The sequence below is a fragment of the Chryseobacterium sp. CH25 genome, from assembly GCF_004119455.1.
Classification (GTDB): Bacteria; Bacteroidota; Bacteroidia; order Flavobacteriales; family Weeksellaceae; genus Chryseobacterium.
In genome coordinates, this window is sequence record NZ_NRQT01000004.1 from 288,358 (window position 1) to 482,148 (window position 193,791).

General features: G+C 36.0%; 168 protein-coding genes and 3 pseudogenes (1 of these 171 only partly in view). 94 read left to right on the forward strand and 77 right to left on the reverse strand.

Annotated elements, in window-relative coordinates; translation table 11 throughout:
- Both BOQ64_RS12115 and BOQ64_RS12120 read left to right on the forward strand, forming a co-directional pair.
- Positions 1 to 66 carry the 3' end of a helix-turn-helix domain-containing protein gene (locus BOQ64_RS12115; RefSeq protein ID WP_129055580.1) on the forward strand. 519 nt of this gene lie to the left of the window's left edge, so the window shows 66 of its 585 coding nt (coding positions 520-585); its start codon lies off the left edge, out of view; it ends in the stop codon at positions 64 to 66.
- 87 nt (positions 67 to 153) lie between these two features.
- A complete protein-coding gene (locus BOQ64_RS12120; RefSeq protein WP_129055582.1) occupies positions 154 to 1,641 on the forward strand; it encodes a serine hydrolase in 1,488 nt (495 codons plus the stop codon).
- Between the two features lie 615 nt (positions 1,642 to 2,256).
- Here BOQ64_RS12120 and BOQ64_RS12125 read toward each other — a convergent pair.
- From BOQ64_RS12125 to BOQ64_RS12140, 4 genes are all read right to left on the reverse strand, one after another.
- Complete coding sequence (locus BOQ64_RS12125; protein ID WP_129055583.1) at positions 2,257 to 2,802, reverse strand: hypothetical protein; 546 nt, start codon at positions 2,800 to 2,802, stop codon at positions 2,257 to 2,259.
- 231 nt (positions 2,803 to 3,033) lie between these two features.
- Positions 3,034 to 3,774, reverse strand: coding sequence for a hypothetical protein (locus BOQ64_RS12130; protein WP_129055585.1), 741 nt, complete (start codon positions 3,772 to 3,774; stop codon positions 3,034 to 3,036).
- Positions 3,775 to 3,796: 22 nt separating this feature from the next.
- Positions 3,797 to 4,228: a hypothetical protein gene (locus BOQ64_RS12135; RefSeq protein ID WP_129055587.1), complete on the reverse strand. Its 432-nt coding sequence runs from the start codon at positions 4,226 to 4,228 to the stop codon at positions 3,797 to 3,799.
- Between the two features lie 23 nt (positions 4,229 to 4,251).
- Positions 4,252 to 5,100: a WG repeat-containing protein gene (locus BOQ64_RS12140; RefSeq protein WP_129055589.1), complete on the reverse strand. Its 849-nt coding sequence runs from the start codon at positions 5,098 to 5,100 to the stop codon at positions 4,252 to 4,254.
- A gap of 81 nt (positions 5,101 to 5,181) precedes the next feature.
- Here BOQ64_RS12140 and BOQ64_RS12145 point away from each other — a divergent pair, with 81 nt between their 5' ends.
- Together BOQ64_RS12145 and BOQ64_RS12150 are read left to right on the forward strand one after the other, a co-directional pair.
- A complete protein-coding gene (locus BOQ64_RS12145; protein WP_129055591.1) occupies positions 5,182 to 6,072 on the forward strand; it encodes a hypothetical protein in 891 nt (296 codons plus the stop codon).
- A 2-nt stretch (positions 6,073 to 6,074) separates the two neighbouring features.
- Positions 6,075 to 6,440 (forward strand): hypothetical protein, encoded by a 366-nt coding sequence (locus BOQ64_RS12150; protein ID WP_129055593.1) that lies wholly within the window; start codon positions 6,075 to 6,077, stop codon positions 6,438 to 6,440.
- Between the two features lie 1,099 nt (positions 6,441 to 7,539).
- Here BOQ64_RS12150 and BOQ64_RS12155 read toward each other — a convergent pair.
- From BOQ64_RS12155 to BOQ64_RS12170, 4 genes are all read right to left on the reverse strand, one after another.
- Positions 7,540 to 8,673, reverse strand: a complete 1,134-nt coding sequence (locus BOQ64_RS12155; protein ID WP_129055595.1) for a 1-acyl-sn-glycerol-3-phosphate acyltransferase — start codon at positions 8,671 to 8,673, stop codon at positions 7,540 to 7,542.
- Positions 8,674 to 9,034: 361 nt separating this feature from the next.
- The gene (locus BOQ64_RS12160) at positions 9,035 to 10,504 is read right to left on the reverse strand and encodes a 5-methylcytosine restriction system specificity protein McrC (RefSeq protein ID WP_129055597.1); all 1,470 of its coding nucleotides are present in this window, start codon (positions 10,502 to 10,504) and stop codon (positions 9,035 to 9,037) included.
- Positions 10,504 to 12,363 (reverse strand): McrB family protein, encoded by a 1,860-nt coding sequence (locus BOQ64_RS23915; RefSeq protein ID WP_228448342.1) that lies wholly within the window; start codon positions 12,361 to 12,363, stop codon positions 10,504 to 10,506. The genes BOQ64_RS12160 and BOQ64_RS23915 overlap by 1 nt, the downstream gene beginning before the upstream one ends.
- A gap of 522 nt (positions 12,364 to 12,885) precedes the next feature.
- Positions 12,886 to 13,392 carry a hypothetical protein gene (locus BOQ64_RS12170; protein WP_228448343.1) on the reverse strand — a complete coding sequence of 169 codons (507 nt, stop codon included), beginning with the start codon at positions 13,390 to 13,392 and terminating at the stop codon, positions 12,886 to 12,888.
- Between the two features lie 288 nt (positions 13,393 to 13,680).
- Here BOQ64_RS12170 and BOQ64_RS12175 point away from each other — a divergent pair, with 288 nt between their 5' ends.
- Positions 13,681 to 14,091 carry a helix-turn-helix domain-containing protein gene (locus tag BOQ64_RS12175; RefSeq protein WP_129055599.1) on the forward strand — a complete coding sequence of 137 codons (411 nt, stop codon included), beginning with the start codon at positions 13,681 to 13,683 and terminating at the stop codon, positions 14,089 to 14,091.
- Between the two features lie 44 nt (positions 14,092 to 14,135).
- Here the strand turns inward: BOQ64_RS12175 and BOQ64_RS12180 are convergent, their stop codons facing one another.
- From BOQ64_RS12180 to BOQ64_RS12250, 17 genes are all read right to left on the reverse strand, one after another.
- The gene (locus BOQ64_RS12180) at positions 14,136 to 15,458 is read right to left on the reverse strand and encodes a restriction endonuclease subunit S (protein ID WP_129055601.1); all 1,323 of its coding nucleotides are present in this window, start codon (positions 15,456 to 15,458) and stop codon (positions 14,136 to 14,138) included.
- Complete coding sequence (locus tag BOQ64_RS12185) at positions 15,448 to 16,917, reverse strand: N-6 DNA methylase (RefSeq protein ID WP_129055603.1); 1,470 nt, start codon at positions 16,915 to 16,917, stop codon at positions 15,448 to 15,450. The genes BOQ64_RS12180 and BOQ64_RS12185 overlap by 11 nt, the downstream gene beginning before the upstream one ends.
- Positions 16,918 to 16,926: 9 nt before the next feature.
- Positions 16,927 to 19,833: a type I restriction-modification system endonuclease gene (gene hsdR / locus BOQ64_RS12190; protein ID WP_317127664.1), complete on the reverse strand. Its 2,907-nt coding sequence runs from the start codon at positions 19,831 to 19,833 to the stop codon at positions 16,927 to 16,929.
- A complete protein-coding gene (locus BOQ64_RS23920; protein ID WP_228448344.1) occupies positions 19,719 to 20,144 on the reverse strand; it encodes a DUF4145 domain-containing protein in 426 nt (141 codons plus the stop codon). The genes hsdR and BOQ64_RS23920 overlap by 115 nt, the downstream gene beginning before the upstream one ends.
- Before the next feature lie 184 nt (positions 20,145 to 20,328).
- Entirely contained in the window at positions 20,329 to 20,664 is a 336-nt protein-coding gene (locus BOQ64_RS23925) for a hypothetical protein (RefSeq protein ID WP_228448345.1), read from the reverse strand.
- Between the two features lie 193 nt (positions 20,665 to 20,857).
- Positions 20,858 to 22,108 carry a condensation domain-containing protein gene (locus BOQ64_RS12200; protein WP_129055607.1) on the reverse strand — a complete coding sequence of 417 codons (1,251 nt, stop codon included), beginning with the start codon at positions 22,106 to 22,108 and terminating at the stop codon, positions 20,858 to 20,860.
- Entirely contained in the window at positions 22,105 to 23,376 is a 1,272-nt protein-coding gene (locus BOQ64_RS12205; RefSeq protein ID WP_129055609.1) for a condensation domain-containing protein, read from the reverse strand. The genes BOQ64_RS12200 and BOQ64_RS12205 overlap by 4 nt, the downstream gene beginning before the upstream one ends.
- Before the next feature lie 3 nt (positions 23,377 to 23,379).
- A complete protein-coding gene (locus BOQ64_RS12210) occupies positions 23,380 to 25,782 on the reverse strand; it encodes a glycosyltransferase (RefSeq protein WP_129055611.1) in 2,403 nt (800 codons plus the stop codon).
- On the reverse strand, positions 25,775 to 26,557 hold the full coding sequence (locus tag BOQ64_RS12215; RefSeq protein ID WP_129055612.1) for an alpha/beta fold hydrolase: 783 nt from the start codon (positions 26,555 to 26,557) through the stop codon (positions 25,775 to 25,777). Before BOQ64_RS12215 ends, BOQ64_RS12210 begins: the two co-directional genes overlap by 8 nt.
- Complete coding sequence (locus BOQ64_RS12220; protein WP_002977699.1) at positions 26,548 to 26,847, reverse strand: acyl carrier protein; 300 nt, start codon at positions 26,845 to 26,847, stop codon at positions 26,548 to 26,550. Before BOQ64_RS12220 ends, BOQ64_RS12215 begins: the two co-directional genes overlap by 10 nt.
- On the reverse strand, positions 26,835 to 31,100 hold the full coding sequence (locus BOQ64_RS12225) for a type I polyketide synthase (protein WP_129055614.1): 4,266 nt from the start codon (positions 31,098 to 31,100) through the stop codon (positions 26,835 to 26,837). Before BOQ64_RS12225 ends, BOQ64_RS12220 begins: the two co-directional genes overlap by 13 nt.
- Before the next feature lie 19 nt (positions 31,101 to 31,119).
- Entirely contained in the window at positions 31,120 to 32,796 is a 1,677-nt protein-coding gene (locus BOQ64_RS23930; RefSeq protein WP_262708754.1) for an SDR family NAD(P)-dependent oxidoreductase, read from the reverse strand.
- Between the two features lie 59 nt (positions 32,797 to 32,855).
- Positions 32,856 to 38,159 carry a type I polyketide synthase gene (locus BOQ64_RS12230; protein WP_228448346.1) on the reverse strand — a complete coding sequence of 1,768 codons (5,304 nt, stop codon included), beginning with the start codon at positions 38,157 to 38,159 and terminating at the stop codon, positions 32,856 to 32,858.
- Between the two features lie 839 nt (positions 38,160 to 38,998).
- Positions 38,999 to 39,454 (reverse strand): DoxX family protein, encoded by a 456-nt coding sequence (locus BOQ64_RS12235; RefSeq protein ID WP_129055616.1) that lies wholly within the window; start codon positions 39,452 to 39,454, stop codon positions 38,999 to 39,001.
- Positions 39,455 to 39,548: 94 nt separating this feature from the next.
- Entirely contained in the window at positions 39,549 to 40,136 is a 588-nt protein-coding gene (locus BOQ64_RS12240; protein WP_129055904.1) for a Crp/Fnr family transcriptional regulator, read from the reverse strand.
- 84 nt (positions 40,137 to 40,220) lie between these two features.
- Positions 40,221 to 41,234 (reverse strand): glutaminase A, encoded by a 1,014-nt coding sequence (glsA, locus tag BOQ64_RS12245; RefSeq protein WP_129055618.1) that lies wholly within the window; start codon positions 41,232 to 41,234, stop codon positions 40,221 to 40,223.
- Positions 41,235 to 41,353: 119 nt separating this feature from the next.
- Positions 41,354 to 42,658 carry an ArnT family glycosyltransferase gene (locus tag BOQ64_RS12250; RefSeq protein WP_129055620.1) on the reverse strand — a complete coding sequence of 435 codons (1,305 nt, stop codon included), beginning with the start codon at positions 42,656 to 42,658 and terminating at the stop codon, positions 41,354 to 41,356.
- A 486-nt stretch (positions 42,659 to 43,144) separates the two neighbouring features.
- On the opposite strand from BOQ64_RS12250, the gene BOQ64_RS12255 reads away from it, so the two are divergent.
- Positions 43,145 to 44,437: a PKD domain-containing protein gene (locus BOQ64_RS12255; RefSeq protein ID WP_129055622.1), complete on the forward strand. Its 1,293-nt coding sequence runs from the start codon at positions 43,145 to 43,147 to the stop codon at positions 44,435 to 44,437.
- The gene (locus tag BOQ64_RS12260) at positions 44,437 to 48,057 is read left to right on the forward strand and encodes a T9SS type A sorting domain-containing protein (protein WP_129055624.1); all 3,621 of its coding nucleotides are present in this window, start codon (positions 44,437 to 44,439) and stop codon (positions 48,055 to 48,057) included. The genes BOQ64_RS12255 and BOQ64_RS12260 overlap by 1 nt, the downstream gene beginning before the upstream one ends.
- Before the next feature lie 114 nt (positions 48,058 to 48,171).
- Here the strand turns inward: BOQ64_RS12260 and BOQ64_RS12265 are convergent, their stop codons facing one another.
- On the reverse strand, positions 48,172 to 49,095 hold the full coding sequence (locus BOQ64_RS12265; protein ID WP_164975797.1) for a phospholipase D-like domain-containing protein: 924 nt from the start codon (positions 49,093 to 49,095) through the stop codon (positions 48,172 to 48,174).
- A gap of 226 nt (positions 49,096 to 49,321) precedes the next feature.
- Here BOQ64_RS12265 and BOQ64_RS12270 point away from each other — a divergent pair, with 226 nt between their 5' ends.
- The 13 genes and pseudogenes from BOQ64_RS12270 to BOQ64_RS12330 all read left to right on the forward strand — a co-directional run bounded on the left by BOQ64_RS12270 (position 49,322) and on the right by BOQ64_RS12330 (position 62,930).
- Positions 49,322 to 50,020, forward strand: coding sequence for a DUF1826 domain-containing protein (locus BOQ64_RS12270; protein WP_129055628.1), 699 nt, complete (start codon positions 49,322 to 49,324; stop codon positions 50,018 to 50,020).
- Between the two features lie 139 nt (positions 50,021 to 50,159).
- Positions 50,160 to 51,959, forward strand: coding sequence for a hypothetical protein (locus tag BOQ64_RS12275; protein ID WP_129055630.1), 1,800 nt, complete (start codon positions 50,160 to 50,162; stop codon positions 51,957 to 51,959).
- 163 nt (positions 51,960 to 52,122) lie between these two features.
- Positions 52,123 to 53,277, forward strand: coding sequence for a helix-turn-helix domain-containing protein (locus BOQ64_RS12280; protein ID WP_129055632.1), 1,155 nt, complete (start codon positions 52,123 to 52,125; stop codon positions 53,275 to 53,277).
- A 140-nt stretch (positions 53,278 to 53,417) separates the two neighbouring features.
- Complete coding sequence (locus tag BOQ64_RS12285) at positions 53,418 to 54,476, forward strand: serine hydrolase domain-containing protein (protein ID WP_129055634.1); 1,059 nt, start codon at positions 53,418 to 53,420, stop codon at positions 54,474 to 54,476.
- Between the two features lie 53 nt (positions 54,477 to 54,529).
- On the forward strand, positions 54,530 to 55,993 hold the full coding sequence (locus tag BOQ64_RS12290; RefSeq protein WP_129055636.1) for a serine hydrolase domain-containing protein: 1,464 nt from the start codon (positions 54,530 to 54,532) through the stop codon (positions 55,991 to 55,993).
- Between the two features lie 51 nt (positions 55,994 to 56,044).
- Complete coding sequence (locus BOQ64_RS12295) at positions 56,045 to 56,503, forward strand: hypothetical protein (protein ID WP_129055638.1); 459 nt, start codon at positions 56,045 to 56,047, stop codon at positions 56,501 to 56,503.
- 28 nt (positions 56,504 to 56,531) lie between these two features.
- The gene (locus BOQ64_RS12300; RefSeq protein ID WP_129059724.1) at positions 56,532 to 57,230 is read left to right on the forward strand and encodes a hypothetical protein; all 699 of its coding nucleotides are present in this window, start codon (positions 56,532 to 56,534) and stop codon (positions 57,228 to 57,230) included.
- Positions 57,231 to 57,311: 81 nt separating this feature from the next.
- Positions 57,312 to 57,950 carry a DUF1266 domain-containing protein gene (locus BOQ64_RS12305; RefSeq protein WP_228448347.1) on the forward strand — a complete coding sequence of 213 codons (639 nt, stop codon included), beginning with the start codon at positions 57,312 to 57,314 and terminating at the stop codon, positions 57,948 to 57,950.
- 239 nt (positions 57,951 to 58,189) lie between these two features.
- Positions 58,190 to 59,349, forward strand: a pseudogene (locus BOQ64_RS12310) (serine hydrolase domain-containing protein).
- Between the two features lie 299 nt (positions 59,350 to 59,648).
- A complete protein-coding gene (locus BOQ64_RS12315) occupies positions 59,649 to 60,593 on the forward strand; it encodes a pentapeptide repeat-containing protein (protein WP_129055642.1) in 945 nt (314 codons plus the stop codon).
- A gap of 85 nt (positions 60,594 to 60,678) precedes the next feature.
- Positions 60,679 to 60,897, forward strand: coding sequence for a DUF4287 domain-containing protein (locus BOQ64_RS12320; protein ID WP_129055644.1), 219 nt, complete (start codon positions 60,679 to 60,681; stop codon positions 60,895 to 60,897).
- Between the two features lie 450 nt (positions 60,898 to 61,347).
- Positions 61,348 to 62,355 carry an OmpA family protein gene (locus BOQ64_RS12325; protein ID WP_129055646.1) on the forward strand — a complete coding sequence of 336 codons (1,008 nt, stop codon included), beginning with the start codon at positions 61,348 to 61,350 and terminating at the stop codon, positions 62,353 to 62,355.
- Positions 62,356 to 62,579: 224 nt separating this feature from the next.
- On the forward strand, positions 62,580 to 62,930 hold the full coding sequence (locus BOQ64_RS12330) for a hypothetical protein (protein WP_129055647.1): 351 nt from the start codon (positions 62,580 to 62,582) through the stop codon (positions 62,928 to 62,930).
- 213 nt (positions 62,931 to 63,143) lie between these two features.
- Here BOQ64_RS12330 and BOQ64_RS12335 read toward each other — a convergent pair whose 3' ends face one another.
- The 4 genes from BOQ64_RS12335 to BOQ64_RS23100 all read right to left on the reverse strand — a co-directional run bounded on the left by BOQ64_RS12335 (position 63,144) and on the right by BOQ64_RS23100 (position 67,083).
- Positions 63,144 to 64,361, reverse strand: a complete 1,218-nt coding sequence (locus BOQ64_RS12335) for a hypothetical protein (protein ID WP_129055649.1) — start codon at positions 64,359 to 64,361, stop codon at positions 63,144 to 63,146.
- 441 nt (positions 64,362 to 64,802) lie between these two features.
- Positions 64,803 to 65,549 (reverse strand): DUF2182 domain-containing protein, encoded by a 747-nt coding sequence (locus BOQ64_RS12340; protein WP_129055651.1) that lies wholly within the window; start codon positions 65,547 to 65,549, stop codon positions 64,803 to 64,805.
- 2 nt (positions 65,550 to 65,551) lie between these two features.
- Positions 65,552 to 66,958, reverse strand: coding sequence for a tyrosinase family protein (locus BOQ64_RS12345; protein ID WP_164975798.1), 1,407 nt, complete (start codon positions 66,956 to 66,958; stop codon positions 65,552 to 65,554).
- Positions 66,841 to 67,083: a hypothetical protein gene (locus BOQ64_RS23100; RefSeq protein ID WP_164975789.1), complete on the reverse strand. Its 243-nt coding sequence runs from the start codon at positions 67,081 to 67,083 to the stop codon at positions 66,841 to 66,843. The genes BOQ64_RS12345 and BOQ64_RS23100 overlap by 118 nt, the downstream gene beginning before the upstream one ends.
- Positions 67,084 to 67,653: 570 nt before the next feature.
- On the opposite strand from BOQ64_RS23100, the gene BOQ64_RS12350 reads away from it, so the two are divergent.
- The 6 genes from BOQ64_RS12350 to BOQ64_RS12365 all read left to right on the forward strand — a co-directional run bounded on the left by BOQ64_RS12350 (position 67,654) and on the right by BOQ64_RS12365 (position 73,651).
- Complete coding sequence (locus BOQ64_RS12350) at positions 67,654 to 68,325, forward strand: hypothetical protein (RefSeq protein ID WP_129055655.1); 672 nt, start codon at positions 67,654 to 67,656, stop codon at positions 68,323 to 68,325.
- A gap of 477 nt (positions 68,326 to 68,802) precedes the next feature.
- On the forward strand, positions 68,803 to 69,813 hold the full coding sequence (locus BOQ64_RS23935) for a PIG-L family deacetylase (protein WP_228448348.1): 1,011 nt from the start codon (positions 68,803 to 68,805) through the stop codon (positions 69,811 to 69,813).
- On the forward strand, positions 69,810 to 70,907 hold the full coding sequence (locus BOQ64_RS23940; RefSeq protein WP_228448349.1) for a hypothetical protein: 1,098 nt from the start codon (positions 69,810 to 69,812) through the stop codon (positions 70,905 to 70,907). The genes BOQ64_RS23935 and BOQ64_RS23940 overlap by 4 nt, the downstream gene beginning before the upstream one ends.
- On the forward strand, positions 70,862 to 71,305 hold the full coding sequence (locus BOQ64_RS23945; RefSeq protein ID WP_228448350.1) for a hypothetical protein: 444 nt from the start codon (positions 70,862 to 70,864) through the stop codon (positions 71,303 to 71,305). The genes BOQ64_RS23940 and BOQ64_RS23945 overlap by 46 nt, the downstream gene beginning before the upstream one ends.
- A 100-nt stretch (positions 71,306 to 71,405) precedes the next feature.
- Positions 71,406 to 73,097 carry a sodium:solute symporter gene (locus BOQ64_RS12360; protein ID WP_129055659.1) on the forward strand — a complete coding sequence of 564 codons (1,692 nt, stop codon included), beginning with the start codon at positions 71,406 to 71,408 and terminating at the stop codon, positions 73,095 to 73,097.
- Positions 73,098 to 73,132: 35 nt separating this feature from the next.
- Positions 73,133 to 73,651, forward strand: a complete 519-nt coding sequence (locus BOQ64_RS12365) for a DUF2911 domain-containing protein (protein WP_129055661.1) — start codon at positions 73,133 to 73,135, stop codon at positions 73,649 to 73,651.
- A 114-nt stretch (positions 73,652 to 73,765) separates the two neighbouring features.
- Here the strand turns inward: BOQ64_RS12365 and BOQ64_RS12370 are convergent, their stop codons facing one another.
- The 4 genes from BOQ64_RS12370 to BOQ64_RS12385 all read right to left on the reverse strand — a co-directional run bounded on the left by BOQ64_RS12370 (position 73,766) and on the right by BOQ64_RS12385 (position 76,870).
- A complete protein-coding gene (locus tag BOQ64_RS12370) occupies positions 73,766 to 74,344 on the reverse strand; it encodes an NAD(P)H-dependent oxidoreductase (RefSeq protein WP_129055663.1) in 579 nt (192 codons plus the stop codon).
- Positions 74,345 to 74,421: 77 nt separating this feature from the next.
- Positions 74,422 to 75,246 carry a helix-turn-helix domain-containing protein gene (locus tag BOQ64_RS12375; RefSeq protein WP_129055665.1) on the reverse strand — a complete coding sequence of 275 codons (825 nt, stop codon included), beginning with the start codon at positions 75,244 to 75,246 and terminating at the stop codon, positions 74,422 to 74,424.
- A gap of 96 nt (positions 75,247 to 75,342) precedes the next feature.
- On the reverse strand, positions 75,343 to 75,924 hold the full coding sequence (locus BOQ64_RS12380) for a YdeI/OmpD-associated family protein (protein WP_129055667.1): 582 nt from the start codon (positions 75,922 to 75,924) through the stop codon (positions 75,343 to 75,345).
- On the reverse strand, positions 75,917 to 76,870 hold the full coding sequence (locus BOQ64_RS12385; RefSeq protein WP_228448351.1) for an alpha/beta fold hydrolase: 954 nt from the start codon (positions 76,868 to 76,870) through the stop codon (positions 75,917 to 75,919). Before BOQ64_RS12385 ends, BOQ64_RS12380 begins: the two co-directional genes overlap by 8 nt.
- A gap of 661 nt (positions 76,871 to 77,531) precedes the next feature.
- Here BOQ64_RS12385 and rsgA point away from each other — a divergent pair.
- Positions 77,532 to 78,587, forward strand: a complete 1,056-nt coding sequence (rsgA, locus tag BOQ64_RS12390; RefSeq protein ID WP_129055669.1) for a ribosome small subunit-dependent GTPase A — start codon at positions 77,532 to 77,534, stop codon at positions 78,585 to 78,587.
- A gap of 23 nt (positions 78,588 to 78,610) precedes the next feature.
- Complete coding sequence (locus BOQ64_RS12395) at positions 78,611 to 79,147, forward strand: GNAT family N-acetyltransferase (RefSeq protein ID WP_185147076.1); 537 nt, start codon at positions 78,611 to 78,613, stop codon at positions 79,145 to 79,147.
- Between the two features lie 257 nt (positions 79,148 to 79,404).
- On the opposite strand, the gene BOQ64_RS12400 is transcribed toward BOQ64_RS12395, so the two are convergent.
- From BOQ64_RS12400 to BOQ64_RS12410, 3 genes are all read right to left on the reverse strand, one after another.
- A complete protein-coding gene (locus tag BOQ64_RS12400) occupies positions 79,405 to 80,598 on the reverse strand; it encodes a TCR/Tet family MFS transporter (protein ID WP_129055671.1) in 1,194 nt (397 codons plus the stop codon).
- Positions 80,599 to 80,718: 120 nt separating this feature from the next.
- Positions 80,719 to 81,612 (reverse strand): helix-turn-helix domain-containing protein, encoded by an 894-nt coding sequence (locus BOQ64_RS12405; RefSeq protein ID WP_129055673.1) that lies wholly within the window; start codon positions 81,610 to 81,612, stop codon positions 80,719 to 80,721.
- 509 nt (positions 81,613 to 82,121) lie between these two features.
- Positions 82,122 to 82,982 carry a beta-1,6-N-acetylglucosaminyltransferase gene (locus BOQ64_RS12410; RefSeq protein WP_410494846.1) on the reverse strand — a complete coding sequence of 287 codons (861 nt, stop codon included), beginning with the start codon at positions 82,980 to 82,982 and terminating at the stop codon, positions 82,122 to 82,124.
- Between the two features lie 425 nt (positions 82,983 to 83,407).
- Here BOQ64_RS12410 and BOQ64_RS12415 point away from each other — a divergent pair, with 425 nt between their 5' ends.
- The 3 genes from BOQ64_RS12415 to BOQ64_RS12425 all read left to right on the forward strand — a co-directional run bounded on the left by BOQ64_RS12415 (position 83,408) and on the right by BOQ64_RS12425 (position 85,507).
- A complete protein-coding gene (locus BOQ64_RS12415; protein ID WP_228448352.1) occupies positions 83,408 to 84,292 on the forward strand; it encodes a DEAD/DEAH box helicase in 885 nt (294 codons plus the stop codon).
- A gap of 262 nt (positions 84,293 to 84,554) precedes the next feature.
- Positions 84,555 to 84,749: a cold-shock protein gene (locus BOQ64_RS12420; protein WP_065394328.1), complete on the forward strand. Its 195-nt coding sequence runs from the start codon at positions 84,555 to 84,557 to the stop codon at positions 84,747 to 84,749.
- A 227-nt stretch (positions 84,750 to 84,976) separates the two neighbouring features.
- Positions 84,977 to 85,507: a MaoC family dehydratase gene (locus tag BOQ64_RS12425; protein WP_129055677.1), complete on the forward strand. Its 531-nt coding sequence runs from the start codon at positions 84,977 to 84,979 to the stop codon at positions 85,505 to 85,507.
- A 3-nt stretch (positions 85,508 to 85,510) separates the two neighbouring features.
- On the opposite strand, the gene BOQ64_RS12430 is transcribed toward BOQ64_RS12425, so the two are convergent.
- From BOQ64_RS12430 to BOQ64_RS24540, 6 genes are all read right to left on the reverse strand, one after another.
- The gene (locus BOQ64_RS12430; protein WP_129055679.1) at positions 85,511 to 85,774 is read right to left on the reverse strand and encodes a heme oxygenase; all 264 of its coding nucleotides are present in this window, start codon (positions 85,772 to 85,774) and stop codon (positions 85,511 to 85,513) included.
- A 48-nt stretch (positions 85,775 to 85,822) separates the two neighbouring features.
- A complete protein-coding gene (locus BOQ64_RS12435) occupies positions 85,823 to 86,611 on the reverse strand; it encodes a hypothetical protein (protein WP_129055681.1) in 789 nt (262 codons plus the stop codon).
- Positions 86,612 to 87,057: 446 nt separating this feature from the next.
- On the reverse strand, positions 87,058 to 87,276 hold the full coding sequence (locus BOQ64_RS12440) for a hypothetical protein (RefSeq protein WP_047430084.1): 219 nt from the start codon (positions 87,274 to 87,276) through the stop codon (positions 87,058 to 87,060).
- A gap of 175 nt (positions 87,277 to 87,451) precedes the next feature.
- The gene (locus tag BOQ64_RS12445; protein ID WP_129055683.1) at positions 87,452 to 89,728 is read right to left on the reverse strand and encodes a glycosyltransferase; all 2,277 of its coding nucleotides are present in this window, start codon (positions 89,726 to 89,728) and stop codon (positions 87,452 to 87,454) included.
- A 45-nt stretch (positions 89,729 to 89,773) separates the two neighbouring features.
- Complete coding sequence (locus BOQ64_RS12450) at positions 89,774 to 90,802, reverse strand: pesticidal protein Cry7Aa (RefSeq protein ID WP_129055685.1); 1,029 nt, start codon at positions 90,800 to 90,802, stop codon at positions 89,774 to 89,776.
- Positions 90,803 to 90,934, reverse strand: coding sequence for a hypothetical protein (locus tag BOQ64_RS24540; protein WP_262708755.1), 132 nt, complete (start codon positions 90,932 to 90,934; stop codon positions 90,803 to 90,805).
- 165 nt (positions 90,935 to 91,099) lie between these two features.
- Here BOQ64_RS24540 and BOQ64_RS12455 point away from each other — a divergent pair, with 165 nt between their 5' ends.
- From BOQ64_RS12455 to BOQ64_RS12475, 6 genes are all read left to right on the forward strand, one after another.
- Complete coding sequence (locus tag BOQ64_RS12455; RefSeq protein ID WP_228448353.1) at positions 91,100 to 91,660, forward strand: helix-turn-helix domain-containing protein; 561 nt, start codon at positions 91,100 to 91,102, stop codon at positions 91,658 to 91,660.
- Between the two features lie 511 nt (positions 91,661 to 92,171).
- A complete protein-coding gene (locus BOQ64_RS12460) occupies positions 92,172 to 92,441 on the forward strand; it encodes a heme oxygenase (protein ID WP_129055687.1) in 270 nt (89 codons plus the stop codon).
- A gap of 56 nt (positions 92,442 to 92,497) precedes the next feature.
- Positions 92,498 to 92,992 (forward strand): CinA family protein, encoded by a 495-nt coding sequence (locus tag BOQ64_RS12465; protein WP_129055689.1) that lies wholly within the window; start codon positions 92,498 to 92,500, stop codon positions 92,990 to 92,992.
- Between the two features lie 105 nt (positions 92,993 to 93,097).
- Entirely contained in the window at positions 93,098 to 93,226 is a 129-nt protein-coding gene (locus BOQ64_RS24545) for a hypothetical protein (RefSeq protein WP_262708756.1), read from the forward strand.
- A gap of 66 nt (positions 93,227 to 93,292) precedes the next feature.
- Positions 93,293 to 93,493 carry a hypothetical protein gene (locus BOQ64_RS12470; RefSeq protein ID WP_129059725.1) on the forward strand — a complete coding sequence of 67 codons (201 nt, stop codon included), beginning with the start codon at positions 93,293 to 93,295 and terminating at the stop codon, positions 93,491 to 93,493.
- Positions 93,494 to 93,560: 67 nt separating this feature from the next.
- Positions 93,561 to 93,758: a hypothetical protein gene (locus BOQ64_RS12475; protein WP_129055691.1), complete on the forward strand. Its 198-nt coding sequence runs from the start codon at positions 93,561 to 93,563 to the stop codon at positions 93,756 to 93,758.
- Positions 93,759 to 94,224: 466 nt separating this feature from the next.
- On the opposite strand, the gene mnmE is transcribed toward BOQ64_RS12475, so the two are convergent.
- Positions 94,225 to 95,610, reverse strand: coding sequence for a tRNA uridine-5-carboxymethylaminomethyl(34) synthesis GTPase MnmE (gene mnmE / locus BOQ64_RS12480; RefSeq protein ID WP_129055693.1), 1,386 nt, complete (start codon positions 95,608 to 95,610; stop codon positions 94,225 to 94,227).
- 715 nt (positions 95,611 to 96,325) lie between these two features.
- On the opposite strand from mnmE, the gene BOQ64_RS12485 reads away from it, so the two are divergent.
- Together BOQ64_RS12485 and BOQ64_RS12490 are read left to right on the forward strand one after the other, a co-directional pair.
- Positions 96,326 to 97,330: a hypothetical protein gene (locus BOQ64_RS12485; RefSeq protein ID WP_129055695.1), complete on the forward strand. Its 1,005-nt coding sequence runs from the start codon at positions 96,326 to 96,328 to the stop codon at positions 97,328 to 97,330.
- A 19-nt stretch (positions 97,331 to 97,349) separates the two neighbouring features.
- On the forward strand, positions 97,350 to 97,865 hold the full coding sequence (locus BOQ64_RS12490; RefSeq protein WP_228448354.1) for a hypothetical protein: 516 nt from the start codon (positions 97,350 to 97,352) through the stop codon (positions 97,863 to 97,865).
- 665 nt (positions 97,866 to 98,530) lie between these two features.
- On the opposite strand, the gene BOQ64_RS12495 is transcribed toward BOQ64_RS12490, so the two are convergent.
- Together BOQ64_RS12495 and BOQ64_RS12500 are read right to left on the reverse strand one after the other, a co-directional pair.
- Positions 98,531 to 99,958 carry a LuxR C-terminal-related transcriptional regulator gene (locus BOQ64_RS12495; protein WP_164975799.1) on the reverse strand — a complete coding sequence of 476 codons (1,428 nt, stop codon included), beginning with the start codon at positions 99,956 to 99,958 and terminating at the stop codon, positions 98,531 to 98,533.
- A gap of 379 nt (positions 99,959 to 100,337) precedes the next feature.
- The gene (locus BOQ64_RS12500) at positions 100,338 to 100,808 is read right to left on the reverse strand and encodes an Lrp/AsnC family transcriptional regulator (RefSeq protein ID WP_129055700.1); all 471 of its coding nucleotides are present in this window, start codon (positions 100,806 to 100,808) and stop codon (positions 100,338 to 100,340) included.
- A 143-nt stretch (positions 100,809 to 100,951) separates the two neighbouring features.
- Between BOQ64_RS12500 and BOQ64_RS12505 the strand changes: the two genes are divergently transcribed.
- The 8 genes from BOQ64_RS12505 (at position 100,952) to BOQ64_RS12540 (ending at position 113,263) form a co-directional block, all read left to right on the forward strand.
- Positions 100,952 to 102,343: an MFS transporter gene (locus BOQ64_RS12505; protein WP_129055702.1), complete on the forward strand. Its 1,392-nt coding sequence runs from the start codon at positions 100,952 to 100,954 to the stop codon at positions 102,341 to 102,343.
- A gap of 105 nt (positions 102,344 to 102,448) precedes the next feature.
- Positions 102,449 to 103,195 carry a metallophosphoesterase gene (locus tag BOQ64_RS12510; RefSeq protein ID WP_129055704.1) on the forward strand — a complete coding sequence of 249 codons (747 nt, stop codon included), beginning with the start codon at positions 102,449 to 102,451 and terminating at the stop codon, positions 103,193 to 103,195.
- Between the two features lie 85 nt (positions 103,196 to 103,280).
- Positions 103,281 to 104,207 carry a helix-turn-helix domain-containing protein gene (locus BOQ64_RS12515; protein ID WP_129059726.1) on the forward strand — a complete coding sequence of 309 codons (927 nt, stop codon included), beginning with the start codon at positions 103,281 to 103,283 and terminating at the stop codon, positions 104,205 to 104,207.
- Positions 104,208 to 104,423: 216 nt separating this feature from the next.
- Positions 104,424 to 105,569 (forward strand): efflux RND transporter periplasmic adaptor subunit, encoded by a 1,146-nt coding sequence (locus BOQ64_RS12520; protein ID WP_129055708.1) that lies wholly within the window; start codon positions 104,424 to 104,426, stop codon positions 105,567 to 105,569.
- 9 nt (positions 105,570 to 105,578) lie between these two features.
- Positions 105,579 to 108,719, forward strand: coding sequence for an efflux RND transporter permease subunit (locus BOQ64_RS12525; RefSeq protein WP_129055710.1), 3,141 nt, complete (start codon positions 105,579 to 105,581; stop codon positions 108,717 to 108,719).
- Between the two features lie 17 nt (positions 108,720 to 108,736).
- Entirely contained in the window at positions 108,737 to 110,149 is a 1,413-nt protein-coding gene (locus tag BOQ64_RS12530) for an efflux transporter outer membrane subunit (protein ID WP_228448355.1), read from the forward strand.
- A 57-nt stretch (positions 110,150 to 110,206) separates the two neighbouring features.
- A complete protein-coding gene (locus BOQ64_RS12535; RefSeq protein ID WP_129055714.1) occupies positions 110,207 to 110,761 on the forward strand; it encodes a DUF2652 domain-containing protein in 555 nt (184 codons plus the stop codon).
- A gap of 324 nt (positions 110,762 to 111,085) precedes the next feature.
- Positions 111,086 to 113,263 carry an outer membrane beta-barrel protein gene (locus BOQ64_RS12540; protein WP_129055716.1) on the forward strand — a complete coding sequence of 726 codons (2,178 nt, stop codon included), beginning with the start codon at positions 111,086 to 111,088 and terminating at the stop codon, positions 113,261 to 113,263.
- Between the two features lie 496 nt (positions 113,264 to 113,759).
- Here BOQ64_RS12540 and BOQ64_RS12545 read toward each other — a convergent pair whose 3' ends face one another.
- From BOQ64_RS12545 to BOQ64_RS12565, 5 genes are all read right to left on the reverse strand, one after another.
- Complete coding sequence (locus BOQ64_RS12545; RefSeq protein WP_129055718.1) at positions 113,760 to 116,018, reverse strand: glycoside hydrolase family 3 C-terminal domain-containing protein; 2,259 nt, start codon at positions 116,016 to 116,018, stop codon at positions 113,760 to 113,762.
- A 271-nt stretch (positions 116,019 to 116,289) separates the two neighbouring features.
- A complete protein-coding gene (metQ, locus tag BOQ64_RS12550) occupies positions 116,290 to 117,096 on the reverse strand; it encodes a methionine ABC transporter substrate-binding lipoprotein MetQ (protein WP_129055719.1) in 807 nt (268 codons plus the stop codon).
- Between the two features lie 74 nt (positions 117,097 to 117,170).
- On the reverse strand, positions 117,171 to 117,827 hold the full coding sequence (gene metI, locus BOQ64_RS12555) for a methionine ABC transporter permease MetI (RefSeq protein ID WP_129055721.1): 657 nt from the start codon (positions 117,825 to 117,827) through the stop codon (positions 117,171 to 117,173).
- Positions 117,820 to 118,848, reverse strand: a complete 1,029-nt coding sequence (locus tag BOQ64_RS12560) for a methionine ABC transporter ATP-binding protein (protein WP_129055723.1) — start codon at positions 118,846 to 118,848, stop codon at positions 117,820 to 117,822. Before BOQ64_RS12560 ends, metI begins: the two co-directional genes overlap by 8 nt.
- Positions 118,849 to 118,866: 18 nt before the next feature.
- Positions 118,867 to 119,865: an EamA family transporter gene (locus tag BOQ64_RS12565; RefSeq protein ID WP_164975800.1), complete on the reverse strand. Its 999-nt coding sequence runs from the start codon at positions 119,863 to 119,865 to the stop codon at positions 118,867 to 118,869.
- 630 nt (positions 119,866 to 120,495) lie between these two features.
- Here BOQ64_RS12565 and BOQ64_RS12570 point away from each other — a divergent pair.
- From BOQ64_RS12570 to BOQ64_RS12620, 12 genes and pseudogenes are all read left to right on the forward strand, one after another.
- Positions 120,496 to 121,248, forward strand: coding sequence for an SDR family NAD(P)-dependent oxidoreductase (locus tag BOQ64_RS12570; RefSeq protein WP_129055727.1), 753 nt, complete (start codon positions 120,496 to 120,498; stop codon positions 121,246 to 121,248).
- A 14-nt stretch (positions 121,249 to 121,262) separates the two neighbouring features.
- Positions 121,263 to 121,493 (forward strand): hypothetical protein, encoded by a 231-nt coding sequence (locus BOQ64_RS12575; protein ID WP_129055729.1) that lies wholly within the window; start codon positions 121,263 to 121,265, stop codon positions 121,491 to 121,493.
- A gap of 35 nt (positions 121,494 to 121,528) precedes the next feature.
- Complete coding sequence (locus BOQ64_RS23105) at positions 121,529 to 121,699, forward strand: hypothetical protein (RefSeq protein ID WP_164975801.1); 171 nt, start codon at positions 121,529 to 121,531, stop codon at positions 121,697 to 121,699.
- 126 nt (positions 121,700 to 121,825) lie between these two features.
- Positions 121,826 to 122,758 carry a ring-cleaving dioxygenase gene (locus BOQ64_RS12580; RefSeq protein WP_129055731.1) on the forward strand — a complete coding sequence of 311 codons (933 nt, stop codon included), beginning with the start codon at positions 121,826 to 121,828 and terminating at the stop codon, positions 122,756 to 122,758.
- A 50-nt stretch (positions 122,759 to 122,808) separates the two neighbouring features.
- A complete protein-coding gene (locus BOQ64_RS12585) occupies positions 122,809 to 123,105 on the forward strand; it encodes a GNAT family N-acetyltransferase (RefSeq protein WP_129055733.1) in 297 nt (98 codons plus the stop codon).
- Positions 123,106 to 123,205: 100 nt separating this feature from the next.
- Positions 123,206 to 124,159 (forward strand): ring-cleaving dioxygenase, encoded by a 954-nt coding sequence (locus BOQ64_RS12590; RefSeq protein WP_129055735.1) that lies wholly within the window; start codon positions 123,206 to 123,208, stop codon positions 124,157 to 124,159.
- 7 nt (positions 124,160 to 124,166) lie between these two features.
- Entirely contained in the window at positions 124,167 to 124,787 is a 621-nt protein-coding gene (locus BOQ64_RS12595; RefSeq protein WP_129055737.1) for an alpha/beta hydrolase, read from the forward strand.
- A gap of 265 nt (positions 124,788 to 125,052) precedes the next feature.
- Entirely contained in the window at positions 125,053 to 125,400 is a 348-nt protein-coding gene (locus tag BOQ64_RS12600) for a hypothetical protein (protein WP_129055739.1), read from the forward strand.
- A gap of 69 nt (positions 125,401 to 125,469) precedes the next feature.
- Positions 125,470 to 125,781 (forward strand): hypothetical protein, encoded by a 312-nt coding sequence (locus BOQ64_RS12605; RefSeq protein WP_129055741.1) that lies wholly within the window; start codon positions 125,470 to 125,472, stop codon positions 125,779 to 125,781.
- Between the two features lie 10 nt (positions 125,782 to 125,791).
- Positions 125,792 to 126,376 (forward strand): Crp/Fnr family transcriptional regulator, encoded by a 585-nt coding sequence (locus BOQ64_RS12610; protein WP_129055743.1) that lies wholly within the window; start codon positions 125,792 to 125,794, stop codon positions 126,374 to 126,376.
- A gap of 449 nt (positions 126,377 to 126,825) precedes the next feature.
- Positions 126,826 to 127,700: pseudogene (locus tag BOQ64_RS12615) on the forward strand (pirin family protein).
- A 224-nt stretch (positions 127,701 to 127,924) separates the two neighbouring features.
- Positions 127,925 to 130,051: a type IA DNA topoisomerase gene (locus BOQ64_RS12620; RefSeq protein WP_129055745.1), complete on the forward strand. Its 2,127-nt coding sequence runs from the start codon at positions 127,925 to 127,927 to the stop codon at positions 130,049 to 130,051.
- A 188-nt stretch (positions 130,052 to 130,239) separates the two neighbouring features.
- Here the strand turns inward: BOQ64_RS12620 and BOQ64_RS12625 are convergent, their stop codons facing one another.
- On the reverse strand, positions 130,240 to 131,109 hold the full coding sequence (locus tag BOQ64_RS12625; protein ID WP_129055746.1) for a helix-turn-helix domain-containing protein: 870 nt from the start codon (positions 131,107 to 131,109) through the stop codon (positions 130,240 to 130,242).
- A gap of 99 nt (positions 131,110 to 131,208) precedes the next feature.
- Here BOQ64_RS12625 and BOQ64_RS12630 point away from each other — a divergent pair, with 99 nt between their 5' ends.
- From BOQ64_RS12630 to BOQ64_RS12655, 6 genes are all read left to right on the forward strand, one after another.
- Entirely contained in the window at positions 131,209 to 132,615 is a 1,407-nt protein-coding gene (locus BOQ64_RS12630) for an aldehyde dehydrogenase family protein (protein ID WP_129055748.1), read from the forward strand.
- Between the two features lie 18 nt (positions 132,616 to 132,633).
- A complete protein-coding gene (locus BOQ64_RS12635) occupies positions 132,634 to 134,184 on the forward strand; it encodes a GMC family oxidoreductase (protein WP_129055750.1) in 1,551 nt (516 codons plus the stop codon).
- Positions 134,185 to 134,335: 151 nt separating this feature from the next.
- A complete protein-coding gene (locus tag BOQ64_RS12640) occupies positions 134,336 to 134,758 on the forward strand; it encodes a PaaI family thioesterase (protein WP_129055752.1) in 423 nt (140 codons plus the stop codon).
- 119 nt (positions 134,759 to 134,877) lie between these two features.
- The gene (locus BOQ64_RS12645) at positions 134,878 to 135,222 is read left to right on the forward strand and encodes a phage holin family protein (RefSeq protein WP_129055754.1); all 345 of its coding nucleotides are present in this window, start codon (positions 134,878 to 134,880) and stop codon (positions 135,220 to 135,222) included.
- Positions 135,223 to 135,501: 279 nt separating this feature from the next.
- Positions 135,502 to 137,496, forward strand: a complete 1,995-nt coding sequence (locus BOQ64_RS12650; RefSeq protein ID WP_129055756.1) for a S9 family peptidase — start codon at positions 135,502 to 135,504, stop codon at positions 137,494 to 137,496.
- Positions 137,497 to 137,644: 148 nt separating this feature from the next.
- Positions 137,645 to 138,136, forward strand: a complete 492-nt coding sequence (locus tag BOQ64_RS12655) for a DNA-deoxyinosine glycosylase (protein WP_129055758.1) — start codon at positions 137,645 to 137,647, stop codon at positions 138,134 to 138,136.
- Between the two features lie 159 nt (positions 138,137 to 138,295).
- Here BOQ64_RS12655 and BOQ64_RS12660 read toward each other — a convergent pair whose 3' ends face one another.
- The 6 genes and pseudogenes from BOQ64_RS12660 to BOQ64_RS12685 all read right to left on the reverse strand — a co-directional run bounded on the left by BOQ64_RS12660 (position 138,296) and on the right by BOQ64_RS12685 (position 144,445).
- Positions 138,296 to 139,327, reverse strand: coding sequence for a phosphotransferase enzyme family protein (locus tag BOQ64_RS12660; RefSeq protein ID WP_129055760.1), 1,032 nt, complete (start codon positions 139,325 to 139,327; stop codon positions 138,296 to 138,298).
- Positions 139,318 to 140,226, reverse strand: a complete 909-nt coding sequence (locus BOQ64_RS12665) for a sugar phosphate nucleotidyltransferase (protein WP_129055762.1) — start codon at positions 140,224 to 140,226, stop codon at positions 139,318 to 139,320. Before BOQ64_RS12665 ends, BOQ64_RS12660 begins: the two co-directional genes overlap by 10 nt.
- Positions 140,216 to 141,613 carry a Gfo/Idh/MocA family protein gene (locus BOQ64_RS12670; RefSeq protein ID WP_129055763.1) on the reverse strand — a complete coding sequence of 466 codons (1,398 nt, stop codon included), beginning with the start codon at positions 141,611 to 141,613 and terminating at the stop codon, positions 140,216 to 140,218. The genes BOQ64_RS12665 and BOQ64_RS12670 overlap by 11 nt, the downstream gene beginning before the upstream one ends.
- A 248-nt stretch (positions 141,614 to 141,861) precedes the next feature.
- Positions 141,862 to 142,934 (reverse strand): annotated as a pseudogene (locus BOQ64_RS12675) (serine hydrolase domain-containing protein).
- 60 nt (positions 142,935 to 142,994) lie between these two features.
- Positions 142,995 to 143,687 (reverse strand): AIM24 family protein, encoded by a 693-nt coding sequence (locus BOQ64_RS12680; protein WP_129055765.1) that lies wholly within the window; start codon positions 143,685 to 143,687, stop codon positions 142,995 to 142,997.
- Between the two features lie 251 nt (positions 143,688 to 143,938).
- Positions 143,939 to 144,445, reverse strand: a complete 507-nt coding sequence (locus BOQ64_RS12685) for a hypothetical protein (RefSeq protein WP_129055767.1) — start codon at positions 144,443 to 144,445, stop codon at positions 143,939 to 143,941.
- Positions 144,446 to 144,599: 154 nt separating this feature from the next.
- Here BOQ64_RS12685 and queA point away from each other — a divergent pair, with 154 nt between their 5' ends.
- The 5 genes from queA (at position 144,600) to BOQ64_RS12710 (ending at position 149,887) form a co-directional block, all read left to right on the forward strand.
- A complete protein-coding gene (queA, locus tag BOQ64_RS12690; protein WP_129055769.1) occupies positions 144,600 to 145,649 on the forward strand; it encodes a tRNA preQ1(34) S-adenosylmethionine ribosyltransferase-isomerase QueA in 1,050 nt (349 codons plus the stop codon).
- Positions 145,650 to 145,720: 71 nt separating this feature from the next.
- Positions 145,721 to 146,755, forward strand: a complete 1,035-nt coding sequence (rlmN, locus tag BOQ64_RS12695) for a 23S rRNA (adenine(2503)-C(2))-methyltransferase RlmN (RefSeq protein ID WP_129055771.1) — start codon at positions 145,721 to 145,723, stop codon at positions 146,753 to 146,755.
- 78 nt (positions 146,756 to 146,833) lie between these two features.
- Complete coding sequence (locus tag BOQ64_RS12700) at positions 146,834 to 147,778, forward strand: sterol desaturase family protein (RefSeq protein ID WP_410494448.1); 945 nt, start codon at positions 146,834 to 146,836, stop codon at positions 147,776 to 147,778.
- A gap of 177 nt (positions 147,779 to 147,955) precedes the next feature.
- Positions 147,956 to 148,834 carry a hypothetical protein gene (locus BOQ64_RS12705; protein WP_129055775.1) on the forward strand — a complete coding sequence of 293 codons (879 nt, stop codon included), beginning with the start codon at positions 147,956 to 147,958 and terminating at the stop codon, positions 148,832 to 148,834.
- A gap of 75 nt (positions 148,835 to 148,909) precedes the next feature.
- The gene (locus tag BOQ64_RS12710) at positions 148,910 to 149,887 is read left to right on the forward strand and encodes a polyprenyl synthetase family protein (protein WP_129055777.1); all 978 of its coding nucleotides are present in this window, start codon (positions 148,910 to 148,912) and stop codon (positions 149,885 to 149,887) included.
- Between the two features lie 73 nt (positions 149,888 to 149,960).
- Here the strand turns inward: BOQ64_RS12710 and BOQ64_RS12715 are convergent, their stop codons facing one another.
- Positions 149,961 to 150,770: a hypothetical protein gene (locus BOQ64_RS12715; protein ID WP_129055779.1), complete on the reverse strand. Its 810-nt coding sequence runs from the start codon at positions 150,768 to 150,770 to the stop codon at positions 149,961 to 149,963.
- A gap of 131 nt (positions 150,771 to 150,901) precedes the next feature.
- Positions 150,902 to 151,195: a hypothetical protein gene (locus BOQ64_RS12720; RefSeq protein ID WP_129055781.1), complete on the reverse strand. Its 294-nt coding sequence runs from the start codon at positions 151,193 to 151,195 to the stop codon at positions 150,902 to 150,904.
- Positions 151,196 to 151,331: 136 nt separating this feature from the next.
- Here BOQ64_RS12720 and BOQ64_RS12725 point away from each other — a divergent pair, with 136 nt between their 5' ends.
- Positions 151,332 to 153,764 carry a transketolase C-terminal domain-containing protein gene (locus tag BOQ64_RS12725; RefSeq protein ID WP_129055783.1) on the forward strand — a complete coding sequence of 811 codons (2,433 nt, stop codon included), beginning with the start codon at positions 151,332 to 151,334 and terminating at the stop codon, positions 153,762 to 153,764.
- Positions 153,765 to 153,849: 85 nt separating this feature from the next.
- Here the strand turns inward: BOQ64_RS12725 and BOQ64_RS12730 are convergent, their stop codons facing one another.
- Positions 153,850 to 154,266, reverse strand: a complete 417-nt coding sequence (locus BOQ64_RS12730) for a carboxymuconolactone decarboxylase family protein (protein ID WP_129055785.1) — start codon at positions 154,264 to 154,266, stop codon at positions 153,850 to 153,852.
- 103 nt (positions 154,267 to 154,369) lie between these two features.
- On the opposite strand from BOQ64_RS12730, the gene BOQ64_RS12735 reads away from it, so the two are divergent.
- Entirely contained in the window at positions 154,370 to 154,657 is a 288-nt protein-coding gene (locus BOQ64_RS12735) for a hypothetical protein (protein ID WP_129055787.1), read from the forward strand.
- A gap of 26 nt (positions 154,658 to 154,683) precedes the next feature.
- Here the strand turns inward: BOQ64_RS12735 and BOQ64_RS12740 are convergent, their stop codons facing one another.
- Positions 154,684 to 155,049, reverse strand: a complete 366-nt coding sequence (locus BOQ64_RS12740) for a winged helix-turn-helix transcriptional regulator (protein ID WP_129055789.1) — start codon at positions 155,047 to 155,049, stop codon at positions 154,684 to 154,686.
- Between the two features lie 139 nt (positions 155,050 to 155,188).
- Here BOQ64_RS12740 and BOQ64_RS12745 point away from each other — a divergent pair, with 139 nt between their 5' ends.
- Positions 155,189 to 156,250: an NADH:flavin oxidoreductase gene (locus BOQ64_RS12745; protein WP_129055791.1), complete on the forward strand. Its 1,062-nt coding sequence runs from the start codon at positions 155,189 to 155,191 to the stop codon at positions 156,248 to 156,250.
- 199 nt (positions 156,251 to 156,449) lie between these two features.
- On the opposite strand, the gene BOQ64_RS23110 is transcribed toward BOQ64_RS12745, so the two are convergent.
- Together BOQ64_RS23110 and BOQ64_RS23115 are read right to left on the reverse strand one after the other, a co-directional pair.
- Positions 156,450 to 156,605, reverse strand: coding sequence for a bacteriocin-like protein (locus tag BOQ64_RS23110; protein WP_164975802.1), 156 nt, complete (start codon positions 156,603 to 156,605; stop codon positions 156,450 to 156,452).
- A gap of 70 nt (positions 156,606 to 156,675) precedes the next feature.
- Positions 156,676 to 156,828 carry a bacteriocin-like protein gene (locus tag BOQ64_RS23115; protein ID WP_164975803.1) on the reverse strand — a complete coding sequence of 51 codons (153 nt, stop codon included), beginning with the start codon at positions 156,826 to 156,828 and terminating at the stop codon, positions 156,676 to 156,678.
- A gap of 268 nt (positions 156,829 to 157,096) precedes the next feature.
- Here BOQ64_RS23115 and BOQ64_RS12750 point away from each other — a divergent pair, with 268 nt between their 5' ends.
- Positions 157,097 to 157,432 carry a hypothetical protein gene (locus BOQ64_RS12750; protein WP_129055793.1) on the forward strand — a complete coding sequence of 112 codons (336 nt, stop codon included), beginning with the start codon at positions 157,097 to 157,099 and terminating at the stop codon, positions 157,430 to 157,432.
- Between the two features lie 106 nt (positions 157,433 to 157,538).
- On the opposite strand, the gene BOQ64_RS12755 is transcribed toward BOQ64_RS12750, so the two are convergent.
- Positions 157,539 to 158,741, reverse strand: a complete 1,203-nt coding sequence (locus BOQ64_RS12755; protein WP_129055794.1) for an aminopeptidase C — start codon at positions 158,739 to 158,741, stop codon at positions 157,539 to 157,541.
- A gap of 200 nt (positions 158,742 to 158,941) precedes the next feature.
- On the opposite strand from BOQ64_RS12755, the gene BOQ64_RS12760 reads away from it, so the two are divergent.
- The 10 genes from BOQ64_RS12760 (at position 158,942) to BOQ64_RS12805 (ending at position 166,961) form a co-directional block, all read left to right on the forward strand.
- Positions 158,942 to 159,460: an RNA polymerase sigma factor gene (locus BOQ64_RS12760; RefSeq protein WP_129055796.1), complete on the forward strand. Its 519-nt coding sequence runs from the start codon at positions 158,942 to 158,944 to the stop codon at positions 159,458 to 159,460.
- Between the two features lie 12 nt (positions 159,461 to 159,472).
- Entirely contained in the window at positions 159,473 to 161,878 is a 2,406-nt protein-coding gene (locus tag BOQ64_RS12765) for a vWA domain-containing protein (RefSeq protein ID WP_129055798.1), read from the forward strand.
- Between the two features lie 249 nt (positions 161,879 to 162,127).
- A complete protein-coding gene (locus tag BOQ64_RS12770; protein WP_129055799.1) occupies positions 162,128 to 162,631 on the forward strand; it encodes a GbsR/MarR family transcriptional regulator in 504 nt (167 codons plus the stop codon).
- A gap of 74 nt (positions 162,632 to 162,705) precedes the next feature.
- Complete coding sequence (locus BOQ64_RS12775) at positions 162,706 to 163,050, forward strand: hypothetical protein (RefSeq protein WP_129055801.1); 345 nt, start codon at positions 162,706 to 162,708, stop codon at positions 163,048 to 163,050.
- 7 nt (positions 163,051 to 163,057) lie between these two features.
- Positions 163,058 to 163,459: a hypothetical protein gene (locus BOQ64_RS12780; protein ID WP_129055802.1), complete on the forward strand. Its 402-nt coding sequence runs from the start codon at positions 163,058 to 163,060 to the stop codon at positions 163,457 to 163,459.
- Positions 163,460 to 163,537: 78 nt separating this feature from the next.
- Complete coding sequence (locus BOQ64_RS12785; protein WP_129055804.1) at positions 163,538 to 163,900, forward strand: hypothetical protein; 363 nt, start codon at positions 163,538 to 163,540, stop codon at positions 163,898 to 163,900.
- Between the two features lie 5 nt (positions 163,901 to 163,905).
- Positions 163,906 to 164,718: a DCC1-like thiol-disulfide oxidoreductase family protein gene (locus tag BOQ64_RS12790; protein ID WP_129055805.1), complete on the forward strand. Its 813-nt coding sequence runs from the start codon at positions 163,906 to 163,908 to the stop codon at positions 164,716 to 164,718.
- Between the two features lie 12 nt (positions 164,719 to 164,730).
- A complete protein-coding gene (locus BOQ64_RS12795) occupies positions 164,731 to 165,204 on the forward strand; it encodes an SRPBCC family protein (protein ID WP_129055807.1) in 474 nt (157 codons plus the stop codon).
- Positions 165,205 to 165,272: 68 nt separating this feature from the next.
- On the forward strand, positions 165,273 to 165,995 hold the full coding sequence (locus BOQ64_RS12800) for a YqjF family protein (RefSeq protein ID WP_129055809.1): 723 nt from the start codon (positions 165,273 to 165,275) through the stop codon (positions 165,993 to 165,995).
- A gap of 66 nt (positions 165,996 to 166,061) precedes the next feature.
- Positions 166,062 to 166,961 (forward strand): TIGR01777 family oxidoreductase, encoded by a 900-nt coding sequence (locus tag BOQ64_RS12805; RefSeq protein WP_129055811.1) that lies wholly within the window; start codon positions 166,062 to 166,064, stop codon positions 166,959 to 166,961.
- A gap of 79 nt (positions 166,962 to 167,040) precedes the next feature.
- Here BOQ64_RS12805 and BOQ64_RS12810 read toward each other — a convergent pair whose 3' ends face one another.
- A complete protein-coding gene (locus BOQ64_RS12810) occupies positions 167,041 to 167,922 on the reverse strand; it encodes a hypothetical protein (protein WP_129055813.1) in 882 nt (293 codons plus the stop codon).
- A gap of 401 nt (positions 167,923 to 168,323) precedes the next feature.
- On the opposite strand from BOQ64_RS12810, the gene BOQ64_RS12815 reads away from it, so the two are divergent.
- From BOQ64_RS12815 to BOQ64_RS12825, 3 genes are all read left to right on the forward strand, one after another.
- Positions 168,324 to 168,587: a hypothetical protein gene (locus tag BOQ64_RS12815; protein ID WP_228448356.1), complete on the forward strand. Its 264-nt coding sequence runs from the start codon at positions 168,324 to 168,326 to the stop codon at positions 168,585 to 168,587.
- 227 nt (positions 168,588 to 168,814) lie between these two features.
- Positions 168,815 to 170,203: a dihydrolipoyl dehydrogenase gene (gene lpdA, locus BOQ64_RS12820; RefSeq protein WP_047097043.1), complete on the forward strand. Its 1,389-nt coding sequence runs from the start codon at positions 168,815 to 168,817 to the stop codon at positions 170,201 to 170,203.
- 58 nt (positions 170,204 to 170,261) lie between these two features.
- The gene (locus BOQ64_RS12825) at positions 170,262 to 170,858 is read left to right on the forward strand and encodes a hypothetical protein (RefSeq protein ID WP_129055815.1); all 597 of its coding nucleotides are present in this window, start codon (positions 170,262 to 170,264) and stop codon (positions 170,856 to 170,858) included.
- Between the two features lie 118 nt (positions 170,859 to 170,976).
- Here BOQ64_RS12825 and BOQ64_RS12830 read toward each other — a convergent pair whose 3' ends face one another.
- Together BOQ64_RS12830 and BOQ64_RS12835 are read right to left on the reverse strand one after the other, a co-directional pair.
- Positions 170,977 to 171,789, reverse strand: a complete 813-nt coding sequence (locus BOQ64_RS12830; RefSeq protein WP_129059728.1) for a hypothetical protein — start codon at positions 171,787 to 171,789, stop codon at positions 170,977 to 170,979.
- Positions 171,790 to 172,043: 254 nt separating this feature from the next.
- Positions 172,044 to 172,448 carry a Crp/Fnr family transcriptional regulator gene (locus tag BOQ64_RS12835; RefSeq protein WP_228448357.1) on the reverse strand — a complete coding sequence of 135 codons (405 nt, stop codon included), beginning with the start codon at positions 172,446 to 172,448 and terminating at the stop codon, positions 172,044 to 172,046.
- Positions 172,449 to 172,624: 176 nt separating this feature from the next.
- Between BOQ64_RS12835 and BOQ64_RS12840 the strand changes: the two genes are divergently transcribed.
- Positions 172,625 to 173,425, forward strand: coding sequence for a patatin-like phospholipase family protein (locus BOQ64_RS12840; protein ID WP_129055819.1), 801 nt, complete (start codon positions 172,625 to 172,627; stop codon positions 173,423 to 173,425).
- A gap of 150 nt (positions 173,426 to 173,575) precedes the next feature.
- On the opposite strand, the gene BOQ64_RS12845 is transcribed toward BOQ64_RS12840, so the two are convergent.
- The 5 genes from BOQ64_RS12845 to BOQ64_RS12865 all read right to left on the reverse strand — a co-directional run bounded on the left by BOQ64_RS12845 (position 173,576) and on the right by BOQ64_RS12865 (position 177,692).
- Positions 173,576 to 174,061, reverse strand: coding sequence for a hypothetical protein (locus BOQ64_RS12845; RefSeq protein ID WP_129055820.1), 486 nt, complete (start codon positions 174,059 to 174,061; stop codon positions 173,576 to 173,578).
- 156 nt (positions 174,062 to 174,217) lie between these two features.
- Entirely contained in the window at positions 174,218 to 174,922 is a 705-nt protein-coding gene (locus BOQ64_RS12850; protein ID WP_129055822.1) for an ABC transporter ATP-binding protein, read from the reverse strand.
- Between the two features lie 79 nt (positions 174,923 to 175,001).
- Entirely contained in the window at positions 175,002 to 175,562 is a 561-nt protein-coding gene (locus tag BOQ64_RS12855; RefSeq protein WP_129055824.1) for a hypothetical protein, read from the reverse strand.
- 380 nt (positions 175,563 to 175,942) lie between these two features.
- Positions 175,943 to 176,638 (reverse strand): LytR/AlgR family response regulator transcription factor, encoded by a 696-nt coding sequence (locus BOQ64_RS12860; protein WP_129055826.1) that lies wholly within the window; start codon positions 176,636 to 176,638, stop codon positions 175,943 to 175,945.
- Entirely contained in the window at positions 176,631 to 177,692 is a 1,062-nt protein-coding gene (locus tag BOQ64_RS12865; RefSeq protein ID WP_228448358.1) for a sensor histidine kinase, read from the reverse strand. Before BOQ64_RS12865 ends, BOQ64_RS12860 begins: the two co-directional genes overlap by 8 nt.
- 184 nt (positions 177,693 to 177,876) lie before the next feature.
- On the opposite strand from BOQ64_RS12865, the gene BOQ64_RS12870 reads away from it, so the two are divergent.
- The gene (locus tag BOQ64_RS12870) at positions 177,877 to 178,998 is read left to right on the forward strand and encodes an acyltransferase family protein (RefSeq protein ID WP_129055828.1); all 1,122 of its coding nucleotides are present in this window, start codon (positions 177,877 to 177,879) and stop codon (positions 178,996 to 178,998) included.
- 303 nt (positions 178,999 to 179,301) lie between these two features.
- Here BOQ64_RS12870 and BOQ64_RS12875 read toward each other — a convergent pair whose 3' ends face one another.
- Together BOQ64_RS12875 and bla are read right to left on the reverse strand one after the other, a co-directional pair.
- Positions 179,302 to 180,339, reverse strand: coding sequence for a serine hydrolase domain-containing protein (locus tag BOQ64_RS12875; protein WP_129055830.1), 1,038 nt, complete (start codon positions 180,337 to 180,339; stop codon positions 179,302 to 179,304).
- Between the two features lie 4 nt (positions 180,340 to 180,343).
- A complete protein-coding gene (gene bla, locus BOQ64_RS12880) occupies positions 180,344 to 181,243 on the reverse strand; it encodes a class A beta-lactamase (protein ID WP_129055832.1) in 900 nt (299 codons plus the stop codon).
- 164 nt (positions 181,244 to 181,407) lie between these two features.
- On the opposite strand from bla, the gene BOQ64_RS12885 reads away from it, so the two are divergent.
- Entirely contained in the window at positions 181,408 to 182,373 is a 966-nt protein-coding gene (locus tag BOQ64_RS12885) for an alpha/beta fold hydrolase (RefSeq protein ID WP_129055835.1), read from the forward strand.
- 297 nt (positions 182,374 to 182,670) lie between these two features.
- Here the strand turns inward: BOQ64_RS12885 and BOQ64_RS12890 are convergent, their stop codons facing one another.
- Together BOQ64_RS12890 and BOQ64_RS12895 are read right to left on the reverse strand one after the other, a co-directional pair.
- On the reverse strand, positions 182,671 to 184,137 hold the full coding sequence (locus BOQ64_RS12890; protein WP_129055837.1) for a RagB/SusD family nutrient uptake outer membrane protein: 1,467 nt from the start codon (positions 184,135 to 184,137) through the stop codon (positions 182,671 to 182,673).
- A gap of 8 nt (positions 184,138 to 184,145) precedes the next feature.
- The gene (locus tag BOQ64_RS12895) at positions 184,146 to 187,100 is read right to left on the reverse strand and encodes a SusC/RagA family TonB-linked outer membrane protein (protein WP_129055839.1); all 2,955 of its coding nucleotides are present in this window, start codon (positions 187,098 to 187,100) and stop codon (positions 184,146 to 184,148) included.
- An 849-nt stretch (positions 187,101 to 187,949) separates the two neighbouring features.
- Here BOQ64_RS12895 and BOQ64_RS12900 point away from each other — a divergent pair.
- The 4 genes from BOQ64_RS12900 to BOQ64_RS12915 all read left to right on the forward strand — a co-directional run bounded on the left by BOQ64_RS12900 (position 187,950) and on the right by BOQ64_RS12915 (position 193,688).
- Entirely contained in the window at positions 187,950 to 189,494 is a 1,545-nt protein-coding gene (locus tag BOQ64_RS12900; RefSeq protein ID WP_228448359.1) for an adenosine kinase, read from the forward strand.
- A gap of 287 nt (positions 189,495 to 189,781) precedes the next feature.
- Complete coding sequence (locus BOQ64_RS12905) at positions 189,782 to 190,432, forward strand: T9SS type A sorting domain-containing protein (protein ID WP_129055841.1); 651 nt, start codon at positions 189,782 to 189,784, stop codon at positions 190,430 to 190,432.
- 14 nt (positions 190,433 to 190,446) lie between these two features.
- Entirely contained in the window at positions 190,447 to 192,369 is a 1,923-nt protein-coding gene (locus BOQ64_RS12910; protein ID WP_129055843.1) for a hypothetical protein, read from the forward strand.
- Between the two features lie 20 nt (positions 192,370 to 192,389).
- Complete coding sequence (locus tag BOQ64_RS12915; protein WP_129055845.1) at positions 192,390 to 193,688, forward strand: hypothetical protein; 1,299 nt, start codon at positions 192,390 to 192,392, stop codon at positions 193,686 to 193,688.
- The last annotated feature ends 103 nt before the right edge of the window (positions 193,689 to 193,791 follow it).

The following is a 193,791-nucleotide window of genomic DNA, read 5'->3' on the forward strand; positions in this document are numbered from 1 at the left end:
CGCAATGCTGCAGAGATTGATAAGAATAAGAAATTGTATTTTAAGCTGAATTTCAATATGATATAAACCCTATCAGAACTTTGTCGGGTTTTTGTCGGGTTCATTTTTAGGAATAAAACAGATGAAAATCTAATCTTTGTCAAAAATTTAATCATGACAAAGACCGCTTCATTTGCACTTCTTTTTTTCTTTCTGTTTTTTAATACTATTCAGGCTCAACTGTCCAAAACAGATTCTCTTTACAGGGCAATTATGTCAAAAGACAGCCTTCTTTTTTCAGTAGGGTTTAATACTTGTAACAGTCAGCAGACAGAAGCTGTATTGAGTGATCATCTTGAATTTTATCATGACAAAGGTGGTTTTTCAGATAAAAAGAAATTCATGACTGATTTTAAAAACGGTCTGTGTAAAGCTCCTGATGTTTATCGTTCCAAAAGAGTTTTGGTAGATAAAAGCACTCAGATTTACCCGATGTTTAAAGATGGAAAAGTGTATGCTGCTGTTCAGAATGGGGAACATCTGTTTTATGAAAAAGAAGGCAGCCGGGAAGAAAAATTAGTCGGTGAAGCTAAGTTTACGAATTTTTGGCTATTGGAAAATGGAGACTGGAAATTAGCAAGGTCGCTGAGTTTTGATCATCATGCCAAAGAAACAATCAATCAGGAAACTGTTTTTAATAACGATCAGGAAATAGAGAATTGGCTGAAGGAAAATAAAATTCCAACTCTCGGACTGGGAATTATTGAAGATGGAGTGTTAAAACAAGTCAAAGTCTTTGGTGATATTAAAAAAGGAAGTCCAGCACCGTATAATACCTATTTTAATGTAGCTTCTCTTACCAAACCGGTTACAGCAATGGTGGCATTACGTCTGATAAGCCTTGGAAAATGGAAACTGGATGAATCTCAGGATGCTTATTGGACAGATCCTGATATTGCCAATGATCCAAGACATAAGAAACTTACAACCAGACTTATTCTTTCCCATCAAACAGGATTGCCTAACTGGAGATGGATGAATGCCGATAAAAAACTCAATTTTCAGTTTGACCCGGGAACTCAATATCAATATTCAGGAGAAGGATTTGAATACCTGCGAAAAGCTTTGGAAAAGAAATTCAAAAAAACACTGGATCAACTTGCCCAGGAACTGATTTTTCAACCGCTTCAAATGAAAGATAGCAACTATATCTGGGATCAGAATATTGATGAATCCAGATTTGCAATAGGATATAATGAAGAAGGAAAACCCTATCCAATAGAAAAAAATACTACTGCCAATGCCGCTGATGATCTGCATACAACGATAGAAGATTACGGGAAGTTCATGGTTAGTTTGATGACCGGGAAGAATCTAAAGCCGGAAGTTTTCCAGGAAATGATAAAAAAGCAGGTGAAAACTAAAGAAAATAAATATTTCGGATTAGGTTTAGAAATCTATGATCTGGGTGAGGGTGAATATGCATTATCGCATGGTGGAGCAGATCAGGGCACAAGGTGTATTGCTTTTGTGCTGCCAAAATCAGGAAAAGGGCTTCTGATCTTTACCAATGCAGATAATGGCTATAAGGTCTATGAAAAGCTGGTTCTTCATTATCTGGGTGAAGAAGGAAGGAGAATTGTTGATATAGAAAATAGATAAGCTTTCTCGCAGATCACACAGATTACGCAGATTTTTTAGATTTGCCTGATTCGCGAAATCTGCGGGAGATAAATTTAAAACGCAAAGTTTTATTTTCTAAATGTTGAATTTCAAGGAAGCAAAGTAAGCAACAAGTTGCTTTATGAAGCTGTCTGGCTATGCATCTGCTTCATCAGAATCGATTTTTAATCGATTATCTCTTAGCTTCCTTTCAACTATAAAGTATTGAATTTAATCCTTTGCGTTTTAAAAGCATTATCATGTTTTCAATCCTCTGTGTAATTCGTGAAATCTGCGGGAGATAAATTTAAAACGCAAAGTTTTTATTTTTTTGAATGTTGAATTTTAAGAAAGTAAAGTGAGCAACAAGTTGCTTTATGAAGCTGCCTGGTTATGTATCTGCTTCATCAGGATTGATTTTTAATCGATTATCTCTTAGCTTTCTTACAACGATAAAGTATTGAATTTAATCCTTTGCGTTTTAAAAGGATTATCATGTTTTCAATCCTCTGTGTAATTTGTGAAATCCGTGGGAAATAAAATGATAATAAGTAACTAATATCCTTACCATAAATAAGAAGCCTGTCTTCAAAATGAGAGACAGGCTTTATCATTTTATTTTACTTTTTCCAAAAGATATAATTTGGCACCGGAGAACGCCAGCTTAGGCATCAGGTTACCTTCCAGGACCATTGTTTTACTGTTCACATCAATCACCGAAATATAATTATTGGAATTGTATTCAATATAGTTTTCCTTTTCCTTGGTGATAGGATTTTTCCCAAACTCCAACGAGTATTTTACCCAATCTTCTTTATCAGAACTGCAATGTACCGGTTTGAATTTTGATTTATTAGCTTTAAAAATCATTTGATCAAAACCTTCTGTACAATCTGAAGAAAATGTACTTTCAGGATTCTGATCTTTGGTGAAATCTTCGAAAGAACCTTTATAAACACCTACTACTTTCCAGGTTCCGTCTAAACGGTCTTCATCTATTTTCCCTTTTGCTTTGCTTACCGCCCAGCTAATCCCATTAACAGTTCCTTTTACTGCTTTATAGCCTATATTTACAGCTCCGGACACCACTTTGGTTGCCGTTCTTACTACACATGAATTCAATACAAGAACAGCCGAAGCCAGAAATATCATTTTTTTCATATTGTCAAATTTTTTACGAAGATAATATTTTAACTTTTAATGAAGATAAAGGTTGGAAGCGGGGAGAGGGAAGCTGGAAGTTGCTGAAGTCCAATAAGCCACCGAAATTCTATTTTTAGAATATTGATTGTTAAATGATATTGTAAAATAAAGCCTAATAGGAAGTTGCAAATTCTATCATGAAGGTGTGAAGGATGGAATATTTAGTCCATCAGATTGACAGTTTTACTTTTATTGTACCCAGTTTCTTACTGTTTCAAAGAAAAAATCATATAATTTTTTATCCATATTATTCTGGTCGTGAATCACCATATTATTATCTTTTTTAAAGACTAAAGAAAAGGTAATACTGTATTTTTCAGAGGTAGTTGATGCCTGAAATAATCTGTTCTGTGACAGGGTTTCAATATATTGCTGGAATTGGTCCTGAGTGAGTTTCTTATGTTTTGAAATATCAACAGGACTCCCGTTTTTATCCTGTGAATGTCTGACGTAGTGAACCACGCCGTCCTTTTTTACAGTAATGCTTTCCTGATCCCAGTCGGTATGGCTATAGCGTTGAATATATAGGGAATCTGCTTTTTTAAAATCAATTTTATAGAACTTTTGGGGTTCTTGATCTTGTTTAATCAGAAGATTTACCTGGTCATCAGTAGGTGGTACTTTATATTTTACCTTTGAATAATCATAATGCTGGTTCAAAGAGTCGGGCTTAAAAGAGATCATATTCTGTTTCAGATCATAACTTCCCGATGTAAAATCCTTAGTAAGATAATCGCCCTGGTCATCCTGATGATAAGCCGTAAACGTATGATCATTATTAAGCTGCAGCACTTCAGTAGCTGTACAACAACCATTATACATTGGAAGCATAACAGACTGGGCAACATAAGTTCCGGAAACTTGATTGCTTTTCTTACAGCTGTTTAAAACAATTGTGGAGAGGAGAATAATGATTGCTGTTAATTTCATCTGCGTGATATTCAGTTTGTATTTATTCCGTTACAGGCGGAACTTTATATTTTTCAAAAGTATAAATAAGATGATAATAAACTTTGTTTTCCTGATAGGTTTTTCCCATTGGAGTAACCTCTTCACCTTGTAACGATAACTTCTTTTCACTCTGATTGTTCTTATATTTCTTTAAAGTAGGCAGAAAATAGGAAACATGGGTGGTTTGCCATTGTTCATTATCATGAATGAATAGCCATTCATCAGATTTTTTATTAAAATAACAGGCGAGGTTGCCACCCAGCTTTTTAGGGCCAGAATACTTCATTTTAAATCCTTTCTTTGTTAAAAGGCTGTCTGTATTAATTTTGTTAGGCATGAGAGTATACCAGATCTCGGAGGATGTTAAAGTCTGTGCTGATGACAGGAATATTCCTGAAATTAAGACCATAAAGAATAAAATAAAGCGTTTCATTGACTTAAATTTAAATCATTTTTTTAATCCGTTTCTGCCTTTTCCTTTCTCAACAGCTTTCCTGCCGGGTCGAAGTAATAATTAACATGATCTTTCTGAAAAAACAGCTCCTGACCATAAAGATAAGCGTCATTATATTCTAAGGGGATAATGGTTTTCATCTGAAAATCTGATAACCCAAATAAACCATTTTTCCGGATAATAATGGTAGTATCCGTGATTGATATCAGCTCAATATCAATTAGTTCAATGATATATTTCCCACTTTTATCAACTACTCCATACTGATCTCCGATTCTGACAATAGAATAAAACTGGTTTTTATCATTCATAAAATGGAACCCATGAATTTCATCATATAGAAACGGGACAAGTATCTTATTCTGAATATCTATAATTCCTTTTTTACCATTCTTTTTCGCAGAAATAAGTGTGCTGTACATCGGATCCAGCTCTTCATATTCTATGGGAATCAATAGTTCATTGTTGTCATTCACAATCCCGTTGAGGTCATTTTTCGTAACCTTTATAAAGCCACCGGATATGCCTATTGAGCTGTAAGTATTATCCAAGCCTATAATCCATTCGCCTTTGCTGTTCAGGATGCCATACTTTTCCGTATCTGGAATATGTTCTTCCTTTCTTCTTCCGGTCTCATCATATTCATGATCAGCTTTTGAAACCAGGTAATAGCCATCTGTATTGTATGTGGCTGAGCAAAACTGAGGCGGAATAACATTGGTTCCATCCGAAAGATAATAGCCGATATATCCATTGGCATTTTTCAGGGGATACAGTTCATTGTATTTTTGAGCATCGAACAAAAGATAGGGAACCGATACAAGTATAGAAACTATTATTTTTTTCATCATGGTTTTACTGCTTCTTAAAAGTACATATTATTGGGAGATTCTATTCATCCTATTTTTTGTATTTTTAAAATAAGATTAATAATGATGAAAATATTCCCTTTGATAATGCTGTTTCTGCTGGTCTGCTCGTGTTCCCCAAGAATGGTCCGGTTGGCCACTCCGGAAGATAAAGCCGATTTTGGAATTTCAAATCCATCCAAAGCACTGTTTTTTGTAGAAAATGAAAAAGTTACGGCTCCAGAAAATCGTATCAGTAATCATAAAGAAGTGGCAGATGGTCTCTACAGACAGTTTGGGGGAGCTACAGAAAGTGTAATGGTAGCCAGAACCAATGCTCAGACTTTTAAGTTTTCTAATGGAAGAACAACATGGTTTGTCAATGTTCAGAACTTCCCGAAACGTACAGCCATGATTTTGTTTGATGGTGAAAATGAACCCATCATTAAATACAACACCAAAAATTACGAACGGCTGGTAAAAAAATACCTATCCGAAGACCTGGAAAAAAGACAGCAGGCAGGAAAAGAAAATAAGGCTGTAGAAAAAGAAGCCACAAAGGTCTGGAATTCCATAGACGCTGTTTCTTTTACCCCGGATCAGAAATATGCGGATCGGATTATTTATCACAGCAATACAACCTACTATCCGCTAATCTCTTTTGAAGATGGAGGGAATTGTAACGGACGCTTCCAGAACATCATTTATTTGGATGCAAAGCAGAAAAATATAAGTTATACTTTCAATGTTACCTATATCAATGGAAGGATGTTGGAATATGCTTATTCGCGTGAGGGACTGGAAAGCGTACAGAAGTACTATCTCAATACATTAGGATTACTGGATTCTATTGTGAACTCTCAGAATGGTAAAAGAGAAATGAAGCTTAATTTTAAATACCTGCCGGATCAGTTTATTATCCATTCCAGTTTGGGTTTCAGAGAAGAATTTCATTTAATGATAAGGGACAGGTAGAAATGAAATACGATTTCAATAAAAAGGATAAGCTTACAAAAGAAACCTATTACAAGTATGATAAGTTCGGAAGGGTAGTGGAGGAAGAATGTATTTATGATGGAGAAAATCCGGTCAGCAATACCTATGAATATGATTCTGATACAAGAAAAATGTACTCAAAGATGACTGTAAAAGGAAAGGCAGGAAAAATATTGTCAGAAAACAGGACTCAAATCATTAATGGGAAGCAGGTCTTTACTGTTATGACGGATGGAAAGCTACAAAACAGGTCCGTTTCAACTTTAAACAGTAGCTGTGAAGGAGATGTTGTTACATATGATGGCAGTGGAAAAGTTGTGTCTGTAAGTGTTCAGAAAAGACAATAATAGAAGAGTCTTAATTTCATTTAATCCTTCGTTTTTCTTAATGGTCTATTTTCTTGACACAAAGAACTAATGATTCTAATGTTTTATTTTAGGAGGCTAAGAATGGCGACGTTGTCGTTGAAGAAGCGTTATGATAGGTGTATGCTTAATAAGAATCAATGAAATTGATTCCACTCTTTGCTTCCTTGGAATATTATGGAATGAAGATAAAATCTTTGCGTTTATACAACCTCTAAATTTTTAGCCACGAATTCACGAATTTGTTTGAGCTTAATTTTCTTTAAACGTTTTACTGTTATTAATGGTTTAATTTTTTGACGCAAAGAATTAATGATTCTAATGTTTTATTTTAGGAGGCTAAGGATGGCGACTTTGTCGCTGAAGAAGCTTTATGGCTACACGTACGCTTAGTAAGAATCAATGAAATTGATTCCATTCTTTGCTTCCTTGGAATCTTACGGAATGAAGATAAAATCTTTGCGTTTATAAAATCTCGTAATTTTTTAGCCACGAATTCACGAATTTGTTTGAACTTAATTTTCCTTAAACGTTTTACTGTTATTAATGGTTTAATTTTTTGACGCAAAGAATTAATGATTCAAATGTTTTATTTTAGGAGGCTAAGAATGGCGATGTTATCGCTGAAGAAGCTTTATGGCTACACGTACGCTTAGTAAGAATCAATGAAATTGATTCCACTCTTTGCTCCCTTTAAATCTTACGGAATGAAGATAAAACCTTTGTGTTTATAAAATCTCGTAATTTTTTAGTCACTAATGCACGAATTTGTTTGACCTTAATTTTCCTTAAACGTTTTACTGTTATTAATGGTTTAATTTTTTGACGCAAAGAATTAATGATTCAAATGTTTTATTTTAGGAGGCTAAGAATGGCGAATTTGTCGCTGAAGAAGCGTTATGGTATGTGTATGCTTAATAAGAATCAATGAAATTGATTCCACTCTTTGCTCCCTTGAAATCTTACGGAATGAAGATAAAATCTTTGCGTTTATAAAATCTCGTAATTTTTTAGCCACGAATTCACGAATTTTTTATTCATTCGTGCATTCGTGGCCAAAAAATATCTGTGGGTAAAGAAACTACTTTTCTTCCGCTTTTAATTTATTCACCAAAGGATTAGCATACATCGCCATGAAATATTCTTTGGAAACAGGATCAGTAGGATCAATACGCATTTCTAGTCTTCGGATAAACAGCTGTTTTTCCTGTTCTGTGTATTGAGAAGCATAGGTGTCTGTATTGTTGATCAGATCATACGCTATATATTTTGTAGGCCAAAGCTTGTAATTTTTAATGATAGAATCATCAATCAACTGTACAATAGCCTGTAGCTGCTTGTTTTTATTCTCAATGGTAGCGGCAATATGATCCAATTCTGTATCAATAACATCACCGGCATGGATATGAATTCTTTTCTTTTGCCCTATAATTCCACTCAGTATCGTGGTAAAATCTTCATTTTTCCCTTTAATGTATTCCTCTTCCCTATGTTGTGCCAGCAGTTGAGGCATTTTTAAAGAATCTGTAGGATCATATTCATAGGAAATGGAAATAGGAACAATCTTTAATGTTTTAAAATACTCTATTAATGATTGATCTCCGGCTGCCATAGCCAACATTTTTAAAACGCCTTGCTGAGTGGCATCATTCCCGTCTTTAGCACGGCCTTCACGCTGGGCAATCCATACAGAGCGATTTTCTTCGTGTAAGAGCATATCAATATACTCAGACATGGTCTGCGAACTTTTAAGCTGATCACGAATTGACAATCCTCTCTGAACTAAAAAGTTTCGGTTCAGTTTGGCCAGTACATTCAAAAAGTTTCTTTTCACAAGATTGTCACCAATAGCTGAAGCGGTCATAATGTGGCCACTTTCCAGAAGAACAAGGTTAAGAAGGGAAGTATCCAGTACAATATCTCTGTGATTCGAAATATAAAGGTAAGACGTATTTTTATCAAGCTTATCGAAACCTGAAGTCGTTAATCCTTCAGAACTCTTGGCAAGAATCTGGCGAACGGCATAGGCTACAAACTGGTGCTGAAAATCGCTGATGGAATGAATGTTTTTAAACTGCTCCAGCCAAACCTGCTCATCCACACCGGGAAAAGTAAAGGTCATCAGTGCTTTCATCATCGGATCACGGGCTACACTCTGCAATTTTTCATTCACTTCATGATCATGAAAATACCGGATTTCATCAAACTTCGACATGTTATGGTAAAAATTAAAACTTTTTGCAAAAGAACGAAAATTTATCTGGGGATGGAGTATAAAGGTTGTTAAAGTATTATGAAGGGCGTAGAACTTAGAGAAATCATCTGGTGAACTTGGGTAAATTTTTTAAACCATTAAGGATTATGAAGGGTTTAAGGGAAGTTAAGATGGAAATCAAAGATTTTCTTTAAGTCGAAGCTATTCTTAACATTCTTATCCTCTTAATGATTCAAAAACATCCCAATATGTGAGTTTGGATTCCTACGGAATGACAAATAGAGCGCTTTATCTATCCGTACACTTTGTCATTCCGTAGGAATCTCAATATATTATATTCACATTATTTTAAACCTTGATTTTATGAGCTTACAGGTAAATTTATTCCCAGTTTAAAAATTTTATGATATGCAGTAATCTGATTTTCTTTATTATCAAATTGCTTTTTTATATTCTCTATTTTGAAGCTATTGAGTAATGATTGTGGTATATTGGAATTGTTTTCATTCGGTTGATAGAGGTGTGGGTAAATAATCAGACAATCCAATATTTTATTTTCGTCCCAACTTTCATTTTTACTCTTTACTTCGTGTATTACTTTCTTTAATCTGGAATACCCTGAAACCTGACGAATATCTTTATGAATATGACTTTTGGTGTATTTCAATTTATACTTAGTATCAATTACCATTTCATAACCAGGTTTACTAATCAAGAAATCAAGATGATTTCCGTAGGTGCTAAACTGATAATGAATGTGCTTTTCATCTTCAGGGTTAGCCTTCACTAATTGACAATAAAAATAAAGTTCAAATAATCTAGGCATATCAATCCAGAAAGGTGGAGTTTCTACTTTTTCCTGATTTGTTTTGGTGATATTATTAGAGAAACGCTTCAGTATAAGCTGACCAATCCTGATTGCTTCTCCGTATTCATTGAAAAAGGGATTTTTCTTTATGTTTTTTAATTGATGTTCATTAATCCCAGTACCAATATGTTCAAAAGCTGGCCTGCAATAATTGAATATATTTTTAACAGATGTCAGATTTGAAGAAAATAATAATGGATTATTTCCAATATAACTGATGACAAATTCCAGTACTTTCTTTAAAAAACGGTTTTCAAGGTGGTCTTCTCCAAACATCTGAAACTCACAAAAAGTAGATATTAATCTGTTTTTAAAAACATTTTTTTTGATATGTTGTTCAATTAGTACTTTACCTTTTACTTTACTATTCAGGTTTTCCTGAGTTTTGTAGTATGATTTCTTTAGTCCTTTTCTTACAATTGTTTTTAAATGCTGTAAAAACTGTATGATAAGAAATGGAGTTAGGCGGTCATTCTTCTGATCAATGGAAATAGGTTTAGCCTTCCAGTCGATCTGGATCATATCTTTTGAATATCGGGCTGTTTGTGGTAAAGCCATAATATCCAGAAGGATTTTAAGATAATTGATCTCTTTGGTTTCTACCTTTTCCTTACTCCCAAATGTTTCTGGAACTTTAGTGATGTTTTCATCCTCATTAAGACAGTTTTGGAAATACTGAGACAACCCTGCGTTAAGCTTAGGCTCTACATAGATAGTTCTGCCGGTGTTACCTAGCCAGTCTAGGCCTACAAAGTAATCTGCCTTAATTTCACAATGATTTTCTTCTTTTACTACTGAAAAAGAAAAAGACTGATGGTTGAATTTTTTGCTCTCCAACGTGTTAAATAAGGCAAAAGAGTCATCATCAAGGTGCAGCAGTTCATTTTGTACATTGGTAAAAGATTCTCCTGCTGCTACCCGTTTGATCAGAAAGCTTTTATGCTCTGAAAGTAAAATTCCCATTAATTATTCATTTTCAGGGTATTGATATATTCTTTAATATCTTTACCGTCATAATTTCCAATAAGAACTCCGTCCTTCACATATTCCAGAAGAATAGGGACTACCTCATAATTCATTTTCATTCTGAAGATTTCATCCCGGTTCTGGTGATTAACAGGATCTTGTTTTGGTGCAATGAAATAGCTATGTCCTAACTGAACATCTTTTGCTTCAAATTCACCACTTATATTTCCATTTTTAAATAACTGAGAGACTTTTTCAAAGCCTTCGGAATTAAAATGAATATTACTATCATGCTCCAGAGATTCAGGCAGTACATCTATAAAAGCAAAACGTCTTCGTATTGCATAATCAATATGGCCTACACTACGGTCTGCTGTATTCATGGTGCCAATGATGTAAAGGTTGGGAGGGAGGATGAGATCTCTGTTACCTTCTACTTCATACACGCTTTCCACAGCTTTTCCTCTGTATTCAAGGGCATAAATTAATTCTCCCAGTACAGATGACAGATTAGCACGGTTAATTTCATCAATAACCAACACGTAATTCTCCGGTTGAGATAATGTCTGATTAGGAGTATGAGCAGGTTTATCCTGTAAAAAGCTTTTGAATTTTTCAACTAACGGGAAATAATAGGCAGTTCTGTGATAAACAGTTTTTGCCAGATCATCATATTTTTTTGTTTCTTCTTTTTTGGTGATGTTATACTTGTATAGTTTTTTTATTTCACTGAACTTTAAACGGTCTCCTGTCCATCCTTCACTGGAAATATGAAAAGAATTCTCCCCAATATGGGTCAGAAACAGCTTATTGGTAAGTCTTATTTTATGATCGTTAGCTATTAGCTCTTCTTCTATGGAAGTTTTGAAATCTTCAAATACTTCATCAAGCCATGCTGCATGTGAAGAACCATTGCTATGTTGAGTGTATTCACCTGCTTTTTTTATAAAATTACCCAGCACTTTATTTTCAGCTTCGTAGATGATTCCGTTTCCTTCTTCATCCGGCTTGGCTACTATTCCTCTTACAAAATCTTCATAAGTATAACTAGGGTGGAACTGAATCAGTTTAAACTGTGGGTGATTTTTTAGTTCCTGGGTGGTACGTAATCCCAATAACTGAACAGCCAGTTCTTTTGCCTGTCTTGTTTTACCTGTTCCCGGAGGCCCTTGCAGGATAATTTGCTTTTTGTATTCTAAAATCTGAATTTGATGATCCAGTTTATTTTCACTCATATCATTTTGTTCTGTAGAAGATGAAGTATTTTGTTCCTGAAAATAATCGTAAACCTGCCATGGTAGGGTTACAATTTCATAAGCATCCTGATTAAGCTTTTCTTTAAAGATCCGAAGAATATTGTAGCTGTCGTGAAACCAGTCATAGGTAAGTTCCAATTCGAAATCTTCAACATGAGTATTCAGCAGATAAACTAATTGGCCTAATTTATCCTGATTTACAACGGTACATAGCAGATGAGGTTGTAAACTTGCGATAAGCCTGTTGGTAGCGGCTTTTTTATTATTGTCTGTACATTTTCGGAGTAATTCTTTAATTTGATGGTACGTATCAAATAAAGGTTGTTCCTGGTTTAAAGCAATTTTCTGTAAGAGTACAGAAAGTTCCGGCCAGTTTTGCTTAATGAGGTCTCTTTCTGTATTGGTAAAATATCCTTGTTTCAGAGAAGAAACACATTGATCTGCAGAACGCATAAAAAACTCATAAAAGAGTTCTTTATCCCAATCTTCCCAATTTTTTCCTGTACTAGCTTCTTGAATAAACTGTGGTACGTAGTGGATGTAATTCTTTTGCCATTCATCCCAAATTTCTAGCTTGTCAATTAATTCTGTAAACGTCATATTGGTTTTTAGTTTTCTTACAGCCATATTAGAAATGACCTGTTAGCAGGTAGCAGAGTATTTATTGGCCGTAATTTATTTTTAGTAAATGCTGATTATATTTTATACCATCATATAAAGAGATGAAGTGGTATTTGTTTTCATGGATTAGTTATTTTTAAAGTACAATAATAAGAAAAATCTTTAATTCATTATTACGGGAAAACGTAAAATATGATGAAAAACAGCCATTAAAAGAGGCGTAGCCACTTCCAAAGTATCTCCAGGTATTTCAATATCCATCTATAGGCACTTTGGAAGAGCCTTTAGCCCCTTGATGAAGTGCCGATACCCCCTTACCCAAGGGGGTATCGCGGGTTGCATAACTGGCTATCGGGACTTGTTAAAGGGCTGTAGACCGTTGTTTAACTGGCTATAGGCCCTTGTACAAATACTTAGAGGGACTTATGGATAGGCTAAAGGGGGAATTTCATGAAAAAAGCACGCGAAAACGTGCTTTGTAATATAAATGTTATTTCAGTATTATGCTTGATGATTATCATTATTAGAGGCTGGTGGAGGAGGGGATTGAGGTTGTTGCGGAATTATAAAAAACTGTTTCATATCCTCATAAACAACATTGGTACCCGGAACATTCTCTTCAGACAGGAATCTGATATTTCTGTAAAAACTGATCGCATTGTGGTAGTTGTCATGATCTAATAATACTTTGGTATCAGACAGTTGCTCTGTGATGGAATCTAATAGTTGTAACCGTTGTTCTACCTGCTCTCTGGCGATATAATCCCTGTCGAATTCTGCTTTGTCCAGAAAGCCCGGAACATGCTGTGCGTATTGTTCCATATAGCTTTTGGCTTTATTTACAAAAAGCTTGTTCTGCTCTGCAATTCTCCCGTACTGTTGTCTCTGGTCCGGAGTAAGGTTAATGGTTTTTCCTACAAGGACAGTCTGGATGTCCTGAATAGCTTTGTCAATAGTTTCTAAATCACTTTTAGAGAAACTTAAACTGATTAAATTGTCTAGTGCCATAAAATGTGTTTTTTTTTTGGTTGATATTTCCAAATATAATGAGTATTAGATTTGAAAAATGAGAACATTATCACTTTTTTAGGGAGCATTAAGCAGATTGTGAAAATTGGATGATGGGGTTTTTATTTTCTGTATTTCCAGTGAAAAAAAGATTACATAAAAAGGAAAATGAAGAAGATAGCGCTAAGACAGGCAGCAAAAGGAATATAAATCTTAATTATGCTGCTTTTTAGAGATCACTTTTATAAATATTTTTCTATATTTAAACCTCATAAATGTTGATTTATCATGGAACATAAAATACATCAGGGACGGAATGTAAAACGATTCAGGGAAATGCTGGGTATCAAGCAGGAAGCATTGGCTCTTGACCTTGGGGACGATTGGAACCAGAAGAAAGTTTCTCTGCTGGAACAGAAAGAAATTATTGAAGACCCTTTACTGAAAAGAATTTCTGAAGTATTGAAAATTCCGGTGGAAGCGTTTCAGAATTTTGATGAGGAGCAGGCGGTGAATATTATTTCTAATACGTTTGATAACGGATCCTTCTTAAATACAGGTCATACTCCTACTTTTAACGTAAATACTATTGAAGAAATAAAGAAATTACATGAAGAAAAAATGGAACTTTACGAAAGGATGCTGAAGGAGAAGGATGAGATGATGGTGAGGCTAGAGAAACTAATTGAAAAAAACTAATGTTTTTAAAATATAACAAAGGTTCAGCATACGCTGAACCTTTGTTATTTCTTCTTTACTTCTTTCTTCAGTTTTAGAATTTCTTCTAAAAGGTCTTTTGCGTCCCCATCTGCTGGAAACTGGGGGACTAATTCTCCTTTGAAAGCTTTGTGTAAAATGGATTGTGGGAGGCTGTCAATTTTTTGTTTTAAAGTTTTATAGCGTTTTTCTATGATATCTACTTTAGCAAAAAGATCATCGATTTTCGTAACAATTTCTTGTTGTTTATTTATAGAAATAACAGGTACTTTTGTTGATTTAATCTTTTTTAGAACAATTCTCTTAATAGCTGTTCCTGTCATTTCACCAATAAGTTCACTATTCCCCTTTTGTGTCTGGAAATAATACATCAAAAATTTAGAATCTAATTTTTGTTTATTAGTCTTTATTAAACAAACACTAGATAATAAACTAAATGGTTCATCCAAAGTATTAATTGTTACGTTTCCTGTATTTGCTCCATCTTTAGTTAATAAGACATCACCTATTTCTGGACTACATCTTTTATAAATTTCATTGTGAAAACTAGAATCAACATAGACAATATTATCTAGTTTCATATATCCATTTCTAATATTTTTTGATGTAATATATGGATAAGTATTTTCTTGTTTAAAGGTGGAAACATTTTTAGGAGAATGGTGTGCTCCATCTTGAATCTTTAAAGTTAATTGATTAAGTTCTTCAAAATAATGTAATTTTTTGTATGAACTATCTAAAACTTTTTGTCGAAAATCTTTAAGCAATTGAGGAATAAGCTCTGAAGTCTTTTTTATCGCTTCATGCTGGGCAAATAAATTATCTAACTTTTCTACAATACGTTCTTGTTCTGGTAATGGAGGAAGTGGGATAAGAAACTGTTTTAGATGAATAATATTAAAGCCTGGTTGCGCTGTTCTACTACTTTTACTCCACATTAATTTATAAAAATCAGGTGATAAAAAATAATATAAGATCCACTTATTAGAAACTAATTTGCTATTTATAGAAACTTTACCAACTGAAGAAGTGGTATTAGCTTTTGAAATGTAATCTGGAACTATACAACATTTACCTATAGTTGCTCCTGTTTTTGCAATTAATATATCACCTGGTAATAATTCACTTTTTAAATTCTTATTGTGTATTTCCTCAGAAATGTATACTAATTTATCTGGTTTAAAGTTACCCCATCCTATATCACTTACTCGTATATATGGAATTCCATTTTCTTTATAGTGTAAAGGTTTTATTTGACCATGATCACCATCCCCAATCGCGTAATATTTATTCTCGCCGAGTTTTTCTAGTTCAACTAGCACCCAATTTTTGGGTATTTTATTTTCCATCAACTAATTCATTAATCAATTTTTGCAATTCTGTCTGTATAAATAAAAGTTCTTTAAAAGCATTATTAGCAATATCTAATGGTTCACCTATATCAGATGATTTAATAAAACTTTCATCAGCAATCAATCCTAAGTCTAAAGAATCATTTTTCTTTGCAATTTCTTCACGAGAAATACATTGCCAGCGTTCATCTTTTATCTGCTTTCTTTTTTCTTCATCTATTGCTCCTTCATACTCTTTTACAACGTTTTCAGCTGTTAATCCTCCGGTATAAGCTGTGATAAAATCTTCAAATGCTTTTTCTGTAAAAGGTGTTCTTTTTCCAAAGTTTGGCATATTGGTTCTCATATCATAGTACCATACATTTTTGGTATTTCCTTCTTCTTTTTTTCCTCTTGTAAAGAAAAGAACATTGGTTTTTACACCTGCAGCATAGAAAATACCTGTTGGTAAACGCAAAATAGTATGCAGATTGCATTTTTCCATCAAATCTTTTCGGATGCGTTGTCCATCACCATCTTCAAACAGAACGTTATCTGGTAATACTACAGCAGCACGACCAGTTCCATCTGTAATAAGACTTCTGTAAATATGCTGTAAAAAATTAAGCTGTTTGTTACTGGATATATATTTTAAATCTGTTCTGGTAGGTTTTTCTCCTCCTTTCTTTGTGCCAAACGGAGGGTTTGCTAATACACCATTAAAACCTTTTAGAGTTTCACCTAAGCTGGTTAAGGTATCTCCTAAAAGAATATTGCTTTCCATTTGGTGTAATCTGGCGTTCATTAGAGCCAAACGATGGGCATCAGCAACAAGTTCTACTCCTGAAAAGGCTTCTTCTTCCTGAAATTTTATCTTCTCAGAAGACAGAACGTAACGGTAATCGTATTTTTCTTTCAAATAATGGTCAGCAGAAATCATAAATCCAAATGTTCCGCAGGCAGGATCATTCCATCTTTCTCCTAACTTAGGAGCCATTAGTTTTACCATTACATTAATTAATGGACGTGGGGTAAAATATTGTCCCGCGCCACTTTTCTTTTCACCTGCATTTTTTTCCAATAAACTTTCGTAGATATCTCCCATTACATCACGGTCAGATTCTTCATACCAATCAAGCTTATCGATAGCCTGAACGAGAGTATTAAAGTTTACAGGTTTAGTAAGCGTAGTAGAAGCATTAGTATAGATATCTTTGATAGATGGACTGTCTGTTTTGCTACTTACATTAGCTAAAAAATCACGGTATAATCTAAAAGCTTCTACATTATCTGTTTCCTCTACAAATTTACTCCATCTGTACTCTTCAGGGATTTGATCTGAAAATCCTTTTACCTCAGATAATTTAAGGAAAAGGATAAAAGTAAGTTCATTAAGATACTGGTGGTAGGTTACGCCGTCATCGCGCAACACATTACATAAGTTCCAAAGTTTATTGGCTATTTCTTGTGCGCTCATTTTACATCTCTATGCTGAATACAATTCGTTATTCAGCTCTGTTATCAATTCTTCTAATTCGTTATTAAATATCTTATTTAGCCTTGTAAAACCTCCTTCATCTACAAAAGGTCTTAAGTCCAAGTCCTGTTTTGTAAGAATGGTTTCTGCTATCAACTGCTTTTCAAAACGGTCTATCCATCTTAATTGTACAGCAGTCCACTGATGTTTTGATTTTAACTTGCTAATGGCTCTCTGAACACGTTCCTGAGGGGTAATTAGGTCAACTCCCATAGAAAGTGTTCTGATATAAGCTATAATATCGGCTGCAATATCCACATTTTTTGTGGATTTCCAAGCGGTATTTAGAGAAGTTTCATTAAAACCTTTTTCATCTAAAAGTAACTTTAATTCTTTTAATGACTTACGGTCTAGCTCCTGAGGTTTGTTGCAAATTATATTGATTGCTGTAATCGTATTGCTGTTTTCCTGAAGGAATTTTTTGAATCCTTCTATATAATCTTCAGGTCTATCAGCATTTCCATATCCACGAGTAACTTCCATTACAGAATCTTCGTGTGTAGAAACAAATTGAGAATATTTCTTGTATACCTTTGTATCAAGATAATTCCAAAGCGAGCTTAATTGCTCTACTGTATTTTTTATTTCTGAGCTGGTTGTATTTTTCAAAGATTGTATCAATCCTTCAATAGTATTTCCATCTGTATGATAAGAAATATGTTCTTTTTGTTCAGCCGTTAGGTTTCTGGACTTTCGTTGCAATTTTGCAATGATTTGTTCAACCTGTTTATATAAACGCTGCTCATCAGAAATTCTCTCAGTTTCTTCTACCAGTTGTTGGAAGGTATAAGAAGGATTTCCTACGGTCTGTATCTGAGTATAATCTTTAAGTGCTTCGTATAATCGAACTGCGTCAAATATTTTAAAAGATTCTTTTCCTATTTCACGGCAAAGACGTGTTGCTCTTCCCAGCATTTGCTCATACAATATACGGGAACGTACACGACGCATAAATACGACATTACATATAGAAGGAACATCAATTCCGGTAGTTAATAAATCTACCGTAACAACAATATTAGGATACCTTTCATTCTTAAAATCTCTGGTTAATTGCGCATTATCATAAACACTACCCGTAATTTTCTGAATAGCTTTTTCATGAACATCAACGCCAATTTTTTCAAACTCTTCACCCAGCATATTGATTATGGTATCTGCATGACTATCTCTTGCTGCGAAGATGATTGTTTTCTCATTACCTTCAGGATCTAAATGTTTAACAAGTTCCTGAACTACCGCTCTGTTGAAATTATCATTAAGAACCTGTTTATTAAAATGTTCTACATCAAACTTCAATTCATCTTCCAGTTCATCCAAATCTGTTATTTCTCCGGTTTCACCATCATATACCTGAGGCTTTTCTCCTTTTTCCCATGTAATTCCTTCGGTATTAAGATAAGTTTTAATATTAAATGGAGGTTCATGATCTACCAGATTGCCGTCTATTACAGCTCTTCGATAAGAGTAATTATAAACAGATTCTCCAAAAATTTCTGTTGTATGAAGAGCTGGCGTAGCAGTCATTCCTATTTTAAAAGCATCAAAATAATCGAGGACTTTACGATATTGTGCCACATAATCATCTTCATTTCGGATACCAAAATCATCTTCATTCATTTCTTTATCCAACTGGTAACCACGGTGTGCCTCATCCACAATGATACAATCGTAAGTGTCCACAGTTAATGGTTCTCCTTCATTATAGAAGAGCCTTTTTACCATACTCTGAACGGTGGCAAAATGGAGGCGGGATCCCGAGTCCGGAATGGTTGTCCCAAGATCATCGAATGGATAAATTCCTCCAAAAGATTGTTGATCTTCAACTTTATTTTCTTTAATGCTATCACGTGCCTGAGTTGCCAGAAGCTTTCTATCTGTTAAAAATAGAATTCTTTTAAATCTGTTGGCTTTTATTAGTCTATATATTAAACCATTAATAGTTCTGGTTTTTCCTGTTCCTGTAGCCATGACAAGCAAGGCTCTTTTATCAAAAGGAGATTCAATTATTTTATTCTCCACTGATTGTATGGCTTCTATCTGATAATCACGAAGACTTAATCCGCTTGGAGAAGCCAAATAGTCATAATCACTTTCTAAAAGTTTTTCGTTTGCTTCTTCAGAATCTCTAGTATATAGTTTTTTTAGACCTTCCGGTGAGTACCATCCTTTTAAAGCATATGGACGATTGGTAGATTTTCTTATATCCTGAAACCAAATTCCACTTTTGGTCTTCAGTTGTTCCAGATATTTTTTTCCGTTTGTAGAATACAGAAATGGAACTTTATAAGTATCCCACTGCCCCAATAAAGTAATTTCAGCTTGCGGATGGATATTTTCTGAGTATACTTTAGACTGCCGAAGGTTGGTAGAAATATCAGTATTATATTTCTTAGCCTCAACTAAACCGTAGAGTTCAGTACCAATAAATAAAGCATAATCTGCATACTTTCCTCCGCATGGCCATTCTGCAATTGCTTTATTTTTTCCTTTTTCGGGTAATGTTTTTTTATTCTTGTAATTAATATTTTCTGTATCACATTCCCATCCGGCAGCTCTCAACTGAACGTCTATCAGTTGGATTCTTGTATCAAGCTCGCTTAGATTAATCTTATCAGCATAAAATTGAGCTTTCTCTCTTCTCTTTTTTATACCACTTTCTGAAACATTCAGTGATTGAATTTTTAATTCATAGTTTTTTAATTGAATGGTTAATTCATCAACTTTATCTGTTAAGGAGGCTATTTCCTCATCAGATTTATTGGGCGGTAATTCATAGACAAGGTTTTCAATGGTATCTTCTTCGTAAGTTTCAAAAAACCACTTAGCCAGACTAAATATTTTTTTAAAATAAATAAAGCTTCATCAGATTTATTATAACCATTATGAGAGGCTCTGTTACCTGACTTTCTAACTACATGGAAAATATCAGTTATTGTATCAGGTAAGATCTCATGATTATTCAGATACTGTATAGCATCGTGTTGATTTAAATGAGAAATATCTTCTGATTCAAAACCAGCGATTAAACCAACCAGTTTTTCGCAAAATAATCTTGATTTTGATATTGATGAGCTGGCATCTATATAATACAAAGTTTCTGCTAATCTTGCACAATTAAAAAGCTCAGGATAAAGATTCTTTAGAAATAAAAATTTTGATGGCATTAGGTGTTTTTAATAGTATAGGTTATCGTCTTTTAAAAAATCACTAGTAAAAGACAAACTTACTAAAAACATACTATAAATAAAACTGTTTCAGGTTGAAAACACAACTAGGAAGTTGTTTTTCAAAGTTTATTAAAAATTTTAGAACCAAGATTATATAATGATAGATTTTCTATAACGTATTTCATATAGCTATAGTCCTCCTACACATCCACCTCCTCAACCTCCACACCGGCAAATACACAAACACCACAGACAAAATCCCAGCCAGAGTTCCCACAACAACAGCCATTGCGGTAGCATCCAGCTTATAATCCTTAGAAAAATTATATTGCCCTAAGAAAAGCATAGCTAATACCAGAGAACAGGTAATCACGCCATGCAGAATACTCAGCTTGGTCATTAATTTTTTAATATTTAACTGTTCATCTACGGTAAACTCAATGGCGCCTTGTCCTGCAGCATCAGTTACTCTTTTGATGATATCAATGGTGAGGACAACGGGAAGAAATAGGGCCATGGGTAGGGTAAGGCGGGCCAGATTCTGCTCGCCGGAGAAAAATGGGTGTAGCCTAATTCTTTGAAGCTGGCATAGGCGATGATGAAATTGAAAAATACATTCGGAAGGACATAGTAGATTGTACGCTTGATGAGAAAGCGTTTAAGGGTAGTTTTTTTGAGCTTTTTGGGCGGCTTCGGCTTAAATTTCAATTTCATGAGGTGGTCATTAGCGCTATGGCTTTCTCTTTTATTTTGGCGGCTTCCGCTTTGGGAAGGAAGTCTTCGTTGGACAAAAATATAAAATCCATCTGATGGTTGTACGTACTCGTCACCAAAGTATTTGAGTTCAGCCATGGGAATGCCACTGTAGGGCTGAAAATAGTATCGATGCTGAAGTTTTTGTACTCGTTCGGGATGTTGATCCTGCCCATATTGGATAAGGTTACATCATGGCCGCCATTGCTTGATTTAAGCATGGAGATCATACGGTCAACAATCGGGTGCATCTGTTCACCCATCCACAGCAGTTCGCGGGCTTCCATTTTTCCTATTTTCTGAACTAGGTCTTCTTTAATTTGCTTGGCATTGTTCAACAGATCGGAACTTCCTTTTTTAATCGCAAGGTCAACGGTTGGAGCAAAAGCAAATAAATGATCTTCTTTGATCTCCGGAATAAAATGACGCACGTCTACCGGGCTGATGACTTTCCCTTTGGCTTCTTTTCCTTTTACTTCCTGGAAAGCCTGCATAAACGCAGAACATAATAAAGCATGTACGGAGATTCCATTGGCTTTACATCTTTCAGTGATCTGAGAAGTGGTTGCCGGATCCAGTTTTTGGTGGAGAACATAGTCTTTTCCAAGGTTTCTCTTTTTGCTTTTCTGCTGTAGCATAAAGAAGAAACGGGCAAAGGTCAGATAAAGTCTGGCTTTGAATTTCTTACTTTTTACATTAAAGTTGGAAGGGAGAAATTCATCTACTGAAGTGAAAGCCTCATAAGGTTCTAATTCCAAAGCTGGGTTATCTAAAAGCTGAAGAAGTTCCTTCATTAAGGTCACTCCGGTTGTCCCGTCTGAAATGCAATGAGGGATGGCCCAAAAGACTTCAGAAAAATCCTGTCCTCTTACCCAGACTACACGGGCTAGTGGTGTTTTCTCTTCCTCAAATAAGATTTTCCACTCTTTTTGAGATTCTGTCAGCCAGTCCTGGTCTGTTTTTCTTTCTACGATGCGGAGTGGGATAGGAGCAATCTCTTTTTCTTCTATAAAAAAGGGGTATTTCTCACTTGTAGAGTCTATCACTACTCTTAGCAACGCATGTTTCTGCTGGATTTTTTCCAGAGCAGTTTTAAAATTCTGCTCCGGAATTTCTCCTTTTATTTTGGCTGCAAATACACAGTTTACGGGCGTTTCGGGATCTACATACATGATCCTTTCCACCATCATTAGTTTTCTTTTGATCATGATACAGCGATATATTCCAGTTGGGTTTTAATGATCTTCATGATTTCATCACGGATGGCAAGGGCATCGGTATACGGTAAATATCCTTCACTTCCTACAAATGAAAAATCCATTTTTCCACGGTAAGTAGAAACTATCAGTGTGGTGGTATTACCCAGCGGACCAATTACGGACGGACTGAAAATAGTATCTACACTAAATTCTTTATACTCATGAGGAATCTGAATGCGTCCCAGATTGGAAAACATGCAGTCATTAGACGATTTTCCATTCTTCAAAAGCTTGGTGAAATTATTCAGTGCATCGTGTCCGGATTCCATCACCATCATGGTAATATAAGGGTCCAGCTTAGAGGTTTTACGCTCTACAGAAGCCTGCATCGTATGTAAATTCTCTATAAAGCTCAGCTTTTCATTGGCAGAAACCACAATCATCAGTCCAAAAGCAAAAATATGATCGTTCTTCACCTGGGTAGCAAAACGTCTGATATCTACAGGGCAAGACACCTTATTGAAAGCTCCGGTTCCTTTTATTTTCTTGAAAGCCTGAAGCAATGCGGCACTTAAGAACGTGTTCACGGTAGCGCCATTGGATTTGCAATAGGAAATCAGTTGTTGGCTTACGGTTTCATCTACTTTCCAACTGATTAAATAATCATTTTGACGGTCAATAGATTTTTTACCGGTAGGAATAACCTTAATGGCTGTAGCTGCTAACCTTCCGATGAATTTGGCTTTTAATTTTTGCTTCCGGCTGTTTAAAATATTCGCCGGAACTACATCCTGAATGCCTAAAATAGGGTTTTCTATCCCAATATCGGCTTTTGGATTATCCAATACTTTTAAAAACTCATAAAGGAAGGCCATTGCAGAACCACCATCACATAAACAATGGTGGAACGCAAATAGCATGTCAGAAACGTCTTCCCCCTTGATCCAGACAAACCGGATAAGAGGCAATTTTTTAGGATCGAATAAAGTAGTCCATTCCCTTTTGGATTCTTCCTGCCACTGATCTTCTCCTTTTCTGGCAATAATTCGTACCGGAATGGAGATCGGGTTTTCAGGAACATCAAACCAGGGGATATTTTTATCATCGTGAGCAATAAGCGCTCTTAACCACGGATGTTTTTGCTGGATCTGAGCCAAAGCCTGCTGGATATCCTTTAATGTAAAGGTTCCTCTGAGCCTGAAAGGGATCACCGCATTGAACGGTTCTGTTCCGTCTCCCAGTAACATTCGTTCGCCAAATAACAATCTTCTTTTCATAGGCTATACAGACGCTAATGTGGAATGTTCCTGCACAAAATTTTCTAACAATTCTACCGCTTTATCATTACCTCCGGCAAGATTGAATGTATTTTGAACCTCTTGAGCAGCAGCTCTGTATTTAGGATTTTCCAGTAATTCAAAAACGGTTTCACGAAGCGCTTCTACACGAAGTCTCTTGTATCGGATGCTGATTCCGCAACCTGCCTGCTCAATTAATTTCGCAATATGGAAATGATCATAAGCGATAGGCGTTATCAACATTGGTAATCCGTTACGGAAAGTGTCATTTACTGTATTGAAACCTCCGTGGCAAATGACCATATCCATTCTCTGCATCACTGCAGATTGAGGTACGAAGCTGTTTACAATAAAGTTCTCCGGCCATTCTTCAAAAATTTCCGGTGGAGTAGCGGCAATCACGGTTACCGGCTGATCTTTAAATGCAGCAATAATCTTTTCAAAGAAAGCTTTTCTGATGTCTACCAATAAAGTTCCCAGCGATACGAAGATCTTTGGAGTAGTAGAAGCATTTAATTTATCCCAGTCAAAAGGAGCATCATTTGGACGGCCTTTTACAGGACCTACAAATTTCATATGCGATGGTACAGTATCAAAACCGGCAAAGGCTTGTGATGTAAATACCATATTCAGTTTATGAGAATGGATGTAAATACCTTCCTCATGAATACCTACTTCTTTTTGCAGGTCTTTGATGAGATTTTGCTGCCATTCCCAGATTTTAGGGGCACTTTTTTCAGTGTCTCCCATCACGTCCGGTGGAACAGGTGTGGTCGTTACGCAAGGAATATTATGTTTGTGGGCGAAAAGCGCACCTCCGAAAGTGATACAGTCGTTCACAATCACATCAGGCATCCAGCTTTCTGTTAATCGGGTTAATCCCGGCATCATCATTTTGGCGAAAGGAACATATGTTTCTTCCAGTGCTAATTTCATTACTTCAGGTCCTGAACATGCAGGTCCATCATCCTGTCTTTTTAAAATACGGGCAATTTCTTCCTGATAGGGAATAAGATCTTCTTCAGGATAGAAGTAAGAACCTCCTTCCGGAATATGTTTGCTGTCTAAAGGCGTAATGCCGAACCATTTTACTTCATGGCCACGGGCAATCAGACTGGCTCCCACACTTAATGTAGGGCTCACGTGTCCGAAAAACGGCGGCACAACGAATAAAAATTTAGATGGTTTTTCTGGTTTTGAAGCCTTTGTGATGGCTTCTTCCAATAAATTAGCGGCTGTAGCTGCTCCTCCTGCTTCCATAAAAGATTGTCCTACTTTTTGAGCTGCCTCACGATAGCTCGGGTTATTTAATATTTGTTGTACTGCCTCTCTCAGATGATTGGCTTTAAATCTGTTGAAATTAAGTCTCTCACCTGCTTCCGTACGCACTACACGTCCTGCAACGTGCGACTGGTCATACGCAATAGGAATGACTACCAAAGGAATTCCGTTGGATAAAGTTTCAGAAACGGTATTGTGACCGCCATGGCACACCACCCCGTCAAGATGAGGTAACAGATCCAATTGAGGAACCTGCTGATAGACCATAAAGTTATCCGGCCATTGCTCGAAAAGCTGTGGATCAGAAACTACAACAACGGTTAAATCTTCCTCTCTAAAAGCATCCACAACCTTTTGGAAGAATGCTTTTTTATGATCGTGATCGAAAGTGGTTCCGATGCTTACTAAAATCTTTTTGTTGGTAGCACTTTTTAGTCTGTCCCAATCGAATTCACAAGAGATACGACGCTCGGTAAGAACCGGTCCCGTGAATTTGTATTGAGGTTCCAGATCTTCCATTTCCCCAAAGAAATAATTAGAGGTTAAAACAAGGGTTAAAAGATCTGAAGTGGCCAGAGAACGCTCTTCATGAAAGCCAAGTTCTTTCTGTAGATCGATGATCTGATTCACTTCCCATTCGTGAACTTTAGGCAGTTCATTCATGATTTTAATGGCAGCCGGAGCGGTAACGGAAGTTGCACAAGGAATTCCTAATGCTTTGGCAGCTACCGGAGCTGCAAATAACTGGTGGTCACCAATGATTAGATCGGGTTGATAGGTCTTTAATAAAGCAACAATTCCGTTATAGCAATGTCTGTTTAGTGGAATAAGAACTTCTTCGTAAAGGAACTTCACGCTGTCGATTCCGTAGACTACCTTTTTGGAAATAATATCGAGATACTGTTCGCTTTCTTTCTTTTCTGCGTCGGTCTGATCGTACTGGATCAGTAATAATTTTCCGCCCTCCGGAAGTTTAGCCTCTAACATAGGGTCAAGGCTGATCCATGCTACTTCGTGCCCTCTTTCCAACAGAGTAGCACCGATGCTTAGGGTAGGGTTGACATGTCCTGTCAAGGGTGGAACTATAAATGCAAATTTAGCCATGGTTCTTCGTTAAAATATTAGATAAAAACTGAGCGATCGTCTCTGCGATAAGCTGAGGTTCCTGAATCGGAATATTGTGATCGCCGGAGATTAATTCAAGTTCGGATGAACCGATTTGAGACTGCAGCCATTCTCCTGTAGGTCTGCAATTGGAATCAGCACCGTAAAGCAATAAAGTGGAAGCTGTCAATCCATTGAAATTGGCTTCACCAAGGAAATGTTTTTCCTTAATCATATCTGCTTTGATGCTGGTTTGATTAAACAGAAACTCATACATACGATGGTTCTTTTCCATTTGTCTTTTGCCCATCTGCACTTTGGTAGTATCTGTAAAATTGGCTACATAATGCTCAAGGAATTCCTTGCTGTACTCATCAATGATGTTACGGGCTTTTTCGTCCTGAGGATCCGGAGCTTCCATCACCACCAGTTGATTAACACGTTCGGGGTATTTTAAAGCTGTTTTTAAAGCAATAAGACCGCCGAAGCTATAGCCTACAAGATGTACTTTTTCCAGTTGAAGGTGATCTATTAAATCAATCAGATCGGATGACATGTTTTTAAGGTCGTACCCATCCAAAAAGCGTTCACTCATACCGTGACTTTTCAGATCGTACATCACCACATGGAAATGTTTTGCCAGAATAGGGGCAATATTAAAATAATAAATGGACAGGTTACTGAACATACCGTGGATTAAGACCACGGTTTGTTCGGCTCCTTTATTGAGTTCCTGTATATGAACTTGTCTGTTATTGACAGTGATTATTGGCATTCGTAGATATAATTGATGATCATACTAAGGTCAAGATTAATAAGCTGGTCTAGATCCATAGAAGATAACCAACCTGTAAAGTCGATCTGATCGCCAAAATGCGCCTTGATCTTTTCAGAGAAAGAGACAATCTCGATGCTGTCCATTTCAAGATCTTTGGTGAATGAACTTTCCGGAGTAATGTCCATCTCCTCTACAAATTCAGCACCTATCACTTCAGTAATAAAACCTTTTAATAAAGTAAAAAGTTCTTCGTGGTTCATTTTTAATGTTGCGTTTACAGTGTCCATCCGATAATATAATTTTTATGTTTAATAGTTTTGATTTCAATATTGTTGATCCACAAGTGATCATCTTTTATTTGTTCTACTTCGAAGGCTTTTGGATTTCCTTTCAATCCGGTTCCTAAGAATTTTCCGTAGGCTTCTTTGGCTACCCAGAAACGGGTCGTCCATTCTGCCTGATCTTTTCCTTTTAATAAGGCTAATTCATTGTCTGTAAATACCAGATCATAGAATCCTTCGCTGCGTTCTTCCATGAGTTCCATATCAATTCCTACAGATTTGCCATATCTCGCAATCCCCACAGCTTCTTTTCCTTTGTGAGCGAGTGAAATATGAATGTCTTCTGTAAAATCACTGATGAGGTAAGGTTTCCCCACTTCATCGGAACGGATCTCAAAGGTGATCGGGAAGCAAGCGTGATTTTTTTCCTGACGGAGAAGGTTTCTCACGGCATCTTTCACCGCAACACGGCTTACCATCCAGTTTTTCTTTTTGTTCGGTAATAATTGCTGGTGATGCTGTTTTTCCGTTTGGTTGAAATATCTTTTCAGGATAAAATCCCATGAAGCGACTCTGGTATAGGCCTGGTGGAAGAAAAATACTTCAGGAGCAATCTCTTCAGAAAGACGGTTATGCAATGGCGACATGGAAACATTCCATAACGCGGCATCAATTTCCAATCTTCTGTTCTGCCAGCCTGTGATGGCACACCATACTTTTCCGTCTCTTTTAAGAACGATATTAGCAATGGCAAACTCATCATTAAGCTCAGTCTGCATACAGGTGCATTCAAAAATACCTTCCTGATCATGCATGTCTCCGAAGAATTCAATATCTCTGATCTTCACCGGGAAGGCGATACGGTCTTTCACTAACGTAAGCTGTAGCCAAAGCCCGAATAATTGTCCGGCATTGTCCAATAGAGATCCTTTTCCGCCATTTCCTTTGATCTTTCCTATGATTCCTTTAGTTCCAACCGCTGAAACTTCAATAATTCCCTGGTATTGATCGCCATGGAACATGTGTGCATCATAGATCTCTTCAGGAGTTCTTTCAATCGGTAGAAGATCACCAATGGAAAGATTGAAGGTTGGAGTAGGAACAGGGCCGGATTTTAAGGTTACTTCTGCATTAGCGAAGTTCTCAATATCCAGATACGCATGGTTTTCTCCACGCCATTGTCCTTTCACAGTTTTCTCAAAAGGCTGTGCTACGTTCATCCACTGGAATACACTTACGTTCATAATTTTATGAACCAATGTTCCTGGGATTTCTGCTTCTGCAATTTCTGCTAACTGTTCAAAGATCATGGTCATCGGGATTACCGGTTCCATATCGGCTACATGAGCCCATCCTTTAGGCTGTCTCAATAAGCTGTGATCGATCAGGTACGGATGACTTTCCAATGTTACGTACAGATCTTTTGTGAAGGTTGTACTTCTCGGTGCTTGTGGAGCAGCATATTGTGCTACAGGAGCAACCTGAGCAGGACGTGGAATCGTAATTTCCGGACGATTTTGGAATAAAGTCAATACTTCTTCCTGCATACGGATCATATCATTAACATTGTCCTGGAATGCCTGTACCAGCGGATGACCACTTTTGGCAGTCATGGCTGAAGCTGAGGCAGTGTATTGTTTGGGTGTTTCAAAGGCTTGAGCTAAGGCTTTTACTTCTTTAAAGTTTCGGATAATAGGGGAGCCTAATTCCAGTTTAATGCCTTTTCCTGATGATCTTTTTGATTGTTGCTGAAGCTCTAAAAAGTCAAGAGCAATGGTTTTCCCTTCTACAAATAACGAAGCAACAACACGTTGTAGCTGTGCCAATGCAGAACGGGCAGGAACGCTGGAAGGAATGGTGCTGAATGCTTTTCCTTTCAATGTATCATCAATAAATCCAATCAGACCACCGGTACCCACCTGAATGAATACTCTGGCTCCTTCCTCGTATAATTTATCTGTCAGTTCACGGAAACGAACAGGTTCTACCAAATGCTCGGCACTCAGTTTTCTGATCGCTGCCTGATCCGCTGGATAAGGTTCTAAAGTCGTTGCAGACCATAACGGAATCTTCGTTTTCTGGAACTGTGCTTTTTCCATTCCCGCTAAAATAACATCCAGTTTATCAGCGATAAATGGAGAGTGGAACCCGGATTGGAACGGCAGTACCTGATGGAAGATCTGTTTTGATTTTAATTGCGGAACCAATTCATCCAATGCAGCATTGCTGCCACAAAGAATCACCTGATTAGGGCAGTTGTCGTTAGAAATATACAGGTCTGAAATTTCAGAAATAAATGGCTGTACAACGTCAATTCCTGCTCCGATGGCAATGAATTTAGAATCTTTTAATTCAAAAGTTTCAGGATTCAGAACATCGATTAAGGCTTTTACAGAATTGACTTCTGCTAACTCTGATGAATATCCTCCCAGCCATTCTCCTAAACTGTGTCCTGCATTCATATCTGGGATGATCCCCAGTTTTTTTAATGAATTATCAAGGATGCTACAGTTGTTGAAGATGTTTAAAGCATCGGTTAAAAGACCTTCGCCTTCAGTTTCTATAGGCGCTGTTAATCCGAAATAACGGCTAACACTGTCTACTTCACCTTTTGCCAGACCATCTAAACCAGGGAATACAAAGGCTACTTTACCGCCATCTTTTAATAATGGGGTAGAAGTGTACCAAATGTCCTGTTTGTTTTTCCAGATCAGGTTTTTAGAAACAATTTTAAGGGCTTTTTCTACTCTTGCAGGGGTTGGATCAAATATGGCTACTCTGAAATCTCCTTCTCCTAAAGTGGTATCATTATTTTGTAATGCAGAAACCAATTCTGCATGCGTAGGTCTTGCCAATAGCAATACTTTGTCTTTTTTAGGCATATCATAGCCTTCAAGAACAACGTGAGCATTGATTCCACCAAATCCGAAAGCGTTTACTGCTGCTACTTTGGGTAGTCCTGTTTTTGACCAGGTTTTAGCTTCCTGTACGGGTTCAAATCTTGTGTTCTGCATGTCAGCAGTAGGATTCTCACAGTACAATGTTGGCGGTAATGTGTCATGATGTAATGCCAGACAGGTTTTAATTAATCCTGCGATTCCGGCAGCCGGCATGGCATGTCCGATATTGGATTTTACAGAACCGATTCCTGCCACTGGAGCAGCTTCTTCTTTCCCAAAGAACTGTGCTAAGGTCTGAAGTTCTGTTTTATCTCCAAGCGGAGTTCCGGTACCATGGGCTTCAAGGTAACCTACTTTATTTTTATCCAGATCAGCATTGATCCAGGCTTGTTCTAAAGCTTTCAGCTGGCCTTTTACGGATGGGCTCATCACGCTGGTTCCGTTACCGTCACTGCTTACACCTACTCCTTTAATCACGGCATAGATTTTATCCTGATCGCGAACGGCGTCTTCCAATCGTTTTAACACAACGAAACCACAGCCTTCTCCAATCAGTAATCCATCAGCATCCATACTGAACGGCTTAATCTGTTCCTGGCGGGACATGGCTCCTAATTGAGCAAAAATACTCCAGAAAGTAGCATTTTGTCCGGTGTGAACTCCTCCGGCGATCATCATATCAGAACGTCCTCTCTGAAGTTCCTGTACAGCATGATCTACGGCAATTAAAGCACTGGCACAAGCGGCATCCACTGTGAAAGCAACCCCTCCAAGATCAAAACGGTTGGCTACCAATGAGGCTACCAGATTGGGAATTAATCCCATGGCAGTATCAGCAGCAAAACGTCCTTTACGTTCCTGGAAAGCGTGTTTTACTTTTTCAATATCAGCGGAAGATACCTGAGGCAGAAGTTCCTGTAATAAAGAGGAAATCTGTTCTCCGGTTCTTACAATTTCAATGGCACGGGTTGCTCCCGGCCCGGTATAATTTCCTTTCCCGATGACAATTCCGGTCTTTTCAAGGGAAGTATTCTTTTGAAATACTCCGGCATCCTCTAAAGCTTTCTGAACTAAATCAAGGGTCAGTAAATGATCGGGTTCTGTTCCTTCCACGGCAAGGGGTAAAATCCCAAAAGTGGTAGGATTAAACTCATAATCAGGAATAAACCCGCCTCGTTTGCAATAGAAACGATCGACAGGGTTGGTGGCATCGCTAAAATGCACCGGATCTATCCTATCTGCCGGAGCAGATTGGGTAGAGTCTACTTTATTGACAATATTCTGCCAAAAAGTTTGGGCATCCTGCGCCCCGGGAAAGACGCAGGATAGTCCAACTACAGCAACATCTGTTTTTTTCATGCTTAGTGTATACAGAGGGTTACCAATTATTTCCTGACATGATAAGCACCTGGCTTTCAGTTCCGTATTTTATTTCGTTAAGGAAGATTTCTTTTCCTTCATCCAATGGGATCATGGAAATTCCTCTACGTTCGTATTCCGATTCAAGGGTGGAAGAAACCATTCCTGCTCCTTTCCAAGGTCCCCAGTTGATGGAGATTACTTTTCCCTGTAGTCTTTTATTCAGAGCGTTAGCGTAATCATCCAGTACACTGTTAGCCGCAGCATAATCTGTCTGACCTTTATTACCGTATACCGATGCGATACTTGAGAATAAAACAACGAACTGGCAGTCTGTACGAAGTTGTTCAGCCAATACACGAAGTGGTTTTACCTTGGTATCGAATACACGTCCAAAAGAAGAGGTTGTCTTTTGTTTGAATAATTTATCTTCTAAAAGACCTGCTCCGTGGATCACTCCATCTAAACGGCTGTATTTTTCATAAATACTGCTGATTAAATTGCTTAATCCCTCTTCGTCACAAAGATCTAAAGATTGATAGATAATAGTATTTCCAAGCGCTTCCATATCACGGATTGTGCGTAGGATCTGGTTGTTTTTATAAACCTTTGTAGTTTCTTTTTCAATCTCAGCAGGAGAAGTGAATTTTCCGGACTTAATCAAATAAGCTCTGATTTCTTCCTTAGTCTTCATTCCTTCGAATTCTTTTGCAGACGTTTCATTTCTTGGGTCTGCTGATCTTCCTACCAAAATATAAGTACACGGATAAGCCTGAGACATGTGTTTCACCAACTCTGCAGTGATTCCCTGTGCACCTCCAAGTACCAATACCACTGATTTTTGATCTAGCTGAATGTGAGCTTCATTTAAACTTGTTGACAATGGAGAAGGGATAATGTCTACCTTATGTCTTTGCTCGTTTTTATAGATCACTTCAGCAGGTTTATCATTCGTTAAGATTTCCTTTAAAGTAATATCAGCAATCTGATCTACTTCCTGAGGAGTGCTTAAACTGATGAATCTACAAGTCGTGTGATCAAATTCTCTAGCTAAACTTTTGAAAAGTCCAGGATAACCCTGATGATGACGTAAAACACTTACATCAGTTACTTCCTGAATATGAGCAGCAATATCAGAGATTAAATACACCCATTTCGCTTTATCAAAATCAAGTTTTTTAATCAGATCAACATGATCGATGATGCTTGGTTTATCTGTTGCTGAGAACAGGTCTAGCATGATTAATCCGTCAACATGTGAAAGATCTTTATCTGCGTCTACCAATTCTACGATAGCTCCATGTTTTTCCAACTCAGTTTTAATAGCTGAGGTTTGTTGGGTGTCATCCTGAGTGATGGCGAAACGTTTCCCTTGAAGAACTTCCGTATTTTGTACTGAAGAAGCATCTGTAGGGGTGATGTCAAAACGAAGACGTGATAATACATTATTCGTAACTTCAGGAGTGTTAACTTCCTTTACTTCGTTTTTTGTTTCAGTAGTGTCACCGCTCATTTCACTGATCCAGCTTGCCAATCCACGAAGGGTTTTAATAGCTGCCAGTTTTTCCATTACATCATCAGCCTGCTCAAGATTTTCTCCGAAACCGATCTTGTTTTTAAGATCTGCAATGATCTCCATACGTTTAATAGAGTCGATGCTAAGGTCTGCTTCTAAATCTAAGTCTAATCCTAGCATTTCTTTCGGATACCCTGTTTTCTCACTTACAATATTTAAAATACCGTTTTGAAGGTCTTCTAATGATAATGTAGATTTAGCCTGTGGCGTTGAAACTGCTTCAGCAGCTGTTCCATTTTTTCAGGAGCGGTTGTAGCTTCAGCTCCAGAGAATTCAGTAAGCCATGAAACTAATCCGCTTAAAGTTTTGATAGCTGCCAATTGTTCCATCACCATGTCTTCATTGGTATTACCATTGGCTAATGTTCCTAATTCGCTGCGAAGTGTTCCGATGATTTCCACTCTTTTGATAGAGTCGATACTCAAGTCAGCTTCAAGGTCCATTTCCATACCCAGCATTTCCTGCGGATATCCTGTTTTATCACTTACAACCTGTAGTAATAAAGCTTTGATATCTCTTGTAGGAGTCGCTTTTACAGCAACGGCAGTAGCAGCTACCGCCACAGTTCTTTCCTGCTGAACTGCTTGTACCGGAATGGTACGTTCAGGTGTTGGAGCTGGCATTGGAGTATTGTAAACAGGCATCGGGTTCACCTGAGGATTCTGTCCCATAAAGGAAAGCATCACATCACGTTGTGCCTGTATCATTAATTTCATACTGTTTAAATATTCCTGCAGCATACGTTCTGCCGTAGATAGGCCTTCCGGTGCAGGAGCTTGCGTATTATGATTGGTAAAATTGTTCATAGGAATAGGATTTATGATAGGGGGTGCACCATTAGCAGGTAATGAACCTGTTGTCGGATGTGCAGCTTGTCCGTTAACACGCCAGATGGCAGGGCTTTTCTTGTATAATTCAGGTTGATTAATGTCAACAAGCTGAACGAAACGGCCATCAAAAAGTTTCTCAATATTGAAGCTGCGTCCTGTTCCTAAATACTGTGCCAACATGCACAATAAATGAGTGAACTTATTACGGCTGCTATCTTCAACATATAAAGTCAACTGGTCTTTCTCAAGACATGATTTTGCCAATCCTGTAAGGACTTTTCCTGGTCCTACCTCGATGAAGATTCTTGCTCCATCGTTATACATCGCTTGCATCTGCTCTACGAATCTTACAGGCTGAACTAAGTGGTCAGTCAATCTTTCTTTGATATCTGAAGGACTTGTAGGATATACATCAGCTGTGGTATTAGACCATACTGGGATCTGCATTTCCTGGAAAGGAACGTCTTTTAATACATCAGCATATAAACCTTTAGATTTTGCCAATAATGGGCTGTGGAATGCACATGCCACTTCTAATTTTTTAGCAGAAATACCTTCCTGTTTAAGAACTTCCAGCAGTTTATTGATAGCTTCTGTACTTCCAGCGATAACACATTGAGTAGGCGCGTTGAAGTTAACTGGATAGCATCCTTCCACCTTAGCGATAATCGGTTGTAAACGTTCGTGAGTAGCACTTGCAGCTAACATAGAACCTGGATCACCTCCTTCTACTGAATCTAAAATAGATTGAGCTCTACGGATACTTAAATCAACTAATTGATCTTCTGCAAATACGCCTGAGAAACATAAAGCCGGTAATTCACCATAGCTGTGACCTGCCAACATATCAGGAATAATTCCTAACGATTCTAAGAATTTAGCTAATGCAAGATCAACAATTCCTAAAAGAGGTTGTGCTAAACGGGTATCTTTAATGGTTTCTTTCTGTTGCTTTAAATCCGCTTCATTGAATGTTTTAGAAGGGAAAACCACCTTTTCAAGCTCAGGATAATTGTCAATAATCTGACGCATAGCCGGGAAGACTACGAATAGATCACGGGCCATGTTAATTCTCTGGCTTCCTTGTCCAGGGAATGTAAAGGCTACCTTACCTTCTTTTTTACTGACAGTGAAAGTATCTTTAGTTTCTATTCCTAATAGTACTAATTCAATCTTCATCATCAGATCTACAGCAGTATCAGCTACAATACTGAACTGAATTGGTTTTTCTGAACTGATGCTTAAACTGTAAGCAATATCTTTTAATGGAATCTCATCATTGATTTCCAATAATGTTTTGATCTGGCTTGATTGTCCTTTAGCTTCTTCATAAGTATCCCCACGGAATACAAATAATTCTGAAGGCCAAGACTGCATCGCAATTGAGTCATCTTTTTTCGGATGGTTCGCAATTACAGTATGGAAATTGGTTCCTCCGAATCCAAAAGCACTGATTCCCGCATATCTGTTTTTCTCAGTCCATAAACCTGTTTCAGCATGGAAAGAGAATGGGCTGGTTTGTGCGTTATAATAAGCATTTGGATTCTTAAGGTGAAGGGTAGGAGGTTTCACACCGTGATAAACAGCAAGAGAAGCTTTGATTAAACCTGCTAATCCTGCAGCACACTTGGTATGTCCGATCTGAGTTTTCACAGAACCTAAATGAGTCTGTCCTGGTAGTGCACCTGAACGACTGAATAAGTTAGTCAAGGCACTTAATTCTGTCTTGTCTCCAACAACAGTTCCTGTACCGTGAGCTTCTACCAATCCTACAGCTGCAGCACTGATTCCAGCTTGAGTATAAGCACGTTCTAAGGCTCTTACCTGACCTACTTTTCTAGGAGCCGTTAATCCAAGAGCTTTTCCGTCGCTGGATCCGCCAACTCCTTTAATTACAGAGTAAATACGGTCACCATCGTTGATCGCGTCTTCATATCTTTTCAGAACAAGGATTGCGATTCCTTCTCCAAGGGCAATTCCATCTGCTTCACTGTCAAATGTGGCACATCTTCCTTTTCTGGAAAGGGCATGCGTACTGGAGAACATCAGATAATCATTGATTCCGTTATGTAAATCTGCACCTCCGGCAAGAACCATATCAGATTTTCCTAATACAAGTTCCTGACAAGCTAAATCCAGGGCTGCTAAAGATGATGCACATGCTGCATCTACAGTAAAGTTTCTTCCCCCTAAATCCAGACGGTTCGTAATCCTACCTGCGATCACATTGGCCAAAATACCCGGGAATGAATCCTCTGTTGTATGTGGGAAAGCTTCTTTTACTTCTTCGTGAAGTTCTCCGAAGACTTGTTTATAATATCCTCTGAAACTATAGCTGTTGGCAAGATCGTTACCACCTTCAGCTCCGATAATGACAGAGATGTTTTCTCTATTGATATGTTTTTCACCATATCCAGCATCTTCCATTGCACGTTTTGCTACCAATAGTGTAAGCAATTGTGTAGGTTCAATAGCGGCTAATGATTGTGGTGGAATACCAAATGCTAATGGATCAAAATCAATTTTTGGAATGAAACCACCCCATTTTGAATGAGATACATCAGCTTCGTCTGAATCTGGTTTATAATAAAGCTCTTTATTCCATCTTTCGTCCGGAACTTCAGTAACACTGTCTTTTCCGAGGATGATATTTCTCCAGAATTCATCCAGGTTTTTAGCCCCTGGGAAAATACATTCCATTCCTACGATAGCGATGTCTAATGGCTTTTCGCTGGATGTTGGAAGTTCTGACAATTCAGCATTTTGGATGTATTCGTAATTGTTGATACTTACATTTTGGTGAAGTTCCTCAAGCGTAAGAACCTTGTTGTGCATTGTTGCAATCTGCCCGATCATGTACATTCCAAGATCTAGCTGATCGTCTTTAGGGATGTTTACTAATTGATCTCCTTGACGTTCAATTCCTTTAGCAGCAATTCTTAAACGGCCTACGTTTAATTTTTCCAATTGCTCCCACACTACTTTTTTGTCAGTTCCGGCTGCTAAAAGTTTAGCTTTCTCGGTATTGAAATGGTTGGCAAATGAAGTATTTAAACAACGGGTTTCGTGGCCTGGAGCTGTTTCTAATAAAACAGTGTCTTTAGCCTGCATCGCCTGTAGCTGGAATTCTTCCTGAATAGCTCCGGTTTGTACAGCTTCCTGAGTATACAGATAAGCAGTTCCCATCAAAACACCCACTTTTACCCCTCTGGCAGCCAATGGAGCAGCCATGATAGAAACGAATGCCGTTGAGAAGTCGTTATGGATTCCCCCTGCGAAGAATACACTGATATTTTCCGGATGGTCTTCTTTTAATATTCTTTCAATTTGTTTTTCCCAAAGAACCATGCTGGATAATGGACCTACGTGTCCACCGCATTCACGGCCTTCAAAAATAAAGCTCTTAGCTCCTTCTTTAAGGAAAATATCCAATAGGGCAGGAGACGGAACATGTAAAAATGTCTTTATTCCTGCTTTTTCAAATACTTTAGCCTGTGCGGGTCTTCCTCCTGCGATTAAAACGACAGGTGGTTGGGCTTCAAGAATATAAGAGGTCTGTTCATCTCTTAATTCCTGAGGAGCAAATCCTAAAATTCCTACCCCCCATGTTTTGCTGCCTGCCAGTTCTTTGGTTTCCATTACCAGAGACTTTGCTGAGTTTCCTTTCAGTAATGATAAGGCAACAAAAGGTAAAGCTCCTGCTTCTGCTACTGCATTGGCAAACCCGGGAACATCACTTACACGGGTCATTGGTCCCTGTGCAATTGGATATTTTAATCCAAGTTCCTGGGCTAATGGATTATTCTGATCGATAACCTGAAGGGCTTTTGCCTGTTTCAGGTGACCGTGCATGGCTTCTTTCAGTCCGAAAGCCAGCTTTTTCAGTGTTCTGAATTCTTCATACAGATCGGTTGCCAGTGAAATATCCTGGCCCATTGGGATATAGCTTTTGCTGATGTCAAGATCTGTAAAATACTGTTTAAGATTTTCAGCAGTAATATCATCCGGTAATGAAGGTGAATTAGGTCTTACCAACACTCTGTGATTGGCAATGATCTTAGTTTCAGTTCCGTTAAGTTTTGAACATACATCTTTAATGTCCTTCGGAACGGAACTTTCAGGGAATAAGGCTAGTTGACTGTCCAGTACAATACCAGCAGCTCCCAAAGCTTTCACGGCAGCGGCAGTATGGAGTCCTATTCCCCCCTGTACCCAAACCGGAATGCTTTTAATTTCATTGATAATTCGTTGGAACAATACAAAAGTTGATTCATAGCCGATGTGACCTCCTGCTTCATTTCCTTTGATAATGATTCCTAGGGCTCCTGAATTTTCAGCCTGTTTTGCTTCCTCTAAACTGGTTACCTGGTAAATGATATCCAGATTTGAGTTTTGAGGAACAGTCATTCCGAATGGTAAGATCGCAAATCGTACATTTTCCGGAAGTTGAAGTGCTGAAAGTTTTTCATTAGAAACATAAATACCGTAAGAAGGTAGGTCTGTTTCTTCCAGTTGACTAAGGGCTGCCTGCGCGGTCGTTAACTCTTGGCCTAAGCTGAGGACAGGGAATACACCAGCCTGACGCAATTTAGGCATAAGGTTGACATCCGGCTTTTCAAAAGGCGTTAGTCCAATAATGGTTAAGTTTTTCATGGCGTGATATGTTAGTAAATATTTTGTGAAAAATGCATAAGTCTTTGAAACAAAGAAAAATGCTTAATTACAAAATCATAAAATTGGTTTTTATTATATTTTTAATGGTAAAGCTCATTTGTTGAGAATTAATCAACAACGTATGACTGGCCCTAAGGTAATTAGAGTAAAAGTATGTGTCCGGCTTTTCAAAAGGCATTAGCCTGATAATGGTCAAGTTTTTCATTGCATTTAGTATTAAAATAATAATATGCGATTTCGCATTAAAACATCAATCTAATGGGGATAAGGATTGATTGTTTGTGATGCGTGAATAAAAATAATAAATTTATGATATATATTCAATCATAAATGAAATTCGATAATAATTTTTTAACAAACATTTGTTAATTATTCAAATGTTATTAAAGTATTCGGTTTATTTTCTTATTCGTTATAAACAAGCCGGCACAATCTGTGTAACCATAAATATAAATAATTATAGTTAAAGAAATGTTAAGCAAAGATAGCAATAAAAAATAAAATATTTCAAAAAGAAGAGATTTGTTTTTGTTATATTACAAAAAGATAATACAAATAATTACCGCATGAAATCAGCCAATTCAGCAGTTTTTTTTAGTCGTAAAATTTGAATTGATTTTGTATGAAATTGATTTATATTATATTATTGGCGTAATGAAGAATTGCTTTTTGTGATTTATTTAAGATTTTGAAAAGAAGTATAACGATACATAATAGAGTAAAAATATTACGGTAATATGAAATATAAATGAAGAAAAGCAGCGGAAAGCTGCTTGAGATTATTAAAAAAAGATTAAAAGTAGAGGTTTAATGTATCTCTATGTCGTTTTTTTCTCTGTTGAATATTTTCCACCACCTTGTATTATCAGAGTAAGACAGATGCCCAATACCAACAGATGGTATTCAAATCCTTCTGCTCCGGCAGGCATTTTTCCGAACCAATTCATAAAAAAACCATGAGAGGCATGGTCTACTACGATCATTCCTGTAAATAAGAAGAAAACAGCAATAGAAGTGATTTTTGTCCAAATTCCAAACAGTATAAAAAAGGTTCCCAGACATTCTACAGCTATTGCAGTTGCAGCAATCAATACAGGCAATCCGACCTGTGTCGTCATGTATTGCATTTCTCCCTGTAATCCTGGGCCATCGAACCAACCAAATAATTTTTGAGCAGCATGTGGGAACAGAACGACTCCTAAAGTGAGGCGTAAGGTTAGTGATCCCCAGCCACCATCAGTAGATTTTATCCATTGTTTAAGCGTATTGTCCATTTTGTTTGATTTTGATGAACAAAGTTAATGAGACGGTAGGGTTGTACTGTGTGATGTTTGATACAGAAAACCTGTGATAAATAGCACTGGTTTTTTAATTTTCTTTATGTTGCTGACCTTTGAGTCGGTTTAAAGTTTCCCGGGTAATTCCTAAAAAAGAAGCAATATGCTGTTGGGAAAGACGCTGTTCAAACCAGCCATAACTCTTTGTAAATTCTAAATATCTTTCCTCGGCTGTTTTCTGCTGGAATAATATTCTTTTTTGAAGGGAAATGAAAGCATTCAGGAATATTTTACGGAAATAACTTTCCAGTTTTGGTATTTCTGTGTAGAGTTTTTCCAGTTCATTCTTTTCAATCATAAAAACTTCTGAACTTTCCATTGCTTCAATATTGTATACGGAAGGCTGGGAATGAAGCATGCTGTTCCAATCTGATATCCACCAGTTTTCAAACGCAAATTGCACTGTATTTTCCTTACCGTTTAGGCTTACTTCATATTGCCGTAAGCAGCCGCTGATTACAAAATAATCATGAGTACATATGTTTCCGTCCTGCAAGAGATATTGCTTACGTCGAAATTTCTTGTAAATCAGTGCTGCACAGAGTGTTTTCTTCTCTTGGTCTGATAACGTAACGTGTTGGTCAATATGTTTTAATATGCTGTCATAATGAACTGACATGATTATGGGTATGTAGGGTTACCCAAATATAATTAAACTTCTGATATCAAAATGATTTACCTTAAATATAAAAGATTGTTGTATTTAAAAGATACTTAAGTTGTACTGTTTCGCGAGATCTAAAATAATATGATAACCTGCTAAAGAATTCCCATGCTGATCCAATGCGGGGCTGAATACGCCGATCCCCATTTTTCCCGGAACGCTTACTGTAATTCCACCACCCACTCCGGATTTGCTTGGCAATCCTACGGTTCTGGAATATTCTCCACTGAATTCGTACATTCCGGCAGTCAGCATCTGAGATTCTATCAGTTTGGCAATATCTGCATTTTTGTATTGAGAATCTCCATCAAAACGTACACACTGATTAGCGAAAAAGTATCCGATTTTCGCCAGATCTTCAGCGGTAAGTTCAATAGAGCACTGTTTGAAATAGTTATCCAGCTGATCTTCATTGCCGGAAATCAGTCCGCTGTTTTTCATGATGTAAAACATTCCGCGGTTACGGTGTCCAGTGGATTTCTCAGATTCATATACGGACTTGCTGTAATCAATGGTAGGGTTCTTGGTGATATAACGAACCATATCCAATACTTTGAGGAATGGTTTTTCACCTTCACCTGAAATTAAAGATGTAGTAAGGATTGCTCCTGCATTCATCATTGGATTAAGTGGTTTTCCTGTTGTTTCAAGGTTGGAAAAATGGTTGAAAGGTCTGTCTGACCCGAAATAGCCCATTTTATCAAAAATATTGGCTTCGCCTTTATCATTTACAGCTACCATTAAAGCAATGATCTTTGAAATACTCTGCATGGTAAATTTCTTCTGAACATCTCCGGTGCTGAATATCTTACCGTTTTTATCCACTACAGAAAAGGCAATAGCTTTAGCGTCCATTTTACCCAGCTCAGGAATATAATCAGCTACTTTACCTTGTGTGTAGTAATTTCTGTTCTTTTCCAGAATGCTGCTTAAGGTTTTCTCTGAAATAGTTGAAAGATCTGTAGTTTTCTGAGCATACATTACTGTGTTTAAGGACAAAAATCCTGCAATAAGAATTCCTTTGGCGGAAAATAAAAAGCTATTTTTTTTCATGTAGAATATTTTCGAATAAAAAATTTATAATGAACCTCGAAAAAACAAAGATAAGGTATTTCATTTTTTGTGCAAGACTTAAGGGAAATCTGATAAGACGGTATGCTTTGTCTGTCGGATTATCTTTTTAGTTCAAAGTCTTTATAAAGGAGTATTCCGTATTGGTCCAGCATGTGAGTTTTGTTGTTTTCTGTTTTTCCGTTTTCAGTATTGGAATAATAGAGCAGGTATTTTTTATTAATGACATCCTTTTGGTCCTGAGGACTGAGATACTTAACAATCTTGAAATTGCTGTTTTTATCAAAGTTTCCCATAAGTGAAACCTGTTCAGAGTAATTGCCCACATGGAAAATTGCAGGCTGGCTTCCTGTATGGGTTTTGATTTCCTTAATGAGACCTTTGCAGTAATTCAATTGCTGATTCTCATAATCTTCATTGGTGAATATTACTCCTGTAAACCGGATTTTCTCTGCAGTGACATGAATCAGAAAAGGAGAGAGGAGTAATGTGAACAATATGGGTTTCATTAGTTTTTCATTCAAAACATATTGTAGCAGAATAAGAATAAATGGTACTGACGGAATTAAGTAACCTGGTTCCAGTGGATATCTGATAAAGAATACCAGATTGGAAATGATGATCAGAAAACTGAAAAGGACAATATGATTTTTTGATAATTGTTTTACTTTCCCGTAACCACCACTAAACAGCTGAAGGATTAAGGCTGAAATAATAGCAAGTATTCCCAAAGGTCCGTATATGTATAATGTGGCCAAGCTTACTATGCTGCCGATGCTCACTTCTGAATCTCCGTAGCTCTGTAGAAAATTTGTGCCGTATTTTAAAATAACAGGTGAGAAAAAAACACATGTGGAGAGAAAGGTTAAGACCGAAAATTGTAGAAGCTTTTTTATATCTTTTTGAGAATAAGTATACAGAAAGAAAACAAAGGCCGGAAGAAAAATAATATTGTTGAATCTTGTGCTTACCATGAGTCCAAGCAGTAATGCTGAAAGCCAAATGTTTTTATTGAGAAGATAATAAAAGCTTCCCAGTAAAAAGAATAAAGACCAGTTGTATTCCATGGCGGTTGTACTGTTGAGATAGATGATCGGTACAAATGAGAATACAATAGAAATAAGGAAAGAAAGCTTTATACTGAGAAAATTCAAGATTCTGAAAAGATACAGACAACAGCCAACTGTAAATAAAACAGACAGTAAATTGATTACCCAATAAGGATAATGATACACTAATGAATATAAAAATTCCGGAAGTGGGTAGCCGGGGAAGCGGGAAACGTTATAAATATGGTCTTCGTATAATATTTTTCCTGTATATACTTCTCTCCATGCATCCAAATCGGTGCCCAGACTGTTAAAAATAAAAGGTAATCGTGATAATAGTACAATGATTACTATCATAATTTCCCTGAAGTATTTTTTCATTTTATCTATTAATTATTTTCAGTTGCAAAATAAGTTCTTTTTGCTTAATAAATAGAAGATCTTAAGCTTTTCTGGAAGATAAGGTAGAGTGTATAATGTCTTTGTTGCTCTTAAAATAATAAGTCTTAAAGAATGTTTTTTTTTGGACTTATTGTTGTTATGTTTTTGTAATTAATTTTTGGTTATTTATTATTAAAATTCTTTTATTGTTGAATTTTGGTTGATTTTATTCTAAGTGATACTACTTAAATAAAAGGGAAATGACTTGTTTTTGCTTTAATATGAAAAGAAATTTATTTTTTTATTAATAATTACAATGGTTGTGAATTAAGGTATAATCAGTAATTGAGGTATATTATTGATGTTTATGTTAATAAAAAGTAATATTTTTCACTAATAAATGATTTTAATGTTAAAATTTTCATTAATTTCCAAGCGAAAATTAATACATTTTTATTAACCATGAAAAACACTACTTACTTTAGTAGGCAGCACATCTTCAGATGGCTCCTGCTATGTTGGCTCCTTGTACCTTGGGGGCTGCAAGCACAATCAACCCATATTACCTGGGATTCTCAGGTCGGATGTCAGATCTTCCGTGGAGAAAAAGGCGCAGGAGAGAATTCTGTTGCTGCTTCGGATATTGATTCCGGTGCCTGTATCCGCGTCTGCGAAGGCAGTACCGTGAAGTATACTGCCCACGGCTCGAATATTAGTTTTGTAGCATGGATCCCTACGGGGGGAGTGCTGCAGAGTACTTCAGGCGGGGCAAATACTACTGCAGAAATTGCATGGGGAAGTGCTGGAGCAGGTTCTTTGCAGGCGACAGTTACATTTGCTGACGGAACTATTGAAATCCAGGACATCTGCATCGAGAAAATAAATAAACCTTCTGCAAATTTTAATCTTGTTAATCTGAAAGACATCGTATGTAAAAATACCGAGGTTCATTTTGACAATTTATCTCATGCAAATGGAGGTACAGATATTGTTAATTATTTCTGGGATTTTGGTGACGGAACCACATCCACGGCTTTTGAACCGTCCCATACCTTTACTCAGGCTGGCGGCGTTACGGTTACATTAACGGTAACCAATAAATGTGGCTGCTCAGAAACAACTTATCAAAAAATAGAAATCACAGAAGCTCCACCTGTACAGATTAGCTGTGCTTCAGTTGTATGTGAAGGAAGTGCCGAAAGGTACAGTGTGAAAAATGGCTGCAAAGGAGAATGGAAAGTGATTGGAGGGGCGTGGCAAAATATTTCTGAAAACGAAATTGAAGTAAAATGGGATAATGTAGATCCTGAAGACGGTTTTGGCTATGTAATGTATAAATCTGAATGTGGCTGCCCGGTTTGGACAACAGTTAAAATTCCTGTGATTTTAAAAACAGCAAAAATTAAAGGAGAATCTGTTGTGTGTTTAGGTAAACAATATACCTATTCACTTCCACAGTGGCCAACTACACAGGTTGATTGGGATGTTACAGGACCTGCTCAGGGACAGTTGACATATAACCAACAAAGAAATGAAATTCTTTTCACTGGGCATGTACCAGGTACTTATACCCTTACCGCTTCATATAAAAATACATTATTACAATGCGGGGGTACTGCACAAAAAACGATTGTTGTAGAAGCTCCTGTAACAATATCAGGTGGAAAAGAGGAAATCTGTGTGGGAACACCACAGACATTTACGGCTTCTCCTAATGTTCCTGTTATCTGGAATGTTACTTTAATGGTGGGGTAGTGCATACATCGCCACAGCCAACTACGGCTCCTCTTGATTATCCTTTCCTGACACCAGGAAATTATGTGATTACGGCAATGAGAGGAGGATGCGAAAGTAATCCGATATTGATTAAGGTGGTGAGTATTCCAAGACCGCCAAGAGGATTTATCATGGGAGATGTTGTAATATGTCCGGGTAGACCTTACAGCTATTCACTTGTAGCACCACAGCCAGCTGGAGTAATCCCTGTATGGAGTGTTACAAATGGTACTATCCAGGGAAGTAATGCAGGTAATGGTGTTACTGTTATCTTCAATCCGGGCGCCTCTTTTTACTCGGTATCTGTTGCTTACAGAACAAATAGCCCTGCGGCTTGCCAGTCTAAACCAATTTCATTGGATATAAAACCAATGGATATTAATAAGATCTTTATTTATCAGAATTCAGGACCATTCTGCCCAAGCAGTACTCAGACTTTTGAGGCTAATTTAGGGGATATTGTTCCGGATTCTATGGAATGGAGCTTTGATAATCCTAACTTCGGAAGTTTTGTATCCGGGCAGGGTACCCCTTTTGTAACAGTAAACATCAATGAGGTTACTAATAGCATATATACAACTAACTTAAAACTTGAAGTTGTTGTATGCGGGCAAAAGAAGATAATTACAATGCCTGTTAGTAAGCTGGCTCTTCCGGTGGTTAACTTTACGAACGTTGGAAAGATATGTTTAGGTTCAGATCTTCACTTTACTGTTGATCAGGGAGGAATTACTTCTGCAACAGGGGTGACATTTACGTTTGCAAACGGAAATACTCATCCGGCAACATTCAATCAGTCCGGAGTATATGATTTCCCAAATAACGGGTATATTCAGAATAATTCAGGTGGAAACGTTAATCAGATCGTCACTGTAACTTACACAGGAACTAATGGATGTGCATATCAGCCAACAGCAAGTGCAAGCTTCATTATTCTTCCTGAAACAATTATTACGGTTTCACCAGTGTACAACCTTATGGTTTGTGATGATTATCCTTTACAACCTTATACACTTACAGCTAACAGTTCTACTGGGCTTACAAATATTGTAGAGTGGCAATGGTTTAAGAATGGAGGGGCATTACTAGGATTTAATACTAATTCATATACCTTATCAGGAACTGGTCTTGCGGGAACTTATAAGGTGAGAGCTAAGGATATTAATGGTTGCTATGTGTATTCACAGGAGATTAAAGTAATCAACTCCTGCCCAACAACAAGCAGTTGTACGGCACCGCCTACGGTTACCTTTACTCCGAAATGGACTGGTTGTAATACTATTACAGTAAATAATTTAAATGTAAGTATTCCACCAGATGAAATCCAGTGGGTATCTAATAGTGTACTTACTTTAGTAAGCCCTCAAGGGCAGCCTACAGCTACATTCCAAACTGATCTTGCCGGAGCACATATTGTGAGTGTACGTTTAAGATATGGGGCATGTTGGTATTCAACAAGTTTTGAAGTTAGAAAACTGTATGAACCTAAGTTTAATGTAGGACAGGTTTGTAATGGTAACGGTTACAATGTTACTTTATATAATTCATCTACCATATTTGAGGTTAATCCTGCTTCTATAGAATACAGATTCAGTATGGCAGGACAGCCGGATCAGGTTGGGCAGACGGCTACTTATAATAATCTGGCTCCAGGTACTTATACCTTTACCATGAAGGTGTCTGTACCATCACAGCCATCATTGCCGGCATGTATCATTACGAAAACTGTTACATTGGCCCCTGTTCCGAACACGAACTTTACACTTCCTGTTAAAGCATGTAAAGGAGAGGTAATTACTCTTTCACCTGGTTCGTATACTCCTGGAAATATCTATACATGGTATTTTGACGGAACATCTTATGTAACTTCACAACAGAATTTAAATGTTACATTCAATACTGCTGGGCCGAAAACGGTAAGTTTAATGGTTAGAACTCCTCAGGGATGCGTATACAATTCTACTATTCCACAAAATATTACTGTTTATGCAGCCAACCTGGACGGAAACCTCAGTCCACTAAGTGCAGTTGCATGTGTGGGATCTTCACCACTGATTTCATTTACACCTCTAGGTACAGCACCTACAGGTTATATTTGGATGAATGGACCTAACCCGGTACCGGGAGCACCTAACTCAATGAATTTTGTACCAACGGAATCAGGGAATTACTGGCCGGTATTGGTTTCAGCACAAGGGTGTAAAACCAATATAATGAGTGTTAAAGCGGTAGGTGTTGCATTTAAGAGACCTCCGTATGTAAATATTTCAGGGCAGGCAAACATTTGTTCTAATACCCAAACAGTACTTAAAGGTATTTTAACAGACAATACGCTGGAGTACAGATGGAAGAAAAACGGAGTTCCGTTGTCAACATTATGGCTTACTTCTCAACCGGTGGCTTATACTGTAAGCGGATTATCTGCAGGTACTTATACCTATACTCTGGAAGCACGTGTGCCGGGAACAACAGATTGTTCAGGATCTAAAGATTTTGTTATTACTGTGAGCAATCCACCTACAGCACCTACAGTAACATATACTCAGATAGGATGTCAGCCTTATAAAATTAAACTTACGGCATCCGGACCAGCCAATGGAGAGTATAACTGGAGTAACGGAATGAGTGGACAAACCATTACAGTGGATGAAGGCGGTAAATATAAAGTAATCTATACTGCTCCAAGTGGATGTAAGGTATTTGGTATGGTAGATGTACCATTGAGTATCGAAAGTCTGATGTGGGTATTCCCTACAGGATGCTACAGTTATTGTAGAGGTAAAGACCGTTACATTCTGGGGCCAAAAGGAACCTTTGATTACCACCAATGGGAGAGATTCGGGGTGAATTTGCAAAGTGGAACTAATACTTTCATTGACTCATTCTATTTTATTGACTCACCGGGAACTTATAAGCTAAGAATTGATCAGAATGCAGGTGGAATGCATTGTGAATATTATTCAGGAGCAATGAATTATTATCCTGGGAAAGATTGCGGTATAGAAACACAATGTAGCTTTGATGTTAATATTACTGCATTCAAATGGGATGGAGATCATTATAACGTTCATGGAACAATCTATAATGCAGGAAGCCTACCGGTAATGCTTAATATCTCAAGTGCTAACGGATATGGAACTTATTTCCCATCCATGATTACCATTCCGGCAGGAGGAACATATGATATGAATGTCAATCCATTGACTTTCTATCCAAATGCCAGCTTCCCTGGAGGTAATGATGCGATCTTATTCTTTGGACAGGATGATTGTAAGTTCGTTGGTGAGCCACAAATTATAGGCAAATCTGTTTTTGCAGACAGAGGAACAACACCAAGTCTTACTACGGCTTCTACTCTGAAATTGATGCCAAATCCTGCGAAGGATGTAGTAAAGGTCTCGTATAATACAGGTAATGAAAAATTACTGGCAACACAGATCAAAGTTTTTGATACCATGGGTAATGTCAAATTCCAAAAAGAACTGAAGTCATCTTCAGGAGATGTGAGTGTAGATATTTCCAACTGGTTGCAAAGTACTTATATTGTTATTGTACAGGCAGGAGAGAAATCTCTGCAAGGCAAACTGATTAAAAATTAATCCATACTTCATTTTAATAAGCAGTGTTCTCTTTGGAGAACACTGTTTTTTTATATAACTAGGATAGCTTAATAGACAATGCAGGCAGTTTTTAATATTTACAGCCAGAATACATTAATACATTTCTTCACTGTAGACCTGTCTTCCAAGATAGAACAGTTCGTGCTTCTTTAAATTCACATTATCTTCAAAAATATCATGAACAAAATGTACCAGTTCATTTACTTTTTCCTTTTGGGTAATTCTGATGCGGGACTCAAAATTAGAAGTAAACCCACTCTTGGTGTAATTTAATGATCCGAGATAAGCTACCTGTCTATCGATGATATAAATTTTGGAATGCAGAAACTTGCTATCGTATCGATTATTCCGGATGAATTTGAAATTTAAATTTTCAGAATACTGATACGTGTAGATCTCCATCTTTTCAACTTCCGTTTTCTTTTCCCAGCATCTGAAGAATCCATACAGAGAGACAACAGCCACTAAAAGAGCAACCAGATTATTTGAATTGGTAAGATCATCCACAAGATGGATTCCAAAATAAATAAGAGCGAAGATTCCCAGGCAGAACAGTGCAATAGAAGATAAAAAGAACAAGCTTTTCAGGCTTTCTCTCTTTTCTTTTTTCTTTATATCGGTGACTCTATTCTGGTGGATCAATTTTCGTAATATGCTTCCATATTGTTCCGGTCGGAGATCGCTGAAAGCTAATCTTACCCTGATATTTCTGTTTTTCAGCATAAGAAGATCATCCAGTTTTACTTCATCAATATAAGGGGAGATGATGAGAACTTCTGCCTTTGCATTCAGGATATCATTATTCAGTTGATTGCCTGCGTTTTGTCCTACAAATACTTCAACTCCTTCACTGTTTTCAGTATTAATTTTAAAATAATATTTTTTTCTTTCCTTATAATACACGTTTGATGTTCTTAAATGGTATTGAAATGATAGGTTTCCAGGTATATCCGTTTCTTTAAAAATAAGATATGGTCTAAAACCGGGATCATCCTGAGGTTGTAATTTAGGTGCCAAATTTACGTTTCTTTTTATTGTCTGCTTTATGGGAAGGCATAAAAAATTATATATAAGGTTTGGAATAAAGAATCATGTACAGATCATCTGCAGGAAGGGTTATTAAAAGCTGTGCATGGAAAGAAACCTAAGCATTGTTTGTAATCTGTTTTTGATTGATGAAAGTTAATAAAAGCTATTTCTTATTTTTGCAGAGAATAAATGACCAAGCTGTTTATTCCAAAACATGAACAATACATTTTCCGATAATCCTCAAGTGGGAGCCGTTTCTACATTTTCTGAACTCATAGATACCCATTTTCACGGAGATATCAATGCGATGTGCTGGCACAGGAGTTTGGAAGGAGACTTTAAAGAAATTGTTGCTAAGCTCCAGTTAAAAGATAATATTACTGAAATTTCAGCTGAAGATCTTTTGGCATTGCAGCTATCGGAAGAAGGAAATATCGCCAGAGAAATAATTCTGAAAGATTTACAGTTATTAACGGATTTCGGAGCATTACCCTCTCTCAATCTGCTTAAAAATTATGATAGGGATGAAGAGTTCGATTTCATTTCAACTGATGTCTATTCGTATCATGTAGACCGTTCACCCATTGGTACAGATACTTTTTTATGTACTTATTACGGTGCAGCAAGTGATATTTTGCCTAATGATCAGTCTATACAGAAGATTTTGGTTCCTGAAATCAGAGAGAAACTCAAAGAATTACATGACGGACCTGAAGAGGAGTTTGAAGACTTTTTGAAAGACTGTTTCTTTGATCTGCATTATCAGGCTAAACCCAATGCAGAGCCCACTAATCTTGGATTAGGACATCTTTGGCGCTTGGCAGTAGATCATCCGACTCAAAAAGTTTTACCCTGTGTACATAGAGCTCCGGTTGAAAATGAAGGTGAATATCGCCTGCTTTTGATCTGTTAAGCTGCTTTAAGAATACAATTCATGTGTACTGCAGTTGGGGTTTTCACTCAAAAGTAGTACCTTTAAAGTATATTATCCCTATTTTACGGTCTGTTGACCAGTAACTGAGGCTACAAACTGTATTGAATTTTGATGACTAATGACTAGATCAATTGTAATTTTAATTTTCTTTTTAAGTGGTTTTTTCTTTTTAAATGCACAGGAGAAGAAAGATTCCCTTTATTATAAAATAGAAGAATTTTCAGATAAAAGAAAAGTCACCAGATTCCTTCACCGTTTTATATTCCGTAGAGAAGCAGACTCAACGTCCGTTAAGTCCAGAACCGAAAAAATACCACAGGAAGCATATAATAAGCGGTACATCCGAAATGTAAGGATTGAAGCCATTGACCCTTTTGGGTATGATTCCAAAGAACAGAAAGAAAAATTAAAATGGTATGACTGGTTTGCAGACCATCTTCATTCCACCACAAGAATTTCTACTGTTAATAATTACTTACTTTTTAAAGAAGGAGAAGAATATAATGCCCAGAAACTCTATGAATCTGAACGTTTGCTGAGAACAATGCCTTTTATAAACAGGGTAAATATCAGCGTTTCCGATGATACTTCCAGCAAAGATTCTATTGATGTTGTGGTGAAAGTTCTTGATTCCTGGAGTTTAAAACCCAGAGTGAGTTACTCAGGAAGTAAAATTGGCCTCGGAGTAACAGAAGAAAACGTACTGGGCTTGGGGCATACCTTAGATTTCCTTTACAGAAATGACTCTAAAGAAAAGCAGGATTATGTTTTAGGAAGCTACACTACCTATAATCTTTTTGGTTCTTATGTCAGTGCTCAAATTCTGGGAGAAAGGGATTTTTCGAGAAATGAAAGAATTAATTTCAATGTCAGAAGAGATTTCTTTTCCCCTTTAACCAAATGGGCAGGTGGTTTCACTTTTGAATATTTTATGCGGAATGTTTTGCTTCCAACAGGAACAGATACGGCATATCCTCAGGTTCAGATCAAAGTATACAGTCAGGATTTATGGGGTGGTTATCAGATTCCGGTTTCATCAGATCCCAGTGAAAAAGTTTCCAGTAATATTGCGATCATAGGAAGATTTCAGAACTATCAGTATAAAGACAGTCCGGGAATTGATCAGTATAAGTATTTCAGCTCTTACAATAGTCTCCTGATGTCTGTAGGGCTTATCAACAGGCGGTTTTCTGTTCAGAAGAATATTTTTCAATACGATTTGCCGGAAGATATTGCGTACGGAAACTCTGTAAATCTTATTGCAGGTGGTTTATCAAGAAATGATGAAGTGAATCCTTATGTAGGAATTTCTGCATCTTACGGGAGTTTTACAAAGCTGGGATACTTCACTCTGAAAGCACAGTTCGGAAGATTTTTTAATGAAGATGATCAGAATCGGGAGTCTTTCCGTATCGATGGAACGTATTTTACCAATCTTATGGATTGGAAATTTGCTAAAGTAAGACATTTCTTTTCTCCTACTTTAGCTCTGGGAAATCCACAGCATAATTATTCTTATAAAGACCGAATTAACCTCTCTTCAGCGGATGAGTTCCCTGTTTATAACGCGGATTATATTGGAACTAAAAAAATGGTGTTGAGGTATCAGCTCCAGATGTTCGTTAATAAAACCTGGAAGAATTTCCACTTCAGTCCTTATTTAACGATGGCTGTAGGCTGGCTGGGAATGCCGAATGACAAGCTGCTGAATACCCGTGCAAATACTAAAATAGGAATAGGAGTGTTGATTAACAATCCGTTCCTGGTGTTCAACAGGATTCAGGTTTCCTTTACCTATTATCCGCGTGTTCCATTTGATTATAACTCTGTTTTTGACTTTAACAGTAACAGGAATAATCTTCTGCCAATGAATAGTTTTGCTACAGAGGTTCCTCATTTTGTGAACTTTGGGAATTGATAATCAGGCTTCTTTGCTTTAATTACTTATCAGAATATAAAAAAACGGATAATGTCACTGTAATTTCTATATTTGCAGGAATTGAAATTTAGAATCTAAAACAATATTTTAATTTCAATAAAAAGCTTGAAATAAAATAACCATAAACAAAGAAGAGTAAAGAATGGATAAAATTAATGTCTTGATTATTGTAAATATAATCTCTTTATTCATCTCACTGTTTCTGGCATTTTTCCTGATTACCCTCAAAACAAGGTACAAAATAAGCAATGCTCTGTTTGCTGTTTTTCTGGTGTTAAATGCAATAGATATCAGTGAACCTTTGTTTAACATGATGGTTGATGGCCCATCTAACTTTGGAATGTTTAGAACCACTTTCGCTTTTCTGCAGATTCCGGTTTTTTATCTTTATATCATATCAGTCTGTTACTCTGACTTTAAATTAAAACCGAAATATTTACTGCATCTGCTCCCGTTTTTAGTGGTTAATCTGGTTTTACTGCCCCGTTTTTATGCCGTAGATGCTGCATCAAAAATAAGTTTTATTCAGAATCGTCAGAATATGATTGAGTTCCAGTTCATTCATATTTTAATACATCTTCAGATGGTAATATACTTTATTGCTGTTTTCAGAGTATTGAGAAAATCGAAGAAATTATATCTTGAAAACTATGCAGGGAAAAGCATAAATTCCTATAATTGGCTGTTCCAGTTTACGGTTGTACTCACCATTTTATATGCGGTAGCTCTTTTAAAAAACATTTTTAAATTTTCAGACTATCCACATATTTCAGAAGGGCTGAAGATTAGCCTTTGGGTTTCTTCTCTTTTTATTTTTTGCTGGTATTTATTCAAAGCATTAAACAATCCGGATCTGTTCAGAAATGTTGATTCAAAATTAAAACTCGTTTCTGAGATTGTTGCAGAAGAAAAGATCAGTGAGCAGCCCATAGTGAATGAAAAAGAGTATAATGAAGAACTTCTGAAACTGAAAGATTATATGGTTGATAAAAAGCCCTTTCTTAACCCTTCACTCACTATTCAGGATATCTCCAGAGAGATTGGTATTCCTACCCGGGAATTATCTGTTTTAATCAATCATCAGTTAGGACAGCATTTTTATGATTTCGTAAATACATACCGAATAGAAAATGCTATGGATATTTTAAAAGATACTACAAAAAGTAAAGTAACAATCCTTGAAATTCTCTATGAAGTTGGTTTTAATTCAAAATCTTCCTTCAATACTGCTTTTAAAAAACATACAGGGAATACACCAACTGAGTATCGTAAAAATATACAAATCAGTAGTTTGTAATTATTCGTACTCTTTTTTGTAAAGATTCACACCTATTTTTTTGAACAAATGGGACCGAATACCTTTATTCGGTCGCCTGTTTCTGTTTTCTCCCACATCTTTGTATCGAAATAATTTTTAAACATAAAAAAAACGATACAATGAAAACTTCATCAAAATTCTTAGCAATAGCATTATTTGTAAGCAGCTTCTCTTTTGGGCAAAATGTTTCCCAAAAAATTGATTCTATCATCAGCGATAATTATAAAAAAAATCCTGAAGTAGGAATCAGCGTTGGCTTTATCAATAACAATGAAGAATATTATACAGCTTATGGCAAGCTGAATGCAGAAAGTCAAACAAAAATTGATAAAAATTCTCTATTCGAAATTGCATCCATCACTAAAATTCTTACATCCAATTTAATTGCTCAGGCAGTGTTGGATCATAAACTGAAATTAGATGATTATATAGACGGATTCCTTCCTAAAGAATATGTACTACAGCCGAATCTCAGAAACAAAATTAAAATTTCAGATCTGGCATCCCATCAGTCTGGCTTACCTGATTTAGATTTTCCAAAATTGATGGAACTGAATCCGCAACAGCCTGTAAGCAGTGTGACTAAGGAAACATTAACAGGAATAATCAATAACTGCAGCGAACTGAAAGATTATGGTAAATACCGCTATTCTACCATTGGATATACTTTACTTGGACAAATTTTAGAAAAAGTGTATGGTAAAAGCTATGATGAAATTATCAGAGCTAAAATAATAAAGCCATTACATATGAATAGTACATTAACGAAAGACTTTAATGTGCAAAACATAACAACGGCTCACAACCCAAACGGAGGAATCCAGGAGTTTTTCAAATGGAACATTACAGCATCTGCAGGATTGGTAAAATCTAATACTTCCGATATGGTTACCTATTTAAAAGCAGTTTTAAATGAGAAAACAACAGTAGGGAAAGCTGCCATCATCACAGAAAAAATCGTGTATAAAGATGAAAAAAGAGACATGGGATTAGGTCTTAATATGATGACGGATGATAAAAATACCATTTATTCGAAATCAGGAGATTCTATGGGACAGTCTTCCATCATCTGTTACAACAGAAATAAAAAATGGGGTATTATCATCCTTCTTGACTATAGAAACTCAAAAATGAGACAGGATCTGTTGAATAAAATTTATGATACAGTCCTGAAATAGATTAAAAACAGTTAGATAAATAATAAAACCACTTACCTTAAAAAAACAATACCATGAAAAATACTCTTTTTATATTAATTACTGCACTCATCGTGTTGAGCTGCCAAACAAGAAATAGTGCAGTAACCTCAAAAAGAGATTATAGCTTTATTACAGATAGTTTGCATATTGATAAACAGTTAGAAAAGTACAAGCTTCCGGGATTTAGTCTTGTTGTTTTTGAAAACTATAAAATTGTTTACTCAAATCAGACAGGAGTGAAGTCAACGAATTCTAAAGAAAAATTAGATGTAAACACTGCCTTTTCTACAGCATCAATCACAAAACCTATCACAGCACTTCTTTGCCATATCCTTGATGAAAAAGGACTCATTAACCTTGATGAGCCCATTGATAAATACTTAAAACGCTGGCATTTACCAAAAAGCAAGTTTACGGAAAATAATAGCCCAACCTGGAGACAGTTTTTTAACCATACTTCAGGTACAAACCAAGGCGGGTTTTCAGACTATTATGAAGGAGATGTCATTCCAACGATAAAACAAAGCCTTTTAGGGCAAATCCCAAGATATGATAAGGAAATTGAATTCCTGTTCACACCGGGAACAAGTTTTGAATATAGTGGTGGCGGATATGTAATTGTTCAGATGGCATTAGAAGATACATTGAATAAATCTATTGCAGAACTGGCACAGGAACATCTTTTTGGACCTCTTGGTTTAACGAATACAACTATGATACAGCCTAATGAAAAAGGATTCCCAGTGGATGTAGCTTCTGTTCATGATAAAGATGGAAAAGTTATAAAAACAGGCTTGCCCATTACACCACAGATTGGAGCATCAGGAGTATGGTCTACTCCTACAGACCTGGCTAAGCTTTCTATTGAGATACAAAACGCTTTACGCAATAAAAATAATAAAGTGATTTCTTATAATATAGCTCAAAAAGTAACGGGAGTAACAGCTTTGAAAGATGCCGTTGGAGGTTGGGGCTACGGATGGCAGAAGTCTGTTGCTTATAACAATTACGATTGGTTTATGTGTAATGGTTCCAATACTGGAGTTGGAGGAAGCATTTTAGCTACTATGGAAGATGGAAATGGTTTTGTAATGCTGGCGAATGGTGAAAAACCTAATCGTATTCCGGTGATAAACGATGCCTGTATAAAACTCCTGACAGTAATGAACTGGAATAAGAAAATAGCCAATGAAAACATTCAGGAAATCCCTTTGAGTTTAAAAAAACAACTTATCGGAACCTATAATGATTTTCTTTATGGGCAGGGAGCCGAAACGAAAATTGTAGAAAAGAATAACCGTCTTTATGTTGAATCTCAATTTTTAGGATTTTTTAAAGGAAAGAATGAGAATGAGTTACAGTATCTGAAAGATGGGACTTTTAAAATTGTAGATTATCCAAACGGATTAAAATTCGATATCAGTAATGAAAAGGTAAACTCTGTTGTTTTAACAAGAGGTTCTATGAAAACAGAAGTTCAGATTACAAAAAAATAAATACAGATTTCCCACGAAAGAATTAATGAGTTTAAAACCAAATATCAAAAAATGATCAAAAAAATTCTTCTATTAGCTTTTATATCAATATGTACAACAGGTTTCGTAGCAGCAAAGGCAAAAATTCCTTTTGGCAAAATAGACAAAATAGAGATTGTGGCAGATTTGCCTGATACTGAGAAATATGCCGTAAGTGAAGGCTCGAAAGAATACCTGGATTTAGCAAGAATGCATCAGGAATATAATATCGCCTGGGTAATTCCAGCCTGGATAACACAGGAGCCCAAATTGGTTTTAGCCCAAAAAGACAGCGATGAATATTTCGAATTAAACCAGGAACAGCTTGCCCAGATTGTGAGTGAAAATAAACTGAATCAGGAAAATCTTCTGCAGCTTGGACTGTACACAAAATACGGCGGAAAGCTTATCGTACTGTTGATTATTGGACTAATTCTTTATGGAATTTTTTCTAAAGACAAGCCTAAAAAAGTAAATCCAACAACTATTTAATTATTAAAAAACTTAAACCAAATAAAATATGAATCCATTATTTTTAATTCCAGTCGTAGTCATTATTGCAGGTATCGCTTTCATGATCATCATGAATAAAAAACATAAAGCTGCAAAATCAGAAATTAATTTAGATTCTGAAAGAACTAAATATAACCAATACAAGCAAGAGCTTTTAGCCCAGGATTTTTCAAAATTAGCACAATGGATGCAGGGTAAGCGAATTGACGCTTTTACTTCAGCATCTGTTCCCCAGTCAACAGCCAATAAGGTGCAGGAATTTGTAACTGATGGCATGAAAAATATAGCATTATCTGCCATGGGTCTAAAGCTTAAACGAATTGAAACAGAATGTTTTTGGGCTTTAAGCGGAAATGATTTACATTTTTTCAGCACTGATACCGTTGGGGAATTAGAAGAACATATTGTATTTGACAGTTTTAGGCTTGAAAAAGCAAATCTTCAATATGGTGGTATTCTGAAATCGCAATTAGGAGTCTATGCAAAATCATCAGAAGAATATTTACCCAAAATACATACAATTACTTTTGATATTGACGGAAGTTCTTTACCCCTTGAAATTCATGACAGACTTCATTATCCAGTTGATCCGGAAGATATGCTTAATCTCAAAAAACAACTGAAAACAAGAGCAAAAAATCAAGTAGTTGGCGAAAAACTTGTGGAAATTTTGCAGGACAGATTTCCTAATCTAAAAATGTCTTAATATAGCATGGGATTTTTTTCCAAGATTTTAAATTCATTTAAGAGTATACGATTAAATGATAAAAATAGAGTAAATGGCTATTTGTTAGATCATTTGCTTGTAGGTTCAATGTATGCCGAGCAGCAGTCGGCATACCTGAACTCTTATGAAACGGGATTAAACAAATCCGATATTACAAAGCTAGTGGTGACATATTGGGGAATAACAGATAAAAATCAAGCTGTAGAAACTCTCCAAAGCTTGCATACCAGAAATCAAGATAAAAACCTTGATGCTGTCTATAAAGCATTTGAAAATCCAGAAAACTATGTTGATCTTTTAAAATCAAATCTTCCGGATGAAAAAGACGATTTTGAATATTATCTGGATCTGTTCAGACAATTAAGAAATGTGGTTCCTCTATTGACCGAGCAGAAGATAATTACAGATTTTGCTCAATTAAAAAGAACAAAAGATAGTGGCTGGAATTATGGAAGAGGAGTGTTTTTAGCACGTTGCTGCCATGAGTTAGGTTATATTTCTGAAAAAGAACTTATAGAATATTTAGAAAAGTCCCACAGAGAATTGAAACAGTATTGCAGTACCTGGAAAGAATATACAGCGAGTTATATTGTTGGAAGAGCAATTTGGAGTGGCGACTATAATAATGGAATGATACAGATTGCAGATGATCTGCTGAATAACAGCAAAAGCCCACTCAAAAATAGAATGTATCTCTGATGATAAAAAAATATGTTCAAAAACCAGTAAACATGAAAAATTCAAAATTAATACTCCTTTTAGGAACTAGCTTACTCTCTGTAACAGGCTTTTCACAAACCCAAACAAGTAAGAGAGAGCTCACCGTAACGAAGAATCAGACCGATCTTTCCCATAAGCTGTCAAAATATATGAGTGCCCAGGCAGAGGTGAATGGATTTAGTGGTACCGTTCTGATTACCAGGAAAGGTACCGTGCTAATGCGGGAAGCCTATGGTTTGGCAGACCGTGAGTGGGATATTAAAAATACAACAGATACCAAATTTCAGTTAGCGTCAGTTACAAAGCAATTTACAGCAGCAGCTATTCTTCAGTTAGTAGAAAATGGAAAATTATCTCTTGATGATAAGTTAAGTAAATTTTTTCCAGATTATCCTAACGCAGAAAGTGTTACCATTCATATGCTGTTGTCCCATTCTTCAGGACTTCCTTTAGGGTTTAAAGATTTGGCTTTGACTACGATATCTGCTGATTCTGCCTATAATGAAATAAAGAAAATGCCCTATGAGTTTTCGCCAGGGACTAAAAGTGAATACAGTAATGTTGGGTATTATTTATTAGGGAAGATTATTGAAAAAGTATCAGGCGAAAAATATGCAGTTTTTCTGAAAAAAATATATTTGAAAAAGTAGGAATGAAGAACACAGGAATCAGTAATAATGATTCTATCATTCTTAAGAAAGCGAAAGTGTATTACCACACGGAAAATGGATTGGCTCATAATCCATATATCAATTGGGGATTTAATATGGGACATGATGGAGCTTATTCTACCGTTGAAGATCTGGCATTATGGGACAAAGCACTTTATGGGACAACCGTTTTATCAAAAGAAATGAAAACCCGGATGTTTACTTCCTATAACGAACAAAGTTTTGGATATGGCTATCTTGTCAACCCTTTCTACAATCAGGGACATCAGTTAATTGCACATGATGGTGGTTTCTTTGGAACAATGACTTCCTTCAACCGTTATACAGATGATGGTCTGTTTATCACTGTTCTTTCCAATAATCAGTCTCCTTCCTATATGCTTGCCTACGGATTGGCTGCCATATGTTTTGGAAAAGAGGTTGAGCTTCCTTACCATCATCAGAAGGTTAAAAACAATGTGTTACTGTATCCGCTCTTTACAGGGGATTATGAGGATATTAAAATCCTTGAGAAGGATGGGAAGCTCTATTACAATGACCTGGATATTGAGCTGTTTCCGGAATCTGATCATAAATTTTTCAGATCAGATGATGATAACAGAACTGTAGAGTTTATTAAAGATGCTGATGGGAAATACTCAATGGTTAAGCTAACAAAAGTCGGGGTTGCAGAGATCAGAAAGAGAGTGTCTTTAAATAAAAAATAGCAGGACATAGCCATTGAAGCTATAAGATATTCAGACTGTGAAGTCTTCAAATTTTGAATATCTTAGCTGTAAGTTTTTATTGATTTTAATGTGGGGCTTATATTGTTTTAAATACCGGGATTTACCTGTTTTTACTGTCTGTAGGTTGTATGAGTAGTGCTTAATAACCTGTATACCACTGTATGTTGTGAAATACAACTATAAGTAGTGTCATTACAACCAAGAGTAGCGGTAATCTTACTTGCTGAAGATGAATGGAGAAATACCTTTGTCCTGTCAGAAAAATAAAAAGACAAAATATGGATACAAAAATATTAGGCGATAAGATCGTCTATGCACGAAAAGAGAACAGGATGTCACAGGCACAGCTTGCGAATCTCCTGTTTATAAGTCCGCAGGCCGTTGGAAAATGGGAGCGTGGAGAATCAGTTCCTGATTTTATTACCATTCACCGGCTTGCAGAGATTTTTAATTTGGATCTTAACTATTTTTCAGAAAATTTACAAACGAAGACAGAAGAGGGAAGTAGCAAGGATCCTGTATCTGTTACCGGAGAAACTGAACAAAAAGAGGAGAAAAAGACAGAACCCTCAGTGTTAAAAAATGAACCACTGCTCACCAGCTTTAGCGGAAGTGCATTAGCAGAGACCGATTTTGCAGGAGTAAGTGCCCCCAAAAGAAAATTCTGGGGAAGTGACCTGAAGGGAACCGATTTTTCTGAAGCAGATTTATCAGGAAGCTCTTTTAAGAACAGTGATATAAGTGACAGCAATTTTGAGGGGGCAGATCTCACAGATTGCACTCTGTCTAATAATAACCTCTCCGGAACCAACTTTAAAAAGGCTATTCTGCTTGGGACTGAGTTTTCTTCATCAGATTTAACTCATGCAAGATTTACGGATATCAAACTAACCGATGTAAAGATGGTAGGCGGTGATCTTAGAAAAACAGTTTTTGAAAACTGTGAATTTGACGGTGTAGATTTCAGTTCTTCGGATATGAGTGGGCTTTGTCTGGATGGGCAGCTTTTCATTAATGTAAAATTTGATAATGCCGGATTAAAAGGTGTTTCTTTTAAGGGAGCTGCATTAAAAAATGTTTCTTTCCGGTCTACTTTTACACTCACCAACAGGTATTATAAAGCTCTTAAGAGTATTGATTTTGAAGGCGCAATGATGGATAAACTTACCTATGCAGCCCTCAAAGGAGCCGGAGTAGATTTACCGAATGTAACAAAAGTATAGGCTTCGTACGACATCGAAAATACCGGACCGCATCTTGAAAAAGAGTATATTTATAAATAAAGACTAACCATAAAAACAAAATAATATGTCATTTCAAACTTATATTAAAAATATTGAAGAAAAAACAGGAAAATCCCGTTCAGATTTTGAAGTTTTAGCTGCCGGAAAAGGCTTTACAGAAGAAGGCAAAATTAAAAAAGGAATAAAAGCAACAGAAATAATCAATTGGCTGAAAGAAGATTTTGAACTGGGGCATGGGCACGCCACCGCTATGTATGCCTATATTAACGGAAAACGTGAGTAAAAACAATACCAGATATATAGCCACTGATTGTATGTGGCTATATATTTAATACTTAAAGCATCCTTTTCCTCAATTTCAATACCAGGCTCTAGATAATACCATTTTATTGTATGTAACTAAGGGCTTCGACTTCGTCACTGATGAAGTGCTATGTTGATCCGTCTGCTTCGGCAAATCAACAAAGTTGATTCTAGTCTTTTGCTTCCTTAAAAATCAATAGTTTCAAAAAAAAATCTTTGCGTCAGAATAAAATGTCATCCACACATTATATTTTTAATCACTAAAATCCTTAAATCTAGGTACTTTTCCATTCGCATTTTATTTGTAAGTTAGTGTCGCCCAAAACAGTACAGTAAAATATCCTGAACAATATTGATGAAGAAGGATGTATACTGTTTCATCTCCTTATTTAGAAGGATTTTATACATCATAAACCTAAAATTTATTAATATGAAGAAGACACTGATTATTCTATCAATAGGCACTTTGCTTACTGCCTGTAATAAAAAGGCTGAGCAGAAAACAGATGCAGCAAAGGATACTGTCACAATAGGAAATACTGCAGCTACAGAAAAACCTTCGGATGGAGCAGGTAATTTTGATATCAACTCAATACCGGTTTCCAATGCTGAAGTGGGTGAATTGCCCTTTTTCAGTTTTCCCAAAGGGTTGGATTTCCAAAACAAACCGGTACAGAGAAGCTATGACATGCTGTTTTTTCCCCTTAAAGGCGTAATGACACCAATAGAAGGGAAAGTTTGGAAAACGTATGTCGTAAACGAGAAAAATAATAAAGAAGAGTGGTCATTACCGTATTTTTTGAAAAGCTATGATGATGCGATTACAAAAGTAGGCGGTGTAAAGATATTTGATGGTAAAGTTTCCCAGCAAGAGCTTGACAGAATAACACCGGAAGCCAAATATTTTGGTGAAGAAGGCTCCATAGATTATTGGAATGAACCTGTAAAAGTATATGTCATAAGAAGACCAAATGGAGATGATATTTATATTCAGCTTTACGGAAATACCGCGACCGGAGCCATACAGATTCTTCAGAAAGCTCCGTTTGAACAAACCATTTCAATATTAAAATCTGATGAAATAAAAAAAGCATTAGACGCTACAGGCAAGGCAGTATTACATATTAATTTTGATACAGACAAAGCAAGCTTAAAACCCGATGGCAAAACAGCCGTAGATGAAATCACAAAAGTCCTGAAAAATGACAGCAATCTAAAATTAGCCATTAACGGATATACAGATAACAGCGGAAATGATGCCCATAACATCCAACTCTCAAAAGACCGTGCTACAGCCGTATTGAATGCGATAACCACTTCAGGTATCGATAGAACAAGACTTTCAGCAGAAGGCTTCGGCAGCAAAAACCCGATTGCAGATAATAATTCTGAAGAAGGGAAGGCGCAAAACCGTAGAGTAGAGCTGGTGAAAAAATAATGTAAGATCTACAATGATAGAGAATTGTAGGTTATTTTATTTAAAAATCCCAACGAAAGCTGGGATTTTTTTGTTTTTGATGTATCAGTCTCCTGACTTTGAAATAGTAAATAAGGGTATTTCTTTTAAATTTGCTCTAAAGTCAGAGGCTTCGGATAGCTTGGTATTGCTAAAAATTAGACCAAGCTTTACTTGTAACAGAATAAGATCTAAAATGCATGTATATGAACAATAATTTTGAATTAGGTAATTCAAGCAAAAAAACTCTTTTTATTTTTGCATTACTATTGGGGCTTATCGTTTTTCTGAGTCTTTTTTATTTATCTAATAACAAAGAAGAGACAACAAAAAAGAATATATTAAATGAAGAAAGGCATTCTAGAATAATTAATATTTTTAGAGTAAAAGAAGAACATAATTATATTTATATCAAATTCTCTGGGGGTGAGGTGTCAAATTTCAAATATTCTTATAAAATAGGTGATTCTATTTCAAAAAATAAAGGTGATTCTATAGAGTATATTTTTAGAGGCGATAGTATCATAAGAAATAATTTATTTGAAGTAAACTGGTAAGAGGCAGGATATACTAGAAAATATATCGTTACCCCTGCTGCGCAAAGTCTCCTGACTTTGAGCTGGTAAATAATATCATTTCTTTGAAACTTACTGCAAGTTCACGAGACCCTGGAAAACAATTGATTCAAACATCGCTTATGATTTCAAATTCATAAATGTACCGTAAACTTTATAGATAAATAAAAAAGCCCCTTTTTTAGGGGCATTATATTATTGTGCTTTTACTTGCTCTATCTTGATGTATATTTTAGAAAGGTTGGGTTGGGCACTTCCTGAGGTAGGTGCTCCTGCCATAATGGTTGCGGTATAAGCGGTTTTTGAAGAAGGATTACTGTCTATCCAGGTATATCTTCTGTGCTCAGGTCCGCCACTGGCTCCATCTATAATTCCAACGTTACCCCAGTAAGCATTTCCTACTGCTCCGGTGCCTTGAGGGTACCATGTAGCTGATGCATCTCCCATACCACCCCATACTCCTGAAGTAATATTGTTGGTTGTTACAGCTGCACCAATATAACCACCATATTCGGTATTATAATTCCAATATAGATTTACGGTAGAACCTGTATTGTTATATAGCTGTACATTAGGAATAGCAGCGGTGGTACCACTTGTGGTATCAAATATTACTCTGATGGAATACTTCCCATCTGGAGTCGTAAGAGGAAAAGTATATGCCTGTTTCCCATTAGAATCTGTTGTTAGGGTAGGATATCCCATTGCAGCAACAGGTGAAATGTCTGCACGGCTGGTATTTCCTACTGTAGCGGTACAGTTTTGTCCTGCTGTTAAGAAAGGAACTGCAGTGCTGTTTAAAGGAAGGGGCATATCATTACCAGTAGTAGGAGTTCCGGTTACTGAGAATACCAATTCGCCATCACCAAACTCCAGAGTTCCGGGTCTTAGCTGGAAGGTTAACCCGTTTACTGTAAAAGGAGCTCCAGAATTATAAGAACCACCGTTTCCCTGGTTATAGGTAACTCTCAGGTTTCCGTTAAAAGGAGTACCGGGAGTATAAGTAGAAGGATTTAAGTATGCTGTAGTACATTGCAATGCAGAAATGGCCGGAGCAATGGCATTGGTTGCTTCTGTAAGTCTCTGCCATAATGATCCGTCAAAATAGTAATACCCCATAGCAGTAACAAGAATCCTTTGTCCTGTAGCGTCTCCGCCAGTAACATCCGTAATATAAATTAATGCTCCTCTCTGATCGCTGCCATAGGTAGCTGTATTGGCTGTAAGTTCAGCTCTTGTGAGTCTCGGAGCCTGTAATCCGAATGTTTGGGTGTTATCCGTAATCAACCCTGAAGTATCTCTTTTAGCAGATACATCCATTGTTGTTTTCGGTAAAGATGTGTTGAAGCCAACTTGGGCAAATGAGAATCCAGCAATGAGAATAGCACTGAATTGTGTAAATTTTGTTTTCATATTTATTAAGGTGTGATTTAGGTAAGTCAAATATAACTTTTTTTAAGAAGAAAATAGAAAAAACACATTTATAATTGGATAAAATTAATTAATTCGTAATGTATTATTAAAAATTATGAGTTTTAAATGGTCTTGTAATGCTTTTGATTTCAAGATTTTATGTTGGAATAAAATTATTTATATCTAATTTTTTTAATTCAATTTTTCTCTAAAATAAGATGCTTTTTGTTTAATATATATAGAGAGATTGTCCTCATTATTTTATTTTGAATCGAATCTAATATTTTAAAGACATAACCAGGTTTTAATGCTATGTAAAGTTAGGAGACTTCGGAGAACGGAAATTTCCCAATTGAAAATGATATGAATACAAAAAATAGCGCCCTTGTTGTAAAGTGGCACTATTTGTATATTGTTACCTGATCTTTTTTTAACAGCAGATCAACGTCTGACCAGGATTTGAGGGATTACTATTCTCAGCAATTTTAACCTTAAATCTATGCGCCAGCGTGGAATTTGCGGATGTTCCATATGCTCACTCAACATGATAAAAGTGACGATCAGCATTGCAAAATGATGTCCTTGTGGCAATAACATTGGAAGAAGCATTAAGGCCCAACCTGCACCCACACACCAGAAACCGTGAGTAAGGCCAAATGAAAAAGCGTCCTGATAAGCTCTTAAACCCCACGCCGCCAGAACAGGATGATAATGCCCTCTGTTAAGACACTTTTGCTTAGTTGGAGAAAACTGCCAGATTAATGTAATGATCCCAAAAACAATTGCCGGAATAAAAGATCCAGGCATCTGAATATTGATAAAAAAGATCAGAATGTTTAATAAAAATCCAGTTAAAGTCCAGATCAGAACATATCCCGTTATAAAAAGCAGGACCATTAAAAGCCTCATATTTTTAAAACTCTGACTGATGATGATCTGGATAGGAACCATCAACTTTGGAAGCATCATAGCTAATACCATCAATATCCATCCAATCATCATTTCAGAGAAAGGATTTATTTTAAGGAGCATTTTTAATGAAACCCTGCTTCCGTCACATAAATTCATCTGACAATGGGTTGCGGTAAGCAGATTACCGGGATTGAAAAGCAGGATAAACCAGCAGATAATGCTGAAACCCCATACACTGTAACTTATGAGGTTTCTATGAGCATTTGATGTTTTCATTGCTATTGTTTTTCTCTGTAAACACTTATCCTTCCTACTGTAATTTTCGTATCGGATAAGATTTCGTTATCAGGGGTAATGGCAACATCTAAAGATTTTAGATTTTCAAGATCATTTTCAAGATGAAGTTCATCAATGATATTGGTAATGTCCAGAGAAAAGCTAAGTCCGTTACCTCCTCCGTGAGAATCGTCCAGTGAAGCATTGCGAAGTCCAAAAAGTGAAATGAATCCTATATGCTGATTGTTGACAGAAACTTCAAGTGTATTGGCGTTGATATTTCCCTTCACATTCTCAAGAACTAAATAGATGCGGTCTGGGATTTCCTCTGCAGAAGCTTTTAAAAAGCTTGTAGACACTTTCTTTAATCCTTTATCGGAAAAATTAACTGTAGTTTTGGTAACTGCATTCTTAATTTCAAAAGAACCTTGGTTGGCAGCAACTAATTCTGTTGGTTTTTCATTATTATCCATAGTAGATTCAGTGAGTTTAGCATGATCCAAAATCGGAATTCCCAGTTTTTCCAATCGTTCAGAAGTAATATCGACAGCAACTTTTTCTGTTTTAAGATTATCATAGCTGTAATCTAAAGCATCAAGATTGGTTACATCATTGGGTGTATATGTCCATTCTTTTCCATCAGGTAAAGGCATTACAAACTCACGTTCACCAATTTCCTTTGGGCCTCCCAACCATTTTGTTTCTGATGGATTACTGTTTCCCTTTGCATTCCATGCTGCCCACATTCTGTCAATATTGCAGTGATGAAGATAGAAAATAGGATCCAATGCCGCAGCGTTGGGATCAGACATAAGACCTTCATTGCCTGTAACAACTCCTCCTACGTCATTATGAACAAAATTGTGCGGGTTCGTTTCTAAGCTTTCTTCAGGAAATATCTTGCCATAATGCGAAAATTCAGTTTCAGGTCCCCCGAAACAATTTTGATCGCCGGTATATACTGTTTTAAGTTCGCATTTTTGGGTAACCCTTGGTTTGCCGTCTTTAAATAACTTGATATAAATATTTCCGTCATTATCAGGGCCATGTCTTTCTGTAACAAAAAGAGGATTTGGAGTATCTTTTTCTAAAAACCGTTGCGTAAAAGCCGGAGGTATTTTATTTTCTTTTTCCCCACCAAAATAGTTCCAATAGGGTAAAGCCCAGTCATCCGGTCCATTAAGCTCTGTCACTATTGCTCTGATCTGCATTTCCAAAGCCATAAGATAGCCACGGTGCCACGGTGCAAAGTACCAGCTTTGGTGTTGACATTGATTCCAGTACTTATCTTTTATATCTGTAGGTGGAAGGGGGCTGGTGGGTACCTTTGGCGGAGTTTTAATGGTATTCCAATCAATACCATCAGGTCCCCGGCAAGATTTTCCCCGTGAATTGCGGCAAAAAACCACCAACTCGTTGGGTCATCCAATGTTCTGGTCTGCATTTCAGCAACTGCTTTTGCGTACCAGAATAAATCAGAATTTTCAAACGTTCCTTCTTGATTCCACGCATTTTTTCGTAAGAATTTTTTCATGTATTAATAGATTTATGATTAATAGTTATGAGATTGAAGCAAAATGTTTTCGCTTTCACTCACCCTGTAAAAGTATTATTTAAAAAAAACTTTTCTATCAGTAGTAATACGTAATCTTGTATGAAGGAAGGTATTGTGACAAGAAAGAATATCAGAATGTTTTTAAGTTAAACTGAAAAGAAATGGATAATGGTACCTCCTTCTGTAGTTAATATTTCTGATCGTTGTAAATTTAAAAAACCTGAATCCTGTGTTGTAACTGGGACGAATGCTTTTTCGAATTCATTTATAGATGATTAAGCTCGTTTGAGTCAGATTAAACAAGAATTATAGCCTTTTTTATCAGGTAATTTTCGGGTAGTTGTAGCTTGGTGTTATTTGATTGTAAGTGTTTGAATTACTTTAAGTTGTTGAATTTAGAGGTTAATTTACTTCGAATTAACAATTTTATAAAATAGGATATGGAAAATCCAGCCATATAATGCCATAATTTTTTCTATATTTAGAAAAAAATGGCTTGTGTCTGCAATTTGCGGTCTACAGCGTGTCTATAAAAAAATATAAAGGACAATGCCGATAAATCAGTTGCCTCTGGACGGAGGTTTGTTATATAAAGAAACAGATATGGCTCAGTTTTTTCCTGAGCCATTAAATGCAATAACAGCTATATTATTTTTAGCCATAGCCATTTTTTGGACCGTTAAAATGAAGGGTAGTTTTAAAGAATATCCTTTTTTAACATACTGCCTGGTTTTATTATATATTGGCGCCATAGGAGGAACTGTTTATCATGCATTCAGACAATGGCCGGTATTTATCATGATGGATTGGATGCCCATTATGTTGTTGTGTTTTTCTGCCGGATTTTATTTTTTAGCGCAGAGTATCAAATGGTACTATGCTGTTGTAATGGTTCTTATATATCTGGTACTTACATTGGGTTTGAGAAATTGGATTTTGGTAGATAACCCTTCTCTTTTTATCAATGTTAATTATGGAATCATGGCTTCATTTGTGCTTTTTTCAGTATTAAGTTATTTAATCTATACCAAATGGAAAGCCGGCAAATGGGTAGGCTTTGCTTTACTGTCGTTTGCTCTTGCTCTCACTTTCCGGATCATTGATAAATGGAACTGGTTCAGCTTCGGGACACACTTTTTATGGCATACCTTTGGAGCTGCCGCAACATTCTGTATGTTTAATTATATCTATCTTACGCGGAATACTGTTAGAAAAGTCTAACAGTCTGTTTAAATTTTATGGTTTTAAATTCAATTCTCGCAGATCTTGCAGATTGCGTAGATTTTTTACTCATGAAAATCTGTGCTTTTTTGGGAATTGTCAGATCGGGGCTTATAGTTTTTAATAGACATGAGTTTTGGTTTATCCATCCATAAAATCTGCGTTATCTGCAAAATTTGCGAGAGAAAAAATCATAAACATCTGTGAAATCCATACATTCTGTGGAAAACATTAAGCAATTCGTGCATTCGTGACAAAAATTTTTTAATCATAAAGGAGATTCAAAAGTTTGATAATCATATATACATTTTTCAAATAGAATGTAAGCAGGTTCTTAATCCTATTTGAACTTAGATGTGAAGAATTTTATGCTTTAATAGGAAATTTTAGGTATTTTTTTGTGAAATTCACAGTTTTATTCTTTTAAGGTTGAAAGAACGATGATTTACTTATATTTGCTCTGCAAAGTAAAATTAAATGTTTAAAAAAGTAAGCACTGTATTTATCCTTGGATTGTATACGGTTTTTTGTTCGGCCCAACAGGTCCGACCTTCCAAATCATCTGAAATTTATCGTGAACTCAAAACACTTAAACATCTCCCTAAAGTTTTATACCTTGCGGCTCATCCCGATGATGAAAATACAGGGTTACTGTCTTGGTTGATTAACGACCAAAATGTAGAAACAGGATATCTGTCTTTAACCAGAGGTGATGGTGGACAGAATTTATTAGGCACAGAGCAAGGTGCTGCGTTAGGTTTAATCAGAACTCATGAACTTTTAGAGGCAAGAAAGTTAGATGGTGCCCAGCAGTTTTTTACCCGTGCGATAGATTTTGGGTTCTCTAAAAATACTGCCGATACCTTTAAACAATGGGATGCCAACAGCATTACAGCTGATGTAGTCTGGGTAATCCGTAAATTCAGACCGGATGTTATCATTTGTCGTTTTCCACCTAATGCAGCAGCAGGTCACGGACAACACGCGGCTTCGGCGGTGGTTGCAGAAAAAGCTTTTAAATTGGCAGGCGATAAAACCGCTTTCCCGGACCAATTGAAACATGTCAATGTATGGCAGCCAAAACGCGTATTGTGGAATACATTCCGCTTTGGTGGGGTAAATACAACTGCTGAAAATCAACTGAAAGTTACCGTAGGACAATATGATGCACAATTGGGAATGGGCTACGGTGAATTGGCCGGATTAAGCAGGAGTTTACATAAAAGCCAGGGTGCAGGAACACAATCTGTAGCCGGCATCAGAACCGAATATTTTGCCCACGTTATTGGTGAACCTGCAAAAACAACACTTTTTGATGGAGTAACTAAAACTTGGACTTCAAAAGGAAACGCTGATATAGATCAATCATTAGATAAAATTATTTCCACCTTCAATTTCAATAATCCTGACCTCAGTTTACCAGCTTTGCTTGCTTTGCGAAAAAAAGTTGTAGCTCTTCAGGATGGAGACCTAAAAATGATAAAATGAAGTCGCTTGACAATATCATTTTAAGCTGTGCCGGATTTATGGGTGAGGTGGTTACCAATCAGGCTGAAGCGGTTGCCGGGGATCATTACAATTTCAGGTTGAATTTGGTTTCAAGAGCTGCAAATCCTGTTGTTTTAGAGGATGTGAAATGGTTAGGTCAATCAGAAAACTTCAATAGAAAATTATCAAAAGATTCTTTAATTACCATTCAGCATGATATTCAGATTCCTGCAGATGCAGCACTTACAGAACCTTACTGGTTAGCCAAACCTCCTGTAAACTCAGCCACTTTTTCTGTTCCGAATGATACTTTAGTCGGTTTACCTGAGACAGAATCACCATTAAATGTTTGGGTTGGTTTAAAAATCGGGGTAGAGAAGTTTCAGGTTAAACTTCCTTTATCTTTCAAGAAATTAGATCCGGTGCGTGGTGATGTAGTGGAAGCATTGCGCATTGTTCCTGCACTGGAACTGAAATTTACACAACCACTTTATGTAGCCAAAGAAAATGAAGACTTACATTTGAGTTTAAATGTTAAGGTCAATTCTAATAAACCGTACAGTAACGGTATTCTCAATCTGATGTATAACGGTGAGCGATTAGGCGGCACTGCTATAAGTTCGCTTAAAGGGAAAGACTTTACCGTTGATTATGTTGTTCCAAAAACTAAGCTTGCTGCAATTAATTCATCCCGTCTGCAATTGGATGCTGATTTTGTTGCTGATGGAGCCACTTATAATAAAAAACAGGTATTAATTCAGTATCCGCATTTACCTTCTTTACAATATTTTGCACCTGCCACTACCACTGTAATGAAAGGAGATATTCAGGCGAAGGTTAAAAAAGTTGGGTATGTAGAAGGTGCAGGTGATTTTATTCCTGATTTTCTACGTATTGCAGGTGTTCAGGTAGATGTCCTGAAAGACGAGGATTTTTATGGTAACCTGGATGAATCTGCCGGAATGGTAATCAAAACAAGTTATCACAATATGATGCCATCGTATTGGGGGTTCGTGCCAATAACACGGAGAAAAAGCTGGGTCGATGGATGCCTTTTTTATGGTCTTATGCAAAAGCAGGTGGGAATTTGGTAATGCAGTATAATACCAATCAGGATACAACTGTTGACCAGTTGGGAATGTATAACTTCAGTATTGCCAATAAGCGTGTAACTGAAGAAAATGCTGCGGTTACATTTTTAAATCCCAATCATAAATTACTAAACTTTCCGAATAAAATTACTTCGGATGATTTTAAAGGCTGGGTACAGGAACGTGGAGCCTATTTCCCTGCTCAATGGGATGCCGCCTATGAACCACTTTTTGAAATGCATGATACAGAGGAAGAACCACTGAAGGGATCCACTTTATATGCCAAATATGGGAAAGGTAATTTTATTTATACACCGTTGGCGTTTTTCAGACAGCTACCTGCTGGAAATGTAGGTGCAGCGCGTTTATTTTTTAACTTTTTATCTGCACAGAAAAACTGATGAACAAACAACTTAAAAATTGGAATATCTGGTACATACTATTAGCGGTAGTATTGGTATTGCAGATCGTATTTTATTATTGGTTTACTAAATTCTGGGCATGAGTACTATAGATTGGACAGTTCTTATTTTTACACTTGTTGCAGTGGTGGTTTACGGCGTATTCATCGGTCGTGGCCAAAAAAGCAACGAATCATACCTGAAAGCAGATAATAAAATGCCCTGGTACATTGTACTGATAGGGATTATGGCGACACAGGCAAGTGCTATTACATTTCTTTCAGCACCGGGTCAGGCTTATACAGACGGAATGCGTTTCGTTCAGTATTACTTTGGCCTGCCTTTGGCGATGATTGTGATCTGTATTACTTTCATCCCGATTTTTCAGCGATTAAATGTTTATACAGCCTATGAATATTTAGAAAACCGTTTTGATAAAAAAACAAGGGTACTCACTTCACTGCTTTTTCTTTTTTCCAGAGGCTTATCAACGGGAATCAGTATTTATGCTCCGAGTATCATCTTATCAAGCGTTTTAAACTGGAATATTTACTTAACGAATGTTTTAACAGGTGGTATTCTGTTGATTTACACCTATGTGGGCGGTGCAAAAGCAATCGCTCATACCCAAAAATTACAGTTTCTTATTATTCTGGGAACCATGGCTTTTGCAGGGTATTTACTTATTCAGAATATGCCGAATGGAATTGGTTTTAACGATGCTCTGTATCTGGCCGGTAAATCAGGAAAGCTGAATGTGATCACCACAGAATTTGACTGGAAAGATAAATATAATATCTGGAGCGGACTGATTGGTGGTTTCTTTCTTGCCCTTTCTTACTTCGGTACAGACCAGAGTCAGGTTGGGAGATATATTACGGCGAAGGACAATACCAATGCAAAAATGGGTCTGCTGCTGAATGGATTGGTTAAAATTCCGATGCAATTTGCAATTCTCCTGATTGGAGCTTTACTTTTCGCATTCTTTTCTCTAAAACCAGCTCCGATTTATTTTAATGAACGTTCTTATCAGTATTTAAAAGAAACAAAACCTGAACAGGCCGCAGTTTTTGAGAAAGAACATCAGGATTTGCAAATGAAATTTAATGCAGAATCGAAGGAAATTCTAAAGCTGAAAGAAAATAATTCTCCTCAACTTAAAGAAACAATTCAGGATTTTAAAAATACACAGGCCCAAGTGAAAGCGCTTCACGGCAGAGTAGAAGAAGCGATCAATAATTCAAACTATAATGCAGAGAAAACAGATACCAATTACATTTTCCTATATTTCGTAAAAAATACCCTGCCTGTAGGGATGATCGGTTTACTGTTTGCCGTTATTTTTCTGGCCAGCTGGGGCTCAATTTCGGCCGCCTTGAATTCTCTTGCCGCCTGCTCATTAAAAGATGTTCATTTGATATTTAAAAAAGATATTCCTGATGATGCAACCGAATTGAAGTACAGCCGTCTGCATACTTTAGCCTGGGGTATTTTCTCAATAGGTGTTGCTATGTTTGCTACTCAAATGGGTTCTCTTATTGAGGCAGTGAATGTATTGGGTTCTCTTTTCTACGGTCCGATATTGGGGATTTTTCTGGTTGCATTTTACTATAAAAAAATCAATGGTTCCAATGTATTTATGGCTGCCATATTATCTGAAATTGCGGTGATTGCCGTGTATCAGTTTGATATCGTTTCTTTCCTTTGGCTTAATGTAATCGGTGCTGCAGCGGTTATTATATTTTCTGCAATCGGTTTGCTGTTTTATAAGGAGAAAGCAGTAAATTCGTAAACAAATAATAACAAAAACGTACAAATAAAAATAATATGAAAACAATGATTAAATCTGCTACCGTACTTTTTGCTGCAACGGTACTTTCAGTGAATGCTTTTGCACAGGAAGCTAAAAAACCTGCCAGTCCACCAGCTACTGCTACAGGAAAAGTTAAAGACGCAAACATTACAATAGCTTATAGCAGTCCCTCTGTTAAGGGGCGTACCATCTGGGGTGGTTTAGAACCTTATGAAAAAGTTTGGCGTGCAGGTGCTAACGAAGCAACTACTTTTGAAACGGATAAAGACATTACCGTTCAGGGTAAAAAGCTGGCTAAAGGTAAATATAGCTTTTTCTTAATCCCTAAAGAAAGCGGAATCTGGACTGTGATTTTTAACAAAGAAGCAAAACAATGGGGAGCTTATAAATATGAGGAATCAAAAGATGCCTTACGTGTTGATGTAAAAACAAAAGCTTTACCAGCTACACAGGAAGCCTTAGCGTATAAAATAAACAGTAATGGGTTCACCATGGATTGGGATAAAATCTCAGTTCCTGTAGAGATAAAGTAGATTTGAACAGAAGAAATAAAAATCCCGTATTAACGGGATTTTTTGTTTATTGTATTTAAGTAAAGGTTTTCAAATCCTACTTCATAGCAGACTTCCAGAGACTTCTTTTTCTTATCAGTTTATTGTATAGAGATTACTGATTTTAGAAAGCCATACCGCTACAGCTTCAGGAGTGGCGCGGTCTGCCTTATCAAAAAAGAAATGCTCCTGGATCTGGAAGCCACAATAGGTATAGATCCCTTTATCAGAAGTCAGCGATAACGCTTTATCCATACCGATAGCAGAATATTCTTCATGAGATTTTCCATGGGTGTTAAGAATTATGGCCTGTTTCCCTGTTAATAATCCCTTTTGTATTCCCTGATCATACCGATAGGCAAAGCCATAGCTGAAAACTCTGTCTATATATCCTTTCATAATGGCTGGCATCCCCGTCCACCAGATAGGATAGATAAAAGTAACCACATCTGCCCATGAAATATATTCCTGTTCTTTTTCTATAAGCTTATCTACGGTACCATTTCGTTGTCCTGTCATATCTTCCAGAGATAATACCGGATCAAATTCAAGCTGATATAAATCTCTTACAACTACTTCATGTTTATGCTGTTTCAGAGTCTTTTCAATACATTGTTTTACCTGCCCGTTCAGACTTTCCTGATTTGGATGGGCATAAATAATAAGGTGTTTCATATTGTTACTTTTAATTGATTGAACAGTACAAAAGTAAAATAGGGGACACTGGAAAAATTGTAAGAAAACGAAATTGATTATTCGCTGTCAGCCTGGCAGATATCCTGCTGGAATTTTATATAGTTCTTAGGAGAAAGATTGATGAAATGCTTAAAATCATGAATAAGTTGGCTTTGATCATAATACCCACAATGATTGATAATGTCAAACCAGTTTATTTTTTCTTTAGTAAAATCTATCTGTTGAATCCATTCAATAGCTTTTAAAAAACGATGATATCTGCTGATTTCTTTTGCGCTGAAGCCAAAGTGTTTTTTATGGATCAGTTGAATGTTTCTTTCACTTTGTTTAACCTTTTCAGCAATAGATTTGATGGGATTCAAAGTGTCAGATTTGAAGCTCACCAAAAGGTTAGTAGTGGTATCTTGCTGGCTGAGGTAGGGTCTACAGAAATTGAGAATATGATTTACTTTTTCTTCTGCTGTATCAACATTATTGAGCTGCAGCCTCAACTGGGTAAAACAGTTTTCTTCCATAGCTTCATCAGGATGAACAGGAAAATGATCTGATAAACCTGCTTTACCAAAGAAACGGTAAAATGCATCGTTCCTGAAATTAGCAACCAATATGCTGGAATTTGGGGGAAGACAGTATTCAAATGAGGATTTAATAGGCCCCAGAACAATACATTTGTCCACTTTGATTTTCATTTTTTGTTTGGAAATCAAGAAAGCCTGCGCTCCGAAGTTAAAAACCATGATCGTTTGGAAAGAGGGAAGCAAGGTTTTGGTTATTGGTGTTTCAGAATTATTTTCAGCAAAATAGAAATGAGAGAACACGGCTTCAAACTCCTTGGGAACAGGAATTCTGTAGCTATCATATGTGAATTTGTTCGGTCTCATTTTATAGAGTACAATTTAGGAAAAAACAAATGGATTTTATTGTAAAGGTTTTGGGTATGTGAGTTTGAAATCACTAGTTATCCGTTTGGATCTTTTCTATCGTAAATGTTTTGGTTTAAGATTCAGTGCTGCACTTTCTACAACTTCCTCTATGCGCTTTTGCCTGGTTTCCTGTTTTCTGACGAGGATAATCCAGCTTAATATTATTTTTCTTGTTGATTTGCTCAAACTTAGAAAATAATCTTTCGAGCCATTATGCTTTTTGAATGCAATTTCTAAGTCGTCCGGAATTATGACTTCTTCTATTTCATCCAAGATGGTCCAATATCCGTTCTGTTTTGCAATCTCAATACTTTCGTAGCCCTGTTTTGTCATTCTTTTGCTGTCAATAAGCTGCTGTACTTTTTCTTTATTGATTTTTGACCAGTTACTTTTAGGTTTACGTTTGGTAAAAAACTGCATAAACGAGATGTCGTTAATCTTTTTCGTTGTACTATCAATCCAACCGAAGCAAAGCGCTTCGTCTACGGCTTCACTCCAGCTTAATGAAGGAATATTCGACTTTTTTGTATGATAGACAAGCCAAACAGATTGTCTGGACTGATGGTTTTTTTCCAACCATTGTCTCCAATCTGCTTGGCTTTGCGGGCAACATGTTTCAATTTCCTTATTATGCATTCTGTTGTGCTAACCAGTTTAAAATTGAAAGGTTTGTTTCTTCCGGTTTTTCCTGCTGAATCCAATGACCGCAATCTAAACTGACAATGTCCAGATTAGGAACGGTATTTTTAAGGTTTTCAGACTTTGGAATCGTATCCTGTTCTCCATAAATCATCAGAGTAGGTTGATGAATAATTGGTTTTATATCCGCCATCAGATGCCAGTTTCTATCAAGGTTTCTGTACCAGTTTATAGCTCCGGTAAACCCGGATAATTCAAAAGCAGAAACGAATACAGATAGTTCATTGTCTTCCATGAGAGGCTTCCCAAAAGGTTTTTCTGCTCTTGCAAGATTGATCATCAGCATTCCTGGAGCAGGTGGAGCGAGAGGTACATCTTTGCGAAATAGGTTACGTAGAAATTGAGGGGTGCTTTCATTCATGATAGCATCTGCAACTCCCGCTTTCTTGTTGAAATGAACAAAATAGAAGTCTTCTCCAAATAAGGTTTCCATAAATTCAAGCCATGGTTGTTCTCCACGCTCCTGATAGGGCAGAGCCAGGTTGATGATCTTATTGACCCGTTCAGGATATAATAGTGCCAGATTCCAGACAACATTTGCACCCCAGTCATGACCGACAAAAGTGGCATCCTTGTATCCGTAATAATTGAGTAGCGCAATAAGGTCACCAGTCAGGTGCTTTATATCGTAATCACTGACTTCGGTTGGGCAGGATGAGTTACCATAGCCGCGTTGATTGGGGACAATGACATGATAACCTGCTGCAACAAGAGCTGGTATCTGATAACGCCAGGAAAATGCATGTTCCGGAAATCCGTGACAGAGAACAATCGGGTTCCCTGAATTCTGTTTCCCTGCTTCAAATACTTCTAATACCACATTATTAACTGAAATCATGGTGGGCTTTGGAAAATCGATCTGATTAGATGCTGTAATGGACATATTTTTATTGTTTAATAAATAGTTATGAGGCAAATGTAAGCCTGGTTGATGACAGCATAGTGTCAGTAGTCAAAAGTACTTTAGTGATAATGATCAAAATATTTCTGTAAACTCATGTTGTGGCTAAAGTTTTAAGGATAGCAGGAAAATACTATGTGTGAGTGATGAGAGCGGAATCGTTTTGCTTAGTAAAAGATATAATGCATAGTACAACCCATTTGATAAGATATGGGTAAGTGGCAGTAGTTGAGGTGTATCTAAAATGTTAATTTTTTTCTTATAAAATTCACATTTGTACTCCGGTTATTGTACTCAAGATATCATTTCAATAATAATTCATACCTTTGCAGCACTAAACTAAAAGTTATTTTTATGTTTAAAGTTTCATTTAATAAGTGTCTGGTATTGTAAACAATCTGTTTCTGTACAGGTTGTTTAATCGTTTTTCTCTCGAATGACTTTCGGGAGTATTTCTCTATAAATATATTTAAGTTTAAAACTGCATGCGATAATATTAGGCATTGCTGTGCTTATTTCGTATGCGATATACCAGTAATCAAATGCATAAAAAACATAAAACAATACATTATTTTCATCCTCATGGAACCAGCAAATATTTTGGCACTGTCATAGAGTTTTCATTTTTAAAAAAGTCAACACTATGGTAGATCTGAATACGTATGGTTGGAATGATGAACTTCATCAGCTAAAACAAAATTCAATATATAAAGACCTGTCTCATGCACGAATAACTATTGTACATCGTACCTGTTATGAAGTAGTTTCCGAAGATGGAATTTTCCAATGTGAGCTTACAGGAAATCTGATGTTTGGTAAATCAGGATTTGATCTTCCATCCGTAGGAGACTGGGTGATTATTCAGTCATTGGATGATAACAGGGGAATTATCCTTGATTTGTTACCCCGTCAAAAGGTGCTTTATCGCAGGAAAAGTGGAACCGCTTCGGAGAAACAGGCTATCACTTCCCATGTAGACAAGGCCTTTATTGTACAAAGTATTGATGATCATTTCAATCTCTGCAGAATAGAACGCTTCATGGTTCAGATAGTACAGGAAGATATCAAACCTATTTTAATTCTCAATAAAGCAGATCTGAATAATGACAGACAGAAGATTGAAGAGGAAATCCGGGATAAAGTACATCAGATGCCGGTCTATTTTACAAGTATTCATCAGCCCGAAACAGTTTTAAAATTAAAGGAGGTAATCACAGAAGGAGAAACTGTTGTTTTCGTAGGCTCTTCAGGAGTAGGAAAGAGCTCTCTTGTGAATGTACTGATAGGGAAGGAAATATTGCTTACCGGGGAAATAAGTACATCTACAGGTAAAGGAAAACATACTTCAACCCGTCGCGAAATGATACAGATGGAGGGATCAGGGATTATTATAGATACCCCTGGAGTCCGGGAATTTGGTTTAGCCATTGATGATCCGGAGGCGCTTACTGAAATGCTGGATATTTCGCATTATGCCGGGCAGTGCCGTTTTACAGACTGCCATCATATCAATGAACCGGATTGTGCTGTTTTGGAGGCTGTGCGTAAAGGTTCACTAGCACAAACAGTTTATGATCATTATTTAAAACTTCAGAAAGAAGCATGGCATTTTTATACTTCAGACCATGAAAAACGAAAAAAAGGGAAGTCTTTTTCAAAAATTTTAGAAGAAGTAAAGAAACGCAAATCAAGTTTATAGTTAATTTTAATACATTTTACATTATGGAAATCAATATAAGAAAAGAAGTACAGGAAGACTTCAAAAAAGTATCAGAACTTATTCGCACAGCTTTTGAAAGCGAGGAACACAGCGATCATGAAGAACATTTTTTAGTAGAACGTTTGAGAAATTCTGATGCCTTCATTCCAGAATTGTCAATGGTTGCCGAGGCAGATCATCAGATTGTAGGTTATATATTGCTTACAAAGATCATTATTGAAGATGAGAATCAAAAGAATTATACCTCATTGGCATTAGCTCCGGTTGCAGTATCACCTGAATTTCAGGGCAAAGGTATTGGCGGGAAGCTTATAAAAGAAGCTCACCAGAAAGCAAAAGAATTAGGCTTCGGTTCTGTAGTATTGCTGGGACACGAAAACTATTATCCTAAATTTGGATATAAGTTAACCAAAGAATTTGGAATCAGATTACCTTTTGAGGTGCCTGAAGCCAATTGTATGGTCATAGAACTTACTGAAAATGCATTGCAAAACGTAAACGGAGTTGTTCGATACCCTAAAGAATTTGGAATTGAATAATATCTGACAAAGATTAAGTTCTTGTCAATAAACGGTTTATCTTGATGGTAAGCCGTTTGTTTTTCCAAATATGGCTTAAAAATTAAAGAACCTAAGTTTGAGGAAATATTGTTTGTCAATACATTGTTAATGTGTGATATATTAACGCAATGGCTCGCAAAGTTTTTTTCAAGTTTTAAAAATCTCTTGTGACCCTGGCGTTAAAAAAGATTATTCATCATAGGCTAGTATAAATTCGTGGCAAAAAATAAGTGTTTTTATATTGTATTTGAAGATTTGTTTTTTCTGCTTGTATAATATATGATAATAGCACTTATAATCATCAAAACCGAAGCCAGAAGAAACGGAGCCCCTGAAAACTGAAACGGAGCCTTATCATGCGTAAAATAGTAAAAAAGATGAGTCATAATAGGCGGTCCAATAATTGAAGTGGCACTTACCAGACTCGTTAATGCTCCCTGAAGCTCACCCTGTTGGTTGGAAGAAATATTTTTACTGATCATCGACTGAAGTGAGGGGCCACAGATGCCTCCCAATGAATAAGGGATAAGAAACATCAGCATCATCCAACCTTCGCTTGCAAAAGAAAATAGTAATAATCCTAGTGCGTAAAAAATTAAGCCGGTATAGATGCTTTTTTGCTCACCTAATTTAGGTGCTGTCCATCTTATTAAAACACCTTGAACCAAGCCAAGCAAAAGTCCTAGCACTCCTAACGACAAACCTACAGCTCTTTCTGACCAATTAAATTGATACATCGTAAAGAAATGCCAGTTACTTTGTACAGCCTGGAGGCCAATATATACTAAAATTAAAGCAATCACTAAATTTGAAATTTTCGGATGCTTTGCTAAAAACTTAAGAGATCCAATGGGATTTGCACGTCTCCATTCAAATGGCCGCCTTTTGTTTTTATCCAAGCTCTCAGGAAGAATGAAATAACCATAGAGAAAGTTCAGTAAACACAGAACCGATGCAACATAAAAAGGAATTCTGGCACCATAGTGCCCTAGCAGTCCTCCAAGTACTGGTCCTATGATGAATCCCAAACCAAATGCAGCACCAATTAATCCAAAATTCTTAGTTCTGGTTTCATCGGTAGACACATCGGCAATATAAGCACTTGCCGTTGAGATACTGGCTCCGGTGAGCCCCGCAATGATTCGTCCGGCAAATAACCACCCAATAGAAGGAGCTACTGCAAGTAAAAGGTAGTCTAATGCAAATCCCAGTAGAGAAATTAATAGGATAGGACGTCTTCCGTATTGGTCACTAAGATTACCGACTATTGGTGAAAATATGAACTGGGTGAAAGCATAAGCAAAACCCAACCAGCCACCATAGGTTGCCGCTTCAGTAATATCACTATGAATAAGCTCTCCAATAAGTTTAGGGACAACAGGAAGTATAATTCCCCAACCTGTAATATCAATAAGTAAAGTGATAAATATAAAACCAACTGCTGCTTTTTATCTGTTTTTTCATGGCATAAAAGTAGACAGAGCCAAAAAATCAGACATTGACGTGTTAATGGGTTTTACGTACAATTTGTAACGTGATTGGTGAATTACCTATGGAAGCCTGGTTATTGTGGTTTGATCCCTATATGATTTTGGAGATATCCCGGTTATTCTTTTAAAATATCTGCAGAAGACACTTGTCTCCCCAAAGTTTAATTCATTGCTGATTTCCTTGATGGACAAATTGGTTGATTTAAGAAGTGTCTTGGCTTCCAATATCAGAATATGATCAATCCATTGTGATACAGATCTACCCGTTTTTTCTTTCAGAAATGTGGAAAGATATTGAGGGGTTAAATGAAGTTTCTCTGCATAAAAATTAACACTTCTCTGTTCCTTGGTATATTTTAAAATCAATTGGTAAAAGTCATCTATAATTTCGTGTGTTCTACTTTTTGATGACCCCTTGGAATTGGGTATCTCAGTATATACTTCGGAAATCATATTGATGATTACCATGATAAGATGCCGAAGAATTTCAGCTTTATTGGGGCTTGGTTTTTTATGGTAAAAATTTTTTAACAGAGTGATTAATTCAGTTTTTAACCTTATTTCATCCTCTTGAAGCCTGATTACAGGTTGCCATCGGATCTGATTATTCATTACAAATTCACGTAGCATTGGAAATGCTGACATGAAATCTAAAGAGATTCCAATGGTTACTATTTCTGCGTCGTCACTCAGGTATTTTGTATCAATTAATAGCTGTGGTGGTAAAACCGCTATATCACCTGCATTTATTTCATAATCCAGGAAATGGATCTGCATTTTCATGGACCCTTTAATCATGAAGCCAAGTAATAATCCATCAAATAAACGGCTATGCTCAGTATACCCATTACTGAAGTTGGCTGATTGATGGAAGATAACGATTCCATCTGTCTTTTTGGAGGGATCAATATTATAGAGTTGATAAACATTATCCAGGGTTATAAATAAAGCCATGTACAAATATTGAAAAATATTTTCTGAAAAATAGGTTCTATCCTCTCATTTTGTATTTTATTTACAAGATGAAATTCATTTTCTATATTGAAGATGCAATTCTTGTAAAATCTGACCAAGTAATTTTTTTAAGCTTTTTATTTTTAGATGATAATAAGTCTGTTGGACGAACTATTAAATATAATCAAAAGTAAGAGGGGGCTCTCCTCTCCGCAAAGTCTCCTGACTTTGAGGTAGTAATAAAGCCCCAAAGTTCAGAAATTTCAAACAAGAGACTTCAATAAATAAAAAAAACAGCCTTAAAAAGGCTGTTTTATATTTTGAATTCAAAATTATTGAAAGATGATAAAAGAAATTGAAATTACTTTCCTATATTAAAGCTACCAATATTTGTAGAATTTATTGCAACACCTTACTATTAATGTTCTATTTTCTGAGCAGCAGCTATTATCCCCCTTACAGTGCTAGGTTTAGTTTCTTCCATGATGTTCTTTCTTTCACCCAGAAGTTTAATTATTTTGCTGGTCGTCTCTTTTTAATTCTCTTTCCACTTCATCAACCTCGGTTAAGGGAAGAAGAAAGGTGTTTTCAATATAGTTCCGGATATTTTCGTCCGTTTTATGATTTATTTTTCTGATAAAGAGCTGATTGGTAGATTTCAGAGACTCTATATACTTCAATATGTCCTGTTTATTATGAAAAATTGATTTTTCAAATATTGCTCTTTTATCATCATTCACAATAATGTCATTAAATGATGTGTTCATAAGAACAGTCTGAAAAAAAGATTCGGCGGGTAAAAAAGTGTGTAGGTAGTAATCTTCAAAGTCCATTACTTTTTTATTGCTTGTTAAGAAAGCACAGGTTTCCCTTGTAAACATAAACCATTTCCCACCAATATAGGGTGTTACTCCCTTCATAAATTCTCTTTTATAGATGAATGAGGAAATCATATAAGCTAATTCAGTGAAATGATTCTGTATTCTTTTCAGGGTATCTGGCCTGTAAAATTTCTGATCATAGTAGAATAGATAATTCCGGCCGTTATTTACGGTAAGAAAATTACGTATGATGGGTTGGGATTTCAGGGGATAATCTTCACCACTGAGATTGATGAAATAATCCCATTCCCGGCTTGCATTTAAGAGAAACTCCATTGCATTAAGCTCTGCCTGGATCATACTGAAGCCACCTGAAACAATATTCAGACTTTCTAGAATAAAAACATTAGGAAATTGTGTTATATAGAGCTGTATTTCTTCTGTAAAAGAGTCTTGGGCCTTTCTATCAATATGAATAAGATAGAACTGATCTTTTGTATAAATTTTCTGAAACATTGCCTTGAATACATGAGGCTTATGATGAATCATAATAAAATAGGCAATTTTTACATGCGATGTTGCATGTGATTTCAGGGTCTGGGTTTGAGGTTGGGTTTTGGGAAAAGCAGTTTGCATTTTGGGAAGCTTAAAATCATCCGCATCTGCAAACAATTCGATTAACGTGCGGAAGGTATAAATAAATTTTTGATAATCAGTTAATTAAATGTAGTTTTGTTTGTTTTTTTTATCGTAGGTTTGCAAAACATTTATAAAACAGGTTTCTGCCTTTGCTATTCTGTAATAGTTTAAACTCACAATTTTTTCTTTCAGTCTTTGCTTTTTCAGCCGCCCAATTATCGATCGGGTTTCTAATATGAAATGATATATGAATTTTTTCATATTAGAATGATACGTTATTGCTGGCTTATCAATAATAATTATTTGATTTAGATTAAGTTGAGCAAGTGAAAGTAATGAGGAAAGAAGTTATTTACTTATCCTACCATACACCAATTCAAATTCTGGAAAGTGAATTTGCCTACAAAATATCGGGAAATCCGAAAATTATGATGAGTTTTAAAAGTTTAAATTTAATTAATCCAATTATCCGTGCTGTTACAGAATTAGGCTATTCCAAACCAACTGAAATACAGTATTCGGCTATACCACATATTCTTGCCGGGAAAGATATTATAGGATGTGCTCAGACAGGGACTGGTAAAACGGCAGCTTTTGTAATGCCTATCCTGCAGCTGTTAAAAAAATATACTCCTGAACATAAAGAAATAAGAACATTGATACTTACCCCGACTCATGAGGGGGCGATGCAGATTGAAGAGAATTTTGATGTTTACAGCAAATATTTACCCTTATCACAGCTTTCTATTTATGGAGGAGTTTTAGCAGGTGGTCAGCTTGCCGCCCTTAGAAAAAGAGTAGATATTCTGGTGGCTACCCCTGACAGATTGCTGTATTTGGATAATAAAAGACATATTGATCTTTCTAAAATAGAAATACTTGTTTTGGATGAAACAGACAGAATATTGAATATGGGTTTTGTCAATGATGTCAAAAAAATTTTAAAACTGATTCCTCAGAAAAGACAGACATTGTTTTTTTCTACTACATTGCCTAAAAGTGTGAAGAAATTTGCAGAATCAATTCTGAATAACCCTATAGAGATTACTATCACTTCTTTATCTTCAACGTTACAAACTATGAAAGAACCCGTTTATTTTGCGGAAAATAGAGATGAGACAGGTTTACTAATTGATTTATTACAAAATGAAAATATAAGGCGTTCACTAATTTTTAGCCGTACTAAACATGCTGCCAATAAGTTTGTACAGGAATTGTAAGGGGTAGGAATTTTTATAATAGCAATTGATGGATACAAATCTTACATGGCAAGACAGGATGAACTTCATGATCTTCCTCATGCAGTAAACTAAGAGTTTCCTAATATTCCGGAAATTTTTATGTCCACCGGATCGGAAGGGCAGCAATGAAAGGTATTGCTATTGCATTTTGTGATGCAGATGAAAGGTCAGATCATTTTATAAATAAAATCTGTATCGTTTACAGAAAAATAATAAATAATTTTTTTTAATAATAATTACAATGCAACAAGGCACAGTAAAATTTTTCAATGAAGCGAAAGGCTTCGGATTTATTTCTCCTATAGATGGGAGTAAGGATATATTTGTACATTCATCAGGATTAAGCACAAGCGCAATTCGTGAAAATGATAAAGTCGTTTTTGATGTACAAAAGAGTGATAAAGGGTTAAATGCGGTGAATGTAAAATTGGCGTAATTAATCTCTAATCATCTGTTTGAAATAGATATTATTTTCAATTTCAGTATTATATTTTTTTACAATTCAAAGTCCAGTAACCTTTGGAGTTTGAGTATATTGTTTGAAAGAACATTAGTGTAAGTTTAATTACTTTTTATTTTCATAATGTTCATTTGCCTCTCACAGTACGTGAGAGGTTTTTCAAGAAATAATTCTCATCAGCTTACATACTAAGACATTCAATCATGATTATTATTAACAATTTTATTGAATATAAAGCTTTGGAAGGGCAAATGGTTGGTTTTTCTGACTGGTACACAATAGACCAGCAGCAAATTAATAGGTTTGCAGAAGCGACTTTAGATGATCAGTGGATCCATATTAATGAGGAAAGGGCAAAAAATGAAGGTCCTTTTAAATCCACTATTGCTCATGGCTATTTGCTATTAGCGCTAATCCCTTATCTATGGAAGCAAATTGCTGAGGTAAGAAATGTTAAAATGGAAATCAATTATGGGATTGAGAATTTGAAATTTGGTCAAGCTGTATTGGTAGGTAGTGATGTAAGGCTCCAGGCAACTGTTAAATCAGTTACCGATCTGAGAGGGACTATAAAAGTAGCGGTAGAAGCAAAACTTCTAATAAGAAATCAAATTAAGCCTGCTTACACGGGAAACGTTATCTTTCTCTATCATTTTTTTGAAAAAATAATAGGAATGATGATACATTGGATTAATTCCATTTATTTCCTTATCTGCATGAGGTTTGATTACTAAATGTCAAATAACATCATAACCGTTCACTCCCAAAACAAAGTAATGTTCAATTGTTTTTTGAGCTTTCTTGCACATTGATAAAAGATCATTTACTGATGTGTTGTCGAAAATAAAGTCATCATGGGTTTTTACAATATATTCAGTTACTATTTCAATATTCATTAAATCAATTTCTGTTACATCGGTTTTAAGCCTGTGTTCTTCTGTGAAGAAAGGAATTTTACGGAATATAGAATTGTTAAACTGGAAGAGATGTATTGTTTTCATTGTAAGAATATTTATTTAATAGGATGAAAAATTTATGTTGGGGTTTTATTAAGAAAACTTATCTTTTATTTTTCTGTTGATCCTTTTTTTAGATAATTTACGCTCTGATGGTAATGAGTACATACCACCGGAAAGGATATATAATAAACTGTTCCAGAAATTATTTTTTCTGCAGAATTCATGACTGTGGTTTGTTAATACTTTTAAGTACTCATGTTCGTATTCCTTTGCTTCCTGTAAGGTGTAGTTTTTCGGAATATCATCCATTGCAGATTGGCTAAAGATTTTTGGTGAGTGTTTTGCTATAAAGTCCAATTCTAACCTGCACATGCCGATAAGTGGGATCAGTAAAGAAAAAATTTCTTCATAAAAATTGTAAATGTTGGTCTTCCATGATGATCTTTCTTTTTCCGGTAAAATCTGAGTAGTCAATAGAATGAGTTTTTTATGGGTTACTTCCATTTCATCTGTGTAGAGTTTGTTTTGCTGCCAGAATATGAGTGAATTGATTTTATTTTTTTTAATAATATTTCCTAGTATATATTCAAACTGGATTCTAATATTCTTTATGTTCTCGCTCAGGTCTTCTAAAACAGACTGCCACAAATTATGCTGACTTAAGCTACAGTACGTACTGAATACCAGCCTTGATCTGTTAATAAGTTGCTGTAATTCTTTTAACATTCTAAGAATTTCTTTAGCGTCTCTTTCTAAGGTGATATTGGCATTCCTGATATAGAATAGAGCAAAAAGCTGTGAGTAAGAGGCTCTTACTGTAATATTTTTTTTATTTCGGAATCCTAATCTCTTCTTGGGATGTTTGGTTAGTTTTTTCATGATAGTTCTATTGTAAATCTTTTTTCATGATAATCCCTTTTTCAAAGGACTTTTGCTGTATGATAAGGGTAATAAGATACTGTCTTAAATCTTTAATTGTGATATTTTTCTCTTTTGCAGAAAAAAATACAGGTGTTTCGTCTAGAAGTTCATACAGTTCAGGAAATTCTTTTTGAATTTCAACTGTTTTTTAAATATCTTTTTTGTTAAAATAGATATAGTGGTTAGATTATTCATAGCCGCTTTTTATTATTGTTAACTTTTTCAAAAGCATAAAAGGGAGATTATTTCGGGAATTCTTCTTGCTCATCCGTTGGTTTAATCAAAAAAAGAGCAGAAGGCATTGTAAATAAAAGGGACAGAACTGTCTAATATTCCATCCCTTTTCCAGTTAAGTCTTTGATAAATATATTTTTATCATCAGTTTAGCTGTCGTTGAAAACAATTTATGAAAGGTTAATTTCTTTGATAATATTGAGAACTTCTTCACGGTTTTTTCTTAATCTGTTTCCGATTCTTTCCAGCATTTCCTTTTCTTTACCTTCTTCAAGCTTCAGGTCGTGGTCCGTTAATGTTGAAAATTTTTCTTTCAATTGTTTTGATTGTACATCCCAGTCTCCTGGAATTTTGAAAGATTGATTGCCTTTGTTGTGGTTTGTGTCCATAAGGGAGATTTTAGTGTAACTTCATTGCTACAATACAAAGTTGGGCGTTTATTAATCTATTGTATTACAGATTGTTTTATTTATGTTGTACATATCACACTTTTACAAATATCAGATCAGGTCTATCTTTTTTTCATCAATTAGTACATTGTAAATTCAATAAGATTGCCGTTACTTAAGGGATGCTATTTTGGAAACAGAGCCTTGCCATGAGATAACTTACTGTGGATTCTGCACCCTGATTGAGATTAACATTTTTCTCTTCAAGACCATCATAACATCCACCTGTTGCAGGGTTATAAATAATCTGATGTAAATGATTTTTTCCTAAAAACCAGCTAAAAGCATTCCTCATCATCTGTAAATATTTTTCGTCCTTAAAAGCCTTGTAGAATGTAGATAAGGTCAGTATGGTGTAAGCAACATCAATAGGCTGTTCTCCACCAATTGATTCAGATTTTTTAGCCGTTTCTTTGTGCAGCCACCCTTTATTGGATATTACTTTAATGCCGCCCTTAATAAATATTTGAGAAAGCAGAAACTTAAATGATTCTTCGGCAATCTGTTTGTACATATCGTCGTGTGTCGTAATCCATGCACATAATAAAGCTTCAGGGAGTACGCTGTTGCCATAGGTCAGGTAGCTTTCAAACCAATGCCAGTCTCTATGTTTTTCATGCTGATACATTTTTACCAGTCGATTGGCCAGCTTTTTCAATAATGGAATATTGTTTTCAGCATTTTGATAATGCAATCCCTTGATGATAAAAGCCATTGCCCGGGTAGAGTGGATCTTCTCAATAGATGAAATACTTTTTTCAATAATTAATTCCGCTTCATCAGAAAACTGCTGCGGTAAAATAGCTTTTATAGAAAGAAGATAGCCCAGTGCCCAGATAGCCCTTCCATTAGAATCTTCAAGATTGGTCTCATAATTCTGCTGCGCAAATTCCCTGTCTTGATTGATATAATTGAGGAAACTCCCATCAGGCTGCTGGCAGAATTTAATAACTTTCAGATAAGTTGATATTAGATCAAGATCAGATTCATCCTTGCTTATTTCATAATGTCTACAGGCTACAATCATAGCACGGGCGTTATCATCCAAAGTATACCCGGAATTGATATCAGGTTTGTTGATTTTAGAAAACTGGATCATCCCAAAATCCGTTGTCATATTTTTGATATGGCTGAGATTAATGTTGGGGAATGTATAATGTAATGTCATTTTGTCTTTGCTGTATTGTTGAAATAATAGGGCGTGCGAAATAGAAGAATTTTCCCAGGCTGTGGGAGCCATTTTTTCCAGACTATTTGATCGTAATTTTTCCTGTGCAGTTTCATTTTTCAGTAATGTATTCACGGCAGCAGCAAGTTGTTTTGGAGCTTCAAAATCAATAATAATTCCCAGGTCTTCATTTAATACCTCCAGAGCATGGGGAATAGGCGTGGAAACAATAGGACAACCACCGCTGATAGCATAGGAAAAGGTTCCACTCACTGCCTGATTTCTGTCTTTTGAAGTGAAAAGATAGATATTGGTAAGCTGAAGATAATCCAACAGCTCATCCAAAGGAAGATATTGATTGATAAAGCAAGTATGTTTTTCCAGATGGAGTCTCGTAACAGTATCGTGCAGAAAATCACGATACTTCTCACCTTCATATTTAATGATGCTGGGATGTGTTTTGCCAATAATAAGAAACATCACATCTAGGTTTTGGGAAATGATTTCAGGCAGAGCTTCTAAAGTGGTTTCAATATTTTTCCCCGAACCCAGTAACCCAAATGTCGAAAGAACTTTTTTATCTTTAAATCCGTATTTCGCTTTCAGTGAAATCTTATCGATAAATGGCAGTAAATGAGTTCCATGGGGAATTACTTTAATTTTTTCAGATGGAATATCATAATCATACGAAAGGATATCCGCAGAAATACTGGTCATTACAATAATAGATTTTACGAAACTGCTGATTTCTTTTACCTTTTCTTTTAATTCCCAATCCGGTTTGGGCAGAACGGTGTGAAAAGTAATGATGATATCTTTCTCTACATTTTGAAGAAAAAGCAGCAATCCATTTTTAGCTTCAGTGAAAAATCCAAACTCATGCTGAAGCATAACCAATTGAATATTATCATTCTTGTTGATTTTATCAGCCAGTTCCAAATAAGAAATAGCATCATATGTGTTGAGTTTATATTGAGGATTTTCTTCGTAGCAATAGCTTTCATCTTCAGTTTCCATTGGACAGATGATAGTGCTAAATGATTCTTTGAACTTTAGCTGAAGGGATTTTATCAAATCCTGACAATACGTTGCAATACCGCACACCTTAGGAGGAAAACTACTTATAAAGATAATTTCAGGCTTATAGTTAATTGTGTTTTTTCTATTTTGACCAGATCGTGTTTTTGTGTTTCCTTCCACGTCTGAGTTTATATTTTTATTCATGATGATATCTGTTTTAAAGGCTTACATTCTGTAGTGAATAGTCAGTTATGCTGTGTACTGTAGTAATTCCTTCAGTAATTCAGGGATGCTTAAAGAAGCAACGGCTATTCTCTTATCTGCCGCTCCGTAATAAATATGGAGTGTGTCCCCTTCTACGATGGCTCCGGTAGGGAAGCAGACATTGTTCACTTCTCCCTTCTGTTCCCATTCTTCATCAGGCTTGAAAAGAGGATAAGGAAGCCTTGAAATTTCTTTTTCAGGAGTATCAAGATCCAATAAAGCAGCACATGCGCTGTAAACATATCCTTCAATGGTATCATGCACACCATGATAGATTAAAAGCCATCCATGTTCGGTTTCTATAGGGGGACACCCGCCACCAATATAGCTTACTTCATGCTCATATTTGGGTGATAATACAATATGTTCTTTAAAGTGAAGGAAATAATCTTTCCAGAAATCAGGATTAAGATCTTCAATCTTTTCTATTCCTACAATTTGGATATCTGGTCTTATGCGATGAAGAAGATAAAGCTTACCGTTAATTCTTCTTGGGAAAAATATTACATTCTTATCCCATAGGAAAATCTGTTTATCCTTTTTATGAGCAGCAGGGAGTTTGTTGAAGCGTCTGTACTTTTCTCCTATTTGACCTTGAGATTCTGATAAAATTCTAAATTTTTTGTATGGAATTTTTGGAACAATAATCCCCAGCTTTTGCCATGATGTAAGATCCTCAGATACGGCAAGGGTTCCCAATGCATTAATCCCATCATAACTCGTATAAGTAAGGTAAAATAAGTGATCGATTTTTACGATTCTTGGATCTTCAACACCGTGTTTTTCGTATTCAAACTCGGGGATAATAACCGGATTGCTCAAGCGGGTTTCTATCGTTTTATAATCTGATAGTGTACAGTATCCGATACTGGAAAAATTATTCTTGGCAACAGCTCTGTATAATAAATGTATTTTTCCGTTATTCTGAATGACTGCAGGATTTAAAACACCCTCACTCTCAAAGTCTAATGTTGTTTTTCTGAGTATAATTCCGTTTTTTTTCAGAGATACCATTTAGTTGCCGGTATTTCGGGATTCGTTTTCCCTGTCTCTTCGTTTATTCATCTTATCTTCCCGTTTCTCTTTTGCGGATTTTGCGGGTGGAGTTTTATCTGTCTTCTTTTTTCCGTCTTTTTCTTTTGACATTATGAAATATTTTTTGTGAACTGTAAATATCAATCATTAAAAAAGGAAAGCTTTGCAATTGTCTTTTAATTTGTTGTATAAATCATAGATATTTCCAATTTAATAGACTAACTTTGGATAAATGGCTGTTAATGAAATAATTGACAGATGTAAACGGTAAGGGAGATGAAGTTGTATATAAAATATATGGTAAGCTTACGCTGCAAAATGGTTGTCCATCAGGAACTGGACAGATTGGGCATTAAAAATGCTGTCGTTGATTTAGGGACAGTGGAATTATTGGAGGATATCAGCTCAGAACAAAGACAACTCCTTAAAGAAAATTTACTTACAACAGGACTTGAAGTATTGGATGATAAAAAGAGTATCCTGATAGAGAAAATAAAGAATGTAGTGATAGAAATGATTCATTATTCAGATGAACTTCCAAAAGAAAACTTCTCAGATTATGTAAGTGAAAAATTAGGATATGATTATACTTATCTGGCAAATACCTTTTCTGAGGTGAAAGGAATGACACTTCAGCATTTCATTATTATTAATAAAGTAGAAAAGGTAAAAGAACTGCTGTTGTATGATGAACTCAATCTTACAGAAATCTCTTATAAACTCAATTACAGCAGTGTGGCCCATCTCTCTAATCAGTTTAAAAAAATCACGGGACTTTCCCCCTCATTTTATAAGCAGTTGAAACAAAGACGTCTTGGAAATCTGGAAGACTTATAAAAATGTGTGATATATGTAAGTTTATTCCGGATATATATAGCTTAGTACAGAATGAAACGGCCATCTTTGTATTAGTAATCAGGAATTCATCAAACCCATAAAGCTTATATGACTATAGATAGTACAATTTTACATAGGAAGATATAGTGAACAGTTGAAAATTTTTATCATTCGACATGCTGTTCTCCGGTATTTGAAAACATCATCGCAGTAAAAAGACTGGAAAAAGCCAATAGACACCATGATAAAATTAATAGGCTTAGGGATTCTCAATTTTAACAATGAGCATATTAAAACCCCAATAAAATAGTAGATCTGTTTTCAGAAGGTTTTAATTAATTAAGGATAGGAACCTATGGTTTCTGTCCTTTTTATACATGTTGATAGGATGATATATAATGAATTTCATCAACTGTGTCTTCAAAAAGGAGTCTGTCCGGATATAAAAGTGTAAGCCATTTTTTTACCTGCAAAACAGACTGTTTTTATTATTAATTCAACACCGGAAGTCATGAAAACAATACATCTTTTTAAGTTTAAGCATTCCATTTCCTGGAAGCCTCCTTTTTTTAAGGAAGAATGTAGATTAGATAATTTAAACGATTTAATGGCCTATGACCTGATGAACACCAAAAAAGTGACCGAGTTCATTATTGATATTCACGATGATTTTATTTTTGAGGATATGACCAGGGAAGATCTTTTGTCAATGTGCAGCAATGCCAAGGAAATGATTGAGCATTATTTTGTAACAACCATGAATGATTATGACGTTATCTGAACATTGATTTCAGCAGCGTAAAAAGTTTTTTAGATCAATATTAAATAGCAGAAGCAATGAAATTTCAACAAAGTTTACTTGATTATATCAGTACTTCACTCATTACAATGAATGAAACAGTTTCTATAGCAGAGAGTGTAACCTCGGGATTAATACAGCTGGCTTTTTCACAGATGCCTAATGCAAAACTGTTTTATAAAGGAGGAATAACAACGTTTACATTACCTGAAAAAGTTGGCTTTTTAGATATCAATAGAATTCAAGCTCAGGAAAATGGTTTTGAAACCCAAAAAATGGCTGATACAATGGCTGTAAAGGTTGCTGAATCATTTGGAACAGATTGGGGAATTGCTTCCACGGGATATGCAGCATCTGTAAGAAATTCAGGATTTAAAGTGTATTCATTCTGTTCATTTAGCTACAAAGGAGAGATCGTGCTTTCCAAACGGATAGAACTTCATGATAAGACTCAGGCATTAGACGCACAGTTGTATTATACCGAATTTATTTTAGGATGTTATAAAAGTGTTCTTAATCAGATATTGATTTAAGAGATACCACTATTCATACCCTGCAAAATATCTTTCAGATCCATCTACAAAATCGCTCTTACAATTTAGCAGGTATATCTAATTATATCGTTAACTTTAAATCAAATGAAATTATATCGAATCTGGGCTGCAACAAGACAACAAAATGCCCCTGCTATTAGACTTCTCGACCGGCTTAATTTTGTAAAAGTAAAAGAGACGGATGATGACGAAATTGAATATGGACTAAGGTAGTTTTATTACAAACTATTTTGGTTTGTAGTTTATAGTAGACGTTTGAAGAAAACAAATATTTGCAGTATGGGAGAACTAATCACAGAAGAAGTGTTTGCAGCACCACAATGGCAGAAAATAACCTATCGGATAGTAAGCCTTTTAGTATTTGCATTAGGAATTAACGTTCTCATAATAAAAAATGGGGGATGGCTGCCTTTTTTAGCCCCTCTGATTTTCTTTATATCTGTTTCTATACACCCGTCAAAAACTTACTGTTTCGAATAGTGGAATCCATTTTGTAGGTGGTTTTAAAAGTTATTTTATTTCCTGGACTGATATCACAAAGATTGATATGGTAAGACTTGGGAAATATAAAACACCAACAGTTACCATTTATTATTCCGGTGGAAAGCTGAATTTGAACAAAAGTTACTATCTCGAACCTCAATTCACAAGAATGTTATCCCTAATGGAAACCAGAATGAATCCGGAATTATATACAAAAAGATACTGGGAAGTTCGTAACCTGATCATCCAGAATTTAGCGTGAAAATATAGCAGAAATTTATTTTACATCATTACTGTTTGTGGTCTTTTGAAGCTGCAGGCATTACAAATACATAAAAAATGATCAAAAATGGTATATAATGGTTCATTTTTTTTCATTTACCACACTTTTTTTTCCTGTTCAGTCACAAAACAGGTGATTATACCGGTACTAGAAAGGCCATGGAGTTTATTAAAAACAATAATTTCTCCAAAAGAAGGGTATATAGAATCCGATAGTTGTCTTTAAGAATTACTTAATACCATTTGGTGTAAGTTAGACAATGAAATTCTATCACAATTCTATTTTTCCTATGCTCAAATTTTGTGATTTTATGCTAAAGGGGCAATAAAAGGGGCAAAAATTTGAGCGTTAGAAATTGCAAAATTACATAAGTTGCATTAAATCAGTATATTACAGAATTGGTACTAAGTTATATAATTAACTGATAATCAGTTGTTTGAAAATTCTATTTCCCGATACAAAACTTAGAAAAAATATTCCCCAATACTTCATCATTAGTAACCTCCCCAGAAATCTCACCAAGATGTTCCAGAGCATTTCTCAGCTCATAAGCCAGAAGTTCTGTAGAAATTTGGAAAGATATAGCTTCTTTTACCTTGTTTACGGCATCCAAAGATTTTTGTAAAGCTTCAAAGTGACGTTGATTGGTAATCACCACATTGTTTTCTTCAGATTTTAATTGTTCAACGTAAGAAGATAACTCATTTTTAAGATCCTGCATGTTTTGATTTTCAACTGCAGAGATTTTGATGAAGTCAAATTCATGCGAAATGGCATTTCTGAAAATATCTTCTACTGTTTCATATTTTGCAGGGCTAACCTCGTCTATTTTTGTAGCACAGATAATTAATTTCAGATCTTCTCTTAATAAAGACTTGATCATTTCAATATCTTCTGAAAAATCTTCAGTAGCAGCATCAGCCAGATAGACTAAAATATTAGCATTTTCTACCTTTTCCTTAGCCTTTTTTACCCCAATCGCTTCAATTTCGTCTACTGTTTCACGCAAACCGGCAGTATCAATCAAACGGAAAGCATGACCTTTAATATGAAGAACCTCTTCAATAGTATCTCTTGTGGTTCCGGCAATATTACTTACAATAGCTCTTTCCTCTTTCAGTAAAGCATTAAGTAGAGTAGATTTACCCGCATTAGGTTTCCCGATGATGGCAACAGCAGTACCGTTTTTAATAGCATTACCATATTGGAAACTTTCAATAAGGGACACTAATTTCACATCAATCTTATCCAACAATCCATTTAAAGCGGTTCTGTCTGCAAACTCTACATCTTCTTCTGCGAAATCCAGCTCTAGCTCTATAAGGGAGACAAAATTCAGAAGATCAGTTCTTAATAACGATATTTCATTGGTAATTCCACCTTTCAACTGGTTAATGGCAACTTTTCTTGAAGCTTCATTTTCAGAGGCAATCACATCTGCAATAGCTTCTGCTTGTGAAAGATCAATTCTTCCATTAATAAAAGCACGAAGGGTAAATTCTCCCGCTTTAGCCATTCTTGCCCCATTTTTAATAAGGGTTTCAAGAATACGTTTTCCGATATGAGGTGAGCCGTGAAAAGCGATTTCTACAGAATTCTCCGTAGTGAAACTTTTCGGTGCCAGGAAAATGGAAAGCATAATTTCGTCAATAGCTTCCTCTCCATCCATAAAATAACCATAATGGATGGTGTGAGATTTCTGTTTCTCCAGTTTTTTTGCCGGGAAACTTTTCTGAACTATGGGTAAAACATCATTTCCGGAAACTCTGATAATGCCTAAAGCACCTATTCCATTGGCAGTAGCCAGTGCACAAATAGTATCGTTATTCATGGTGCAAATTTACGTTTTTTAATGCAAATTTTGAAGAAGAGGCTATATGTATTGTCTATACTTCTTATCAGAGGAAATTCTTTAGATTCTCTTTTTCTTTTATATAAATAAGAACTTAAGTTTTGTCAATATCTTTTGGGTTATTGTATGGAAAAAACAGCTTATTCCTTTGATATGGGCATTTTTGATAGATAAATTTTATTATATCGGTTTTCTGTGACTTATTTCCAAAAAAAACATAAATTATACGTAAAATAGGGAGTTTTATCACGATTCGATGATCTGACCTAAAAAAGTAATTTTAGAAGTATGAGATTGATATTTATTGATTTATGTTTTTTGGAGAGGTATATTTCTGGGACATAGAACCTATACATAATGTATAATAAAATTGAATTTTTAAATAACATAAAATGATTTCTTAAATATATGTAGTTTTGATTTATTTAAAATATTGCCTATCAATAAGTTGTTTTTGTTGCAAAATTAAACACTGTAAAAAAATATTTTTGATAAAAAATGAATTTCGGCATGGTATTGTATTGTTAGTTAAAATAATAATGAAGTTTGGTATATTAATTGTTGAGTAGGGATTCAATGATGTCAAAAAAACACGTTTTTGTTATTAAAATGTGAATAATCCGTTAATTTAGCATAAAGATATATGAATAACTTAAATTTTTTCGATTTTAATAAAAAATTGATTTTTTTATTAATGATAGCCTTTTATGGGGTTGCAAATGCACAGACCTGTACACCCTACACAGGGCAGCCTATGGTAAGCGGAACTACTTATTGTATAGATGGTAACTATACCACAGTGAGCGGTATTACGATTCCGAACGGAGCAACACTTATTGTAAAATCTGGACAGTTCCAGGTTTCTGGAATTCAGGTAATGGGAGATCTTGAAATTGGAGATGGGGCAAGTGTTAAGTCTAATGGTTCTATTCAGATTGGAACGTATGGTTCTCAGCAAAATTCAAAAATTAAATTAGGGACGAAGTCCTTCCTATCCCTTACAGGATCTGTTACTCAGGGAGATCCATCTTTTGGAGGATTTTATCCTGGAACAACTTCTATGATAGAAATGGGAACGAGTAGTGTGGTGGAAATATGCGGAACATTTACCCAACAGTCAAAAACTTATCCATCTGTTAAATATATTGGAGTTCCTACTGGAAAAGCTTATTGTATTGCAAAAGCACAGGCAAATGGTGTTGGTGATGGTGCAGTTATCAGTAATGATAGCCAGATTGTAGCTATTGCTATGGGATCTGTTACGGATCTTGGTGCTGGCGGAGCCAGTTTTTGTGGCCCAAATGCAACATCTGCTACATGTCCATCCCTTTGGCCAAATGGATTATCCAACGATCCAAATAGCTGTGGTAATGCACCAACAATTATTGATAATATAGATTCATTCTGTACAAAACCAGGCGCTACAGGAACTCCTGATGGATTTACTAAATTCGGAATTACCGTTCAGCAAAAAAGCAATGCATGGCCGGAAAATGTTCCAAACGGTTTCGTTGCAATGGAAGCAAAAGACAAAGGTTTTGTAATTACAAGAGTTCAACACGTAAGCCAGACTCCACAGCCCGGAGATGCTATTGCCAATCCAAAAGAAGGGATGTTGTTATATGATATGCAGGATAAATGTGTAAAGCTTTACAATGGTACTGAATGGAAGTGTGTAGAGAGAAGCTGTAATGATTAATCAAAAAATTAGTAAAAGGATGAAAAACATAAAAAATATAAGTATAGCAGCTGCCCTTGTTATTTTTAACCTTTCAGTTGCTCAGGTAGCAATTGGGAAAGAAGTGGTAGACGGTAATAGTACAGTTCTGGATTTCAATAACGTATCAGGAAATACAAAAGGATTAATTCTTCCTGCTACTTCAGGCCTTCCAACGGGATCTCTGGTGAACGGAACATTTGTTTTTGATGTAACAGATAATAAAGTAAAGGTTTATGAGAATGATGTATGGAAGCCTTTATCTGATGCAGGTAATTCAAGTGCTGTGGTTGTAAATAATTCTGCGGAGCTGGGGAAAGGAGTGGTTATCGGAGCTGCATCCAGTACTGCAGATGGAGTATTGGTCTTGGAATCTTCGGATAAGGCAATGATTCTTCCTCAGATTGCAACACCTCATATTAATGTAAAAAATCCGTACCCGGGAATGATGTGTTATGATACAACCAGTAAAACATTGGCTGTGTTTGACGGATCAGTCTGGAATTATTGGAAATAAACCTGATATAAAACAATTTCCGGTAAACCGGTATATATAAGTTTATAATGTGTATTGAAGCAGCGGTATATGGATGTATACCGCTGTTTTTTATATTTATTTTTTATAAAAAGAGAGATTACAACTTTTTAAGTGTAATCTCTCAGTTAAACAAATAATATAGATTGTAATATTCTCAGTTGACTATGTAGGATATATTATCATAAGGCTGAGATTATTGTTTCATCATAGAATGTTGTGTTAAATAGGCCTCTTGTTTATTTGTGTTTTTAGTTAATATTATTTGTTTGGTTTGTAAAATAAATTCACCTCTCTTGTTTGTACTTTTAATGCTTTTTGTATGATGAAAATTAAAGTAGTTATAGAAGGGCGGGTTTTATATTTAAGTTTTTTTTGTATTGTAAAGAGTTTGTGTTTTTCAGATCACAAACATATTCAATAATGATAATTATTTCCAAAAAACAGCATACGACACAGCTACACTACAGGTACTACGCGTGATTTAATTTATTGATTATTAGGCTTTTAATCTTTATTTTATAAAAATGAGAAAATAAGGTTTTGCGAAATGAAAACCGAAAATTCTTTAATGAAGGACCTCTTTTTATCTTTAATGTCAATGATTTTTTAATACAATTAACCCTTGCAATGTAAAAATTATAACGCTAGAGGGAAGTAAAAAAACTGTAAAGATCTGTCTCCGAAGAAATAGCAAGTTTTTTTCTGAGTCTGCCTTTTTTGGTCTGTACAGATCTGTGCTGTATAAAAGTAAAATCGGCAATATCTTTTGATGAAAAACCAAGCCAGATCATAGCGCATAAAGACAGTTCTGATTTTGTCAGCTGTGGATTTATTTTTAAAATATTCTGAAATAGGCTGGGGTTGATTTCCTCAAATCTTTTAATGAATTTAAGATCATTGCTTTTGGCAAGGTCCAGCAGCTCTGTGAAATCTTCTTTAGAGATTCTTTCCTTTGTGGGATAATTTACAGTATTTGATTTTTCTGAATTTTTATTCTCTTTGTTCTGTTGTCTGTTTCTGATCATTAAAAATAAAATAATTCCGATGATAAGAACAAATGCACCAATGAAAATAAAAATGAGGTTGATATTGCCTTTGTTTTTTTGTTCAATGATCTCGCTTAAGGAAATATCAATGGCTTCATTTCCGGATTCTTTAAGCTTCTGATCCAGCTCCTCAGCCTTGGAAGTATAGCTTTCTTCCATTTTCTTATCATTGAGGTTCTGGTAGATAAAAGCAATCTGTTGGTAGAGCTCTGGTAATTTGTTGATTCTTTTTGTTTTAACTAAGATGTCAGCTGATTTATGGTAAAATTCTAATGCTTTTTTATATTCTTTTTTCTCGGAAAGAAGATCAGCATAAAAAGAGTAAATGACTCCCTGTCTTACGGTTCCATATTCAGTCTTTTTAAGGAGGGATAGTGCTTTGTTGTTGTAAAAAGCCGCAGAGTCAAGGTTTTTGGTTTGTTGTAAATGATAATTCCCAATTAAGGAAGCGTTGATAGCTGAAGGATCCAGGCTGAAGCCTCTATGACGGTAAATTAATGCGGAATCCTTATAGGTGGAAGAAATAAAATCAGCTCTCTGTTCATACATATTACCCAATAGCCAGCCTTTTTCATTCAGCTTTTTACCGTAGTGAAGGGCTTTTGCATTGTAGCTTAAAGCAGTATTTGCCAGTCCGGTAACATAGTTAAGCTGGCCGTACTCATGATAGAGTTTAGCATAAAGAAAGTTATCATTAAGTCTAAATGAGATTTTTTCTGCCAATTTCAGATACTCATGACTGGTTTTATATTTTCCCATCATACCATAAGTATTGGCAAGATTGATGTATCCTAAAGCTTCTCCTTTTGAATATCCGCCACCTTTTGACTGTCTGATGAGTTCATTATTCAGAGAGATCAGTTCTGTGTTTTTTCCTTCGAGTCTTAGTCTTTCATTCTTTTTAAGCAGAGCATTGTCAATTTCAGGGATATTGATTTTTTTACCACAACTCCCCAGGGAGATTGCAATAAATAGATATATAAATAGTCTGTGATGTATTAAATAGATATCACTGATACGGTTCATGAGTTCTATGATTTTGTAATCATTTACATAATGATGAAAATAATCTTGATGCTGTTGTCTGAAAAAAGACATGCCCTTCTTTTCAGAAATCTGCTGTTTTCAGCCTTAATAAGGATATAAAACTGTATTGGATTCCTTTATTTTGATAGATACTCACTGGCAATGCAGTACCGGACAACTTATCATTGTTGTCTGAATTAATAAATTTATTACTCATCATCTTTTTTGTTGTTTAATAAGATCCGCTCCTTTTAAAAGCAGATGGAAGTACTAAATTAGTGAAAAATAAATATTGGTCCAATACCTACTTGGTTTTAAGGAGAATGAGAAATTAAAATAAGAATATTTAATTATTCGATTTTCAGTTTGTTAATTAGGTTTATAGAATTTGAGCACTCTCTTTAATACTACTCATCACGAAAATACTTTTGGTCTGGCCAATTCCCTCAATTTCTGATAATTTATTGATGAAAAACTCATGAAACTCATCCATATTGGGAGCCAGAATCTTGAGCATGAAATCAAAATCACCACTGATGTTGTAAAACTCAACCACTTCTTTCAACTTACCTACTTCTTCAATGAACTTTCCTGCTGTTTTCTTATTGTGAACATTAAGAGCAATCATACAAATAACCATCATCCCCTTATTTACCTTTTTGCGGTCTACTACAGCGGTGTACTCCTTAATAATTCCCTGTTTCTCCATACGTTTAATACGTTCATGGGTAGGAGTGGGGCTGAGATTAATTCTTGCTGAAATATCACGGACACTCATCTTCGCATCTTTCTGAAGAAGTCTCAGGATGGAAAGGTCCTTTTCATCGGGGGTGTAATTTTCTGTTGGCATTTGTTCTGTTTTTATGGGGTTAATTATGTTGTTTTAGTGAATTTGTTCTTTTAATTGGTTGTATGTAGTTTTATTGTTCCAAATTTAATGTAAAATTTTTACTTACGTTCTGTTAATTTTAATTTTGCAGGAAATTTGAATATATGAGTACAAGGAAGAATTTAATATTAATTTTAGCATCGGTAGGAACTTTTGTAGAGGCTTTGGATATTGCCATTATTAATTTAACCATTCCTTCTATTCAGGAACAGTTTCATATCGGAGCAGGAACAGTTCAATGGCTGCAGACGCTTTATGTATTGTTTTTTGGTGGTTTCCTGATTATTGGTGGAAAGCTTTCCGACCAAATTGGGAGAAAGAAAATATTCTTATTGGGAGCCATTATTTTTATGCTGACTTCATTAGGTGCAGGTCTTTCCGAAAGTTTCAATATGTTAGCCATATTCCGTGCGTTACAGGGATTAGGGGCGGCATTTGTAATGCCAGCGGCTTTATCTATTGTAACCAATACCTTTAGGGAAGAACAGGAAAGAAACCGTGCGATTGGAGTTTTCAGCTCCTTTGCAGCCATAGGTTCAGGAAGTGGACTTTCCGTAGGTGGAATTATCAGTACATACCTGAGCTGGCATTGGGTTTTCCTTATTAATGTTCCTATTCTTTTCATTACTCTGATTTTATCCTACTACTATTTACCCACGGATGAAAAGAATGAAAAAGCACAAAAAACAGATGTTATTTCAGGGATATTAATGGTACTTGGGCTTTTAAGTCTTACGTACGGAACCCATGAATTGGTTCACATTAAAGAACAGCCATTTCTTGTAATAGGTTCATTAGTAGTTGCAATTTTACTTTTAGTAATGGTCTTTTTTAGGCTGAAAACCGTTGCAGAGCCTTTATTTGATTTGAAATTATTCAGACACGGGTCTTTGGTAGTTTCCAATGCGGCTTTCTTTACTTTGGGAGCATTTTTTATCGGGTTTTTATTCCTGATTTCATTAATGCTTCAGAAAGATATGGGGTATAGTGCTGCTTCTGCCGGGTTGATGCTTGTGCCATTCAGTGTGTTATCGGCTTTAACGGCTAAATTTATTTTACCTCACATTTCAAAAAGATTAAGCTCTTCTCAAATGGGTGTGCTGGGGTGGTCTTTTATGTTGGCAGGAGGTCTGTTGTTATTGATTTCAGTCTACACAGATCATCCGTTAGCAATGGTTCTGCTAGGTGCTGCTTGTATCTCGGGAATAGGAATGACTTTCTGCTTTACAGCACTTTCTGTAATGGGAATTCAGGATGTTGAACCTTCTAATTACGGATTGGCATCAAGTTTGAGTTCTACAAGTTACTTCCTGGGAGCTGGGATTGGGCTGTCATTCATGACTTTAATGAGTCAGGTGTTTCCATCAGAATTTGCAGTCGGAAGCCTGAATCTGATCGTTTTGATTAGCTATGCTCTTTTAGCCCTTGGAATGTTATTCTATTTTATATTGAAGAGCTTAAAAGTGAAACAGGCAAAAGTAGCTGTTTCATCATAAGCGGCCTTAAAATTACACAAACTATATGAGCAGGGAATCGGTGTTTAGGCATTGGTTCCTTTTTTATGTTTTTTGGATTTCATTCTTCTTCCTTACTTTTGTATCATGAGAATACAAATCATTAGTGATCTTCACCAGGAATTTGGAAGAACTGAATTATGTTTTGATCATGCAGATGTTATAGTTTTGGCAGGTGATATTAATTTGGGAACTAAAGGAATTGAGTGGATTAAAGAGATCATTTCTGATAAACCGGTTGTTTATGTATTGGGGAATCATGAATATTATAAAGGTTCATATCCAAAGACACTCAATAAAATAAAAGATGCAGCTGAGGGTTCCAATGTTTTTGTGCTCGAAAATTCCTTTGTAGATATTGAAGATATTCGTTTTCACGGAACTACTTTATGGACTGATTTTTCAATCTTTGGAAATCCTGTACAATATGGAATGATCTGTCAGCCTAAAATGAATGATTACAAAAAGATTACCCGTGATCCCTCTTATTCAAAACTGAGGACAATAGATACTTTCAAAATTCATCAACTTTCAAAAGTCTGGCTAAAGGAGAGCCTTGAAGCTTCAAAAGAATTTAAAAATATAGTTGTTACCCATCATGCTCCCAGTATTCTATCTGTGCCGGAGCATTATAAAGAAGACCCATTAACTTCGGCTTATGCTTCCAACCTGGAGGATATGATTCTTGAATATCAACCGTTATATTGGATTCATGGTCATATTCATACTCCTTGCAGATACAATATTGAGAAGACAGAAGTTATCTGTAATCCTCACGGGTATATTGATGAGAAGTATAATGGTTATGAAAAGGAATTGATTGTTGAAGTGTAATGGTTAACGGGAAGTTTCCTGGATTTTCTTATCCTTCATCCTTTTCCCCTTTTTTACTACCTTCGTGTCTCATAACCTATTTTCCATGGCAAAAAAATCCCACAAAAAATCTTCCGAAGAACCTGATTTTGTTTCACAGTTGGCTTTTGAAGAAGTCTTACAACAGGTAGAGTTTGATCTTAGAATCAAGGAGTTTGTGGTGATGGATATAGATAAGGCCAATTATATCATAAAACCCAATATTCCTTACCGTTCAGATTATTTCTGTATTTTCCTTGTGCAGACTGGAAGTGTGGGATTCAGGCTGGATGATAAAAGTTATGAGGTATTTAAAGGAGATGCCATTTTCTGTCCCATGTCAGAAACCTTTTGGGTGGAGAATATTGCGGAAGATTATAGAGCTACCTATATTTTCTTTTCTGTTGATTTTATTTCTCAGGCTGGTTTTAATTATAAATCCAATAATGTACTTAAAAGCCTTTCATCAGATCCCACTCATATTATCAGATCCGAACCTGAACTTTTCAGAAAATTGAATTTTCATCTTGATGAATTGAAACAGTTGAATAATAAGGAAAAAGACAATTATTATTTTAATGAAATGATCTGGCATCACTTCTCACTGGTGATTTATGAGATAGATAATTATTTCAGAAAAATAGAAAAACCTCATGTAGTTACCCATCGGGAAGACGAGCTTACCACCAGTTTCTTTATATTGGTTCAGGAGCATTTCAAAGAAGAACATAATGTTCAGTTTTATGCAGACAAGCTGTTTATCAGTCGGAAATACCTTACCAAAGTTATTAATAAAACGATGCTTAAATCACCACGGGATATTATCCATCATGTATTGGCGGTAGAAGCAAGGTTATTGCTTAAAAATCCCAATCTTAATGTAAGCGAGGTGGCAGCGCAGCTTAAATTTTCTGATCAGGCATCATTCAGTAAATTTTTCAAAAAACATACCGGAAGAGCTCCTCTGGAATACAGAAAAGATGATTTATATTGATAATGAAGGAGTTGTGGTTTAGGTGTCTTTTTGATAAAATTAATTCATAATTTTGATTTAAAATTTAGAAATATATCATTTAAATTATCTATGAATGATATTTCTCATGTTTTTTAAAATTAGGAGTCTTTTTGACAAAACAAGGGGTTTTTTGAATAATCCGATTGATTTTTTTTCGTTCGAATTTTGTACGGAAAATTTAAAAGGACTATTGTTATGCAAAGATTTTTTATTCAAAAATCAACCTTGCTTTTCCTTTCACTCATCGTTTTGGCAGGGTGTAAGAAAAGTAATCAAAATCAGGCTTATCAACAGCAGGCACCGGAACTTCCTGTAGAAATAGTAAAACAGGGAGACGCTTCTGTTTCCAGAGAATATGCAGCATCTATTGAGGGAATTTCCAATGTAGAAATCAGACCTCAGGTAACCGGATATCTAAGCAAAATTTTTGTGGATGAAGGAGATTATGTAAGAGCCGGGCAACCTCTGTTTAAAATTGAAGACAGGATATTTGCTGAGCAGCTGAAAAGTGCACAGGCAGCACTCATTACAGCACAGGCGAATCTTTCCACTTCAAAAATTGATCTGGATAGAAAAAAAGAGCTTTTCAGAAATAAAATGGTTTCCGAAATTCAGGTGAAAGAAGCGGAGGCAGCTTATAATGCAGCAAGAGGTGCAGTAAGCCAATCAACTTCTTCCATTGAATCTGCAAAAATTAATCTTAATTTCTCTACCATTAAAGCTCCGGTAAGTGGATTTATCGGGAGATTCAACTATCGTTTGGGAAGTTTGATGACTCCGAGCAATCAGGAACCCATCACTCTGTTGTCAGATATTCATCAGGTGTATACCTATTTCAGCCTAAGTGAAAATGACTTTAATAACTTCCAGAAACAATATGTAGGAAGCAGTATTGATGAGGTGATTAAAAATACCCCGTCAGTATCTCTTTTACTTTCAGGAGGAGAAAAGTATGCTGAAACAGGAAGAATTGATGCAGTTGAAGGGCAGTTTAACAAAACAACCGGCTCTATCACTTTAAGAGCAAAATTCAACAATCCGAATAATACTTTGAGAAGCGGAAATACCGGGAAGATTTTATTAGATCAGTTCTATAGTAATGTTGTTTTACTTCCTATTGCCTCTACCAGAACCATTCAGGATAAAGTTTTTGTGTTTACCATCAAGAATGGAAAAGCAGAAATGCTTCCTGTAGAAGTGAATGGAAAAGCGGGTGATAATTTCATTGTATCCAAAGGACTGAAAGCTGGTGATCAGTATATCGTTTCCGGTTTCGACAGATTACAGCCGGGAACTCCTGTAGTGGCACAAAAGAAAAATGCGCAACAGAAAAAATCGTAAGAAGAAATCATGTTAAAGAAAATTATAAAAAGACCCGTACTGGCAACGGTTATTTCCGTATTGCTGGTGATTCTCGGGATCGTCGGTATGGTCAGCCTGCCGATTACAAAATTCCCGGATATTGCGCCGCCTACTGTTATGGTAACCGCTGCTTATCCAGGAGCCAATGCTGAAACGATTGCAAGATCTGTGGCTCCGCCATTGGAAAATGCCATCAATGGAGTGGAAAATATGGACTACATTACTTCTACAGCAAGTAATGATGGTACGTTGAGTATCACTGTAATCTTTAAATTGGGTACTGATCCTGATCAGGCAGCCATTAACGTTCAGAACAGGGTAGCACAGGTAACCAACCAGCTTCCTGCCGAGGTAATCCAGGCCGGAATTACCACTGTAAAAAGACAGAACAGTATGATTGCAATGGTTTCATTGACGAGTAAAGACGGCTCAATGAGCGATCTTTTCCTTGAAAACTATGCGAAAATCAATATTGTTCCGGAATTAAAAAGGGTGAAGGGAGTAGGTGATGCCATGGTATATGGTAACAAAGATTACTCTATGCGTGTTTGGCTTGATCCGAATAAACTGGCTTCCTATAATCTTACTCCATCTGAAGTTTCTCGTGCGATTCAGACTCAAAACCTTGAAGCAGCACCAGGAAGACTGGGAGAAAGAAGTAAAGAGGTGATGGAATATGTCCTTCGATACAAAGGAAAGTTTACAGAGCCTGAACAGTATGAAAATATTACCATTAAAGCTTTAAGCGATGGTTCTGTTTTAAAATTAAAAGATGTTGCCAAGGTTGAATTTGGGGCATATAGCTATAACGTTTCTTCTAATTTTAATAAGAAGGCTTCTGTAACGATGGCGATCTTCCAGATGGCGGGTTCAAATGGTAATGAAGTTCAGATTGCGCTTCAGGAAAGAATGAAAGAACTGGAGAAGTCATTCCCGGCAGGAATGGATTACGAAATTCCATATGCTACTAAAGAAGCATTGGATCAGTCTATTGATCAGGTAATTCATACTTTAATTGAAGCATTTATCCTTGTATTCATTGTGGTGTATATTTTCCTGCAGGATTTCAGATCTACATTAATTCCGGCGATTGCGGTTCCGGTATCTATTGTGGGAACATTCTTCTTCATGAAGGTATTTGGATTCTCCATTAACATTCTTACCCTATTTGCTCTGGTGCTCGCCATTGGGATTGTGGTGGATGATGCGATTGTGGTAGTAGAAGCTGTTCACGCTAAAATGGAGCATAAAAAACTGAATCCAAGAGCGGCAACCATGTCAGCAATGAGCGAGATTACAGGAGCAATTGTTTCCATTACTTTAATTATGTCTGCGGTATTCGTTCCAGTGGCATTTATGAGTGGTTCCACAGGATTATTCTATCAACAGTTCGCTTTAACATTGGCTATTGCGATTGTAATTTCTGCAATCAATGCATTAACGTTGAGTCCTGCTTTATGTGCATTATTCCTTAAGCAACATCACGGAGGTGCTCATGAAAAGATGAACTTTAAAGACCGTTTCTTTGCTGGTTTTAACGCCAGTTTTAATAAGCTGACATTCCGTTATGGAAAAGCTGTACTGTTTCTTTTGAAGAAAAAATGGATTGCTTTGGCGATCATTGTAGCATTCGGAGGATTGTTCGCCTGGATGTCTATGACGACTCCAAAAGGATTTATTCCTGATGAAGATCAGAGTTTTATCATCGTAACGGCTAATCTGGCTCCTGGAGCTTCTAAAGACAGAACTACCAAAGTTGTTTCTGATACAGAAGATCTTTTAATGAAGAATCCGGCAGTAGATAAAGTGATTTCAGTAGATGGATTGAACCTTTTCAGTGGATCTATGTCTTCTTCTGCGGCTTCTATTTTCGTTAAATTAAAAAATGGTGGCAAAAGAGGACCTGTGAATGATATCAATGCAATTATCGGACAAGTACAGGGAGCGCTTTCACAGGACAAGAGAGCTAATTTCCTTGTGTTGAATACGCCAACAGTAGATGGTTTTGGAAATACCAGTGGAATGGAGCTTGTGCTTCAGGACCGTACCAATGGAGAACTTCAGAACCTTGGAAATATTTCTTACGGAATGATGGGAGCTTTGATGCAGAGACCGGAAGTTGCTGTAGCATTTACTACGTTTGATGTTACTTATCCGCAGTTTGAAGTATTGGTAGATGAGGTGAAATCTGCTCAGCTTGGAGTAAATGTTTCTGATGTTTTGAGTGTGATGCAGGGCTATTACGGAAGTATTCAGGCTTCGGATTTCAACAGATTCGGGAAATACTACAGAGTTTTGGTACAGTCTACTCCCGAAACAAGACAGGATAAAGAATCCCTTAATGGGCTTTTTGTTAAGAATAATCTGGGGCAAATGGTTCCGATTACTACTTTGGTAAGTTTGAAACAGACTACCGGAGCTGAGGTAGTAGACCGTTTCAATCTTTTCAACTCATCCAATTTAACAGTGATGGCTGCTCCTGGTTACAGTACAGGTCAGGCAATGGCTGCTGTAGAAGAAGTAAGTAAGCAGGTGCTTCCTCCGGGATACACTTATGATTATAAAGGAATGAGCCGTGAAGAAGCAGGTTCCAGTTCACAATCAGTGATGATTTTCGGATTGTGTATTGTGTTTGTGTTCTTCCTGTTATCGGCACAATATGAAAGTTATATTCTTCCATGGGCGGTATTGATCGCTATTCCGGTAGGATTGTCAGGAGTTTTTGTGGGAATTACGTTTGCGGAATTATCCAACAATATCTATGTTCAGATTGCTTTAGTAATGTTGATCGGACTTTTAGCGAAAAACGGTATTCTGATTGTGGAATTTGCCATTCAAAGACGTAGAGCAGGGAAAAGTCTTATTGCTTCAGCAGTAGAAGGAGCAAAAGCCCGTTTACGTCCAATTTTAATGACCTCTCTGGCATTTATTACGGGATTACTTCCATTGATTTTTGTGGTAGGGCCATCTGCAATGGGTAACCATTCTATTGGATATGCGGCAATTTCAGGGATGCTTTTCGGAACAATCTTAGGGGTTTTTGTAGTGCCTGTACTTTTTGTAATGTTCCAGGCTCTGCATGAGAAAATTAACGGGAAAGTAGTGACAGATGCGGATTGGGAATATTAATTCAAATGATTTTAACAATGAAAATTAAAAATATAGCATATATCGCATTTATTTCCGGAACAGCGGTTTCGTGTGGTGTTCAGAAATATGAGCAGCCGGAAGTGAAGATGCCTGAAACTTTCAGAAGTGACAGTGTTGTGGTAGAGCAGAATGAAAATATCGCGAAGATCAGCTATAAAGACTTTTTCAAAGATCCGGTTTTAGTAGGATTGATTGATAAAGCAATGGTTCAGAATAATGATCTTCAAGTGGCTTTAAAACAGATAGAATTTGCTTCACTGGCTTACACTCAAAGCAAGTGGGGGAACGTTCCTACGATCAGCGCGACAGCTAATGCCAATATCAACCGTCCTTCAGACAATAGTATGAACGGAATGATGGCAGGTCAGTTTATGGGAAAGAGATATATGGAAGATTATACAGCAGCACTAAATTTTTCGTGGGAAGCTGACATCTGGGGGAAGATAAAAGGAAGAAAGGAGCAGGCATTGGCAGACTATCTTAAAACCCAGGAAGCAGCAAAGGCGGTAAAGACACAAGTGGTAGCTGCTGTGGTTCAGGGGTATTATAATCTTTTGATGCTGGATACGCAGTTGGAAATTACAAAGTCCAATTTAACGTATGCTGATAATACCCTTAAATTTTTAGTAAAACAACAGGAGCTGGGATTAACAACAGCTTTGGCGGTGCAACAACAGGAAATTGTAAAAGATCAGATCCTGAAAACCATTCCGGCTATTGAAAGCTCTGTGGCTACACAGGAAAATGCTCTAAGCCTGTTAACCGGTTCTATGCCTGAAAAAATTGAAAGAAAGACAAGCTTGAATACTGTTCAGTCTCCGGATCATATTGCGGCAGGAGTTCCATCAGAATTATTAAGCTACAGACCGGATGTGAAAACGGCTGAACTGGAGGTAAGGAAAAGTGCAGCAGCCATTCATATTGCTAAAATGAGCATGTATCCTTCATTGAATATTACGGCTCAGGGTGGGGTGAATGCTTTTCAGATCAGTAAGTGGTTCAGTGTTCCGGGATCTCTTTTCGGAATGGCTGCCGGAGCGATTGCTCAGCCTATTTTGAATGGGAAACAGTTGAAAACCCAGTATGAACAGTCTAAAGTATTGGCAGATCAGGCTGAAATAGGCTTTAAACAATCTGTTTTAAAAGCAGTAGGAGAGGTTTCTGATGCATTGGTACAGATTCAAAAGCTGGAAGAACAGCAGAAAATTGCTGAAAGATTAGTAGTGAAATCCGGTGAAGCTGTGAAAAAGGCGGATCTGTTATTCAAATATAATTCTGCAACGTATGTGGAAGTGATCATGGCACAAACCAATAAGCTTAATGCTGAATTGGAACTGGCTTCTCTGAAAGCTCAACGATTGAACGCAATCACTGCGCTGTACCGTTCTGTAGGTGGCGGATGGCAATAAAGTAAAATTAAACCTGCTTCGTCTATAGATGCAGCAGGTTTTTAATCCAAAATCATTATGAAGAATACAGGTATACAGGAGGGAATCATTTTAATTCCGGATTTCAGCGGATTTACCGAATTTGTGTTCAATACCAAACTTTATACAGGAGAATATATTGTAAGACAACTACTATCTACGCTGATTGATGTGAACGATCAGTATTTTGAAATTTCTGAAATTGAGGGCGATGCGATTTTATTTTATCGTTATGATGAAAATCCGTCTTATCAGAACATTTCAGGAATGCTTTGGAAAATGCGTAACGCATTCAACAGAAAAATAAAAGAATTGAGTAAAAGCTTAAGTACCACTATAGATTTGTCTCTGAAGTTTATTGTTCATTATGGCGCTTTTTCGCAATATAATATCGGAAGTTTCAGAAAGCTGTATGGGAAAACGATTGTTGAGGCGCATCAGCTTTTGAAAAATGGATTAGCACAACAGCCTTCGTATGCTTTATTCAGTAATTCTTTTTTAGAAAATACTCATAATCAGGAAACTGATTTCAATAGAGATCAACATCACTTACCAGAAGTGGGTATGATCCATTATTTTGAGAATGTACACTAGCATATTCTTTATTTTTTAATCCTTGTAAATTTGCTATTGCTAGCAGCCCGGGTGAGATCCGGGCTTTTTTATGGCGTAAAATGAAAATAAATATGTTAAAGTTTGGTTAATGGAATTTTTGATGATGAAAAAAATATTGAATATGTTTTATGAATAAGTGTTTTTAATTGAATATTTTCTCTTAATAAATGTTATTTTTTTGAATTTGAATTAATTGTGAATTGCTAAACTGTTAAAATATAGAGGATTATTTCTGTTCTTTAATTTTTTTGATGTAACAAATATTAGGGTATAGTGGTCTTATACATAAAACTAAGATTTCACATGAAAATAATATTATTTCCTATAGCAGTATTAACAGGTTCTCTGGCTTTAGCTCAGACTCAGACTCCTGCTGCTAAGGATACTGTAAAAGGCAATGCAAAAGAGATAGAAGCGGTTACCATTGTAGCAAGAAAACCAACAGTAGAGTCTAAAGTAGACCGAACTGTCTTTAATGTGGCTAACAGCTCTATTGTGGCTGGAAATACAACATGGGATGTCCTGAGAATGACTCCTTTGGTAAGCATTGACAACAGCGATGCAATTAAGGCAGAAGGACAGTCTGTAACAGTATATATCAACGACAGAAAATCTGTTTTTACAGGAAAAGAATTAAAAGAATACCTTAAAACAATTCCTGCAGATAATTTACTGAAGATTGAAGTTATTACCAGCCCGTCTTCAAGATATGAAGCTACCGGTTCTGTGATCAATATTGTATTGAAGAAACGTGATGATGAAGGATTGAAAGGAAGTATTTCACTAAGTAACAGAATTGGTACAAAAAATACACAGTATTCTAATTTTAACCTGAACTATCATAAGAAGAAATTTACTCAGACTCTGATTGGAAGTTATGCCAATAATAATTATGTACAGAAAGGATCCAGTAACCTTGTATTCTATGCTGACAATACTTTGAACAGAGATTTAAGTTATCAAACCATCTCCAAAAGTGAAACTCCTTCGCTTTCCTCTACTTCTGAATTTGAACTGAATGATAAAAATAATATCGGGCTTGTTATGGAGTTTTTTCAAAGCCGAAATTTATCATGGTCAGATACTGATGGAAGAGAATATGATTATGATAAAAAAGACTTTATCAATTACCATCAGGCTCAAAACGCTAATGGTTTTTATCGTAACCTGGGTACCAATGTTTTTTATAAGTATTATGATAAAGAGAAAAACAGGATTTTGGATATTAATCTGGGTACCAATTATTCCGGAAATGATAATAATGAACTCATCAACAAAACCATTGTGAATGATCCCAAGATTAAAGAAATCGGATCCATAAACAATGCCCAGATGCGTAATTATTATCTGAAGGTAGATTACACCCAGCCATTAGGAAAATCCTGGGGTACTATTGAAGTTGGAGCAAAGACAGAGCTTAACAACCACATTATTCCTAACAATCTTTATGGATACAGCTTGGGAACTGCTGAATATACAGGCCTTTCTACAAAAGATAAGTTCCATTATGAGGATAATATCACTTCGGTATATGCTAACTACAGTAAAACGTTTTTCAAAAAGTTGGAAACCAGGATCGGACTTCGATATGAATATATTGATTTTAGAGTAAGACAGGATGTAGCAGGAACCGAAAGAAAAGATGGTTATGGTACTTTTCTTCCTAACTTATTACTGAAATATAGTTTCTCAGATAAATATGATCTGAGCCTTACTTATGACCGCAAAATATGGAGACCCTGGTATTCTGAGTTCAATCCTTTCTTAACTCCATCCATTGATGGAACGTATTCCAGAGGAAATATGGACTTGAATCCTAACCCTAACGACAGGCTTTATCTGAAGTTTGGAATCCTGAAAAAGTATTTTATCTCTGCAAGATATATGCACACCAACCAGGATTATTGGACCACGTATACCAACGAAGGCGGAAGAAACGTATCTTATCCTGGCAACTTCAATGGTAGAGTTGAAAAGTATTATATTTTTGCCAATACCAATCAGAATTTTCTTAAAAACAAACTGAATCTGAATGTTGGATTTGGTTGGTACTATATTGATAATCATGATTTCAATTTGAAAAATGATATTGGCGGAAGGTCTTATATCAACTATTGGGGTGGTTCTGCCAATCTTTCTTATACCAACCTTTTCAATAAGAACATTAACGTGAGTGCATGGATGGAAATTTCCAATCAGAATAACGGAAATACACAGGCGAATAACACCAACGTATTCCATAATATTTCCATCACCAAAATATTCCCCAAAACTCAAATGGAAGCCAGCATACAGCTGATGAATATTTTTAAAAGACCTTATTCTGATGATATCACCTACAATCAGGGTGGAACAGTCAGAAGATATGAATTATGGGATTGGTATGGGGTAAACGTAACGTTTGTAAAGCGTTTCGGAAACCAGAAGGTAAAAGAAAATACCAAAACAGATGTTGAGAAAAACTCCGGAGGAGGAAAATAGAAGAAATGTTAGATTAATTAAATATAAAAGTAGGTTTCAGTTTGAGACCTACTTTTTTGTTTATTTCAACACTATATTTTTATAACCACATAGATGCATAGAAAAAAAATCTGTGTAATTTGTGAAATCTGTGGGAGGTTTACCAAAAACTAAACTTGTTAATATTTTAAACGCAAAGATTTAAAATATTCTGATGTTATATTGTAAGGAAGCGAAGAGGGAATCAATGAAATTGATTCTTTCTAAGCGCATGGTTAATCATACCTCTTCATCAGGCGACTTGTCGCACTTCTTAGCTCCCTTAGAATAAAGCTGCTCAACAAATTCTCTTTTGCGTTTTATCTAAAAAAATCTGCGTAATCTGTCTGATCAGCGAGAGAAACAAAAAAAGCAGGCTTCAAAAAAGAAACCTGCTCAAATTCTACAAAATTAATAGATAGAGTAGTTAGCCGTCAAATAGAAACTTCCATCTTCATGCATCCATCTTCCATCTTTTCTATTTCAACGTAAACTTTATTTTTGTTTTAATGGCATCTGACGAATTCCCGATCAGGGCTTCAAAATCTCCAGGTTCAGCTACCCAGTCGTGCTTCTGAGCATCAAAGAAACTTAAAGCAGACTTATCAATAGTGAAAGTCACTTCTTTTTGTTCTCCTGGATTTAAATAGACCTTTTCAAAGCCTTTTAATTCTTTAGCAGGGCGTGGAACAGATGATTTTAAATCACTGATGTAAAGCTGGGCAACTTCAGCTCCGGCTTTTTTTCCTGTATTTTTAACTGTTACGGTAAAAGTGATGGTATCGTTCTGTGATAAGGTGGTTTTATCTGCTTTAGCCTTTCCAAATTCAAAAGTAGTATAGCTCAACCCATGGCCGAAACTGAAAAGTGGTTTAATGTTTTTGGTATCATGCCAACGGTATCCAACAAATACTCCTTCATTATAAGTAATATTAATAGGGTTTTTCTGGTCTTTTCCTTTTCCGGCAGCCAATTCATCTTTCTGTCCGGGATATTCTCCAAGCTGATGAGCGGAATTGTCTTCAAGCTTTATAGGGAATGTAAACGGAAGCTTTCCTGACGGGTTGGCGTCACCTGCTAAAACAGAAGCGATAGAGTTTCCGGCTTCAGAACCCAGATACCATGATTGTAAAACGGTTGGTACTTCTTTAATCCAAGGCATCGCAACAGCATTTCCGGAAACCAGAACTACAGCTAAGTTTTTATTGGCTTTGGCAAGTGCAGAAATAACGTTGTCTTGATTGTATGGTAATCCATAGCTTTTTCTGTCGTTTCCTTCACTGTCCTGGAAGTCAGCTTTATTCAGTCCGCCCACAAAAATTACATAATCGGATTTTTTAGCCAGTTCTACAGCTTCATTTAAGAGTTCTGCTTCAGAACGGGTGTCTTTTAAGTCCTGTCCGGATTTTACTCCATTGTATTCTCCGCCAATATCACCTACATATCCTCTGGCATATTGTACTTCAGACTGCTTTCCAAATCTTGATTTTATGCCGTCTAGTGGAAGGGTTTCATATTTTACTTTCAGTGATGAAGAACCACCGCCCACAGTCATAATCTTGATTGCATTTTCACCAATAACGGCAATTTTTTTAGCTTTATTGATATCGATAGGAAGTACATTACCTTGGTTTTTTAACAGAACAATTCCTTCTTCCCCAATTTCTTTAGCCACAGCTTTATGCTCTTCAGACGCAACGTTTCCGAAAGGTTTATTTCGGTTCATTGTCGTTTTATAGGCAAGGCGAAGAAGTCTGGTTACCTTGTCATCCAGCTCTTGGGTTCCTACTTTTCCAGCTTTAATTAGATCAAGATAGGGTTTGGCCAGATAATAATTATCGTAAGCATTCTTAGTTCCGGCAGAAAGACCGTTAGTCCAGGATCCGAATTCAAGATCTAATCCGTTGTGAATGGCCTGTTCGGTATTGTTAACAGCTCCCCAATCGGAAACCACTACACCTTTGTAATTCCATTCTTTCTTCAGAATATCATTCAAAAGGTATTGATTCTGGCTGGCATACTGACCTTTATACATGTCGTAAGCTCCCATGATGGTCCATGAATCTCCTTCTGTAACTGCAGCCTTGAAAGGTGGCAGATATATTTCGTAAAGAGTTCTGTCATCCACATTCACATTGCTGGTATGACGGAACATTTCCTGGTTGTTCAATGCAAAATGTTTCACAGATGTTGCTACACCGTTAGATTGTACCCCTTTAATATAAGGAACGACCATTTTTGAGGTTAAATATGGATCTTCACCCATGTATTCAAAGTTTCTTCCATTCAATGGTGTTCTGTAGATATTCACTCCAGGTCCTAAAAGAATATCTTTCTTTCTGTAACGAGCTTCTTCTCCTAATGCTTTACCGTAATTCCAGGACATTTTTTTATTCCATGTTGCAGATAAAGCGGTTAGAGCAGGGTAGGCGATAATAGAATCGTTGGTCCATCCGGCCTGATCCCATTCGTCCCACATTACTTCAGGTCTTACCCCGTGAGGGCCATCAGTCGTCCAGAATTCAGGAATTCCTAATCTTGGAACACCAGGTGAACTGAACTTCGACTGTGCATGAAGCATAGCCACTTTTTCTTCCAGGGTCATTTTGGATAGAGCATCCTTAATGCGCTCTTCTACAGGTTTTGATTCATCTAAATAAACGGGAGTAGTATTCTGGGCCATATAAGAAACAGAAATAAAGGTGAATAAACTTACAATGGCGGTTTTCTTTAACATATTGCCTTTTTATTGGATTAAAGCAAAAATAAACAAAATTTTTATATTATCTCAAATTGAGAAAATAAATTTTGAAACCTAAAAAAACTGCCAGAAAAATTGCTGACAGTTTGTTATTTATTGTTGGGTAGAAATGTAATGAGAGAGATTTGGAGAAAATAGACGAATAGATAATAGAATTTACACGGCAATCGTCAATTAGAGGTGAAGGGATAACAACTCGTACCCCATATCTCGAATCCCGCACCCCGAAACATACTCTCCAACACAATTACCAGCCTTTCACAGCTCCTCCTTTAAACACTTCCAAAGCTTTCTTTTCCACTTCATCAGACTGATATGCTTTCACAAAGTTTTTTACCTTTTGGCTGTTCTTGTTATCCTGTCTTGTTACAACGAGGTTAACGTATGGGGAGTCTTTATCTTCTTTGAATATACCTTGTTTTTCAGAATCCAGTCCGGCTTGGGCGGCAAAATTGTTATTGATGATGCCTACCACAACATCTCTGTCATCTAAAACCCTAGGGATCTGTGCTCCCTCAATCTCCATAATATTTAATTGTTTTGGGTTTTCTGTGATATCGGTAACTTTTGGAAGCAATCCGACACCAGCTTTTAATTTTACTAGCCCATTTTTCTGTAACAGAAGTAAAGAACGGCCGCCATTGGTAGGGTCATTAGGAATAACAATGGTGCTTCCATTTTGAAGTTCACTAAGGTTTTTGATCTTTTTAGAATAGGCAACAATAGGGTATACAAACGTATTTCCTACAATAGCAAGGTTATATCCTCTTTGTTTTGATTGTTCGGTTAAATAAGGAGCATGCTGGAACGCGTTGGCATCAATATCGCCATTTACCAAAGCCTCATTGGGAACCACATAATCATTGAAAGGAATCAGCTCCACTTCTAGATTATACTTCTCTTTGGCTACTTTTTTAGCTACTTCAGCTACTTCCTGTTCCGGTCCGTAAGTAATTCCAACCCTGATAAAATTCGGATCGTCTTTTCTTCCTGAGCATGCACTAAAAAGCAGTACTCCGGCAGCGATTAAACCTAAAATCTTTATTTTTTTCATTCTATTCTTTTTAATAATATGTATAAAGGGTACAGAACCTGTTCGTTCACATCTCAATTACTCTAAAACTCTCATTACCTATGGTCAAACTTCTTAGATAGTCTGTCTCCCATAAACTGGATGATAAAAACCAAAAGAACAAGCAGTATCAGAACAGTGTTCATGATTACAATATCATAACCGATATATCCATATTGGTATCCAACCTGTCCTAATCCACCTGCACCTACAGCACCTCCCATAGCAGAATACCCTACTAAGGTGATTAAAGTAATGGTCGCATTATTAATTAATGAAGGAAGTGCTTCAGGAAGCAAAACCTTTCTGATAATCTGAATTGGCGATGCACCCAGAGCTCTTGCCGTCTCAATTAATCCGTGGGGAACTTCAATAAGGCTGTTTTCTACCAATCGTGCAATGAAAGGAGCAGCTCCAACACTTAGTGGAACCAAAGCTGCATTCACTCCAATGGATGTTCCTGCTAAAATCCTTGTAAAAGGGATCATCCACACAATTAAAATAATGAAAGGGATAGCACGGAAAATATTTACAATAATGGATAATGCTCTATAATAGGCCACATTTTCCAACAGTTGTCCTTTTCTTGTTAAAAATAATAGAATTCCCACCGGAAGACCAAGAACGAATCCAAAAAATCCGGACACGAATGTCATATAAACTGTTTCCCAGGTTCCTTTTGCCAAAAGGGCAAGTACCGCATCACTAAGCATATCCTTTTACTGTATTTTGAATTTTATTCTGATTAAAATAATAAATGGCTTTTTGGTTTTCCTCAGCCTCTCCTTGAAGTTGCAAAAGTAGTTTACCAAAATTAGAATTCCCAAAATATTCTACATCTGCTTTCAAAAGTTTGTAAGGAATTTTATGTTCATTGTATAATGCTGACAGAATCTGTTCAACACTTATGTTTTCGTTAAGTTCTATTTCAACCAGTGGAAATAAACCATCCTGCGGCTCTTTCTGTAGTCTGATATTGAGTTCCTGTGGCAGGGTCATGATGTCTGAATTTATAAATTGTTGGATCACCGGATTTTCCCGGTTTGAAATGATCTCACTTAAAGTTCCTTTGGCTAATAGTTTTCCTTTGTCTATCACGGCTACGTGGTTACAAACCGCTTTAATAACTTCCATTTCATGGGTAATCAGAAGAATGGTAATCCCTAATCTCTGGTTGATATCCCTTAACAGCTGTAAAATAGATTGAGTGGTCACCGGATCGAGTGCACTGGTTGCTTCGTCACAAAGCAGTAGGTGAGGGTCATTAGCCAGAGCCCTTGCAATGGCTACTCTTTGTTTCTGACCTCCGGAAAGACTTTTGGGATAATCATTGGCTTTATCTTCAAGACCTACAATTTTCAATAATTCGTTGACCTTTTTTTTAATCTGATCTTTGCTGATGTGATCTAGTTCCAGGGGAAGCGCTACATTATCAAAAACAGTTCTCGAAGAAAGAAGATTAAAATGCTGGAAGATCATTCCTATTTTTTTACGTTCCTCAGCAAGCTGCTTTGAACTTAGTTGAATAAAATCCTTTCCATTAATAATAACCTGGCCTTCATCCGGTCTTTCCAATAGATTAACGGTACGGATCAGCGTACTTTTTCCTGCTCCGGAGAATCCTATGATTCCTACAATATCACCTTTATCTATATTGAGACTCACCTGATCCAATGCCTTAAAGGCTTGTTTCTTTTGATGGAATGTTTTTGATATGTTTTTGATTTCTATCATTCTGATGCTTTATACTATTTAAATAGGCTGATATCTCTTGCCTGTTCTGTTAAAAAATCTTCTAACTCTTCTAAGTTTTACTTTAGACCGTTTTGAAAGCTTAAAATATTTGGTGACATTGGTAAGCAATACTCCCAGCAATATGATTGCCAAACCATACAATTGGCCTCCATTGATACTTTGGTTGGCCACAAGCCATCCTGCAATAACCGTAACAATAGGGTTAATGTAAGTATGGGTACTCACCAAGGCAGCGGGTTTTACGGACAACAGCCAAATGTACGACAAATAAGCGACTATCGATCCAAAGAAGATCAAAAACAGAACACCTGCCCAGGCTGATGTTGGTACGTTTGAGACCGAGAAATCAGTCCATTCCCCTCTGAATAAGGCAATAAGAAAAGCCGCTGTTCCTGCCACAATAAGTTGTTGGGCAATATTCATAAAAGTAGATTGTGATGCCGGATTCTTTTTGGAATATAAAGATCCTAAAACCCATGCAATAGAACTTAATCCCAATACCACAAAAGCAGTAATACGAAGTTGAGGATCAGCAGCAGCATGTGCCGCAGTTGAATTTACACTTCCTTTTAAGAAGAAAACCAATCCTACAAAACCAATCATCAAACCTATCGGAATAAATTTATCCGAAAAATAATACTTCCAGTTTTTCCTGTCGATGGCAATAAACCAGAAAGGTCCGGTTGCTATTGCTATGGCAGCCTCAGAAGCTGTTACATATTGTTCACCCCAGGCCACAAGACCTGTCCCTCCGGTAAGGATAAGAACTCCGGTAATTGCGTTTTTCTTCCAGTTGATAAGAGAATCAGCTTTTTCTCCTTTAGAAAGAAGATATCCAATCATCAGAATTCCTGCTACCAGAAATCTCAATCCGGAAAGAATAAACGGTGGGAAACCTTTCAAGCCAAATGAAATAGCTAAAAACGTAATCCCCCATATTACATAGATGTTTGTAAATGCCAATGGAACCAGCCATTTGTTTTTAGAATTGCTCATTTTTATTTTTTTAATGTTTTGGTTTTTAAATAAAAAAGGCCCTACAACTCGGTAGGGCCTTTGAAAGTATGTCATATTAAAAGTAAGGTCACCCACAGTATTCTTCATGCACAGGCATACAGATATCCTTCATCATGTTTTTAATGATGTGTTTTATTGTTGCATTATTCTTTGTTTCTGTGCTCATTTTATTTTATTTCCTGAATACGTTTGCAAATATATAATATAATTTCTATTAGTCTACTAAAAATATAGGGTTTTTGAATGTTAAATTATCATTAATGATTTAAATTATTGTTAATCAGTATATTGAGTGTCTTATTTTTTTGTTTTATGACATGGTTGAAATCTTATTTTCTGTTTTTTAATTCTTTTTTTATTGAAATGATCCATTTTAAGTGTTGTAGAAAAGATAAAATAAATTAAAATTTTTATGAAAAACGCAATATGTCTTTTAATTGAAAAGTAAACCAATAATCTGTAATAAAAGCCATAGCGAATATTTTTTTATCTGTTTTTAAAGTGTTGATTTATAGTATTAAATAAAATTTAACAATATTTATGATTAGACATTGATGATTAGTCATTAATTTTGAAATGTGAATTTTATTAATTTTAAATACATATCATATGAAACGTTTTGAAAACAAAGTCGCTTTTATTACAGGGGGAAATTCAGGAATAGGGAAAGCTGTTGCTGTTTTAATGGCCAGAGAAGGAGCAAAAATTGTTATTGCTGACCTTAAAGAAAATAAAGAAACACTGGAAGAAGTCCTGAAAGAAGGAACCGATGCCAAATTTATTGCCTGTGATGTATCCAATCATGAAGACGTAGAAAAGGCTGTCAATGAAACAGTAGAAGCATTTGGAAGTTTGGATATAGCCGTTAATAATGCAGGAATTGTAGACGCTTCTCCTATTCACGAAAAGTCTGTAGAAGAGTGGCAGAAAGTATTGAACATCAATCTGAGTGGCGTATTTTACGGAATGAAATATCAGATTGCCCAGATGAGAAAGCAGGAAACCGGTGGGGCAGTGGTGAATATGGGATCTATTATGAGCCAGGTGGCAGAATTTGGAATTGCTTCTTATGCTTCATCAAAACATGGGTTGGTAGGACTTACCAAAGTAGCTGCTCTGGAAAATGGAACCAACAATATTCGTGTGAATGCCATTGGTCCTGGATATATAGAAACTCCTCTGTTAATGGACAATGCAGCCCAAAATGCAGAGTACAGAACCTATATGGAATCTAAACATGCGATGAAAAGATTAGGAAAACCCGAAGAAATTGCAAAAGCTGTCTTATTTTTGGCCTCTGAAGATGCAAGCTTCTGTACAGGTGCTTATCTTCCTGTAGATGGTGGTTACCTGATACAGTAATTTAAAACAGAGAAATGAATACAAAAGATCTTAACGATATGCCTCTCCGCAGGAAACTCGGTATTAGTATGGTAGAAACCTACAATAATGTGTATGAAAAATCGCAGGAATTTTTTGCTGAATATGGACTCACTTCCCAGCAATACAATGTTCTGTCTATTCTACATGATGCAGGAACTCCAATGTCTACCTCGGATATTCTGAAGAAGATGCTGGAAAAAATGCAGGTGTTTCAAGGCTGGTAGACCGTCTTATTGTAAAAGATCTTGTAGAAAAAAGTGTGAACCCGGGTGATAAGCGTCTGATTGATGTAAAGCTTACAGAAAAAGGAGAAGAACTTTGTAATAAGGTTTCTGATGCACTTCCCAATGTAGATGCTGTTTATGAAAATTTAGCAGATGAAGAAGTGGAAACACTCATCAGCCTTTTATCAAAAATAGGAAAGAAATAGAGTGACTTAGGTTACTTATATCATGTTATTTTAAAAATCCGGTCGAGTGCCGGGTTTTTGCATTTATTAAACTAGTTAAATGTGCAGGATTCTCAGTCGGTGTAATTTAGCATCAAAATTAAAGAAATGGACAATAGAATATTAGGTCTGCATCATATCACTGCTATTGCAGACAACGCAAAAAGAAATTTAGATTTTTATACTCAGGTTTTAGGAGTAAGAATGGTAAAGAAAACCGTTAATTTTGATGATCCGGGGACTTATCATTTCTATTTTGGAAACGAAACCGGAACACCGGGAACAATCCTTACTTTCTTTCCCTGGGAAGGAATTGGAAAAGGTACTAACGGAAGTGGAATGGCTACTCATATCGGATATTCAATTCCGAAAGGAAGCCTGGAGTTTTGGAAAAACCGTTTGAAAAGCTTCAATGCAAATGTAGAGGAAGGTGATATTTTTGGTGAAAAAATGATTTCTTTTAAAGATCCGGACGGTCTTCAGTTGCAGTTTATAGAACCAGCTGGAGATGATAACAGAAAAGTATGGACTACTGATGATATCAAGGATGAAAATGCTTTAAAAGGATTCCATAATGTCACTTTGACCTTAAAAAGAGCAGAGCCAACCATCAAAGTTCTGACTGATCTTTTAGGCTATGATCTTCAAAAACAGGAAGGCGAACGATACAGATTTGCAACAGATGCAATTGATACAGCCAACCTTATTGATATTATTGAGAATGATAAAACTCCAACCGGAAGAAATGCGGCGGGAACCAATCATCACATTGCTTTCAGAGTAAAAGATGACAATGTTTTGATGGAATACCGTGAGAAAGCTTTATCTGCAGGATTAAGTATTACCCCAAAAATCAACAGAGATTATTTCTATTCACTGTATTTCCGTGAACCTGGAGGTGTTTTGTTTGAAATTGCAACTGATAATCCTGGATTCACAGTAGATGAACCTTTAGAAGAACTGGGCGTAAACTTAAAACTTCCGGCTCAATATGAAGGAATGCGTAGTAAAATAGAAGGTGTATTACCGAAGTTATCATAGATCATCACTTAGCCTTTATAAAGGAAGTACCTTTGAATAAAAATAAAAACATGGAAAGAACAGAAATCGTTTTAGAAGGAAGAAAAGGAGAAATTCAACTCTTTTCAGATGACAGAAAAGCTGGTAAAATGGATATTTCAGTGATTGGAAAGAAACTGACCGTATACCATACCGAAGTGGATCCCGAATTTGAAGGAAAAGGTTTTGCCAAAATATTATTGGAAAGACTGGTATCTTATGCAAGAGAAAATGATCTGAAAATATTACCGCTATGTCCGTTTGTACATGCCCAGTTCAAGCGCCATCCGGAAGAATATAATGATGTATGGTTAAGAGAAGAAGTGTAAATACTCATAGAAATTGAGAGGGAAAGATCAATAAAGTATTCCCTCTTTTACTTCTCTTTCTTCTTTGCCGATTCAACAACCTATTAATAAACCCCAAATTATGAACCTTATCACAGGACTGCACCACGTAACAGCAATTACAGGTAATGCACAGGAAAATATAGACTTTTATACAGGCGTTTTAGGACTTCGTCTGGTTAAAAAAACGGTTAATTTTGATTATTCGGATGTATATCACTTTTATTTTGGAGACGAATATGGAACTCCGGGAACCATCATGACCACTTTTCCATATGGGAAAGATCTGATTAATGGCAGACATGGAAAAGGAATGCTGAATACTACTGCTTTTTCAGTATCTATGGAAGCATTGGATTACTGGACAAACCGTTTAGATCAGTTTAATATTGCTTACAAACAGCCACAGCAAAGATTATCAGGTGAAGTTTTTATTTATCTTGAAGACTTTGACGGATTAGGACTTGAGTTGGTTTTTAATGAGAAGGATGAAAGAAAAGGGTACTATAACGGATACATTCCTAAAGATTATGCCTTAAAAGGAATTCACCACGTTGAAATCTGGCAGGATGCTTATGAAAGAACAGCAGCTTTGTTAACAACTCAGATGGATCATAAAGTAATCAGTGAAAGCCCTGACCGATTGAGATTAGGGACAGAAGATCTTCCTGGAAAATATGTAGACCTTCTTTCTACTCCTAATGCATTAAAAGGATTGGCGGGAAGAGGAACTGTTCACCATGTGGCTTTTGCAACTCCGGATGCCCAGACTCAGCTTGAAATGGTTGAGAGATTAAATGCTTTTGGATTGGAACATACTGAGGTGAAAGACAGAAAATACTTTACATCAGTGTATTTTAAAGAACCGGGAGGCGTATTGTTTGAGATTGCTACTTCAGGTCCGGGATTCGATGTGGATGAAGAAGCTGCATTTTTAGGAGAAGATCTGCAGTTGCCTCAACAGTTTGAAAAACGTAGAAATCGTCTGTTAGATGTTCTTCCAAAGATCGATTATCCAACAGAAAAATACAGATAGAGAAATAATGAGTCATATTTTAAATATAAAAACAGCAGGAATACCATTAAGACAGGCTAAAAAAGCTTTGATTATGGTTCATGGAAGAGGCGGAAGTGCTCAGGATATTCTGAGCCTTTCACAACATTTAAATGTAAAAGAGTATGCAATAGTAGCTCCACAGGCTTTGAATCATACCTGGTATCCATTGTCATTTATGGCGCCGGTAGATCAGAATGAACCTTGGCTGTCTTCGGCTTTGGAAATGGTGGAAGAAACAGTACAAGCCGTTAAAGATGCAGGAATTGCCGCTGAAGACATTTACTTTTTCGGATTTTCCCAGGGAGCATGTCTTACTTTGGAGTTTTTAGCTAGAAACGCTCAGAAGTTTGGAGGCGCAGTTGCTATTATCGGTGGAGTGATTGGTGATAAGATCAACCGTGAAAATTACAAAGGTGATTTTGCAGGAACTCCTGTTTTATTGGGAACCAGCAATCCGGATTTTCATGTTCCTGTAGAAAGGGTATATGCTACAGCCAATATTTTAAGAGAAATGAATGCTGAGGTAACGGAGAAAGTGTATGCCAATTTCGGACACTCGATTAATCAGGAGGAAATTGAATTGGCCAACTCAATCATATTTAAATAGGAAATATCAATGATAATCTCTCGCAGATTTCACAGATGACGCAGATTTTTATGCATCATCATCTGTGAAAATCTGTGCCATCTGTGGGGGAAAAATCTGCGAGATTTGCTCAGTCTGCGAGATGTAAGAAAAAAAAGTGGTGTTAAATTTAAAGATGAGATTCTTACAAAATGACAAAGTGTGTGGATAACCAAGGCGTTCTATTTGTCATTCCGTAGGAATCTATACAAAATATATAACGAACATTAATCCTTAGAATAAAACAATGAATATCACAAGAATCTTCAGCGATGAAAAAGGAGAAACTCATTTTGAAACCTTAGAAATTCCTCTTGTGAATCAGGGGGATATCGGTTTTCTTTCTGAAACTCTTGAGGTGAAAAAACTACAGTTCAGAATAGTTTCGGCAGACTACGATTATGATTTTCATTGTGCCCCACAAAAACAATATATCGTACTTTTGGATGGCGGAGTAGAAATAGAAACTTCACTGGGTGAGAAAAGGAAATTCCAGACAGGTGAAATTCTTCTGGTAGAAGATATTACCGGAAAAGGACATAAAACGAAGAATCTGGAAGCTAAAGAGAGACAATCACTGTTTATTTATATTTAAAATAGATGATATGCACCTATTCTTCAACGCTCAACAGCTAACTTTAAACATAGAACCATAAACCTTATAATGAAAACACTACATTTTTTAGTCATAGGAAAGAATCAGGAAATTCTGGATGTATTAAAAAGAATTATTGAAAACAATGAAGGCTGGACGGCTGAAATTCAAAGTGATGAGAACTTCTGCTATGAATATATCCGAGAAAATCATGTAGATATTGTCCTGCTGAGTTCAGGATTGGAGGAGCAGTTTGAAAAAGATATCAAAGTATTCTGTAGAGGATTGGATAAAGATGTTAAGGTAATTGATCATTACGGAGGTGGAAGTGGACTTTTAAAGAATGAAGTTTACAGTCTTTTTCCTAATTTGCATGAATAAATCATATTCCATGTTTGAAAACATTATCAAAAACATTACAAGATTCATCACCATCACATCGGAAGAAGAGAAAATATTTACAGAATTACTGGAGTGTAAGAAATTTCCAAAGAAGACAGTTTTATTAAGAGAGGGTGAAATTTGCCAGTTTGAAGGGTATATCCATAAAGGATGCGTGAGGATGTATTGTTTAGATGATAATGGAACTGAAGTTACTTTATTATTTGCCATTGAAGACTGGTGGATCAGTGATCTTACCTCTTTTCAGGAGCAGAAACCTTCCAAAGTTTATATTGAAACCCTGGAAGATTCAGAGATTTATATGCTGAATCCCACAACAAAAGAAAAGCTGTTAAACGAAATTCCTAAGTTTGAAAGGGTTTTCAGAATGCTGATACAAAGAAACCTCGCGACACTTCAAAGCCGATTGGTAGATACCATTTCCAAATCTGCCTCAGACCGATACCTTGAATTTATCAAAGTATATCCTTCCATCCCACAAAGAGTTGCACAATACTATATTGCATCCTATCTTGGAGTTTCAAAAGAATTTGTAAGCACGATCAGAAAACGTCTGGCCTCGAAAGAGAAATAGGTAATAGGTAATAGGTAATAGGTAATAGGTAATAGGTAATAGGTAATAGGTAATAGGTAATAGGTGGCGGCCGAATTTTTATAGAGATTGAAGATTCACTAGTATCAATAACATCTCTTATGATTTGGGTTTTTAAAATTCAAACAAAATAAAATCTGCACCATCTGCGAGAGCAACATTTCATCATTCATTAACTCCACAGAATAAAATTATTGGTGCATCCGTGGCCAATCTAAAGCTCATCAACACTACACAATTTTATCGGAGATAAAATCCTTGCGCCTTCCATCAGCCGCATTTAAAATAATCTTTCGCCTTCGCGTTTTCCAACAACTTCAATTATTCAATATTTATTTTGAAATAAAGCAATTTATTAAACTAGTTAAATGTCCAACCATTTTTACTGCCATACATTTGTCACATCAAAACAAACAAATAACAATTGAGATATGAACAGAAAAGATTTTTTAAAAAAAGGGTTACTCGGAACAGGAATGTTTGTAGCATCCGCTTCTCTGGGAAATACCATGGAAAACGAAATAGACGAAATTGAGCCACTAGAGCCCATAGGATATAATCACCTGCCTAATACAGACTCAAAAATTAAAGAAAATTCTGTTATTCATAAGGCTGATTCACGAGGAAAGGCAGATCATGGTTGGCTATTGAGCCAGCATACTTTCAGCTTTGCCAACTACTATAATCCTGAAAGAATGCATTTCGGGGTATTAAGAGTTTTGAATGATGACAGAGTAGAGGCAGGACGAGGCTTTGGAACCCATCCGCATGACAATATGGAAATCATCAGTATTCCTCTGGAAGGCGATCTGGAGCATAAAGACAGCATGGGAAATACAGCCATCATCAAAAGTGGTGATATCCAGGTGATGAGTGCCGGAACAGGGATTATGCACAGTGAGTTCAATAAAAACAGTGATCAGTCAGTTAAATTTCTTCAGATCTGGGTATACCCGAAAAAAGAAATGTAACACCAAGATACGATCAGATCACTTTGGATAAAACTCAAAGACATAATACATTTCAGCAGATAATCTCTCCCAATGCTGATGATGAAGGGGTTTGGATTCATCAGGACGCATGGTTTCACCTGGGAACTTTTGATCAGGGAAAAGAAGTGAACTATCAGATCCGTAAAAAAGGAAACGGAGTGTATGCCTTCATCATTAAAGGAAGCGCAGAAATTGAAGGCCAGAAAGTAGAAGAAAGAGATGGCTTTGGTGTATGGGATATTAAAGATTTAAATATAAAAGCGATACAAGAAAACACTGAAATTCTTCTCATGGAAGTTCCTATGACGATGTAGAATAATTTCAGACTCAAAAGAATAATGAACTGGTTTCATTAATATTGTTGATCCTGCCCTCTTTTTTTAAGGAGGGCTTTTGGTTTAAAACAATCTAAAAATGACGAAAATAGGTGCCATTTATAAACTTCATAACTTTCTTCCTTCATCTCCCGGCTTCAAACTAAATTAGCTAAATCCAAAAAAAATCCCGATTTTTGCACTCCTTCATTAAACCCGAGTTCATGAAATTATGTATTGCCGAAAAACCAAGTGTTGCCAGAGATATCGCCAAAGTATTAGGTGCTACCACATCTAAACAGGGCTATATGGAAGGGAACGGCTATTGCGTAACATGGACGTTCGGACACCTTTGTACCCTGAAGGAACCTCACGATTACGGTCCACAGTTCAAATCCTGGAACTTATTTTCATTACCCATTATTCCCAGCAGCTTTGGTATCAAGCTGATCCCGAATAAAGGAGTTGAAAACCAGTTTAAAGTGATTGAAAGACTAGTTGAGGAATGTGATGAGGTCATTAACTGTGGGGATGCCGGGCAAGAGGGAGAATTGATTCAGCGTTGGGTATTGCAGAAAGCAAAATGCAACAAACCCGTTCAGCGATTATGGATTTCTTCATTGACGGAAGATGCTATCAAAGAAGGTTTTGAAACCCTTAAACCAGCCGAAGATTATAAAAATCTTTACTTAGCTGGAAATGCCAGAGCTATTGGAGATTGGTTATTGGGAATTAATGCTACAAGACTTTTCACCAAGAAGTTTGGGGGAAATAAAGCCGTACTTTCCATTGGAAGGGTACAGACTCCTACGTTAGCCATGCTGGTTCAGCGTCAGAAAGAAATTGATGCCTTTACTACAGAAGAATACTGGGAACTGAAAACCAAGTACCGTGATGTAGTTTTCAACGCAGCTATTGATCGTCTGAAAACATTAGAAAGAGCAGAAAAAGGATTGGAATACCTTAAAGTAAACCCGTTTGAGATTGTTTCTTTCGAAATTAAAGAAGGAAAAGAAAAGAACCCAAGACTTTTCGATTTGACCGGATTGCAGGTAGAAGCCAACAAAAAATACGGCTATTCAGCGGAAAATACACTGAATTATGTGCAAAGTCTTTATGAAAAGAAGCATGTAACTTATCCACGTGTTGATACCACTTACTTATCAGATAGTTTATATCCGAAAATAGAAGGCATTCTTAAAAAAATGTATCCATATCAGGAATTAATTGCTCCTTTACTGGAAGCTCCGATTCCAAAATCAAAAGCAGTATTTGATGATACCAAAGTAACCGATCACCACGCGATCATTCCTACGGAAATTCCACCTTCTCAAAACCTGAGCAGGGAAGAAAAACTGATCTATGACCTGATCGCAAAACGTTTTATCGCTGTTTTTTATCCTGAATGTAAAATTTCAAATACACTGGTAGAAGGAAAAGTAGGAACTATTCCTTTCAAAACCAGCGGAAGACAGATTCTGGAACCGGGATGGAGAGCCGTTTATTCTAAAGAACCCAAAGAAGAATCTACTGACAAGGAAAAGGAAAAAGAGGAAGAACAGACCATTCCTGAATTTATTGTAGGAGAAACCGGGCCGCACGATCCGATGATCCACCAGGGAAAAACCACTCCACCAAAACCTTATACGGAAGCAACCTTGCTGAGAGCAATGGAAACCGCTGGAAAACAGGTTGAAGATGAAGAGTTACGAGAAATGCTGAAGAATAACGGGATTGGAAGACCATCTACCCGTGCGAACATCATTGAAACGCTTTTCAAAAGAAAATACATTGAAAAGAAACGAAAAAACCTGATTGCCACCCAAACAGGAATTCAGCTTATTGATACCATTGAAGATGAACTTCTGAAAAGCCCGGAACTTACCGGAGAATGGGAATCCAAACTTCGTAAAATTGAAAAAGGAGAGTATGAAGCTAATCTTTTCAAAGAAGAACTGATCCAGATGGTCACAGAACTTACCGATAAAGTAGTATACGGAAAAGGAAAAGTCATTACCCTGCAGGACGAAGAGAAAGAAGAAGTAAAGGAAAAGAAAAAAAGAGAACCTGCACAGAAAAAAGAACTTCAGTCCTGGGAAGAAACCAATTGCCCGAAATGTAAAGAACACAATCTGATTAAAGGAAAAACTGCGGTTGGATGCTCTGATTTTAAAAACTGTGGGTTTAAAATTACGTTTGAAATATTTGGTAAAAAGCTTTCTGATAAACAGCTTTTAGATCTTGTGTTAAAAGGAAAAACCTCCAAACTGAAAGGTTTCAGTACTCATCCGGAAGGTCTGGTAGAAGGAGTTCTTTCTTTGACGGATGATTTCCAGGTACAACTTAATTAATATATCAATGCATAATCTTTTATCATAACCTTTGTCATTCTGACGAAGGAAGAATCTCAGTATCGTTACCTTACTTAGGCTTCAAATAACAAACTTTTCTAGTGGAGAATACGGGATTCGAACCCATGGCCTTTTGACTGCCAGTCAAACGCGCTGTTAAAAAACAAAATGTTCAGGTATCCTATATACTAATTTGCAGTAAACTTTTTCGGAGATTTTCCGGTAATCTGAGTGAATTTTCTGTAAAAATATTCCAGTGTATTAAACCCGGATTCAAAACAAATATTTTTAATCCCAATTTCCGGATTGTTGATTAATAACTGTTTAGCATGTTCTATTCTCAACTGAATAATATATTCCACGGGAGTACAGTTGTAAGAATGTTTGAATTTTTTAAACAGATTAGCCTCACTCATTCCTGCTAAGGAAGATAACTTTTTGATCGTAATAGGCTCTCTGTAGTTTTGTCTGACAAAATGAACCACTTCCTGAAGTCCGTTCTGTACATTTTCTGTTCTGTCAGAGTGGAGTAGAATATGTTTGGCATTAGTTTTCATCAGCTCGTAAATCAATTCCTTAAGACTCAGGTTCAAAAGAAAATCGGAAGTATTGTAAATGCTTTCATCCACTCTTCTGTTGTACAGATTAGTGAGACTTCTCCATAAAGACTCATCCGAGCTTACAAACTTTTTCACGGCATTTTCCTTCATCATAATTCCTGTTCTGTCCCAGTCGGGATGCCAGTTTTCAATAACTTCATGAAAAACACTGTCAATATATTCCTGTTCAATATTCAGCACCAGGCATTTAGTGGGTTCTTTGAAATCAGGGTGGATATCTATACTCAGTTCTTTATTACAGGGCGGGATGAAGACACTTCTTTCATTAAACTCAAAAGTTTCCTCTTCACTACGGATGATTTTATTGCCACTCAGCATAAGTGTAATGACAGGTTTTTCAAAAAAGAAAGGAAAATTATAACATACTACATTCGTCTCAAATACATTCAATTCACCATAAGGAATGCTGAAAACGGTTCTTTCTTCGATCTTTTCCATAGGATAGAGTTTAGGTTAAAAAAAATAGAGAATAAGTAAATGAATTATACCATGTTTTTGTCATTTTCGAATTGTTTAAAATACAAAATATTTAAAATAATGGAAACAACATCGTTAGAAAAAGAAAAATCTCCTTCAAATACTGATTTTTTATCTCTTAATCCCTCTACTTTAGAGGTTATTGGTAAAGTGAAAAATACTTCCCGTGAAGAAATAGATGTCATCATTGAAAAAGCAAAAAAGGCCCAAAAACTATGGGCTGCAAAGCCGGATGCTGAAAGAAAAGAGATTTTATTAAAAGTAGCAGACGCTTTACAAAGCAATTCAAAACATTTGGCGGAATGGATTACCAAGGAGCAGGGAAAACCGCTTAACGGAGCGGGTGCCAACTTTGAAATACAGGGCTGTATAGGCTGGACTCAGGTGCCGGCATCCCTGGATCTGCCTGAAGAAATTGTTTTTGAAGATGAAACCCGAAAAGATATACTCTACAGAAATCCCATTGGAATTGTTGCTGCCATTGCACCCTGGAACTGGCCGCTAATGATTGCGATCTGGCAGATTATCCCATCATTGAGAATGGGGAATGCTGTGGTAATAAAACCTTCAGAATATACAACGTATTGCAGTCTGGAAATGATAAAAGTAATTAATTCTGTACTTCCTGAGGGTATTTTACAGGTAGTTACTGGAAAAGGAGACGTAGGAGCCTATCTTACAGGCCATCCGGAAATAGGGAAAATTATGTTTACCGGTTCTACGGCAACCGGGAAAAAAATCATTGAAACTTCCGCTAATAATATGGCACGTCTTACGCTGGAATGTGGCGGAAATGATGCCGGTATTATTGTACCCGGGCTTGATGTTACCAAACATATAGAAAACATCTTCTGGGGAGCTTTTCTGAATATGGGGCAAACCTGTGCCTGCTTAAAAAGATTATATGTACACGAAGATGATTATGAAAATGTAGTTCAGGCATTGGCAGACTATTCTTCCCATATTCCAATGGGAAATGGAGCGGATGAAAACGTAGTTCTGGGACCTGTACAAAATAAAATGCAGTACGATAAAATACAGGATCTTATTCATGATGCAGAAAACACAGGAGCAGACTTCCTGTTCAAAGGCCAAAAGCCTGATCTGGAAGGCTATTTTATACCTGTAACCCTCATTGGAAACGTTGATAATGGTGATAGAATTGTTGACGAAGAGCAATTCGGTCCTGTCTTGCCTGTCATAAAGTACAAAACATTAGAAGGAGCCATCAGCAAGGCTAATGATTCAGAAAACGGATTGGGAGCTTCTGTCTGGAGCGATGATATTGAACAGGCTCAGAAAGTAGCCGCACAGCTGGATGCAGGAACAGTCTGGATCAATCAGCACGGAGCAATTCATCCGTTTGTCCCTTTCGGAGGAGCAAAACAGTCCGGTTATGGCGTAGAATTCGGAATTGAAGGATTAAAAGCGGTAACCACTCCCAAAGTAATCAGCATCAAAAAATAACCCTTTAAATTAAACCTCATGAAATACGATTTTATAATTGTCGGTTCCGGTTCAGCAGGAGCTGTCATTGCTAACAGATTAAGTGAAAATGAAGATATAAACGTACTGCTGTTAGAAGCAGGTCCGAATGATAAAGTAAGTGAAGTGCAGGAACAGGCTGGTTGGCCCGCCATCTGGAATACAGAAAGAGATTGGGCTTATCATACCGTTGCACAGGAATATGCAGGCGGAAATACAAGATATTGGCCTCGTGGAAAAACCTTAGGTGGATCAAGTTCCATCAATGGAATGATCTACATCAGAGGACATCAGCAGGATTATGATCATTGGGCTTATAACGGATGTGTGGGCTGGGACTGGGAAAGTGTGCTGCCTTACTTTAAAAAATCAGAAACTCATGAAGATGGAGGAGATGATACCCATGGTGGTGAAGGACCTCTTTTTGTAAGCCGCATCAAACGTCCGAATGCCATTTCAATAAGTGCTATTGAAGCATGTAAAGAATTAGGTTATCCATTAACGGATGATTTTAACAGAGAAATCTGGGGAGCGGGTCTGAATCATCTCAGTGTAGGAAAAGATGGCAAAAGGTGTTCTACAGCCAAAGCGTTCTTAGATCCTGTTTCATCACGGTCTAATTTGCATATTCAAACTGATGCACTGGCTCAAAAACTGATTTTTGAAGGTGATCAATGCGTAGGTGTTCAATATATAAAGAATGGAAAATTACTGGAAGTTAAAGCAGATAAAGAAGTGATTGTGTCCTGCGGAACAATAGAATCTGCAAAACTGCTTATGATTTCAGGGATTGGAGATAAAGAAGAGCTGGAGACGGTGGGAATTTCAGTGGTAAAAGACCTGAAAGGTGTTGGAAAAAACCTTCAGGATCACCTTTTAACAAGTGTTATTTTTAAAGCAAAAAAAGACATCCCTGCTCCTGAAGCCAATTTACTGGAAGCACAGCTCTTCTGGAAAAGCAAAGAAGAAATGGCCTTTCCCGATCTTCAGCCTTTATTTATGGGACTTCCTTATTACAGTCCGGGGTTCACCGGTCCTGAAAATGCATTTACATTCTGTGCCGGATTTATCAGACCAGCCAGCAGGGGATATATTAAATTGACATCTTCAGATCCGGATTCACCGCTGGAAATCAATCCAAGATACTTATCCGAAGAATCTGATCTGGAAGCCCTTTATCAATGTGTGGAAATCTGTAGAGAAATGGGGCGCACAGAAGCCATGAAAGAATGGAATGATGGTGAAATTTACCCTGGAGAAGGTAAAATAAAAGACGAGGTGATCGATTATATCAAAAAATCATGCTCCACTTATCATCACATGACCGGAACCTGTAAAATGGGTATAGACAGCCTTTCTGTGGTTGATCCGAGATTAAAAGTATATGGTGTAAAAGGCCTTCGTGTAGCGGATGCTTCCATTATGCCGGATGTAGTTTCCGGGAATACCAATGCTCCTACCATTATGATTGGAGAAAAAGCAGCAGATATGATTAAAGAAGATTATCATCTGAAAGAATCCGGAATAAAAGGAAAGTTATCGTTAGTTTAAATAGGGTTTGAAACTCAGAAACAGCCACTTCATCAATTTTGAGGTGGCTATTTTCCTTTTGGTGATGAATATGATGTAAATTAATATCATAGAGAACTGTTTATACATCCGTAGAAAAATTCAATCCTTACCTTTGTTTAAAATAAAATTCATGACCCCAGAAAAAAAGAAACTCATTACAGACAGCTTTGACCGTTCAGAAACACTGAAATTTTATCAGGCAGAACTTCTGGAAGTAGAAACTGATTTCGTATCGATCAAGATTCCTAAAATGGAAATGATGACCAGAAAAGCAGGCATGTTCAACGGAGCAATGATTGCTTCTTTGGTGGATGTTTCCTCAGGATATGCTGCGGTGAGCCATTATCCGGAAGACTGCTATGTGGTAACCGTTGAATTAAAAGTGAATTACCTGCGTCCGGCGATGGGAGATGCTTTGGTATCAAAATCTTATGTCATCAAGGGAGGTTCAAAGATCAGTGTCATCAGAACAGAAATTTATGTGCAGAATGAAGGCTCAGGCTCAGAAAGTCATGTGGCTACTTCATTAGTAACAATGATGAAGATTAAATAACACTTTTTAAGGTTGTACTGTGCAAAATCTTCCATAAATAAAGGGTTTGAAGAAAATTTTTTCACAAAAATGGAATGGCTTTTGCTCCATACACCCCATAACTATTAAAAAATAACGAAATGAACTTAATTATCCGTTTGTTTGTCACCGCAATTGTGGCATACCTTTTAACTAAAGTTTTACCGGGAGTACATTTTGAAGGATTTTCGTCCGCGATTATCTTTGCCATTGTACTTGGGGTTTTAAACATATTTGTAAAGCCTGTTTTAAGCCTGTTCGGGCTTCCGCTTACCATTCTTACCTTAGGATTCTTTGCGTTGGTTATTAATGCCGGAATTATCCTGATTGCTGATTATTTCATAGACAGTATGGTAGTTGATGGTTTCTGGTGGGCCTTTATTTTCAGTATTTTATTATCAATCGTAACTTCTCTGGCGAACTCAATGTTCTCAGATGGAGATTAATGATGAGACAAAATAAAAATAGAAAATTCCGTTGGTGTTGTATCAACGGAATTTTTTTTGAGTTTAGGTATTGGAGAATGAGGGATTTTGGCTGTTCACCCCCTTATTAAGAGTCTTAACCTTCTCTACTTTTCGATATTTTCTTTATACCACTAATTTTAATGTTAATTCTTTCGGTAATTTTTATTTTAAATATTAACTTTGGCAATCTTTGAATTTAATGAAAGGATTTGATGAAATCAGTGTGGTTTTGCAGATCTGCTAAAAATGAATGAACATATGAAACTTAAGTACAGTCTGCTGGCTCTGGCAGCTCCGCTTTTAATGAATGCACAACAATTAATGACGCCTGAAATTCTTTGGACTTTGAAAAAAGTGGGAGTACAGGCAGTTTCACCGGATCAGGCATCCCTTATTTATAAAGTAGGACAGGTAGATCTGAAAACAGAAAAAACAAAAAACGAGAACTTCTTTCTGAATGTTCTTAGTCAACAGGCTTCTAAAATCGATTTCGGTAAAAAAGCATTGATCCAGTGGGATAAAAACGGGATCTATGCGCAGGAAGGAGATAAAATCTATCTTTCAAAAGATGCAGGGAAAACCTGGTCAGAATTCTATACGATTGGTGAAGTTGACAATATCGTTATTTCTCCGGATGGAAAAAGAATTGCTTTCAGTAAGCAGGTGTTGGTAGAAAAATTAATGGGGAAAGACAAATACAGTGATACTCCTAAAACTACCGCTCAGGTATATACAGATCTTAACCATAGACACTGGGACTACTTCAACGAAGGAAAATATAATCACGTATTTGTAGTAAACACTTCAGATAAAGTAGAAGTGGCTAAAGACCTGTTAGAAGGAAAAACATGGGATTCTCCTCAAAGACCTTTCGGTGGGGCTGAAGACTTTGTCTGGAGTCCGGATTCTGCACAGCTTTTATACGTTACAAAGCCTAAGAGCGGTAAAGAATATGCAACCAGTACGAATACGGATATCTTTGCTTATGATTTAGCTACAGGAACTACGAAGAACCTTACAGAATCAAACAAAGGATACGATATCAATCCAAAATTCAGCCCGGATGGAAAATCTCTGTTGTGGCAGAGTATGGCGAGAGATGGATATGAAGCAGATAAAAATGATGTGAAAATCTTAGATTGGAAGTCAGGTAAAACGACTAATCTTACTGCTGGTTGGGACGACAGTGTTTCAGGAGATGTACTTTGGGGTACAGATTCAAAAACGATCTATTTCACAGCCGCTTACAGAGGAACTAAGCAGCTTTTCTCTTTGGATTCAAAATCTGCAAAAGTACAGCAGATTACCAAAGGAGATTTTGATGTGAATGAAGTTTTCACAGATAATAAAACTTCAGTAATCGTAGGAAGAACAGATGTAAACCATGCTACAGAATTATTCTCTGTAAACCTTAAAAACGGGGAGATGAAGCAGGTTACTGAAGCCAATAAAGACATTTATGCTAAGTTAGCACAAGGAAAATCTGAGCTTAAAATGGTAAAAACTTCGGATGGTAAAGAAATGGGCGTATGGTTCCACTATCCACCGAACTTTGATCCTAATAAAAAATACCCAACATTGGTATACTGCCAGGGTGGACCACAATCTGCATTAACACAATATTTCAGCGTAAGATGGAACTTTGCTTTAATGACAGCGAATGATTATATCGTAGTGGCTCCAAACAGAAGAGGAATGCCGGGATGGGGAACAAAATGGAATGAGGAAATCTCAAGAGACTGGGGTGGACAGCCAATGAGAGATTATCTTGCAGCAACAGATTATGCGAAAACATTACCGTATGTAGACGGAGACAGAGTAGCAGCTGTAGGAGCAAGTTATGGAGGATACAGTGTATTTATGTTGGCTGGAATCCACGAAAACAGATTCAAAACATTCATTGCTCACGACGGATTATTCGATATGAAATCATGGTATTTGACTACTGAAGAACTTTGGTTTGCAAACTGGGATATTGGTTCTCCATGGGAAAAACCACAGCCAAAAGCATACACAGAGTTCAACCCAAGCAACTTCGTAGAGAAATGGAACAAACCAATCATGATTATTCAGGGTGGAATAGATTTCCGTGTACCTTATGAGCAAGGACAAGAAGCTTTCCAGGCGGCAAAACTAAGAGGGTTAAAATCTAAAATGGTTTACTTCCCGAACGAAAATCACTGGGTACTTCATCCGCAAAACGGATTGGTATGGCAGAGAGAATTCTTCGACTGGTTAAAAGAAACATTGTAAGAAACAATATATCAATAGAAGCGGGCTTTAGCCCGCTTTACTTATAATAAATAGCTCCATTGGCTTTAGCCAAAACTTAAATAAGAATATATTTTAAAATCTGCTTTATCGGCAAAATCTGCGAGAAATAAAATCTTTATATTTGAATATGCAAAACCGTATTTCATCATTTCCACCCCTTATTGATGACCAATCTGAAATTTTAATCCTGGGTTCCATTCCTGGAGTAAAATCCCTGGAAATGCAGCAATATTATGCCCATCCTCAAAACAAATTCTGGAGAATCATCCTCGAACTGCTGAATGAAAAATTTACAGAAGATTATTCCAAAAGAATTGAAACTTTAAAGAAACATCATATTGCCCTTTGGGATGTTATTGATTCCTGCGAAAGAAAAGGAAGTCTGGATTCTGAGATTAAAAATGAAGAAGCCAATCAGATTGATGAACTTTTGGAAGAGCACCCGAATGTGAAAGCGATCTTCTGTAATGGTGGAAAATCGTATAAAAACTTGCAAAAGCTTTTAGGAAAAAATTATAAACTTCCCATTTTCCTAATGCCATCCACGAGCCCGCTTCATACTATTTCTTTTGAAAGAAAATTTGAGGAATGGAAGAGGGTTTTAGAGTTTATAGGGTGAGAGAGTGTTAGTATAGGTGGGATTTTAAGCTTTTAAAAATTTATATCTGACTCATAAAAGTAAAGATTCCTACGGAATGACAAAGTGTGCAGATAATTTAAACGCTCTGTTTGTCATTCCGTAGGAATCTCAATATTGTATTTTGACAAGTATATAAAGTTAGCAGTCTAAATATGCTCTCAATCCTTTCAGTAATTCCAGTTGATTCTTCGTTCTGTCCAGATTATGTTCCGGATATTTGATAGAATAATAAGTACTTCCATTTAAATAATCCGTAAGAAAACGAACCTCTTGAATATAAATAGCGACTTGTGCAGCATAATCAAGGTGAGCAGATTCTTCCGGAGTCAGTTTTTCCTTTAGATAAAAAAGAAATCCTTCTTTTACAGCCTTATACATTTCAGGATTGAAATTGTCTTTAGCACTTCCGTCATCTTCGTTGGTTTTATTAGTGTAGGACTGAATCATCGTTACGAAGTCATATAAAATAGTAGAAATCATCATGGTATCCAGATCAATTACAGCTAACGGCTTATGATTTTGATCGAAGAGGATATTGCTGATTTTTACATCGGCATGAATGATTCTTTTGGGAATCTGATTGGTTTTCTCCATTTCTATCCATTGATCAGGTAAGGAAATAAGCTGATTGGTGATTTCTATTTCTGCCTTTGCATTTTCTTTTAAATGAGGAGCTGCATTTTCCAGTGCCTTTTTATAATCCACAATTCTTTTTTCAAAATTGAGAAAATTAGGAAGAGTATCTTCAATGGCAGGTAGCTTTTCAGTATTTACGATGCTAAGGAAATAACTGAAGGTTTTAGCAGCTTCAAAAGCGGTCTGTAAAGATGGAGCAGTAAGAAAGGTAATGCTATTTTCTACGAAGCTTAACATACGCCATGGTTCATCATTGGCGTCCTTTACCAAAAGTGTATTGTTAAGAGAAGGGACAGGCTCTATAATTTGAAATTGATAATCATTTGACCTGAGAAGTTCATTAATCATTAAATGATTGTTGACAATAACTTCCGGCTGTCTGAAGATATGATGATTGATCTTTTGCAGAATAAACTTTTTCTGCTGGTCCAGATCTTCCAACAGATAAGTGGTATTAATCAGTCCGTCTGTGATAGGAGAAAGACTGTAATTCTCTGTACCGATAAATTGAACCACGATATCATTTAGTTCCATAGATTTTCAGGGTATCTGTTGTTCTGAATTTCTGAAGCCAGAAAATCTTTAATATTTTTTTTGTCGTCAGCATATGTTACTCCCATCCACTGTGAAGGGGAGGCTTTTACCGTTACTTTTACTTTATTTTCATCTATCATTCTCTGAACTGCACTGGGAATATAAAACTCCTGTTTAGATGTTGGATCAGATTCTATGAAATCATAGAAATACGCTTCCAAAGCACAGAAAATATGAGGGTTAAAAATGAAGAAATTCATGGAAACTAACGTATCTGGGTTTAGTTTTATATGCTCGCCGTTTTCTGTATAAATGATGGAGCCATTAAGCTTTTGAATTGAAGTTTGCTCTTCTACACGGATCAGATTATTTTCAGCATCCAGAGTACATATTCCTCTTGCTACTGTCCCGTGGCCACTTAATGTTGTCTTTACAGGATAAGCAATCATTCCAAATTGTGAATCGGAAATATGATGATGGTTAATTTCATCAGCAGCAAGTAGATAAGCTTCTTTTCCGTAAAAATCATCGGCATTAATCATAATAAAAGGTTCCTGTATCACATATTTGGCACATAAAACCGCATGAGCTGTTCCCCATGGTTTTTCACGCTCAGGATAATCAAAACCCTGCAGCGGAATACTATTCATTTCCTGATATACCCAGTGGAGTTCAAAACTCTTTTTTTCAGAGATTGAATTCAGCCTTTCGATATAGCTTTGAGGGATCAGTTTATTAACGACAATAACGACTTTTGAAAAGCCTGCCTGTAGAGCATCATAGATGGAATACTCGAGAATAGGCGAGCCGTTATCGAGTATTCCATCTATCTGCTTAAGTCCTTTGTATCGGCTGCCTAGTCCACCCGCCAGTATAAGAAGTGTTTTTTTAGAACTCATCAGTCATTCCGAATACAGGTTTACGGGTCTTCCATTTACCGTTCGTGAAATCAGGAATATCAACAACCTGACCTCCTTTGGCAATAGACTCTTCACTCAATGGAGTAATTGAATACCATAAGGCCAGATCATAAACGTCCATAGGAAATTCTATATTTCGTTTGATACATTCAATAAAAGTATTCATTACAAAGAAATCCATTCCACCATGTCCGGCTCCTGCAGCAGTACTCTCAAACTTTTTCCACATCGGGTGGTCATATTCTTTCATCCACTTTTCCGTGTTGTCCCAACGGTGGGTGTGGTTCATTGTTTTTTCAAAATAAATATGTCCCTGATTGAATTCTCCCCAACCGAAGTCCTGCCATAGTCCCTCTGTTCCCTGTACACGGAACCCAAGATCATAAGGTCTCTGTAAGCTGGTATCATGAGTTAGAAGAATGGTTTCTCCATTTTCACAGGCAATTTGTGTAGTTACAATATCTCCCTGATTGAATTTTACTTTAGCATTCGGGTGATTTTCTCCACCTTTTGCATGTTCTTTAATATATTTGTTCAGTCCTACAGACTTGGAAGAGAAAGAAGAAAGCCTTGTTAAGCGGTTTCCACGGTTGATATCCATCATCATAGCGATTGGACCTAATCCGTGGGTAGGATAAAGTTCTCCATTACGTTTTACATAATGTTCCGTTCTCCACTTAGCCTCGCTGAAACCTTTTTCTCCAAATTCAGCTCCTGAATTGTAAGGAGTAACCCCATCATTGAAAAGTACTCCTCTCAGGTCATGCTGATAACCACCTCTTCCGTGAACCAATTCTCCAAACATTCCCTTGCGGACCATATTCAGAATAGCCATCACATCTCTTCGGTAGCACACATTTTCCATCATGAAAATAGGAACTTTTGTTTCCTCATATACTTTCACAAATTCCCAGCAATCCTGTAGCTTGATGGCTCCGGAAACTTCCATCCCTACTATTTTTTTAGCACGCATGGCTTCAACGCCCTGTGGAAGGTGCCATTCCCAAGGAGTAGCAATTACTACAGCGTCTACAGTCTTTAGTTTTAAAAGATTTCTATAATCATATTCACCGTTGGAGAATTCCTGGGCTGCCGATTTATTGTTGTCTTTTAATATTTTTTGAGAAGCTGCCAGCATTCTTTTATCCGGATCAGCAAAAGCTACGATCTCTACATCACTGCGTTTCGCTAATAATTTCACATGTTCCTGGCCACGGAGCCCTACACCAATAAAGCCCACACGGACTTTCTTATCTGTTTTAAAATCATTTGAATAGGCAAATAAGGAATTGGGTACTACCAATGCACCAAAGCCTGCCAAAGCTGCTGTTTTGATAAAATTTCTGCGGGAAGTGCTATTGTCCATTAATTTTTTTTCTAAATATATTAAAAGTTTTGCAAACTGCGATGGGGTGGGAGTTGTTGGGTTTGAGGGTTTGGGAGTGGGAGTGTTTGAGAGTTTCGGGGTGTGAGATTCGGGATACGAGATACAAGGTGTGAAATTGCTATCTATTCACTCCTCATTGGTAATTCACTTATTCACTTGCGAAGCAAAATTGACTATTGACATTTAAAGTCTCTAATCTTTATATCTTAAGTCTGATTTAGAAAGAATCATTGCCCATAATAAGCCTTAATTAACCTTTCTCTCATTTTGTTTAAGTATTGGATGCTTTTGGTATTGGATAGAATAATAATACTGATGTTTTTATCAACCAAATGTACCCAATTCGCACTATGTCCGTAACCTTCTCCCTGACGTTCTGCAAAAACAGTATTGATAGATCCGAATTTTTTAGGATATACCCAAAAGCCTAATGCAGTGTCTTCCAGTTTAGGATCTGCAGTAAGCATGGTAGCTAATGTCTTTTTTGTAATTAAAACAGAGTTGAATATTGCCTGGTCAAAGATCAATAAGTCTTTAGGGGTAGAATACATGGCTCCGGCAGCATAAAAATTGTCAATATAAGTATTGGTAGGAGTATGAAGAGCAAACGGATCGTTTGGGTCAGCGGAGTATCCTTCATCTATATTGGAAACGATATCATTGTGATGAAGAAAACCTGTGTTTTTCATTTTGAGAGGAACCAGTATTTGTTCCTTGAGCACCGTTTCAAAAGGCTTGTTGTATATTTTTTCAATAATTTTACCCAGCAGAATAAAGTCTCCATTGTTATAACTGAACTTTGTTCCGGGTTGGTCTACTAATTTTTCAGAAAGAAAAGTGGCGATAAAATCATCAAGCTCCCAGATCGTATTGTCATAAGCCTGATGAATAAGTTCCGGCGAACTGATATCCTTGTTGTCCCTGCCGCTACTGTAGGTAAGCAGATTCCTGATTGTTGCTTTTTTGCAGCTTCTCCTTTGTATTCCGGATAGTAGGTAGAAATAGTAGCATCTAAATCAATTTTTCCTTTCTCATAAAGCTGCATAATTAATACTGCAGTAAAGGTTTTGGTAAGTGAAAAAATATGAAACCTGGTTTCATCAGAAAAAGGAATATTGTAATGTCTATTGGATAAACCTTTGTAAGTAAGTAATTCAGTTTTTCCGTTGTGAGCCAGTAAAACAGAACCATTGAAATTATCTTTCTTTACACAGGAGTCAATCACTTGCTCAACTTTCTGTATTTGTGAATAGGCTACATTGAATGTTATCAAAAATAGTCCCAATAATATATTTTTCATAGGTTCATATTTTAAAAGTCATGAACTGAATTACCTACTTCAAAGATAATAATTTACGGCTTATTTTTCCATATAATATACTTCTTCATAAGGCTGAATCAATACCCATCCATGTCCTGAAAATTTCATCTGAAATTCTTCACCGCTTCCTCTTCCGATAAGACTTTTAAAAGAAACATTTGTTTTCAGCTCCGGGCTTAGGTTTCCAGACCATGCAACGGTAGCATTTGGATCAGTGAAAACCGGAGTATCAGGAGTTACAAGTAAGGTTAAAGGATCTCCATGAGTAGTAATGGCAATATGGCCGGTTCCGGAAAGTTTCACCTGGAAAAGACCGCCGGACATCATTCCTGCAATACTTTTTAACATGGTAATATCGCTGTTTACGCTTTGTTCGTGTGCCAAAACATCATTTCCGTTTACACAAACCGATTCATTATTCAGATAAAGGATACGAACTTTTTTTCCGGAGTCTGCAACATATAATTTCCCGCTACCTTCAGCTTTCATCAACTTACTGCCTTCACCACTGATGGCTTTCTTCAAAAGATTCCCAAGTCCACCGGCAAGCATTCCCTGTCTTTCAAAATTGATATTTCCCACATAGCTTACCATACTTCCTCTTTTAGTCCATACCGCCTGATTATTAAGGTTGATTTCTAAAAGGTGTTTGGTTTCAAGTTCAAAATAATCTCTCTGTTGCGGATTCTCTTTTGTCTCGTTGATAAATGCTTCAATTGAATATTTACTCATGATTATAATTTTTAATTTATTGTTTTATATTGTTTATTGTTTTAGTTTGTCGAGTTTATACTCTCTTTTGTTACTTTTAGGATTCAGATCCACAAATTCATAGTTTTCAAAATTGGCAAGCTGGGCTTTAAACGTTTCTGTTGCTTTTTCTACTGACCAGGTTTTAGGATAATGAAAACCATCAAATTCAGCATTGAAAATCTGAGCTTTGAATTCATGTGAAAACTCATCATCTCCAGAGTAGGATAGAGCTATTTTGCCGGTCCATATGATATTGTATTGCCCATTTTCTGTTTTTGAAAACTAATTTGATGATCTGCACAGCTGTCATGTCCCAGTAAGTAAATATTGAAAGCAAGATCGTCATCATCAAAATGGTGTTCAGTGGGAAGATCGTTGCTGAAAAGATTATTTTGAACAACAGCATCGAAGTTCAGCTTTTCTCCCGGCTTACTAATCCTTATTCCTCTTTGTTCACCCCAATAATTGGAAGATAAAGTACAGGCATGATAGTTTCCCCATACTATTTTGGAGTCCCAATCAGACAGAGTTTCGTCTTCTTTCTCTTCGTCTTCATCGTTTTCATCATCATTTGCGTAATAATTTTCAGTTTTTAAATGAAAATCAAACCAGATAAAGCCATACTCGTCAATACGTCCGCTCCAGATGAATGTTTCAATTCTATGTCCGTTAGGATACGGATTATCAATGAAGTATATTTTACTTGCAGATTCCATATTACAATTCAATTTTTCCAAAAATACTCTTTTTACGCTTTAAAATTCCCCGTAAAATCACGGTTTTATATTAGATTGAAAATAATACTTGACAAAGGGGTGTTCTATGTCGTATATTTGCACTCCGAAAATTACACCTTGTAATTTCAATAATTTTTAAACCGTAATTTAAAAAATGAAAACATCAGATTTTAATTTTGATCTTCCTGCGGAATTATTAGCAGAACACCCATCAGAGCACAGAGACGAAGCTAGATTAATGGTACTTGATAGAAAAACACAGACTATTGAGCACAAATTATTCAAAGATGTAGTGGATTATTTTGATGAAGAAGATTTGTTCATCTTCAACAATACTAAAGTTTTCCCTGCACGTCTTTACGGAAATAAAGAAAAAACAGGTGCTAAAATTGAAGTTTTCTTATTAAGAGAGCTTGATAAAGAAACCAGAGTATGGGACGTTTTGGTAGATCCGGCAAGAAAAATCAGAATTGGTAACAAATTATTCTTCACTGAAGATGAGTCTTTGGTAGCTGAGGTTATTGATAACACCACTTCAAGAGGAAGAACGTTAAGATTCTTATTCGACGGTTCTTACGACGAATTCAGAACGAAACTTAAGGAATTAGGAGAAACTCCACTTCCAAAATACATCAAAAGAGCAGTAGAGCCGGAAGATGCAGAAAGATATCAGACGATCTACGCTAAAGTAGAAGGAGCAGTAGCTGCACCTACAGCAGGTCTTCACTTCTCTAAGCATTTGATGAAGAGATTAGAGATCAAAGGAATCAATTTTGCTGAAGTTACGCTTCACGTAGGATTAGGAACTTTCAACCCAATTGAGGTAGAAGATCTTTCTAAGCACAAAATGGAATCTGAAGAGATCATCATTGATGAGAAAAATGCTGCTATCATCAACAAAGCAGTAGAATCTCACAGAAGAGTTTGTGCAGTAGGTACTACTACAATGAGAGCATTGGAAACTTCTGTTTCTTCAAACAAAAAAATCTCTGCTTTCAACGGTTGGACGAATAAATTCATCTATCCACCTCACGATTTCGGAGTGGCTAACACGATGATTACAAACTTCCACACACCGAAGTCTACATTGATTATGATGATTGCTGCATTTGCCGGAAGAGATTTCGTAATGCAAGCTTATGAAGAAGCTGTAAGAGAAAAGTATAAATTCTATTCTTACGGAGACGCAATGTTAATTCTATAAAAAAGATATTAGGTAATAGGCTGCAGGTAATAGCTATCTGCAGCCTGCAACCTAAAATCTACCACCTTACAATGAAAGATATCCGTATATTATCACTAGATCAGCTTAAAGAATACTTCGTATCTTTAGGAGAGAAGCCGTTTCGTGCGAAACAGGTCTATGACTGGTTATGGAGTAAAAATCTCCACTCGATTGATGAAATGACGAATCTTTCGAAATCTCTTCGTGAAAAAATTTCCGAAGAATATACCATTAATCCTGTTTCCGTAGATCTTCTTCAAAAAAGTTCTGACGGAACCATCAAAAACGGAGTAAAACTTCACGATGGATTATTGGTAGAATCTGTTCTTATTCCAACAGAAACAAGAACAACAGCTTGTGTATCTTCACAGGTAGGCTGCTCATTAAACTGCGAATTCTGTGCTACCGCAAAACTGAAAAGAATGAGAAACCTTGAAGTGGCGGAAATTGTAGACCAGGTTGCTTTAATTGACAGCCAAAGCAGGATGTATTTTGACAGACCACTTTCCAATATCGTATTTATGGGAATGGGAGAGCCGATGATGAACTACAAAAATGTAGTGGAAGCCATCAGAAAGATCACTCAGCCGGAAGGATTGGGAATGTCGCCAAGAAGAATTACTGTCTCTACATCAGGAATTCCAAAGATGATCAAAATGCTTGCTGATGATGAGTTGCGCGTTAAATTGGCATTGTCACTTCACTCAGCCATTGAAGTAAAGCGTAATGAAATTATGCCTTTCTCAGATAAATTCCCGTTAACGGATATTATGGAGGCCCTTCAGTACTGGTATCAGAAAACAGGTTCTGTAATTACTTTTGAATACTGTGTATGGAAAGGAATTAATGACGGTGATGAAGATATCAAAGCTTTAATTAAATACTGCAAACAGGTTCCTTCAAAGGTAAACCTTATTCAATACAACCCGATCGGGGACGGAAAATATGACCAATGTAACAAACAGGCGGAAGAAAACTATATCCGTCAGCTTGAAAATTCAGGAATTACCGTAATGGTCAGAAGAAGTCGTGGAGGTGATATTGATGCTGCTTGTGGACAATTAGCCAACAAAACTGCTGATTAAAATTTCCTTAAAAAAACCTTAAAATTCTCTTAAAGCATCGCTTAAAACCCTACCTTTGCACAAAATTATTTTGTGATGATGGAGTATTTTATGAGCGAGAACGGGTTAGAAAATGTATATGCATGGTCAATTCCATTGCATGCCACAGTTATTTTAGCTGAAATGATTTATAGCCACGTTTCAGAAGCAAAACTATATAGTGGAAAAGATCTTGTTACAAATGTCTATCTGGCATTGATGAACTTTGGTCTTGACCTTATTATGAAGGCGTTTGCAATGGGAGTGATGTTTTTCTTTTACCATCACAGACTTTTTTCATGGGATCTTAGCATCTGGTATCTAATAGCTTGCTTTATAATCACGGATTTTGCTTATTATGTTCTGCATTATGTGGACCATCGTTCCAGAGCATTCTGGGCTGTTCATATTACGCACCATAGTTCAGAATTCTTCAATCTTACTACAGGATTCAGAAGCCCTGTATTACAGCCGCTTTACAGATATTTATATTTTTCCCCACTGGCGTTCTTAGGATTTAATCCTTGGCATATTATGGTAGCCTACGCTATCGGACAGGTGTACGGAACCTGGGTGCACACTCAGACCGTAAAAAGTATGGGGATTTTAGAACATATTCTGGTAACCCCTTCCCATCACCGTGTTCACCATGCCTGCAATATTAAGTATCTGGATAAAAATATGGGAATGTGCCTGATTATCTGGGATAAAATATTTGGAACCTTCCAGAAAGAAGATCCGAATATTCCTGTAAAATATGGAATTTATCCAAAAATGCCGGACAACAGACCTGATACGGTGCTCTTCTATGAATGGAGAAAGATCTGGAAAGATTTGAAACAGCCAGGATTAAAATTTACAGATAGAATCAATTATATTTTCAACTCACCAGGATGGAGACATGATGGAACCGGAAAAACGGTAAGACAATACCAAAAGGAATACTTTGCAAAACAGGCAGAGAAAGAACAGAGAAAAAATCAGAAACAGCAGAAAACTGCTTAATTTCAAAAATAAAATCAATAAAAATCTCTATAGAAGGACGGGCTTTTAGCTCGTCTTTCTGTTATCTGGAAAACCCTTCTCATTAATTATTATGAATCTCCTGATCTTTATAACTGCTCCTCGTATCCCATGTCCTACATCAATCTTCATTTCAATAGAAAACCTTATTTTTGCCTTATGAAAAGAACCATTCTGTTATTGGCCTTTCTAGCCTTTCAAACTGCATTTTCTCAACAGACAGATTTCCTGAAAATAAAAAAATACAGAGTCAGCCACTTGGATGATAAAATCCAGGAAACTTCCGGACTGAATATTTTTAATGGGAAACTGTATACTTTTAATGACAGTGGAAATGCCCCTGAATTATTTGAGATTAATAAAACTTCAGGAGAAGTTATTAAAACCCTGAAAGTAAATGCAAAAAATACAGATTGGGAAGCTCTTACGAATGATGGCAGCAATTTCTATATCGGAGATTTCGGAAACAATGACGGAAGCAGAAGACATCTTACCATTTATAAAGTACCTTTTCATGGAGATAGTTTGCAAAATGGGCAGATAAGAGAAATTAAATTCCATTATCCGGAGCAGACAGATTATAAATCCAGTTATTTTAATACTGATTATGATGCAGAGGCCATGGTATATGCTCATGGAAAAATTCATCTTTTTACCAAAGAATGGGTGTCAAAATCAACGGTACATTATATTATTGATCCTGAAAAAAATGAAAAGCATGATGCTGTAAAAGCTGAAACTTATAAAACAAACTTCATGGTGACGGATGCTGCCTATTTTGATAAAAAGCTTTATCTGGTTGGGTATAGTAAGAAAACAGAAGTATTTATGGATGTTTTTACAGAAACAGAACCCGGAATCTTTTTTAAAGAAAGACCTAAGCACTATTATCTGGGAAGTTCTCTGTCAATAGGGCAGATTGAGGGTATTGCTGTAGATGAAACAGGAATCTCTATTTCAGGAGAAAAGTTCAAATCTCCGTTGGGAAGTACCAAACCCGCACTTTATTTTATCCCTAAAGAACAATTCAAAGATTAATTTTCGTTTAAAATTGAGCGAAAAAAATTATCTTTGTGAGAATTAATAATTTTATTCACCCAGCATTAGCAGATTGTGGCAAACATCGTAGAAGAAATCAAGCAACCGATCAATGATGAAATGAAACTTTTTGAACAGAAGTTTTACGAGTCAATGCAGAGTAAAGTCCCTTTATTAGATAAAGTAACCCGTTTTATTGTTACCACCAAAGGGAAACAGATGCGTCCTATGTTTGTATTTCTTTGTGCCAAACTGGTAGGAAATGTTACCGAAAAAACATACCGTGGAGCCTCTATGATTGAGCTGATTCATACAGCCACTCTGGTACATGATGACGTGGTGGATGAAAGTTTCAAACGCCGTAATTTCTTCTCGATTAATGCTTTATGGAAGAACAAGATTGCTGTTTTGGTAGGAGATTACCTGTTGTCAAAATCAGTGTTATTATCTACAGATCATAAAGATTACGATTTATTAGGGGTTATTTCAAGAACCATCCGTGAAATGTCTGAAGGGGAGTTGCTTCAATTGGAAAAAGCCCGAAAACTAGATATTACAGAAGATGTGTATTATGAAATTATCCGCCAGAAAACAGCCACTTTAATTGCTGCCTGTTGTGAGATAGGAGTTCTTTCCAATAATGCTGACGAAGCTCTTGCTAAGAAAATGATGGACTTCGGTACTTTTACAGGAATGGCTTTCCAGATCAAAGATGACCTTTTTGATTATTTAAGTTCCAATGTGATTGGTAAGCCGGTGGGAATTGATATTAAAGAGCAGAAAATGACCCTGCCTTTGATTCATACCCTGAAAACAGCCAATGAAAAGGACAGAAAATACTATTTCGATACCATCAAACGCTATAATAATAATCCAAAAAGAGTAAAAGAACTTATAGAGTTTGTTAAAAATTCCGGGGGATTGGAGTACGCGATTACAGTAATGAAAGATTTCCAGCAGAAGGCTAAGGATATTCTGAATGAATTTCCGGAATCTGAAGCAAGAAAATCCTTACATAGTATGTTGGATTACGTCATTGAAAGAAAGTTTTAAAAAAATAGTTATAAATAAAAGCTTCGGCACACCTTTGGTGCGCCGAAGCTTTTATTTATCAGTGCTTTCCAGTTTATATTTTCTGCACTGTTACATTGGTTACATTTCCATTTCCTGTAGGCCCCATCTCCGTTGACAAGATCGTGCATGATTGGTTAGGAGCTGCCGTAAAACGAATCTGATAACCCGCAGTAGGCACTACAATTACAGTTGTATAATTCATCAGTTCTCCAATTCTTGTTGAAGTAGTTAAAGTAGGAGTTGCTGCTCCTGCATAGTGGCTTCCTCTTCCCAGATAGTTACTGTCCGGAACTGGTCTTATTCCTAAAAGCAACTGTGCCCCTGAAGTAATATTTGAAAAACTAGCCTGTAACGTTACCAGATAATTCCCTGCCTGACTGAATGTCAGCACTCCTGAAGAAGTGTTATAAGAATAAAAAGGTGAAGTAGCAACGGGGCTTGCAAACATCAGCGTCACAATTGAAGCTCCGGTACTGATGGTCTGGTCAGCAGCTAGACGTGCATGGAATAATGAATAGGCTGTAAAGTCTATAGTTTTCAGAATACCATTGCCATCTGCAACTACCACTCTGTCTGTTCCGCCAACTCCAATATTGGAATTGATATTTCGGATGCGCACATTTCCTGAACTTACATCAAGTTTTTCTGTTGGGGTTGTTGTGCCTATACCTACCTGTGCTGTATTGGTCACTGCAAAATCATTAGTTTGCTGGATTACTGAAGGAGCTCCGGACGTTGGATTATCTTTAGCTCCGTCAATATGAAAAGTCGTTTGAGGTGTTGAAGTATTTATTCCTACCTGTGCGAAGTAAAGTGTAGAAAAGGCGAAAACCTTAACTACGGTTAGTAATTTTTTTCTCATCTCATAGTGTTTTTAGAAATTATTTTCGAGAATAATTACAAACAATATACCGGAAAAATGAAAATTCGAGTTTATAGATAAATATCTATGCTTTTTCGTTAAATAATGATAATTTAATGAATGTTTTAGAATTAGATTATTTTTACAGTTAGAATAATAACAGCCAGGACTATACAAAATAAAGCGATTAAAAATAAATAATCCGCAATGCTCTCAAAGGTATATTCCCGCTTTTTATTTCCTGTTCTTATAGCCAGGAAGGAAAAGAAGCAGCTGCATGCAAAAAGGATACAGGAAAGTCCTGCAAATTCGTCTAAATACGTATTGTGGCTGATCTTAGCGATTTTCAGAGAGGTAATGATAATCAGTGAAAATCCTAAAAGATTGCTGGATGCATTCAGGATATGAGGTGACTTTTTTTCCATCTTTACAAATTTTTTCAAAATAAAGCACAATTTTTTTTATTATCAAATTTTTAAAAAAGATTATTAAAAATTAAAATTAATTTAAAAAGTGTATATTAGCAAAATACTTGAAGAACAAAAACTTTTTTACTTAGCTATGCAAACAACTTATATTGAAACACAGCAAATATCCTTTCAAGATTTTAAAAATCAGATACTTGAAGACTACAGGTTAGGAAGGATTTCTCGTGAAATGTCTTATCTCGGAAGGAGAGAAGTACTTACCGGAAAAGCTAAATTCGGAATTTTTGGGGATGGTAAAGAACTTCCTCAGCTTGCTATGGCGAAGGTTTTCAGAAATGGAGACTTCCGTTCTGGGTACTATAGAGACCAGACTTTTGCGTTGGCCATTAATGCTTTAACGGCTGAAAGTTTCTTTGCTCAGATGTATGCTGATACCAGCGTAGAAAGAGAACCGGCTTCAGCAGGAAGACAGATGAACGGACACTTTGCAACAAGAAGTTTAAATGAAGACGGAAGCTGGAAAGATTTAACAGCACAGAAGAATATTTCTTCCGATATTTCTCCTACAGCAGGACAAATGCCAAGACTATTAGGATTAGCTCAGGCTTCTACAATATATAAAAATGTAAAATTTGAAGGTTCTGAAAAGTTTTCAAGAGAAGGAAATGAGATTGCTTTCGGAACTATTGGGGATGCCTCTACTGCAGAAGGTCATTTCTGGGAAACTTTGAATGCTGCCTGTGCACTTCAGGTTCCTATGATTGTTTCAATCTGGGATGACGGATACGGAATTTCAGTTCCTACTAAAAACCAGAGAGCAAAAGCTGATATCAGTGAAATGCTTAGTGGTTTCCAAAGAAAAGAAGGTGAGAACCAAGGTTGTGAGATCATTCAGGTGAGAGCTTGGGATTATGCTGCTCTATTGGATGCTTATGCTAAAGCAGAACATTTTGCAAGAACAGAAAGCGTTCCTGTAGTAGTTCACGTAGTAGACGTTACCCAGCCTCAAGGGCACTCTACATCAGGATCTCACGAAAGATATAAGAATGAAGCGCGTTTAGCTTGGGAAGCTGAATTTGACGGATTAGTAAAATTCAAAGAGTGGATTATCAACTATTCTATCGAAATTGATGGAAAAGAAGAAGTAATTGCTACAGCTGAAGAATTGGATGCTATTGATGAAGAAGCTAAAAAGTTAGCTAAATCAGGGCAAAAAGCAGCATGGGATAACTATCAGAATGCTATTAAAGAACTTATTCAGTCTATCATTCCTTTAGTAGAAAATCTTAAAGGTCAGAATGCTGAAGTAGAAGCGGCTCTTACTCATTTTAATAAATTAGTTTCAAAAGCTAAGAAAGATGTATTCCATTTAGCAAGAAAAGCTTTATTGGCTACAAGAGGTACAAACTCTGCAGAAAGAAACCAATTGATGCAGAAGTACAATGAAGTGGCTGAAATTGAAAAAGATAACTATTCATCTCACTTATACTCTGAGTCTGAATGGAAAGCTGAAAACATTAAGGAAATTAAGCCTGTTTACTCAGACAGTTCTGAAGATGTAGACGGAAGAGTAGTAATCAGAAATAACTTTGATAAAATCTTTGAAAAATATCCTGAAACATTAATCTTTGGAGAAGATACCGGAAATATCGGTGACGTAAACCAGGGATTGGAAGGAATGCAAGAGAAATATGGGGCATTGCGTATTGCTGATACCGGAATTCGTGAAGCGACTATTCTTGGGCAGGGAATTGGTATGGCGATGAGAGGTTTAAGACCAATCGCTGAAATCCAGTACTTAGACTATGTTCTTTACTGTTTACAAGGAATGAGTGATGATCTGGCAACCGTACATTACAGAACGAAAGGAGGTCAGAAAGCTCCGCTGATCATCAGAACAAGAGGTCACAGATTAGAAGGTATCTGGCATTCAGGTTCTCCAATGGCGGGTATTCTTAACCTTTCAAAAGGAATCTTAGTATTAGTACCGAGAAACCTTACGAAAGCTGCTGGTTTCTATAACACAATGCTTCAGGCAGACGAACCTGCAATCATCGTAGAATGTCTGAACGGATACAGATTAAAAGAAAAACAGCCTGACAACTTAGGAGAATTCACAGTTCCTGTAGGTAAAATTGAAGTAACGAAAGAAGGAAAAGATGTTACTTTGGTTACTTACGGTTCTACATGGAGAATTGTAACAGAAGCAGCTAATGAGTTGGAAAAACTAGGAATTTCTGCAGAAGTAATCGATATCCAGTCACTAATTCCTTTCGACTTATCTCATGAAATTGCTGAAAGTGTTAAGAAAACAAACAGATTAGTAGTGATTGATGAAGATGTTGAAGGTGGAACTACAGGATTCATCCTGCAGCAGATCTTAGAAAAGCAAAAAGCTTTCAGATATTTAGATTCAGATCCATTGACAATCTCTGCTAACGATCACAGACCAGCGTATGCAAGTGATGGTGACTACTTCAGTAAGCCATCTGCAGATGATATGGTAGAAAAGATCTATGCTATGTTTAATGAAACCAATCCTCACAAATATCCTGCGATATACTAATTAGGATTTTAAATAAAAAAAATGGGCTTTCAGATTACTGAAAGCCCATTTTTTATGGAACTGGAGATTTCTCCATTAGATTTCCTTATTCTTCCTTTTCCGCCAAAGTAATCCTCAGTTTATTTAAAGCACTCATCAAGGTTATGCTTGAAGTTAATTCTACCATTTCTCTTTCTGTAAAATGCTGTAATAATCTTTCTTTGATGTTTTGCCAGTCATTATTATAAGTGATGGCCTCTGCCGATTCCAAAACTAATTTTTGTTTTGCATCAAAGGCATTGGTATGTTTCCAGCCTGGCAACTGATTAATGGTATCCTGTTCAAAACCAAAATCGAATAGTTCTTTAGCGTGGTACCTACAACAATAGGCACATCCATTAATTTGTGATACCCTTAGCTCTGCCAATGCAATCAGTTTTTCATCAATACCGGATTTTCGGATGCTGATATGTGCTTTATAGAGATGACCAATAGTTTCCTTTGCAATTTCTTTGTAATTCATAATGAAATTTTTCTGCAAATTTGCATCAGAAATAATGACGAAACTATATGCTTACATTTTCGTTATATACTTACCTTTTTGAAAGTATAATTAAAAAATAACAATGCAGGAAATCATATCATTTTTAAAGACCAGAAAAATAGCCCTGATTATTTCGGTAATATATGTTGGTATAGGAACTTTAGCAGTGTGTTCCGCTTATGGAAGTGATTTTTTGTATGGTGAATGGACTTTATACGCTTTAGTGTTAACATTTCCTGTTTCAATTTTGAGCTTTGCTTACAGATATGCCGACCCCAATATATGGCCTGTTTTATTAATTCAGTTTTTTATGTTCTTAATTACATTTTTTATTTTGTCTTTATTTATAAAAAGTAAACCTAATAATTAATAAATGATTTTAAAAACAAAAAGCCATCAAACATTGACGGCTTTTTTCGTTTTTTTATCTACCAGACTGCAGTCTTTATCGTATACTCCTTTCACCTGATATTTTGCTTCCCATTCTTCCAGAAGATACAAAATAGGTAACAGAGCCAGCCCTTTTTCCGTAAGTGAATATTCTACTCTCGGAGGAAGTTCTTTAAACTCTTCTCGGATCACCAAACCATCTGTTTCCATTTCACGTAGCTGATCAGTCAATACCTTTCTGGAGATGACATTAATGCGTACGGCAAGCTCTCCAAAACGTAACTTTCGGTCTTTTATCACCAATACAATAATTGGTTTCCATTTGCTTCCCAGAGCAGCCATTGCTTTGCCTAAAGGACAGCTGTATTGCATTAATTCATTTTTTTCATACGTTACTTCAATGTTACTAATGTAAGTTACTGCGAAGTTACCACTATTTTTTCAATAAAAGATACAAAAACAAACTATTATTAGTTACTTTGTGTAACAATTATAAAACAAGATCTTAAATATGAGTACATCATCATTATTTAAACCGTTCCAATATAAAAATTTAGAACTTAAAAACAGAATTGTAATGGCTCCAATGACCAGAGCACAATCTGATAATGGAGTTCCTACACAGAAAATAGCCGACTATTATGGAAGAAGAGCTGCTTCAGAAGTAGGATTAATTCTTTCAGAAGGGACTGTTATTAACAGACCTGGATCAAAAAACCTGCAGAATATCCCTGATTTCTATGGGAATGAAGCTTTAAACGGCTGGAAAAATGTAATTGATACCGTGCATCAGAATGGCGGTAAAATGGGACCTCAGATCTGGCATGTTGGAGATACCAGAATGTCTGAAGATTATCCGCTATTGCCTATGGAGAAAGCTTCTACAATGACGATTGAAGATATTCAGGATACCATTTCTCAGTTTGCTGCTTCAGCAAAATCGGCAAAAGATCTTGGGTTCGACTGTCTTGAAATTCATGGAGCACACGGTTACCTTATCGATCAGTTTTTCTGGGAAGTAACCAATACAAGAACAGATGAATACGGCGGGAAAACCTTAAAAGAAAGAAGCCGATTTGCTGTTGATGTAGTAAAAGCAATCAGAGCAGCAGTAGGAGAGGACTTTACTATTATCCTTCGTCTTTCGCAATGGAAACAGCAGGACTATAAAACCAGATTAGCTTTTACTCCAAACGAAATGGAAGATTGGTTGTTACCATTAAAAGAAGCCGGAGTTGATATTTTCCACTGTTCACAGCGTCGTTTCTGGGAACCTGAGTTTGAAGGTTCCGATCTGAATTTTGCAGGATGGGCTAAGAAAATTACCGGACAGCCAACCATTACAGTAGGTTCTGTAGGGCTTAATGGAGATTTTTTAAATGCTTTTGCAGGTCAGGGAACAGAGAAAACAGATCTCACAGAACTGATTAAAAGACTGGATAATGAAGAATTTGATCTTGTAGCAGTAGGACGTGCTATTTTGCAGGATTATCAGTGGGTACAGAAGATCAAAGAAGGTAATACAGAATCTCTTTTAGATTTTTCAGCAGAAAGTATGGGCGTATTATTTTAATATTGATTTTGAATAATATGTTGGGTTCGCAGTCAATTTTTTAACAGCATATTTTATTTACTGGCGAAGTCAAACAGAAGATTCACAATTCGTATTAATCATCATAATTCACTTTATTTTATATTTAATTTTCACCTATTTATTAAAGAATCGGCTTCCAGAATTTTCTGAAAGCCGATTTTTTTAATATTTCTTGGGATTAGCATGCATATTCTATCGCTACGCAGCTCCAGTAGGCTGGAAATCCATTTTCTGCTTTATAACGGCAAGCTCTTGTTCCGGGTTCGCAATCAGGAGCGTTTCCTCCATGAATGTTCTTTAATTCTGATTTTGCTAATTTTTTTAGATTTTTCATAGTATGATTCTGTTGATTGAACATTGAACTGATCTTTTTTCAAGTATTGGCTTGAGAAAGACAGTATGAATTAATCACATTCCTCAGTAACTAGAATACATCTCCAACGGGCACGTCCGCCAGAAAAATATAAACAAGGAGTTGTATCAGGAGGACAGTCCGGAGCATTTCCACCATTAATTTTCTTTAATTCTACTTTTGCTAATTTTCTTAAATTTTTCATAGGTAATAATTTGTTGTGATTACAAATGTAATGTTTTTTATGAATGGTGCAAGGTTTTTCTTTAAAATGTGAAATAAATATAAATTCAGGTATTGAGTTTTATTTTCTATTTTCTTTGTCAGATAATTTATCATACAACAGAAATTTAAAAAACAATATGTCATTCAGATATTTATTATGCACAATACCAATTCTTTTCCTTGCATGTAAACAGGAGATAAAGAAATCAGAACCCAAAATTGCGGATTAAAATATCCAGGAACAGAAATTGAGTCAGAAAGTAAAAGCTGATACTGTTATCACACAAACCTGTATATTAATGCTGGGACCTGATGAAGAGGAGATTGAAGAACTTAAAAAGAAACAGGGAGAAGATAATTTTTATACCATTGCTGATGATGCTAACTATTATTCTGCAGAAATTTTTGAGATTGTTCCCAAAGCTATTTATTCTAAGCATAAAACCATAGATTTTCCAAACGAAAGCTATGTGTTTGATAAAAAGAAATCTGAGGATAAATGGTTGATCATTGATTATAAACCAGGTTTCAAACCTAGAATATACTCTTTGGTAGATTACTATCGCCATATCACTGAAAAGTAATCTTCAGATATCTAAAAACAAACGCGCTCCCAATAGTAAAGGAGCGCGTTTTTTAACAGATTTAAATATCTAAAACTGTCACCATCAGAATGACAGAAGTGATTTCTTATAAACCAATGTTTTTAGTTGGTTTCAACTGCTTTAAAATACTCTTTGGAATCGCCTTTTTGTGAACCAAAATAGCCGTTGATTTATATTCAACATATGGTCTTGTTACATAAAGATATCCTGCGAAGTCATTCGTTACTCCCCAAGAGTTTTTTACCATGTAATATTCTTTACCAGTCTGATCTTTAGCCAATCCTACGATATGCATACCGTGATCATCCGTTGTAGAAAGGTTATTAAGCCCTTTTTGACGCATATCCTCAGTGATGGTCTTGTCTTTTTTAGGCTCTGTAAATAAAGTCTGCTTGTTCTCAGCATTGATTTGGTCTAAATCCATATCAGGAACATAAGCTACCCCGTTTTTATAAGAGAAATAAGGCTCAGAAACGTCAGTTGCCCAACCTACAGAATATCCTTTGTTTACTGCATTATCAATGATTGCAGTAAGGTCTTTCATTGGAACGTTCCAGTCTGAATCATGGCTCCAGTTGTCAGGAATTGGAACTACAAACTTCTGGTAGTATGCATAATCTTTGTAAGAAGATAATTCTACATAGTCCTCAGCATTAATTCCTACTACTTCTTTAGCAAAAGTTTTAGGAGTGTAATTTTTTCCTTCGTACGTGAAGTTAGCAGGTACTTTTCCTAGATATTCATCAAGAATAGCATCTACAGAATCCATCCAGTTGTCCGTAAGCTTTCCTTTAGAAGAAGCCTGAACAAGGCTGTCAAGAACTGGTTTTAATTTCCCCTGCATTTCCTTGAAGTTGTTGGTTGTCTGTCCAGGTTTTAATCCTGAATACACATCCTGTGGAACTGCGCCGTACTTTTTGTACATATTGATTACATCGTGAAGTTCACCACCGTCACCCCAGCTGATAGCACCGTTATTTAAAACATATAACTTTGCTTTATCATGATAAGAGTTTCTTGCTGTAAAGATTTCAGCAAGATCTACCGGTTTTTTGCCCATTCTCTGCATTTCAGATTCAAGGAAAGAGTTTCCTGAGTAGCTCCAGCAAGTTCCTGATGAACCCTGGTTTTTTACAGAAGTAGCCCCAACGTCCTTTAACGTTGTGAACTGAAAATTAGCATTTTGTGATTGGTTGTTTTTTAACTTATTGATTAAGTCATCTTGGGCAAACATCATACTTCCTGCAGACAAAACAAAAAGTAATGATGCAATTTTCGCGTTTTTCATTACTATAAAAAGATTATTTGTATTAATAGTCGTTAATAATAGAGATTTGTTACAAGGGGAAAAGTTAAATTTGAAATTAAAATTTATAGAAGTAAAAACAAATAAGTTAATTTTAAAATTATTCTTTTGTTTTAAAAAAGTTTACCATGTTTCCAACCCTTATCAAAGTTCCTGCATCTATACTTATATAACTCCTGACTATGGAACGAGAATTATTATTGGAATGTCAACGTAACGACCGCAAAGCACAGCGGAAAGTTTACGAAAGAATGGCGGGCAGACTGTATTCAGTGTGCAGACGCTATCTGAAAAACGATGAAGATATAGAAGAAGTATTGGCCGATACTTTTTATAAAATCTTCACGAAGATTGGCCAGCTTCAGAATCCTGAAACTTTTGAATCCTGGGCAAAAAAAATTGCAGTGAATGAATGTCTTCAGAAATTAAGAGCAGATAAAGCTTTGTTTATTTCCCTGGAAGACAGCCCAACCGAACCTTCAGAAGGGTCTTCGGAACATATTTCCTTTGAAAAAGATATTCTGAACCTGTTGAACTTTCTTCCCGAAGGCTGTAGAGCTATTTTTAATCTTTTTGCGATTGAAGGATATCCGCATAAGGAAATCGCTTCTATGCTTTCTATCAGTGAAGGAACTTCAAAATCTCAGCTCAATTTTGCAAGGAAAAAACTTCAGGAACTTTTGGTGAATCAAAACATTTAAACTTTTACAACAATGGAAAATAATCATATAGATCAACAATTCAATGAAGCTTCCAGGCTTTCAGAAGAACCAACGGTTTTTCCTGGCTTTGAAAAAGTTTGGGATAAGGTTGAAGAAAAACTGGATCAGAAAATTGAAAAGAAGAAAATCATTCCTGTTTGGTTTCCTTATGGCATTGCAGCAAGTTTGGTGATAGGTTTGGGTGCTTTGTATTTCCTGAATAAGAAAAATACTCTTGAGCAGCCAGTGAAACCTGCAATGGTAAAAAATAAAGTGATAGAGGAACCTAATGCTGATACTCATATTGCGAAAATAGATCGTATAACGAAAGAGAATGTTCAGAAAGAGAAGAATAAGATAAATACAACAGGACAAGAGGTTGTAGTTTATAATAATGTTGTCCCGGAGCCATTAAGATCACCTAATATTTTGTCTGTAGATTCACCGCCACCAATGATTGAACGTCATATGGAAACTTCTGATAAAGTTACCAATATTGATGAGATTGCTATGGTGGCATATAAGCCTATAACTAAGTCTTATACAACTGGAGTAGCTTCTGTAAGTACAATGAATGTAGTTTCCCAATCTTCTCCGGTAAATAATGCATTGCAAGGAAGAGTTGCCGGTATACAGATTACTACTGCAGGGAGTAGAGGAAGAATGAAGGAAATAGAAAATACTTCCAGTAATATGAATTCCGGTTATCTTAATAATAATGAGCAGATAATGATCAGAGGAGTTGCTTCTATCACTTCTGGAAATACACCATTGTATGTTATTAATGGAAAAGTGGCAGGTACAGATGATTTCAAAAAATTAGCTCCTAATGATATTGATGATGTACAGGTTTTAAAAGAAGGTGCTTTAACTGCATTATATGGAAGTAGAGCTGCTAACGGGATTGTTTTTGTTACTACAAAGAAATTGTCAGAACGGGAGAAAAAGAGACTAAAAAAGCTTCAACATACAATCAGTAAACAAAAACCAATTTCGCAGGTGTCCAATGATGAAAGTTATGATGCTTTCGTTGAAAATCCATTTGAACTAACGCAAAATCAACCTTTGTCGACCTTTTCTATTGATGTAGATAATGCTTCTTACTCTAATGTTAGAAGGATGATCAATAACGGGCAGACAGTTGATAAGAATGCAGTAAGGATTGAAGAGATGGTCAATTATTTTAAATATAATTATCCTCAGCCCAAAAACGGAGATCCATTTTCTATTCATACAGAATATGGTGAATCACCTTGGAATCCTGATCATCAATTGTTAAAAATAGGACTTCAGGGGAAAAACCTTCCAATGAATCAGTTACCTGCATCTAATTTGGTTTTTCTTATTGATGTTTCTGGATCAATGGATGAGCAAAATAAACTTCCATTATTAAAATCTTCTTTCAAGGTATTGCTGGATCAGTTAAGACCTGAAGATAAAGTGGGAATAGTAGTCTACGCAGGTAGTGCAGGAGTGGTTCTCCCACCGACCTCTGCAGGAGAAAAACTTAAAATTATTAATGCATTAGATAATCTTCAGGCAGGTGGAAGTACTGCAGGTGGTGCTGGGATAGAACTGGCTTATAAATTGGCTCTGGAAAATTTTATAAAAGATGGGAATAACCGGGTAATTATTGCAACTGACGGTGATTTTAATGTAGGAATGTCTTCAACTACTGATCTTAAGACTCTTATAGAAGATAAAAGAAAAGAAGGCGTTTTCTTAACGTGTTTAGGCTTTGGAATGGGTAATTATAAAGACAATACTTTAGAAACATTGGCTGATAAAGGGAATGGTAACTATGCCTACATTGATAATCTTCAGGAAGCTAATAAATTTCTTGGTAAAGAATTTACCGGAAGTATGTATACGATAGCTAAAGATGTTAAGATTCAGATAGAATTTAATCCAGAGTATGTAAAATCTTATCGTTTGATTGGTTATGAGAACCGGAAACTTAGAAATGAAGATTTTATAAATGATAAAATAGATGCTGGGGAATTGGGAAGCGGACACACGGTTACAGCTTTTTATGAGATCATTCCTGCTGGTGTACACTCGGATTTCCTTCCTAAAGATAATGATTTGAAATATACTCAGAATATTGAGACTAAAGAATTTGGAGATGAATTGGCAACGGTAAAGTTTAGATATAAAATCCCAAATGGTAATACAAGTAAGGAAATTATCCAGATAGTAAAGAGTTCTGATAATAAGATATCATCGGTAAGCCCTGATTTTAAATTTGCTTCTTCTGTGGCTTGGTTTGGGTTAGTTTTAAGAGGTTCTGATCTTATAAAAAATAAGGACCTGAAGAAAATAGAAAACCTTGCAAAAGAGGGTAGAAGCAAAGATACAGAAGGATATAGAGCTGAATTTATAAGACTGGTTGAAAGTTATAAAACGATTAAGCCATAATATATTGATTACCGGATAGATTTAAATTTATTTGATGATCTTTTATCCTGATATCAAAAGCCGTTTCATTACTTATGAGGCGGTTTTTGATTCTTTATGCAATTTTGGAAATCCAAAATTTTATAATAAATCATATTGTAAATCAACAAGTTATTTAAAGGTGAGATTTTTTTATATTTTATTTTCAATAATTATTGAAAATTCAAAAATATAATTACATTTGTATCAGAAATATAAAGTACAAACAAAATGCAACTTTCAGAAGCCAAAGAAAAATACATTCAGACCTGGGGAACATTTGCAACCAATTGGGGAATCAACCGTACGATGGCGCAGGTACATGCATTGCTTTTGGCGAGCGGTAAACCATTGTCTACAGATGAGGTGATGGAGCAGTTGGAAATCTCAAGAGGAAATGCCAATATGAACCTTCGTGCTTTGATTGATTGGGGAATTGTAAGAAAGGAATTTATAAAAGGAGACCGTAAAGAATACTTCGTAGCAGAAAAGGATGTGTGGTATCTTTTCAAGCAAATTACCAAAGAACGTAGAAAAAGAGAGATTGAACCCGTAATTTCTTTTCTGGAAGAATTAAGAAATATTGAAGATAATGAATCAGAGGAGGCAAAAGAATTCATCAAGTTAATGGATGATTTTAGCTCCGTAACCGGGAAGATCAATAATATTATGGATCTGGCCATAAAAAGCGACGATCACTGGCTGGTAGGTAAGATTACCAACCTGTTGAAATAGAGTAGAAAGGGATGAAAGTCCTTTTTTATTTCAATTAAATTTTCAAAAATTATTGAAAATATAATATTTTTAAAATGTTCAATATTGTTTCATATCTGCTTTTTCTTGGCATCAGCTCATACATTACGATTGATGTGGGAAGAAGATGTTATCAGGCAGGAAAAGCTTATCTGAAATATTTATTACACGACGAAAGCCTATGCTTAACCATTAATAGAATCCTTCTGGGAAGTTATTACCTGTTGAATTTAGGATACATTGCTATTAATCTTTCCACCTGGGAAAGAATAGATACTATAGATGAGATGGTAAAAATAACTGCAGTACGTACTGGAAGTATTACTTTGATCTTATGTGGATTGCATTATATGAACATTTTTACTCTTTATTTTTTAAGAAAAAAACTAACCTTTAAATAATACGATTATGGCACTTACAGTTTTAACCACCACGTATAACTTTTCTGCTTATATGATTTATCTACCAATTGTAATTACTCTTACAGTTTTGGTATCACAGTTTCTGTTCAAAAATTCAAAAGCATTTATGATTGATATTTTTCATCAGAAAAAAGACATTGCTATGGCAACCAATTCTCTTTTTAAGATTGGCTTTTACCTACTGAATATCGGTTTTGCATTATGTATTATTGAGTTTTTCCAAATTGAAACAGTAGAAAGACTGGTCGTAGCCTTGAGTAAAAAGATTGGCGGCTTCTCTATTTACCTTGGAATAATGATGTTATTAAATCTTCTATTATTCCTGAAAGGGCGTAAACATGCATTAAATAAAGAAAACCAGGTTAGAAATGAAAACATTAATCTTTAAGATCTGGATGTACATTACTTTCCGATCAAAACACAAACGAACAAGAGGGGATTTTCTTAACCTTTAAAATAAAACACAATGAAAAATTTTATAAAATATGATCTTTATGTGCAGCTGTTCTTCCTTATAACAGGATGCCTTGTCACGATCATTAAAGGCTGGGATGGGTGGATATTATTTTACTTTATTGTGGGAATTCCTCAGTTAATAAGTTTTTTTGTCAAAATTTTTCTTAAAATCAAAATATCACCACTCTTTCTGATTTATGGAATTGTAATACTACCCGTATGGATTTCTATGGTAATTCTGAAAACACTCGAAATTGATCATCAGCTTATAGATATTCCTGTATGTATTGTAGTGATGGCATTTTTCTATAGTCCTTTTATGGCGTTATTATATGTTTTTGAAAGCCACAATCTTTATAACTCTTTAAAATAAATACCATGAAAACACTCAAAAAACATACCTTGATTTACGATAATGAATGTCCTATGTGTACTATTTATTCTAAAGGTTTTACAAAATGTGGAATGCTTGATGCTGATGGCAGGGAAGCCTTTACTGAAATATCAGTCAGAAATAAAAACCTGGTAGATTTTAACCGTGCAAAGAACGAAATTGCTCTTGTAGATCATGAAAATAATAAAGTGATATATGGATTAGATAGCTTGCTGTTAATCATAGGGAATTCATTTCCCTTATTGGAAAGAGTAGCTAGAGTACAGCCTCTGTATTGGTTTTTTAAAAAGTTATATTCCTTTGTTTCATACAACCGAAAACAGATTATTCCATCTGAAAAAAACAAGACAGAACAATCTTGTGTGCCGGATTTTAATCTGAAATACAGGTTGGCCTATATCGCTTTTGTCGCTCTGTTTTCTGCTTATATCTTAAGTTTATATTCACGAAAGCTTGGAATGGGTTTAAATCCGAACTACTTCAGAGAGTTAGCTGTTTGTTTAGGACAAATTCTCTGGCAAACTTTATTTTTAAAAAGATATTTAAAAGATAAAATCTGGGATTACCTCGGAAATATGATGACTGTTTCATTAATAGGAACATTACTCTTAATTCCTGCTTTATTAACCAATTTTGTTCCTGTTTTTTATCTCATTTATTTTGGATTTGTAGTATTCATCATGTTTCTTGAACACCTGAGAAGATGCAGAATTTTAAAACTGGACTTGCTTCCTACCATTTCATGGGGCGTGTTCAGATTAACAGCCTTGGCCATTATTATTGCAGTAACAATTTAAAGATGATAAAATATGTCCCGAATTTATTTAGAAACCCTGATTAACGCTGATATTAATACAGTTTTTGATTTAGCAAGAAATATAGATTTACACCAAAAGTCTACCTCAAAAACTCACGAAAAAGCAATTGCAGGACGTACTTCTGGTCTGATTGAAGAAAATGAAACCGTAACCTGGAGAGCGAAACATCTTGGAGTGTATCAAAATCTCACCACAAAAATTATCAGCATGGAAAAACCCAATCAGTTTACAGATGAGATGCAGAAAGGAGTCTTCAAATCACTCCGTCATCAGCATATTTTTAAAACAGTAAATGGAAAAACAATAATGACAGATATCTTTGATTTTGAATCTCCATTAGGAATAATAGGAAAAATGTTCAACAAACTATTTCTCAAAAACTACATGAAAAATTTCCTGCTAGAACGAAATAAGCTTATGAAAACCACTGCAGAATCATCAACCAGCCACGAAATGACGACTTAACCCAGGACAGAATCAAATTCTATCAACAATCAAACCCATAAAAACAACCCACATCAAAAATCCATATCATGAATTTTTTAAAAGCAGAATGGCGGAAATTAGCCATCATCAATTACGAAATCAATCCTGATCTGTTATTAAAATACCTTCCGGAAGGTACAGAGCTCGATTTTTATGAGGGAAAATGCTATGTTAGTGTGGTCGGGTTCATGTTTTTAAATACAAAATTATTGGGTTTAGCTGTTCCTTTTCATCGTAATTTTGAAGAAGTGAACCTCAGGTTTTATGTAAAGAAGAATGAAAACGGGGTATGGAAGAGAGGTGTGGTTTTTATCAAAGAAATAGTCCCAAAACCAGCTTTAAGCTTTGTTGCCAATTCTGTTTACAAAGAAAATTATCATACCATGCCGATGAAAAATTTGATTCATCATCAGGAAGAAGAGCTTTTGATTCAATATTCATGGAAAGACAAAAACTGGCATTCTATTCAGATCACTGCTGAGAATAAAATGAAACCTATGGAAGCAGATTCAGAATTTGAGTTCATTACAGAGCATTATTATGGTTTCACGAAAAAAGGGAATAAGACCTCAGAATATGAAGTATGCCATCCAAAATGGGAGTGTTATCAGGTAAAAGATTATCAACTGGACATTGATTTTCATAAGATTTATGGAAAAGATTTTGAGTGTCTTACTCATCAGGAACCCATTTCGGTAATGTTAGCTGAAGGCTCAGAAATAGAAGTGAAAACCAAAAAATACATCCTGGAAAATAAAGAAACAGTATAGCCCACACCTTGCATCCCACACCTCGAACCTCGCATCTCGCATCACGTACCCATAAACCTCACAAAAATGGAAATAATCATAGCTGCCGGAACTGGATTTCTCGGCCAAAACTTAGAAAAATACTTTACAGAAAAAGGAGATCAGGTTTACATCCTGACCCGGAAACCTAAACGTAAATGCGAAATCTATTGGAACGCTGAAACAATAGGAGAGTGGAAGAACTTCCTTGAAGGAGCTGATGTTCTCATTAACCTTACAGGGAAATCAGTTGATTGCCGTTATCATGACAGAAATAAAAAAGAGATTTATGCATCAAGAATAAACAGTACAAAAATATTGCAGGAAGCAGTTAATAGCTGTTCTGTTCCACCAAAAATATGGATGAATGCCAGTTCAGCTACTATTTATGTACATTCAGAAAAGCATCTGAATACAGAGAAAAACGGGATTATTGGGGATGATTTTTCAATGAATATCTGTAAAAGCTGGGAAAAAGAATTTTTTAACATTCAAAACAACAGAACAAGAAAAGTGACGCTCCGTACTTCTATTGTATTAGGAAATAATGGCGGTGCATTTCCAAAGCTGAAAATGATTACAAAATTAGGATTAGGTGGCAAACAGGGAAGGGGAAATCAAATGGTAAGCTGGCTTCATATTGATGATTTCTGTAGAGCTGTAGATTGGATTATTCAGAATGAAAGTATAAGCGGTGTTATCAATATAACTGCTCCGGCTCCATTATCCAATGAAACCATGATGAGCAAACTAAGAAAAGAGTTCAGAGTTCCATTTGGATTAGATGCTCCGGTATGGCAGTTGGAAATTGCCTCTGTATTTCTGAAAACAGAAACCGAATTATTATTAAAAAGCCGTAACGTTTATCCTGAAAAACTCATTGAAACCGGTTTTCATTTTTCTTACCCAACGTTTGATGAAGCCATTCTTAAGCTGAAAATTTCATAATATATAAGTTGTATAAAAAATAAAAGAGCAGAAATAAATTCTGCTCTTTATAGATGAAATATAATGAATTAAAAAATGTCTAATATTTTCTTGCAAGTAGTAAGTTCAGTAAGAAAGTACCAGTCCAGTTACTGTTGTTACTTCCGTTGGCTCCTATAAAATCAATACGGGCTACAGATACAGTGAGTCTTGTTCTGCCGCTGGTACCATTATTGGCAAGGCTTACAAACGATGCCGTAAATACATCAGGAAAACTGGAGTTATTTCCTGCTGTTAAAGTAGGGTACATATTGGTTACATTAAAAGGAGTTCCCTGATATTCATATACAATAGTCATTCTACTTGCATTTGAGAATGCTGCTGTATGAGCATTATTTATTGATGTTTTACTGATAACCCACCATCTGTCAGTTCCTGTGCCCGTGTCATAGGTGGCAACAGTATGGTTATCCCAGTCAGCAATTGATCCACTTCCACCACCATGAGGTGGAATTGAAAGCTGTGCTCCATAAATCTCTACGTTGCTCGGTTTAGGAAGTACCGTAAAAGACAGATCCCATGTTCCACCTGTGGTATTACCATTATTCACTACTTCAGCGTAAGCTCCTACAGGAATTACAAAAGAAGCTACCGGAGTATTGTCAATCCGTAATGTATTACCGCTTGAAGCCTGAAGCGTAATAGCTGAAGATGAAATATTCTTGATCTTATAAATTCTTCCTGTATAACTTGTAGTTCCTGTTCCGATAACAGGAAGCGTAAATGTTGCAGCAGCAGCTCCATTATAGGTAATATAATGATCTGTAGCCAGAATTGTATAAGCAGCTGTTGTTATTTCTTTGTAACCAGCTCTTAAAGATCCGTTGATTGCTAATGTACTATTAGGAGTTGTGGTATTAATGCCAACCTGTGCATTCAGCATGGCTGTCCCGAACAAGAAAATTGAAATATATTTCCTCATATTGTTTTTTTTAAATGTGTTTTGCAAAAATATAGAAAATTAATCATTGATATGGTTTTTGTTAACGAATTTTAATGTTTTTTAACATAAATCTCTATTTTGGGATATTTAAATTATTTGTAGATATGAATTTTAATCGGTGTATATTGTATGTTTTCAATATGTTATGTGTTGTATTTAAAAGAGTTTTGTGCTTTCTTATAAATATTGTATTCTTCCTGTTTTTGAAAGAATAATAAAATTATACTCTTTTGTTTGTAACAATTGCAAATAATGCATTGTCATTACTATCCTGGGATAATGTATTCTATAGAAAAAATATTGGTATGATATGTGTAAGTTTAAATTATAAACATGAATGAATTTAATGAAGTGTTGATTCATTCAAAAATATGAATATCATGAAAAAAGTATTGATTTCAACCCTGTTATTGTTAGGCTTATCCACGAATGTTTTTGCTCAAAAACATCCACCTGCTCCGCCACATCCTTCAAAAAATGAATTAATCAGTCTTAAGCAGCAGGAACTGGATAAAAAATACAATCTGGAAAAGAAGCTGATTCTTAATCATCCGCTTGCCACCAAACAGATGAAAAGAGATCAGATGAAGGCTTTGAACAAAAGATATCAGACTGAAAAACGATTGCTTAAACAAGCAAAATAATACGGTTTTTTTGCACTTATTAAAATTTGACAGGTGAAATTCTCTAAAAGGAATTTTACGAATTTTTCAGTTTAAAATAATTTTTATTGAAAGAGAATGCTTTTTGTGTTCTCTTTTTTTGTGTATAATTTAATGAAAACAGCTTGTTGATGGATTTTAAGATCAAATTGATGAAACGTGAAACATCCAATATTTTTCCTTAAATTCGCATAAAAATTTTTAAAGTAATGAATTACGATATTATTGTCATTGGAAGTGGTCCTGGTGGATATGTTACTGCGATCAGAGCAGCACAATTGGGTTTCAAAACCGCAATTATCGAGAAAGAAAACTTAGGAGGAATCTGCCTTAACTGGGGATGTATTCCAACCAAAGCTTTATTGAAATCTGCTCAGGTTTTTCATTATATCAACCATGCTGAAGATTACGGATTAAATAAAGTAGAAGCAAGCTTCGAATTCCCGAATGTTATTCAGAGAAGCCGTGGTGTTGCCAGCAAAATGAGCAAAGGAATCGAGTTCTTGATGAAAAAGAACAAGATTGACGTAATTCTTGGTACTGCAAAAGTACAGAAAGGTAAAAAAGTTTCTGTAACAGATAAAGACGGTAAAGTAGTAGAGTATACTGCTAATCATATTATTATTGCTACAGGAGCTCGTTCAAGAGAATTACCAAACTTACCGCAGGATGGTAAAAAAGTAATCGGATACAGACAGGCATTATCTCTTCCTGAGCAGCCAAAATCTATGATTGTTGTAGGTTCTGGAGCTATCGGGGTAGAATTTGCTGACTTCTATAACACAATGGGAACTAAAGTAACTGTTGTTGAATTTATGCCAAACATCGTTCCTGTAGAAGATGAAGAAATCTCTAAACACTTAGAGAAATCTCTGAAAAAATCAGGTATCGAAATTATGACAAACGCTTCTGTAGAAAGCGTAGATACTACAGGTGAAGGCGTAAAAGCTAACGTTAAAACTGCTAACGGAAACATTACTCTTGAAGCTGATGTTCTATTATCTGCTGTAGGTATTGCTGCTAACATCGAAAACATCGGTTTAGAAGAAGTAGGAATCCAGACAGATAAAGGTAGAGTTTTAGTAAACGAATGGTATGAAACTTCTGTACCTGGTTACTATGCAATCGGTGATATCATCCCAACTCAGGCACTTGCTCACGTTGCATCTGCAGAAGGAATCACTTGTGTTGAGAAAATCAAAGGAATGCACGTTGAGAAAATCGACTATGGTAATATCCCTGGATGTACTTACTGCCACCCTGAAGTAGCTTCTGTAGGTCTTACTGAAAAGCAGGCTAAAGAAAAAGGATATGAAATTAAAGTAGGTAAATTCCCTCTTTCTGCAAGTGGTAAAGCTACTGCAAACGGAAATACAGACGGATTTATCAAAGTAATCTTTGATGCTAAATATGGTGAATGGTTAGGATGCCACATGATTGGTGAAGGAGTAACAGATATGGTTGCTGAAGCAGTAGTTGCTAGAAAATTAGAAACTACAGGTCACGAGATCATCAAGTCTATCCACCCACACCCAACAGTTTCTGAAGCTATCATGGAAGCAGCAGCAGCAGCTTACGGTGAGGTGATTCACATTTAATCAATTATTTTATTATATTTAAAGCTCAGATTTTTCTGAGCTTTTTTAATAACTATCCATGAAGAAAATAATCTTTTTATTTGGGATGTTTTGTTTTACTCTGCTTTTTTCTCAAGAAAAAGAAAACAAAAGATATTTTCCTGCAGAGTATGTTTTAAAAACCTCTGGAGATACCATAAAAGCTAAAGTGAGAAATACCGGACTTTATACCAATACAAAATACTCATTTGCTACTATTTTATTCAAAATGAAAATGATGGACGAAAAAGGAGTTACCAACTGGGTTCCCATTAATGATGTAAGGTATATTAAAATTTTAGATGAAAATCAGAATAAACATGAATATTTTGCTTCAACGGATAAATTTCTTAAGGAGAAAGGATTGGTTGAAGTGCTTTATGAAGGGAAAAATATAAATTGGTATAAAGCTTTTAATAATTCAATTCTGACACCGAAAGTTCAATTTATCAAATATCTGGTAGATAAAGATAAAAATATCCTTTATGAATATAAAGACGGTCCTTTTGATGACTTTAGACAGAGTTTAAAAAAGCTATTCAAAGATGATTCAGAGTTTACAGAAAAACTCAATCAAACTAAATCAGAGAAAGAATGTATTCAGCTTTTACAATTATGGGATACAAAATTAGATTAGATCAGTACAATATAAAAGCTCAGAGAAATCTGAGCTTTTTTCATGGGTTGAGATAAATTATTACTAAAAACCTAACAGATTTCTTAAACCTGTTAGGTTTGTTTGTAAACATATGTTTTTATTGTATAGGAACTGCGGAGATAATGTCTTCTCCCCAGTTAGAGCCTCCTAATCGGTCTAAATAAGCTGAAGAAGGAGGAGTTCCTATAACTTCAGAATTTCCTACAATAAGCCAATACGTTTTATTAGCCCCGGATTTGTTATTAATAATAATCTGGCCATTTGCAATATTATATTTTAAAGCCCCTGATGGAACAGGACCTTGCAGCATACCACTGATCTTGTCGGCTGTTCCTTCTATATCAAGGCTTTTATCAATAAAGGTTTGTGAGTCCGAAAATGTAGATCTGAACCAAATATAATCATCCCCATCTAATATGGAGTTTGGATTATTTACAGATAAAAGGTTCACGGTTACAAGCCATTTTCCAGGAGGCAGTTCTATATTGGAACCTGTATGATGATAGTTGTAATCATAGGCAAGAGGAAGGTTATAACCATTTCCCATAGTTCCCACAACAAGTTCTAAGCTTTGTTTTTTCCATATTCCTACACCATTTTCATCCGATGTAAGTACTTTGTTTTTGCCTTGTAATCCATCATTGATCTTAATTCCTGCAATTGGGGCAGAAGAAGTTCCTGTAGTTAAAATATCCAGTTTTACAGATGGTAAAACCATACCTAGTCCTACATTTCCGGTTTTGGTAACAATAAAGTCGTCTGATAACTGAGCTAATGATGGAATACTAGAGGCGGGGTTATTCTTTCCCCCGTCTACATGGAAAGTACCTAATGGATTTGCTGTGTTAATTCCTACCTGAGCAAAAATAAAAGTGCCCATAAAAATAAAGGAGGCACCGAAATGTTTCATTTTCAATAATGTCATGTGTTTTTGTTAGTTTAATTAAGCATTACAAAACTAAATGAGCATCTTTGATTAGGCAATGAACAAATGTTAATAAATTTGCCTTTTAATTCTACTTAAAGCCTGAGGAGTAATCCCCAAATAAGAGGCAATGTATTTTTGCGGAATCTGTTTAATTAAAATAGGGTTTTCTTTAAATAAGTTCTGGTATCTTTCCTTTGCAGAATATCTCAGGAAAGAGTATAACCTTTGAGACCTCTCTAGAAAAAGGTTTTGATGAGCGATTCGACCAATACGCTCCGCAGATTCAGTTTTTTATAGATATCTTGAAGATCATTATAGGTGAATCTATAAAGTAATACATCCGTTAAAGCCTCAATACCATATATAGAGGGGGTTCTGGTTATAAAGGATTCATCTGCACAAGCAAACTTTTTTTCAAACATAAAGTCATATGTAATATCTGTTTCCTTATTTTCCTCTGTTGGAATAAAGAATCTTAGTACTCCTTTAGATAAAAAAGAAAGATGTTCTTCCTGGCCACCGGGTTGAAGAATGATTGCTTTTTTTTTAAACTTCTCAATATACATTTTTGAAGCTATTATTTCCCAATCCTTGTATGTAATACCAAAATGAGTTTGTAAGTATAAATATATTTCATCCATATTGTGGCTACTGATGATATGAGTAATGTTGTTTTCAGGAGGTTGTTCTTTAACAGACTAAAATTATAAAACAAATATAAACAATGAGTAAGGCATGAATGTTAAAATAATTTTAAAATCAGCATATTTATAAAAATTAAACTAATTATATCAAGCGCTTTTCTTACATTTATTCAATGAATTTTGAGAAAGTAGGACTTGTTTTGTCAGGCGGCGGTACCAAAGGAATCGCTCATGCAGGGGTATTGAAATTCTTGAAGGAAAAAGGAATCAAAATAGATATTCTTTCCTGCTGTAGTGCAGGGTCTATTGTAGGATGCCTTCATGCCATAGGAAAAACTCCAGAGGAGATTATGGAGTTTTTTAATTCCGTTTATTTTTTCAACTGGAAACACTTTGCTTTCAATCAACCGGGGTTGGTTTCTTCCGTTATTTTCAGGAACTATCTTAAACCTATTTTTCATGACATGAAATTGGGTGATCTGGATATTGAAGTGAAGATTGTTGCAACAGAACTGGTTACAGGAACTCAGAAGATTTTTGATAAAGATTTTGAAGTAGTGGATGCCATTATTGCTTCATGTTCTATCCCTGGAATAACCACTCCATATATCATCGGGGACGAAATGTATTGTGATGGCGGAGTGCTGAACAACTTTCCGGCAGATATTATCCGGGATCATTGTGATAAGCTTATTGGTGTATTTGTCTCACCACCTAATGATGCAAAAATTAAAGATCTGAACTCCATTAAAGCCATTGTTTCCCGTTCTTATGATCTTCTTTCCTATAGAATAGAAAAAGTAAAATTCGATTACTGTGATTGGTTTATTTCCTCTCAAAAATTATCAACTTACGGAACTTTTGAACGAGGAAGAGACCGTCTGGAACAGATTTTTGACATTGGTTATAATGCCGCTAAAGAAAGCTACGGAGACAGCCGTTTTCTTACGGAGTTAAGACAGTCCGGAACTTAAAAATAAAAGGCAGAAAGCTGGAAGAAGGAACATACTCTAAAAATCAGCATTGTGTCTAAATATATTTTAGAAAATAAATTCTTTGAAAATTAATATTCTAATACTTTTTAGTTTTCCTCTTTTTCAGCTTCCTGCCAACACTAACTTATATTAATTTTTTACTACCTGTGCGTCCTGACGTACGATCTCCTGATCATTGGAATCATAGACTACCAGAGTATAAGGTGCTTTTTTAGCAGAGCTGGTAAGATAGTTTCTCCAGATCTGATAACTGTGGCCTTCATTATTAAAATTAAAGTAATAATTTCCGCCGGTTCCATCGGGAATTAGTTCTCCGTCACTGATAATCATACTGGGCTTAGCTGTAATTTTTGAATTGGCATTCCAGGATTGGTACAGATATTTACCATTAGGCTGCTTGTCGATTCTGATCTTAAATTTTTTAGTTTTAATAATTACAGTTTTTGGGACTTGCTGAGAAACAGTATAAGTAACTGGATTACTTTTTGAAAATTCCGGCGTTTTAGCAGAAACAAAAGAGATTTGAGCTAAGGAGAAAGCTCCTAATAAGAAGTACTTAATCATATTATAATGGTTATTGGTTAATTCCCCAAATTCCATCAAATATGAAGCCATTGTTTTTGTTGATGTAGAAAGTCCTATGGCAAGGGTTTTACAATTTTATAGAATAAATTCCTACGGAAGGACAAAGCTGTTGAAAATTAAAACATACAGTTTACCATTTCATAGGAATCTTTATTAAGTAAAGTTTCTTTTTTATAATGACGTATTTTACTCTGTAACCGCAGTATAACTTGCGAAAGCTTCTTCCAGACTGTCAAATTTTCCTTTAAACTCATCAATAGGACAATCCTGAAGAATATTTCCTTTATGAATAAGAATAACTCTTGAACAAAGTGCTTCCACTTCCTGCATGATGTGTGTAGAAAGTAAAACCGTTTTCTGCTGCCCGATTTCTTTTACCACATTTCTGATTTCAAGAATCTGGTTAGGATCCAGTCCATTGGTAGGTTCATCCAGAATTAATAAATCCGGCTGGTGAATAATGGCCTGAGCTAATCCTACACGTTGCTTATATCCTTTAGAAAGCTGTGCAATCCTTTTTGATTTTTCCGGGGTAATTCCTACCAGTTCGATAACTTCATCTACCCTGGATTCTGAGATCTTGTGAATATTGGCTACAAATAGGAGGTATTCCTTCACATACATTTCCAGGTAAAGTGGATTGTTTTCCGGTAAAAAACCTATTTTTTTCTTGCTTTCAATTTCGTGTTGAGAGATGTTCAGACCATTAAAGATAATGTCCCCTTCATCAATTTTCAGTGCTCCTACAATAGATTTCATCAGGGTGGATTTTCCTGCACCATTAGGCCCAAGGAGCCCGATAATCTCATTTTTATCAATAGAAATGTTGATATTGTTTAAGGCAGTCTGTTCACCAAATTTTTTGGTTAAATTGTTTATCTGAAGCGGCATAATTTTTAATGTCTTTCTGCAAAAATAAAATAAAAAACTCATTCGATGGAATGAGTTTCGCAATATTTATAAATTATAATTATTTTTTTGCTTTTTTCTTAGCTCCGGATCCCGGAGTGGCAGTAGAAGCGGTACTTGCGCCCCCTTTTTTAACTCCATCCTGATTAATGCCGGGTGCTTTGTCATACATGGTGTATTTACCATTTGTTCTTCCAAATACTTTATCAACCTGTTTTTGAGTTAAAAACTGTGATTTACCCACATATTTTCTGTTCTTGTTGATGTACTGGATAAACTGTACGGTTGGCTGGCCGTAGTTTTTCTCGTAATGGAGTTCAATAATATCGTTGGGAAGCTCCAGGATAACATTTTCTTCAGGAGTAGTAATAAAGCCATCTGTAATAAGTTTATACAGTCCTGAAACATCTCCGTTCAGATTCTGGAATGAAAAAGCTCGGATTGTATTCAGATTGCTGGTATTCAGATCCTGATAATTGACGGTATACTTGTCTTCCTTTTTATATAAACCAACAGAATTGTCTTTGCCGATTTCCACCAAACTTTCATTTTTCAACACTTTAATCTGAGAGAAAACGGAAATACCGAACATACATGTAATAAGTAGAATTATTTTTCTCATGGAATGAATTTTAATGTTTTATAAATTGGTGCACATAAACTTACGAATAAAACGGTTAAAAAACAATTTTATTCGCTCACACAAAAGTAATACTTTTTTTAATATCCATACGAAATGGATAGATAGGGAAAGGCTATTTCTGTTGTGTGTAAAGGGTTGTAATACAGTTTTTTATTTATTTGTTGTGAAAGATATTTCCACTTATTCTTATCATATGTTTTTAGAAAGAAAATCATGTAATATATTGAAATACAGTATGAAAATAAGTGATCCGAAGAACCCACCTCAAAAAATATTAAAAAAATGTTAAAATGATAATTCTGTTGTGAAAATGTGAGGGGAATATATAATAAATCGATTTATAAGGTATTAATAAACAGTTATAAAAGCCTATTTTTTGAGAACATGGATATGAAATTTTCAAACTCCTGTCTGTAGCTTCTTCCAACTGGGATCTGATAGGATCCGAGATGGAGCTCATTATTGTTAAAAGCCGTTACAAATTCAGTATTGATGATGAACGACCGATGAATCCTTATAAACCCTTTTGAGTTTAAAAGCAATTCAAGATCAGTGATTTTACTTTTTGAAATAAAATTTTCGTTGGTAGATAAAGTGATCCTGATATCATTTCCCTGGCTTTCAATATAAATAATGTCTGATAGAGATAACTTCCGATGCATTCCTTCAGTTTTAAGAATGATAAAATTGTCTTTTGAATCATTGATATTCCTTAATACCCGCTCTACAGATTTGAAAAAACGTTCAAAAGTGATAGGTTTCAAAAGATAGTCTATGGCTTCCAGTTCAAAACCTTCAATGGCAAATTCCCGATGGGCAGTTGTAAAAATGGTTTGAGGTTTTCTGGAAAGTGATTTTAAAAAGTCAATTCCATTAAAATGGGGCATCTGAATATCGAGAAACATCAGATTCACAGTATGGTTTTGAAGGAGTTTATAAGCTTCAAGGGCATTCTCTGCTTTTCCTGTCAGTTTTAAATGATCAATCCTGGAAATATGATTTTCCAGCAGGATTGCGGCCAAAGGCTCATCATCTACAATAATACAGTTAATCATATTGTGAAGGAGTGATTATTTCAACGTTAAAAATATTGTTTTCACTGGAAATATGGAAAGTAAAATGTCTATGATAATAATATTCCAGCTGTTGTTTAATATTCTGAAGCCCGATTCCTTTTTCGTTATGATCCGGAATATCACTATAGGTATTTTGAATTCTGAAAACAGAATGTTGAGTATTGGTCTCCAGCTCTATTTTTATTTCCGTTTGTTCAGAACTATTTCCGGCCCCGTGCTTAAAAGCATTTTCTACCAGAGTAAGATACAGTAGTGGTGGGATGAAATTAGATGATGTTAAGGCTGTTTTCCGGGTTATTTTTAATCTGCCATCAGCATATCTCAGACTTTCCAGGGCAATATAATCATCAATAATGCTCAGTTCATCTGCAACAGATACCCATTTTTTCTGTCCTTTGTGCAGTATATAATCCAGAATATCTGAGAGTTGGCTGATAGACTGGGATGTTTTATCTGAATTGCTGATGGAAAGAGAATAGATATTATTCAAGGTATTAAACAGAAAATGAGGGTTAAGCTGGGATTTAAGGGATTTCAATTCCAGTTCTGTTTTTTCTTTTTCCAGCTGGATGGTGTTTTCTTTCTCATCTTTATACCGCATAAAGAACATCATTGAAATAAAAATAAAAGCTCCACTGATGATAGGAAATGTATAATGAAACAAAAGATACCGGATATCTGTAAAAATACTGATAAGGCTGTCTTTAGGTTCGTTGGTGAAAAAAGGTTCGGCAACATCAACAATAAAGATTCTGTTGGCTACCGAAATAAAGTATAAACTTAGAATAAGATAGAATATAAATTCAGCATACCTTTTGGGGTCAAAGAAATGACGGATCAGGATATAATAAATAAAATTAGCTGCCAGAATCTGAAAAACCCAATGACAAAAATTATAAATTACCAACTGCTTAAACATTTCCCCATTATAATCGTCATAAGTTCTTGCTATTCCAAACAAAAACAAAGCAATCCAGAAAAATAGCTGGAAGTATATATTTTGTTGATGATTTGTGGCTGTCCTGATCTTCATTATCATCAAAAATAAAAAATCTTAAGATATGGCTGACAGAGGTAATGCGAATTTCAATACAATAAGGATAAATAACACTGTTTAAAGTTTGAACTGCCTATTTTACTGTTGACATCTGAAATTCTGTTTTCTGAATGCTCTGCTTAAATGTATTTCTGTTTTTAACAAGATTTGCATTAAAAAAATGACAAGAGAACATTCAGAAAGGCTTAACGGATTAGATCACCTGAGAGCATTGGCTATCGTGCTGGTTTTACTGTTTCACTACCGTGCATTTAAACATCCGGAATGGGTTGATACTATCGGAAGATTTGGCTGGACAGGAGTTGATCTCTTCTTCGTGTTGAGTGGTTTTCTGATCTCAGGACAATTGTTTCAAGAGATGAACAGTAAAGGAACTATAAGTTTAAAGACATTTTATATCAAACGTTTTTTCAGAATTATTCCGGCTTATTTATTTACTCTTTTTCTGTATTTTACGATTCCTTTTTTCAGAGAACGGGAAGCTTTACCGCCTGTATGGAAGTTTATAACATTCACTCAGAATTATGGATTGGATGTGATTGACCAGGGAACATTTTCTCATGCGTGGTCTTTATGTATTGAAGAACAGTTTTACCTTATTCTTCCTTTATTTCTTGTGATGATTGTACCTTCAAGGCTGTTTAAATATTTTGCTGTTTTAATAATTCTCTTCATCACATTCTCTCTAATCATGAGACTTATAATATGGAATGAAGCTATAGCAGGGATAGATAATACTTCCGTAGAATTCTGGCGCTCCTGGTATATGAAAATATATTATCCAACTCATACAAGGTTAGACGGTCTTGGAACAGGTGTTCTTATCAGTTATTGTATGCAGTATTTTTCCGGCTTTAAAAAGAGAGTCCATGAAAATGGAAATAAGATTCTTCTTGCAGGGCTGATATTGCAGGGGATTTCTTTTTGGATTTGTAATGAACAGGCTTCAAAAGGTGCCTCTGTATTTGGGTTTACTCTGGTGGCAATAAGTTATGGTTGTATTGTACTGTCTGCTGTTTCAGAATCGTCATTCCTTTCAAAATGGAAATCTGATATTACGGCAGAACTTGCTGCTTTATCTTACGCGGTTTATCTTTCTCACAAAGGAATTATTCATATGATTCAGGCTCTTTTTGAACAGTTTAATATTGATGCTTCAAATACTGGCTGCCTGATAATTTGTCTATTGGGATGTATTGCAGGTGGTTTAGGGTATAGATTGATTATTGAAAAACCTTTTGCCCATATTAAAGACAATATTTTAAAACTCCGAAAGTTTTAGCCGTTAATGCACAATACATAAATTATATCTGGCATCAAAGCTATACTCTCATGTGGTTAGAAAATAAACCACAAAGGAACATAGAAATTAATATGAAAAGAAACTTGAACATATTCGCTGTGATTATTAAAGTCTATTTTAGCCGTATTCAATTGTATTGGAGATAAAATCCCTGCACCTTAATAACACAGCTTAAAAAGGAATTTTGCGCCTTTGCGTTTTCAACCCGTTACAAATGGTTAACAACCAAAAAGGTAGTTTTCAGAAGAGAAACTGCCTTGTATACTATTATTTGAGACGGGGTTATTTTGAACTGATACTTTTCAATACCACATTTTTAATAGCGGCTTCCTGAAAGCTCCAGTGTTCGCTGTTTTTAGGCATTTGATTTTCAAGAATAACTAAACTGGTATCTGTAGATGGAAAATATACATTAAGGCATGTAAAACCATCACCAAGTCCTGTTACTGCATAATAATTAAGCCCAGATTCCCTGATGAATCTGATATTGTATCCAAAGCCCATACTTTCTTTTCCGAAGACATCGTGTTGAGAAGACGTGGAAGGGGTTAGGATTAGCTTTTGAAACTTGGCAGAAAGAAGTTTACCCTTAAATAATGCCTGGTCCCATTTGGCAAGATCTTCTACAGTAGAAACAATTCCTGCTGCGGGAGCGATGTCTTCATTTAAAAATGAACTTTCCACCTTTTGGAACTGATTATTTTCACTTCTGTATCCTGGAACCAAAGCCTGATTGTTTTTGCTGTTATAGACAAATGTTTTTTCCATCTTCAGCGTTTTGAATAAAGAGGTAGCCAGTTCTGTAAAGCTTTTTCCGGTTGTGTTCTGAAGGATTTCTCCGAGAAGCATATAGGATAAATTTCCATATTTAAACTGTGATCCGGCTTTAAAAGCAGCTGGCTTTTCTAGGTCCACAATTCCATGAGTATGGTTCAGAAGGTTATGTATGGTCACAGTATCTGCCCATGATTGGGTAAGCGATGGAAGGTATTTTTTTATAGGAGTCTGAAGGTCCAGCTTTCCCTGTTCAGCGGCCTGCAAGGTTAGAACAGCGGTGATCTGTTTTGAATTGGACATAATTTCAAACTGATCGTTGGATTTTAAAGCAGTTTTTTTATCAAAATCCTTGTATCCGTTAGCCTTCAGATATTTTGTTTTTCCATTTTGAGATACCAAAACCACCCCGTTGAATTTCAATGGGGTAGAAGTTGTTATAATGCTGTCAATCTTTTTTGAATAAGGAACCGTTTTCTGTGCTTTTCCAGAAACAGAAAGCAGTGTAGAGAGGGCAAGTGTAAAGAATAATTTTGTAGTGGTCATGGGTTTATTTTTTGTTGTAATAATCATATGCTGCTTTGGCAATATCTGCAATAATTGCTTCCGAGTTTTCAAAAGTTTCATAAGTGTCGTGTACAAAAACAGCAATATATATTCTCTTTTTATCTGAAAGTTCAATAATTCCATAATTGTTAACAGCTCCTGTCATTCCTGTTTTATTGGTGAACGAGGTTCCGGTACGATGGGCCACTTTAATGTCCTTTGGCAGTTTGCCTTTAAGTCTTTTGACTCCGGTAGCATTGTTCAGCATGGCGGTATATAACCATTTTGTATGTTCTTTATTCAATATTTTTCCAGTATAGAACTCTTTCAGTAACCTGATAGCTTCGTTAGGCGTGATGGTATTGATAAACTGTGAATCCCAATCCTTATGCATTCCTTCTTCATCATTTTTAATAACAATATCTTTACTGTTGATGAAATTCTGAACATAATCAGGACCACCAATAAGCCTGAGTAGAATATCCGTCAGGTTATTATCACTATATACCATCATCCAGTGAATACAGTCTTCCAAAGTGAGTTCTATATTTCCTTCAGGATATTTGTCTCTGAATGGGCTGTAAGTATCCGCCAGAAGCTCTTCTTTTTTAATGTAAATTTTTTGCTGCAAAGAAAGTTCCCCTTTTTCTACTTTATGAAGAACCGCTAAAGCTACAGGAAATTTGAAGGTGCTTAACATAGGCAGTGGCTTATTCCCATTAATTTGGGTTACTTCCTTTTTGTGAGTTCCTGAAGTTATAATAGAAACACCTACTTCTGCTTTTTTATTGGCGAGAATAGTCTCAATTATTTTTTTAAACTCGGGATTGGTATTGTTCTGTGAAAAGAGCGGAAGGTTTATAAGCAGAATGAAAAAGGTAAGAATAATTTCTTTTGACTTCATTGTATGGTGGTTATTGGGATAGGTTTTTGGTTTCCAAATATATGTATTTCCGGTATCTTAAAAACGTATATTCAGGATTTTATTGGTAATACCTATTGTATTTTATTATATTCACCCAAAAAACATACTGTAATCATTGCAATAACCCTGAAATTCTAATAATTATGATAAAACGATATCTTTTGCTGAGCCTGTTTTTGATTTCCATTGTCTGCTCGTCTCAGATAAAAGAGAAAAAGAAAATTCAGATTGATACTACAGAAGCCGTTCAGATAGGAGGAATAAAGCAGATAATCAGTATAAAAGGGAATAACCGCGAAAAGCCTGTACTATTAATTCTGCATGGAGGGCCGGGGAAATCACTGATCAGTTTTTCAGAAGGTTTTACAGATAAACTGAAGAATGAATTTGTGGTAGCCAATTGGGATCAGAGGGAAACAGGGGCTACTTTCAGTTTAAATAGAACTAAGGATAAACTGACCCCTGATTTACTTAAAAAAGATGCTTTGGAAGTAGTACATTATCTGAAGAAGAAGTTCCATCAGAAAAAAATATTCCTGTTATCCCATTCATGGGGATCAGTACTGGGTTTTGATATTGCAGCCAGACATCCGGAATTACTATATGCCTTTATTCCTGTCAGTCCGGTGATTGATGCCCATAAAAGTGCTTTTTTGTTTGTAAAAGATCTGAAAACATGGGCGCTGGAAACTAAAAATAATACAGCGACTCAGGAATTGGATAAGATAAAACTCCCTTTTGAAGACAAAAATGATTTTTTTCTAGCCCAAAAATGGCTGTTTATTCACAATGGAGTAAAAGGAGTTGATACAGAGGATTTTAAAAATAATTATTATCAATGGATGGAGACCTGGTTTCCAGTGTGGAAGGAAAATGCAGAAACCAACCTGTTTGATTCCATCTCAGAAATTAAATGCCCTGTTTACTTTTTAATAGGAAGCGGAGACAATCAATCGTATTACACCATTGCAGAAGATTATTATAAATTTTTAAAAGCTAAAAACAAAAAAATGTTTTGGTTTAAAGAATCCGGGCATACTATTTTTAATACAGAACCGGAAAAGCTTCAGGAAATAATCATTAACGAAATAAAACCCAACATGGATTAAAATAGATATTCATTCTTCAGTGCATAATTTTTATCACGAATACCCGTTTAATATTCATAGGCTTTATGCTGGTATCTATAAAATTAAACATTAGGAACTAAGAAAAAAATAAATAAAAAAGATTAATTCTATTGATCATCAAATTGTATGAATAGCATCATTACTAGTAAATGGTGCTGTTTTTTTTAGCGGTTTTAAAAAGAAGGATAATACTCTGTTGCTGATTGTAATAAAAAACCACCATTTACTGTAAATGGTGGCTGCTTGAAATATATTAAAATTGTTTTGAAGCTTTATTTAGTCATTCTGTTTGATTTGTGGGTTATTATTAATCTCTTTATTCGGGATCTGGAATTTAAATTTATCCGGTGTCAGGTTAAGCCTTCCAAATGTGTGGTTGGTTCCTGTGTATATTCTTTCTAATGGTGTATTTAATCTCTTCATATCAAACCATGCGTAGCCTTCGCCCCAAAGTTCAATTCTTTTCTGAAGGATAATTTCATTAATCAGATCAGCTCCTGTTTTGGAAGACAGCGTATAGGCTTTGTCTCTTTTGGATGCGATTTCAAATAATACCTGTTTTGCTTCTGCTTCTCTTCCTTGTCTTGCTAAAGCTTCTGCTTCTATGTAATATAACGAAGAAGCCCTGATATAGATATAATCTCCTTCAAACATGCTTGGATCCTTGAATTTCCAGCTTACATATGCAGGATAGTTTTTAGTCTTTCCATTGAAGGTATATTTGGTTGGCTGGCTTCCGTTGAATACCTTTTTACGGTAATCCGTATCGGGGATAGCTTCATACAGACGCTTGTCAATAAGTTTATAGATTTGGGCCGCTCCTGCATATCCTTCATTTGTATTATCAAACATAGAGAAGAAAGAAGCATAATAATTTCCGATACTCATTGTAGAAATTGTATTATGAAAACCCCAGATCACTTCAGAATTACTGATATTGGAAAACCCGGTAGTGGTATAATCGTTTTCCGTCATCAGAGCAATTCCCTGCTTACCGTCTGCAGCATATTTTACTGCTTTTGCGTAATCTCCGGTCTGAAGAAATACTTCAGCAGCAATCGCCTTAGCCGTTCTTTGGTCAATCTGGGCTCTGGATGGGCGTGCAAAGCCTTCCAGAAGAGCAATAGACTCTTCAATGTCCTGGCCAATCTGTGAGTATACTTGCGCTACAGTAGATCTTGGAAGTCCCTGGCTGGGATTATTGGTAGTAAGAACCAAAGGAAGCCCAGGATCAGATTGATGTCCTTTATAATCATTTGCATAAAAACGGATCAGATGAAAGTAAGAATACGCTCTTAAGGCAAGCAGCTGTCCTTTAATGGCTTTGTTTTTAGGACTGTCATCTCCTTTTAAATCACTCAGAAGTTTATTGATAATGAATATTCTGGCGTAGAAAGTGGTCCATACAATTTCTGAAGCGATATTACTTGCATTGGTTGCTTCATAATTATAAAACATTCCCAAATGCTGATTTTTTGCCTGGATTACATCATTGGACATTAAATCAGCCCCTGCCTTTATTCCCATGATCCCGAAATCGGAGTGAGACGAAATGTTTCCCCCAGCACCATTACTGCGTAGATCAAGATAAATTCCACCCAGGATTTTTTCTGGTTTTGATTGGTCTTCATTCAGCTGCTCACCGGAAATATCTCCTTCCGGTAATGTATTGAGATCATTAGCACAGCCTGTTGTAATGAGGGCTACAGCTAAAGTTGATATAAAGTATTTTATTGTTTTCATAATTTCTTTTAGAATGTTAGTTTAAAACCTAGCGAAACACTGGATAATAAAGAATATCTGTAAGCATCAGATACTCCTGTTAAGGAAGCTCTCGGGTCGTATCCTTTTCTCTTTGACCACAGGTATAGGTTGTTTCCTGTAGCATAGATTTTTAATGTTGATAATCCAACCTGCTTTGCAAAATCATCAGATAACTGGTATGATAAGGTTACATCCTGAAGGCTGATATAATCAGATTTAACCAGGTATAATGTAGAATGTCCATTCTGGTTGGTTGAACTTAGATCTACACGTGGTAAGGCTGCCGTTGGGTTTTCCGGAGTCCATGTTTTATCAAGATCAGTGGTGTAATTAGAACCGTAAGTGTCAGAATGGAAAAGAGATCTGTAAATATCATCATATCCGTAACCACCAAACTGATAGGCGAAATTAACCGACAGGTTTACCCTTTTATAGGTAATATCCGTTCCAAATCCACCGTATACTTTCGGGATTGCAGATTTTCCGGTATTATAGTCGCTTGCTTCTTTATAATTATTAGTAACCGTTTTTTCTACTTGTTTGGTGGTTGGGTTGACGGTATTTTTATACCATAATGCATCTCCGTTTTCAGGGTTTACTCCGGCAAACTCTTTTAAGTAATAAGTATATCGGTCTCCACCTTCAGCAAGGACAAATAATCCAGAAACCAATCCTGTAGCTCTTTGCTGCTCCGGTAACTTGGTAATCTTGTTTTTATAGTGAGTAGCATTGGCATAGAAATTCCACTGAAGATCCTCTGTACGAAGAATATCTACACTGATATTGGCCTGAATTCCTTTGTTGTACATATCTCCAATATTACCATATTTCACATACGATCCTGAGTTGGATATTGCTAATGGAAGCGTATAGATCATATCCGATACCTTTCTCTCAAAGTAATCAGCATTTACATTCACTCTGTTATTAAGTAGTGAGAGTTCAAAACCGGCATTCAGGTTTTTGGAAGTTTCCCATTTCAGGTCTCTGTTTCCCTGTTTTTTTAGAGTAAGTACAGGTCTGCCATCTCCAAAATCATTAATTCCATAAATATCCTGATAAGCATAGTAATCTCTCGTAGTGCTGTTCAGAAGAATATTGTCATTTCCCTGTTGCCCGTAAGAGACTTTCAGTTTTAATGCATTAATTACCGTGTTGTCTTTAAGGAAATCTTCTTTAGCAACATTCCATGCAGCTCCTAGTCCGTAAAATGTACCCCATCTGCTTTCCGGAGCGAAGACTGAAGAGCCATCTCTACGCACATTGGCATTAAAGAAATACTTATTGTCATAATTGTATAATAATCTGGAGAAGTATCCTTCTACGGCATATTCATAACCGTTTCCTGACAGGTCTGTGATTTTTACTGCATTGTCAAAGGCCCATGATTCCGGTAAAAGAAGCTGTTGTTTCGTTCCGGAGAACCCTTCGTTCTTTGTTTTATTCAGTTCATGACCAACAAGAATATTGAAATTATGCTTGTCAAATTTCTTCTGGTAAGTAAGCAATTGCTGGTGATTCAGAGTATAATTAAATATAGATTCCTGAGAAATGTTTCCACCTACAGATGAAGACGTTCCGCCTAATGTATTTCCGAACTGAAGGTTTCTTAAGTTTTCAAGATAAGCCCCAAAATTATAAGTGAAATCCAGACCTTTGATGATTTCGTAGTTTAAACCCAGATTAATATTGCTGATATTGCTTACTCTCTGAGATTTATCCTGCTGCAGGTTTCCTACCGGATTTTCAAAAACAGCATAGGATCTTGTAGCACCATTCGGGCCCTGTCCGTCTCCATAATCATATAACGCATTTCCATGATTATCATACAATTGCTGGTAATTGTCATTTCTAAGGAAAACTGGGTAAAAAGGAGCTATATTTCTTGCAAACTGGAACGGATTTGAGAATCCTCCCGTTTCTCCAAAATTCTGCTTACTGTAGGTATATGAAAGAGCAGTAGTTAATCTTAGCTTTGGTGTAATAGAGTAGTCTACATTTGATCTGATTCCGAATCTTTCAAAACCGGAACCAATAAGGTATCCTTTGTCATCTAGGTAATTTAAAGACGTATAAGATTTTACCTGATCACCGCTGGCATTAATTCCCACTGTAGCTTCCCTTCTTAAAGCAGGTCTGAAAAGCAGTTTTTTCCAGTTATCCTGATAAAGGAGTTTGGCATTAGGGTTAAAAGAACCATCCGGAGCAATCAGTTGGCTGAAAGGTACATTATAAACATTATATCCAAGCCCGTTAAGAGCAGAAAGTCCCACAGCATGCGGAGTAGTAGTGGAGGGAGCAGCACCCGGCTGTTTCTGTCTTGCAATTTCTCCAATTCTACCTCTGTTATAGTAAGCAGTGTAATAATCCTGTGGTGAAGTATAAACTGAATAATCTTCAATAGACCTGAAGTTTACCCCGGTTTTTATATCAAGATCAACGCTCAGTTTCTTGTTTTTACCTCTTTTGGTGTTCACAATAATGACTCCATTGGCCCCTCTGGAACCATATAAAGCATTGGAAGAAGCATCTTCCAGAAAAGATATACTCTCAATATCAGCTGAAGAAATGCTGTTCAGGTCACCACTGTAAGGAATTCCGTCCAATACAATTAAAGGATCACTGGATGCATTAATGGAGCCAATTCCTCTCATTCTTATTGTTGGTTGGGAACCTGGCTGCCCGGAAGAGATCACCTGAACCCCTGCCACTTTACCACCAATTCCCTGAAGAACGTTTCCATTTTGAAGATTACCCAGGTCTTTAGCCTTTAGAGACTGTACAGATCCTGTAATTTCTTCCTTTTTTTGCTTTCCGAAGGCTACCACCACCACTTCTTTGATGGATGTCTCCTGCGAAAGACTGTCTTTTTTCTGTGCAAAGCCATATTCTGCGAATAAGAGCACGGCCAATACACCAAGTTTGCATTGTTTTTTTCTCATTATATTAATCTTAGGTTTTAAAAATTGAATATGTGTAATACGTTTTATCTTCCCGTTTAGGAAAAAATAAGTCCCTGCCTCCCTTTTATAAGGAGGTGTCAGAAAGAAAATGTTAAAATAGAGGAGGTGTACCCGGATTAATCAGGCCTTGAACTTATCGGGCTTTAATTCCTACAATAATGTGCATATTTCTTTTGGATTTATCGCATCATCATTTTACACATCATAGTTTCAAAGCACATTTTTTTAGAAATGATATTGTGCTGTGAATGAGCATTTACTGTACAACCTTTATGTTGAACAGGAGCTGCAGCCATGATAGTGCATAGGTAAGAATTAAAGTCATTCTTATTCATGAGAATAGAGTTTTATTTTTTTTAACTGGGTCAAAATTATTTATTAATTCATAAAACTTTGTTAAAAAGAGGTATGAGAAAAATCATATTAGTCCACTTATTTAGTAGGGTAATTGAAAAATTGATCTTTAAATGTTCTTTTTGTTGTTTTAATTAATTGTAATACAGATGTTTGTATTTTAATGATTCAAGTTTTATAATTTTCAAAAAAATCAATTTTAACCCATGAATAAAACTTAATATTATAAGTCTATTGTTTTTGTAGACTTTTTGCGTATTTTGCATCCCATTTCTTTTTAAGGAGCTTTTCCCGCTATCCACTCATACTCCTCACACCGGGCTCAGGCTTACGCGTGTTGCGGGGTAACCGTTACTATCGGGGCTAGGGAAGGGCTATAGGAGATGAAAAATGTGTCGTTAAAAGGATTATCATTTGTTTTTTTCAGATTGAAACTCTTTTACCAAAAAAATAATTATATTTTTGAATACTGTAATGGCAAAGTACTTTTGTCTGTTACAGGTTACTATTATTATGAGAAAATACCTTACCTATATTTTATTGTTGGGATTTCCTCTGTTGGGAGCCCAAACTAAAGTGGTTGAAAAATCCACTTATCAGGAGAAATGGACGTTGCTGGAGAAAGAAAATGCAGCCATGGCTTTTGATGCAGATGTAAAATTATCTGATGCTGAAATTGTTTTGGATAAAAAATTATTCCAGATCAGGAAGCAGTTTCTTACGGAAACAGAAAAACAGAAGTTTCCTTTATATAACCGTTCTTTTAATGAAATAAAATCACTGATAGAATCCAGTAAGCTGTTTAAAATTATTCAGACAATGCCTAAAGGTGGGCTGTTGCATACCCATAGTGGAGGTCTGGCAAGTGCTGATTGGCTGATAGCAACGGCTAGAAAGTATAAAGAATGCTATGTATATGATCAAAAAGACAATGACAAATATATCCTTGGTCAGTTAGGCTTTTTTGAAAATGGAAAAGTTCCCAATGGATTTGTTAACCTCGATCAAAAACTGAAATCAAATCCAGAATTTGAAAAAGAACTTCACGAGCTTCTCCTTTTAAAGCGGGATAATCTTTGTTCCTATACAGATTATTGGATTGAATTTGAAAAGCGTTTTCAACGTATCAACCTGCTGTTGCCTTACCGTCCTTTCTTTAAAGAATACTATCTGAAAGGTTTTCAGGATTTAGCAAAAGATAAAGTACAGCATGTTGAAATCAGGTATGTATTTGATGAGCTGTATGATTTCCAACATGGGAAGTATCCATTGGAAACGTCTATTACGGATTTACAGGATATTGTGAAGCAGATGCGTCAGTCAGATCCTCAGTTTAACCTGAAACTGATTTATTCAAGCTTTAAATTCTTAGACTCGGATAAGATTGAAAAACAGCTTGACATTGCTTTTAAGCTTAAGAAACAATTCCCCGATATGATTTCAGGTTTTGACCTTGTTGCGGATGAAGCAGCAGGGCACAGCATTAATTCATTCCAGAAAAACTGGACGAAGTTAGATGAGATCACTAAAAAATCAGGAATAGAAATGCCGTTGTTTCTTCATGCAGGAGAAAGTAATTCTGTTTTCAATAAAAATATACTGGATATTACCTTGCTGAATAACCAAAGAATAGGGCATGGACTTAATCTTATTTATTTTCCAAAATCAATGGAGCTGATTAAGAAACAGAATAAGTTGGTTGAGGTAAGCCCAATCAGTAACCAAATCCTGGGATATGTGAGCGACTTGAGAAATCATCCTGCAAGGGTTTTACTGAGCAATGGAGTACAATGTTCCATTAATAGTGATGATCCTGCCGTATATGGTTATGAAGGCTTAAGTTATGATTTTTGGGTAGCCTACGTATATTGGGAACTGGATGCGAAAGCTTTGAAGAAGCTGGTTTTCAACTCAATCAATTATTCTTCTTTGAATAAAAATGAGAAAAAACAAGCCCTGGAATTCCTGAATACACAATGGAATAATTTTGTTCAGAAGGCAAATCAACAGTTAAACTAATCTCCGGGTGAAAAAATGATCATCTTTGATTATCGATATTATAAATGTAAAACAGCATCATTCAGAAATGATGCTGTTTTTTTATTCCTTAATGTTACGACAGATTTTGTCGCAATGCTGTATTAGCTTTGTAAAAGAGAATGTAAGATCGTAAAAATGCAATAAAACATTCTCATGTTTATAAATGGTTTATATTAAATCGCATTCATGTGATTTGTGTGAACTAAAAAAAGTTAAATTTGCACGAATTTGAAAAGCTAATCATTAAACTCAAAAATAACACGGGAATGAAAAAGATTTATCTCAGTGCATGTACTGTATGCACCATTCTTGGGCTATCTGCTCAGGAAGTTCTCTGGCAAAAAGATATCAAATCCTCAACTCAGGATTTTCTAAGCCAGGTTACTACAACAATAGATCAGCAGTATTTAATCACAGGAAGCTCAATACAGAGTGATAAACTCCAACAGGGAAGCAGACAGAATAACGGTTACGATTTCCACCTGGTTAAACTGAACCAACAGGGAGAAGAAGCCTGGGAAAAATATTTCTCAGGAAATAATCATGATTATCTCTTTGCCACAGGAAGTACTCAGGATGGAGAATTTCTTTTAGCCGGAACAAGTGCCAAAGAATTAGGGAAAGAGAACTGGAAGATTGTGAAACTAGGAGACAAACAGGTGAATGATCTGATTGAAAAATATGACATCAAAATCTATTCAAATCCAGTATCAGACTATGCCTATATAGAAATCGGCTTTGATTTCAAAGAAACTGATATTATGCTGTATGACATAAGCGGAAGAAAGCTTCAGAACTTCAAAACGAAGAACAGAGTGACTAAGATTAATACCCAGGCTTTGGTACAAGGGGCTTACTTAGTGCCTATAAAAACAGATAATAACAAAACAGCGAATGCAAAGCTGATTAAGAAATAAAAAAAACATTAATCATGAAAAAAACTAAAAGCTTAATACTCCTTTTATATTTTAGTGTTTATTATTCTCAAGTGATTGGCGATAATGGACAAAGTCATGTCACTAATATGATACCCTTACCTACTACAGCAAATGCATACAGTTTAAATAAAGTAGAAAAGCTTCCTATAGATTTATTCAGAGGAAAGGCTAACATATCGATTCCTTTATACACTATTAATGTGGGAGGTATTAATATTCCTATTGCTCTGTCCTATAATACAGGTGGAATAAGACTGAATGAAGTGGCAAGTACTGTGGGATTGGGATGGGGAATCTCTATTCCCAACAGTATTTCAAAAGTAATTATGGGGAAAGATGATGATAATTATCCTATCCGTTTCAAGAGTTTTGCAGAATCTCAGCAATACTTGAATAATAGTATTGATTATGGTACAGGAGATACCAGAGAAGAAACTATTGAGCAGCTATACGAAGGAAATATCTATGATACTATGCCTGATATCTTCAATTATAATTTGCCTACTGTAAATGGAGGATTCATCCTGAACAATAATGTGGGGTATACCATACCTCAAGATAATATCAAAATACAGAAAACAGGAGTTAATTCCTTTATCCTTACGGATGATAAAGGAAATGTTTTTTGGATTTCAGGAAAGAACTCTGTTAATGGAGGGATTCCTGGAGAAATGAATTATGTGAATTCTTACGCCATAGACAGCCTGAAAACAGCAGAAGGAAAAACAGTAGAGTTTGTTTATGCAAAAAATCAGTCATATATGGAAAACTCCATCAGGGAAAATGCTTATATCCCTTTGTTAATGGCAGGTTCATCAACATCTATGTTATCCAAATATGACATTGTAAGAGCAAAAACGGATTATTCTGAAAAACTTATTTCTAAAATTATATTTCCTGAAGGGGAAGTTCTTTTTGAATACTCGGATAACCCTCTTTATTCTATAGAAAACAATGCCTATAGAAAAGATATTGCGACAACTATTGGTACAACAACTCTTAAAAATGGAATTGCATTAAGAAATATAAAGGTTTATAATAAAGCTTCTGTTTTAATCAAAGATTATACCTTTAATTATTCTTATTTCAACCCTCAAACCCCCTCAGATATTCCTCAGGATTATCGTTTGAAACTTGATAATGTATATGATAATCTACAGAATGCTTATCATCGTTTCTCTTACAATGAGACGTCCTACTTTCCCAGAAGGTCAACTAATAATGATGATTACTGGGGGTATATGAATAGTGTTATAAATACTGATGATGATCATAATTTTCCCAGAGAAACATTTAATGATATAATACCCCAGTATATAGGGGGAAGAGATCGCAAAGTAAATACTAATTTTTCTCAACTGGGGGTATTGACAAGAATCACCTATCCTACAGGTGGGTACAAAAATTTGTATTATGAAAATAATACAGCTTTAACCACTCAGTACGATTTTCAGATACAAAGAGACCATTATGAAGAGTTAAATAATGTTTATAAGCCAGGAGTGTATGGAGATAATTCTTCCGAGAAAACATTTTCAATTCCATCTTCAGTATTTGGTAACCGGTCAAATCCCCAATTCGAATTTTCTTTTACTAACTGGTGTGACAATAATAATGATAATACTGGTACAATACATCCCACAAGTTGTATTGGCTCCGCCAAGATTGGAGATAAAACATTTACCTCTAACGGAAAACAATTTGTAAAAATAGAGAAAGCTTCCACATCACCTATACAACTTAGTTTATATAGAGTAGATGAATGCGGTTGTAGTCTTTCCGTGGATATTCTTTCTGAGATAAGGACTGAAGCTACACAAATAACCAATATTGGAGGGCTCAGAATAAAAAAATTGAGGACTTTGACGGAAAAGGAATACAAAATGTTTTCCAGTACAAATATGAAAATGCTGTGATTAATCAGCCGTTTGTATTTATGAAGAAAATCTACAGAGAGGTACCTTCTTCAAATCCAAGCTTTGCTCCTAATTATGATCCGTTTATGAAAATAAGTAATTCTTCTTCCGCGAGTAGTTCTTATTTCAGTTCAGATATTGTTTCTTATTCCAAAGTGACTGAATATAATGATAATGGGGAAACAGTTTATAGTTTTTCGCAGAGTAACAATAATGTATCTCTTACAGAAACAAAGCTATATAATTATGATTATTGGAAAGGAGGATTGTTACTTTCAAAATCTTATAAAAAAAATAATGATACTTTACGGGAAGAAACCAACGAATATATTTTTAATCCTTTAAAAAATCCATTGTCTGGTTACCTTCCTCTTACAAATGATGATATAGCTTTTGCCTTTGTTTTGGATCTATTAAAGGAAAAAGTACAGCGAGGTCCTATTGGAAATTTTGTTGATACTTTTCGTATTGATAAAAATTATATAAAAATTGAATCTGCAAAAGTAGAGCATGTAGCAACCACAACAACAGATTTTTTTGGAAATAAATCTGTTGTAACCAAAGTGTTAAATAATTATTGGGATACAGATATTAATAAGCCGTTCAATGTAAGAAGTACCGAAAATATTTTGCCTTCCGGTGAAAGTGTAAAAACAGAATATCAGTATGCTCATCAGACCGGAAATCAGCTGTTGATTGATAAAAATATGATTACAACCCCTTTGGAAACAGAAACAAGACAGACCATTAATGGAGTTACCAATGTATTATCAAAATCCAAAACAATATATCCAACAGCACTTCCTACTCCTCAGACAGGGAATTTAGTACTTCCTATGTCAGTTTTATCTTATGATCTTCAGAATCCTTCTACAGGATCAACAGAAATAACCTATGATAAATATGATTCCAAAGGAAACCTTGTACAGTATACTACGAAAGACGGTGTTTCTACTGTTATTATCTGGGGCTATAACGGAACCCAGCCCATTGCTAAGATTGAAAATGCAAAATTGGAAGGTATTGGACAATCATTTATAGACAGTATAGTGAATGCCTCCAATACAGATGCCGCAGCAGAAAGGAATAATGATGAAACCAATCTGTTAAATACTTTTAATACTTTCAAGAACAATTTATCTGGTTATCAGATCACGACCTACAGTTATGATTCATTAATAGGAGTGCGAAGCATCACTCCGCCATCTGGTATCAGGGAAGTTTATCTATATGATGATGCAGGAAGACTTAAAGAAGTCAGAGAGCAGAACAATACAGGGAAGCTCTTAAAAGAATACAAATACAACTATAAAAACTAAGACGATGAAAAAAATAATAATCCCTGTAGGCATGTTGCTGATTAGTCATTTAGCTAATGCACAGCTCACTCCTACAGAAAACTATATTCAATCCAAAAGCTAT

Coding starts and splice junctions, on each gene's coding strand:
- BOQ64_RS12240 (WP_129055904.1), bottom strand. CDS start 40,136: ATGTCAGTTCATTATGACAGCATATTAAAACATATTGACCAACACGTT.
- BOQ64_RS23110 (WP_164975802.1), bottom strand. CDS start 156,605: ATGAAAAATCTAAAAAAATTAGCAAAATCAGAATTAAAGAACATTCAT.
- BOQ64_RS12825 (WP_129055815.1), top strand. CDS start 170,262: ATGAAGAAAATAATCTTTTTATTTGGGATGTTTTGTTTTACTCTGCTT.
- BOQ64_RS12775 (WP_129055801.1), top strand. CDS start 162,706: ATGTTCAATATTGTTTCATATCTGCTTTTTCTTGGCATCAGCTCATAC.
- BOQ64_RS12270 (WP_129055628.1), top strand. CDS start 49,322: ATGAACAATACATTTTCCGATAATCCTCAAGTGGGAGCCGTTTCTACA.
- BOQ64_RS12525 (WP_129055710.1), top strand. CDS start 105,579: ATGTTAAAGAAAATTATAAAAAGACCCGTACTGGCAACGGTTATTTCC.
- BOQ64_RS12530 (WP_228448355.1), top strand. CDS start 108,737: ATGAAAATTAAAAATATAGCATATATCGCATTTATTTCCGGAACAGCG.
- BOQ64_RS23115 (WP_164975803.1), bottom strand. CDS start 156,828: ATGAAAAATTTAAGAAAATTAGCAAAAGTAGAATTAAAGAAAATTAAT.
- BOQ64_RS12335 (WP_129055649.1), bottom strand. CDS start 64,361: ATGAAAACAAAATTTACACAATTCAGTGCTATTCTCATTGCTGGATTC.
- BOQ64_RS12625 (WP_129055746.1), bottom strand. CDS start 131,109: ATGGAAAAGATCGAAGAAAGAACCGTTTTCAGCATTCCTTATGGTGAA.
- BOQ64_RS23920 (WP_228448344.1), bottom strand. CDS start 20,144: ATGCCATCAAAATTTTTATTTCTAAAGAATCTTTATCCTGAGCTTTTT.
- BOQ64_RS12360 (WP_129055659.1), top strand. CDS start 71,406: ATGAGTACTATAGATTGGACAGTTCTTATTTTTACACTTGTTGCAGTG.
- BOQ64_RS12785 (WP_129055804.1), top strand. CDS start 163,538: ATGAAAAATTTTATAAAATATGATCTTTATGTGCAGCTGTTCTTCCTT.
- BOQ64_RS12665 (WP_129055762.1), bottom strand. CDS start 140,226: ATGAGTTCTAAAAAAACACTTCTTATACTGGCGGGTGGACTAGGCAGC.
- BOQ64_RS12385 (WP_228448351.1), bottom strand. CDS start 76,870: ATGTCCATTACAGCATCTAATCAGATCGATTTTCCAAAGCCCACCATG.
- BOQ64_RS12740 (WP_129055789.1), bottom strand. CDS start 155,049: ATGCAATACAGCTGTCCTTTAGGCAAAGCAATGGCTGCTCTGGGAAGC.
- BOQ64_RS12730 (WP_129055785.1), bottom strand. CDS start 154,266: ATGAATTACAAAGAAATTGCAAAGGAAACTATTGGTCATCTCTATAAA.
- BOQ64_RS12860 (WP_129055826.1), bottom strand. CDS start 176,638: ATGATTAACTGTATTATTGTAGATGATGAGCCTTTGGCCGCAATCCTG.
- BOQ64_RS12230 (WP_228448346.1), bottom strand. CDS start 38,159: ATGAAAAACTTAACCATTATTGGACTAACGCCTTTTGAAAAGCCGGAT.
- BOQ64_RS12325 (WP_129055646.1), top strand. CDS start 61,348: ATGAAGAAGACACTGATTATTCTATCAATAGGCACTTTGCTTACTGCC.
- BOQ64_RS12495 (WP_164975799.1), bottom strand. CDS start 99,958: ATGAACCGTATCAGTGATATCTATTTAATACATCACAGACTATTTATA.
- BOQ64_RS12470 (WP_129059725.1), top strand. CDS start 93,293: ATGGGAGAACTAATCACAGAAGAAGTGTTTGCAGCACCACAATGGCAG.
- BOQ64_RS12425 (WP_129055677.1), top strand. CDS start 84,977: ATGATTATTATTAACAATTTTATTGAATATAAAGCTTTGGAAGGGCAA.
- BOQ64_RS12145 (WP_129055591.1), top strand. CDS start 5,182: ATGATGAAAATATTCCCTTTGATAATGCTGTTTCTGCTGGTCTGCTCG.
- BOQ64_RS12765 (WP_129055798.1), top strand. CDS start 159,473: ATGGAAAATAATCATATAGATCAACAATTCAATGAAGCTTCCAGGCTT.
- BOQ64_RS12150 (WP_129055593.1), top strand. CDS start 6,075: ATGAAATACGATTTCAATAAAAAGGATAAGCTTACAAAAGAAACCTAT.
- BOQ64_RS12895 (WP_129055839.1), bottom strand. CDS start 187,100: ATGAGAAAAAAACAATGCAAACTTGGTGTATTGGCCGTGCTCTTATTC.
- BOQ64_RS12135 (WP_129055587.1), bottom strand. CDS start 4,228: ATGAAACGCTTTATTTTATTCTTTATGGTCTTAATTTCAGGAATATTC.
- BOQ64_RS12500 (WP_129055700.1), bottom strand. CDS start 100,808: ATGCCAACAGAAAATTACACCCCCGATGAAAAGGACCTTTCCATCCTG.
- BOQ64_RS12630 (WP_129055748.1), top strand. CDS start 131,209: ATGGAAACAACATCGTTAGAAAAAGAAAAATCTCCTTCAAATACTGAT.
- BOQ64_RS12855 (WP_129055824.1), bottom strand. CDS start 175,562: ATGAGAAAAATAATTCTACTTATTACATGTATGTTCGGTATTTCCGTT.
- BOQ64_RS12575 (WP_129055729.1), top strand. CDS start 121,263: ATGAATACAAAAGATCTTAACGATATGCCTCTCCGCAGGAAACTCGGT.
- queA (WP_129055769.1), top strand. CDS start 144,600: ATGAAAACATCAGATTTTAATTTTGATCTTCCTGCGGAATTATTAGCA.
- BOQ64_RS12655 (WP_129055758.1), top strand. CDS start 137,645: ATGCAAAACCGTATTTCATCATTTCCACCCCTTATTGATGACCAATCT.
- BOQ64_RS12450 (WP_129055685.1), bottom strand. CDS start 90,802: ATGGTATCTCTGAAAAAAAACGGAATTATACTCAGAAAAACAACATTA.
- BOQ64_RS23935 (WP_228448348.1), top strand. CDS start 68,803: ATGTTTAAAAAAGTAAGCACTGTATTTATCCTTGGATTGTATACGGTT.
- BOQ64_RS12170 (WP_228448343.1), bottom strand. CDS start 13,392: ATGGCACTAGACAATTTAATCAGTTTAAGTTTCTCTAAAAGTGATTTA.
- lpdA (WP_047097043.1), top strand. CDS start 168,815: ATGAATTACGATATTATTGTCATTGGAAGTGGTCCTGGTGGATATGTT.
- BOQ64_RS23915 (WP_228448342.1), bottom strand. CDS start 12,363: ATGACGTTTACAGAATTAATTGACAAGCTAGAAATTTGGGATGAATGG.
- BOQ64_RS12780 (WP_129055802.1), top strand. CDS start 163,058: ATGGCACTTACAGTTTTAACCACCACGTATAACTTTTCTGCTTATATG.
- BOQ64_RS12605 (WP_129055741.1), top strand. CDS start 125,470: ATGAAAACACTACATTTTTTAGTCATAGGAAAGAATCAGGAAATTCTG.
- BOQ64_RS12595 (WP_129055737.1), top strand. CDS start 124,167: ATGAGTCATATTTTAAATATAAAAACAGCAGGAATACCATTAAGACAG.
- BOQ64_RS12760 (WP_129055796.1), top strand. CDS start 158,942: ATGGAACGAGAATTATTATTGGAATGTCAACGTAACGACCGCAAAGCA.
- BOQ64_RS12200 (WP_129055607.1), bottom strand. CDS start 22,108: ATGATCAAAAGAAAACTAATGATGGTGGAAAGGATCATGTATGTAGAT.
- BOQ64_RS12670 (WP_129055763.1), bottom strand. CDS start 141,613: ATGGACAATAGCACTTCCCGCAGAAATTTTATCAAAACAGCAGCTTTG.
- BOQ64_RS12835 (WP_228448357.1), bottom strand. CDS start 172,448: ATGGATGAAATATATTTATACTTACAAACTCATTTTGGTATTACATAC.
- BOQ64_RS12600 (WP_129055739.1), top strand. CDS start 125,053: ATGAATATCACAAGAATCTTCAGCGATGAAAAAGGAGAAACTCATTTT.
- BOQ64_RS12545 (WP_129055718.1), bottom strand. CDS start 116,018: ATGTTAAAGAAAACCGCCATTGTAAGTTTATTCACCTTTATTTCTGTT.
- BOQ64_RS12460 (WP_129055687.1), top strand. CDS start 92,172: ATGAAAACAATACATCTTTTTAAGTTTAAGCATTCCATTTCCTGGAAG.
- BOQ64_RS12120 (WP_129055582.1), top strand. CDS start 154: ATGACAAAGACCGCTTCATTTGCACTTCTTTTTTTCTTTCTGTTTTTT.
- BOQ64_RS12225 (WP_129055614.1), bottom strand. CDS start 31,100: ATGAAAAAAACAGATGTTGCTGTAGTTGGACTATCCTGCGTCTTTCCC.
- BOQ64_RS12420 (WP_065394328.1), top strand. CDS start 84,555: ATGCAACAAGGCACAGTAAAATTTTTCAATGAAGCGAAAGGCTTCGGA.
- BOQ64_RS12850 (WP_129055822.1), bottom strand. CDS start 174,922: ATGCCGCTTCAGATAAACAATTTAACCAAAAAATTTGGTGAACAGACT.
- BOQ64_RS12800 (WP_129055809.1), top strand. CDS start 165,273: ATGAATTTTTTAAAAGCAGAATGGCGGAAATTAGCCATCATCAATTAC.
- BOQ64_RS12340 (WP_129055651.1), bottom strand. CDS start 65,549: ATGAAAACATCAAATGCTCATAGAAACCTCATAAGTTACAGTGTATGG.
- BOQ64_RS12250 (WP_129055620.1), bottom strand. CDS start 42,658: ATGATAGTAATCATTGTACTATTATCACGATTACCTTTTATTTTTAAC.
- BOQ64_RS12580 (WP_129055731.1), top strand. CDS start 121,826: ATGGACAATAGAATATTAGGTCTGCATCATATCACTGCTATTGCAGAC.
- BOQ64_RS12315 (WP_129055642.1), top strand. CDS start 59,649: ATGGATACAAAAATATTAGGCGATAAGATCGTCTATGCACGAAAAGAG.
- BOQ64_RS12865 (WP_228448358.1), bottom strand. CDS start 177,692: ATGAAGATCAGGACAGCCACAAATCATCAACAAAATATATACTTCCAG.
- BOQ64_RS12490 (WP_228448354.1), top strand. CDS start 97,350: ATGAAAAACATAAAAAATATAAGTATAGCAGCTGCCCTTGTTATTTTT.
- BOQ64_RS12475 (WP_129055691.1), top strand. CDS start 93,561: ATGGTAAGACTTGGGAAATATAAAACACCAACAGTTACCATTTATTAT.
- BOQ64_RS12535 (WP_129055714.1), top strand. CDS start 110,207: ATGAAGAATACAGGTATACAGGAGGGAATCATTTTAATTCCGGATTTC.
- rlmN (WP_129055771.1), top strand. CDS start 145,721: ATGAAAGATATCCGTATATTATCACTAGATCAGCTTAAAGAATACTTC.
- BOQ64_RS12915 (WP_129055845.1), top strand. CDS start 192,390: ATGAAGAAAATCTACAGAGAGGTACCTTCTTCAAATCCAAGCTTTGCT.
- metQ (WP_129055719.1), bottom strand. CDS start 117,096: ATGAAAAAAATAAAGATTTTAGGTTTAATCGCTGCCGGAGTACTGCTT.
- BOQ64_RS23940 (WP_228448349.1), top strand. CDS start 69,810: ATGAAGTCGCTTGACAATATCATTTTAAGCTGTGCCGGATTTATGGGT.
- BOQ64_RS12660 (WP_129055760.1), bottom strand. CDS start 139,327: ATGGAACTAAATGATATCGTGGTTCAATTTATCGGTACAGAGAATTAC.
- BOQ64_RS12205 (WP_129055609.1), bottom strand. CDS start 23,376: ATGAAAAGAAGATTGTTATTTGGCGAACGAATGTTACTGGGAGACGGA.
- BOQ64_RS12410 (WP_410494846.1), bottom strand. CDS start 82,982: ATGATTCATCATAAGCCTCATGTATTCAAGGCAATGTTTCAGAAAATT.
- BOQ64_RS12590 (WP_129055735.1), top strand. CDS start 123,206: ATGAACCTTATCACAGGACTGCACCACGTAACAGCAATTACAGGTAAT.
- BOQ64_RS12885 (WP_129055835.1), top strand. CDS start 181,408: ATGATAAAACGATATCTTTTGCTGAGCCTGTTTTTGATTTCCATTGTC.
- BOQ64_RS12455 (WP_228448353.1), top strand. CDS start 91,100: ATGAAGTTGTATATAAAATATATGGTAAGCTTACGCTGCAAAATGGTT.
- BOQ64_RS12700 (WP_410494448.1), top strand. CDS start 146,834: ATGGAGTATTTTATGAGCGAGAACGGGTTAGAAAATGTATATGCATGG.
- BOQ64_RS12815 (WP_228448356.1), top strand. CDS start 168,324: ATGAAAAAAGTATTGATTTCAACCCTGTTATTGTTAGGCTTATCCACG.
- BOQ64_RS23925 (WP_228448345.1), bottom strand. CDS start 20,664: ATGGCCCTATTTCTTCCCGTTGTCCTCACCATTGATATCATCAAAAGA.
- BOQ64_RS12210 (WP_129055611.1), bottom strand. CDS start 25,782: ATGGCTAAATTTGCATTTATAGTTCCACCCTTGACAGGACATGTCAAC.
- BOQ64_RS12890 (WP_129055837.1), bottom strand. CDS start 184,137: ATGAAAACAATAAAATACTTTATATCAACTTTAGCTGTAGCCCTCATT.
- BOQ64_RS12215 (WP_129055612.1), bottom strand. CDS start 26,557: ATGCCAATAATCACTGTCAATAACAGACAAGTTCATATACAGGAACTC.
- BOQ64_RS12755 (WP_129055794.1), bottom strand. CDS start 158,741: ATGAAAAACGCGAAAATTGCATCATTACTTTTTGTTTTGTCTGCAGGA.
- BOQ64_RS12650 (WP_129055756.1), top strand. CDS start 135,502: ATGAAACTTAAGTACAGTCTGCTGGCTCTGGCAGCTCCGCTTTTAATG.
- BOQ64_RS12440 (WP_047430084.1), bottom strand. CDS start 87,276: ATGGACACAAACCACAACAAAGGCAATCAATCTTTCAAAATTCCAGGA.
- BOQ64_RS12900 (WP_228448359.1), top strand. CDS start 187,950: ATGGCAAAGTACTTTTGTCTGTTACAGGTTACTATTATTATGAGAAAA.
- metI (WP_129055721.1), bottom strand. CDS start 117,827: ATGCTTAGTGATGCGGTACTTGCCCTTTTGGCAAAAGGAACCTGGGAA.
- BOQ64_RS12795 (WP_129055807.1), top strand. CDS start 164,731: ATGTCCCGAATTTATTTAGAAACCCTGATTAACGCTGATATTAATACA.
- BOQ64_RS12365 (WP_129055661.1), top strand. CDS start 73,133: ATGAAAACAATGATTAAATCTGCTACCGTACTTTTTGCTGCAACGGTA.
- BOQ64_RS12585 (WP_129055733.1), top strand. CDS start 122,809: ATGGAAAGAACAGAAATCGTTTTAGAAGGAAGAAAAGGAGAAATTCAA.
- rsgA (WP_129055669.1), top strand. CDS start 77,532: ATGGTAGATCTGAATACGTATGGTTGGAATGATGAACTTCATCAGCTA.
- BOQ64_RS12130 (WP_129055585.1), bottom strand. CDS start 3,774: ATGAAATTAACAGCAATCATTATTCTCCTCTCCACAATTGTTTTAAAC.
- BOQ64_RS12565 (WP_164975800.1), bottom strand. CDS start 119,865: ATGAGCAATTCTAAAAACAAATGGCTGGTTCCATTGGCATTTACAAAC.
- BOQ64_RS12725 (WP_129055783.1), top strand. CDS start 151,332: ATGCAAACAACTTATATTGAAACACAGCAAATATCCTTTCAAGATTTT.
- BOQ64_RS12350 (WP_129055655.1), top strand. CDS start 67,654: ATGCCGATAAATCAGTTGCCTCTGGACGGAGGTTTGTTATATAAAGAA.
- BOQ64_RS12705 (WP_129055775.1), top strand. CDS start 147,956: ATGAAAAGAACCATTCTGTTATTGGCCTTTCTAGCCTTTCAAACTGCA.
- BOQ64_RS12465 (WP_129055689.1), top strand. CDS start 92,498: ATGAAATTTCAACAAAGTTTACTTGATTATATCAGTACTTCACTCATT.
- BOQ64_RS12375 (WP_129055665.1), bottom strand. CDS start 75,246: ATGAGACCGAACAAATTCACATATGATAGCTACAGAATTCCTGTTCCC.
- BOQ64_RS12635 (WP_129055750.1), top strand. CDS start 132,634: ATGAAATACGATTTTATAATTGTCGGTTCCGGTTCAGCAGGAGCTGTC.
- BOQ64_RS12370 (WP_129055663.1), bottom strand. CDS start 74,344: ATGAAACACCTTATTATTTATGCCCATCCAAATCAGGAAAGTCTGAAC.
- BOQ64_RS12810 (WP_129055813.1), bottom strand. CDS start 167,922: ATGAGGAAATATATTTCAATTTTCTTGTTCGGGACAGCCATGCTGAAT.
- BOQ64_RS12160 (WP_129055597.1), bottom strand. CDS start 10,504: ATGGGAATTTTACTTTCAGAGCATAAAAGCTTTCTGATCAAACGGGTA.
- BOQ64_RS12645 (WP_129055754.1), top strand. CDS start 134,878: ATGAACTTAATTATCCGTTTGTTTGTCACCGCAATTGTGGCATACCTT.
- BOQ64_RS12380 (WP_129055667.1), bottom strand. CDS start 75,924: ATGCATAATAAGGAAATTGAAACATGTTGCCCGCAAAGCCAAGCAGAT.
- BOQ64_RS12175 (WP_129055599.1), top strand. CDS start 13,681: ATGGAACATAAAATACATCAGGGACGGAATGTAAAACGATTCAGGGAA.
- BOQ64_RS12185 (WP_129055603.1), bottom strand. CDS start 16,917: ATGAGCGCACAAGAAATAGCCAATAAACTTTGGAACTTATGTAATGTG.
- BOQ64_RS12715 (WP_129055779.1), bottom strand. CDS start 150,770: ATGAGAAAAAAATTACTAACCGTAGTTAAGGTTTTCGCCTTTTCTACA.
- BOQ64_RS12125 (WP_129055583.1), bottom strand. CDS start 2,802: ATGAAAAAAATGATATTTCTGGCTTCGGCTGTTCTTGTATTGAATTCA.
- BOQ64_RS23945 (WP_228448350.1), top strand. CDS start 70,862: ATGCCTTTTTTATGGTCTTATGCAAAAGCAGGTGGGAATTTGGTAATG.
- BOQ64_RS12330 (WP_129055647.1), top strand. CDS start 62,580: ATGAACAATAATTTTGAATTAGGTAATTCAAGCAAAAAAACTCTTTTT.
- BOQ64_RS12720 (WP_129055781.1), bottom strand. CDS start 151,195: ATGGAAAAAAAGTCACCTCATATCCTGAATGCATCCAGCAATCTTTTA.
- BOQ64_RS12220 (WP_002977699.1), bottom strand. CDS start 26,847: ATGGACACTGTAAACGCAACATTAAAAATGAACCACGAAGAACTTTTT.
- BOQ64_RS12515 (WP_129059726.1), top strand. CDS start 103,281: ATGGCAAAAAAATCCCACAAAAAATCTTCCGAAGAACCTGATTTTGTT.
- BOQ64_RS12395 (WP_185147076.1), top strand. CDS start 78,611: ATGGAAATCAATATAAGAAAAGAAGTACAGGAAGACTTCAAAAAAGTA.
- BOQ64_RS12620 (WP_129055745.1), top strand. CDS start 127,925: ATGAAATTATGTATTGCCGAAAAACCAAGTGTTGCCAGAGATATCGCC.
- BOQ64_RS24540 (WP_262708755.1), bottom strand. CDS start 90,934: ATGTCAAAAGAAAAAGACGGAAAAAAGAAGACAGATAAAACTCCACCC.
- BOQ64_RS12320 (WP_129055644.1), top strand. CDS start 60,679: ATGTCATTTCAAACTTATATTAAAAATATTGAAGAAAAAACAGGAAAA.
- BOQ64_RS12735 (WP_129055787.1), top strand. CDS start 154,370: ATGCAGGAAATCATATCATTTTTAAAGACCAGAAAAATAGCCCTGATT.
- BOQ64_RS12280 (WP_129055632.1), top strand. CDS start 52,123: ATGGATAAAATTAATGTCTTGATTATTGTAAATATAATCTCTTTATTC.
- BOQ64_RS12275 (WP_129055630.1), top strand. CDS start 50,160: ATGACTAGATCAATTGTAATTTTAATTTTCTTTTTAAGTGGTTTTTTC.
- BOQ64_RS12745 (WP_129055791.1), top strand. CDS start 155,189: ATGAGTACATCATCATTATTTAAACCGTTCCAATATAAAAATTTAGAA.
- BOQ64_RS12875 (WP_129055830.1), bottom strand. CDS start 180,339: ATGACCACTACAAAATTATTCTTTACACTTGCCCTCTCTACACTGCTT.
- BOQ64_RS12290 (WP_129055636.1), top strand. CDS start 54,530: ATGAAAAATACTCTTTTTATATTAATTACTGCACTCATCGTGTTGAGC.
- BOQ64_RS12140 (WP_129055589.1), bottom strand. CDS start 5,100: ATGATGAAAAAAATAATAGTTTCTATACTTGTATCGGTTCCCTATCTT.
- BOQ64_RS12235 (WP_129055616.1), bottom strand. CDS start 39,454: ATGGACAATACGCTTAAACAATGGATAAAATCTACTGATGGTGGCTGG.
- BOQ64_RS12790 (WP_129055805.1), top strand. CDS start 163,906: ATGAAAACACTCAAAAAACATACCTTGATTTACGATAATGAATGTCCT.
- BOQ64_RS23930 (WP_262708754.1), bottom strand. CDS start 32,796: ATGCTAGGATTAGACTTAGATTTAGAAGCAGACCTTAGCATCGACTCT.
- BOQ64_RS12155 (WP_129055595.1), bottom strand. CDS start 8,673: ATGTCGAAGTTTGATGAAATCCGGTATTTTCATGATCATGAAGTGAAT.
- BOQ64_RS12295 (WP_129055638.1), top strand. CDS start 56,045: ATGATCAAAAAAATTCTTCTATTAGCTTTTATATCAATATGTACAACA.
- BOQ64_RS12770 (WP_129055799.1), top strand. CDS start 162,128: ATGCAACTTTCAGAAGCCAAAGAAAAATACATTCAGACCTGGGGAACA.
- BOQ64_RS12905 (WP_129055841.1), top strand. CDS start 189,782: ATGAAAAAGATTTATCTCAGTGCATGTACTGTATGCACCATTCTTGGG.
- BOQ64_RS12435 (WP_129055681.1), bottom strand. CDS start 86,611: ATGAAAAAACTAACCAAACATCCCAAGAAGAGATTAGGATTCCGAAAT.
- BOQ64_RS12805 (WP_129055811.1), top strand. CDS start 166,062: ATGGAAATAATCATAGCTGCCGGAACTGGATTTCTCGGCCAAAACTTA.
- BOQ64_RS12680 (WP_129055765.1), bottom strand. CDS start 143,687: ATGAGTAAATATTCAATTGAAGCATTTATCAACGAGACAAAAGAGAAT.
- BOQ64_RS12430 (WP_129055679.1), bottom strand. CDS start 85,774: ATGAAAACAATACATCTCTTCCAGTTTAACAATTCTATATTCCGTAAA.
- BOQ64_RS12870 (WP_129055828.1), top strand. CDS start 177,877: ATGACAAGAGAACATTCAGAAAGGCTTAACGGATTAGATCACCTGAGA.
- BOQ64_RS12540 (WP_129055716.1), top strand. CDS start 111,086: ATGAAAATAATATTATTTCCTATAGCAGTATTAACAGGTTCTCTGGCT.
- BOQ64_RS12180 (WP_129055601.1), bottom strand. CDS start 15,458: ATGGAAAATAAAATACCCAAAAATTGGGTGCTAGTTGAACTAGAAAAA.
- BOQ64_RS12445 (WP_129055683.1), bottom strand. CDS start 89,728: ATGAATAAAAATATAAACTCAGACGTGGAAGGAAACACAAAAACACGA.
- BOQ64_RS12640 (WP_129055752.1), top strand. CDS start 134,336: ATGACCCCAGAAAAAAAGAAACTCATTACAGACAGCTTTGACCGTTCA.
- mnmE (WP_129055693.1), bottom strand. CDS start 95,610: ATGAATAACGATACTATTTGTGCACTGGCTACTGCCAATGGAATAGGT.
- BOQ64_RS12840 (WP_129055819.1), top strand. CDS start 172,625: ATGAATTTTGAGAAAGTAGGACTTGTTTTGTCAGGCGGCGGTACCAAA.
- glsA (WP_129055618.1), bottom strand. CDS start 41,234: ATGAAAAAAAATAGCTTTTTATTTTCCGCCAAAGGAATTCTTATTGCA.
- BOQ64_RS12405 (WP_129055673.1), bottom strand. CDS start 81,612: ATGGCTTTATTTATAACCCTGGATAATGTTTATCAACTCTATAATATT.
- bla (WP_129055832.1), bottom strand. CDS start 181,243: ATGAAGTCAAAAGAAATTATTCTTACCTTTTTCATTCTGCTTATAAAC.
- BOQ64_RS23100 (WP_164975789.1), bottom strand. CDS start 67,083: ATGAAAAAATTCTTACGAAAAAATGCGTGGAATCAAGAAGGAACGTTT.
- BOQ64_RS12415 (WP_228448352.1), top strand. CDS start 83,408: ATGAGGAAAGAAGTTATTTACTTATCCTACCATACACCAATTCAAATT.
- BOQ64_RS12830 (WP_129059728.1), bottom strand. CDS start 171,789: ATGAAACATTTCGGTGCCTCCTTTATTTTTATGGGCACTTTTATTTTT.
- BOQ64_RS24545 (WP_262708756.1), top strand. CDS start 93,098: ATGAAATTATATCGAATCTGGGCTGCAACAAGACAACAAAATGCCCCT.
- BOQ64_RS12845 (WP_129055820.1), bottom strand. CDS start 174,061: ATGGCTTCATATTTGATGGAATTTGGGGAATTAACCAATAACCATTAT.
- BOQ64_RS12285 (WP_129055634.1), top strand. CDS start 53,418: ATGAAAACTTCATCAAAATTCTTAGCAATAGCATTATTTGTAAGCAGC.
- BOQ64_RS12560 (WP_129055723.1), bottom strand. CDS start 118,848: ATGATAGAAATCAAAAACATATCAAAAACATTCCATCAAAAGAAACAA.
- BOQ64_RS12570 (WP_129055727.1), top strand. CDS start 120,496: ATGAAACGTTTTGAAAACAAAGTCGCTTTTATTACAGGGGGAAATTCA.
- BOQ64_RS12610 (WP_129055743.1), top strand. CDS start 125,792: ATGTTTGAAAACATTATCAAAAACATTACAAGATTCATCACCATCACA.
- BOQ64_RS12520 (WP_129055708.1), top strand. CDS start 104,424: ATGCAAAGATTTTTTATTCAAAAATCAACCTTGCTTTTCCTTTCACTC.
- BOQ64_RS12505 (WP_129055702.1), top strand. CDS start 100,952: ATGAGTACAAGGAAGAATTTAATATTAATTTTAGCATCGGTAGGAACT.
- BOQ64_RS12510 (WP_129055704.1), top strand. CDS start 102,449: ATGAGAATACAAATCATTAGTGATCTTCACCAGGAATTTGGAAGAACT.
- BOQ64_RS12910 (WP_129055843.1), top strand. CDS start 190,447: ATGAAAAAAACTAAAAGCTTAATACTCCTTTTATATTTTAGTGTTTAT.
- BOQ64_RS12255 (WP_129055622.1), top strand. CDS start 43,145: ATGAAAAACACTACTTACTTTAGTAGGCAGCACATCTTCAGATGGCTC.
- BOQ64_RS12485 (WP_129055695.1), top strand. CDS start 96,326: ATGATAGCCTTTTATGGGGTTGCAAATGCACAGACCTGTACACCCTAC.
- BOQ64_RS12300 (WP_129059724.1), top strand. CDS start 56,532: ATGAATCCATTATTTTTAATTCCAGTCGTAGTCATTATTGCAGGTATC.